Origin of the sequence: Deinococcus arcticus, from assembly GCF_003028415.1 — a bacterium.
Taxonomy (GTDB): domain Bacteria; phylum Deinococcota; class Deinococci; order Deinococcales; family Deinococcaceae; genus Deinococcus; species Deinococcus arcticus.
Genome location: NZ_PYSV01000001.1, coordinates 57672 through 284424, shown reverse-complemented (window position 1 = coordinate 284424; position 226753 = coordinate 57672). Strand labels below are relative to the sequence as shown.

Sequence of the window (226753 nt, the reverse complement as noted above, 5' to 3'; positions counted from 1 at the left end):
CCGCTGAACACCCAGCAGCCCTGCACCGGCGAACTGGACCAGATGCACGGGGTCTACAAGATTCGCGCGGCGCGCACGGCGGCCAAGCCGTAGGCCGGACGGCCAGGGCGCCGCGCCCCACCTGCTTACCCGGGGCGTGTCGTGCGCTGCTCAATGCGCTTTTCAGGCGTGGGGTTATGCACCACGCGCTGCACGAAGATGCCGGGGGTGTCCACCTCATCGGGGTCCAGCTGCCCAATGTCCACCAGTTCTTCCACCTCGGCCACCGTGACCCGGCCACATGTGGCAGCCATGGGATTAAAGTTGCGCGCCGTCTTGCGGTACACGAGGTTGCCGGCCCGGTCACCCTTCCAGGCTTTCACCAGGGCCACGTCGGCCCGGATACCCCGTTCCAGAATGTAGGTTTCGCCGTCGAAGTCCTTGTGCTCCTTGCCGTCGGCCACCACCGTGCCCACCCCCGTTTTCGTGTAGAAGCCGGGAATGCCCGCACCTCCCGCGCGCAGGCGCTCGGCCAGGGTGCCCTGGGGGGTAAATTCCAGTTCCAGCTCGCCGGCCAGAAACTGCCGCTCGAACTCCTTGTTCTCGCCCACGTAACTGGAAATCATCTTGCGAATCTGGCGGGTTTCCAGCAGCAGGCCCAGGCCCCAGCCGTCCACGCCCGCGTTGTTGCTCACAGCTGTCAGTTCCCGGGCGCCCGTGTCGCGCAGGGCCAGAATCAGCTGTTCAGGAATGCCGCACAGCCCGAAACCGCCCACCGCAATGGTCTGACCGTTCTGCACCACATCGGCCAGGGCCGCCCGAGCGTCTGAGTACACCTTGTTCATGTCGCCCTTCAGTGTAAGCGAGAAACCTAACGGGCGTTTGGCTGGATGGAAAAGCCGGCCAGCAGGGCCGGGCGCCGGAATGGATCCTGCGCGCCCGGCCCTGCTGCGCCTGCTCTCAGCGGGGTTCGCTGCTCAGGACCATCACGTAGGCGGTACCGCGCGCGCCCTGCACCACGGCGGCGCCCACATTCGTGTAGCGGCGCTCGTTCATCCAGAAGCAGTGCACCGCCGAGTTCAGCCACCAGCGAATGGCGCTCTCGGGGTTCACGCCCCCGCCCATAAAGATGATCTCGGTGACGCTGACGGCGTTGACTCCGGTGCTGGCCGCGCGGACGCGGGGCGTGCTGCCCCCGGCGCCCGTGTGGCTGATGCGGCCGGTGCTGCTCATGTACGCGGCCTGCTGCCGGGCGGCGGCCGCCAGAGCCGGGGTGTAGGTCAGTCGGCCTGCGGCTGGGCGCTGCCCACTCCCCGGACAGTTGACCCCCTGAGCGCGCACCTCGTTCAAGCGCGAGACCAGCTGGCTTTCGGCCGTTGTCTGGGCTGCAGCGGGCGCGGCCAGCGCCACGAAGGCCGCCAGCGTGCCCAGCAACCGCTGGGGGGTTCCATTCAGCATGTGAAGGCATCTTAACCCACGAGTCAGAAAGTGCATGAGAAAAAATCCGCATGGATGAGAGCCCGGAGGAGGGTGCCAGGGCCAACAGCTTGCAGGGGTTCAATGGGGCCGCCACCCTCACCCCGGCGGCAGAATGCACCACCTGGACGCCCGGTCCCGCAGCCAGCCCAACGCAGAAACGGAGGCTGCACCCTGCGGCGCAGCCTCCGTTTCACGTCCAGCGCGGGGTCAGGCGGGCAGCAGACCGCTGCGGCGCAGCAGGGCGTCGGCGTCGGGGTCGCGGCCCATGAATTCGCGGTACAGCTCGGCGGGATCGGCGCTGTTGCCCCGGCTCAGCACGCTCTGCACGAAGGCGCGCCCGGTTTCGCGGTTGAAAATTCCTTCCTGGGCAAAGCGGCTGAAGGCGTCGGCGTCCAGCACCTCGGCCCACTTGTAGGAGTAGTAGCCGGCGCCGTAGCCCACCGGGCTGCTGAACAGGTGGTTGAACGACGCGATCATGGCGTAGTTCCCGGGCAGCGGCGTGGCCGAGAACGCGGCCATGAGGTCGCGGGCATAGGGAACGGGGTCGGCGTCACCCGCAGGGTCAAACTCCACGTGCAGCGACAGGTCGGTCAGGCCAAAGGAATACTGCCGCATGGCGGCGCTGGCGGCGCGGTAGTTGCGCGCAGCGACCATGCGGGCAAACAGCTCGTCGGGAATGGCCTCGCCGGTTTCATGGTGGCGGGCAAACAGGTCCAGGGCCTCGCGCTCCATCACCCAGTTTTCCATGATCTGGCTGGGCAGCTCCACAAAGTCCCAGGGCACCTGGGTGCCGCTGAGGCTGCGCACCGGCACGCTGGACAGCGCGTGGTGCAGCAGGTGGCCGAACTCATGGAACACCGTTTCCACCTCGCGGATGGACAGCAGGGCCGGGGTGTCGCCGCTGGGGGGCGTCATATTGCCGCACATCAGGCCCAGGTGAGGCTCGACGCCGTCCTCTTTCGGGCCGCCGGTCAGAAAGGCGTTCATCCAGGCGCCGCCCCGCTTGGCGTCACGCGGGAACCAGTCGGTGTAGAAGCTGGCAAGGTGGGTGCCGGCCTCGTCATGAATGGCGTAGTAGCGCACTTCCGGGTGCCACGCGGGCGCCTGATCCTCGGTCACGGTGATGCCGAAGATGCGGCGGGTGATTTCAAACAGGCCGCCCAGCACGCGGTCCAGCGGGAAATAGGGGCGCAGGGCTTCCTCGTCGAAGTCGTACTTCGCCTGACGCTGCTTTTCGGCCCAGTACGCCACGTCCCAGGGGGCCAGCTCGGGGGCCTGCGCCCCGGCCTGCTCGCGGTAAAAGGCCTCCAGTTCGGCGTTCTCACGCTCGAAGGCCGGGCGGGTGCGGGCTTCCAGGTCGCGCTCGAAGCTCAGGGCGCGCGCGCCGTTGCCTGCCATGCGGTCTTGCAGCACGTAGTCGGCAAAGTCGCCAAAGCCCAGCAGCTGGGCCTTTTCGCGGCGCAGCTTCAGAATCTCGCGGATCAGGGGGCGGTTGTCGCGCTCCTCTTCAATGCCCACCCGGGCGCTGGCTTCCCACAGTTCACGGCGCAGTTCACGGTCGTCCGCGTAGGTCATGACGGGCATGACCACCGGGGCGTGCAGGGTCAGGCGGTGCTGCCCGCTGTGGCCCTTCTCGGCCGCGTCACGGGCGGTGGCGTCCAGCACGCGCTGCGGCACGCCAGCCAGGCGCTCCGGGGCCACGTACAGCTCGAAGGCGGCGGTGGCGTCCAGCACGTTCTTACCGAATTCGCTGGTCACCTGGGCGAGGCGGGTGTTCAGCTCGGTCAGGCGCGTTCTGGCCTCGCCCTGCAACTCGGCGCCCTCGCGCTGAAACTCCTCGATGGTCAGCTTGAGGTGGCGGGCGCGCACGGGGTCCAGGTTCTGGCCTTCTTCCGTGGCGGCAAACGCCTTGGTCGCCGCGTACAGGCCCTCGTGCAGGCTCAGGGCAGTGTGGAACTCGCTCACCCTGGGCAGAATCGCCATCTTGGCCTCGTGCCAGCCGTCGGTGCTGCACACACTGTCCAGGTGGCCCACGATAGTGGTCACGGTGTTCAGCTCCTCGGTCAGGCGGTCGAGGTCGTGCATGAAGCCCGCAAAACCGCGCGCTCCGGCCGCCGCCAGGTGCTCCACGCGGTCGCGCGCCTGGGCCAGCAGCGTGTCCACAGCGCTCCCCGCGTGCTCGGGCCGAATCTGATCAAAGGGAATGCGAAAGCCGACGTTCAGCAGCGGATTGCTGCTCGCGTCGGTCGCCGCCGACAAGGTTTGCGTCATCACCGGCCAGTATAGGGGCCGCGCCCGGTGGGGCACCCTAAGCATCCTGGCGGGGTGACGCGGCACCGCGCATGTGCTTTCTTTTCATATGCAAAGTTCCTCCCACCTTACCTTTGCGCCGCTCCCGGACCGGGCCTATGCCGATCTGCGCTCGCAGGCCCACCCCGACAGCCCCGTCAGCGAGCAGGAGCTGGCCCGCATTGCCGCTGGCCGCCAGCCTGACGAACATTTCACGCGCGAGGGGGCTTTTGCCGGAGGCGCGCTGCTGGGCGCCGTGCAAACGGGCGTGCCGCGCATGGACGCCCACGACGGCTGGCTGGACCTGACCGTGACCACCGCCGAGCCAGACCCCCGGCTGGCCGGCGAGTTGCTGGAGCGGGGGCTGGCCGTGCTGGCGCAGGCGGGCGCCCACACGGCCGTGACCCGGGTGCGGGAGCACTGGTGGGAGCACAGCGCGCTGCTGGCCCAGGGCTGGCGCGAATTTGACCGCATGTGGCTGAGCACCCTGGACCTGCGCACGCTGGACTTCGCCGCGTTTGCCCCGGAAGAGGCGCGCGCCCTGGCCGGGGGCGTGACCCTTCGCCCGCTGAGCGAGCTGGGCGGCTGGGACGCCGAACCCGAGCGGCACTACGCGCTGATTCACGCCCTGCTGAGCGCGGTGCCCAGCCGCGAACCCATCGTGGTGTGGCCTTTTGACCTGTGGCGCGCCCGCATGGCGACTCTGGACGTGGACCCGCGCGGCATTCTGATTGCCCTGAGCCCGGACGGCGAGTGGATCGGCACCAGCCAGCTGGCCCAGCCGGTGCCCACGCACCCCGGGATGCTGCACAACGGCCTGACCGGCGTGCTGGCCCCCTGGCGCGGCCGGGGCCTGGGGCTGGCCCTGAAACTGGCAGCGGCCCGCGCCGCCCTGCCGCGCGGCTACACCCATGCCCGCACCAGCAACCACGCGGTCAACCGCCCCATGCTGGCCATCAACGAGCGCCTGGGGTTTGTGCGGGAAGCGGCGCTGGTGACGCTGGTGAGAGGGGTGCAGGAGACGCAGGACCAGGAGCCCGGCGGGCACTGAGAGCCTGCCGTTCCCGCTACCTGCCTCCTGCCTCCCACCTCTGTCTGTTCTCCAGCAGCATCGCGTCTCCCAGTGAATAAAACCGGTAGTCCCTCTGCAGGGCCGCGTCGTAGGCGGCGCGGATGCGCTCTTCGCCGGCAAAGGCGGTCACCAGCAGCAGCAGGGTGCTGCCGGGCAGGTGGAGGTTGGTGATCAGCAGGTCCGGCACCTGTACGGTGGTGCCCGGCGTGATGAAAATGCGGGTTTCGCCCTCGCCGGGCACCACTTCATGGCCATTCCAGGCGCTTTCCAGGGTGCGCACGGTGGTGGTGCCCACTGCCACCACCCGGCGGCCCTGCGCCCGGGCGCGGTTGATGGCGCCCGCCGTGGCCTCGCTCACCGCGTAGCGCTCGGCGTGCATCACGTGGTCGGCCACCGCGCCCGTGATGGGCTTGAAGGTGCCGGCCCCCACATGCAGGGTAACGTGCGCGCGTTCCACGCCCAGGCTGTCCAGCTGCGACAGCAGTTCGGGGGTAAAGTGCAGCCCCGCCGTGGGCGCCGCCACGCTGCCGGGGGTGCGGGCATACACCGTCTGGTAGCGCTCGCGCCACGTCTCGTCGCTGTCGCCGGCCTGAATGTAGGGGGGCAGGGGCAGGCGGCCGATCTCGTCCAGGTGCGGCTTGATGTCGTGGTCAAAGCGCAGCAGGCGGGCGCCGTCCTCCAGGGTGCCCGTGACCTGGGCGCGGTGGCCCTGCCCGGGCCCGCCGCCCAGCCACAATTCGTTCCCCGCGCGCCGGGCGGGTTTCAGGTAGGCGCTCCACACGTTGGCCTCTTCCTCGCGCAGCAGCAGCACCTCCACCTGCCCGCCGCCAAAGCCAGCGGCGTCCACTGGCTTGCGGGCCATCACCCGCGCAGGAATCACGCGGCTTTCGTTGAACACCAGCAGGTCGCCGGGGCGCAGCAGGCTGGGCAATTCGCGGAAAATGCGGTGCTCTATCTGCTCGCCCACCACCATCAGGCGGCTGGCGTCGCGCGGCTGGGCGCCGGTCTGGGCAATGCGGCCTTCGGGCAGCTCAAAGTGCAGCCGGGCCAGCACGGCGTCGGCGCCCTCAGCGGGCGGCTGGGCGCGGTCCTGGGGATACGAAGCAGCCACGGCCTCACTCCTCCGCTTTGGCCCCCCGGGGGGCGCGGGCAGGCATCAGGGCGTGCTCAATGTCGGGCAGGTGCGTAAAGCGGTCGGCGGCGTCCACCAGCTTCTGGGCGGTGTGTTCGCGAAAGGCGATCACCTCTACGCGCTTGCCGCGCTCCTGCAGCACCTCCACGATATCGGTAAAGTCCCCGTCGCCGCTGCCCAGAACGATGATGTCCAGGTGGTCCATCAGGCGCACCATGTCGGCCACGATGCCCATGTCCCAGTTGCCCTCGTAAATGGCCTTGCCACCATCGGTGACGTGGTGCAGCGTCAGGTTCATGCGCCGCACCTTGTAGCCCAGCGCCGAGAGCTTGTAGATAAAGGGCCGCGCGGTGGCCTCGTTCTCGCGCTCCACGGTGTAGCTGATGGCGTGCACGAGTTCACGGCCCTCTGTGGCGCACTTCAGGATGGTTTCAAAGTTGACCGTGCGCTCCAGCAGGTCACGCGCGGAGTGATAGAGGTTCTGGGTATCAATAAAGACCCCCACGCGGGGGCGGTGAACGACGTACTGCATTGTGGTTTCTCCTGTTGGGTGGGGCGGGGGCAGAGGGGCGAGGTCGGGAAAAGGACGGTGGGAAAAAGAAGGCCTGCGCGCAGGCCGGCCGAAGTGTAACACCGCTCCGGGGGCCAGGGGCCAACTCTGGTAGACACGCCGCGCGCCCGCCCCCCGGCCGGCAGGTAGGGTAAGGCCATGACGAGTGACGTGCAGGCAACCCAGGACGGAGCTCTGGCCCAGGCGCAGGCCGCCTACGACGCCATTCGGCGCCGGGGGCTGAAGCTGAACATGCAGCGCGGCCAGCCTGCCGACGCTGACTTTGACCTGAGTAACGGCCTGCTGAGCGCGCTGGGCCCCGGCGACACGCACCTGGACGGCCTGGACCTGCGCAACTACCCCGGCGGGGTCACCGGGCTGCCCTCGGCCCGCGCGCTGTTTGGCCAGTACCTGGACCTGAAGCCGGAAAACATGGTGGTGTGGAACAACGCCAGCCTGGAACTGCAGGGCTACGTGCTCACCTTTGCCCTGCTGCACGGACGCGGCGGCGCGCCCTGGACGGGGCCGCGCCCGAAAATGATCGTGACGGTGCCGGGCTACGACCGCCACTTCCTGCTGCTGCAGACGCTGGGCTTTGAGCTGCTGCCCGTGGCCATGCAGCCCGACGGCCCGGACGTGGACGCCATTGAGGCCCTGGCCGCAGCGGACCCGGCTGTGAAGGGCGTGCTGTTCGTGCCCACCTATTCCAACCCGGGCGGCGAGACAATCAGCGCCGAAAAGGCGCGGCGGCTGGCCGGACTGCAGGCGGCGGCCCCCGACTTCACGATTCTGGCCGACGACGCCTACCGGGTGCATCACCTCTCGCCCAGCCCGGCTGAGCAGGACACGCCCGTGAACTTCGTGGCCCTGTGCCGCGACGCCGGGCACCCGGACCGCGCCTTTGTGTTCGCCAGCACCAGCAAGATCACCTTTGCCGGGGCCGGGCTGGGGTTTGTGGGCACCAGCGAGGACAACGTGCGCTGGCTCTCCAGGTACCTGAACGCGCAGAGCATTGGCCCCAACAAGCTGGAGCAGGCCCGGCACGTGACCTTTCTGCAGGGTTACCCCGGCGGCCTGGAAGGCCTGATGGCGGCCCACGCGGCCCTCATTGCCCCGAAATTCCGCGCAGTGGACGAGGTGCTGCGCGAAGAACTGGGCGAGGGCGGCGCCTACGCCACCTGGACCCGGCCCCGGGGCGGCTACTTTATTGGCCTGGACACGGCCGAGCCGGTGGCAGACCGCGTGGTGGCCCTGGCCGAAGCGGCGGGCGTGAGCCTGACCCCGGCGGGTGCCACCTACCCCGGCGGGCAGGACCCGCACAACCGCAACATCCGTCTGGCCCCCACCCGCCCCCCGGTGGAAGAGGTCTACGAGGCCATGCGCGCAGTGGCCGCCTGCGTGCGCCTGGCCACCGAGGAATATCGCCGCCGCTGAGCCGGCTGAATCCAGGTCCCGGGGGTGTCCGGCCGCCCCGGACAGCGGCAACTGAACGCCCGGTCGCCTTGACTTCATGAAGACCCACCCGGAGCATAGGCGCCATGCCCAACCGTTACGCTGGCTCTCCCGATGACCGCGCGGCGCTCGACGCGTACGTGAAACTGTGGCGCGCGGCCCACGCGGTAGAGGTCAGCGCCAACCGGCACCTGGCCGAGCACGGCCTGACCATCAGCCAGTTTGGGGTGATTGAAGCCGTTTACCACCTGGGCCCCCTGAGTCAGCGGCAGCTGGCCGAGAAGATTCTGCGCTCCAGCGGCAACCTGACCATGGTGATTGACAACCTGGAGCGCGACGGCCTGGTGCGGCGCGACCGCGATCCCAACGACCGCCGCATCATGCGCGTGTCGCTGACTCCGGCGGGGCAGAAGCTGATTGAGCGCATTCTGCCGCGCCACGTGCAGGGCATTCGTGACGTGTTCAGTGTGCTCACGCCCGAGGAAACCGCGCAACTGAGCAGCCTGACCCGCAAGCTGGGCCGCGCTCTGCAGGCCCAGGGCGATGAGCCAGCCGCTGTCGAGCGGGCCGGGCGGCGCTAGGGACCAGCGCCGGCCAGTCCCCAGGCCTGCCTCTCACCCAGAACCGTTTAACATTAAGTAAAGTGGAGGCATGACCCCACCGCCCGGCACCACCCCCGTTCAGGGCCTGCACCACGTCACCATTATGGCCAGCGATCCGCAGCGCAACGTGGATTTCTACACGGGGGTGCTGGGGCAGCGGCTGGTCAAGGTCACGGTGAATTTTGACGACCCGGGCACCTATCACCTGTATTACGGCGACCAGACCGGGCAGCCCGGCACGATCATGACGCACTTTCCCTGGCCGGGCGCCCGCCGGGGCACGCGCGGCAGCGGCGAGGTGGTGGCAGTGACCTACAGTGCGCCCCTGGCCTCGCGCGGGTACTGGGCACAGCGGCTGGCACAAGCGGGCTTCTCCCCTGCCCTGCGCCAGCGCTTTGGGCAGGAGGTGCTGGCGTTTGAAGACCCGGACGGCACGGCCACCGAACTGGTCTTTGAGGACGGCGCCCCCGTGGAGCCCTGGCCCGCCTCGCCGGTGCCGGCCGAGCACGCCCTGCGCGGCTTTCACAGTGTGACCGCCTGGGTGCGCGACGTGGCCCCGGTGCGGGCCCTGCTGGTCAACCAGCTGGGCTTCACCGAGCACGGCACCGAGCCCGACCCCGACACGGCGGCCCCCCGCACCCGCTTTCGGGGGAGTGGGGCAGGCGTGGGCCTGTGGGTGGACGTGGTGGAACGCCCCGGACTGGCGCGCGGGCAGTTCGGCGCCGGCAGCGTGCACCACGTGGCTCTGCGCACGCGGGACGACGCCGAACAGGCCGCCTACCTCTCGGTGCTGGACGCGGCAGGCTACCGGCCCACGCCTGTGCAGGACCGGCAGTATTTCCATTCGATCTATTTCCGCGAACCGAACGGCGTGCTGTTCGAGATTGCCACCGACGCCCCCGGCTTTCCCAGCGACGAGCCGGTGGCCGAGCTGGGCCGCCACCTGAAGCTGCCGGCGTGGTATGAGGGCCAGCGCCCGCAGATTGAAGCGGAGTTGCCCCAGTTGCGCAGCCCGGAACACGGCGTGACGCTGGGCACCCGGGTCCTCAGCGGCGCGGCCCCCGTGCCGGCCCCAGCGGCGCCCCGCGTGAACGTGCGGACCGCCGGGCGGCCCCCGGGTGAAGCCCGCGTGGCGGCAGTGCTGCTGCATGGCCGGGGCGGGGCGGCGCAGGACATCCTGAGCCTGGAACGCGAATTCAACCTCAGCGCCTTTGCGTACCTGGCCCCGCAGGCGCCCGGCAACACGTGGTACCCCCAGTCCTTCCTGGCGCCGGTGGAACAGAACCAGCCGCAACTGGACGAGGCCCTGGCCACCGTGGAAGCTGCCTTCGCCCACCTCGCCGATCACGGCATTCCGGCGGGGCGCGTGGCCCTGGTGGGCTTCAGTCAGGGTGCCTGTCTGGCGCTGGAATACGCCAGCCGCGCCTCGCAGCGCCCCGGCGCGGTGGTGGCCTTCAGCGGCGGCCTGATCACCCTGGACCGCGCGGGCGACCTGGGGGGCCTGCCCGTGTTCATGGGCGTGGACCCCCACGACAGCCACATTCCCCTCTCCCGCTTTACCGACACGGCTGACCATCTGCGCGCACGCGGGGCTGCTGTGGACGCCCGCGTTCTACCGGGGCTGGGGCACAGCATCAACCGCGAGGAACTGGACGCGGCGCGCGCCCTGCTGGGCCAGGTGGCCGGGACGGTGTAGGGGCCGGGGGCAGACTGAAACTTGACGCGATCAAGTGGAAGCCCTGAACTTTCTCAAATCCCGTGACACCCAGCGATGACGAAAGCGGCTCAAGAACGAGCCGCTTTCTCTTTGCCCCAGGTGTACGACCCTTGGCGCTCGCTGTCATCACGGGCCTTCAAAGCCCAGTAGAGCGCAATGAAAGGACGAGGAGACGTGGAGGGCCTCTCGTCAGGCTGGAAAGCCACCGGTTACTGCGGCCCGGATATACCCTTTCAGATCAAGTTGGACGTTCAGGCGACTATCGGTTTCATGCTCCCAGCGAAAGACATTCCATCCCCCAACGTTGCCCCGAAGCACCCGAAGCCCAATCAGGTCACCGTTGCCGAGATCACCAATAAAAAAGAGCCCGTCAAACGGCATGTAGAGCGATGCAAACTCGGGCGTCTGCCGCATGATCCGGTTCTGGTCTTCCATCTCACTGGGCGCCCAGACCACCCGTTCGCCATACACCCCGGAAAGGCCACCGACCTCCAGCAGCAGTAATTTTAAATTCTCCGGCAGAATCAGATCGAAAGTGTGCTGTAGCCGCTCAAGGTCGGCAGGAGAAGCAGAGACACAGTCAGCCAGCTTAAGGCCGAGCTCCTCAAGAAAACTTCGCCACAGCGCTGAGCGTACAGGAAGTCGCCTTCGTCATCTCTGATTCTGGCAGCGCTGCTCCGTGTGCTTCGCTCGTTACCCAAACTTTCTCACCGCTGCGTCTAACCTGCTCTACTTCACCGTCACGGCCACGAACACCGGCAGGGCGTCGGGGCCTTCAAAGCCCATGGCGTAGGCGCGCAGGGCCAGCAGCACGCGGTTGCCCTGCACGTCCACCCGCTCCAGGGTGTAACGCGAGACGCAGCGGGACCCGGCAGAGAGCTGACGGCGCACGAGTTGGCCGCCCACCCGCAATTCAAAGCCGGCGGGGCGTTCGCCGGGCAGCAGCAACTCGGGCTGGTCGCAGGCAGAGGCCGGCAGCGGCACCACCTTCAGGCTGACCGGCACCGGGCGGCTCCACAGCGGCACTGGGGTCACCTGCACGGCCCCCGGGCGCACGCCATCTTCCCAGCGGGGGTAGGGGGCCGGGTAGGCGCGCTGGTAGCGGGGCACACTGGCCCTGGCGCTGTGCAGGCCCATGCTGCGCAGCAGGGTCTGGGTGGTGGTGGCTGCCAGCAGGTTCCGGCGCACCTCTAGGGCTATGGCGTTTTCGTCCACCACGGTGCGGCTGGCCAGCACCGCACCGCTGCGGGTGCTCAGCACGGAGAAGGCCGCCTGGCCAAAGCCGCTGCCGTCCTGCTCGCCGCTGACCACTATGAGTACCCTCTCGCCGCTGGCCGAGAACCGCACGTCGGTCATGGGCAGGCGTTCATTGGCCTGGGCCCCAGCCCCCAGCAGGCTCAGGGCCAGCAGGCCCGCGCGCCAGAGCGCCGCGCCCTGGATCACCGGAACCTCACACTGGCGAGCACCTTGCTGAACAGCGCGCTGGCCTGGGCAAAGCGGGCCGGCGTGTCGGTCATCTGAAAGGAATACAGGTTCTTGGCCCCCACGCCGTACCACACGCGCATGGTGAGCTGGCCCTTGGGGTGAGTCACGGCGTACTGCCGCTCCACACCACTCACGCCGCCGTAATTGACCGTGCGGCTACTGGTCTGTTTGGGAGTGGCGCCTGTGCCCTTGATGCCCGCCTCGAACTTCTGAAACTCGCTGGCTGGGGTGGGCGACGCGCCGTTTCTGGGGGTAAACAGCAGCCGGATCATGGTGGCGGGCGGCGCCTTGGCCGACACCAGACTGACCCCGGCGGTGCCGTCCTGAAAATCGGCGCCCAGCCAGCCTTTGGGCAGGCTAACGGTAAAGGGCAGCTTGGGATCACTGAAGGGCACCAGGGTCTGGGCCCGGGCCAGGGGCGAGAGCAGCGTGGCAAGAACCAGCACAGAAACAACCTTCATGAGGCGCACCGTAGCAGGCCAAGGTGAGTGCTTCTGCCCGGGGACATGGACGCGGCGCAGGCACAGGCGTCAGCGGGCAATCAGACCGGGGCGCGGCCACAGGCGCAGCCCGGCGGGCCCGGCCACGTCCCGCAGGGATACGAGGCCGTAGGCGCGGCTGTCCAGACTCTCGCCCAGGCGGCGGTTGTCGCCCAGCACCCACACCTTGCCCGGCGGCACGCGCTGGGCGGCCTGGTCCTGCACAAAGCCCTCGCTGGCGTAGCTTTCGGCCAGCACCTGTCCATTCACCTGCACCCGGCCGTCCTGAATGGCCACCGTGTCGCCGGGCAGGCCCAGCACCCGCTTGATGTTGTACGGGCGGTGGCGAACGCCATACACCGTCTCGTACGCGTAGCCACTGTCGGCGGGCGCCTTGAACACCAGCAGGTCGCCCCGGCGGGGGTAGGCGCGCCACAGCCCGGCCGCGTGCAGCCAGCGCGGGTATTTCAGCAGCAGCAGGGCGTCGCCGCTGCGCAGGGTGGGCAGCATGGAATCGCCGCGCACCCGCGCCAGCGTGAAGCCGAAGGTGGTCAGGAGGTAGGCCGGCAGCAGGCCGCCCAGCACCCACGCCCGCCAGCTGGAAGAGGAAGCACGGTCCGCCACGGCGTTCCAGGGTAGCGCCTTGGGTGGCCGGGGGACCGCCGCCGAGCAGTTGTCTAGGCACAGGGCCGGGTGGCCGGGATCTGCGCCCAGGCCGCTGCGCCGCGCATGGGCCCCGTGATAGCCGGCCTTGGGCCGACAGGAACAGGCCCTGGGCTGCCCGGCGCCGCCCCCCACAACTGGCTTCATGGTCACTTCAGAGTGGAGGGACCGCGTGACGCCGCGCCTGCCCAGCCGTTACCCTGTCGCGCATGAGCACTGACGCAGGCGCACTGAAAGTCGAGAAGTACCACGAGGGCACCGGCACGCCCGCCCAGGCCGGCAAGATGGTGCGGGTGCATTACACCGGCACGCTGGAAAACGGCCAGAAATTTGACAGCAGCCGCGACCGGGGCGAGCCTATCGAGTTTCCGCTGGGCGTGGGCTACGTGATTCAGGGCTGGGACCAGGGCATCGCGCAGCTGCGCGTGGGCGACAAGGCGCGGCTGACCATTCCCGCCCACCTGGGCTACGGCGCAGCGGGCGTGCCCGGCGTGATTCCCGGCGGCGCCACGCTGATCTTCGACGTGGAACTGGTGGACGTGCGCTAAGACCGGTCCCTGAACAGCGCCGGGAAGCCAGATCGCTTCCCGGCGCTGTTCTTTGCATTCACGGGCTGAGGAAGGGGGGCCAGGGCGAAGCGGCGCTTCGCCCTGGCCCCGTTGGGCACGCCTGGGGCTTGACGGTGAAAAACCTTTCAACGTAAGATTCGTAAGTAACGAAAATCACCTTTATGGGGGAGCCCCTTGATCGAGTCGCGCCGAAGCGAGATTCTCTCGCTTGTTCATCAGCATGGCGAATTGCCCGTTGCGGAACTTTCGAAACTGCTGGGCGTTTCGGAAGTGACCGTGCGCAGCGACCTGAAAGCCCTGGCCGAGGCCGGGCAGGTGCGCCGCGCGCGGGGCAGCGTGCGCCCACCGCTGGAACTGCGCCGCGAGTCGCCGCTGGAACAGACCCGCCACGAACACAGCGCCGCCAAACGCCGCATTGGCCGCGCCGCCGCCGCCCTGGTGCGCGACGGTGAGACGGTCTTTCTGGACGTGGGCAGCACCACCACCGAGGTGGCCCGCGCCCTGTCACCCACCCTGCAGGGGGTGACGGTGGTGACCAATGGCCTGAACATCGCCCTAGAACTCGAACGTCTCAGCGGCGTGCGGGTGATCGTGACGGGCGGCACGCTGCGCCCACTGCAGCACTCGCTGGTCAGCCCCTACGCGCTGGACGTCCTGAAACACATTCACGCCGACCGGCTGTTTCTGGGCTGCAACGGCGTCCACCCCGAACACGGCGTCACCAACGCCAACCACGAGGAGGCCGAGGTTAAACGCCTGATGGTGGCGCAGGCCCGCGAAGTCGTGGTGGTGGCCGACCACAGCAAACTCGGTCAGGTCAGCCGCGCGCACATTGCGCCCATTGGTGGCGTTACCACCCTCATCACCAACCGCCGGGGCCCCGAGCCACCTGCTGAACTGGACGGCGCGCTGCGCGAGATGTGCCTCGTCTGAGTCCACCTGTCTGAGTCCGACTGTCTGAGTCCACCTGCTGCCCTGCTCTCCCCTTGTTCCCCGCACCCCTTTCTTCCACCGGAGGACCTATGAACAAAGTGCTGATGACCGCCCTGACTGCCCTGCTGGCCAGCTCAGCCCTCGCCGCCGATCCGGCCTTTCCCAAGGCGCCCAGCGGCAAGGTGACACTGGAAGTCTGGTCGTGGGTACCTGGCCTGGACAAGACCGTGCAGGCCTTTGAAAAGGCGTACCCGAACATTGACGTGAAGGTGACCAACCTGGGCGGCGGCCCGCAGACCTACACCAAGCTGCTGACCACCCTGAAAGCCGGCACCGGCGCGCCGGACGTGGCCCAGATTGAGTACGGCTTTTTGCCCGCCTTCGTGGACACGGGCGGCCTGACCGACCTGAGCACCCTGGGCGCGAACAACTACCGGAAATACTTTGTGCCCTGGACCTGGGGACAGGTCAGCCCCGACGGCAAGGCGGTGTTCGCCATTCCGCAGGACACCGGCCCCTTTGCCATGGTCTACCGCGACGATCTACTGAAAAAATACGGCGTGCAGGTGCCGCGCACCTGGGCCGAGTACGAAAAGGCCGCTGCCACGGTGCATGCCAAGAGTGGCGGCAAGGTGAAGATGGGCAACTTCTACGCCACCTTTGCGCCGTGGTTCATGGCGCTGGCCTGGGCCGACGGCGCGCAGTTCTTCAAGCGTGACGGCGACCGCTGGGTGCAGACCCTGAACAACCCCACCGCCAAGAAGGTCCTGAACTACTGGTACGGCATGATCAAGAAGGGCCACGTGGGCACCCTGAACGCCTTTACCAGCGACTACTGGAACGCGGCTGGGGCCGGACAGGTGGTCAGCAACATGGAAGCGGCTTGGGGCCCGGGCGGTTACGCGGGCAGCCTGAAGAACAAGTCGGCCGGGCAGTGGCGCGCGGCCAACCTGCCGCAGTGGACGGCCGGGAGCACCGTGAGATCCGGCAACTGGGGCGGCAGCTCCAACGTGGTCACCGCCCAGAGCAAGAACAAGGAAGCGGCCATGCTGTTCAGCCTGTGGCTGAACCTCTCGCAGAGCGCGATTACCAACAACTGGACCAACGGCGGCCTGTTCCCCGCCAGCGACGCCGGCCTGGACCTGGCCGTGCTGAAGGACAAGACCAAGAACCCCAGCAAGTTCTTCGGTGGCCAGGACATCAGCAGCGTGTATGCCCGCGCCAGCCGGGGCGTGAACGTCAACTTCCAGTGGGCGCCGTGGTTCCCCTACGCCAACGACAACTTCAACAAGCAGATGGACCTGATGCTCAAGGGGCGCCTGACCCCCGATCAGGCACTGGACGCGTGGCAGCGTGAAACGCTGGCCGAGGCCAAGAAACAGGGCTACGACGTGCGCTGAGCTCTGTTGCGGGGGCGGTGAGGGGCGCGGGAGACGCGGAAGGGCGCGCCTCTGTCCGCGCCCCCAGCCCTTGTTGGCCGCCTGTGCCGTGGCCAGCCACCCAGCACGCCCCCAGAACCGCCGCTTCTGTGCCCGCGCTGCCCGCGCCCTGGCCTCTTTGCCCGCATTGACCCGTAGTGGCCCAGGGTGGGTCCGGAGTCGTGTTCTGTATGAGGTACCTATGAGCCATTCTGTGCCAAGAGTCCAGCCATGAAGCCGCCGCGCGCCGTGCCGTGGCTGTTTCTGAGCCCTTTTCTGCTGCTGTTTGCCGCCTTTTACGTGGCCCCAGTGCTGTATGCCGGGTATCTGAGTCTGTTCATCAAGAAGCGCGCCGGCTTTGGCCCCGCCAGAGAGGTGTTTGGTGGCCTGACCAACTACGTGCGCGCCTTTCAGGACGCCGATTTTCTGGCCAGCCTGCTGAACATCCTGAAGTTTGCCGCGGTGCAGATTCCGCTGATGGTGGTGCTGGCCACCGCCCTGGCCCTGGCCCTGGACAGCAGCCGGGGCCGCCTGCAGGGGTTTTTCCGCACCGCCTTCTACCTGCCCTATACGATTCCCAGCGTGATCGCGGGGCTGCTGTGGGGCTACCTGTACTCCAAGAACCTCTCGCCTTTCAACCAACTGACCGGGCGCTCCTTTGATTTCCTGGGCAGCGACGTGGTGCTCTGGAGCATTGCCAACATCGTCACCTGGACCTGGACGGGCTACAACATGATCACCCTGTACGCCGCGCTGCAGAACATTCCCGGCGACCTGTACGAGGCCGCGCGCATTGACGGCGCCGACGGCTGGACCCTCACCCGCTTTATCAAGCTGCCGCTGCTGAAACCCAGCCTGCTGCTGGTGCTGATCTTTTCGATCATCGGGACCATGCAGATTTTCAGCGAGCCCTTTGTGATCCGGCCGCTGGGGTACGTACCGGACAACATCACGCCGAACACCTACCTGTATCTGGTGGCCACGCGCGACGGCAATTTCAGTTACGCGGCCACGCTGGCCATTCTGCTGGCCGTCTTTACCCTACTGCTCAGCGCCGTCTTTCTGCGCTTTACCCGCCGGGGAGGTGAAGTATGAGCACCCGGACCCGCTTTACCCCGCTGCAACTGCTGGCCCTGACCCTGTTTGCGGTCTACGCCCTGCTGCCGCTGTGGTGGGTGATCGTGACCATGTTCAAGGACAACGGGCAGCTGTTTTCCACCTTTGGGCTGTGGTTTGCCAGTCCCAGCCACCTTGCCGAGAACCTGCAGACCCTCCTGACCCGCCAGGACGGCATTTTCCGGCGCTGGCTGCTGAACTCGTTCGTGTACGCCGGGGCCACGGCGCTGGGCAGCGTGCTGGTCAGCGCGCTGGCGGGCTACGCCTTTTCGGCCTACACCTTCCGGGGCAAGAACGCGCTGTTTGCGCTGATTCTGGTCACCATCATGGTGCCGGGGACCGCGCTGGTGCTGCCCCTGTTTCTGATGATGCAGAAGCTGGGCCTGCTGAACACCTACTGGGCAGTCATTCTGCCGGGGCTGGTCAATCCGTTCGGCCTGTACCTGATGCGGCTGTTCTGGGACGCTGGCTTTCCCAAGGAACTGATGGAAGCCGCGCGCATTGACGGCGCGAGCGAGTGGACCATCTTTCAGCGCCTGGGCCTGCCGCTGGTGCAGGGCGGCCTGGTGACCGTGGGGCTGTTTTCCTTCGTGGGTGCCTGGAACAACTTCTTTCTGCCGCTGGTGGCCGTCAGCCGCGACGAGCTGTTTCCCCTCACCCTTGGCCTGAGCGTGTGGAACCAGACCAGCAGTTCCAGCGGCCAGGAGCCCCTGTACACCGTGATCGTGCTGGGCGCCCTGGTGAGCATTCTGCCCCTGGTGGCCGCGTTCCTGACCCTGGGGCGCTACTGGCAGGGCGGGCTGGCCACCGGCGCAGTGAAGGGGTGATGGTGAATGGTTGACGGTGGATGGAAAGCCCCCGAGCTTTGGCCTTGCGTGTCCGCCTCTTGCCTGAAGGCAACACCGGACCAGGGTGACCCGGCGCTCTACACCCAAGCCCTTCTCTTTCTCTCCTTCTTCCCCTTTCAAGGATGACCTTGCATGACCTTCAACCTTCCCACTGACCACCTGCTGCTGGGCAGCTGCGATTACCCCGAACATGTGCCCCAGGACCGCTGGGCCCCCTACGCCGCGCAGCAGCGCGCCCTGGGCCTGAGCTATGTCCGGCTGGCCGAATTTGCCTGGAGCCGCCTGGAACCCGCGCCCGGCCAGTACGAGTGGGCGTGGCTGGACGAGGCGGTGGAGACCTCCGCCGCCCAGGGCCTGAAGGTGGTGCTCTGCACGCCCACCGCCACCCCGCCCGCGTGGCTGGTGCGCGCCCACCCCGAGATGCTGGCCTATGACGCCCAGGGCCGCGTGCGCGAATTCGGCTCGCGCCGCCACTACGATTTCGCCTCGCCGGTCTACCGCGAGCACTCGCGGCGCATCACGCGCGCCCTGGCCGAGCGCTACGGGCAGCACCCCGCCGTGGCCGGCTGGCAGACAGACAACGAATTCGGCTGCCACGCCACCAGCCGCTCGTATGGCGGCGCCAGCGCCGGGCGCTTTCCAGAATGGCTGCGGGAGAAATACGGCACTCTGGACGCCCTGAACGACGCCTGGGGCAACGTGTTCTGGAGCATGGAGTACAGCGACTGGGCGCAGGTCAGGCCCCCCAACCTGACGGTCACCGAGCCCAACCCCTCGCACCTGCTGGACTACGCCCGCTTCGCCTCGGGCCTGATTGCCGAGTTTCAGGCCGAGCAGGTGACCCTGCTGCGCGAGCTCTCGCCGGGGCGCTTCATCACGCACAATTTCATGATTTTCGAGTCCGGCTTCGACCACTACGAGGTGGCCCGGGGCCTGGATTTTGCCAGCTGGGACAATTACCCCACCGGGATGCTGGAATTCTTTGCCCCCCCCGGCGTGAATGAGGCGCTGAAAACCCGCTACGCACGCACCGGGCACCCGGATCTGGTGGGATTTAACCATGATCTGTATAGAGGGGTTGTAGGTCGTGGGGTGTGGGCTGTAGGAAAAGACTCAACCCCACAACCCACAGCCCACAGCCCACAACCCGGCTTCTGGGTCATGGAACAGCAGTGTGGCCCTGTCAACTGGGCGCCCTACAACGCGCTGCCGGCACCAGGGGCCACGGCGCTGTGGACGGCGCAGGCGTGGGCGCACGGGGCGGATACCGTAAGCTATTTCCGCTGGCGGGCGGCCACCATGGCCCAGGAGGTCATGCACTCGGGCCTGCTGCGCCACGACGAGACGCCCAGTCCGGGGCACGCCGAGGTGGGCGCGCTGGACCAGACGCAGTTTCCGCTGGGGCCGGTGCCGGCAAAGGTGGCCCTGCTGCACGATTACGAGAGCCTGTGGCTGTACGACGCCCAGCCGCACGCCGCGGGCCTGAGCTACTGGGCGCAGACGGTGACCTACTACTCGGCGTTGCGGTCGCTGGGGGCAGATGTGGCCGTGGTGCACGCCGACGCCGACCTGAGCGGCTACGCGGTGGTCGTGGCCCCGGCGGTCACACTGGTGGGCCCGGAGCGGGCCGCGCGCTGGGCGGCGGCCATGGAGGGGGGCGCGCACCTGGTCTGCGGGCCGCGCACTGCCTTCCGCACGCCGGGGGGCGGCACCTGGGAGGGCGGACAGTTTGGCCCCCTGTCAGACCTGCTGGGCGCGCGGCTGTCGCTGTACGACTCGCTGCGCCCGGGCCTGACGCAGGGCGTGAGCGGCCTGGGCGCGAGCTTCGAGGCGCACACCTGGGCGGAAAGTTACCGCCCGCTGGGCGCGCAGGTGCTCGCCACCTACGCGGGCGGGCCGCTGAACGGCGAGGCGGCGGTGATTCGCCGCGGCCAAGCCACCGTCATTGGCGCGCACAGCGAAGCGCTGATCGGCGCGGTGCTGGCCGAGGTGCTGACCACGGCGGGCGTGCCGGTCACGCCGCTGCCTGAGGGCGTGCGCCTGAGCCGCCGGGCGGGGCAGGTGCTGGTGCAGAACTGGAACCCCGAGCCCACCGAATGGAACGGGCGAATGCTGCCCCCCGTGAGTTTTCAGGTGCTGCCGGAGGCCGACCATGCCTGAGTGGACCCTGAACGTGAACCCGGCCAAGCTGCGCGTGCTGGTGAGCGGCTTTCAGTCCTGGAGCGAGGCGGAACTGCGACCCCTGCAAGACACCCAGGCCGCGCCCCTGATGCGCTGGCGCCACGAGCAGGGCCACGATCCCGGCTTCCTGCCCAGCGGCCAGGCGGGCGTGTGGCGCAGCCACAGCGTACTGGCGCTGGTGCGCCCGGACGGCGGCGGCTGGGTGGGCATGGCGGGCGACGCCACCCAGACCTTTGTTCAGTGGGAGGCGCGCGCGCAGGGCGACCACGTGCGCGTGAGCTGCATCCTGGAAGGCCCCGAAGTGCCCCTGCACTGGGAGGAGACCCCGGATGTGATCGCCACCCTGGAAGCGCGGGCCGCCGAGCTGGGCCGGGCCATGCACGCGCGCACGCCCGCGCCGCTGCGGGTGTGGTGCTCGTGGTACTCGTACTACCGCAGCGTGACCCTGGCGGCCATGCTGGACAATGCCTGCCGCGCCAGGGCGGCCGGGCTGCCCTTCGACGTGTTTCAGCTGGACGACGGCTTTCAGGCCGACCTGGGCGACTGGGAAGAGCCCAGCGCCCACTTCGGCGGCCACGCCCGCGACCTGCCGGGGCCGCTGCGCGAACTGGGGTACACGCCGGGCCTGTGGCTGGCGCCGTTTCTGGCCTCGCCTACCTCGCGCCTGTTTGCCGAGCACGCGGACTGGATGCTGCGCGGCGAGGACGGCTGCCCGCTGCCGGTGGGCCACAACTGGGGCGGGCCGTACTTTGCGCTGGACACCACCCACCCCGGGGCCCTGGCGTGGCTGCGCGAGCTGGCCGCCACCGCGCGCGGCTGGGGCTACCCGTACCTGAAACTGGATTTCCTGTACGGCGCGGCGCTGCCCGGGGTACGCCACGACCCGCGCGTGGGGCGCGCGCAGGCCTACCGCATGGGGCTGCAGGCGCTGCGCGACGGCGCCGGGCCAGACGCCTTTTTGCTGGGCTGCGGCGCCCCGCTGGCCCAGAGCATTGGCCTGGTGGACGCCATGCGCACCGGCCCCGACGTGGCACCCTTCTGGGACGAGGAATCGCGCCGGGTGTGGCTGGGCGACGCCACCGGTCCCAGCGCCCGCAACGCGCTGCACACCGCACTCTCGCGCTGGTATCAGCACCCCTGGTATCAGCCGGACCCCGACGTGGCCATCTGCCGGCGCGAACTCAGCCTGCTGAACCATGAGGAGCGCGAGGCCGTGGCGGCCATGCTGGACGTGGTGGGCGGCCTGCGTGCCAGCAGCGACCCCATTGAGCTGCTGGACGGCCCGGGGCTGGACCTGCTGCGCCGCTGCCTTGCGCTGAGCACGCCGGACCGGCCCCGCACGCTGACCCAGAGCATGGGCGGGGCCGTGACCCACTTTTCGCGGGGAACCTTTAACCTCACCGACACTGCGGCGCCGGGGCTGAGCCCACACTCGTACCGTGAAGGATTTCATGGCTGACGCTGCCCTGCCCCCCACTGCCGTGCCCCAACCCGGCCTGCACGCTGCCGACTTCACCAAGCCGGATGGCCGCGCGGTCACGCTGTACGGCCTGAAACCGGTGCGGGTGACCGGCGAGATGCCCAGCCCCAGCCCCGACCCGGTGGACGCCCGGCCTGTCCTGCGCTGGCATCCGCTGCGAGGCGAGTGGGTGATGTACGCCGCGCACCGCCTGAACCGCACGTTCCTGCCGCCGCCTGAATACAACCCCCTGGCCCCCACCACCGACTCCGCGCACCCCACCGAACTGCCGCCGGGCGAATACGACCTCGCCGTGTTTGAAAACCGCTTTCCCAGCCTGAGCCTGCACGCCCCGGACCCTGGCGAGGGCCCCGCCGACACCCGCGCGGGCGTGGGAGCCTGCGAGGTGGTGGTGTTCAGCCAGGACGCCCGGGGCCGACTGGCCGACCTGGAGGAAGCGCACATGGACCTGCTGCTCTCGGTGTGGGCCGACCGCACGGCGCGGCTGGCGGCCACTGGGCGCATTCAGAGTGTGTTGTGCTTTGAGAACCGGGGGGTAGAGGTGGGCGTGACCCTGCACCACCCCCACGGCCAGATTTACGCCTACGACCATATTCCCCCCGTGCAGGCCCGCATGCTGGCGCAGGCCCAGGCGCACCACGCCGAGCACGGCCGGCCCTGGCTGGCCGACTTCGTGGCGCAGGAACGGGCAGCGGGCGAGCGGGTGGTGCTGGACGCGGGCGAGGCCCTGAGCGTGGTGCCGCCCTTCGCGCGCTACTCCTTTGAAACCTGGATCGTGCCCGCGCGGCCCGTGGGCCTGCTGGCCGAGCTGACAGGCCGCGAACGGGCCGCCTTCGCCCGGGTCCTGAAAGACACCCTGCTGCGGCTCGACGGCCTGTTCGGGGTGCGGATGCCTTACCTGCTCACGGTGCATCAGGCCCCGCTGGACGGGCCGCACCCGGCCTTCCCACTGCACATCGAGCTGTACCCTTATCTGCGCGCGCCGGGCCGCATGAAGTACCTCGCGGGCACCGAGCAGGGTGCCGGCGAGTTTGCCAACGACAAGTTCCCTGAGACCGCCGCCGCCGAACTGCGCGCGGTGGCCCCCGAAGCCGGAGCCGCCCTATGAAGACCTTTGAGGCCATCTTTGGCCAGCCCCCCCAGCTGAGCGCCCAGGCGCCGGGCCGCGTGAACCTGCTGGGCGAACACACCGACTACCAGGGCGGCTTTGTGCTGCCCACGGCCATTCCACAGACCACCACCGTCCAGGTGGGCCGCAACGGCACCCACACCCACCGCGTCTACGCGGCCGACCTGGACCAGGAAGCCACCTTTGCGGTGGGCGAAAACGCCCGGGCGCCGTTTGCCCGCTATGTGGCCGGAGCCCTGACACTGGGTGGGGCAACGGGCGGCCTGAACGTGCATGTCACGTCCAACGTGCCCATGGGCGCGGGGCTCAGCAGCAGCGCCGCACTGGAGGTAGCGGTGCTGCGCGCCCTGCGCCTGCTGGGCGACCTGGAGGCCGACGACGAGCGCCTTGCCCTGATCGCCCAGCGGGTCGAACATGACTTCGTGGGGGTGCAGTGCGGCATCATGGACCAGATGGCCAGCAGCGTGGCCGATGACCAGACCCTGCTGCTGCTGGACACCCGCAGCCTGGAACGCCGCACCCTGCCGCTGCCGGGCGGCACGCAGGTGCTGGTGCTGGACAGTGGGGTGCCGCGCCAGCTGGCCGAAAGCGGCTACAACGAACGCCGCGCGCAGGTGGAGGAAGCCGCCCGCCTGCTGGGCGTGCCCCAGCTGCGCGACGTGAGTAACGTGGCGGCGCTGGACGCCCTGCCCTCGCCGCTGCGCGAACGGGCCCGCCATGTGGTCACAGAAAATGCCCGGGTGCTGGCGGCGGTGGAAGACGGCGTGGACGAGGTGCGCTTTGGCACCCTGATGAACGCCAGCCACGCCAGCCTGCGGGATGACTACGCCGTCAGCCACCCCCGGGTGGACGAGCTGGTGGCGCTGCTGCAGGCCCACCCCCGGGTCTACGGCGCCCGCATGACCGGTGCGGGCTTTGGCGGCGCGGTGGTGGCCCTGGTGCGCGCAGGCCACGCGGCGACTGTGGCGCAGGCGGTGCTGGCCGATTACGGGCCAGAAGGCCGGCAAGTGGTGCCGTAAGAAGACAGCATGAAGCGGGGCCGGGCACTTGCACCCGGCCCCGCTTCATGTCGCTCCCGGGTCAGCTGTCGTGGTCCGGGTCTTTCTGGCGGTTGGGCTCCCCGTGCTCCACGCCGATCTCCTGGGTACCGGGCTGGTCCTGGCGCACGCCGCTGATGTGGTGCGGCACGTGGCGCAGGCTCTCGGCGTCGCTGTGCTGCTCCTGTGGGTGGTCGTGGGTCTCGTCGCTGCGGTGTCCAGTCATGAGGGCAGGGTAGGCGGGCAGGGCGGGGTGCGGGTGTGGGGGGCCTTAAGGGTGGACCTCAATTCTGGAAAATTTGCCCTGCCCATCACAGGCGACGCCCAGAAAATCCGTTGCCGGGGGCATGATTCGCAATTCATGGGTTGGTTTACGCTGGATAGTCCAGGCTCAGGGGCGGCCCTTCGCCTCTCTTGGTGAGGGTCCATCGGCTGAGTTGCTCATGGGCCCCAGGCTCAGGGACGGCCCTTCGCCTTTCTTGATTAGCTTCCATCGGCTGAGTTGCTCTGTGGAAGCGCTACAATTTTCCCAACATGAAACGAATGGCGACCCTGCTGACGGTCGCGCTGGCTGCTATGGCAGCGGCGCAAAGTGTCTTGCCTGCCAACACGGCCCGCGTGCATTACCAGCGTGCAGACGGCAACTATGCCGGGTGGGGCCTGCATGTCTGGGAAGACACCACTGCCCAGGTGGAATGGACCAAACCGCTGGCCCAGAGCGGCAAGGACGACTGGGGCGCGTACTACGACATTCCCCTGAAACCCGGCGCGCAGAAGGTGGGCTTTATTGTCCACAAGGGGGACGATAAGGACCCCAGCGCGGACCTGTGGTTTGACCTGAGCAAGGGCCGCGAGCTGTTTGTGAAAGCTGGGGGCACGAACGTGGCGTATGCCCGGGGCGCCGCCCTGAACGTGGACGCCACCAAGCAGCCCGTTGCGCAGGCGGCGCCCGCCACGCCCACGGCGCCAGCGGCCCCGGCCACCGCCGCCACGGGCAGCGCCACTCCCATTCCCCAGAATGTGCTGCGGGTGCGCTATGTGCGCCCCGACGGCCAGTACGACGGCTGGGGCCTGCATGTCTGGGAAGACACCACCGCTGCGGTGGAATGGGCCAAGCCGCTGCCGCCCACCGGCAAGGACGCGGGCGGCGCCTACTGGGACGTGCCGCTGAAGGCGGGCGCCGCCAAGGTGGGCTTCATCGTGCACAAGGGCGACGAAAAGGACCCGGGCGCCGACATGTTCGCGGACCTGTCCAAGGGGCGCGAGGTCACGGTGACCAGCGGCAAGGCCGAATTTGCCTACGGCGCCCCGGCGGCCCTGAGCGACCCACCCGTGCCCACTGGCTTTGCGCGCATCAACTATTTCCGCCCGGACGGCAAGTATGAGGACTGGGGCCTGCACGCCTGGGAAGACACCACCGCTGCGGTGGAATGGAGCAAGCCGCTGCCCCAGACGGGCACCAACTCGTTTGGCGTGTACTGGGACGTGCCCATGAAAACGGACTGGAAGAAGCTCAATTTCATTGTTCACAAGGGAGATGAAAAGGACCCCGGCCCGGACATGACCCTGGCGGCAGACAAGGGCAATCAGGCCTGGGTGGTCAGCGGCAAGACCGAGGTGTACACCACCCGCCCCGATACCACGGTGCGGCAGGTGGGCGACCTGATGCGGCAGCAGGCCGTGATGCTCTCGCGTGACCTGATTGCCGTGAAGCCGGCGCTGGTGCAGCCCGGCGCCTTCCTGACCCTGCACGCGGCCAGGGACGCGGGCCTGAAGCTGACGGCCGCTGGCGTGGACGGCGGCGACAGCCTGACGCTGGAGCCCGTGGACAGCGGCCTGAGCGCGGCCCAAAAGGCCAAGACACCCCACCTGGCGAACTACGCCCTGCTGCGGGTGCGCGCCGAGGACCGCGCCCGGGTGGGCGAGGCGCTGCGGGGGCAACTGGCGGTCTCCAGCGTGCTGCCCGACGGCACGGTGCTGGACGCCACCGGTGTGCAGACCGCCTGGGCCCTGGATGACCTGTACACCTACAACGGCCCCCTGGGCGTGACGTGGCAGGGCAACGTGCCCACCGTGCGCCTGTGGGCCCCCACCGCGCAGGACGTGAAGCTGCGCCTCAGCACCTCGGGTTCAGGCGCCGAAACCATGGTGCCTATGACCCGCGACGCGCAGGGCGTATGGACGGCCCGGGGCGCGGCCGGCTGGAAGGGCGGCACCTACCGCTACGAAGTGAAGGTGTTTGCGCCGGGCACCGGCAAGATTGAAACGAACCTGGTGACTGACCCCTATTCCGTGGCCCTGACGCGGAACAGCACCCGCAGCGTCATGGTGGACCTGAACGACGCCGCCCAGAAGCCCCAGGGCTGGGACGCCCTGAAGAAGCCCGCCCTGCGCAGCGCGTCGGACCTCAGCTTCTACGAACTGCACCTGCGCGACTTCAGCGCCGCCGATGCCAGCGTGCCGGCGGCCCAGCGCGGCACCTACCTCGCCTTTACGCAGGCGGGCAGCAACGGCATGAAGCACCTCAAAGCCCTGGCCGACGCGGGCCTGAAGGCCGTGCACCTGCTGCCCACCTTTGACATTGCCACCATTAACGAGGACAAGGGGCAGTGGAAGACCCCCGGCGACCTGGGCAAATTTGCCCCGAACAGCGACGAGCAGCAAAAAGCCGTAAACGCCATTCGGGACCAGGACGCCTACAACTGGGGCTACGATCCCTACCACTACATGGTGCCCGAAGGCAGCTACGCCGTGAACCCGGACCAGCGCGCGCTGGAATACCGCCGCATGGTGGCCGCGCTGAACGCGGCGGGCCTGCGCGTGGTGCAGGACGTGGTGTTCAACCACACCGCCGCCAGCGGTCAGGCCGAGCGCAGCGTGCTGGATAAGATCGTCCCCGGCTATTACCACCGCCTGAACCTGAATGGCGGCGTGGAGAATTCCACCTGCTGCGCGAACACCGCCACCGAACACGCCATGATGCGCAGGCTGATGGTGGACACCCTGGTGCTGATGGCCAAGGCCTACAAGGTGGACGGCTTCCGCTTTGACCTGATGGGGCACCACATGGTGGCCGACATGCAGGCTGCCCGCGCCGCGCTGGACGCCCTGACCATGCAAAAAGACGGCGTGGACGGCAAGAGCATCTACCTGTACGGCGAGGGCTGGGATTTTGGTGAAGTCGCCGCCAATGCCCGGGGCCGCAATGCCACGCAGCTCAACCTGTTCGGTCAGGGCATCGGCACCTTCAACGACCGCATTCGTGACGCTGTGCGCGGCGGCAACCCGTTTGGCGGCCTGCAGGAACAGGGCTTTGCTACGGGCGCCTTCGTGCTGCCCAACGGCCTGCCGGTGAATGCCGACAGGAACCGCGCCCTGGCTCTGGCCGATCAGGTGCGCATTGGCCTGACCGGCAACCTGCGCGATTACCGGTTCACGAACGCCGCCGGACAGACCGTGACGGGTGCCGAGCTGAAATATGGCAGCGCCCCCGCCGGGTACGCGGCCAGCCCCCGCGAGACCATCACCTATGTCAGCGCGCACGACAACCAGACCATCTATGACGCCGTGCTGCTCAAGGCCCCTGCGAACGCCACCCCGGCACAGCGCACCCGTATGCAGAACCTCGCGCACAGCGTGGTGCTGCTGGGACAGGGCCTGCCCTTCTCGTATGCCGGCGACGAGATTCTGCGCTCCAAGAGCTTTGACACCGACAGCTACAACAGCGGCGACTGGTTCAACGTGCTGGACTACACCCGCGCCAGCAACGGCTTTGGCAAGGGCCTGCCGCCCGCCGAGAAGAACAGCGGCAACTGGGACCTGTACCGCCCGCTGCTGGCCAACGCGGCCCTGAAGCCGGGCACCGCCGAGATCACCCGCGCCTTTGACCACTACCGCGAGATGCTGCGCGTGCGTTACTCCAGCACCCTGTTCCGCATGGACACCGCCGCGCAGGTGCAGCAGGGCCTGAGCTTCCTGAACGTGGGCCCCAACCAGACGCCCGGCGTGATTGCCATGAAGCTCAGCGGCGCGGTGAACGCGGCCAACCCCTACCGCAACGTGGTGGTGGTGTTCAACGCCAGCGGCAACAGCGTCACCCTCAGCGACCCGGCGCTGGCTGGCCTGAACCTCAGCCTGCACCCGGTCCTGGCCGCCAGCACCGACGCCACGGTGAAGACCAGCCGGGCCAGCGGCAACAGCGTGACGGTGCCGGCCCTGACCACGGCGGTGTTTGTCGGCAAGTAAAAACCAGAGCGGCATTTCTGGGGAAGGGGCTGGCCTGTGAGGGGCCGGCCCTCTTCTTTCGTTATGCTGCCCCGCATGACCCGCGCTCCCCTGCCCCTCCTGCTGGACGGCGACCCTGGCCTGGACGACGCTGTGGCGTGGCTGCTGGCGCTGGCCAGCCCCGAAGACGCCGAGGTGCTGGCCCTGACCACCGTGCACGGCAACGTGGGCCTGGACCGGACCACCCGCAACGCGGGCGTCATTCTGGCGCTGGCCGGCGAGGCAGGTGCTGGCGTGCGCGTCTATCCCGGCGCCGACCGGCCCCTGCTGGTGCCCGCCGTGACCGCAGCGGCCGTGCATGGTGACAGCGGCCTGCCTGCCGCTGGTCTGCCTGGGCCCACGCGCCCCCCCGAAGCCGAACACGCTGCCCTGTTGATCATCCGCACCGTGCGCGCGCGGCCCGGCGAGGTGACCCTGGTACCCACCGGCCCGCTCACCAACGTGGCCCTGGCCCTGCGGCTGGCCCCAGACATCGCGCCCCTGATCCGCGAGATCGTCTGGATGGGCGGCTCAACCACCCAGGGCAACCGCACCCCCGCCGCCGAATTCAACGCCCTGGCCGACCCCCACGCGGCGCAGATCGTGTTTGAAGCCGGCGTGCCCCTGAAGATGGTGGGGCTGAACGCCACCATGGGGTGCATTGCCACGCCGGACCGGGTGGCCGCGCTGCGGGCCCTGGGCAACCGCGCCGGCGCCGTGTGCGCCGAGCTGCTGACCTTCTACGCGGGGGTGTACCAGCGGCGCTACGGCATGAATGGCGGCGCCCTGCACGACCCGCTGGCCGTGGCAGCGGCCCTGCGCCCGGAGCTGCTGGACTGGCAGGCCATGAACGTGCAGATTGAAACCCAGGAAGGCCGGAATCTGGGCCGGACCGTGTGCGACCTGTACGGTGTCACGGAAGGCCCTGCCAATGCCCAGGTGGCGGTGGGGGTGCGCGACGGGGCATTTTTCGACTGGCTGCTGGAGCGCATCGGGCGGCTGGAGTAGAGAAAGGGTGGCCGGCAGCAGTGCGCGGGAGGCGGGACGCTGCGCACCGTTACCCCAGGCTCACCTCTTCCGCGCCCGGCAGCAGGTAGGCGCGGAGCGTCCCTGTACTGAGGTCAGCAATCAGGTAGGGCACCGGATAGGCCGCCAGCGCCTGATCGGTCGCGCTGGGCCCGGTCGGCCCGCGCGGGTGGCTGTGATACAGGGCCACCAGCTCCAGCCCCTCGGTCTGCATGGCCCGCCACGCACGCAGCAGATGCCCGGGATCGGCCAGATACGCGCGCTCGGGCGCCGGGTCAATGTTGGCCAGCGGGTACAGGGTCTGGGCGGTCCAGGTTTCGCCGGCCTGCACGCCGCCCAGTACCCCCACACACTCACGCGGGGCCTCGGCGCGGGCGTGCTGCCACAGTTCGCGGCGCAGCACATCGGGCAGCAGCAGGCGCATCCCCCGCATTATGCCCCCCAGGACGGAGGAAACGGCGATCTGCCGTGCCGGCGAGCAGGGAAGGCAAGAAGTCACGAGCGAGTATCAGTGTTCAGGTGAGGCGAGCAGAGTGGGGGGCCTGCCCACCTCCTCTGCGGCGCAGCTCTTCAAGTCCCAACTTCTCACGGTGCGCGCCCTCCCAGTTTCCCTCTTGGAGACGGCGCGAAAACAGCGTGTTCATCGAGTCGCTTGACGCAGAATGCTGAAACTGTCCGCACTCCTGAAATCTGTTGCCCTGCTGTTCAAAAGGAGAATCTGCTGGGCCCCACCAAGCCTTCTTGCCCCACCACGGCCCAGGTCCAGACGAGGCCGTCATGCGCGCAGCGCGCGGGCCATTGCGCGGGGGCCGAGGATGGCGTCGAGGCCGGACACGTCACTTGGTTGAGCAACCCCAGCCAACTTCAATAGAAACTCTCGCCCAGTGCCAACGTCTCCTCCCCCTGCCACCAGGTTCCAGGCGCATGAGTCTAACCAGCGGCAACGCGCAGGCCGCCCTGCGCGGCGAAGTCGTCTCCCCTCTGCTGCGCAGCTCTACGAGTCTGGGGGAGGGGGCTGGGGGGTGGGGCAAGCTGTCCAAACGCCCCCGCCCAACCCCATCCCCCAGAAACACCGTCCTGGCCGCCAAGCACACCCCCCCATTTGAGCTACACTGCCCGCTATGGCGAAGGCGAAAAGGAGGGCCGCTCCGGTCAGTCAGTTCGATGGAGAGGCACTGGGCCTGGTGCTGTTCGCTCTGGGGATCTTTCTGGGGGTCACGGTGTTTCTGCCGCAGCCGGGCGCCGCGCCGGATCAGTTCATGGCGCAGGCCAGGACGCTGCTGCTGTCGCAACTGGGCTGGGCCGCGTGGCTGCTGCCGGTCGCGCCCGTGGCCTACGGCACCCTGGTGTTTCTGGGGCGCGATCTGCGCAACCTCACCCGGCGGGTGCTGGGCGGCGCGGTGGTGGTGGTGTCCCTGCTGGCGCTGCACGAGGTGGCGCAGCCGGGGCAGGCCGGCGAGCTGGCTGCCCGGGCCATGGGGCCGCTGCGCGCGGTGCTGAGTGTCCTCTCAGCGCTGCTGCCGCTCATCACCCTGACCCTGGGCGCCGAACTGATGCTGCGCCTGGCACCCTTCACGCTGCTCAAGGGATTTTTCCGGCAGACCAGCGTGCTGCTGGGGGGCGGCGCAGCGCAGGTGCAGGGCGCCCTGGAAGCCCGGCAGGGCGGGCGCGAATCGGCGCGGGCGCGCACCGAAGCGCGGCAGGGCCTCTCGGCGCTGGGCCGCGAACTGGAGGATCTGCGGCGCCTGTCTCCCGAGGACAGCAGTCTGCGCGACCTGCAGCAGGAACTGCGCGTGGCCTCGCGTGGGGTGCGCGCCCTGGACGCGGCCGGGCTGAAAAACCTGGAACGCGACCTGGCGGGGTGGCGCACGCTGCTGGACACCTTCGTGGGCAACGCCGCGCGCGACCTGCGCGAACAGGTGGCCGCCGAGGCCCCCGAGGCCGGCGCGCTGGTGGAAGCGGCCGCCAACGAGGTGCGCGCCGGGCGGCACGAACTGGGCACGGAACTGCCCAGCACCCAGGCGTGCGGCGCCCTGGAACGCTGGCGCCGCGCCCTGGTGGCCGATGTGCAGCGCCTGGCGGTGCGCGCCGGCCGCCTGGAGCGCGAGCGCAAGGCCGCCGAGAAGGCCCTGAACAAGGCCGACGGCGCCGCCCTGGCGCGCGAATGGCCCGCCCACCGCGCCCGGCGCGAGGACTGGGCTGCCCTGGCGCGCGACTTCACCGCGTGGCGCGGCCGGGCCTCGGCGTACAGCGGCTGGCCGGAGCTGACGGCCGCCTTTGACCGCGCCCCCACCGAAGTGGCCACGCAGCTGGCCGATGCCCTGAGCACCGACCCCGAGGGCACCCTGATTGACCCGGGCGGCTGGCGCGCGGTGCTGGCCCAGGCCCAGGAAGAAGCGCGGCGCCGCGTGGAGGCCATGACCATGCCGGTGGCGGGCCTGCCCACCCTGGACTTTGACTTCACCGGGTCCGCCCTGCCCGCCAGCCCCGAGCCCGCCGCCGCCCCGCTCTGGAGTCCCCCGGCCAGTGCGCGGGCGGCGGTGGCCGAGCCGCCGCCCCTGCACCATCCCCTGGATCAGCCCACAGACCAGCCGGAAACGGCGCCCCGTCTGGACCCCACTCCCCCCTCGCGGCCCCCGGCCAGCACCCGCCCGGCCCCGGTGCCTACCCCCCAGGCTGACCCTGACCCCGACCTGGGTGACGGGCCCCAGACCACCTCCAACGGCATGGACCCCTTTTCCGGCTGGGAGGACGACGACCTGCCGTTTGGGCCGCCGGCCACAGAAGCCGCCAGCGCCGCTCCCAGGGGGCCCACGCCTGCAGCCCCGGCCCCCTGGGAAAGCCCCGCACCGGAAAAAGTGGCCATCAGATCCGCCACCCAGCTCCCCCTCTTCACCGGCGAGCCCAATTCCAGCCCGCGCCCGGTGCAGGGCGCGCTGCCGCTGGCCCGGCCCGACGAGCGGCTGCTGGACCCCATTCCGGCGGCGGCCCTGAACACGGCGGCGCTGGACATCTCGGCCCGGCAGCGCGCGGGACTGATTGACGAGACGCTGCGGCACTTCAACCTGCAGGCGCGCGTGGTGGACTACGCGCGGGGCCCCACGGTCACCCGTTACGAGATTGAGCCGGCCCCGGGCGAGAAAATCAGCCGCATTGCGGGCCTGAGTAACGACCTGGCCCGCGCGCTGGCCGTGGGCGGCGTGCGCGTGGAGGCCCCGGTGCCCGGCAAGAGCGTGATTGGCCTGGAAGTCCCCAATGCCGAGCGCGAACCCGTCACCTTTCATCAGGCGGCGGCGGCCCCCACCTTCCGCAGCACCCGCGCCAAGCTGCCCATCATCCTGGGCAAGAGCATTGACGGCGAACTTATGGTGGGCGACCTGGCCAAGATGCCGCACCTGCTGGTGGCGGGCTCCACGGGCTCGGGCAAATCGGTGTGTGTCAACACGCTGATCACCTCGCTGCTGTTCAAGTACCTGCCCACCGAACTGCGCTTCCTGATGATTGACCCCAAGATGGTGGAACTCACGCCCTACGACGGCATTCCGCATCTGGTGCGCGCGGTGGTCACCAACCCGGTGGACGCGGCGGGCGTGCTGCTGGGGGCGGTGGCGCACATGGAACGCCGCTACAAGATGATGAGCCAGGTGGGCGCCAAGAACCTGGAACAGTACAACGCCAAGATGCGCCAGGTGGGCGAAACTGAGCTGCCACATCTGGTCATCATCATTGACGAGCTGGCCGACCTGATGATCACCAGCCCCAAGGAGGTGGAGTCGGCCATCATGCGCCTCGCCCAGATGGCGCGGGCCACCGGCATGCATCTGGTGCTCGCCACCCAGCGGCCCAGCGTGGATATTCTCACCAGCCTGATCAAGGTCAACGTGCCCGCGCGCATTGCCTTTGCGGTCAGCAGCAGCCACGACAGCCGCACCATTCTGGACGCGCTGGGCGCCGAGCGCCTGACCGGCATGGGCGACATGCTGTTCTACCAGCCCGGCCTGATCAAGCCGGTGCGCCTGCAGGGTCCGTATATCAGTGAGGTGGAGTCCGCCCGCATTGCCGACGAACTGCGCCGCCAGGTGTTCGAGGACGCGTTCGTGGAAGCCTACGGCTCGGACTTTGAGGGCGGCGTGGAAGCCAGCGGCCCCAGCAGCGACAGGACCAACATGGATTTTTCTGATCCGCTGCTGCGGCAGGCGGCCCAGATCTGCATTGAGGAGGGCCAGGGCAGTGTCTCGCGCCTGCAACGCCGCCTGTCGGTGGGCCACGCCCGCGCTGGCAAGCTCATGGACATGCTCGAGGCCATGAAGATCGTCAGCAAGCACCAGGGCAGCAAACCGCGCGAGGTGCTGATCAGCGAGGCCGAGCTGCCGGACTATTTTGGCCGCTGAGCCCGGCTGAACATGGCCCGCTTTGTCGCGCCGACCACCGGGCAGCGAAGCGGGCATGTAGTCCCCCGGGGTGCCACGCGAAGAGCGGCGCTGCAGGGGCTGGGGAGCGAGTATGTCTCGCTTTGGCCACCCCCAGAGAAAGCTTCTCCTGATGGCCCCCGCCCACCCTTCACGTCAAGCGCACGACAGAGCGCGGCTCGCTCTCAGCCGCGCCCCTCTACAGGTCGGTGCCCCTGATGTTGAGCCCCCCATGCCCCCAGCCCTTCAGGCTTCGGCTCCCGGGCCGGAGCTCGCTGCACAGGCTACTGGTACAGCCGGCCTCTGTTCCGCCGACAAGCTGATACGGGTTCCGAAAAATTCCGTAACTCGTTACGGAATTTTTTCGACCGGAGGGAGTAGGAAAAGATGCGGATTTCCGGGAATTGGGCTGGAACAGCGCCGAAGGCGAGGAACATCCGGCTCTTTCCCGGATGTGACGGAAATGAACGGAATCCGTATGAAACAGAGGCCGGCCTGTCGTCTCTATGGCCGCAGGAACGTGTTTCTCTCCCCCGCCCTGCGGCGCAGCCCTGCAAGTCAGCCCGCATTGAACCGGTTGTGCATCGGGTGGGATTGGCGTGCATATGAATCTAAGGACGTTGCACCTCACGTTACGACTTTGCAGGAGAGCACCGCAAAGTCTCCACTCCCGGTGCAACGTCCTTTTTTCGAGACTCGCTCTGCGGCGCAGCTGTTCCAGCCCGCTCGGTTGATCTCAAGATCAACAGCGAGCTACTTAGTTCCACGCCACCCTCCTGGCCACAGCAAGGGCCGCACAGCCGCACAGCAGCCGGGCCCGCCGCCAGCTTCACCACAACCCTAAACAAAATCTTCAGGTCATGAATTCAATATGAGAGACAGCATAAAAGAGCCGCTGCTTTCATTTACGTCTCTTGTCTTAAATCTTCCAAAAGTTGCTTTTGGGGGCGCCTTGGTGAAGATTAGGGGCCGGATCAGCAGTTCAATATTTCTTTTCGAGGTGATGTCCATGAAGAAGCAGACCAGCTTTGTCACGCTCAGCCTGATGCTTGCCACGCCCGCCCTTGCCGGCGGCGCTGGTGCACCTGTCTCTGCCCCCGCCAGCGGCCCCTGCCGCACCATTGCCCAGATCGTTATGAGCGATCCCAACTTCAGCACGCTGGCCACCGCCGTGGAAGCGGCCGGGCTGAGCCAGACCCTGATGGGCGGCCAGTACACCGTGTTTGCTCCCACGAACGCCGCGTTTGCCAAGTTGCCCAGCGACACGCTGGCCATGGTCCTCAACGACGCCACCATGCTGCGCAACATCCTGCTGTACCACGTGGTGGCCGGCAAGGTCAGCTCTAAGCAGGTCATGGGCATGTCCTCGGGCAAGACCCTGCAGGGCTCCAGCTTCCTGGTCAGCAAGATGGGCAACCGGGTGATGGTGGACAACGCCACCGTCACGCGCGCCGATGTGGCCGCCTGTAACGGCGTGGTGCATGTGATTGACACGGTGCTGATGCCGGCCATGAGCACCGCCGCGGCCCCGGCACCTGCTCCGGCTCCTGCGGCGACCACGCCCGCCCCGGCACCGGCCCCCGCCGCCACCGCGCCCGTCACCACGGCGCCGGCAGCGGTGGATGTGCTGCGCATTCCCGCCACACCTGTGAGCGTGGGCGCCAGCACCACCGTCACCACCAACACCTCCACGAACACCAGCACCACGACCACCACGACGACCACCACCGAGGTCTCCACCACCACGCTGTACGACCTGATCTCCGGTGACGAGCGCTTCACGACCCTGCGCGACCTGCTGAGCGACGCTGAACTGACCGAGGTGCTGATCAGCAACGAGTACACCGTCTTTGCGCCCACCAACGAGGCGTTCGAGGCCGTGGACCCTGACACCCTGGCCCTGATTGCCAGCGACCCCGAAACCCTGAAGGCCGTGCTGCTGTACCACGTGGTCAGTGGGCGCCTGGAAAGCGCGCGCCTGACGCAGGCCGGACAGCTGCGCAGCGAGCAGGGCGCCAGCCTGGACGTGACCCTGAACGGCACCAACTCCATGATTGGCGAGGCGATGGTGACCACCACCCCCATTCAGGCCAGCAACGGCTTCATCTACCCGGTCAGCGCCGTCCTGCTGCCCCCCGATCTGGTGCTGCCCCAGCCCCCCACGGGCGACACGGCCACCACCGATACGACGACCAGCACGACCACCACAACCACGACGACCAGCACCACCATCACGCTGACCTCGGCCCAGTCCGGCGCCAACCTGCTGGAAGTGCTGAGCCAGCCCCAGTTCAGCACCCTGCTGAGCCTGGTGCAGCGCGCCAACCTGCTGCCCAGCCTCACGGCCGCCGACGTGACCATCTTTGCCCCCACCAACGAGGCCTTTGCCAAGGTGCCCCAGGCAACGCTGGACATGCTGCTGGCCGACCCGGCCAAGCTGACCCAGGTGCTGCAGTACCACGTGGTCACGGGCCGCGTGATTGACCAGGGCCTGAACGTGGCGCAGCTGCGCTCGGTGGAAGGCAGCTCCATTGACCTGATGATGGACGGCAGCGGCGGCGTACGCGCTGGCGTGCGCAGCGGCGACACCATCACCGGCGGTCTGGTCAGTACCCGTGCGGACGCCGGCACCAGCGTGGTCTATGCCATTGACACCGTGCTGATGCCCCCCAGCATGCGCTGAGCCCCTCACTCACCTCGGCCCCGCCAGACCACCGGCGGGGCTTTTTCGTTGGTTGAGGGCGCCCGCTCAGCCGCACCTGCCACGCTGTTCAGGAACGTGGCCCAGCTTCCGGGCGTGCGCGGGATACTGCTTTCCTCGGTCCAGGTCCAGTAGGGCGTGTACAGACTGCGGGCAGTGCGCAATTCTTCGCGGAAGATCTCGGCGCTCAGGCCGGTGCGCAGCAGACCCGCCGTTTCAAAGCGGCCCAGGACGCCGCGCAGGTCGTAGGGCACGGCGCGGAAGGTGGGTACCCAGCCACCGGGGGCGGCCGTCAGCAGCAGGTACTGGGCGCGTGGGTCCTGGTTGGCCGGGGCCCCCACCGCGCCGGTGTTGAGCACCAGCGTCCCGCCCAGAAGCGCGTGGGCCGGGCGGTGAATGTGCGAGCCCACCAGCACGTCGTAGGGCGCTCCACCGTCGCGGCGGCGCAGGACCTCCAGGCGCTCCGGGGGCGTGCGCTCGCTGAGGCTTTCGCGGTAGTGCCCGGCAGTGCCGTGGGCCAGCAGCACGCGCCCCACCCCCGGCTCGAACAGTTCGGCGGTCATGGGCCACGCGGCACTCACCTGCAGCAGGCCGGCGCGGTCCAGCGCCTGCGCGCTCCAGTCGGTGGCGCCCCAGAAGGAATCGGTGAACCAGTCCTGGGGCAGGGTGTCGCTGCGCGCGTGCCACAGCCGCAGCAGGTCGTCGTGGTTGCCCAGGGTGAAGGTCACGTCTGCGCGGCGCAGCAGCAGGTCCAGGGCTTCTACCGAATCGGGGCCCCGGTTGACCACGTCACCATTCACGATCAGGCGCTCGGCCCCCTGCGCCTGCGCGTCGGCCAGCACAGCCCGCAGGGCGTCGGCATTGCCGTGAATATCTGCCAGCACCGCCACCCTCATCGCGGGGGCATTCTAGACACTGGCCCATCGGCCCACCAGGGCCGACAGAACAAAGGCCAGTGGGGGCAGCGCGATTCCAAACCAAGGTGAGCTGAGGGCCAGGGATGAGCGGACTCGCGGAGCGCCGCCACAGAGCGAACAAGAGGAAAGGCGCGACGCCGGCGACGGAACAGCACCCCTGCGTTTTTCCCAGGGGGCTCTGGCATCAGAGGCGTCCCGGATGAGAAGCACGGCCCTTCTCGACGCTGTGCCGCCCTGGACGCAGGATGCGTCTCCTGGCACCACCGCATTTCGGCCAGCAGAGAGGGTGATCCGGCCTCGGCTGTCCGGTCACCCTATCTTCTGTGCGGCCCTTTGGACTTCAATTGCGGAAGATAACTTCCTCTCGCCCGAAGGAGCGCAGGGCAAACAGAGCCAGCAGGCCCGCGCCCAGCAGGTTGACGCCCATGGCCAGGAGCACGTGCCCGGCGTCGGGCGTGCCGCGCACCGCGTCCAGAATGGCGATCATGCCGCCCACCACCGGAATGGCGTAGGCACCCAGACCAATCTGCAGAAAGTCGGCAAACTGCAGCAGGATGGCCGGCAGCACCAGAAACAGCGTGATGGGCGCCACGTAGGTCTGCGCTTCCTTGAACGACCGCGCGAAGATGCCCACCGAGATCAGCAGGGCGCTGATCAGCAGCGCGGCACTGAGGGCCACGCCCAGCAGGGCCAGTGTGCTGCCGGCGCTCAGGCTCAGCCCGCCGCCCAGGCCCTCGGTCAGCATGGCCTGTTGCTGCGGCTGGTGTTGCAGCCACAGGCGCATGGCCAGCCCGCTCAGCACGAAGCCTGCCACACTGAATGCGGCGCTGGTCAGGGCGGTCAGGGTGGTGGCCAGCAGCTTGCCCGCCACCACCTCGGCGCGGCGCACCGGGGCCACCAGCAGGCTTTCCAGGGTGCCGCGCTCCTTTTCCCCGGCGGTGGCGTCCAGCGCCGTGGCCATGGCCCCCGACAGAATGAACTGCAGCATCAGCATGGGAATCAGGAAGGCCAGCTGCCCGCTGCGCCGCTCCTGCTTGGTGCTGGCGTCCACGGGTTTCAGGGCAATGGGCGCCAGCACCTGTTCACTCAGGCCCAGGCCCTGCAGGCGCTGCACCGCCAGCTGCCGGTTGTAGGCTTCCACCACCTCCGAGACCTTGCTGTAGGCCCCGGTCTGGGCGCGCAGGTTGCCCAGCTTGGCATGCAGTTCCAGCGTCCCGGTACCGTCACCCGCCCGCTGGGGCAGGGCGCCTACAGGCCGGATGGCCGCGTCCACCTCGCCGCTCTGCACCGCCCCGGTGGGGTCACCGACGGTTTTCAGGTCCACGCCCGCGCGCACCACCGTGCCGTCGGGCAATGTCTCGTCGCGCTCCAGGGCCGCGCGCAGGGCCGCCGGCACAGTGCCGCTGACCCCCACCGTCTGACGCGCCTGTTGCTGCCCGCCGATCAGCCCGCCCATCATCAGGGGCAGGCCCAGGGTCAGCAGCGGAATCAGAATCAGGGGCATGAGGATCGTGGCGTTCAGCGTGCGGCGGTCGCGCACGGTGGCCAGCAGGTCGCGCGTGGCCACCTGCCACACCAGCGCCGGGCGCAGCCCCCTAGCCCGCATGGGCCACCTCCGGGCGCACCAGGGCGAAAAAGGCCCGCTCCAGGGTGCGCTGCCCAGTGCGCTCCAGCAGTTCAGGTAGGGTGCCGCTGGCCAGCAGCGCGCCCTCGTGCAGAATGGCCACCCGGTCACACACCTCCTCGACCTCGCTCATGACGTGGGTGGAATACACGGTCAGGCGCCCCGGGGCACGCGTGGCCTGCACAAAGTCCAGCAGCGTGCGCCGCGCGAAGATGTCCAGGCCGCTGGCCGCCTCGTCCAGAATGAGCACCGGCGGGTCGTGAATGACGGCGCGGGCAATCACCACTTTCTGTTTCATGCCAGTGGAATACTCCCCGGCGCGGGTGTCCAGCGTGCGGCCCAGTTCCAGGCGGGCGTCCAGTTCGGCAATGCGCGCGTCGGCCTGCGCCCGGTTCAGGCCGTACAGCACCGCGAACGACCGCAGGATTTCCCGGCCGGTCAGGCGGGCCGGCAGGCCCATGCCGCCGTTGACCACGCCCACCACCCGCCGCACGCCTTCTGGATCAGCGTGGATATCGCGTCCGGCCAGAGTGGCCGTGCCCTGGTCCGGCTGCAGCAGGGTGGCCAGAATCCGCAGCAGGGTGGTTTTGCCGGCGCCGTTGGGGCCCAGCAGGCCAAACACCTCGTTGCCTGCCGCCTGCAGCGAAACCGCGCGCAGCGCCGTGAATGTGCCGTAGGTCTTGGTGATACCGCGCAGTTCCAGCATTCGTCTCCTTGTTCGCCCTGCCGGGGTGCCCGGTCAGTGCAACTTCCCAGAGCCTACGCGGCCCGGGCAGCAGAGGTTGCACGTGTTGACCGGTGAAGGCCCCGGCAAAAGATGAGCATCTGGTGAGGCCTCAAGAGGACGACTTTTCCTCTTAACCCTGTTCCGCTTCATAGGACAGGCCTAAAGTGCAAGTCCCCCACTGCTCATGCAACATGAGAAAAGATCTGTAACAATAGGAAAGTTGCGCAACTGGGCGCATCTTTCCCGGCCAAAGTCGCAAGTTCATTCCTGTTTTCGCGCTCTGCCCTGGCCCAGTGGCCCGGATCACCCTTCTTTCACACCTTTTTTCTGTGGCGGCACTGGCCTACGCGCCGCTGTGGCCCCCACAGTCCTCCCGGAGGCGTTCATGTTTAATCCCCCCACCCTTGAAGATCTGCAGGAAACGCGCCGCGCCAACGAGAAGCTGGTTCTTAAGGCGCTGGAAAGCAAGCCGGAATGGGTTGAGACCGAACTGGCAAAGACCACCAGTCTGGCTCTGTCGCACCTGCGCGCCGCGCTGGCCAGCCTGCTGGACCAGGGCCGCGTGCGCCGCCTGCCCGGCACCGGTACCCGCGCCGTGTACGGCCTGGCTGACCCCGGTCTGGCCGACGTGCCCGCCACCCCGCTGACCGAAAGTGCCAAGAAGGTGCGTGATTACCTGGAAGGCCGCGCCGACAGCGCCCTGTACATGAGCGAGCAGCTGCGCATGACCCGCGAGGAAGTCATGGCCGCCCTAAGCCTGCTCAACGCCCACGGCATGATCACCTGCACCTTCGTGGGCAGCCTGGTGATTTTCCGCCTGAAAGAAACCCAGGCCCTGGGCCAGGAAAACGCCGCCCCCGAAAAGGCCGGGCGCAAAAAGAACGTCGCCTAAGCTGCGCTGTTCCCTGTTGCCCCCGCCCAGTCGCGGGGGTTTTGCGTTGTGGCGGCAGCTGACGGCGCCCAAATAGTCTGTCTGGTATTCTGCGGAATATGAAGCTTGTGCTGGCCGTGATTCAGGATGCCGACGCCACCGCCCTGGTGCGCGTTCTGTCGCAAAACGCCTTTGAAGTCACGAAGCTGGCCAGCACCGGGGGCTTTTTGCGCGAGGGGAATACCACGCTGATGATCGGCGTGAACGATGAGCGCCTGGAAGAACTCAAGCGCCACGTGCAGCGCACCTGCCGCACCCGCACCCGGCTGGTGGCGCCCAGCGTGCCCATGGGCGAGCAGAACGAGGGACTGGTGAATGACCCGGTGGAGGTGCCGGTGGGCGGCGCCGTGATGTTCGTGATGGGCGTGCAGGAGTTTGTAAAGGTGTAAGGGGCGTGAGCTCTGGGCCATGAGCTATAAGCCATGAGGAAGTAACAGCCGAACATGGCCGGGGCACGGAATCGCAGGGAAACCAGAATGCAGCGCTCGCCCAGAGGCTGCGTTCTTTTTGCCTTCAAGATCTTGTATCTGGGTGGCCGGTTTGACGGTCCTGGGTACAACCTGTAGACTCGGCGCGGTTGTTGCCGCCCGGCAACGCTCCGCAGGAACAGAGGGAAGTCCGGTCACGCCCCACAGGGGCTTCAGTCCGGCACGGTCGCGCCACGGTTTCAGTCCGAACGCTCGCCTCGCGGAGTTTCATCCTTGTTCAACTCCCGCGCCAGGAGTGAAGGTGGTTGGTTTCGTGACAGGTTAAAACCAGGGGACCGTGGGCCCACAGGGCCACCTCTTTTTTTGCACAGACGGGCGGCGCCCTGCCCCGGTCGTCTCCTTCCTCAGCCCGGCCACCGCCTGCCGGCGCTGTTCTGCGGGCCGTTTGCCACAGGGCCGGCCCGCCGAGGTCCTTTTGTCCGATTCACGCGCTTCCCTGCCGGCCCCGCCCCGCCCCCGGCCCTTGACTGGCGAAACCCGCATCACACACGCGGTGTTTCCGGGGCACACCAACCACCACGGCACCCTGTTCGGCGGCGAAGCCCTGTCACTGATGGATTCAGCCGCCTTTATTGCTGCCACCCGCTACTGCCGCCGCAAGGTGGTCACCCGCCACCTGGACGCCATGGAATTCCGCCGTCCCATTCCGCAGGGGTCGCTGGTGGAACTGGTGGCCCGCGTTCTTCGCACCGGCCGCACCAGCATGACCGTGCTGGTGGAGCTGTTCCGCGAGCCCATGGACAGCGATGAGCGCGAACTGTCCTGCACCGGCACCTTCACGCTGGTGGCCCTGGACAGCCAGGGGCAACCTGTGGCGGTGCCCCCTCTGGACCGCCCCGCAGGGGACCATGCTGCTGGTCGTTGATTCCCTGACCGGCAACGTGCGGCGCTTTGCTCAGGCCCTGGCCCAGGAGGCGGGCGGCCTGGACCTGCACGAGGTCCGTCAGGGCGCGCCAGCTGCCCCCTACCTGCTGCTCACCTATACCTTCGGGCAGGGTCAGGTGCCCGCCAGCACCCAGGCGTTCCTGGCGCTGCACGGCGCTGGCCTGCGCGGCGTGGTGGCCAGCGGCAGCTACCACTGGGGCGATCATTTTGCGCGCGCCGGCAGCGTGATTGCTGCGCAGTTCCGCGTGCCCCTGGTGGCCCGCATCAACAAGGCGGGGACCACCGCCGACCGGGCACAGGTGGCCGCGTGGGTGCGCGCCCAGGTGGTGCCCACGGTCCCCCACCCCCATTCCCCCGAAAGGAGCCGACCGTGGACCCCTGGATTGAACTGAACAACCGCGTGCTCTCGGGCGCGGCCGTGGACACGAGCTTCGATCAGGCCGCGCTGGAGAGCTACCTGTCGCAGAAGGTGCGGCCCAGTCTGGTGGCTTTTCCCAGTCTGGAGGCCCGAATTGAAGCCCTGGTGGCGCGTGGCGTGTGGGATGCCGGGGTCTTTGCGCGCTATACCCCGCAGGAAATCCGGGCGGTGTTTGAGCGGGCCGAGGCCCTGGGCTTCCGCTTTCAGTCCTTCATGGGCGCCCACAAGTTCTATTCCGAATACGCCACCATGACCCCCGACCGCTGCCAGTGGCTGGAGCGCTACGAGGATCGCCTGAGCGTGACGGCCCTGGCCCGCAGCGACACCGCCGCCGGGGCGCTGGAACTGGTGGAGCATCTGGTCACGCAGACCTTTACCCCGGCCACGCCCACCCTGATGAACTCCGGCAAGGCGAACACGGGGCGGCTGGTGAGCTGCTTTCTGCTGCAGGACTGCACCGACAACCTGGAGTCGATCACCAGGACCCTGGCCTTTGTGGCCGAACTGTCCAAGGGGGGCGGCGGCATCGGGGTGGAACTCAGCAACCTGCGCGCCCGGGGCGAGTCGCTTCGCGGCCTTCAGAACGTCACCAAGGGCGTGCTGGGTGTGGCCAAGATGCTGGACCACATGCTGCGCTACGCCGATCAGGCCGGGCAGCGCCCTGGGGCCGGGGCCATCTACCTGTCGGTCATGCACGCCGACTTTCTGGACGTGCTGGGCGCCAAGAAGATTGCCACCGACGAGGACGCGCGCCTGAAAACCCTCTCGGTGGGCGCCACCATTCCCGATGTCTTTATGGCCAGGGCCCGCGCGGGCCAGGACGTGTACCAGTTCTACCCGCATTCGCTGTTCCTGGAAACCGGGCGCGAGTTCACCGCCATTGACTGGACCCGTGAATATGACACCCTGGCGGCCAATCCCCGCATTCGCAAAAAGCTCGTCTCGGCGCGGCGGGTGCTGGAAGAGATCGCGGTCACGCAGGGCGAGAGCGGCTATCCCTACCTGCTGTTCGAGGGCCACGCCAACCGCGCCAACCCCATTCCCAATGTGGGCACCATCAAGATGAGCAACCTCTGCTCTGAGATCCTGCAGCCTACCCTGCCCAGCACGTTTTACCCCTACGGCCAGGAACACCGCGATCAGGTGGGGCTGGACGTGAGCTGCAACCTCGCCTCGCTGGTGATCGAGCAGAGTCTGGCGAGCGGCGACCTGGGGCGGGTGGTGCGGGCCGCCATTCGCATGCTGGACAACGTGGCGCGCGCCACGGCCATTGCCGAGGTGCCGGCCGTGAAACGCGCCAACGAGGACATGCGCTCGGTGGGCCTGGGGGCCATGGGCCTGCATTCCTTTCTGGCGAAGAATGAACTGGTGTACGGCAGCCCCGAGGCGCTGGAAGTTGTGGATGTTTATTTTGCCGCCGTGCATTACCACGCCCGCCGGACCAGCATGGAGATTGCGCGGGACACCGGCTTCGTGTTCCGGGGCTTTGAAGGCAGCCGCTACCAGAGCGGCGAGCATTTCGCTCAGTACCTGCAGCAGGATTTCCTGCCCCGCACGCCCGAGGTTCAGGCCCTGTTCGCGGGCCACACGCTGCCCCGCCGCGAGGACTGGCAGCGACTGGTGGCCGACATCCAGCAGCATGGACTGGCCCACTCCTTCGTGATGGCGGTTGCGCCCACGGGGTCCATCAGCTACGTCTCGCACGCCTCGGCCAGCCTCATGCCGGTGACGGAGCGGGTGGAAACCCGCACCAGCAACAAGGCGCGCACGGTCTACCCCATGCCCCACCTGAACGAGCTGACGGAGTGGTTTTACGAGGAAGCCTACGACATGGACCAGCGCCGGGTGATCGACACGGTGGCCACCGCACAAAAGCACGTGGACCAGGGCATTTCCTGCACGCTGTTCGTGCCCAGCACGGCCAGCACCCGCACCCTGCAGCGCTACTACCTGTACGCCTATGCGCGCGGCCTGAAAACGCTGTACTACACGCGGCTGAAAAAGGTCAGCATCGAGGACTGCGCCGGCTGCGCGGTGTGAGGCAGGCGCTGGGCCATGAGCCAGCGGACCGCCCCTCTTCCCTACTCCCCTCGCCCGAGGTTTCTATGACTCCCCCTTTTACCGCCACGAACTGGAGTGAGCCGGAAGACCACTTCTCGGTCTCCTTTTACGAGAAATACACCTCGCAGCTGTGGTTTCCCGATGAGATTCCGCTGTCCAACGACGCGCTGTCCTGGCAGGGCCTGAGCGAGAACGAGCGCTGGACCTACATGCACGCCTCGGCGGGGCTCAATGCGCTGGACACCCTGCAGGGCGAGGTGGGCATGCCTGCCCTGCGCGCGCTGGTGGACGGCCACATCCGCAAGGCCACGCTGCAGTTCCAGGGCATGATGGAAGACATCCACGCCCGCTCCTACAGCCTGATGAACAAGACCTTCCTGACCACCACCCAGGAACGCGCCCTGTTCGAGTGGGTGACCCAGCAGCCCCAGCTGCAGCACAAAATTGCCTTCCTGCAGGAGGTCTTTCACGACCCCGACCGCTCTGACTTTGGCCTGTGGCGCAAGATGGCGGCGTCGTGCCTGCTGGAAACGGCCCTGTTCTACAGCGGGTTCTACTATCCGCTGCTGCTGGCTGGGCAGGGCCGCATGGTGGCGGCGGGCGAGATTTTCAACCTGATCATTCTGGATGAGGCGGTGCACGGGGTGTATGTGGCGCTGCTGGCCCAGGAGCGCTTTGCGGCCCTGAGCGGGCCAGAGCAGGCGGACGCCGCCGCGTGGTACGAGGCAGTGGTGTGGCGGCTGTACGGCAATGAACTGGCCTACACCCACATGCTGTACGACCGCCTGGGCCTGACCGAGGACGCGGCGCGCTTTGTGCGCTTTAACTTCAACGTGCTGGCCGACAACCTGAACCTGCCGCGCCTGTTTGACGACGAGGACGTGAACCCGGTGGTGCTGAACGGCATCCGCTCGCGCGGCACCACCCACGACTTTTTCAGTGCCAAGGGCAGCAGCTACGCCAAGCTGCGCACCGAACCCCTGACCGACGCCGATTTTGCAGAACTGTGGCCTGAAGAGGCGGCACATGGCCGCTGAGCGCCCCTTCGTGCTGTTCACGCAGGCGCAGTGCCCGGCCTGCGAGGTGCTGGCCCGCCTGCTGGCCCTGCCCCTGCGCGGCGCCTTTGACGGCCAGATAGAGGTGCTGCACCGGCAGGAACGGCCTGAGGCCTTTGAGGCGCTGGCCCAGACCTGCAGGCTGGCGCGGACCCCGGCCCTGCTGCACCGCCCCAGCGGCGAGTTGCTGCTGAACACGGGCAGCCTGGGTGCGGTGAAAGCATTTTTGCAGCGCCCCAATCCCTGAGTCTGGGCAGAACAACACTGTGCGAGATGCAGAGCGGGGCGCGAGGTGCCCAGACCTCGCGCCCCGCTCTCCTGACCCCCTCTACTTCGTGTCGTACCAGTTGGGGCCCGTGCCCACTTCCACGGCCAGCGGCACGCTGAGCTGGGCGGCGCCCTCCATGACCTGCCTCACCAGGGCCGCCACCTCCTCGGCGCGGTCCTGGGGGGCTTCCAGCAGCAGTTCGTCGTGGACCTGCAGCAGCAACCGGGCGCCCGTGCCCTGCAGTTCACGGTCCAGCTGAATCATGGCCAGCTTGATGATGTCAGCGGCTGTGCCCTGAATGGGCATGTTGTAGGCCAGCCGCTCGCCCGCCTCGCGCAGCGTGCGGTTGGTGGCCACCAGTTCAGGCACGTAGCGGCGCCGGCCGTACAGGGTTTCTACATAGCCCTGCTGGCGCCCAAAGTCCAGCGTGCGGTCAATGTAGCCGCGAATGCCCGGGTAGGTGGCGAAATAGGTGTCAATGAACCCGGCGGCCTCGGTGTACGAAATGCCCAGGTCGTTGCTCAGGCGGTGGGCACTCATGCCGTACAGCACGCCAAAGTTCACGGTCTTGGCGGCGCGGCGCTGGTTGGGGGTCACGGTGGCCTCGTCCAGCCCCAGCACCTGCGCGGCGGTGCGGCGGTGAATGTCGGCGCCTTCCCGGAATGCCTGCTGCATCAGGGGATCGTCGGCAATGTGGGCCAGCAGGCGCAGCTCAATCTGCGAGTAATCCGCGCTGATCAGGCAGAAGCCGGGGTCGGCAATAAAGCCCTTGCGCACCTCGCGGCCCAGGTCGCTGCGGATGGGAATGTTCTGCAGGTTGGGGTTCAGGCTGCTCAGGCGCCCGGTGGCCACGGCCCCCTGCGCGAAGGTGGTGTGCAGGCGCCCGGTGCGCGGGTTAACCAGATTGGGCAGCGGGTCCAGGTACGTGCCGCGCAGCTTTTCCAGTTCGCGGTATTCCAGCAGCGCCGGAATGATGGGGTGCTCATCGCGCAGGGGTTCCAAGGCCGCCACCGCCGTGGAGCGCTTGCCGGTCAGCTTGGTTTTCTTGCCGCTGGCCAGCCCCAGTTCGTCGTACAGCACCGCTTCGAGCTGATCGCGGCTGCGAATCTGGAATTCACGCCCGGCCAGGGAATGAATCTGGGCCTCCAGCGCCGAGAGCCGCGCGGCGGTCGCCGCCGACAGCCCGCGCAGATACTCGCTGTCCAGCCGCACCCCGCGCACTTCCATGCGGGCCAGCACCGCCGAGAGGGGCCGCTCCATGTCCTCATACAGCCTGCGCCGGGCCTCGTCCAGCTGGGCAGGCAGTTCGTCCAGGAGGCGGGCACTCAGGGCCGCGCGGCCAGCGGCGTCGTCCGGCCAGGGCAGGTGCAGGTACCGGGCGCACACCGCGCTCATGGTGGTGTTTGCCGGGTCCAGCAGGTAGGCCATGAGCTGGGGATCGTCGCCCGGCTCAATGGTCAGGCCGCGCACGCTCAGGTGGGTGGCCAGCGCCTTGGCATTGGCCGCCCTCACCTGCCGCTGCCCCACGAACTCGGCCTCGTCCACCACCGCCGGGAACTGGGCGCGCAGCTTGGCCACCGCTTTTTCGGCGTCCTTGCGGGCCTTTTCGGCTGCCTTTTGCTGCGCCTTGGTCAGTTGGGCGGCTTCGCTGGCGCCGAACAGGCCCGCTTCAGTCGGCCCGGGTGCCGCCGCCTGCGCCCACTCCTCCGGCTCCTGGGTGGGGGCCACACGCACGGTGGCCTGCCCGGCCTCCTGTTCAAAGGTGGCGGCGCCCACCAGAGCGGCAGTCAGGTCATCCTCGCGCGACAGCACGTAGCCCCACACCACGCCCTCGCGGGGGGTGCGCCACGGCGCGCGTGTGACCGTCTGGGCCGGGCCAGCAGAGAGGGCCGGGGCCTCTTCCGGGGGGCCCGCAGGCGCGGCGCGGTGGGCCTGGTCCAGCACGCCGTCAGGCATACCGGCCTCGCGGCCGTCCAGGGCCAGCAGGTCGCGCTTGACCGAGTGCAGTTCCAGTTCATCCAGCAGCTCGTTTAGCCGGTCGGGGTTGCCCGGCAGGCGACCCGTGCCCAGTTCCACGTTCAGCGGCAGGTCGGTCACCATGCACGAGAGCTGGTGACTGAACTGCACCGCTTCCTCGGCGTCCAGCAGCTTCTGGCGAGTGCCGTCGGGTTTCAGGGTGCCCGCTTTGGCCGCCGCGTAGATGCCGTCCAGGGTGCCGTATTCCTGCAGTAGCTTGGCGGCCGTCTTGGGGCCAATCCCCTTGGCGCCGGGAATGTTGTCGCTGGCGTCGCCAGTCAGGGCGCGGTAATCCACCCACTGCGAGACGGTCACGCCGTATTTCTCCAGCACCTCGGCGGGCCCGATCAGCTTGAAGTCGTTGGTGATGACGCGCACGTGGTCATCCAGCAACTGGTAGGCGTCGCGGTCACTGGTCACAATCCGCACCTGCATGCCGGTGCCCTCGGCCTTGCGGGTCAGCGAGGCGATCACGTCGTCGGCCTCGTAGCCGGGTTCTTCCAGACGGGGCAGACCCAGGGCGTCCACAATGGCGCGGATGCGGTTGATCTGCGCAGGCAGGTCGCTGGGCGTCTCGGCGCGGCCGGACTTGTACCCTTCAAACTGCTCGTGGCGAAAGGTCTTGACCGGCGGATCAAACACCACGATGACCTGGTTGCTGCGCTGCCGCATCAGGCGCAGGGTCAGGCGCAGGAAGCCCACGATGGCGTTGGTGGCCTCGCCCCGGCTGTTGGAAAGCGGCGGCAGCGCAAAGTACGAGCGGAACGCCAGGGCGTGCCCGTCAATCAACACCAGAGTATCGGGAGCGGCTGTCATAGCCCCTATTCTACTGTGGGCGTAACGGCCGCGCGGCGCGCCAGGACCCAAAAAAACCGCCGCCCTGGGTGAGGGACCAGGGCGGCGGACGTGGGGGGGCCAGAGGGTCAGTCGCCAGCCTGCAGGCCGCGCAGCGGGATGGGCACGTCCTCCTGTTCCCGCAGCAATGCGCGGTCCTCATGCGTGAGGGCCACAAAGGCCACCAGCATGATCAGGAGGGTCAGGGCCGCCATGATCAGGAGAACGTCCATGGGTTCAGTGTGCGCCCCCTGCTCCTGCGGTCCATGACGCCCGCCTCAAGGCGACGTCACCGGTTCTTGACCGGGCCTCAAGGCAACCCTGAATGAACGTCCATCTTGGCGCTGGGTGCCAGTTGCCCCAGGCCACTATTCGCCTCAGGTCTCCATGAAAAAACCCCGCGCCCGGCGGGGTGGCCCTGACCGACTTCACCCGGTCGGCGTTGACTTTTGGGTACCCCCAGCATAGCCACCGAACGTGAGCCACTGGCCCACATTGCCTACAGGGGACCTGAACACCTTTCCACATGAAGCGGTCCTAGGCCCCAGACCGGGGCGAGGCGCACGAGAACGCCCCAGCCTCCTGAACTGGCAGGCCGGGGCGCACCGGGGGCAGGTTTACATGCCGGGCAGGGCCCTGGCTTCTTCGAGGTGCATGGCCACGGCGGGCTGCATCTTGGCGGCGTAGGCCAGCACCTGGGCATCGGTGCCGATGGTGCGGTAGGTCTTGATCAGGTCCAGGGTCATCTCGTGGCCGGTTACCTGCACCTTCTTGTACATGGCGTCGAAGGCGGCCCCCGAGAGGGTGCTGAGCTTGTTGTACTGCAGGCGCTGGTCGGCGCCGGGTTTGTCGGTGAGCCTGACGCCCTTCATGGCCGCCAGCTGCAGCAGTTCGCGGTGGGCCTGGGTGTGGGCCTGAATCATGTGCGTGGCAAAGGCGCGCACCTGGGCGTTGCTGCTTTTTTGCAGGGTCAGCTGCGAGGTCATGATTTCCGTGAGGTTGCTCATGGCAGCCACCTCCATGAACAGGACGTTGGTGTTGTTGCTCACCTGCGCGGTGCTGACCGGGCCCATGGGGGCCATGCCGGCGCCGCCGGCCAGGGCCAGGGTAGAGGTAAGGGCCAGAGTGGTCATCAGAATTCGCTGCATGGCCGTATGCTGCCGGGCGCCGCTGCCCGGGAGGTGCAGGCAGCCTTGAGCCTTCGCGTAGGCCTTCCTTAAGCGGAACTTAAGTCACTCGCTGCCAATCCCCGATCAACCGAGCGGGCGGGGACAGCTGCGCCGCAGAGCGAGTCTTGAAAAAAGTATGTTGCACCGGGCGTGGAGACTGTTCGGTGCTCTCCTGAGCAGTCGCACCATGAGGGGCAACGTCCTTACGTCGCTCGCTGTTGATCTTTAGATCAACCGAGCGGAGCGAGTATCGAAAAAAGGACGTTGCACCGGGAGTGGAGACTTTGCGGTGCTCTCCTGCAAAGTCGTAACGTGAGGTGCAACGTCCTTAAGTCTCTTGCGCCGCCGTTTCAGACCGGCCGCGCGGCCTGGGACAGGGGCGCACCAGCGCGGGCAGTGAACAAAGTGGCTCGCACCAGGAATGGACACATTCCGCTGCTCTTGTGAACAGTTGACATGGGAGGGGTGAGGGCCTCAGGACAGAGCGCGTGGCCCGGGTGAGCCCGGGAGCGTCAGAGTTCTGACAGAGCGCTGGCCCGGCCAGGGGTCATGCTGCCCAGGAACGCATGGTCCCCTGCACGGCCAACCCCGGTGAACACAGCGTTCTCAGGACAACGTGGCCGGGCCACCGGTTCAGAGTCATGACAGACCCGGGCTGCGAGACTCAGAGGGACGTCTGCCGTTCGTTCTCCTGCGTGTTGAGGTGCCCTGCCATGTCCATTCTGCGCTCCGGGTGGTTCCGCATTCTGCTGCTGCTGCTGTGCGGCCTGTTGCTGCCCCTGCTGTGGCCGGGGCTGCTGCCCAACCTCTGGAACACCTCGGGCTTTGGCCCGGACCACCACGAGGGATGGCCCCCGGCACTGACAGCCCTGCATGTGGGCAGCGATCTGCTGGTGTGGCTGTCGTACACCGTTATTGCCGGGCTCCTGGCGCTGCTGGTGTACCGCAACCGCGCCCACCTGCCCTTTGACTGGGTGGTACTGGCCTTTGGGCTGTTCATCGTGGCCTGCGGCTTCACGCACGTGATGCACGTGGTGGTGCGCTTTGTGCCGGTGTACTGGTTCGACGCCTACGTGCGCGCCCTGACGGCCATCGTGAGTGTGGCCACGGCGGCAGCCCTGCCCCCCCTGATGCCCCGGGTGGGGCAGGCCCTGCGCGCCACGGCCGAACTGCAGCGCAAGGAACAGGAATTGCAGCAGGCGCTGCGGGTGAACACGGCGCTGCTGAACATCGTGGAACTGGCCCAGGAGCGCCGCCCGCCCCTGGAGGTGGCCGAGCACGTGCTGCTGCAGTTCCGGGGCGCCCTGCAGGTGGACTGGCTGGGCCTGTGGGTGCAGCAGGAGGCCGGGGCGCAGGTGGCGGCGGTCTGGCACGCGCCGGAGGTTCCGGCCGCGCTGCAGGGGCCGCCCCCACCAGAGCCGGATGGGGGCCTGCCCGGGCTGGCCAGCGCCACCCAGCGCTCGGTCTTTGTGGAGGATTACGTGGTTCATCCCCGGGCCCACCCCCTGCTGGTGCAGGCGGGGGTGACCTCGGTGGCCTGTGTGCCGCTGGGCGGCGCCAGCGGCCCCACACTGGTGCTGATGGCCGCCAAGGTGGGCGACAACCGGGGCTGGGCCGACTGGGAACGGCAGCTGTTCGAGGCCGCGCGGGTGTCGGTCAATGTGGCCCTGGAACGGCAGAGCCACCTGCTTCAGCTGGAAAGCGCCGCGCTGCAAGACGCCCTGACTGGTCTGGGCAACCGGCGGGCCTTTGAAATGGAGCTGCACGCCCGCACCGCCCGCGACGGGCCCTTCGGCCTGCTGATGATGGACCTTGACGGCCTGAAGCGGGTGAACGACGCCCTGGGCCACGAGGCCGGCGATCAGCTGCTGCGCCTGTTCGGACAGCGGCTCAGGGCACAGATGCGCGCCGGCGACCGCTGTTACCGGCTGGGCGGCGACGAGTTCGCGGTGCTGCTGGCCCACGGCCAGCCCGGGGTGGAAGAGGTGCTGTACGGGCGCGTGCGCCGCCTGATGGCCCAGGTGCAGCAAGAAGGCTTTGCCCAGGCGGATGTCAGCGCCGGCATTGCCTTCTTTCCCCCGGAAGCCACCGAGGCCGAAGCGCTGCTGCGCCTGGCCGATCAGCGCATGTATGCCATGAAGGCCCAGCACCACCGTCAGCAGCCGGGCGACGACTCGCCGCTGAATTAAGGACGTTGCACCTTACGTTGCGACTGTTCAGAAGAGCACCGAAAAGTCTCCACGCCCGGTGCAACGGACTGTGTTCGCCACTCGCTCTGCCGCGCCGCTGTCCCAGCCCGCTCGGTTGATCTGAAGATCAACAGCGAGTGACTTAGCCAGGGCGCATTGGGGGCTGATACGGATTCCGAAAAAGTCCGTAACGTGTTACGGACTTTTTCCGACCAGAGGGAGAAGGAAAATACGGAGTTCCGGGAATTGGACCTGAAAGGCTCCGTAGGAGCGGAACATCGCCCTTCTTCCCGGATGTTCCGGAAATGGACGGCAGTCCGTATGAGCACGAAGGGGGCCCCCTCTCCTCACACCTGGGCTTGAGCGTCCCTCCATGCGCGCTCCTGATGGCCTGAAGGGTGGACATACTGAACCCCATGGCGCCCCGCGCCCCCACCCGTTGCCAAGGAGGATGACATGCCTGCTCTGAACACCCTGCATGACCTGTACGTAAAGCAGCTCCGGGACCTGTATTCTGCTGAGACCCAGCTTCTGGACGCCCTGCCCCGCATGGCCGCCGCCGCCAGTGACTCCACGCTGCGCACCGGTCTGGAGCGCCACCTGGACCAGACCCGGGTGCAGGCGCAGCGCCTGGACAGTCTGTTCATGGACCTGGACTGCACGCCGGGCGGGCACACCTGTCAGGCCATGCGGGGCCTGCTGGCCGAGGCCGATGAGCTGCTGCGCCGCGACGCCCCCCCGGCGGTCAGGGACGCCGGGCTGATTGCCTGTGCTCAGCGGGTCGAGCACTACGAGATCTCGGCTTACGGCACCGCCGCCAAACTGGCCGACACCTTGCGGCTGCCCCACCACGCCGAACGCCTGCGCCTGAGCGAGCGTGAGGAGCAGGCTGCCGATCTCAGCTTGAGTGCTGCGGCCACCCCTATCAACCGCGCTGCCCTGGGCCCGGCCACCGCGGCGCTGCGCTAGGGTCGGCCGGGCTGGCCTTCTGCTCTGCCCTTTCGCTGTGGATGGAACTGTCGCCCCACACTGCAGCAGGGCGCCGCGACCTGTGCCCTGTTTCCTCTGGTAACGCCGAGTGGTGAGACGTACAGCCGGAGAAGCGGTCCCATACCACTATGGGACATGTTCACGCCCCAGTCAGCGCCAGGGATTTGACCCCAAAGCGCTGCGAAACGCGGCAAGAGAGTGACCAAGAGCTTGCCCATGACCAGGGGCGCCCACCTATCTGTGAGCGCCCCAATCTTCAGCCAACGTTACGCGGTCTGACCAAACTGCATGCGGAAGATGAACTTGGTCACGTCCGCTTTCAGATTGTCAATCATCTCGTTGAACATGTTCGTGGCTTCAAACTTGTATTCGGTGAAGGGGTCACGCTGGCCGTAGCCGCGCAGGCCAATGCCCTGGCGCAGCACGTCCATGGCGTGCAGATGCTCCTTCCAGTGCTGATCCACCACCTGCAGCAGCACGTAGCGCGACAGGCTGTTGAGCATGGTGGGGCTCAGTTCTTCCTTGCGGGCGTCGAAGGCGTCGGCCACGGCCTGCAGCAGCGTGTCCTGGGCCTGGGCCGGGCTCATGGCGCGCAGGGCCTCGAAATCAAAGCCCTCCAGCTGCGGTACTGCGTCCACCACGGCGCCGCGCAGCCCCTCAATGTCCCAGGTGTCGGCCGGCTGCTCAATGGGCAGATAGGTGGCCAGCTGCATGTCCACGAAGTCCGCGATCATGCCTTCAGCGCTTTCTTCCACGTCCTCATCCGGCCCCAGCAGCACCTCGCGGCGCTGGGCATAGATGGTGTCGCGCTGCTTGCTCATCACGTTGTCGAATTCCAACAGCTGCTTACGGGTGCTGAAGTTGCGGTCTTCCACGCGGGCCTGCGCCTTTTCAATGGCGCCCGTGACCATCTTGGCTTCAATGGGCTGGGTGTCGTCCATGCCCAGGCGGTCCATCATGGCCACCACACGTTCATTGGCGAACAGGCGCATCAGGTCGTCCTCGAACGATACGTAGAAGCGGCTTGACCCGGGGTCGCCCTGACGCCCGGCGCGGCCACGCAGCTGGTTGTCAATGCGGCGCGACTCGTGGCGCTCGGTGCCGATGATGTGCAGGCCGCCCAGTTCGCGCACGCGCTCGCGGTCGGCCAGAATATCGGCCTGCAGCTGCACGGCCTGGCGGGCAAAGTCCTCGGTCATGCCGGGAATCAGCATGCCCAGGGCCACGGCGCCCTCGTCGAGCCGGCTCACGGCCTTGATGAAGTTCTCGGCCTCGAGGGCGAAGCGGCTGATGCCAAAGTTCTGCTCGATGGCTTCCCCAATGATGAATTCGGCGTTGCCCCCCAGCATGATGTCGGTGCCGCGCCCGGCCATGTTGGTGGCGATGGTCACGGTGCCCGACCGGCCCGCCTGCGCCACGATGCTGGCTTCCTGGGCCTCGAACTTGGCGTTCAGCACGCTGTGCTTGACGCCGGCCTGGGTCAGCAGGTCGCTCAGCTGCTCGCTGGTCACGATGCTGGCCGTGCCGATCAGGACCGGGCGGCCGGTGGCGTGCATCTCCACCACTTCCTGCACCACCGCGTTGTACTTGCCCAGGCGGCTGCGGTACACCAGATCGTCGGCGTCCTTGCGCAGAATCGCCCTGTTGGTCGGAATCACCAGCACGTCGCTGCCGTAGATGTCCAGGAATTCCTTTTCCTCGGTCTTGGCGGTGCCGGTCATGCCCGCAAATTTGTTGTACAGGCGGAAGAAATTCTGGTAGGTGATCGTGGCGAGCGTCTGGTTCTCGTTCTCGATTTTCACGCCTTCCTTGGCTTCAATGGCCTGGTGCAGCCCTTCGCCGTAGCGGCGTCCCGGCATCGAGCGGCCCGTGAACTCGTCAATAATCACGACCTCGCCCTCGGCGTTCACGATGTAATCCTTCTCGCGCTGATACAGCTCGCGGGCGCGGATGGCCTGGGTGATCATGTGGGCCTTGTCCATGTTCTCGGGGCTGTACAGGTCCGAGAGGCTCAGCAGGCGCTCAATCTTGGAGATGCCCCCTTCAGTGAGGTGCACCTGCTTGCTCTTCTCGTCAATGGTGTAGTCGCCCGTGGGCTCGGTACGCACGCCGGGTTCGGCCGGTTCGCCCTTTTGGAGGCGGCGAATCAGCTTGGCGTACACGTAGTACAGATCTGTGGCCTTTTCAGCCGCCCCCGAGATGATCAGTGGGGTGCGGGCCTCATCAATGAGGATCGAGTCCACCTCGTCCACGATGGCGAAGTTCAGGGGATGCTCGGCGCGCAGCGACAGGGCCTCGCGGCTCTGGGCCATGTTGTCACGCAGATAGTCGAAGCCCAGTTCGCTGTTGGTGACATAGGTGATGTCGCAGGCGTAGGCGGCCTGCTTCTGGTGCGGCTGCAGGTCGCGGCTGGCCAGCCCCACGGTCAGGCCCAGGGTGCGGTACAGCAGGCCCATCTCCTCCATGCCCACACGCGCCAGATAGTCGTTCACGGTGACGAGGTGGCAGCCCCGGCCTTCCAGGGCGTTCAGCGCCAGGGCCAGGGTGGCCACCAGCGTCTTGCCTTCGCCGGTGCGCATCTCGGCAATGCGGCCCTTGTGCAGGGCGTAACCGCCAATCAGCTGCACGTCGTAGTGGCGCTTGCCAATGGAGCGGCGCCCGGCTTCGCGGATCAGGGCAAACGCAGGCACCACCACGTCGTCCAGAGACTCACCGCCCTCCTGCACGCGGCGGCGCAGGTCCAGAAAAGCGGCGGCCAGATCTTCAATCTTCTGGGTTTCTTCTTCCAGCGCGTTCACGGGCTGCACAATCGTCTTGACGATCTGCGCCACGTCGCGCTGGTTGTTATCGAACATTTTGTTCAGGACACGGAACATGACAAGCGAGTATAACGCGCCCCGCGTCCTGGCACGGCTGCGATTTCAGTGAGACCGGCATAAACATCTTGAGTCCAGGCAGCTCAGGGAGCATGAACGGTGGCTCTGGACGCGTTGAAGGTGACCTGGGCCACGCTCATAGGCCGCCCGTATGCTGCGCGCATGACCCGTCCCGCCCTGCTGCTCTCACTGGCCCTTCTGCCCTTGCTGGCGTCCTGCGCCCCGCTGGCTTCACTGCTAACTCCGCGCGAGGGCGGCCCCGCGCCCCGCACAGCGGGCCCCCTGACCGTGGGGCAGACCTGGACCGTCAGTGGCACGGTGGAAGGCAGCGCGGTGTCCTCCACCGTGGCGGTTCCAGATCTGATCAGCGGAGCCGGCGGTACCGCCACAGTTGGCGGGCTGGACCAGGCCGAGGCGTTTTCGCGTGGGCGCCCGGGCTTTTCGGTGGCCACCTATGACGGGGACCGCCGCGTGCTGAGTTTTGAGTGGATTGGCACCAACGGCGAGCGCTACACCTGCCGCGTGGATACCCTGCTGAGCCTGCCCTACAGTGGCCGCCTGACCCGGGTGCAGGGGGGCAATGTGGCCGGCGGCAGCTGCCAGGCCAGCGTCAGCCAGCCCTGAGCGGCCGCTGGCGTGGCCCGCGCCGCTGAGCCTGGGGGGCCTGCTCCTACGGCCTCAGCGGCGCGCCTCGTTCTGCCCAGCCCAGACAAACCCCTCCTGCCAGTTCTCGCCCCGCCGAATGAGGGGCGCCCGGCTGCCCAGTACGCGGTGCCCGCCCTTCACAGCCGCGCGGACCATCAGGCGGGGGTCCAGTTCCGGGTAGAGTTTCCGGGCAAAGGCCACCTCGTCGCGCACGTCAAGCGTTTCGCCGCTGGCCACGGAATCGGTGCCCAGGGCCACCTCCACCCCGGCCGCCGTGAAGGCGGTCCAGGGAAAAATCCCGCACCCCAGATGCTGATTGGAGCGGGGGCAGGTGACCACCGCGCAGCCGGCGCGCGCCACCCGGGCAATGTCGTCCGGGGTCACGTTCACCATATGGATCAGGGTGGGCCGGGCAGCCAGCACGCCCAGTTCGTCCAGGTAGCGCACCGGGCTCAGGCCGGGTTCGGGCGCGCGCCCGATGACCTCTGCGAAGGTGGCGGTGTACAGCGCGGGCATGCGGTTGGCCCACAGCGGCCCCCCACCCGTGGCAAACAGTTCCACCTCGCTGGGGTGCTCGGCCACATGAATCTGCAGCGGCAGGCCCTCGCCGGCGGCGTACTCGGTCACCAGCCGCATGAGGCGGTGGCTGACGGTGAAGGGCGTATGGGGCGAGAGGCCCACACGCAACTCGCCGGCGCGGGGGTGGCGCCGCCAGCCTTCGACCAGGGCCCGCACCCCGGCAAAGCGCTCCTCGGCCTGCTCCGGGATGGGCCCCAGCACCTCGAAGTACAGTACGCCGCTCAGGTCCTTGCGGGCCAGCAGGGCGTCCATCACGGCTGGAATATTCACGATGTCACCCACGCCGCCCACCCCCTGCGCGGCCAGCATGTCGGCCCCGGCCAGGGCACCGGCCACGCCCCGGCGCTCGCGCTGCGCGATCACCACCTCCGGCAGCCAGCGGAAATACGGCAGGGCCTCAAAGGCATAGGCGCTCATGTCCAGGTGGGTGTGGGCGTTCACCGGGGGCGGGGCAATCACGCCGCCCACGTGCTCCTCCTGGGCGTGGGGGTAGGCAGCGCGCAGGGCGTCCGGGTGGCCGGTGGCCGCCACTGCGCCGCCCACCACCACCACGCCGCCCGGCGACTGCGCGCCCCCCATGCCGGTATACAGCACGTCGCACACAAGAAGGCGGGGGATAAAGGCGGCAGGGGCGCTCATGCCGGCCATGCTAAGGGCCTCGCCCCTCTCATTCCAACGGTTCAGAAGTGCGCCGGACCCTTGACATTCCCGGTGCGGGGCCCTGGGTTCGCCCCTCGCGCTGCGGCGCCGCTGTCCCAGCCTCCTCGGTTGACCGGGGGCTCAGCAGCGAATGACTGAGCGTGGGCCGCCGCTCCAGCTTCTGATGAAGTCCCGGTTTACCGGCTCTCGCTCCAGAAGCGGTCCAGGGCAGCCTTCACCTCGGCCGGGCGCTCAAAGTGTGGCAGGCCATCGGTGCCTTCAATCCGCACGGCCTGCACCCCTGGGCGGCCCAGCAGTTCGGGCAGACGCTCGAACGAGGTAAAGGCGTCCTGGTCGTACAGCACCAGGACGGGCACGCTCAGGCGCGCGTACAGCTCACCGTAAGCGTCCGGGGTAAACAGGGCGCCGGTCAGAAAGGCCAGGGGGCCATACACCGCTCCCGGCTGGCGCGAGGTCTCCAGCGCGTAATTCAGCAGCCCCTCGTCCACCGGCCCCCGGAAAGAGCGCCCCAGGAAAAACTCAATGCTGGGCCGGGTGCGCAGCGCGGCGTACAGGGGCCCCGACACAGCGCGCAGGGCCCGGACCGTATTCGGGTTGGGTTCGCCCCGCGCCCGGCCCAGGCCAGTGGGGCTGATCAGGGCCAGCCGGCGAATGCGGGGGTCGGCCAGGGCGGCGCGGGCGGCGAACTCGCTGCCCAGGCTCAGGGCCACCACATCCACCCCGGATTCCAGGGGGCCCAGCGTGTCCAGCAGGGCGCTCAGGGCGGCGGTCATCTGCGCGGGGGTGTAGGGCACGTCGGGGCGGGCGCTGCGGCCAAAACCCGGCCACTCCAGGGCGTACACCGGGCGCTGGCCCGCGTACAGGTCCCACAGCGGTTTCATCTCGTAGGCGCTGGCCGCCGCGTTCACGCTGTGTAGCAGCACCAGCGGGCGGCCTGTGCCCCGGGGGTCCGCCGCGTAGGCCACGGCCCCAAACCCCGGCAGCGTCAGCGTGCGCTGCTCGCCGCTCAGGGCCGGGCGCAGCGCCGTGGTGGGCGCCCCCTGCGCCGCCGCCACCCCCACGGCGCCCAGCAACGCCAGCACCAGCAGGGCCCAAACAGAACGCAGCAGAAGGGGCGCGGTGACCATACCGTGCATCTTGGCCGGCTCAGGCGGCGCGGCACTGTCGGCGCGGCTGCACTTGGGCCGCCACAGGGCGCGCAGGCGAGACAGGGCCGCCCCGGCCCCATGCTCTATGCTGCCCGGCGATGCGCCCCGAACTGCTGTCCCGCGTGCTGTCGCTGCTGCCCCAGTCCGCCGCCCGGCCCGAACTGCGCGACTACCACGAGATGCTGCGTGACTATCCGCAGCGGGGCGGCAAGGGCCTGCGCTCGGAACTGCTGCTGCACAGCGCCCGCGCCCACGGCCTGCGAGACACCGACCCGGGCTGGGAGCGCGCGCTGTGGCTGGCCGCCGCCCTGGAACTGTTTCAGAACTGGGTGCTGATTCACGACGACATTGAGGACGACAGCGAGGACCGCCGGGGCCGCCCCGCGCTGCACCGCCTGCATGGGGTGGCGCTGGCCATCAACGCGGGCGACGGCCTGCACGCCTACATGTGGGCGGCCGTGCACCGCGCCGGGGTCACGGGCGGCATGGACGCCTTTTTGCAGATGATTCACCGCACCGCCGAAGGCCAGCACCTGGACCTGTGCTGGGTGGAGCGCCAGGAGTGGGCGCTGCGCGAGGCCGATTACCTGGAGATGGTGCGGCTGAAAACGGCCTACTACACGGTGGTGGTGCCGCTGCAACTGGGCGCGCTGGCCGCCGGGGCCACCCCCCATACAGGCTTTGAGACGGCGGGGCTGGCGCTGGGCACCGCCTTCCAGATTCGCGACGACGTGCTGAACCTGCTGGGCGATCCCCTCAAATACGGCAAGGAGATTGGCGGCGACCTGCTGGAAGGCAAGCGCACCCTGATTGCGCTGCACTGGCTGAGCACGGCCCCCGAAGCGCAGCGGCAGGTGTTTCTGGCCCAGATGGCCCGCCCGCGCCCCGACAAGGACCCGGCCACCGTGGCGCAGCTGCAGGCGTGGCTGCTGGAGAGCGGCAGCGTGGCCCACGCTCAGGCGGTTGCGGCGCAGGAAGCCGCCAGTGGCCTGCAGCTGCTGCAAGACGCCCTGAGCGGCGCCCGCGATCGCGTGGCCGCCGCCGAGTTGCTGAGCACCGTGCGCGACCTCGCCACCCGCGAGGCGTGAAGGAGGGTTAGGCCAGCAGCGACAGCGCCGCTCTGGCAAACGCGATCAAGCCCCGGTTCAGGGCGCGCAGCTGCTCCTCCTGGGGCTGACCGCCCTGCAGGTACAGCGCGGTATTGAACTCGACGCCAAATGCGGGAATGCCCGCCCGCGCGCCGTGGGTGCGGCTGAGGGTATCGGTGCTCCAGGGCTCGCCCACGGTCACGCGGGGGTCGGAGCTGCGGGCGATGGCCGGGCCAAACGCCTGCTGCGCGGCCCCCTGCAGCGCGGGCCACAGGGCCACCGGAAAGGTGGGCGCCCCGGCGGTGCCGGGCATCAGGCAGACGGCCGGGCGGGGGGTCCCGGTGTCGTGACCCAGGGCCGGGCCCTGCGGGGCCATGGCGTGCCCCACGATCATCAGGCGGCTGTGGAGCGCCTCTGCGGCCAGCAGCGCATCAAAGGGGTCCCACAGGCGGCGCAGGCGGGCTTCGCGGGCTTCCTCGCTCAGCACGAAGCCTGGGGGGTACAGGGTATCCCGGTCAAAGCCGGTGAGTTTCAGCACACCGTTGTCGGCGCGGTCACCGCGCTCGCGGTTCAGGTCGGCGGCAAAGCGGCTCCAGGGGGCCTGCACATGCCGGGCGCCGGGCACGTGGTACAGCAGCTCTGTGTACGGATCGCCGTCCAGAAACACCCGGCGCAGCAGCGCCTCACGCGCCGCCGTGTCGAACACGGCCTCGCCCAGCATGTCGTGCAAGACGTCTGCCGGCAGTTGCCCGGACGGATGGGGCGTGACGATCAACAGGTCGCTGAGCGGGGGCATGTGCCCGAGGATAGTGCAGGGTGCCTCGCCCTCAGCCCGCGCAGCGTCCTAGCGGGGCCACAGGCGGTTCATCCAGCCTGCCGGGTTGGTGCCCTCGCCGCGCACCCGGATTTCCAGGTGCAGGTGCGGCCCGGCGCTCAGGCCGGTGCTGCCCACCTCGCCAATCTGGTCGCCGCGCGCCACCTTCTGCCCCACCTTCACGGTCACCCGGCTCTGGTGAAAGTATAGGCTGGTCACGCCCGCGCCGTGGTCAATGACGACCAGACCGCCGCGCACCGGGTAGCGCCCGGCAATCACCACCGTGCCGTCATTCACGGCCCGCACGGGGGTGCCGGTCCTGGCCGGGTAATCGGTGCCGAAGTGGTAGGCCACCGGGCCGCCGGCCACGTAGGTGCGCGGCTGCCCAAAGGAACTGCTGGTGGGCACCGCCCCCTGCAGCGCCGGCGCGAACGGCCGGCTCCAGGCTTGCGGGGTGCGCCGGGCGTAGGCCTGTTCCACCAGGGCGTCCTCGGCCTTGCGGGCGGGGTCCTGCAACACGCCGCTGATGCGGGCCGGCAGGTTGAGATGCTGAATCGGCTGGTCCAGCCCCGCCACTGGAATGCGCCCGCGCACCAGCGCGCCGTCCAGGGTCACCTCGTAGACCACCGGGGTGGTTTTGCCCAGCACCACGCGCCCCGGCACCACATACTCGCCGGCGGCGCCCGAGGGCCTGAGCACCTCATTGGGGCGGCGCACGTCCTCGCCCACCTCACTGGGAAAGCGCACGGTGGCCTGGGCGGCCCGCGCGCCACTCAGGCGCAGCACAAACGCCTCGCCCATGCGCAGGCTGGCCGGCACCGTGATGTTCACGCCCGCAATGCGCGCGCCCGTGGGGGTGGGGGCCAGTTGCTCTGGCGGCAGGGGCGCGGAGCGCGGGGGGGCCGGCGTGGAGGCAGTCCCAGCACCGGGCAGCTTCAGGTCCTGGCCCACCTTCAGGGCGGTGCCCTGCAGGCCGTTCAGGCGCGTCAGCACCTCCACAGTGGTGCCGTGGGCCTTGGCAATGGCATACAGGGTGTCGCCGGGCTTGACGGTATAGGCCGCCGCGCCCCCCACACAGAGGAGCGCGGCCAGCAGGGCGGTGCGGCGAATCATGGGGCGCAGCATAGGGCCAGGGGCGGTGAGAACGAAAAGGGCCGCGCGCCAGGCACACGCGCTCCCTGTGCGCGCGCCGCCGTCAGGCCATCTCCAGCGTCAGGGTCACCGGGCCGTCGTTGGTCAGGTCAATGGTCATGTGGGCACCAAACACGCCCTCGCCCACGGGCAGGCCCAGCTCGCGCAGCGCGACATTGAACACGCCGTAGAGCACCCGGGCCTGCTCGGGTGGGGCGGCGCCGGTAAAGCTGGGGCGGTTGCCGCTGCGGGTGTCGGCATACAGCGTGAACTGGCTGATGCTCAGCACGCCGCCGCCCACATCCTGCACGCTGCGGTTCATCTTCCCGGCGTCATCACCAAATATGCGCACCTTGGCAATGCGGGCGGCCAGGGCCCGGGCGGTCTCCTCGGTGTCGCCTGGCGCCACCCCCAGCAGCACCAGCAGCCCTGGCCCCGTCTGGCCCGTTACTTTCCCGGCGACGGTGCAGCGGGCCTGCGTCACCCGCTGAAGCACGGCGCGCACCTCAGTGCTCGGCGCCGGTCGCCTGCAGGCGGGCGCGCAGGCTGGTGATGGCGTCACCCAGCAGATCGGCTTCGGTGAAATCCAGATTGCCCCGGGTCTTTTCGGCCAGCATGGTCAGCAGCTTCAGGCTGCGTTCGGCGGTCTGGCGCGCGCGGCGTTCCTCCAGCAGGCCGTCGCGGGCGGCGCTGGCCGTGGCGGCATTCAGGTCGCCCAGCGCGGCTTCCGCCGTGGCCTGCAGCGTATTCACAAGTCCAACAAAATCCGGGTGGGGCATCACGGCCCCAGTGTACGTGCCGGGCTCTGGGCCTACGGGGTCAGGCGGGGCCGCTTGCTGCGCGCCTCGCGCCGCGTCTTGGGGTCCAGGCCCACCAGCAGGAAGAAGTTTTCCAGGGCGTTTTCCTGGCCCTTGATCTCCGGGTGGGCATGCTCGGGGGTGCCGGTGGCAAAGGGCAGCGCGCGGTACAGCTCCAGCGCGTGCGCAATCACCTCGTCGGGACCGTGGCTCTCGGCAAAGGTGCCCAGCTGGGCATAGACCTCACGGCGGCTCTCGGCATGCTTCAAGAACGCCTCGGGATGGGGGGTCTCGCTGGCCCGCAGCATGTCCTGCCGCGCGATGCGGCGGTAGTGCTTCAGGCCCAGCTGAATCTGCTCGGTCGAGAGGAGTTCCTTCATGCTGCCTTCTAGCCTACCCCCTCGGCACCCAGGGTCAGGTCACCCGGGGACCAGAGCGCCCCTGACCGGCCTCCAGGGCCAGCAGCGGGACAGCGCGGCGCTGCACCTGGGCCAAACGGTAAAACGGGAAGCAAAAGCTGGACGAGGCCGCTTCCCCTGTTGCTCCTGCCCCTCTGGGTTTCATTGCCGCACGCGACTAAACGCCCACAGGGGTCGGCCGCCAGCCAGGACATGAGAACAATGAGAATATCGAAAACCTGGCATCCCGTGAAAAGTGCCTGAGTCACAGCAGAAGCAGCAGTTTTGAAAACATGAGCCTGGACTTGAGAATCCTGAACTTCGGGGCCTCATGAAAGGGGGCAAGTGGGGGTCGAGCGACGCATAAACGCCGTATAGGCGCATACCAGACCCCTGGATTTCCAAGAATTAAGGACAACTAAATAAAGAGACGATAAACTGCCCCCGTCGATGAAACTCTCCTGTGCCCTTCTGACCGTCCTCGCGCTCTTCAGCGCCGCCAGTGCCGCCACCTACACCGTGAAGCCCGGCGACACCCTGTACTCCATCGCCAAGGCCACGGGCGTGGACGCCCCCACCCTGATGAAGCTCAACCGCCTGGGCAGCACCACCATTCAGGTGGGCCAGAAGCTCAGCACCGGCGGCAGCGCCCAGACGGCCGCCCGTCCCGCCCAGGCCGCGCCCGCTACTCCGGCTGCCCGGAACACTGGGGGCGCCTACGTGCGCGCCGCCGCCAGCAACTTCCTGGGCATTCGGTACGTGCTGGGCGGCACCGGGCGCGGCGGCATTGACTGCAGCGCCTACACCATGAACGTGTTCCGCCAACTGGGCATCAGCCTGCCGCGCACCGCCGCCGCCCAGTGGCGCGTGGGCAGCGCCGTCAGCCGCCGCGATCTGCGGGCCGGCGATCTGGTGTTCTTCAACACCATGGGCCGCACCGCCAGCCACGTGGGCATCTACCTGGGCGACGGCCTGATGGCCAACGCCAACAGCTACCAGGGCCGCACCGTGATTGAGCCCCTGTTCGGCAACGCCTACTGGGCCAACCGCTACGACGGCGCCCGCCGCGTCCTGAACTGAGCCCCCGCCTCCCGGAGAGTTTCAGCGACACCCCCGCCACACGGCGGGGGCTTTTTGTGTTCTGGGGAGAGGCCGGCCGTGGGCGCCTTTCCGGCGCAGGGGCGGCGCGAGAGCTGCTGTCGGTCCGTCGCGGCGAGGAATCACTCAATACGGACTGCCGCCTGTTCCGCCGACACATCGGAACCGAGCCGATGTAAGGGTGCCACGCCCGGAACCCGTGTTGCTCCTGCCTTGCTCTACTCGGAGTTCGTATCTGTTCTGGGGTGACGTGCAGGCGGCACGCACCCAGGCCCCGCCCTGGTCATGCGTGGCTCTTTCGCAGCGCCAGCCTCCCGGCGTGGGCGCGAACACCAAACAGAACGGCGCCCGGTGTCCTGGGCAGACACCGGGCGCGCGCCGTTCACACGCAGTTACTGACGAATAATCTGGGCGTCCTTGGGCAGGGCGCGCAGAGACGCCGCCGTGAGGCCGCTGTTGATGCGGTAGTTGGAGACATTCAGGTCGGCCACCGTTTTGCCGCCGCTGCTGAGCACCTGAATGCGCGTGGGGCGCCAGCCCGCTTCGGTGATCCATACGCGGGTGCGGTCGCCGCCGCTGTTCTTCGGGGTGGCTTCCAGCTGGTACAGGCGCGCGCCCGCTGCGCCGCTGGTACCCAGCAACCTCACGTTGTAGCCGCTGAGCATGTTGGCAGTGTTGCTCAGCTGGGTGAAATCGAACCCAAACCCGGCCGCATCGGCCGCCTTCTTGGTGCTGGTCACCGTGATCTGGTTGGTCAGGTACAGGTACTGACGCACCTCATTCTTGTCGGCCACCACCACATTGTCGGCCAGGGCGTCGGGGGCGGCGAACTGCACTCGCGCCACGCTCTGGGCCGGAATGGCCTTGATGGTCAGGTCAATCTTCTGGGTGCTGGTGTCCAGCGCGGCGGTGCCACTGAGCCGGAAGGAGACGTCGCGGGCCGCCTTTTGCGCGGCGTCCACCTTGGCAAGAATGTCCTGGGCGGTCTGGGCACCAGCCACCGGCAGCAGGGTGGCCAGCAGGGTCAGGGTCAGGCGTCGGGTCATAGGCGGCAGTATCCCGCCGCCACACATGAGAAGGACCGACCCCACCTGACGGGGGGTTTAACGTCGCCCTGGCGCCGCTTTTTCGTCAGCCTGCGGTCAGGGTTGGGGGCCCAGCGGCAGGGCGTAGGAGACCCGCGCGGCGTAGCCCGCGCCGCCGCTGCGGGTGCGCCCCCCGCTGACGGTCAGGCCCAGGATGCCGGGGCCTGCGGTCCAGGTGGCTTCCAGCCCTGCGCGCAGGGGCGTGCTGGCCACGCGCCAGGGCTCATAGGCCGCGTACAGGCGCAGGCTGCTGCCCTCGCCCAGCACCTCGGCAGCCGAGACGCTGCCCGTAACCCCGAAGGTCTGCGGGCCCACCAGCGCGTCCAGGCCCAGGCTCAGGCCGCTCTCGGTGGCGTACCCCAGGCCGCCGGTCACGCCCAGTACCCCCCGGCCGGCCCGGGCCCCCAGGCGCCAGGACAGGGTGCCCACCGTCTCCTGCTCGGCTTCGGGGGTGGGTTCGGCTGGGGCGGCGCCTGGGGGCCCAGGTTCGGCGCTGGAGTCTGCCGGACTCCCTTCGCCGGACGCAGCACCCACCGCCGGTTCCGCCAGAGTTTCCTCGGCAGGCAGGGCGCGGGTCAGCACGCGGCGGCCCTCGATCCCGGCCAGCAGATGCGGCTGCGCGCCGAATTCGCCGCCCGCCACCACCACCAGTTCCCGCGACAGGCGGTAGCGCAGCGCCCCGTCCCCTGTCAGCCCACGTTCGCGCAGATCGGTGGGGGCCTCGGCAAAGGGGGCCAGGGGATTGACCGCCTGCGCGCCCACGGTGAAGGCCGTCAACCCCAGGTTCAGGGCCACAGGGCCCACGCTGCCTGTCAGGCGGCTGCCGGCGCGCACGCCGCCCTGCCAGGTCAGCGCGAGGTCCGCGCGCGCATTCACGGCGCCCAGCGGCGGCAGCGCCAGCCCCCGGCTGTAAGTCAGGTCCAGCGCCCGGGGGCTCAGGCCAAACGCGGCGGTGCCGCCCAGCACCTCCAGGTCGCTGAGCCCGGCGCGGCCCCACAGCCCGGTTGCGGGCTGCGCGTACGCCACCCCAAAGTCCAGGGTGGCCGCCTGGGCGGCGCCCGCCAGCAGGCCAGAGAGAACGAAGGGCAACAGGCGCGGCGCAACACGGGGCATGCGGGCAGCGTAGCAGGGGCACTGGCGCCGCTTCCCGTCCCCGGCCCGGTCAGATTCTGGCCAGACCGGCGCGTTAAGGTGAGGCCATGCCCGGACGCCGCCTGCTGCCCGTCTCATTTGCCGCTGTGCTGTGCGGCGCTCTCAGTGCCTGCGCGCCGCTGCAGCAGGTGTTTCAGGTGCCGCAGGTGGCGGTGCAGGATCTCCGCCTGACCCGGCTGACCCTGCCCGGCGGCCTGGGCGCCGCCCCCGTGGCCGACCTGAGCCTGACCCTGCGCGTGACCAACCCCAATCCACTGCCGCTGCGGCTGGCCAACCTGGGCGGCGCCCTGGTCATTGACGGCTTTGAAGTGGGGCAGGTGAGCTTTCCCAACGTGGCGATTCCGGCGCGCGGCGAAGCCCAGCAACCTGCCGAGCTGTCCATTCCGGTGTCGCTGAACACGGCCGCCTCCTTCCTGAAGGTGGCGCGGGGCCAGCTCGTCACCTACCGCCTGGACGGCCAGTTCAGCACCGACCTGGGGCCGCTGGGCCTGCAGTCGTTCGGCCCGTTCACGCTGGCGCAGGGGCAGTGGAAGCAGCCGGCCATCCTGCCGTTCTGACGCGGCTTCCCGGCGTAACTCCTTTACTCCTTTACCCTGAAGCGCGTGAGCGTCTCTCCTCCGCCCCAGCTGCCCCTGCCCGATCCCCAGCGCGCCTGGGCCTACCGCCCCGCCTCTCCCCTGGCCGGCGCGGCGGGGGGCCCCCTGGCCGGGCTGACCTTCAGCGTGAAAGACCTGTTCGGCGTGCCCGGCTGGCCGCTGCAGGCCAGCACCCGCGCCCCGGTGCCCGACCCCGGGCCCAGTCCGCTGGTGGCCCGCCTGCTGGCCCTGGGCGCCAGCGCCGCTGGCAAGACGCAGCTGCATGAAATTGCCCTGGGTATCACCGGCGCCAACGGCTTCGGCGGCACCGAGCACCCCGTCTTGCCCGGCCACATGCCCGGCGGCAGCAGCAGCGGCGCGGCGGTAAGCGTGGCGCTGGGGCAGGTGGACTTTGCCCTGGGCACCGACACTGGCGGCAGCATCCGCATTCCGGCGGCGTGGTGCGGGGTCGTGGGCTTCAAACCCACCAAGGACCACCCAGCGTGGCCCACCCAGGGCGCCCTGCCCCTTTCACCCAGCTGCGATCACGCGGGCCCGCTGGCGCGCGACGTGCGGACGGTGGCCCGGGTGCACGCGGCCCTGACCGGCCAGCCCATTCGCTCCGCACCCTGGACCGGCGTGCAGGTGGGCCTGTGGCTGCCCGGCGACTGGGTGACCCCGGAGGCGGCCGCCGCCACCCAGGCCGTGGCCGCGCAGTTGCAGGCCCTGGGCGCCGAGGTTCACCCGGTCGCCTTTCCCGAGGTGCTGGACGCCTATTCGCCCACCGTGCTGGGTGAGGCCGCCGCTGTTCACCGGGCAGCGCTGGCCCAGCCCGAGCCGCCCTTTCTGCCCGCCACGCTGGCAGCGCTGCGGCAGGGGGCGGCACTGTCCGGGGCCGAGCGCGCGGCGGCCGGGGAGCGGCGCGCGGCCTACCGCGCCGGGCTGGACGCCCTGTTCGCCCGCGTTGATGTGCTGCTGGCCCCAGGGGTGCCCAGTCCACCACCCCGGATGGGTCAGGAGGACGTGGAATTGCCGGGCGGGCCTGTGCCCCTGCGCCGCGCCGCCCTGCGCCTGACCGCGCCCTTCAGCCTGCTGGGGGTACCCGTGGTGGCGTGGCCCTCGCCCCGGCCGTTCGTGGGCGTGCAGCTGGTGGGCCGCCCGTGGCAGGACGACCGCCTGCTGGGCCTGGCACTGACCCTGGAGGGCGCGCTGTGAAGCGGCGCTGGCCCCTGGCGCTGGCTGCTGGCCTCGCCGCCTGTGCCCCCGCCCCGCAGGCCCAACCGGTGCTGACCTACGAGGGCGAGATGCGGGTCTTGCTGCTGCCCCAGCGCGTGCGCGTCACCTACACCGTCAATCCGCTCACCCATGAGGTGAAGGGCGCCTACCGCAACCTCAGCAGCGGCGACACCTTCGTGCTGGAGGGCACCCTGCTGCCCGGCCCGGGGGGCGAGACGCTGACCGCCCGCATTACCCCCGCCGAGACGGCGCGCCTGAACGCCAGCGTGCTGGGCTTTGGCATCAGCAATATTCCGCTCAAAGCCAGCGCCACCCTCAGCGCGGTGCAGGTGCGCAACCTCCTGACGGGCACCCTCACTGTGAATGCGGTGCGCTATCCCCTCACCCTGAAATGGGTGCCGTAGGGTGCTGAAGGGAACGCACAGCTGCGGGCACACACAGTACAATTCAGCGTTCGCCCCCATGCAAGTGCAGGGCGTGCAAAAGGCCCCGGAATCCCTCCGTCAGGCTGAAGGAGTTGATAGGTATCAAGGCGCATCTCATCACTTACGGCTGTCAAATGAACGAGTACGACACGCACCTCGTTCAGTCTCAACTGGTCAGCTTCGGGGCCGCCATCGTGGATACGGTGGACGAGGCCGATTTCGTGCTGATCAACACCTGCGCGGTGCGCGGCAAACCCGTGGAAAAGGTCCGCAGCGTGCTGGGCACCCTGCGCAAGACCAAGGCGCAGCGGCCCCTGGTGGTGGGCATGATGGGCTGCCTCGCGCAGCTGGACGAGGGCCAGCAGATGGCCCGCAAATTTGGCGTGGACGTGCTGCTGGGCCCCGGCAGCCTGCTGGACATTGGCAAGGCGCTGGAGGGCAACGAGCGCTTCTGGGGCCTGGCCTTCAAGGACGAGCTGCACGACCATATTCCCCCGCCCCCCACCGGCAAGCTGCAGGCGCACCTGACGATCATGCGCGGCTGCGACCACCACTGCACCTACTGCATCGTGCCCACCACGCGCGGGCCCCAGGTCAGCCGCCACCCGGATGACATCCGGCGCGAACTGGACACGCTGCTCTCGGCCGGCGTGCAGGAGGTGACCCTGCTGGGCCAGAACGTGAATGCGTATGGCGTGGACGGCGGCGCGCGCCTGGGCGGCTACCCCAGCTTCGCCGGGCTGCTGCGCCTGGTGGGCCAGAGCGGCATTCGCCGCATCAAGTTCACCACCAGCCACCCGATGAACTTCACCGAAGACGTGGCGGCCGCCATGGCCGAAACCCCCGCTGTGTGCGAGTTCGTGCATTTGCCGGTGCAGAGCGGCAGCAACCGCGTGCTGCGCCGCATGGCCCGCGAATACACCCGCGAGAAGTACCTGACGCACATTGCCGAGATCCGCCGGCACCTGCCCGACGCCGTGCTGGCCACCGACATCATCGTGGGCTTTCCCGGCGAGACCGAGGAGGACTTTCAGGAGACCCTGAGCCTGTACGACGAGGTGGGCTATGACAGCGCCTATATGTTTGCGTACAGCGCTCGCCCCGGTACCCCCAGCTACAAGCATTTCGAGGACCTGCCCCGCGAGGTCAAGACCGAGCGCCTGAGCCGCCTGATTGCCCGGCAAAAGGAATGGAGCGCGCGCAAGAACGCCGAGAAGGTGGGCACGGTGCAGGAAGTGCTGCTGCGCGGCGACGCCCACGACCCGGCCTTTTTGGAAGGGCACACGCGCGGCAACCACCCCACGGTGGTGCCCAAGGCCATTGGAGCCGCTGGCGCGGGCATTTACGCCGTGCGCATTGAGCACGCCACCCCACACATGATGTACGGCCGGATTCTGGATGCCCAGGGCCGCGAACTGCCCGAGCAGCCGCGCCTGGACCCAGCCTCGGCGGCGCTGAGTGCCCCACTGGCCATGGCGTAAACACAACCTTTAAGCCCGCCTGAAGCCCCGCTCAGGCGGGCGTCACATTTGCATCAGGTGAAGGCGGCACAGTGGGCCTCATGAAACGACTGGCACTGATGGCCCTGGGCTCCATGACCACCCTCGCCGCCTGCGGCAGCTTTGGCGCCGCCCCCGACGGCAGCGGCAGCGGGCGCATCATCTCGGTCAAGACCGAGTACGCCACCCAGCTGGCCACGGCCAACCAGCCCGGACAGTACGTGGGCTGCGACCGGATCACCAACCCCAGCGACTTGACCCGCGCCAGCAAGACGCAGGTGGTGGTGGACTTCGCGGCGGCCGGCGACATTGATTCGGTGCGCGTGGAACTGCGCGGTGACAGGACGAACGAGTATGACCGCTTCTTCGTCACTGACGTCCCTGCCGGCAGCCTGAAGAAGCGTTCGGACGGCACCTACGCCGTCATCTTCGATGCCAATAGCGCGACCGGACAATTTCTGCCCAATTCCATCGTGGTCAACCCCACGGAACTCCCGATCAAGCCTGTGACCGTGAACGAGGCGAACCGCGTGCCTGGCGGCTTCTATGCCGACCTGACCATTCGCACGAAGACTTCGGTGTTCACCCTGACCAGCCGCAACCTGGGCCTGACCCCGGTGTACCGCCAGTGCACGCTGGCCTCGGCTGCCCAACCGCTGAACCAGTAAATCACTCCCTGGACCGGCGCCTCTTTTCCCAGAGGCGCCTTTTGCTTGTCCTCAGAGACGCTCAGCAGAGCGTCACAAGCCCGTCAGCTTCGGCAGGCACAGTGAGAGGCATGAAAAGAGCAGCATTCGCCGCACTGGGCCTCTCAGGCGTTCTGGCCAGTTGTAACGTGACCGTGGTGGACCCCGTGGATCCTGTACGGAATTTCCGCCTGCTGTCTTACCAGAGCCAGTACACGCTGCCGGCGGATTACACCGACACCCGCACCGGCACGGTCTACCCCAAAGGCACCTCCATCATCTGCGACAACCTCAGCACCCGCCTGGGCGTCACCCTGGACTGGGACGGCACCATCAACGAGGTCAGCGCCCGCCTTCAGGGCCGCGACACCGGCACCACGCGCACGGTGTCGTCCAACCCGCTGGGCGACCGCTACTCGGCCAAACCCTCGACCTTCGAGTTTGTGGTGGGACCCAACACCGCGCCCCTCAGCATCGGCCAGAAGGGCCTGAGCGCGCAGGACATCGTGGTGACCCCCGTTCGCACCTTCACCGTCAAGGGCGCCACTTTCGTGGACGTGCAGGCGCGCTCCTCAGACGGCACCGTGACGCCCCTTCGCCAGAGTGTGCAGGCCCTGCCCGTGGCAGACTGCACGCTGTAAAGGCCAGCAGCGCAGCGGCCCTCCTCTGAACTGAGGGGGCCGCTGCTTTTGGTTGTGCTCTGAAGGCCTGCTGTCTGTTGCGCCCATTACCCGACGCAGAGCCCACTGGTTCGCTTCTCGCCCGGAATCCATGTTTCTGCGGCTTGAACTGAACCGCTTGTGTACCCGGTGGGCCCGGAATCCGTATCAGTCCAGCGGCGTCAATCCGGCTTCAATCTGCCGGCGGCGCGGTTCCAGGAACGGGGCCAGAATCAGGGTTTCGCCCAGGTGGGCCGGGTCCTCGTCCACCGCAAAACCTGGGCCATCGGTGGCCAGTTCAATCAGCACGCCCTGCGGCTCCCGGTAATAGACGCTGCGGAACCAGTGGCGGTCCACCTCGCCGCTGGTGCGCAGGCCCAGGCCCCGCAGGTGCGCGTCCCAGGCATGGTACTGGTCGTCCTGCACCCGCAGCGCGAGGTGATGAACGCCGCCGGCACCGGGCCGCGCGGGCAGCAGCGCCGGGTCCAGGCGCAGGTGCAACTCCGCGTGCGGGCCGCCCTCGCCCATGCGGTACACGTGAATGGTCCGCCCGGCATCTTCAGGGTCAGGGTAGGTGCCAGCGGCGCTCAGGCCATACGCCTTTTCCAGCACACGCCCGGTGGGAAAGAGGTTCGGCAGGGTCAGTTCCACCGGGCCCAGGCCGTGAATCTGATGCTCCCGGGGCACAGTGCTGCCTTCCCACGGCACGCCGGCCGGGCCCCCCTCCACCAGACTCAGGCGCTGGCCCTCGGGGTCGGCAAAGTCCAGGTGAATCCGCCCAGCACGCACCACCCGGGCCACTGGCAGCCCCTGAGCGTCCAGCCGCGTTTGCCACCAGTCCAGGCTACCTTCAGGCACCCGCAGGCTGGTGCGGGAAATGGAGTTGTTGCCGGGCTGCTCGGGGGGCACCGGCCACTCGAAAAACGTCAGGTCACTGCCGGGGCTACCCTCGGCATCGGCATAAAAGAGGTGATAGGCGGTGACATCATCCTGATTCACGGTCTTTTTCACCAGCCGCAGGCCCAGCACGCCGGTATAGAACCGCAGATTCTCACGGGCATTGGCGGTCACGGCCGTGACATGGTGCAGCCCGTGGGGAGCGAGGGGAGATCGGGTCATGGCCACAGTCTAATCGTTTAATGTTAAGCAATTGTAATTCGACAGCGGACAGGGGGCCCTCCGCAGAAGCCCCCCCCAATCCACTGCCTCTGTCCTACTTCGCTGGCAACACCTCGAACAGCCCCGCCGCCCCCATACCGCCGCCAATACACATGGTGACCACCACATGCCTGGCTCCCCGGCGCTGGCCTTCCAGCAGGATGTGGCCGGTCAGGCGCGCGCCGCTCATGCCGTAGGGGTGGCCCACCGAGATGCTGCCACCGTTGACGTTGTATTTTTCGGGGTCAATGCCCAGGCGGTCGCGGCAGTACAGGGCCTGCACGGCGAACGCCTCGTTCAGCTCCCACAGATCAATGTCGGCCACGCTCAGGCCGTGGCGTTTCAGGAGTCTGGGCACAGCAAAGACCGGGCCAATGCCCATCTCGTCGGGCTCGCAGCCGGCAACGGCGAAGCCCTTGAACAGCCCCAGGGGCTTCAGGCCCCGTTCACGCGCCACGTCGCCGTTCATGACCACCACGGCCGCCGCACCGTCGCTGAGCTGCGAGGCGTTCCCCGCCGTGATGACCCCGCCTTCAAAGACAGGCTTGAGCTTGCTCAGCCCCTCCAGCGTGGTCTCGGGGCGGTTGCCCTCGTCCAGCGTGCGCGTGACCGTCTGCTGGCTCACCTCGCCGGTCACCCTGTCCTGCACCTTCATGTCAGCGGTCATGGGCACGATTTCGTGGTCAAACACCCCGGCCTGCTGGGCGCGGGCGGTGCGCAACTGCGACGTGTAGGCGTACTCGTCCTGCGCCTCACGGGAAATGTGGTAGCGCCGGGCCACAATTTCTGCCGTTTCCAGCATGGGCATGTAAATTTCGGGCTGGTGCTCGGAGAGCCACTCGCCGCGCAGGCGGTACTTGTTGGCGTGCTCGTTCTGCGTGAGGGTGATGCTTTCCAGACCGCCGGCCACAAAAATATCGCCCTGGCCGTTCATCACGCTGTTCGCCGCCAGCGCGATGGTCTGCAGGCCGCTGGAGCAGAAGCGGTTAACCGTCATGCCGCCCACCGATACCGGCAGCCCCGCACGCAGGGCAATCTGCCGGGCAATGTTGCTGCCCGTGGCGCCTTCCGGGTTGCCCGCGCCCATGATGACGTCCTCGATCTCGGCAGGGTCCACGCCGGCCCGCGCGGTGGCGTGCGTGACGGCGTGCGCCCCCAGCTCAGAGCCGTGGGTGTCGTTCAGAAAGCCCCGGTACGCCTTGCCAATGGGCGTGCGGGCGGTGGACACAATGACAGCTTCAGGCATAGCAAACTCCTTTGTTCAGCCTCACAGGCGGGCGAAATAGGCCGTCGCATCGGTGCGCAGGCCGCTCCGGGCATAGAGACGATGCACTTCCGGGGCCTGCCGCCCGGTTATCAGCATGACCTTGTAAGCACTCTGCGCACGGGCCTGTTCGGTGGCGTAGGCCATGAGCGCGCTGGCCACGCCCTGCCCACGGGCGTCCTCACGAGTGATCACATTTTCGATCAGGGCGTAGGGTCGCCCGCCCTGTGTGAGGTTGGGGACGACCACCAGAGTCACCGTGCCCATGAGTTCCCCACGCCTCTGTCCCACCAGCACCTGCACCTTTGGGTCCGCCAGCAGGGTCTCCCAGATTGTCTGTGCCACTTCCGGTTCCATGAGAGGCGAGCCCGGGCTCAATTGCCGGTACAGACCCAGCAGTTGTGCCAGATCTCCGGCCTGCGCCCGGCGAATCTGCATCTCAGCCTTCACCCCCGCGCCCTCTCCCGGTCAAAGTCCGCGAACGTCTTGCCTTCCCGGGCCAGTCTTTCCAGCAGCGGCGCGGGCGTGTGGCCGTACTGTTTCAGGTCCTCCACCACGCGCTGCAGGCCCTGTTCGCCCGCAGAGTGCATGGGGCCGCCCCGGTAGGCGGGGAAGCCGTACCCGTAGACATAGATCACGTCAATGTCGCCCGCGCGCTGGGCAATGCCCTCGTCCAGAATCCTGGCGCCCTCGTTGATCAGGGTGCCCGTCAGGCGGCGGGTGATCTCGTCGGCGCTGACCGTACGGGGGGTCACGCCCTTCTCGGCGCGGTAGGCCTCGATCAGCGCCTGCATGTCCGCGTTCGGGCGCGGCCTGCGGGTGTCGTCGTAGTCGTAGATGCCGCCGCCGGTTTTCTGGCCCTTGCGCCCGGTTTTCACGATGCGGTCCAGCCAGCCGTCGGGCTCCGGTTCGCCGCGCTGCTGGGCGCGGTGCACGCGGATGGCGTAGCCGATGTCCAGCCCGGCCATATCGGTCATCTGAAAGGGGCCCATGGGCAGACCCAGGGCGTTCATGGCGGCGTCCACGGCCTCCGGGCTGGCGCCCTCCTCCACCAGTCGCCGGGCCTCCTCGCCGTAGCGGTGGACCATGCGGTTGCCCACAAAGCCGTCGCACACGCCCACCACCACGCCCACCTTGCCAATCCTGCGGGCCAGCGCCATGCAGGTGGCCAGCACCGTGTCGCTGGTTTTCTCAGCCCGCACGATCTCCAGCAGCTTCATCACGTTGGCGGGGCTGAAGAAGTGCAGGCCGATCACCTGTTCAGGGCGGGAAGTCACGGCGGCGATCTCGTTCACATCCAGGGTGCTGGTGTTCGTGGCCAGAATGGCGCTGTCCCTGGCCAGCCCGTCCAGGCGCGTGAAGAGGGCCTTTTTCACCGCCATGTCCTCGAACACGGCTTCAATGATCAGGTCGGCGCCCCCCAGGTCGGTCATCTCCAGGGTGGGGGTCAGCAGGGCCATGCGCCGCTCCACCTCGTCCAGGGTCAGGCGGCCCTTCTTCGCGCTGCTCTCGTAATTGCGGCGAAGGACGCTCAGGCCCCGGTCCAGTGCCTCCTGGCTGGTTTCCACGATGGTCACCGGCAGGCCCGCATTCAGGAAGTTCATGGCGATGCCGCCGCCCATGGTGCCCGCGCCGATCACGCCCACAGCGCGAATGTTCAGCAGCGGCGTGTCCTTGCCCAGCCCGGGAATCTTGGCACTCTCGCGCTCGGCAAAGAAGATGTGGCGCAGCCCGCGCGACTGCGGCGACTCGCGCGCCTCCATAAATTTCTGCGCCTCGGCCTGCCAGCCTTCCTCAAAGGGGCGGGTGGCGGCCAGCTCGACAAGGTCCACGATCAGGGCAGGCGAAAGCTGGCCCCGGTGGCTCTTTTGAATGGCCTCCCGGGCCGCTGCGAACAGTTCGGGCGTCGCGCCCTGCACGCTGCGCTCACTCACCCTGGGGATGGGCCGCTGCCCAGCCACCCGGCGGGCGAAGGCCACGGCCCCCTCTAGCAGGTCGCCTTCGATCAGCTCGTCCACCAGCCCCAGTTCTCTGGCTTCGGTGGCGGGAATCGGCGTGCCGCTCAGCATCATGTCCAGCGCTTTTTGCACCCCCACCACGCGCGGCAGCCGCCCGGTACCGCCAGCCCCGGGCAGCACGCCCAGTTTGACTTCGGGCAGGCCCAGTCGGGCGCCCGGCACCGCCACGCGGTACGCGCAGGCCAGAGCCAGTTCCAGACCGCCGCCCAGCGCCGTGCCGTGCAGCGCGGCCACGGTGGGCTTGGGGAAGGCGTCCAGTTGCTGCACAGTGCCGCGCAGGTCCGGGGCCTGCTCGCGCGGCAGGCCAAAGGTCTTGATGTCGGCCCCCGCCACGAAGGTGCGCCCCCCACCGATGATGACCACGGCGGCAATGCCCTCGTCGGCAGCGGCGGCGCTCAGGCCCGCTTTCAGGCCCTCGGGTACGCCGGGCGAGAAGGCATTGACAGGGGGGTTCTGGATGGTCAGAACCAGGATGTCGTCGTGTCGGGACTGCTCGACCAGGGGGGTCTGGGTCATGGATGGGTCTCCTTGCTGAAAAACGAGTGTTAGGCGGGGCACAGCTTTTCACGGGCCCTGCCGGACGGTCAAACACGCCCACGTTCAGAATGCACGTTGACGTTCACTTTGCTGGGCGCTGGGGTATGCTGCCCGCATGACCGAGCTGATGAAGGCCATCCGGGTCGAGCGCCTGGGCCCGCCCGACGTGATGCAGCTGCAGGAGGTGCCCGCGCCGCACCCTGGGCCCGGCGAGGTGCGCCTGCGCGTAGAGGCCGTGGGCATCAACTTTGCCGACGTCCTGGCGGTGGCTGGCGAGTACCTGACGCGCACCCGCGTGCCCTACACCCCGGGCATGGAATTTGCGGGCATTGTGGACACGGTGGGCGAAGGCGTGCAGGGCGTGCAACCTGGGCAACGGGTGGCGGCTCTGGGCGGCAGCGGCGCCCTGGCGCAGTACGCCACTGTGAACGCCGCTGGCCTGATCCCCGTGCCTCAGCGCCTGAGCGCCGCACAGGCTGCCGCCTTTCCGGTGTCGTATTTTACCGCGTACCACGGCCTGAAAACCCTGGGGCGTGGCCAGGCCGGCGAATGGGTGCTGGTGCAGGCGGCGGCGGGCGCCCTGGGCACCGCCAGCGTGCAGCTGGCCAAGGCGCTGGGCCTGAACGTGGTGGCGCTGGCCAGCACCGCGGAGAAGCTGGACATCGCCCGCCGCCTGGGCGCCGACGTGACCCTGCTGCAGGACGACCCCGCGCGGGTGCAGAAGGTGCGCGAGGCCGCCGGGGGCACAGGTGTGCCGCTCATCCTGGAAGTTGTGGGTGGCAAGCGCTTTCAGGAAAGCCTGGACATGGCCGCGCACCGGGGCCGCGTCATCGTGATTGGCAACGCCAGCCGCGAGCAGGCCGGGCTGCGGCCAGTGGAACTGATGAAGCGCAACCTGACGGTGACCGGCCTGTGGCTGACCAGCCTGATGGGTGACCGCGAGGCCACTGCTGAGGCCGCACAGGCGCTGGGCGAATTGGTGGCCACTGGCCGGGTGGTGCCGCAGGTGGGGCCCACCTATGCCCTGGCTGACAGTGCCCGCGCCTTTCAGGACCTGCTGGACCGGAAAACCACGGGCAAAGTGATCATTGAGCCAGGGCGCTAAGCCTTTCACCAGATTGGGCCTTTCACCAGATTGGGCCTTTCACCAGATTGGCCCGCCAGAACGCTTGGCGGGCCGATTTTCTATTGACCGCTTTCCGCTACAGCGTCTGGGGCAGGTCTTGCAGGGCCACCAGGGGGAGGGTGCTGCTGCCCTGGCGGAAGGCCGCCAGATACCCGTTCAGGGTGCCGCCCGCACGTTCCACCAGCCGGGCCAGGGCCTGGGCGGTGCCGCCGGACGCGACCACGTCCTGCACGATGGTCACGCGCTTGCCCTTCAAGCGGGCGGCGTGGGGGCCGTCCAGCCACAGGGTTTCAGCCACGCCCAGGGTCATGCTGGGCACGTCCTGAATGAGGGGCTCTTGCATGTAGGTGCGCCGCTTCTTGCGGGCACACACGTAGGGCAGGCCCGAACGGTCGCTGAGTTCGTGGGTCAGCGGCAGGGCGTTGGTCACCACGGTCAGCAGCACCTCGGTGCCCTCCGGGATAAGCGCGACCATCTCCTGGGCCACCGCCTTGGTGAATTCGCTGTCGCCAATGAACTCCACGAGCGGCACGCGGCCCATGCCGCCCGCGCGCACGGTGGGCAGCGTGCGCGACACGCCACCGATGGTCACAGTCAGTTCCTGCGTCTGGGTGCTCATGGCGCACAGGCTAACGCACCTGTGCCCGGCATGGGGCAGCAAAGCGGCGCGGCGGTCCCCAGGGAAGAGAGCCGCCACGCCGCAGGGCTGCGCCGTTACTCAGCGTTACTCGAACAGCGGCAGGTGCCCCAGCGCCGTCACTTCCGGGCGCTCCTGGCCCTCGGTGAACACTGCCACCACAGCCGCCACCTCGCCGCCCACCTCCTCCAGAATCTGGCGAATGGAGTGCAGGGTGCCGCCGCTGGACACCACGTCGTCCACGATGGCCACCTTGCGGCCCCGGATCTTCTGCACGTCAAAGCCGTCGAGCACCAGCAGCTGCGGCTTGCCGGTGGTGATGGACACGACCTCGCGCGCCACCGGGTCCACCATGTAGGGCTTCTGGGTCTTGCGAATCACGATATACGGCAGGCCGCTCTCCCGGCTGATCACATGCGCCAGACTCAGGGCCTTGACCTCAGGGGTGACCAGCACCTCAATGTCGGCGGGCAGGCGGGCGGCCAGTTCGCGCCCGGCTTCTTCCGTCACTTCGGTGTCGCCCAGCATGTTGAACAGGGCCACGCTGACCCCTGGGGCCACAGACACGATAGGCAAATCACGGGTCACGCGACCCACCTGAACCTGAAACGTCTTCACGCTGGGCAGTGTAATACGCAGGCTCTGGGTCTGCCCGCCGCCCCAGGCTTCAGCCGCTGGGGGCGCTGCACGCCGCCGACGCCAGCGCCCGTTCAACCTGCAGCTCGTTCCATACCCTGGCCAGCGTGGTTCCCGGGTGCGCCCAGCAAAACGTGGTGACATAGGCCGTATCGCCGTCCAGGCGCACCCCCACCTCTTCCTGAAAGGTGGCCAGCGGCCAGCCCCAGGCCCCCGCCTGCTCGATCATGGCCCGCAACTCGTCCCGGGTGGCAATGGGCCGTGACACTGTCACCACGCGGGTCTGGGCCAGCTCGTCAAACGTCACCCGCGGCCTACCGGGCCACCAGATTGAACTGCACCAGCTGGACCTGCACGGTCGCCGCACGGCCCGGGGGCAACTCGGCAAAGTAGACCGGCGTGGTCAGCGACAGGCTGCCGCGTTTGAGGGGAGCCACCACCTGATAGGTGTAGACCGTGGCGGGCCCGGGGCCACCCACCACTGGCGTGCGGCCTGGGCCCGTGGCGGGGGCCACGCTCACCGTGCGTTTCTCGATCAGGGTCAGGTAGGCCGGGTCCACTTCCAGGGCCCGCCAGGTGTAGCCGGTGCCTGCCGTGGTGTTCAGGGTAAATCGCAGGCGGTCACCGGGCTGCACGGCAATCTCCTGGCCCGCCCGGCCCACGGTGAAATTCAGGGTTCGCGGCGCAGCGGCGGGAGAGGCAGACACACCCAGGGTCACAAGGGCCGCAGCACACATCAGAAGCTTTCGAATAGGCATAGGGTCTCCGGAAAAGGCGCGCGGCATGCAGGCCGGGGGAAGGGCAGGCGGAACAAACCACAGTATCGCGCAGGCGGGCCCCACCCCCCCCGGCGCCCCCTGGTGCCCAGACTGGACAGGACGCCTACAGTTGAGGCATGACCACGCTGTGCCCTGAGCTGTCCCTGCCCCGGCCTGCCCCCTGCTGGAGGTGGCTGCTGGGCCTGGTCGCGCTGCTGTGCTGGACCCAAGCCAGCGCCGCTCCTTTTGTGATTGACACGCGGTTTCTGGGCCGGCCCCTGTCTGCCGGGCAGCGCGCGACCGTGCAGGAGGCGGCCACGCGGGTGGGGGCCCTGATCCAGTCGCCGTACAAGCCCGTCAAGCTGGATCTGCCCGCCGACAGTTGCGACGACGGCCTGCCCCGGTTAAAAGAAACGGTGCGGCGCTTCTTTGTGTTCGTGGTGGTCAAGCCGCTGGCTGATGACCTGTACGCCACCGCCATGCCGTGTGAGCTGCATGACGGCTCGTTCCTCCCGATTTACGGCGTGATTGACCTGAATGCCCGGGGCCTGAACGAGCTCTCACGCGCCGAGCTGCTGGACACCATGGTGCACGAACTGCTGCACGCGCTGGGGGTGGGCACCCTGTGGGAACCAGAGTCGCGCGTGTCGCTGAGCGGCGAGGCCGATGAACGGTCGTTCGTCCGCCCGCAGGGCCGCAGCTGGGTCTACACCGCGCCGCGCGCCCTGGCCGCCTACCGCGCCCTGGGCGGCCAGGGCAACGGCATTCCGCTGGATGCCGACGCGGGCCACTGGGCGGGCCCCACCGTGTGCGCCGAGATTCTGTCGGGCAGCGCGGGCGACTACACCGAGCGGGTCAACCCGGTCAGCGCCATCACGCTGGGCGCCCTGGAGGACCTGGGCTATCAGGTGAACCGCGCGGCCGCAAGTCCGTTCCGCCTGCCGCAGCCGGGCAAGGGCTGTGCCTCGCAGACCACCCCAGCGCCGGCTGGTGGCTCGGCGGCCACCTCTGCCATTCCCGCAGGTGGCTTTGTGAGCTGCGCCCAGGCGCGGGCAGCGGGCGTGGCCCTGCCCCTGCGCCGGGGTCAGCCCGGTTACCGCCCAGGATTGGACGGCGATCAGGACGGCCTGGCCTGCGAGAGCCCGGGCCGCTGAACGGCGAGCGCCACAGGTTGCCGAGACAGGTGAGGCGCGCGGTGAATTGTTGACTTGTTTTGTCGTCCATAAAGGTTTACCTTTTTTGTCAATGATTGCTCCGTCCTCCCCCACCCGGCCCGCGCACACGGATCTCAGTGCCCTGAAGTTCAACCAGGTCACGGTGATTGGGGTGACCCTGCTGGCGCTGGCCCTGCGAATGCCGGGGCTGGCGCTGGTGCTGGGCGCGGCCATGCTGCTGGGGGCCGTGCGCCCAGACCTCTCGCCCCTGCGCGCCGCCTACCAGACGCTGGGGCCGTGGCTGCGCCTGAAGCCCGACGTGGTGGCCGAGGACCCGCGCGCCCACCACTTTGCCCAGGGCGTGGGCGGCACGTTTGTGCTGGGCAGCGCGGCGCTGTCCCTGGCCGGTCTCTGGCTGGCCGCTACAGTGCTGGGCGTGACCGTGGTCGCCCTGGCGCTGCTGAACCTCTCCCAGAAAATCTGCGTGGGCTGCCTGATGTATTTCCAGTACCGCCGCCTGCGTTTCGCCCTCCTGCACCGCTGAGCCCCCAAGGACCCTGCCATGGCTGACATTGAAGCGCTGAAAAAAGAACTGCCCCCGTTCCAGATTTTCGACCTGATTCCGCAGTACGCCGCGCAGGGGTTCATTGACCCCGAGCGCATTGACCTGCTCAAGTGGGCGGGTGTCTACCCGCAGCGCCCGCAGGAAGACGGCTACCTGATGATGCGGGTGCGCGTGCCCGCCGCCGAGTTCTCCAGCGCCACCCTGCGCGAGGTGGCCAATATTGCCGAGGAATACGGGCGCGGCTTTCTGGACGTGACCGACCGGCAGGCCTTTCAGTTTCACTGGCTGACCATTGACAAGATTCCGGCGATTTTTGACCGGCTCTCTCCGCTGGGTCTGCACCCCAGAGGCGCGTGCGGCGACACCGTGCGCGCGGTGATCGCCTCGCCGCTGGCTGGGCTGGACGCCCGCGAGATCATGGACGTGCGGCCCCTGGCCCACGCCATGGAAGGCACCCTGACCGGCAACCCCGACTTTCAGGACCTGCCGCGCAAGTTCAAGATGAGCCTGACGGCCACCCCCGAACTGGAAGGCATTCACCTCATCAACGACATCGGTTTTCTGGCGCACCGGGTCAATGGTGAAGTGGGCTTTGACGTGTGGGTGGGCGGCGGCCTGGGTGCCGTGGCGCACCTTGCGAGGCGCCTGGGCGTGTTCATTCGCCCCGAGGAGGTGGTGGAGGTGGGACAGGCCATCACGGCCGCCTACCGCGACCACGGCTACCGCCAGAACCGCAAGAAGAGCCGCCTGAAGTACCTGATCAAGGACCTGGGCGTGGAAAGGTTCCGCGAGATCGTGGAAACCGAGTACCTGGGCCGCCAGTTGCCCGACGGCCCCCCCGCCCCCGTGGCCCGCTTTGGCGGCAACGACGTGCTGGGCGTGAACCCGCAGGCCGACGGCTTGAACTACGTGGTGGTGGCCACCACCGTGGGCCGCATCAACCCCGACAAGGCGCGCGCCCTTTCAGATCTGGCGGACCGCTATGGCCAGGGCGTACTGCGCACCACCGCCTTTCAGAACATGGTGATTCCGCACGTACGCAGCGAGGACGTGGCGGCCCTGAGTGAGGCCCTGGCCGCGCTGGACCTCGCGCCCAAGACCACCATCCGGGGCACCACCATCGCCTGCACGGGCCGGGAGTTCTGCCGGCTGGCCCTCACCGAGACCAAGGCGCGCACCGCTGATCTGGTGGAACACCTCGAACCCCTGACCCTGGCGCTGGACGTGCCCTTCACCATCAACCTCACGGGCTGCAGCAACGCCTGCACGCGCTATCAGGTGGCGGACCTGGGCTTCATGGGCGCCAACCGCACCGACAAGGACGGCACCATTCACGAGGTCTACAACGTGCATCTGGCCGGCAGCATCGGGCAGGCGCAGCGCACCGGCACGAAACTGAAAGGGGCGGTGCCTGCCGAGGCGCTCAGCGCCTACACCGAGGCGGTGCTGGCCGACTTCCAGGCCGGCAAGCAGCCCGGCGAGAGCTTCGTGGAATACGCCGACCGCGTGGGACACGAGCGCTTTACCCCCGACGCGGTGCTGGCTGCGCGCGAGCTGGTGCCGGCATGAGCGCCGCCGTGCAGGCCCGCCCGGCGGCCCCAGGGGCCGGGACAGGCCGCGTGGTGTGGCTGACCGGCCTGAGCGGCGCGGGCAAGAGTACCCTGGCAAGCGCCCTGCACGCCGAACTGCGGTCGCGCGGCGTACCCACCGAGCTGCTGGACGGCGACGCGGTGCGCGAGAACCTGAGCAAGGGCCTGGGCTTTTCGCGTGCCGACCGGGACACCAATGTGCGGCGCATCGCCTTTGTGGCTGGCCTGCTGGCCAAGCACGGCGTGACGGTGCTTGTCAGCGCCATCAGCCCCTATGCCGACACCCGCCGCGAGGTGCTGGCCGGGCTGCCGGGCGCCCTGGAAGTGTTCGTGGATGCGCCCCTGGAAGTGGTCACGGCCCGGGACGTGAAGGGGCTGTACCTCAGGGCCCTGGCCGGCGAGATTCCGCACTTTACCGGCGTGAGCGATCCCTACGAGGCCCCCCAGCAGCCGGACCTGCACCTGCGCACCGACCAGATCAGCGTGGAGGAGGGTGTGGCGCGGCTGCTGGGGGCGCTGGAGCTGTGACGGCGGTGGAGGTCAGTGGCGGCTGGCGGGTGGCTGATGGCCCGGCGGGTGCGGAGCCGGCCGCGTCCCGCCAGCCACCCGCCCCTTTTTCCCCCACCACCGAGCCGCTGGAGATTATCCGCTGGGCGCTGGACACCTACCCGGACCTGCTGATGCCCAGCGCCTTCAACCTGAACGGAGTGGTGCTGCTGGACCTCGCCGCACAAGCGGGTTACCGGGGCGAGGTGGCGTTTGTGGACACCGGGTTTCACTTTCCCGAAACGCTGGCCACGCGCGACCGGCTGGCAGCGCGCTACCCGCAGCTGACCTTTGTCACGCTGAACGCGGGCGCCCACCCGGACGACGGGCAGACCGGGCCCACGCTGTACGCCAGCGACCCGGACGCCTGCTGCGCGGCGCGCAAGGTGGCCCCGCTGCAGGCGTACCTGCGCCAGAAGGCCCCCCCAGCGCTGCTGAACGCCCGCAGCCGCGACCAGGCCGCCACCCGCGCCGACATTCCCTTTGTGGAAGAAGGCGCGCGGGTGAAGATCAACCCGCTGGCCCACTGGAACCGCCAGGAGCTGGAAGCCTACGCCCGCGCGCACGAGTTGCCGGTCAATCCGCTGTACTGGGACGGCTTTCTGAGCGTGGGCTGCTGGCCCTGCACGCGCGCCGTGCGCCCCGGCGAGGACGCCCGCGCGGGCCGCTGGGCCGGGAAAGGCAAGACCGAATGTGGCCTGTGGGCCGGGGAGGGCCGCCTGTGAGCCTTGCGCGCCTGCCGGGGCGGCGATGTTGTCGTGGCCGCACCACCGCCCCGGCCCTGGCGGCTTTTTGCCGCTCCAATAGTTGAGTCTTTTCATCCACAAGTCTGTACGACCCACGGCGCACGACCACGCCCCACAAGGATGCCCCTGCCATGACCATTCTGCTGCCCGACTCCACTGCCCTGCCTGCGCCGCTGGGCGGCACCCTGATCAGCCGCCTGCGCCGCCCCGGCCATGATTTCGACCCCGCCGAACTGGCCGGCCTGCCCCGCCTCGCGCTGGGCGAGCGTTCGCACGCTGACCTGGAACTGCTGGCCACGGGCGCCTACTCGCCCCTGCGCGGTTTTGTGAACGAGGCCGATTACCTCAGCATCCTCTCTCGCCTGCGCCTGGCCGACGGCACGCCCTGGAGCATTCCCATTACCCTGCCGGTAGCCCGCGAGGACGCCGCGCGCTACCGGGGCCGTGTGGTGCTTACCTTTGCTGGGCAGGACGTGGGCTGGATAGATGTACAGGAGGCTTACGCCGCGCGCAAGGCCCTGGAGGCCCAGGAGGTCTACCGCACCGCCGATGAGGCCCACCCTGGCGTGGCGGCCCTGTACGCGGGGGGCGACGTGTATCTGGCCGGCGAGGTGGCGCTGTTCGAGGTGCCGCGCGGCGCCTTTCCCCGCCACCACCGCACACCTGCGGAGGTGCGCGAGGTGATCGAGGCGCGCGGCTGGCGCTCCACGGTGGCCTTTCAGACGCGCAATCCCATTCACCGCGCGCACGAATACCTGCAGAAGGTGGCGCTGGAACTGGTGGACGGCCTGCTGCTGCACCCGCTGGTGGGCCGCACCAAGGGCGACGACGTGCCGGCCGAGACGCGCGTACGGGCCTACGAGGTGCTGCTGCAGGGCTACTACCCCCAGGCCAGGACCCTGCTGAGCGTGTACCCGGCCGCCATGCGCTACGCCGGCCCCCGCGAGGCGATTCTGCACGCCCTGTCGCGGCGCAACTACGGCGTCACGCATTTCATCGTGGGGCGCGACCACGCCGGCGTGGGCAATTACTACGGCACCTACGACGCCCAGGAGATCTTCAGCGCCTATGCCCCCGGGGAGCTGGGCATTCAGATTCTCAAGTTCGAGCACACTTTTTACTGCAACGCCTGCGGGCAGCTCGTCAGCCCCCGCACCTGCCCGCACGACGCCTCTCACCATCTGGTCCTGAGCGGCACCAAGGTCCGCGAGAAGCTGCGTGCCGGCGAGGCCTTGCCCAGCGAGTTCACCCGCCCCGAGGTGGCCGAGGTGCTGCGCGCCGCCTACGCCGAACCGGTCTGACCATGCCGCAGACGGATTCCGTTCTTTGCCGGAACATCCGGGAAAGAGCCGGGTGTTCCTCTTATTCCTGTCCCGGAAATCCGCCGTTTTTTCTCTTCCCTCCGCTCGGAAACAGTTCGTCATCCTTACACACTGTTCCGGAAGCCGTATCCGAGGGCGGCGCGTCTACCAGACACACCCGAGCCTCTCATGTCCCTGACGCGGTCTTAAGAAGCCCTGAAGGGCCGGGGCGCCCGGTCACACGCGCCCCGCTCTTCCCCACCGTGAAATGCAGCATCTCAGTTGTGTTGCACTGTTCCCCCGGAGGTTCCATGACCCGAATTCCCCTGGCCCTTGCCCTGACCCTCAGCCTCGCTGGCCCGCTCTCGGCCCCCGCCGCCGCCCAGGAAGCGCAGAGCGTCCGCCTGGGTTTTTTCCCGAACCTCACGCACGCGCCGGCCCTAGTGGGCCTGGAACGCGGCACCTTCCAGAAAGCATTGGGCAAGGTGAAATTAGAGCCCAAGGAATTTGTCTCGGGGACCACGCTCACCGAAGCCTTTGCCGCCGGCCAGATTGACATTGCCTATATCGGGCCGGGGCCGGCCATCAACGCCATCGGGCGCGGCATGCCGGTGCAGATCATCGCCGGGGCCAGCGAGGCGGGCGCGGTGCTGGTGGCCAGAAAGGACAGCGCCATCAGGACCTACAAGGACCTTGCAGGCAAGACCGTGGCTGTGCCCAGCCTGGGCAACACCCAGGACATCAGCCTGCGCCACATCCTGAACGAGAGTGGCCTGAAGCCCAAAACCGACGGCGGCACCGTGACCATCACGCCGGTGGCTCCAGCCGACGTGCTGGCAGCCTTTGCGGCCAAGCGGGTGGAAGCCACCCTGGTGCCTGAACCCTGGGGGGCGGTGCTCGAAGCTCAGGGCCACCGCATCATTGGCACGGAAAAAACCGTGTGGCGCGATGGCAAGTACCCCACCACAGTCGTGATCGTGAACGCCAGGTTCGCCCAGGCCAACCCGGCGCTGGTGACCGCCTTCCTGAAAGCGCACACCGACGCGGTGGCCTTTATTAACAAGAGCCCGGCTGCCGCGCAGGCCGCCGTGAACAAACAGCTGCTGGCCCTGACCGGCGCCCGGATTGATCCGCGCGTGCTGCAGCGCGCCTTTGCCCGCACCCGCTTTACCACGGCGCTGGACCCGGCGGCCCTGAAGGAATACGCCGCCCTGAACGTGGAAGCCGGCTACGCCCGCAGCGCTCCGGACCTCACACCGTTTCTTCGCAAGTGAGCCCGGAGGTGACCACGTTTGACCACGCGGGCCCGGCCCGCCCAGCGCGCGGCCCGTCGCGCTGGGTGGCCCTGGGCTGGCAACTGCTGGGCCTGCTGCTGATTCTGGCGGTGTGGTGGCTGCTCACCGATGTCCTGAAGCTTTATCCGCCCTACGTGTTCCCGGGCCCCAAGGCGGTCTGGACCGAGATCAGCTACGGCCTGTGGGGCAGCGGGCCGCAGGACGGCAAACTGCTCTCGGCCATTGGCGGCAGCCTGCGGCGGATGCTCACCGGCTACCTGATTGCCGTGGCGCTGGGGGTGCTGGTGGGTCTGCTGATGGGCGCGTGGCGGCCCCTGCGCACCACCCTGGGCGCCTACCTGACAGGCATTCAGAGCGTGCCCAGCATCGCCTTTGTGCCGTTTGCCATTCTGTTTTTTGGCCTGAACGAACGCGCCGCGCTGGCCGTGGTGATTCTGGAAGGCTTCATTCCCATGGCGCTGGCCGTGTCGGGCGCGCTACTGAACGTGCCGCCGGCCCTGCGGGTGGCGGGGCGCACGCTGGGGGCCGGGTCCCTGAGCCTGACCCTGCGGGTGCTGCTGCCGGCCTCACTGCCCAACATCCTGACCGGACTGCGCACCGCCTGGAGCTTCGCGTGGCGGGCCCTGGTGGGCGGCGAACTTCTGATCGGCGGGGTTGCCAGCCTGGGCGAGCAGCTGGAGGTGGGCCGCAACACCGCCAACGTGGCGCTGGTGCTGGCCACCATCATCATCATCGGGTTGATTGGCGGCCTGTTTGACGCCCTGCTGCGCGCCTTCGAGGGCCGAGTGCGCCGCGACTATGGCCTGGAGGTGCCACAATGACCACCACCATGAACCGCACGGTGCCGGCCGCCTCTTCCGCCCAGCGCGGCGGCGCGCCCCTGAACCTGGACAGCGTGACCTACCGCTACCACGGCCGCAAAGCCAGCGGCGCCGGCGTGGGGCCACTGAACCTGCATGTGGCGGCCGGCGAATTCCTGTGTGTGGTGGGGCCCTCGGGCAGCGGCAAAAGCACACTGCTCTCGCTGCTGGCGGGCTTCCTGCGCCCGCAGGCCGGGCAGATTACCCTGGGCGGCGAAACCATCCGGGGGCCCCACCCGCGCCTGACCCTGGTGCAGCAGGAACCGGCCCTGTTCCCGTGGCTGACTGTGGCCGGGAATGTGGCCTTTGGCCTGCGCGCGGGCCCCCGCGCCGAGCGCCAGAGCCGCGTGGCCGACGCCCTGCGGCAGGTGGGCCTGGCGGGCTACGAGGGCCGGCGCCCCCACGAACTCTCGGGCGGGCAGCGCCAGCGGGTGGCCCTGGCCCGCGCCCTGGTCACGCGCCCGGGCCTGCTGCTGCTGGACGAGCCCTTCAGCGCGCTGGACCACGCCACCCGCACCACCCTGGCCGACGAACTGCTGACCCTGTGGCGACAGTCCGGCGTAACGGTGGTGTTCGTGACCCACCAGCTGGACGAGGCCCTGCACCTGGGCCAGCGGATTGTGGCGCTGCGGGAGGGCGAGGTGGCGCTGGACGCTCCAGCCAGCCAGACCAGCGTCAGGGATTTGCAGAGCCTGTTGCGGGTGTAGAGGCCGGAGTCGCTGCCCATCAAGGCCCGCCTCTCCGGCGGGCTTTCAGCTGCTCCGACAGCGCTGTCCGTCCGGAACGTGCTTCAAAGGCACACAGGGACGATGTGAGGCTCAGGTCAGCGTTCGTCGTCTGGGTGCCCCAGCAGAGGTGACCTGCATACTCTTTGCCCTGCCCGAAAGCCAGCAGGGCCAGCAGGGCCTGAACGTGGCTCAGTCCTTCGGGTGTGGTGTCGTCCGCCTGGGCCAGCTGTGCGGGTAGGGTCTGCGCCAGACCGGCCAGGGCCTGTTTGTACTTCAGGATCACTTCCGCTGACACGGCCAGTGGGGCCGGGCAGGTATTCCCTTCGGTCCTGGAACACTCAATCAGGGTCAACAGGACGTACAGTTCGCCGTGATACAGCGCTGGAAAGCGGCGGATCATCTCGCACCAGACCGGCACGGCCACCAGCGTCGCCGGGTAGATCGTGCCCTGATGCCAGATCTGACTCCAGACCCGTTCATACAGGGGAATCTGGTCTTCCGGGAAATATCCGCTCCGAGCCGAAAAGCCGTACTCGCCGGGTCCGACCTGAAGGGTGGCCAGCAGCCACTCTTCCAGCCGGGCATCGCCGTAACACGACTGTTTCAGCAGAAGCTGCTCTTCGGGCGTGAACTTCACCGCCTGAGCGTACCGGGTGCCGGGGTGGGCCCGCCCCTCATACGAACTCGGATTGAATCGCTTTTGTCAGCGATTCAATCCGAGCAGAGCGAGCAGGAGCAAAACGGGTTCCGGACGTGGAGTCGGCAAATCGGCTCTGTTCCGATTTGTCGGCGGAAGAGACGGAATCCGTATGATACGGACTGCCGTCCATTTCCGTAACATCCGGGAAAGAGCCGGATGTTCCCCGCCTTCGGCGCTGTTCCAGCCCAATTCCCGGAAATCCGTATTTTTCCTTCTCTGCTCCGCAGCTCTTCGAGTCCCTCTGGTCGGAAAAATTCCGTAACACGTTACGGAATTTTTCGGAATCCGTATCAGTGTGCGGCCACGGCCTCTTTCCCCACCTGCTCCTGCGCCAGCCGTTCCCAGTTCACCCGGCGCAGGCGCCACTCGAAAATGGCCACCTTCACCAGTTCCTCGGCGCTGCGGCCCAGGAACACCCCCCACACGCCCAGTGGCGTGTACAGGCCCAGCCACACGGCCAGCGGCAGGCCCACCACAAAGGCCCCCACCACATCGCCCAGAATCACGCCCCGGCCATCGGCGGCGCCCGGCAGCACGCCGCCGCCGATAATCATGTTGCGCACCTTGGCCACCTGAGTCACGGCGCTGATCAGGATGCCGAACAGGACAATGTGATGCACCTCGGCGCCCACGCGGGGAAACAGGGGCGGCACCAGCAGGGCGCTCAGGGCAAACAGCAATCCAAAGCCGGCGCCCGTCAGCAGCCCTGCGCGGCCAATGCGGCCCAGCCACAGGCGCGCCCCGGCTGCGTCGCCGGCCCCCAGGGCGCGGCTGGTGAACACGGTGGCGGCGCTCATCAGGCCAAACGAGCCCACGATAAAGATGCCTTCGAGCGTGCCCACAATCTGGCTGGCGGCCAGCGCCTCAGTGCCCACCCGGGCAAACACGGCGGCGTACAGAAAGCCCCCCAGGCTCCAGGCAAATTCGGTAAAGGCCAGCGGCGCACTGATGCTCAGCAGCGGCCCCGTGATGGTGCGCCACGCCGTGCGGGCGGGTAAGGCCAGCGCCGCCAGCTGCCGGGGCCCGTATATCTGATAGGCCAGCAGCGCCACTTTCAGCACGTTGGCCACCACCAGCGCCCACGCCGCGCCCACCACGCCCATTGTGGGCAGGGGCCCCACGCCGAACACCAGGCCGTACGCCACCAGACTTTCCACGATGACGGTGATGACGGTGGCCACCAGCGGTGTGCGGGCGTGCCCCAGCGAGCGCAGGGCGCCGCTGAAAATCCAGGCGAGGCTGCCGGGAATCAGGGCCAGCATGGCCACCTGCATATAGGGCGTGGCGCTCAGGGTCACGGCCTCTTCCCCGCCGGCCAGCCGCAGCAGTGGCCTCGCCAGCAGCACCACGGGGACCGTCAGCGCCAGCGCCAGCAGGGCGCCGGTCAACACGCTGACCGTCAGCGTCTGGTTCACCCCGGGGCGGTCCCCGGCGCCCCAGCGGCGGGCCACCAGAATGCTGGTGCTGCTGCCCAGCGCCCCCAGCGTTACAAAGAACAGAAAGCTGAGGCTGCCCGCCAGCCCCACCGCCGCCACCGCCACGGCCCCCAGCGCGCCCACGATAATCTGGTTCACGAAGGTCAGCAGCAGCTGAATCACCATTTCCAGGCTGACCGGCACCGCCAGGTCCGCGATCTGCCGCGCCGGACTCTTGATCGATTCAGATGGGGTTGCATTCGGGGCCACGCCAACAGACATGCCGACCACCTTACACGGCCGCCGCCGCAGACCGGTCAGCCAAATGGCACAGTGGGGCGCGGTGGGCCCACCGCAGCAAGGCGGCTTAGCGTTTGAAAATTATTAGACTGATTTTCTTGACACTTATCAGGGAAGCAGCCACAATGCCGGGAGCGAGGCCCCGACTGCCATGACACCTGATTCCAGCGCCCCTCCTGCCCCCCTCATTCCGGCCACAGGCTGGGCCATCATTGATTCCACCCTGCGCGAGGGCGAGCAGTTTGCGCGCGGCAACTTCAAGACGGGCGACAAGATAGAAATTGCCCGCGCCCTGGACGCGTTTGGCGTGGAGTTCATCGAGGTGACCACGCCCATGGTGAGTGCCCAGACCCACGCGGACATTCGCCAGCTGACCAGCCTGGGCCTGAAGGCCAAATTCCTGACCCATGTGCGCTGTCACATGGACGACGTGCAGCGCGCGGTGGACACGGGCGTGGACGGCCTGGATCTGCTGTTCGGCACGAGTTCGTTCCTGCGCGAATTCAGCCACGGCAAGAACATTGCCCAGATTATTGACGCCGCGCAGGAGGTGATCAGCTGGATCAAGACCCACCACCCGGCGCTGCAGATCCGCTTTTCCGCCGAGGACACCTTCCGCTCGGAGGAAGCGGACCTGATGGCGGTCTACCGCGCCGTGTCCGACCTGGGGGTGCACCGCGTGGGCCTGGCCGATACCGTGGGGGTGGCCACCCCCCGGCAGGTGTACACGCTGGTGCGCGAGGTGCGCAAGGTGATTCACGCGGACTGCGGCATCGAATTTCACGGCCACAACGACACCGGCTGCGCGGTGAGCAATGCCTACGAGGCGGTGGAAGCCGGGGCCACCCACATTGACACCACGATTCTGGGGATTGGCGAACGCAACGGCATCACGCCGCTGGGCGGCTTTCTGGCCCGCATGTTCACCTTTGACCCCCAGGGCCTGATGGACAAGTACAACCTGGACCTGCTGCCGGAACTGGACGCCATGATTGCGCGTATGGTGGACCTGCCGATTCCCTGGAACAACTACCTGACCGGCGAATTCGCCTACAACCACAAGGCCGGGATGCACCTGAAGGCCATCTACCTGAACCCCGGCGCCTATGAAGCCATCCCCCCCGGTGTGTTCGGCGTGGGCCGGCGCATCCAGGCGGGCAGCAAGGTGACCGGCAAGCACGCCATCGCCTACAAGGCGCGCGAACTGGGCCTGCACTACGGCGAGGACGCCCTGCGCCGGGTCACCGACCACATCAAGGCGCTGGCCGAGCAGGGCGAACTGGACGACGAGCACCTGGAGCATGTCCTGAGAGAGTGGGTCAGTGCCTGAGCAGTTGGCCTGCAGAGTGGTGTGGGTTCCCACCCAGGGCACCCGTCAAGCTCTGCGCGCCCTGCGGCCGGGCGTTTCCGCCAGAATCACCTCATGAGGCGTCCCCTGCGTTCGTTTGAAGCCCCCACACGGCTGCGCGTCTTCGCAGACTTGAAGGGCCAGGGCGGCAAGGCTGTGGCGGTGTTTCTGGCGCCCGTGGCCGACCTGCAAGCCGCCGCTGCCAGCAGTGGCGCGCCCCTGAGCGTGTTCGTGCAGGCCGCCGACCTCGCCAGCGTTCACCTGCGCGTGTTCACCCCCACCCAGGAGAAGGGCAGTTCAGATAGTGCGGCCCTGGCCGCGCTGCACGCCCGCTCTCCCCTGAGTGACCTGCTGACCGTGGTGCAGGGCGTGGGCGCAGAGGCACAGGAGCAGAGCGCGCAGCTGTGCGGCGGCGAGTGGCTGCTGCGCCAGGGTGAGGTGCTGGCCGCGCCCGTGGCAGCCGATCTGGGCCCACTGGGACTGACCGGCCTGGACGCCTGGGTGGCCAGCACCGGACGCCCCAATCTGGTGGTGGCCCTGCCTGGCCCCGCTGCACTGAACGCCTTTGTGCCAGACGATGAACGCATCGCCGCCGTGAACCGCGCCACCGGCACCACCGGTTTGGTGCTGTACGCGCCCGGGGGTCCGGGCCGCGTGGCGGTCAGCTTCCGTGCCTTTGGGCCACTGAAGGGCTTTTCCGAGGACGCCGCCAGCAGCAACATGCTCGCGTGCCTGACCGGGGTGCTGGCGGCCACCGGTCAGCTGCCCCCAGACACAAACCTGCTGCGCGCGGCCCAGTGCAAGCCCGGCCAGCCGGCCCGCCTCAGCGCCCAGTTCGCGGCCACCAGCAGCGGCACCGAAGTCTGGGTGGGGGGCCGGGTAGAACAGGCGCCGGGAAGCGGGACGCAGGCAGCGGGAAGATAAAAGGGCGCGAGGCGGAAGGTGGCCTGGAGACGGGCCGCCGGATCCTTACCTTTCCGCGCACCGCTCCCTGCCTCCCACTTTCTCCGCAGGACTTCACGGAATTCCCACCTGTGCCCACCGTACACTTGGTCACATGGAGTTTCTGCTTGACCTTCACCCCGACGCCTACCCCTTAGAGGGCTTCCGGCGACGGCAGCTCCTGGACTGGGTGTTCGGGCAGGGCGTGGGCACCTTTGAAGCCATGACCAACCTGCCCGGCCCCGTGCGCGCCGAACTGGCCGGGAAATACCACCTCAACCCCTTCAAGCTGATTGAAACCGTGCGCAGCACCGACGGCAGCGTGAAATACCTGTTTACCCTGCAAGACGGCCGCCAGATGGAAGCCGTGTACATGCCCTACCTGGACCGCAAGACCATCTGTGTCTCCACCATGGTGGGCTGCCCGGCCAAGTGCGCCTTTTGCGCCACGGGGGCCATGGGCTTTGGCCGCAACCTCACCCCGGGTGAGATCGTGGCCCAGGTGCTGGCCGTGGCGGGCGGCGAGGGCATCGCCCCGCGCGAGATTCGCAACCTCGTGTTCATGGGCATGGGCGAGGCGATGCTCAATTACGACCACACCATGCTGGCCGCGCGCATTCTGCTGCACCCCCAGGCGCTGGGCATGAGCAAGCGCCGCGTGACCCTGTCCACGGTGGGAATTGCCAGGGGCATTCGCCGCCTGGCCGCCGAGGACGATCTGGGCATCAAACTGGCGATCAGCCTGCACGCGCCGGACGAGGAGACGCGGCGCCGGATCATCCCCACTGGCCACGTGAATTCCATCGAGGAGATCATGGCGGCGGCCCGCGACTATCAGGCGGTAACCGGGCGGCGCATCACCATGGAGTACACCATGCTGCGCGGCGTCAACGATCATCCCTGGCAGGCCGAGCTGCTGGCCGAACTGCTGCGCGGCCTCGTCAGTCACGTCAACCTCATTCCCATGAACCCATGGGCGGGCTCGGGCTTTGAAAGCAGCACCGAGGAGCAGATTCAGACCTTCTACGACATTCTGGAGGCGCGCGGGGTGGACGTCAGCGTGCGGCGTTCGCGCGGGCGAGATGCGGGCGCGGCCTGCGGCCAGCTGGCCCTGAAACGGCCCCACGCGGTCACCGGCGCCGCCTGAGTTTGCCCCGCACATGAGTAAGGGTTCCGAGAGACGTTAATGCTAGGCTACGGGCGTTTTCCGCATATCAGGAGGCCATGAAGGTGACGCAACACACAAGAGCGGTTCTGCTGGGGCTCACGCTGGCTCTCGCCACGTCGGGGGGCGCCCAGACGATGATCGAGACAGTCAGCACCATCGGCGTACAGAACACCCTGCAGTCGGCGGGCACGCCGGGTGCGCAGGGGGCGCTGCAGAGCGCGCAGAATCTTCAGACCCCCGGCGCGGGTGGCCAGACTGCCCCGGCTGTGCCGGTCACCCCACTGACGGCCGAGCAGCAGGCGCAGCTGGCGCAGGCGCGCTCCGCGTTGCAGGCCGGCAGCTACGCGCAGGCGCGGGCGCTGTACGAGGGCATCATTGCCCAGAACTACACCAACCCCGAGCCGCACTTCGGGCTGGCGCTGACCCTGTTTGCCCTGAACGACGAGCGCGGCGCCACTTTCGAGTTGCAGCAGTTCCGGGCGCTGGCCCCCACGCGCTTTGAGGGGCCCTACAACCTGGGCGTGATTGCCGCGCGCGCCGGCAACCAGGAACAGGCCCTGACCCTGTTCACCGAGGCCGCGACCCTGATGAAAGACCAGGCGGGCCCGGCCGCGCAGCGCCAGGTGCTGGAAGCACTGGCCGCGCAGCAGACCCGCAAGGCCGACTTTGCCGCCCTGAGCACCACCCTGGCCGCCATTGCCGTTATTGACCCCAAGGATCTGGACGTGCAGTTCCGGCTGGCACAGGCCCGCACCCTCAGCGGCCAGGGCTCGGCGGCGCTGCCCGGCCTGTACGCCCTGATTCAGGCCGCGCCGGCCCGGGTGGACGCCGCGCTGCTGCTGGCCGACATCTATGTGGCCCAGAACCTCCCCGACCGCGCCATTCGCGAGCTGGACGCGGCCGCGGGCCGGGTACAGAACGGCGGGGACCGCTCGACCCTGCTGCTGCGCAAGGCGCGCATTCTGGCCGCCACGGGCGACACCCGCGCGGCCGTGTTTGCCGCTCGCGACGCCGGACGCGAGGACAGCCGCAACGCCGCGGCCTTTGCCCTGGAAGGCGAGCTGCGCGCCGCGCGAGGCGACCGCCCCGGCGCTCTGAGCGCCCTGCAGAATGCCGTGAAGCTGGCGCCGCAGAACGCGGCCTACCGCGCCGCCCTGGCGGGTGTGCGCCTGACCCTGAACCAGAACGTCGAGGCCGCCCGTGACGCCGCGCGGGCCCTGACCCTGCGCCCGGACGACGCCACGCTGGCCCGCGCTCTGTTTGTGCAGGGGGTGGCCGCCTACCGTCAGGGCCAGTACGCCCAAGCCCGCACGGCCCTGCGCTCCAGCCAGACGCGCGCCCCCAATGCCGACACTGCCCTGTGGCTGGGCCTTACCGCCTATGCCCAGAAGGATTACGCCGGCGCCGCCAGTGCGCTGAGTGAAAGCGTGAAACTCAACCCCACGGTTACCGCCCGCGTGAACCTCGCCAGCGCCCTGCTGGCCAGCGCCCGCTACCCCGAGGCCGAGGCGATTCTGCGCGGCCTGGTGACCGACGATCCCAAGAACGCCGAAGCGTGGTACCTGCTGGGCCTGACCCAGCGCGCCCAGGCCCGTGAAGCCGACGCCCGCACCTCGCTGCGCACTGCGGCGGCGCTGGGCAACGCCAAGGCGCAGGGGGCGCTGAAGTGAGCCGCCCGGCCCAGGGCCCGGTGCGGGGCGCACGCCGCTGGCCTGACCTCATGATCGGGGCGCTGGTGCTGGCGCTGCTGGGCGGCTTTGGTAGCGTGCTGCTGCGCGGCGGCCCGGCCCAGGCGCCCCAGAGCGCGGCCACCGCGCAGACCCCGGCCATTCCCAGCGCCCCGGGCAGCGCGGCGCCCCCGGCGACCGAAACCGCCCCCGCAGGAACAGTGACCCCACCACCCCAGACGGCAGCGGCGCCGCCCTCGCCAGGGCAGACCCCCGCCACCGAAGCCGCGCCGGCCAGTGAAGCTGCCCCAGCCGACACCACTGAGGCCCCGGTAATCGCCGCCGCCCCCATCGGCGCACCGGACCCGGCGCTGCAGGCCGCCGCCCAGCCGCCCGCTCCTGCAGGCGCGGCCACCGAAACGGGCGAAGCGGCCCAGGAACCGGCACAGGCCGCAGACCCGGCGGCGCAGACCCCAGGCCAGCAGAGTCCGGAGCAGGCAGGGGCCACGCCCCGCGCTGGCGGCGCCGTGGCCCCTGCCGAGCAGCGGGTGCCGCTGCGCAGCGATTACCGCATCAGCCTGGGCACCTTCAGCAGCGAGGACAGCGCCCGGGGGGCGGCGGCGGGCGTGAGTGCCCTGGGCTACACCGTCTACCCCATCGATCTGGGGTCGCAGGTGGTCGCGCAGCTGGGCCCCTTTGCCGATGAGGCCAGCGCCCGGCAGGCCCTGGCGGATGTGCAGCGCGCCTATCCTTCGGCCGTGCTGTATCCCCCGCGTGGCCGCAGTCTGAGCGGCGGCGCCGCCGAGACCACCCAGCCGGGTGTGGCCGCGCCGGCGGCCCCGGGCACTGCCCCGGCCCCCACTCGCAGCGAGGCGAATGTGCCGGCCCCCGCCGAAGCGGCCCCAAACGGCCCGGTGTACCTGCAGGTGGGCGCCTTTGACCGGGTGGAAAGTGCCCAGAACCTCGTGCAGCAGCTGCGCGACCTGGGCTATGCGCCCACCGTGAGCGCGCCCGAGGGCCGCAAGGTGACGGTGCTGGTGGGCCCCTACACCGGCGACGCCGTGACCCGCACCGAGGGCCGCCTGAGCGCCAACGGCCTCGACCACTTCCGGGTGCGCTGAAGTGGCGGAGATCCCCACCGCTGCCATCAGCCGTCTGGTCACGTACCTGCGCATTCTGGAACACCTGGAACTGCAGGACGTCAGCCGCACCAGCAGCAACGACCTGGCCGAGCGAGCGGGCGTGAGTGCCTTTCAGGTCCGCAAGGATCTGGCCTATTTCGGCCGCTTCGGCACGCGTGGCATGGGCTACACCGTGCCCATTCTGAAACGCGAACTGGTGCGGGTGCTGGGCCTGAACCGCTCCTGGAACGTGGTGATTGTGGGTATGGGGCGCCTGGGGCAGGCAATTGCCAATTACCCGGGCGCCAGCGATTACCAGTTTCAGTATGTGGGGCTGTTTGACGTGAGCCCCGGGGTGGTGGGCCAGCAGGTGCGCGGCCTGACGGTCGGGCACATGACCGACCTGCCGGAGTTCACCCAGCTCAACCCCGTGGATATGGGCTTTCTGGCCGTGCCGCCCGAGCGCGCCCAGGACGCGGCGCAGGCCCTGGTGGACGCCGGGGTCAAGGGCATTCTGAACTTTGCGCCCACCGTCATTCAGCCGCGCGCCGCTGAGCGCCCGGGCTTGCAAGACATCAGTGATGAGTGGCGTGGTGTGATTGTGGAGAATGTCGACTTTCTCGCCGGTATGAAGCGCCTCGCCTTCTATATTTTAAATCCCCACCTCAAAGATGCTCCTGCTCCGGAGGAACCCGCATGAAGAAAGCCGCCCTTCTAACCCTGCCCCTGCTTATTGCGTCGTGTAATCCCTCTTCTGCGCCTGGCAGTGGTTCTGTCACCGTCTCGTCCAGCAAGACCACGGTCAGCGCGGCCAACAGCCAGCTGACGGGCAGCACGACCTATACCTTCACCAACAAGGCCGGGGCACGCGAAGTCACCATCAACTCCGCCACGCTGACCTGGACGGACCCCACGTCAAACGCAGCCAGGACAGAGACGGTGAGCATTGCCGCTTTCACGCTGCCCGCTGGCCTGAGTTGCCCGGCCTCGGCCACCAACCCCAGCGCGTCGTGTCCCTTTAACGACGCCAACACCACGTTTGCCGACCGCACGGCCAGCCGCGCCATCTCGGACGCCGAACTGTTCAGCAAGCTGCTGAGTGCCAATCCCAGCGCCGCCAACCTGCCGGTGAGCGTGCAATTTAATGCCACGCAGAACGCCCTACCCTTTACTTTTAGCTCAGCAGCCCAGAGTGGGGGTGAAGGCGGCAAGCCTGCAGAGGCGGCGCCCAAACCTCAGCTCACCATCAACACCACCGGCAGCCAGCCTTACAGTGGCAACCTGAGCGTGACGGTGTCCGGCAATTTTGACGTCACCAGTAAGGTCAAGAGCTTGGTGCTGGAGGTGCGTGACAGTCGGGGCAACGTAGACAACACGACCTTCACGAGCTTAAATCCCACGACCAGCTTCAGTATTGACACCTCCAAGTATCCCGATGGCCCCCTGATTCTCCGGGCCATTGCACTGACCGACTCCGGGCTGCGCGGCGAAAGTGCGCCGCAGACGGTGCAGATCCAGAATGTCTCGGCGCCCACGGTGGCCATCCTGAGTCCAGACGCCAACTCGACCCTGACGGGCCCCGGTGTCGTTCGTGTCCAGTTCCGTCAGTCCACCACGGCCTTTACCCTGACGGCCCTGAACAGCACCAACGACGTTCGCCTGGACGTCCGCGACTTCCGTGGTCAGGTGGTCAAAACCCTGTTCGGCAAAGCCAACCGGGTGAGCGAGGGCATTCTTGAGGCCTTCATTCCCATCGACCTGATCGGCCCGGAGTTCTCCAGCAACGCCTACACCATTACCGCCTCCGCTGAAGCGCGATTGGCGGATGGCACCACCCGGTCTCTGGGGGCAACGACGCCCATCAACACCAAGGTGAATGACACCAAGCCGCCTGCCCTGAACGTGCTGATGCCGGCCTACTTCACCGATCCCTACACCAACCCAACGCGCCCTGTGCTTTCCCGCAACTCTGCCCTCATGATGCAGGGCAGCGACGATCAGGTCGTGACCAGCATGCGCCTGGACTTCACCTGCGACCAGGCCACGGCGCTGCCCACCCAGAGCTGCCCCTCGGCGCCGTACACCTTCAATATTCCCATTAACGTCCCTGGAATTATCTACCGAGTATTCCAGATTGGCGCCCTATTGGACGCGCAGCCTTTCGTACAGAACGGGAACTACACCCTGCGCGTCACGGCCTTTGACGGAAACGGCAACACCAACATCCAGGAGATGCCCGTCCGGGTGTCGCGCGCGGCGGCGGACAGCGAGATTGCCAATCTGGCGTCCCTCTCGATCGTGGACAACATTGTTTACGACACCCGCCCAGGCGAACTGAATATCGTCTCGGCACGCTGGATTGTGCCTGGCACGACCGCCAATCCCGTTCGTGTGGCCACCCTGGCTTATGACAACACCAGTGGCTCGCTGATCCCCAGCCGCCAGCGTGTTGATCCGATTCTGCCTGCCGGAACCAGCCTTCAGGTGACCCAGGGCTTCGCCGCTGAAGGGATCTACCGCATTGACTTCATTGTCGAGGACCTCGTGACCGGCGTTACGCGCTACTACGAGGGCCCGGAGATTGTCGTGAAACGCAACGCCTCGTAGGATTGAAGCACTTAGTCAGGCGCACCTTCAGTGAAGGTGCGCCTGATCCGTTGAGCCAGCGGGGATTTTTCCACCTCCCGCTGAGCGCCTCGCCTACACCTGCAGCTCTGCCTCCATCCGTTCGCGCACACGGGCCAGCACCGTCTCTGCGTCCTGGCCAGGATTCACCTCGGTCCAGTGATCGGTGATGATGCCGTCTGGGGCCACGAGGAACGTTTCCCGGCGGGGGCGGCGAACCTCTTCATCCGGCCAGGGATCATCCAGCACCCCAAACAGTGTGGTGATCTCCTGTTTGCGGTCATCCAGCAGCGGGTAATCCAGCTTGCACAGTTCCCGGAATCTGGCCTGTTCCTGCTTGGGATCACCGTTGACGCCCACAATGTCCACCCCATGCGCCTGGAACTCGGCCGCGAGCGCCTGGTAGCGCCGCGCCTGCAACTGGCAATGGGTGGTGGCGGTCTTCGGAAAGAAGAACAGCACGCGCCAGCGGCCGGGCGCCGGGGCGTAGGGTCGGCCACTGTCCTGCTGGGCCGTGAAGTCGGGCACGCGGTCGCCGGTGTGCAGAGGCATGCCCGAAAGGTACTGCACACGCCCACACATCACATTCGGATCGCCTCAAGTCGGCTTTAACGCCTTTGACCCACGCTGCAGCTGGGGGACCATCCAGCCAGCCTGATTTCGCCTCGTTGGCACCAGTGAGAAACTGGGCCCCTTAACCTCGGCCGTGATAGACGGCTCTTGGGCGCGGTCCGTCTGTTTCACCTGCCCCTCCCCCGTCTGCTGGCCACACCACCGCGCCGCTCTTCGCAGGCCCCACTCCACACAGCCGAAAAAGCCCTGTGCACCGGGGCGCTATGCTGGCAGTCATGGCATTGTGGATCCTGTTCATCGTGATTGTCCTCAGCGCGACGGGGGTGCTGGCGCTGACGCTGGGGCCGCTGAAAACCGCGCGCAACGTGCTGACGCTGCGCCTGATCGCGGGCGTGCAGTACATCATGGCGGCCGCGCTGCTGGGGGCCCGCCTCACGGGCAACGCGTGAGCCGCCCCCAGCTGCTGGACCTGCATTTTCTGCAGACGCCCGGGGTGATCGGCGTGTTCGTGCTGGACACTGGCGACGGTCTGGCCCTGATAGACACCGGGCCGGGCAGCACGCTGGCCCAGTTACAGCTGGGCCTGGAGGGGCTGGGGGCTCGCCTGGCCGATGTGCGGCACCTGCTGCTGACGCACGTGCATTTTGACCATGTGGGGGCCGCCGGCACCGTGCTGGCCCAGGTGCCGGCCGCGCGGGCCTACGTGCACGAGCGGGGCGCGGCCCATCTGGCCCGCCCGGCCCGGCTGCTGGCCAGTGCCGGGCAGATTTACGGTGACCAGATGGACCGCCTGTGGGGCCCGATGCAGCCGGCGCCGCCGGAGCGCCTGCAGGCGCTTTCAGGGAGCGAAGTGCTGCGTCTGGGCCGGCTGGAGGTGCGGGCACTGGCCACCCCGGGGCACGCCTCACACCATCTGGCCTACCACGTGGGCGACGACCTGTTTACCGGCGATGTGGGCGGGATTCGCCTGCTGGCCGCCCAGACCCCACGGGCGCCCACGCCACCGCCCGACATTGACCTGGACGCGTGGCAGACCAGTCTGGCGCTGCTGGAAGGCACCGACGCCGCCTGGCTGCACCTGGCACATTTCGGCACCTACCGCAATACCCCCGAGCACTGGGCTGGCCTGCGCCGCACTCTGGCCGCCGACGCCGAACGGGTGCGCACCGGACTGGCCGCTGGCGACGACCTGGAGCGCGTCACCGCCAACTTCACCCTGGCCCTGATGGAAGAGCTGCGCGCCGAGCACCCCGAGCTGCCCGCCCGCTTTGACTTCGCCTGCCCGCCCTGGATGAGTGTGCAGGGGCTGGCCCGGTACTGGCAGCGCCGCGCAGCACGCGCCGGGGCCCAGGCATGAAGGTGCTGGTGATTGGTGGCGGTGGCCGCGACCACGCCATCGTGCATGCCTGCGTGCGGGCCGGACACGAGGTGCTGTGCACCCCGGGCAACCCGGGGATTGCCGCCATGGCCCGGGTGCTGAACAGTCCCCAGGACGCCGCCAGCCTCGCACAGCTGGCCAGGGATGAGGGGACCGATGTGGTGATCGTGGGGCCAGAAGCCTACCTCGCTGCTGGCGTGGTGGACGCCTGCGCGGCGCTGGAGGTGCCGGCCTTCGGGCCTGTTCAGGCCGCCAGCCGCCTGGAGGGAGACAAGGCCTGGAGCAAAGCCTTCATGGCCCGCCACGGCATTCCCACAGCGGCGCACCGCAGCTTCACCGCGCTGGACGAGGCCCTGGCGCACCTCGCCGGGGGGGCCACCACCCTCCCCATCGTGGTCAAGGACGCGGGCCTGAAGGCCGGCAAGGGCGTGACCATCGCCGCGTCCGTGGCCGAGGCCGAGGCGGCCCTGCGTGAGATTTTCACGGCGCCGGACGCCCAGGCGGTCATCGAGGACTTCATGACCGGCCAGGAGGTGACCATCCTGGCGCTGACTGACGGCGAGCGCTTTGCCCTGACGCCCCCCAGCCAGGACCACAAGACCATCTCTGAGGGCGACACCGGTCCCATGACGGGCGGCATGGGCGTGATCTGCCCCTTCCCGGTGGACGACGCAACGATGGCGGTGATCCGGCAAACCATCATTGAGCCCACCCTGCGCGGCATGGCGGCCGAGGGGCACCCCTTTTGCGGCGTGCTGTATGCCGGGCTGATGCTCACGCCGTCGGGGCCGAAGGTGGTGGAATTCAATGCCCGCTTTGGCGACCCCGAGGCCGAGGCGGTGCTGCCCCTGCTGGAGAGCGACCTCGCGCAGCACGCCCTGGACGCGGCGCGGGGGCAGCTGGACCCCAGCACCGTGCGCTTCCGGGCGGCGGCGAGCGCTGTGGTGATTCTGGCGGCCCCCGGCTACCCTGGCGAGCCCGAACGCGGCATTCCCCTGATCCTGCCGCCCACCCAGGCGGGCGAGGTGATTTACCACGCGGGCACGCGCGAGGACGCCGGCCAGTTGCGCAGCCACGGGGGCCGGGTGCTGGCGGTGACCGCCACCGCCCCCACCCTGAACGAGGCGCTGGGCCGTGCGTACGCCCTGGCGGAGCGCGTGGACTTTCCGGGCGCCCAGTTGCGCCGGGACCTGGGGGCGCGTATTGGCGCCCGGCCAGAGCCCAGCGACGTTTGACCCCGTGGGGGCAGGGGCGCTAGGATTCCCCTCGCCCCCAACGCGCAGGCCGGTGTGGCGGAATGGTAGACGCACTCGACTCAAAATCGAGCGGGAAACCGTAGGGGTTCGAGTCCCCTCACCGGCACCAGAAAAGACAAGCCCCTGGCCCGACACGGCGGGGGCTTTTCGTCTCCGGCCGCTGGCCCCTATAGCCCCCCGCTCCGCGCACTGAGCGCCACAATCGCTTCCCAGCTGTCAGGCTGCGCGGGGTCATCCAGGGCGGCGCGGTTGCGGCCCTGGAAGCCGCAGGTCTGGCAGCGGTGCAGCAGCACCCAGCCCTTCTTGCCGCTCTGCTCCACGCCCACCGGGCGCATCAGGCCGTGGCAGTCGCAGGCGCGGTCGCCGGGCAGCACGTCCACGTGCTTGCTGTGCAGGCACTGGGGGCAGTGGTTGCGCACGCTGCCGTTTTGCAGCGGCTGCACTGAGGCCCCGCAGTGGCCGCAGGTAAAGGCGTTGTTCGTGCCCTGCACCGTAAAGCGCCGCTCACTGCTCATACCGGCCTGCGCGCCGCCCAGCGGCGATCCAGAAACGCGCGGATGCTGGGCGTGCCCACCAGCGCCGTGGCCAGCACCAGGTAGCCCAGGCCCGCCACACTCACCACCCAGCCGCGCCAGGATGACCCGCCCGCCAGCATGCCCACCACAAAGACCAGCAGCCCGGCCAGCATGCCAAACGACACCGTCAGCCGCCACGCCCACACGCTGCCGCGCCAGACCATGCCCAGCAAGAAGGCGGTGGCCCCGGCGTACAGCGCCTGCCGCAGCAGGTCCCCGGTCTGCCCCTGCACCAGCCCCGCGACCGACGGCAGCACGCTCAGCAGGAACAGCGCCCACAGGGTGGCCAGGGTCAGGCTGCGGCCCTGGGCCAACTGCTCCGGGCCCAGCGGCTGGGGGTCGGCGGGGAGGGGGCGGGCAGGCTTGCTCACACCCGGTATTTCAGCACAGCGGGCCCCCGGGCAGCCAGGACGGGGGTCACGCTGCGCGCCCGGCGCCGGGGAGGGGGAGGCGGGGCGCCTTTGCTACGCTGGGGTGCATGAACGAACTCAGGGTCACGGCGGTGTGCGTCGGTCAGCCCACCGCGCTGAAGGTGGGTGGGCGCACCACCGTCACGGGCATTGACAAGCACCCCCTGCCGGGCCACGTGCAGGTCACGCGCGCCGGGCTGGACGGCGACCATGTCCTTAACCGCAAGCACCACGGCGGCCCCGACCAGGCGGTGTATGCGTACACCATGCCCGATTACGCGGCCTGGGCCGCCGAACTGGCCGCCCCCGCGCGCCCGGGGCTGTTCGGAGAGAACCTGACCATCAGCGGGCTGTCCTCGGCGGAGGTGCGGGTGGGGGACCGCCTGACGGTTCACGGCGCAGCCGGCGAGGTGGTCCTGGAAGTGACCGCGCCGCGCATTCCCTGCGGCACGCTGGCGGCCCATGTGCGCGAGGGGTCCTTTGTGAAACGCTTTGCCCGCATGCGCCGCCCGGGCCTGTACCTGCGGGTGCTGCAGGAGGGCACCGTGGGGGCAGGCGACCCGGTGAGCTTTACCCCCGGCGACCCGGCGGCCCCCACCCTGGGCGAGCTGTTCGACGCGTACGTGGGCGAGCCGGACCTGACCCGCGACAGCCTGCAGGCGTGGCTGGCCTTTCCCCTGGCCCAGCGCACCCGCCGTGACCTGGAAGGCCGCCTGAGCAAGCTGGGCTGACGACGGACGGTGGTGGCGGTGGTGGCGCTCAGCCCCTGAGCCGCTCAGCGTAGTGCTGGCGCAGCTTGGCCACCTTGGGGGCAATCACGGCCACGCAGTAGGGCTGGCGCGGATTGTTGGCGTAATAGTCCTGGTGATAGGCCTCGGCCACGTGAAAGGTGCTGGCCGGCTCGATGGTCGTGACGATGGGGCGGCCGAACACCTCCTGGCGGGTCAGGTCGGCCATAACCTCGCGCGTCTGGGCCTCCTGTTCGGGCGTCAGGGGAAAGACGGCGCTGCGGTACTGGGTGCCCACATCCGCGCCCTGGCGGTTGAGGGTGGTGGGGTCATGGGTGGCGAAAAACAGGCCCAGCAGATCCTTGAAGGCCACCTGCGCCGGGTCGAAGGTGACCCGGACCGCCTCGGCGTGCCCGGTCTGGCCGCTGCACACGCTGCGGTAATCGGGCTTGGGCGTATGGCCGCCAATGTAGCCACTTTCCACCTTCTGCACGCCGCGCACGTCTTTGAGCACCGCTTCGGTGCACCAGAAGCACCCGCCAGCGAAGATGGCCTGTTGCAGTTGGGGGGCAGTGTGGGTCATAGCGTGCATCATGGCGCGCGGCCTCGGACAAGACGGGGCGCGGGCGCACGGTTGAAGGTCCGCGTGGCACTGCCCCCTATCCCCCCAGAAACAACCGGGCCGACACCAGCAGCACAATCACGCCGTACACCCATTTCACAAAAGCGCTGCCGCGCAGCATGGCCATGCGCGCGCCCACAAAGGCGCCCAGGGCGTTGGCGGCGCCCATCGAAAGGCCCAGCCACCAGACCATCTGGCCGCCCACCAGAAACAGAAAAAACGCCCCCAGGTTGGTGGCGAAGTTCAGCGTGCGCGCGTTGCCGCTGGAGCGCACGAGGTTAAAGCCCGCCAGCGAGAATAGGAACATGGCAAAGGTGCCGGTGCCGGGCCCCAGAAAGCCGTCGTACAGGCCAATCACCAGGGTGCCGGGCAGGGTCAGGGCCAGGGTGCGGGTGGTCAGGCCGGGGTAGCGGTCTTCCAGGCCAAAGCGTTTGTTGACCAGCACCAGGGCGCCCACCGCCAGAATGACCACGCCCACCAGCGTGCGGAACACCGCCGGGTCCACGAAACGCACCAGAAAAGCGCCCAGCGCGCTGCCTGTCAATGCCAGCGGAATCAGGCGCAGCACCAGGGGCCGCTCCACATGCCCGCCCCGCCAGTACTGCCACGTGGCGCTGCCAGACCCGAAGATGGCCAGCAGCTTGTTGGTGGCGACCACCTGCGCGGGGCTCAGGCCCATTAAAAACAGGGTTGGCAGCGTGATGGTGCCGCCGCCGCCCGCCACCGCATCCAGAAAACCGGCAAGAAAAGCGAGGGGCAGGCCGTACAGCAGCACTTCGGGACCGGGCACGCCCGGCACTGTAGCGCGCCTGACTGCACGGTTCCCGGTCTGCATGGGGGGCCCGTCTAACAGCCAGGGACCATGCTAGCCTCGCCCCCATGACCGCCCGCCCAGACCGCGCCGCGCCCTCCCTGCCCCTGTTCGACACTGCCGTGGTGGCCGGCGTGGGCCTGATTGGCGGCAGCGTGGCCCTGGGGCTGCGCCAGCGCCTGCTGGCCCGGCGGGTGATTGGCCTGGACGCCAGCATGGACGTGTTGCGCGAGGCCGAGGCACTGGGCGTGGTGGACGAGGTGCGCGCCGGGGCCGGTGAGTGGCTGCGCGCCGCTGACCTGGTGGTGCTGGCCGCTCCCATGCGCGCCCTGGCGCCCCTGGCCGCCGAACTGGCCCCGTACCTGAACCCGGCGGCGCTGGTGACCGACGTGGGCAGCGTGAAGGCCGGCATTGCGGCTGAAATGGAGCGGCTGGGGGTGCGGAGCTTTGTGGCCGGGCACCCGATGGCGGGCAGCGAACGCGGCGGGGTGACGCACGCCCGCGCCGCCCTGCTGGAAAATGCCGTGTGGGTGCTGACGCCGACTGACCACACCCCCCTGACGGCCCTGAGTCGCGCCCGCACGCTGGTCGAGGAACTGGGCGCCGCGCCCGTGGTGATGCCACCCGAGGCCCACGACGCGCTGGTGGCGACCATCAGCCACCTGCCGTACCTGGCCAGTCTGGCCCTGACCCATATGGTGGCGCGCGACGAACGCCTGAGCCTGCTGGCCGCCGGAGGCTTCCGCGACCTGACCCGCGTGGCCAGTGGCGACCCCCGCATGAGCCGCGACATGGTGGTGGAAAACCGCGCGGCCTTAAAGGACGCCCTGGGCCGCTTTCGCCGTCAGCTGGAGCGCTTAGAAGCCGACCTGGACGAACCCGAGGAACTGCTGGCTGCCGCCCACGAGGGCAAGCGCACCCGCGACAGCCTCCCCGTGGTGCGCCGCAGCCTGCTGCCCCAGCGCCACGACCTCGTGGTGGCGGTGCCAGACCGGCCCAACCAGATTGGAGCTGTCACGCAGGCGCTGGGCGCAGCAGGCGTGAACATTAAAGACATTGAGGTGCTGGCCATTCGCGAGGACGGCGGCGCCATTCGCCTGGGCCTGGAAAGCCCCGATGACGTGACGCACGCGGCGGGGATTCTGGGCGCGGCGGGGTTCGAGGTGAGGGGGCGGGGGTAAGTGGGCAGTGGTGCGTGGGACAGCCTGAAGCACCCACTTCAGGCTGGGCAACAGGGTTTTGGGCGCTGAACCTCTTGCACGCGGCGGGGGCGGGCCACGCTGAGCCGTCCGCATTCCCACGGCCCACTCCCGAACCTGCAAATCATGAAAATTTCTCTTCACCCCGGCCTGCCCCCGGCGCGGTAGCGTGAGGGGTTGATGGCCGACCCGCCCCCGCTCTCCCCTGCTCCTGTTCCTGCGGCGCCCGAGCCCGCTGCCAGTCCGGCCCCCCTTGCCCAGGGACCGGACGCCCCGCCTCTGGAAGCCGAACCTGCTCCCCCGCCCGGTGCCCGCCTTTCGGCCATTGACCTGTTTCGTGGGCTGACCATTCTGGAAGTGGTGGGGCACCACACGACCGGCGTGGCCATGCGCTGGTTCCAGCCCGAAACGACGGCGCATCTGGCCGCGCTGCTGCTGAACCGCACCCTGCACTTTGCGGTGCCCGCCTTCGTGTTCCTGTCGGCGGTGGTGCTGACCCGCAGCCTGCTGAAGCGCTTTGAGCCGGGGCGCTATTTCTGGCGGCGCCTGACGCGCGGGGGCTGGCCGTACCTGCTCTGGAGTGCCCTGTACATCGGCTGGTACGTCTGGACCGGGCAGCGCGAGCCCGAGACCCTGACCGACTGGGCCCGCTGGCGCGACTGGCTGCTGTACGGCAAGGCCAGCTACCACCTGTATTTCCTGCTGGTGGCGCTGGAGGTCTACCTCGTGCTGCCCCTGTTGCTGCCCCTGGCGCGGCGGCGGCCCAGCATCACGGCGGCGCTGCTGCTGGGGCTGGCGCTGCAACTGGGCCTGTATTTCCTGAACCGCGAGGTGCTGCGCCTGCCGTTTCCGGCCAGTACGGTGCTGTGGTACATGCTGCCGGTGGTGCTGGGCATGGCGGTGGGCGCGCGCCTGGACGAATTTACCGCCTGGTGGCAGCGCCGCCGCTGGACCCTGCTGCCCTTCCTGATTGGCGCTTACCTGGTCTACCTGCCCACTGCGCTGGCCTATGCCCGGGGTGAGGCCGTTACGCCAGTGGTGTACAGCGGCCTGAGCTGGGTTTACACCAGCCTGACCGCCCTGACCCTGCTGGGGCTGGCCTACCGCCTGGCCCGGAGCACCCGCCTGCCCTGGCTGCGCACGGGTGTGGGGCTGCTGGGCACGGTCAGTTTGCAGGTGTACCTGATTCACCCGGCGCTGCTGCAGGCCCTGGAAAAGTACATGACGCCCGACGGCCCGCCCTGGCGCGTGGCGCTCACCCTGCTCGCGTACTTCGTGGTGGCGCTGGTGCTGCCCGCGCTGCTGGGCCGGGCACTGCTAAAGACGCGCCTGAGCACGCTGCTGTTCGGGCGGTAAAGGGAGCCGCTTACCTCTTGCCCTGGCTCCCCACCCCGCCCAGCCAGGTCCGGAACACCAACCCGGCGGCGTCGCGCGGCGCCACCGTGCCCGCCGCCACCTGTTCCCAGCAGACATAAATCAGGGCGTGCAGGGAGGCCATCAGCCACGCGGCGGGTGGGCGGGGGCTGAGCAGCCCCTGGGCCTGCGCGCGTTCCAGGGCAGAGAGCAGTGTGGCGTCCAGCGCGGCCGAGGCGCGCGTCAGTTCCGCGTCGCCGTCCAGTTCAGAGGCGCGCAGCAGAAACCTCAGGCGTGGGCCCAGGGGCACCAGCCGTTCAATCCAGCGCTCCAGCGTCTGCCAGGAGTCGTCCGGGGACGTGTCCGGCGCAAAGGCCGCCGCCAACTCCACCTCCTCGTCCACTTCGCGCAGGCGGGCCAGGGCGTCCAGGGCCACGGCCCGCAGCACCGCTTCCCGGGTGGGGTACAGGCGGTGCAGGGTGGTGCGGCCCACGCCGGCCAGCGCCGCCAGTTCGCCCAGGCTGGCCTGGGGCCGCTCCACCAGCGCTTCTGTCAGCACGTCAAGAATGGGCGCCGGCGCGGCACTGCGGGCTCTGCTCATGCCCAGAGCCTAGCGGGTGGGGGGCCAATCCTCTATGATCTGGAACATGATTGTTCCAAAAGAAACGGTATTGGTTCAGGGTGAACGTCAGGCGCTGCCGGACCAGTTGCGCGGGCTGGCCCTGCTGGGCATCGTGTTCGTGAACATGCCGTACCTGGCCATGACCCACGGTGGCCTGACCCCGGCCCTGGTGGTCTCGGGACTGGACGGGGTGCTGGCGTGGCTGATCGTGGCGCTGGCGCAGGGCAAGTTTTACCTGCTGTTCTCGTTCCTGTTCGGGTACAGCCTGACCCTGCTGCTGCAGTCGCGGCGGGGCGACGGCCTGCGCCGTTACCGCCGCCGCCTGCTGGCGCTGGGCGTGCTGGGGCTGCTGCACGCCGCGCTGCTGTTTATTGGCGACATCCTGCTCAGTTACGCGGTGCTGGGGCTGGCGCTGCCGTGGTTTGCCGCGCGCCGCACCCGCACGGCCCTGAGGGGCGCCGCTGCTACTTACGTGATGGGGGCGGGGCTGCTGGCGCTGGTGGCCCTGGGGTCGCTGGCGGCCGGGCCGGGTTCGGCGGGTTTTGTCGAAGACGCCGCCGCGCTGGACCGCGCCGTGCAGGGCGGGGTTCTGGAGGCGGCCCGCGCCCGCCTGGCCGCGCTGCCGGGGGTGCTGCTGACCCTAGGGATTCTGAACTGGTCGCTAGCCCTGAGCATGTTTTTGCTGGGGCTGGTGGCGGGCCGGCTGGGGGTCCTGCGCCGGCCCGAGCGCTACCGGCCACTCTGGCGCCGCCTGCTGCTATTGGGCGCCGTTGTCGGCCTGCCGGGCGGCGCGGCCTCGGCGTGGTTGACCCTCAGCAGCGACAGTGCCCAGCAGGTGCTGGGCGTGGCGCTGGGCTTTCTCACGGCGCCGGCGCTGACGGGGGCGTATGTGGCGCTGGCCGCCCTGAACCCGGCCGCGCGGCTGCTGCGGCTGGCCGCGCCCGCCGGGCGCATGTCGCTGACGGGCTACCTGGGTGAATCGCTGCTGCTGGGGCTGCTGTTTGCCGGCTGGGGGCTGGGCTGGTACGGAGGGCTCAGCCTCAGCCTGACGGTGCTGGTGACGCTGGGGGTGTGGCTGGCCCTGGACCTGTTCGCCCACCTGTGGCTGCGGCACTTCACGGCCGGTCCCTTCGAGTGGCTGCTGCGCGCCTGGACGAACGGCCGCTGGAGCCCGCTGCGGCGCCGGCCCTGAGAGAAGGCGAACAGGCGCAGCGCCTCTGGCGCCCGTCTGGGCAGCTTCCGGGCGGTCACAGCCTGCCGTCAGCTTCAGACGCTACAGTGCCGCGCAGTGAAGCTTGCCGCCGTCCTCCTGTTCTCTGTGCTGTGTGCCGCCAGTGGCGCTGCAGGTGCCCTGAGCCTCCCGCCCCTCCCGGCCCAGCCCCTGGACCCTCCCGCCACGCCGGCCGCCTGGGTGTCGGTCGGCGCCGCCGACGCGCCGTCGTGGCTGCAGGCGCCCCCCACCTGTGCGGCGCGGCCCTGCGCCCTGGTGGTGGTGTCGCACCCGCGCGGGCAGACCGCCGAGCGCCTGCGCGACAGCCCGCAGATGGGAGTGCTGACGGGCGCCCTGCTGCGCGCCGGGCTGGCCGTGCTGCTCAGCGGTGACGGGGGCCCCACCACCTGGGGCAGTCCGGCGGCCCTGGCCGAACTGGGCGCCGCCCACGCCGCCGCCACCCGGCGCTTTGCCTGGAACGGTCAGACCTTCGCCCTGGGCCTGAGCATGGGCGGCCTGATGGCGCTGCGCAGCGCCCTGCCCGGCGCACCGTACCCGGTGCGCGCCGTGGCCCTGATTGACGCCTGGGTGGACCTGGAACAGGCGTACGGCACCGCCCACAGCCGCCGCCAGGAGATTCAGGCGGCCTACGCGCTGCGTGGGCCCCCCGGGCCGCGCCTCAACCCCCTGGTGGCGGCCACCGCCGCGCCGCGCCAGCCGCTGTTTGCCGTGGCCAGCGCGGACGACCAGACGGTGCCCCATGCCAGCAACACTGCCCGGCTGCTGGAGGTGTTCGGTCGCCCCGAAAGCGTGCTGGTACAGGTGGAGGGCGCGCATCTGGGCGCCAACCGCTTTACCCCCGAGCTGGGCGCGCGCATGGCGGCCTTTTTTGAAACCCACAACCAGGGCCCGCTGCCCACCGACCTGGGGCGGCGCTAGGACCGGCCGGCGGCGCGCCGTGCATGAAGCGCAGATGGCCTCCAGCACGGGTGCACCCCGGACGTGAGTATGAAAGACTGGTGGGCAGTGAACGTGTGCCGCTTTTCATCTGTGCCCTCAACCCGCTGGCGAGACGCCGCACGGCCAGGCTGGCGGCGCCGGCCGCCCGTCCTCAGCGCCGCCGGCCCGGGGGGTGCGGGCCGGCGGTGTTCCGGCACAGGGCCCCGGCGCGCATGAGCCGCGACGTTTCAGCTGAACTGCAGGCCCGCCAGCCGCTGACCGAACACGGCGGCGTGCGCTGCGAGCAGGCGCTGTGGCGGGGGCAGACCGTCTTCGTCAAGACCCTGCTGAGTGACAGCCCCGACCTGCAGGCGCGCTTCGTGCACGAAGGCGAGGTGGCCACCCGGGTGGCCTGCCCGCTGATTGTCTCGCCGCTGCTGTGTACGCCCCGGCACCTGCTGTTTCCCTTCGTGCCGGGCGGCACCCTGCGCGAGCGACTGGACCGGAGCGGGCCCCTGGGGGCCGACGAGGCCACCCAGGTGACGGCCGGGGTGCTGCTTGCTGCCGCGCACCTGCACGCGCGCGGGGTCACGCACCAGGACCTGAAACCCGAGAACGTGCTGCTGGCGGGCGGCCAGGCCAGCACCCAGAGCGTGCGCGTGATTGACTTCGGCATGAGCCACGCCCGGGGTCTGCCGCTGGATATCCACAGCGGCACGCGCATGGGCACCCCGCATTTCATGGCGCCCGAGCAGTTTCTGGGCCTGCGCGGCGAACCACGCAGCGACCTGTACTCGGCCGGCGTGCTGCTGTTCGACTGCCTGGCCGGCGCCCCCCCCTACGAGGACGCGCTGGGCTGGCTGGCCGGCGTTCACGACCGCCGCGCGGCGCTGCCGGGCCCGGCCGCCCTGCACGAGGTGCTGCGCGCCGCCCTGGGGCGCGACCCGGACGACCGCCCGGCCAGCGCCGCCCAGATGCTGGCCCTGCTGCAATCGGCGCGCGCCGCCCTGGGCCTTGCCCCCGTGCCGGAGGACCTGTGCCCCTGATCGCCTTTACCGGCCACCCCTTCCTGGCCGAAGAAACGCTGCAGGCCACCCTGCGCGCCCGGGGGCTGGACCCCCGCACGCTGCCGCGCCTGGGCGGCGACGACGTGACCCTGGACACCGTGGGCCCGCACCTGAACCCGGGCCTGTTTGGCGACGGCGGCGTGCTGGTGGACCTCGCCGGGGTCAAGCCCGACAAGGCGCTGCTGGAGGCCCTGGCCAGCGCGCCCGTGACGGTGGCGCTGCTGGACGAGGCGCCGCCCGCCACCCGCCTGAAGCTGTACAGCGCCCGGGGTGAGGTGGTGGCCTCGGCAGCCCCCACCAGGCCCGGCGACGTGACCGGTTGGGTGGTGGGCCGTGCCCGCGCCCAAAAACTGCCGCTGGACAAGGCTGCCAGCGCCTACCTGGCCGAGGTGTTCGGGCCGGACCTCGCCGGGATTGCCGGCGAGCTGAACAAGCTGGCCCTGCTGGACGGCCCCCTGACCCGCGAGGTCGTGGCGGGCGTGGTGGGCCGCGAGCCGCCCGGCGACAGCTTTGCCATGCTGGGGGCCGCCACCACCGGCCGCACCGGCGAGGCCGTGACGCAGTTGCGCCGCCTGCTCTCGGACGGCGAGGACCCGTTCAAACTGCTGGGCGCCGTGGTGTGGCAGTACAGCCTCGTGGCGCGCTGCGTGGCGCTGGGACAGGAAGAGGGCCGGATCACCGAACAGGCGGCTGCCCAGCGCCTGGGCGTCAAACCCTACCCGGCCAAGAAGGCGCTGGAGGTGGCGCGCCGCCTGAACGAGGCCAGGATCCGCACCCACCTGGAGCGCATTCTGGGCGCCGATCTGGCCATGAAACGCGGCCAGGACCCGGCCACGGTGCTCGAACGCCTGATCGTGGGCCTGAGCCTGTAGGCCCTGGCGGAGGGGGCTGCCGGCGCGGCCTGCCCCCTGTCCCGGCTGAGACAGCCTGCTCCTCTGGCCAGAAGCAACCCGGAACCGAATGGGGCGGCACACGCCGCGCCGGGAAGGGCACCCAGCGCCCACTGGCCGGGCGGCCAGGGCACGCCAGAGGAGCTGGCGCTGCCCGTTACAGTGGGAACATGGCCGAGACCACCCTGTTTCAGCGCATCATTGCCCGCGAGCTGCCCAGCGAGATCGTGTACGAGGACCACGGGTACATTGCCATCCGCGACATTGCCCCCAGGGCGCCCATTCACCTGCTGGTGATCCCCAAGAAGGTGTCGGCGCGCCTGGACGAGCTTACCGACCCGGCCGAGATGGGCGAACTGTGGCTGACTGCCGTGAAGGTGGCCCGCATGCACGCGGCGGATTACCGGCTGGTGGTCAACTGCGGCGCCGGCGGCGGTCAGGTGGTTTTTCATACCCATATTCACGTGCTGGCGGGCTGGCCGGACGGCCCGGAAGGCGACACCTGATGCCCGCCGACTTTGACGCCGTGCTGTTTGACCTGGACGGCGTTCTGGTGGACACCGAGGCCCTGATCACAGAACTGTGGGCCGAGATTTTCCAGGGCCAGGGGCTGAACCTCAGCCCGGCGGACATCACGCGGCTGACAGCCGGGCAGCGCTTCGAGGGTGTGGTGCGGGCGCTGGAAGAGGGGCGCGGCTGGAAGGCCCCCGAGGAGTTTCTGCCCCTGCTGAACACCCGCTTCAACGCCGCGTTCGACCATGTGCCGCCGCTGCCGGGCGCGGCGCAGACCCTGGGGGCGCTGGCGGCGGCGGACGTGCCCTTTGCCGTGGCCAGCAACAGTGAGCGCTGGCGCCTGGGCCTGAAACTGCGCGGCGCAGGGCTGGACGCGCTGCTGGCCGGGCGGGCCTTTGATCCGGGCCATGTGGGCGGAGTGGGCAAGCCAGACCCGGCGCTGTACCGGTACGCCGCTGCCCAGCTGGGCGTGGCCCCGGCCCGCTGCGTGGTGATCGAGGACAGTGCGCCCGGCGCCCAGGCGGGGCTGGCGGCCGGCATGACGGTGTGGGCGCTGCTGGCCGGCAGCCACATCCTGCCGGACGACGAGGCGAGGCTGCGCGACCTGGGCGTGAGCCGGGTGCTGCACTCGCACGCCGAGCTGCAAGCGGCCCTGGGCCTGCTGGCGCCGTCGCCGTAGTGGGGCGCGGACGGTGAAGGGGGCTTCTGCTGGCCCCCTATTTCGCTCCTCCTTTAAAGACCACTTGACTTCAAAGTCTACATATGTTGTTTATAGAGCATGCCTCCTGTGCCCCACAGCAGTCCCCCCACCCGCGCCGTACTGGCCGCCCTGCAGGGGGCGTACCCGGCCCACACCTACGGCTACGACCTGAGCAAGAGCACTGGCCTGAAAAGTGGCACGCTGTACCCCATCCTGCAGCGCCTGCACGAACAGGGGTATCTGGACGCCCAGTGGGAGGATTCGCCGCACCCCGGCAAGCCCCCCCGGCACATCTACCGCCTGACGCAGACGGGGCTGGAACTGGCCCGGCAGCGCCAGGCCGAAGGGAAAGCCCCCCGCACCCGCACCACAGGAGCCCTGACATGAGTCCAGACGACTGGAAGGCTGGCATACAGAATGAAGCCCGCAGCGCCCAGGACCCCGCGTGGGCCCGCGACACCCAGCGGCATCTGCGCCACGCGGCCCTGCTGCGTCAGGCGCTGGTGGGGGGCCTGGGCCTGAGCCTCGGTGTGGCGACCAGCGCCGCTGTCACCCTGGGCACCCAGTGGCCGGTGATGGTGCGCGAAGCGGCCCGCAACGGTGTGGATACCCTGACCTTTCTGAAATGGAACGTCCTGGGCAACCCGCAGCCGGTGCAGACGATCACCAGCAGCAGCGATCCCCAATTGCCCGTGGTGGGTCTGCTGCTGGCCCTGTTTCTGGTGGCGGCGGTGGCGGCCCGCCTGCGCGTGCCCCACTGGGCGACGTTGCTGGGGGCGCTGGCCTCGGTGCTGACCATCTCTTCCCTGGGCAATCTGGTGCTGCCGGACTTTCAGGGCTTCCCGCTGTACCCGGTCACCGTGGCCCTGGGCGTGGCGGCCCTGGGGATTGTGCTGGGCCTGCCCTTCCAGGGGCGCCGGGCCCAGGCATGACCCCCGAAGACTGGCGCCAGGGCATGGAAAACGAGGCCCGCAGCGTGCAGGACGCCGCGTGGTGCCGCGAGACGCAGTGGGCTGCCCGGCGCGCCCCGGCCTGGGGCCTGCAGGTAAGCGTGTATGGCCTGCTGCTGGCCGGGCTGGGCTACGCCCTGACCGCCCTGACGGACCATGCCATTCGCTTCACGGTGCTGCGCGACTTCAACCCGGTGGGCGAGTGGGTGATGACCCGTCTGGGCTACACGGGGCTGTTCGATCTGGGCCTTTTCCTTCTTCCGGCCCTGCTGGCGGGCGTCATGGCCCTGCTGCGCTTTGCCCCGGGTGTGCTGACCCTGCTGGGCGCTCTGGCCTTTGTGCCCATGGGGACCGGCGCCTGGGTGTACAGGCGCACGCATGAAGGGCTGACCTTGCCCACCCTGAACGGCACCGAACTACTGAACCTGGGCGGTTACGCTGGCGGCTTTTCTGCAGAACGTCTGGTTGTAGGGGCCCTGCTGATTGGGGGCTGCGCTCTGGCTGGTCACCGCCTGCGCCGCGCCCTGCACCGGAACCCCGTATGACCCCCGAAGACTGGAGGCAAGGCATGGAGAACGAAGCGGCGTCGGTACAGGATTCGCGCTGGGCCCTGGAGACGAGACTGGCGGCCAACCGCTTCGGCTGGCGACAGGCCCTGAGTGCTGGCGTGCTGTTCGCCCTGCTGGGTGCCGTTCAGGAACTGCTGATTTCCCTGCTGCTCCGCGTCCACGGCTACAGCCTGCCTGAGCACCTGTGGATCGGCGTGCTGGCGGTGGCCTTCGTGCTGGGCGTTGGCCTGGGCCGGTGGCGCTTTGGGGCCCTGGAGGCCGGGGCCGGCGCGCTGGCCTACCTGCCCGGCGCGTGGCTGTTCGTGGTGGGGGTGCAGGCGCTGCCCGGCAGCCTCCTGGCCCTGCCCAACTCGCCGGCCTTTGACAACCACGATGTTTTTGCCCTGGCGGTGCTGGCGGCCCTGGGGGCCCGGCTGGGGCAGACGTGGGCACAGCAAGGGCGGGCCGCCCGGTAGGTTCACCTCAGGACAGGCGCCCGGACAAAGCCTGTCCGGGCGCCCGTCTGTTCCGCCCTTACGCCAGCGGCAGTTCGATCATGCCCCCAGGGCCTTCACGGTCCTGGCCCTCCATGCGGGCGGTCACAGCCAGCCCGGTGGGCGTCTGGGCCAGCCCGCCGTCGGCGGTTTCGCGCAGGGCGGCAGGCATCATGCGGCCCACCGAGGCCATGGCGCCCAGCACTTCATCGGGGGGAATAAAGGATTCTAGCTGGGCCAGGGCCAGTTGCGCGGCGCTCACGGCATGCACCGCGTAAAAGGCGTTGCGGCTCACGCAGGGCACCTCCACGTAGCCGCCCACCGGGTCGCACACCAGCCCAATGGTGTTCATCAGGGCAAGGCTGGCCGCGTGCACCGCCGCGCGGGGTGTGCCGCCCAGCAGTTCCACCACCGCCGCCGCCGCCATGGCCGCACTGGAGCCGATTTCAGCCTGACAGCCACCCGCCGCGCCCGAAATGAACATGCGCTTGCTGATGGCCTTGCCAATGCCCGCCGCCAGGATCATGGGGGCTACCAGCCGCTCGTCCTCGATGCCCAGGTGGTCGGCCACGCCGATCAGGGCGCCGGGAATTGTGCCTGCGCTGCCGGCCGTGGGCGCCGCCACGATGCGGCCCATGCGTGCGTTCTCCTCGTTCACGGCCATGGCGTAGGCCTGCACCCGCCTGAGCAGGGGCGCGCCCAGCACGTCCGGCGCGTCCCACAGGCCCTTGGCGTTCCAGCCCACCATGCCGGTGATGCTCCTGGCGTCGCTCTGCAGGCCACGCTCAATGCTGGCGCGCATTTCGCGGATGCGGCGCAGCATCTCGGCGCGAATGTCGTCGGGGTCCAGGCCAGTTTCCTGGCAGTCCTGGGCCAGAATCCAGGCCGAGGCCGGGGCGGGGGCATTCAGAATGTCGTCAAGCGTCGTCATGGCGTCCTTGGGCAGTGCAGGGCGGAGAGGGAGACAGGCCGGGAAATTGGGCTCTCATGGTACGCCGCCCCCTGTCTAGTCGAATACCAGTTGGGTGAAGATGTCCAGAGCGTGTGGACGGCCAGGAAGGGGTGCAGTCCTGCGCGGCGGCCCCTGCCAACCCGCCGCGCTAGGGTGGCCCATGAAGCTGCTGCTCATCCGGCATGGTCAGTCCGAGAACAATGTCATTGAGCATCTGCCGGACTACGCGCAGCGGAGACTGCCCGACCCGCCGCTGACCCCGCTGGGACGGAGTCAGGCCGGGCATACGGCGGCACATCTGGCAGCCCAGGCCCACAGCGTCACCCACCTGTACACCAGCCTGATGACCCGGGCGGTGCAGACGGCCGCGCCCTTTACGCAGGCGCTGGGGCTGCCGGCCCACGGGCTGGCCGCCGCCTACGAATACGGGGGGCTGACCACCGGGCCCGCTGGGCACTTCGCGCCGGTTCTGGGGCGCGACCACACCTCGCTGCAGGCCGACTGCCCCGCGCTGGTGTGGCCACAAGAGCTGACCGGCCAGCCCTGGGACGGCGGCGCCGAGGCGTGGGAAGAGGTGGGGTTTGCCCGGCGGGCCGCCGGGGTGCTGGCCGAGCTGCGCGGGCGGCATGCGGGCCCCGACACCCTGGCCCTCATCACCCACCACGATTTTGCCGGCGCCCTGATCCGCGCGGCCCTGGGCTGGTCCGGCGCTGGGGCGCTGCCCACCTTCCGGCTGGCCCACCTGTCCACTGCCCTGCTGAAGGTGCCAGAGGATGGCCGGCCCGGCACGCTGCACTGGCTCAACCGGGTGGACCACCTGCCGCCGGCGTGGGTCCTGCACTGAAAAGAGGGCGCCAGGCCAGCCACACCCGGCACTCCCAGGGGCAACCCTCTAGGCTTCCCGGGCCACGCGCAGCAGCTCGCCGCTGCGGACCATCTCGACGATCTTCAGCAGATCGGGGCGGTAATAGCGGTCGCTGGTCATGTTGGGAATCTGCGCGCGGATGTGCGCCCAGGCGGCCTGCGCGCCGCGCCCGGCGCGCAGTTGCTGGAAATCCAGCGCCTGGGCCGCGCACATGAGTTCAATGGCGACGACGTTCTGCACGTTTTCCAGAATGGCCCGCAGCTGCCGGGCGCCGTGGGCCCCCATGCTGACGTGGTCTTCCTGATTGGCACTGGTGGGAATGGTGTCCACGCTGGCGGGATGCGAGAGCACCTTGTTCTCGCTGACCAGGGCGGCGGCCGTGTACTGCGCAATCATGAAGCCGCTGTTCAGGCCGCCCTGCGGCGTCAGAAAGCCGGGCAAGCCCGACAGCGAAGGATTGAGCAGCTGCTCGCAGCGCCGCTCGCTGATGCTGCCCAGTTCGGCCACCGCGACCTTCAGCGCGTCGGTGGTGACCGCCAGCGGCTGCCCATGAAAATTGCCGCCGGACACCACCTCGCCCGTGTCCGGGAAGATCAGCGGGTTGTCGGTGACCGAGGCGAACTCCACGGCCAGCACCCGCGCGGCGTGGTCCAGGGCGTCCAGGCTGGCGCCGTGGACCTGCGGCGCGGCGCGCAGCGAATAGGCGTCCTGCACCTTGCCGTCCCCCACCAGATGCGACGGCGCGATCTCGGAATCTCGCAGGAAGGTGCGCAGTTCTGCCGCCACCGCCACCGCGCCGGGGTGGGGGCGCAGGCCCACCACATCGGGCTGGAAGGGGCGGTGCGAGCCGTACATGGCCTCCACCGTCAGGGCTGCCGCCAGATTCGCGGTGCCCAGCAGGGTGCGGGCGTCTGCCACGGCCAGGGCCAGCAGGCTGCCCATGAGCTGCGTGCCGTTGATCAGGGCCAGCCCCTCCTTGGCCTGCAACTGCACGGGGGTCAGGTTCAGTTCGGCCAGCACGTCGGCGCTGGGCCGCACGGCGCCGACGTACTCCACCTCGCCCAGGCCAATCAGCGCCAGCGCCAGGTGGGCCAGCGGCGCCAGATCGCCCGAGGCCCCCACACTGCCCTGCGCGGGAATGACCGGATGCACGCCCCGGTTCAGGAACGCCAGCAGCAATTCCACGACCTCGGCCCGCACGCCGGAATGCCCCAGGGCCAGCGACTGCGCGCGCAGCAGCAGCATGCCGCGCACGACCTCGGTGGGCAGCGCCTCGCCCACCCCGATGGCGTGCGAGATGATGAGGTTGTGCTGCAGCTGTTCCAGGCCGCTGCGGGGCACCTGCACGTTGGCAAATTTGCCGAAGCCGGTGTTCACGCCATACACGGGCGCGTCGCCGTCCACGATGCGCTCGATGACCGCGCGGGCACGGGCGATGCGCTCACGCGCCGCCGGGGCAAGTTCGACCCCTTCACTGCCGCGCACCACGGCAAGAAACTGATCGAGGCTGAGGTGTTGATCGAGAATCACGACTATTCCTCCAGACGCTCATCTGCTCGCCGCTGCGCAATCTGCAAGATGAGGGTTTCAATAGTTGAAGGGCTGTTGGGAAAGAGAGGTCCAAACTGTCCGTTGACTGAGCAAAAGACTCGTCCGTCATCACGTAAGAGGAGAGGAACCCAGCCAGCCGCGAGTCCAACAGGAAACAGCCGGTGCTCTTGACGGGCAGCGATCAATTCAGGATGGCTGAGAGAGCTCTTTGGAATATCGCGCCAGGCTCCGATATACAGTTCTGCATCCGCTTGCGTGGAAAAACCGCTGAAAACATCTAAAAACTCCACTGCCAGAGGAAAGAGAAGCCAACCAAAGTCTTTCGTCTCCTCTGCCTTTTCCAAGGCATTGGAGTGAGGAAACAACTCCCAGTTCTCGGCACTGACTGCTTCCCGCACTGCGTCAGTGAGAAAGGGGGACAGAGCCGGGAGAATCACCTTTGCCCACCCACCCAGACCTCGCGCACCGGGTTGCCGCCCAGGACATAGGGCAACTCGCGCCAGTCGGGGCCCTGCAGGGCCAGGAAATCGGCACGCTGGCCGGGGACCAGGGCGCCCCGGTCGCTCAGGCCCAGGGCGGCGGCGGCGTTCACGGTGGCGGCGGTCAGGGCTTCGGCGGGGGTCAGGCGGCACAGGCGCACGGCCAGCGCCAGGGCCAGCGCCGTGCTGAACACGGGGGACGAACCGGGGTTCAGGTCGGTACCCACCGCCACCGCCCCGCCCGCGTCAATCAGCGCGCGGCCCGGGGCGGCCGGCAAGCCCAGGTGCAGGGTCACGCCCGGCAGGATGGTCGCCACCGTCCCAGAACCTGCCAGGGCGGCAATCTGCGCCGGGCCGCTGGCTTCCAGATGGTCCACGCTCAGGGCCCCCAGCTCGCAGGCGAGTTCGGTGCCGCCGATGGCATGGAACTGGTCGGCGTGCAGCTTGAAGGGCAGGCCGTGGGCCCGGGCCGCCCGGAAGATCGCGCGGGTTTCCCGGGCCGTGAACGCCTCCTTCTCGCAGAATACGTCCACGGCAGAGGCGAGGCCTGCCTGGGCCACATCTGGAATCAGCTCGTTACAGACCGCCTGCACATACTTGGCGCGGCCCTCGGTGGGGGGCACGTGAATCAGCAGGGTCGGCACCAGGGCAAAGTCGGCCTGCAGCGCGCGCACCGCTTCCAGCATCCGAAGTTCGGCCCCGAAGTCCAGGCCGTAGCCGCTCTTGACCTCCACGGTCGTGGCGCCGGAGGCGTGCAGGGCCTGCAGGCGGGGCCGGGCGAGGTTCACCAGTTCGGCCACACCGGCCGCGCCCGTGGCACGCATGGAGCTGCGAATGCCGCCGCCGCGCGCCAGCAGCTCTTCGTAGGGGACGCCCTGCACCCGCGCTTCAAAATCCGCCAGCCGGTCCCCCGCCCAGACCGCGTGCGTATGGGGGTCCACCAGACCGGGCACCACGGCCACGCCGCCCAGATCATGTTCGTGGGGGGTGCCGGGGGCCTGCGCCCTGTCCCCCACCCAGCGAATGACGCCGCCAGAGACCAGCAGCGCGGCGTCTGGAATGACGGTCAGCTCACGCATGGCCGCGCCGCGCTGGACACCAGCCCCCGGCGTGACCAGCTGGGCAATATTCGTGAACAGCACCTCGTTCACGCGAAGACCTCACACAGCGTTTCCATGACCAGCCTCGCCATCAGCAGCTCACTGCGCCCCGTGGGGTCGAGGTTTGGGGCCAGTTCCACCACATCCAGGCCCACCACCATGTTGTGCCGCGCGGCAGCCGCCAGCACCGCCATCCCCTGGGCATAGGTGAAGCCGTCGGGCTCCGGGCTGCTGGTCCCCGGCACCACGCTGGGGTCAAAGCCGTCCACATCCACGCTCAGGTACACGTGCTGGCCGCGCGGCAGCCGGGCCAGCACGCCGTTCAGGTCCGTCTGCACGGCTGTCATGGGCACCAGGGCGTGGCCCCGGGCGCGCGCCGCCGCCACCGCTTCGGGGTCAAAGCGCAGGCCCCGCAGCCCCACGGTGGTGATGTGCACCAGATTGGGCAGCGCCTCGGCGGCCCGGCGAAAGGGGCTGGAGTTGCTGAAGCGGGTGTCGTTGCGGGTGTCGGTGAAGTCCAGGTGCGCGTCCAGCTGCACCACATGCAGCGCTGGCACATCGTCAAAAGCACGCAGCAGCGGGAAACTCACGCTGTGGTCGCCGCCCAGAAAGACCGGCAGCCGGCAGCGCGCCCGCACCTGCCGCGCCGCCTGGGTGATGCGCTCGCGGGCCAGTTCGGGTTCCAGGCTGGGCAGCACCACGTCGCCCGCGTCGGCAAAGGTGATCCCGGCCAGCCGGGTCACGCCGTCCAGGCCGGTGAAGGGCGGCACGCTGCGCAGGCTGGCTTCCCGCAGCGCACGCGGGGCAAAGCGCGCGCCGGGCCGGAAGCCCAGAGCAATATCAAAGGGAATGCCCAGGGCCGCCACATCGGCCGTCCAGTCGCCGCCGGGTTCCACCAGCGGCGCGCGGGCAAAGGTCGCAATGCCGCCGTAGGGCAGGTGGGTGGGTGCGCTCATGCTTGAGCTCCAGTGGCCACACGTACCCTGCCCCCGCAATCAAATCCACATTTCAGGCCATGAGCGGGGCGCTGCGCATCCCCGTGTCGTCCCTGGGCCTGACCCTGAACGACTGGGACGCCAACGTAACCCAGTGGGCCTGAGTTCTGCGCCCTGCGGCCAGCGCTCCCCGCCATCTGCCATCGGCCATCCGCCACCGGCTTACTTCCTGTCCTGAATGCCCAGGCTGGGCAGGTCCAGGCCGCGCTCACGGGCCACGTCCAGCGCCAGGTCATAGCCCGCGTCGGCGTGGCGGATGACGCCCATGCCGGGGTCATTGGTCAGGCAGCGCGAGAGGCGCCGGGCGGCGTCCTCGGTGCCGTCGGCCAGGGCCACCAGCCCGCTGTGCTGCGAGAACCCCAGGCCCACGCCGCCGCCGTGGTGAAAGCTCATCCAGGCCGCGCCAGACGCGATGCCCAGGCCAAAATTCAGCAGTGGCCAGTCGGAAATCGCGTCGCTGCCGTCCTTCATGGCCTCGGTTTCGCGGTAGGGGCTGGCCACGCTGCCGGCGTCCAAATGGTCGCGGCCAATCACGATGGGGGCCTTCAGGCGGCCGTCGGCCACCATCTCGTTGAACAGCAGCGCGGCCCGGTCGCGCTCCTTGTAGCCCAGCCAGCAGATGCGCGCGGGCAGTCCCTGAAAGGCGATCTGGTCGGCGGCGTAGGTCAGCCAGGACTGCAGGCGCTCGTCCTGTGGGAACAGCGCCAGCAGCGCGCGGTCGGTGGCGTAAATGTCCTCGGGGTCGCCGGAGAGGGCCACCCAGCGAAAGGGCCCCCGGCCCTCGCAGAAAGAATCGCGGATAAAGGCGGGCACGAAGCCGGGGTAGGCAAAGGCGTCTTCCACCCCCGCCTCAAAAGCGCGCTGGCGCAGGTTGTTGCCGTAGTCAAAGGCCACGGCGCCGCGCGCCTGCAGCGTCAGAATGGCCCGCACATGCGCGGCCATCGCCTCGTAGGCCCGGCGGCGGTACTCCTCCGGCTGCTCGGCGCGCAGCCGGGCCGCGTCCTCGTCGGCCCTGACCGGCGGAAGGTAGCCCCACATGGGGTCGTGGGCGCTGGTCTGATCGGTGATCAGGTCCGGGGTCCAGTTCATGGCCACCAGTTGCGGCACCAGTTCGGCGGCGTTGCCGGGCACGCCGATGGACCGGGCCACGCCCTGCGCCTTGTACCCTTCGGCGCGGCGGATGGCGTCGTCCAGATTGTCGGCCACCTCGTCCAGGTAGCGGGTGTCCAGGCGTTTCTGGATGCGGGTGGGGTCAATCTCGATGGTGATGCTGACGCCCCCGGCCAGTTTCACCGCCAGCGGCTGCGCGCCGCCCATGCCGCCCAGCCCGGCGGTCACAGTAATGGTGCCCTTCAGGCTGCCGCCAAAGTGCTTTCTGGCCGCGCCCGCAAAGGTTTCATAGGTGCCCTGCAGGATGCCCTGGGTGCCAATGTAGATCCAGCTGCCGGCCGTCATCTGGCCGTACATGGTCAGGCCCGCCTGATCCAGCTGGTCAAACGTCTCCCAGTTCGCCCAGTGCGGCACAAGGTTGGAATTTGCCAGCAGCACACGCGGCGCCCATTCGTGGGTTTTCAGGACTGCCACCGGCTTACCGGACTGAATCAGCAGCGTCTCGTCGTTGTCCAGGCGGTCAAGCGTCTCCACGATCTTGTGAAAGGCAGGCCAGTTGCGCGCGGCCTTGCCCCGGCCGCCGTAGACCACCAGGGTCTCGGGGTGCTCGGCCACTTCAGGGTCAAGGTTGTTCATGAGCATGCGCTTGGCCGCCTCCTGAATCCAACCTTTGGCGGTTTTCTGGGAACCACGGGGCGCACGAATAACAGGGGCCGGCTCGGCAGTCTGGGTCATGGGGACTCCTGGGGAGGGAGAGGCGAACAGGGGAAGAAGGTAGAGGCATCCTCTTCCTTTCACGCAGCCCCAGCAAGGTCACTTTCCGCCTTTGCCGGAAATGGAGCGCTGGTTGGCAGGCTCAGAGTCGGTTACAATGAATGAGTGATCGCTCATTCACCCAATCAACCGAAGCCCGCCCGGGCCGCGCCGCGTGCTCCTGCAGACCCAGAACGGCGCCGTGCCATCCTAGCTGCCGCGCAGCGCGCCTTTGCCCAGAAGGGTTTTCACCGCACCACCATGCGCGATGTGGCGCGCGCCGCCGGGCTGGCCGAGGGCACCCTCTACAACCACTTTGACAACAAAGACGCGCTGCTGCTGGGGCTGTTCGAGGCACTGGGTGAACAGACGCGCGCGGCGCTGGACCCAGAGGCGCTGGCCGGGGCCGACCTGCGCACCTTTCTGCACACGCTGCTGGCCGCGCCGCTGGGGGCTCTGTCGGGCGAGAATTTCGCCCTGTTCCGCGTGATCGTCTCGGAGGCGCTGGTGCGGCCTGAACTGGGGCGGCCGTTCGCGGCGGGACTGGCACAGACCGCGCAGTTGGGGGCCCAGGCCCTGGAGGAGCGGCTGGGTCCAGACCACCCGCCGCTGCTGCACACCGGGCTGGCCCTGGTGCTGGGCCACGTGCTGGCGCAGGCGCTGCGGCATGAGCCCCCCGGCGCCGACTGGAGCGCCCTCCTCGAAGAGATCACCGGGACCCTGTTGAGCCAGGTTGAAGCCGGACACCCCCAAGGCCCCACGTGAACCTCACCCTGTTTGCCATGGGCTCGCAGGGCGACGTGCAGCCCTACCTGGCGCTGGGGGCTGGCTTGCAGCGCGCCGGGCACCACGTTCGCGTGGCCGTGCCTGAAAACTTCGTGCCTCTGGCCGCCGCCGCTGGCCTGGAGGCGGTGGCCCTGCAGGGCAACGTGCAGGCCCTGATGGACCAGCCGGAATTGCGCGCCCTGCTGGCCCGGGGCAACATGCTGGCCATCAACCGCTATACCTCGGCGGCGGCGCGGGCGGCGGCGCCCGTGTGGGCCCAGCAGGGCTTGCAGGCGGCCCAGGGCGCCGACCTGCTGGTGACCGGGCTGGGCGGGCTGGCCCACAGCGTGGGCGAGAAACTGGGCCTGCCGGTGCTGGAAGCCCCCGTGGTGCCGCTGACCCCCACGCGCGACTTTCCGGCGGTGCTGCTGCCGGCCGGCATGTCCCGGCTGGGCGGCTGGGCGAATGCCCTGAGCCACCGCCTCGTGCGCCACATGATGACGCAGCAGGGCCGCCCCGCCGTGGTCCGGCAGACCCTGGGCCTGCCCCGGCGAGCGCCGCGCACCCGCCGCTGGCCCACGCCGCCCACGCTGTATGGGGTGAGCCCTCTGGTGGTGCCGCGCCCGCGCGACTGGCCCGCGCACGTGCACCTGACCGGATACTGGTTCCTGCCGGAAGCGGCCTGGACCCCGCCGACCGGCCTGGACGCCTTTCTGGCCGCTGGCCCACCGCCCGTGTCTATCGGCTTTGGCAGCATGGGCCTGCGCGACCCGGCGGCCACCACCGCGCTGGTGCTGGGCGCCCTGGCACAGACCGGGCAGCGCGCCGTGCTGCTGAGCGGCTGGGGTGGCCTGGCGTCGGGCGAGCTGCCCTCCCACGTGTACGCGGCCCCTCCCCTGCCCCATTCGTGGCTGTTTGCGCGCGTGTCGGCGGTGGTGCATCACGGCGGGGCAGGCACCACGGCTGCCGGACTGCGCGCCGGGGTGCCCAGCGTGCTCACGCCCTTTTTTGGCGATCAGCCGTTCTGGGCCGGGCGCGTGCGCGCCCTGGGTGTGGGCCCCGCCCCCATCCCGCAGCGCCGCCTGACCCCGGACCTTCTGGCCGGGGCCCTGCGCCAGACCCAGGAGGGGGCCCTGCGCGAACGCGCCGCCGCCCTGGGCCAGCGCCTGCGCGCCGAGGATGGCGTGGCCGAGGCCGTCCGCCACATTGAAGCCTATGGTCGCGCCCTGGGCCACCGCTGAGGGAAGGAAGGGGGTGAAGGGCCGGCGGTGTGGTGGTGTGGCGAACCCCCCTCACCCCTCAGCGGAAGGTTGGAAAAGCCTTGCGCTGGGCTCCACTGTTTTTGAAAGGAGAACTTGCCGGATTGCACCAAGCCCTCTTGTCCCCATCACCGCCCGGGTCCAGACGAAGCGGCCGAACGTGGCTCCACCCACTCGGGGACAGCCCCTCTGCGGGGCAGCTGTGCGGGTCCGGGGCACCCACACCTCGGCCCCACACCGCCCCCGCCGCTACCATACCCCTATGCCCCGAACCCTCTCCACCGTGCAAAGCGCCGTGCGCCTGCTGGAGCTGTTCGACGCCGACCACACCGAATGGACCCTCTCGGCCCTGGCGCGGCACCTGGGCCAGCCCACCTCCACAGTGCACGAGGCCCTGGGCACCCTGACCCATACCGGGCTGCTGCGGCGCGTGGGCCGGGGCCGCTACCGCCTGGGCTGGCGGCTGCTCAAACTCTCCAGCGCCCTGTACGGCAGCCTGCCCTGGTACGCCCCGGCCCACGACGCCATGGAGCGCGTGGCGCGGCGCACCCACTGCCTGGCCTTTTTGTGCGTGCTGGACGGCGAGCGGGTGCTGTGTGTGGCGCGCAGCGTGCAGGGGCGCGGCGGCCCCCCCGTGGCGGGTGAACTGGACTTTGAACTGCCCGCCCACGCCACCGCCAGCGGCAAGCTGCTGCTGGCCCTGGCCGGGCGCCCCCTGCCGCTGCAGGCCCCCGCTTTCACCCCCCAGACGGTCACCACCCCCGACGTCTGGGCGCGGCAGGCCAGGGAGATTCGCGCGGCGGCCCTGGCCCAGACGCACGACGAGTGGGCGCCCGGCACTGGCAGCCTCGCCGTGCCCATCCGGGGTGAGGGCGGCGCGGTGCTGGCGGCGCTGGGGGTCAGCCTGCCCAGCGGGCACGGGCGCGGCCACGAGGGCCTGCTGCGCGCCCTGCGCGACGCTGCCGACGAGGTCAGCTGGGCCTTGGGCTTCCGGGGGGCAGGCCCTCGCCGGGCAGCAGGGCCTGGGCCTGCGCTTCAGGCAGGGGACGGGCCAGCAGAAAGCCCTGCACATGGTCACACCCCAGACCCGTGAGCAGGCGGCGCTGCGTGTCGTCCTCCACGCCCTCGACCGTCACGGTCATGTCCAGGGTGTGGGCCAGCTGAATCATGGCGCTCAGCAGGGCCGTGACGCGCTGGCTGGCCGACGTGGTGAGGTGACTGGTAAAGGAGCGGTCAATCTTGAGCTGATCGAACGGCAGGGCCTGCAGCACGCTGAGGCTGGAATAGCCGGTGCCGAAATCGTCAATGGCCACCTGCACGCCCAGGGCCTTGAGGGCCCGGATGTGGCCCAGGGCCTGGGTGAGGTCGCGCATGACCAGGCTTTCGGTGAGTTCCAGCACCAGCTGGCCAGCCGGCAGGCCTGTCTCGCGCAGCGCGCCCTGCACGTCGCCCACGAAGGTGGGCTGCTCGAACTGCATGGGCGAGACATTCACCGACATGCACAGCCCCCGCTCGGCAAAGCGCCAGCGCACCGCCTGCGCGCAGGCCTCGCGCAACACCCACGCGCCTATGGGCAGGATGGCGCGCGACTCCTCGGCCATGGGAATGAACACGGCCGGCGAAATCAGGCCGCGCGTGGGGTGGTCCCAGCGCAGCAGGGCCTCGAAGCCCACCAGCCGGGGGCCCCCCAGGGCAAAGCGGCCCTGGTAGTGCAGCCGCAATTCGCCGCGTTCGTGCACGCCGCGCAGCTCGCGTTCCAGGGCGCGGCGCTCGGCGGCCTCGCCCATGTCGGCTTCAAAGTGCAGCACCTGATTGCCGCCCGCGTGCTTGACCCGGTACATGGCGGTGTCGGCGTGCTGCTGCAGGGCCTCGGCGTCCTGGCCGTCGGTGGGGGCCACCGCGCAGCCCACCGACGCCGTGATCTGCACCGTCTGGCCCTCAATCCGGAAGGGCTCGGCCAGCACGCTCAGCAGCTTGGCCGCCACGGCGCGCGCGTCCTGCACGGCCGAGACGCGGCGCAGCAGCACCGTGAATTCGTCGCCGCCAATGCGCCCCACGAGGTCAGAGGCGCGCACCACCCCTTTCAGGCGCCGGGCCACTTCCTGCAGCAGCACGTCGCCCGCGTGGTGGCCCAGGGTGTCATTGACCTGCTTGAACTTGTCCAGGTCGATAAAGATCAGGCCCAGGTACTCGCCCCCCTGCAGGGACTCCAGCGCCTGCTGGGTGCTGTGGCCAAAGTGGGCGCGGTTGGCCACGCCGGTCAGGGGGTCGTGGGTGGCGCGGTGCAGCAGCACCTGCTGGGTCTGTTGCAGCGCAGAGTTGGCCTGCGCCAGTTCCACGTTGCGCAGCCGCTCAATCTCGGCCTCGCGCTGCAGCAGTTCCAGGCGAATCTGGGCGGTCAGCAGCTGCGAGCGGCTCTCGACCTCGCGGGCATGAATCTGGCGTTCCAGGTCAAAATGGGCCCGCGTGTAAGTCAGGGCGGCGGGGTGGTCGCCCTCCTGCTCGCACAGGGCCGCCAGCAGCGCCAGGGCCTCGGTTTCCAGGGGCCGGCTGCCCATCTCGCGGCTCAGGGCCAGCCCGCCCTCCAGCAGGGGCCGGGCCTCATCGGGGCGGCCCAGAGTCAGCAGCGCGCTCACCACACCCAGTGTCAGCTGGCAGATGTTCTCCTGGTCCTGCTGGCGCCGCGCCTCGGCCAGGCCCTCCTGGGCGGCGTTCAGGGCGTCATCGGAGCGGCCCAGGGCCAGCAGCGCCCGCACCACGTTGCGCTGAATGGTGCCCAGCCAGCGCGGCGGGCAGTGCTCCAGAATCAGCGGCAGGTGTTCTTCGGCCAGGGCCAGCGTCTGCTCATACTCGCCCAGCTGGGTGTGAATGGCGATCAGGTGCGTCATGGCCGCGCCGCGAAAGGTGGGGCTCAGCGTCTGGGCAATGCTCAGGGCCTCGCGCACCGCGTCCAGGGCCTGCTGCAGGTTGCCGGTGTCGGTGTACAGGCTGGCCAGATTGTTCAGGGCCCGGAATCGCCCCGGGTCGTCGCCCAGCTGCTGGGCCAGGCGCAGGGTCTGCAGAAAACAGTCAAAGGCGCGGTCGTATTCACCCAGGCGGTGGTGGGCCAGCGCCAGCCCGTTGATCAGGCGACATTCCAGGTCCAGCGCCTGGACCGACTGGGCCAGCGCCAGCCCCTGCTGCGCCAGGGCAATGGTCTCGCGCGGATCGCCCAGGTAAAAGGCGCAGCCGCTCAGCAGCACCAGGGCAAACCCCTGGGCCCAGGGGTCGCCAGCAGCCTGCGCCTGGGCCAGCAGCGTCCGCACAGTGTCGCGCGTGTGCTCGGGGGTACGGTACATGCCCTGTTCCAGGGCGCGCAGCCGCTCGCGCAACCCGGCGTGCGGGGCCGCGCCACAGGCCGCTTCCGGCGGGGGCACGTCGCTGGTGGGGGGCAGGGCGGGATTGGTCATGGCAGGGACAGGCGCAGCCGGGGCCACGCTGCGGCCACCATAGGGCGCCGCCTACCACAGAATCCTCACACCCCCCTTCCTTTAGCCGTCCATCAGTTTGGGCAGCAGCCGGACCCAGTGCATGTCGGGCCAGCGGCCCAGAAACGCCAGCGCCTCGGGGCTCAGGGGCTGGTCCAGCTCAATGGCCAGCAGCGCCTGCCCGCCGCGTGTCTGCCGGGTGCAGGTCAGGGTGGCAATGTTCACGCCGTCGGCCGCCACCGTGCTGGCCACCCGGGCAATCATGCCCACGGCGTCCGGGTAGCGCAGCAGCACCGTGGGACTGGCGCCGCTGAAATTCACGCCCAGGCCCTGCACCTGCGTCACCTGAATCACGCCGCCGCCCGTGGAACTGCCCTGCACGCTCAGCTCGCCCTGTTCGCCCTTCACCTCCAGGCGCGCGGTGTTGGGGTGCACATCGCCCAGATCGGCGTCGTGGAATTCAAAGGCCATGCCGGCCGCCTGGGCCTGCTCGAAGGCCTGGGGCAGGCGCTCGTCGTCGGGGCGGTAGCCCAGCAGCCCCGCAATCAGGGCGAGGTGCGTGCCGTGGCCGCGCCCGGTCTTGGCAAACGAGGCGTGCAGGCCAATATGCGCCTGCCGGGGGGCCTCGCCCAGCAGGTGGTGGGCCACCAGCCCCAGGCGGCACGCCCCCGCCGTGTGGCTGCTGCTGGGCCCGATCATGACGGGGCCAATCATGTCGAGAAGGGACATGCGGCGAGTATAGGCGGGAGAAGGTGGGCGGTCCGTGTGGGCGCGGCACAGCATAGCCGGGGCCCCCTCAGACCAAGCGGCCGAAGGGGGCGAAGACGGCTTTGCAGATGCTGACTGAGGTGCTGGGCAGACGCGAGGAATCCCCCGCCCTGCCGACCTTACTCGGGGCCGCCGCCCAGGTTCTCGCGCAGTTCCCGCACCTTCTCGGCCAGATCGGCGCCCTGGTCCAGGCCGTTGGCGTCGGTGCTGCCGGTGGCGCCCTGCATGCCGTCTTCAATCACCTCGTGCTGGTCGGTGTCCTCGTGGCGGCGGATGGTGTGGTCGGCGTGATCGGGGTTGGTCATGGGCCCAGGGTGGCGTGCCCAGCCGGCCTGTGGATGGGAAGGCCCAGAAGGCCCCTTCAGAGACGCTGCCAGGGCCTGCACGCTGGTGCCGGGCTGCGCCAGCGCCGCGCGCGCCAGCGGCAGGCGCACCCGGCCCGGCAGCGCCGCGAACAGCCGCAGCATGGTGCGCGCCAGCGGGCCCGCCGGGGTGTCGGGGGCCAGAAAGGCGCGCCACTGGGCCGGGGGCAGCGCAAAGAATGCTCCAAAAAAGGCCGGCAGGGCCTGGGGGGGCAGGTTCAGCAGGGCCTGCACCCCCAGCAGATGCACCGCGCGCGCCGCCCGGCGCTCCGGGGACCACAGCGCCGCCCAGCCGGCCGCGTGGGGGTCGGCGCCCGCCCGCAGCGCCCCGGCCAGGGCCCCGGCCACCTGCGGCGCCATGTTCAGCGCCCCGGCCACCTGAAAGCCGCTGATGGGATGCACCAGCCCGCCCGCCGCGCCGTAGGCCAGCGGCCCGGACGGCGCGGGGGCCGCCGCGTTCATGGGAAAGGCCACCCATTCCTCGGTCTCGGTGTGTGCCAGTGGGGTGCCCTGGGCGGCCAGGCGGGCGGCCAGACGCGCGCGCAGCCACGCGCGGCTGGGCGCGGGGCGCGCAATCAGGCTGGTTTCCTCCACGAAATAGCGGTCGCCGCCCAGGTGCATGGCGTACAGAAAGGTGGCGTCTCCTTCCGGGCCGTGGGGGGTGCGGTAATCCATCCAGACCATGCTGCCGGGCGCGCACGGCGGGCGGGCAAAGCGGCCCACCACCCCGTACGCGGTCTGCAGGGCCGCGCCGCCGGGGTGCTGGGGCCGGCGCAGGGCGGGCGCGTGGCCGCTGGCGTCCACCACCACCCGCGCGGGCCAGTGCTCGCCCCCGGCGCCGTGTACGGTCCAGGCGTCTCCTTCCCGCTGCGCCCCTCTCACCTGCCCCACCGTCCAGGTGAGCGCGTCGCCTGTGCGGTCCAGCAGCGCCCGCAGCAGCCGCGCGTTGTCCAGCAGGCCGTAGGGCCGCAGCAGCGGGGTGGGGGCAGGGCCGGTGTACACCCGCACGTCGCTCCATACCTGCGCCGCGCACCCCTGTGCCCAGGCCGGCAGGTCGTCCAGCCACGCGCCGTAGGTGGGCGCAGGAGTGCGCGGGGGGTGGGGGGCCACCACGCGCACGCTCAGGCCCTGCGGGGCCAGCGCCGCCGCCAGGGCCAGGGCCGCCGGGCCACCGCCAATCAGCAGCACATCGGTCACAGGCGGGGGCGCTGGCGGCATCCCCGGCAGGGTAGCGCCCGGGGGCCGGCGCGGAGTGTGCGCCCGCACGCAGGGGCCCGGTCCGGCAAAGCATGGAGAACGGCTCAAGACAGAGTGTGCCCGCCGCCTCACCCGTGGCCGCCCGCCCCCTTTAGGCTGCCGGGCATGACCCGATCTTCCCGCTCCCTGCGCGCCGGGCCCCGGCGTTCTGTCCTGCTGGGCGCTGGCCTGCTGAGTGCCGGCCTGCTGAGCGCCTGCTCGCCCCAGAACCTGCAGGGCAGCCTGAACCGCGCCGTGCCCCTGTCTGGGCTGACCATCACCAGCAACGTGCGCTACGGCCCCGATGCCCGCAACCTGATGGACGTGTACGCCCCGCAGAACGCCGTCGGCGCCCCGGTGGTGCTGTTCATTCACGGCGGGTCCTGGGAGGGCGGCGACAAGGAAGGGCACACCTTCGTGGGCGAGTCGCTGGCGCGGGCCGGCTACGTGACGGCCGTGATGAACTACCGTCTGGCGCCGCAGAACCGTTACCCCACCTATGTTCAGGACGCCGCGCAGGCCCTGCGGGCGCTGCGCGAACAGGCCAAGACCTTTGGCGGCAACGCCGAGAACCTGTTCGTGATGGGCCACTCGGCCGGGGCCTTCAACGCCGTGGAGGTGGTGGTCAATGAGCGCTGGCTGCGCGAGGCAGGCGTGCCCGTGTCCAGCATTCGCGGCGTGATTGGTGTGGCCGGGCCCTACTCCTACGATTTCCGGCAGTTCGGCAGTGCCCGCGCCTTCCCCGAGGGCGCCACCCCCGACGAGGTGATGCCCGACCGCCACGTGCGCCCCGACGCCCCGCCCCACCTGCTGCTGGTGGCCGAAAACGACACCACCGTGTATCCGCAAAACGCCCTGAATATGGAAGCGGCCCTGAAGCGCGCCGGGGTGCCGGTCACGCGCACGGTGCTGCCCCGGGTCAACCACATCACGGTCATTGCGGCCCTGGCCCGCCCGCTGACCTTCCTGGGCGGCACCCGGAAAGCCACGCTGGACTTTATCGAGGCCCGGCGCCTGCGCTGAGGGACCGGGGGCAAGGCGCGCCCTGGGTCCATGCTCTAGAGTTGCCCCCATGCGCGCCCTCCTCCTGTGCCTGCTGCTGGCGCCCGCCCTGGGCGCGTGCCGCTACAATTTCGTGCCCCTGATTCCGCCGCAGATCGAGCCGCAGCTGCCCGCCCGCATCACCCAGGCCAGCCTGACCCGCGACGGCGAGACCCTGCGGCTGCAGGCCCAGGTGGACGGCCGCTTTGAACCCGGCTACCTGGGGGTGGCGTGGTTTAACGGCGCGGCGCCGCTGGGCACCGACAGCGTGTATCTGGACGCGGCGCAGCGCCGGGCCACCTTCACCCTGCGCGCGCCGGAGAAGGGCGCCTACCGCGCGGTGCTGTCGTTTGGCGGCGCCGTGCTGCGGCAGGTGGAACTGTACGAGGTGCAGCCTTGAGCGCCCCCCGGGCCTGGCGCGGGGTGGTGGAATGGACCGCCGGCACCCGCGAGCGCTTCGTGTGGCGCGGCGCGGCGCTGGAAGTGCTGCGCACCGAAGCCCAGGCAGCCCCGGTCAATTACGGCTGCCTGCCCGGCACCCTGAACCCCGCCGACGGCGCCGAGGTGGACGCGGTGTGGCTGGGCCCGCCCCGGCCCGCTGGCGAGCAGATTGAAGCGGCCCCCAGCGGGCTGCTGCACCTGCAAGACGGCGACCACAAGGTGATTTTTGGCGCAGCAGAGGCAGCCCCAGAGGACCTGCAGCGCCTGCTGCGCTGGTTTCCGCCTGAACGCGGCGCGCAGGTGCTGGACGCCGACGCCGCGCAGGCCTGGCTGGCCGGGGTGACGGGTTAGGGAGCGGCCGGCTCCCACTCGCTGGCCAGGGCGGAAAGCCGGGCCGTGACCCAGGCCAGCGCCTCGCTGCCGGGGCGGGTGACGGCGCTGTGGTCCTCGCGCGCCGAGACGAAGCGCTCAATACCGCTGCGCCCGCCGTCCAGGCGCACGTTGGGCGCCAGCTCGAACAGGTAATTCACCGGGAACCCCTGGGCGTCCAGGGTGGGCAGGCGCTGGCTCTGCACCTCCAGATTCACGCGCACGTTGGGCCACACCACATCCTTGCCGCTCACGCTGCGGCCCACCACCCGGAAGGTGTCGCAGGCTTCCAGCAGGGACACAGGCAGGTTCAGGTCACGCGCAAGGCGGCCAAAATCTGTTGCCCAGGCCAGACAGATGCCGTCCAGGTCAATCTGCACGTCGAAGGTGACCTGGGGGTTGACCCGCGCGAGGTGATGCAGCCACGCCGAACCCTGCGAGTGGCCCAGCAGCACCAGCCGGGGCGGCCGGGCGCCGCGCAGCCACGTGGCTGCCAGCGTGTTCAGGTCGGCCTGCAGGGCGGCAAAGCCCCGCTGGGGCGCCGGCACCAGCGCAGAGGAAAAGCGCGCCTGCGGATGGCTGGCGTAGCCCGCCACCTGCACCCGCAGGCCCTGGGCACTCAGCACCTGCGCCACGCGGTCCACCGTGCCGCGCGAGGTCAGGTAATCCCAGTTGTCGTGCGGGGCCTCGCAGGGCACGCCGCAGCGGCCCGATACACTCAGCAGCACCACGTCGGGCACCGGCCCGGCCAGATTCAGGGCCGGCGTCTGCGCGGGGCGCACCGTCAGACGCGGCGTGCACCCCGCCAGCAGCGCCATGAAGACCAGAATCAGAACACGTCGCGCCCGCATGGGGTCCCAGTGTAGGCAAGTGCACGTGCGGACATTGGGCGCCCGGTCCAGGTTGAGGGCAAAGCGGAAGGCTCATACGGACTGCCGTCCGTTTCCAGACATCCGCATTCTTTCCTGTTTCCTCTTGTCAGGACGATTCCATCATGTGTAACGGAATGTTTCGGAACTCGTATCAGGGGGCGCTGGCCGGCTCAGCCGCCGGCCCCCCCCGGCGGCAGGGCGCGGTACAGCTTGACCGGGCGCCCCGCCTGTCCGTACTGGTGGTCCAGGGCGGCCTGCCCGCTGCGCACCAGATGTTCCAGATAGCGCCACGCCGTCACCCGGCTCAGGCCCACCCGTTCACCGATCTCCTCGGCCGTTACGGGCCCGGCACTGACGCCCAGCGCCTGCGCCACGCGCTCCAGGGTGTGTGGATCAATGCCGCGTGGTAGCGGTCCAGGGGCCGGTGGGCTCAGCCCCAGCAGCCGGTCCAGGCGGCCCTGGTCCAGGCGGCTGGCCGCGCCCGGGCCCGGCAGGCGGCGCGCGCGGTGCCGGGCAATCAGGTCGGCCAGCCGGGCCCCTGTGAACGGCTTGATGAGGTAATCGAAGGCGCCGTGGGCCAGCGCCAGGCGCACGCTGGCCTCATCGTCGGCAGCGGTGATGAGCGCCACGTCGGTCATGCGGCCCAGGCCGCGCCAGTGCCGCAGCAGGCCCAGGCCGCTGCCGTCGGGCAGGTGGACATCCAGCAGGATCAGGTCCGGGTTCAGGGCCTGGGCCAGCGCGTCGCCCTGGGCACAGGTGGCGGCGCTGCCCACCACATGTACGTCCGGGTCACGTTCCAGCAGATCGCGGTTCACGCGGGCCACCCGCAGGTCATCTTCCACCAGCAGCACCCGCACGCGGGCCACCGGGTTCACGCCTCCCCCCGGGCCGGCAGCTGCGGCGCCGGCAGGCTCAGCTGAAAGACGGTGCGGGCCCCGCGCCGGGTGTGGCGCACCTGCCCGCCCAGCGCGGCCACCCGGGTCACCACGCCGTGCAGGCCGTAGCCCCGGCCCTCGCCCTTGCTGCTGGCGCCCTGGGTGTACAGCGTACCTGACAGGTTCTCAGGCACCCCCGGGCCCGTATCTTCCACCTCCAGCTGCATGCCCTCCGGGTCCTCGCCAATCAGCACGGTCACCTGCCCGGGCGCGCCCGCCAGGGCTTCAAAGGCGTTCTCGGTCAGGTTGCCCACGGCACTCACCAGTGTATCGGCATGCCGCTCCCAGACCGGGCCCAGGCTGCTGCCCTCGGCCACCTGAAACTCAATGCCCAGTTCCTGGGCCCGCTCACGCTTGCCCGCCAGCAGCGCCACCAGCCGGGGCACCTGCACGTCACGCAGCAGCTGCCGGAACTGGGCGTCGGCGTGAATCTCGGCGTTCAGGACCCGCAGCGCTTCCTCGCCCCGGCCCAGTTGCAGCAGGCCAGAGAGCACATGCAGGCGGTTCTGGTATTCGTGCGTCTGGGCCCGCAGCACGTCCACGAAGCCCCGGGCGTGGGTGAGTTCCTCGGCCAGGGCCAGGGCCTCGGCCCGGTCGCGGAAGCCCGCCACGAAGCCGCCGCCCTCCAGCGGTTCCAGGTTCACCAGCACGGGTTGACCGCGCAGCCGAAGCTCCAGATTCTGGGCCCGGCCCGGCGGGTGCGCGGCAGTCAGTTCGGCCAGTTCCGGCCACAGGGCCGTCAGCGGCGCCGGGGCGCCGGCGCCCCCCAGCAGGCTCACGGCCCGCGCACTGGTCAGAATCACCTCTCCGGCCCGGTCCACCGCCAGCACCCCCTCGCGCAGCGCCGCCAGCACCGCGCGCTGCTGCTGCGCCAGGGCCGCAATCTGTTCCGGTTCCAGGTTCAGAATCTCGGCGCGCAGGCGCCGGGCCGCCCACACGGCCCCGGCACTGCCCAGCCCCAGCGCCAGCACAAACCAGGGCAGCAGGCTCACCAGCGCGCCCTGCACCAGATGCCACACCTGCGGCATCAGGTAGCCGGTACTGACCACCCCCACCACCTGGGTGCCCGGCACCCCGCCGCGCCACACCGGCACCTTGCCGCGCACACTCAGGCCCAGGCTGCCGCGGGCCACACTGACCACCTCGCGGCCCGCCAGGGGCAGCGTGTTGTCCCCGCCCTCCATGGGCTGCCCCAGGCGCTCGGGCAGGGGGTGCGCCAGCCGGATACCAGCGCGGTTGCCCACCACGATGAAATCGGCCTGTGCCTGCGCGCGCAGCCGGTTCACCTGCGCGTTCAGGGCCGGGTTCTGGGTGCCCGCCTGGGCGCCGCTCACCACCAGCGGCAGCTGCGCCACCAGACGGCTGGCGGTCAGGGCCCGTTCGCCCAGCCGCTCGCGGGCCTCGCGGTACAGCTGCGCGGTCTGCACCAGCACCAGCAGGGCCGTCATGCTGCACAGCACCAGCAGGTGCAGGCGCACCAGGCGGCCCTGCAGGTTCGGGCGGCGGGAGAAGGGCAGCATGATCGTGTTCCGAAGTGTAAGGGCTGGGCCCGCCCGGCCACCGGGTTTCGTTCACTGCGTTCACAGCGGTGCATTACGTGCGCACCATCCTGCGTGCAGCACGCAAAAAACCTCTTGTTCACAGGGCAGATCGGGCGTAGCGTGACGGAGTAACCCCAATTCAGCCTGTCCGGCCCGCTCAGCTGTGAGCGGCCCACCCCTGCCCCTTCGGAGGTCCCCTATGAAATGGAAACCCACGGTTCTTGTTCTGTCGGCGCTGCTGACCACCTCTCTGGCTCCGGCCCAGGGCCTGAACAACCTGCGCATCATGGCGCCCGCCAGTCCGGGGGGCGGCTGGGACCAGACCAGCCGCGCCATTCAGACGGTGCTGCAGGGCGAGGGTATTGCCCGGGGCGTGCAGGTGTTCAACGTGCCCGGCGCGGGCGGCACCATTGGCCTGGCGCAGCTGTACAACAGCAAGGGTGACGGCAACCTGCTCATGACCATGGGCCTGGTGATGGTGGGCGCCATTCAGACGAACAGCTCGAAGGTGGACCTCAGCCGCGTGACCCCCATTGCCCGCCTGACCGGCGAGTACGAGGTGATCGTGGTGCCGGCCAGCAGCCCCCACAAGACGCTCGACGATCTGGCGGCCGCCTGGAAGGCCAACCCCAGCCTCGCCTTTGCTGGCGGCAGCGCGGGCGGCACCGACCACATCCTGGTGGGCCTGTTTGCCAAGGCGGCGGGCGTGGACCCCAAAAAGATGAACTACGTGCCGTTCAGCGGCGGCGGCGAGACGCTGGCCGCCCTGCTGGGCAATCAGGTGGTGGCGGGCGTGGCCGGCTACGGCGAGTTCGAGGCCCAGATCAAGGCGGGCAAGCTGCGGGCGCTGGGCCTGAGTGCCCCCAAGGCGCAGGCCGGTATTCCGGTGCCCACCATGAAATCGCAGGGCTACAACGTGGAACTGGCCAACTGGCGCGGCATCGTGGCCCCCCCGGGCCTGACGGGCAGCGAAAAGGCCGCGCTGGTGGCCGCCATGGACAAGCTGCACGCCAGCAAGGCCTGGAAGGACACGCTCAAGGCACGCAACTGGACCGACCTGTACATGAGTGGCAGCAAGTTCGACGTGTTCCTGAAGCTGGAAGCCAACCGCACCCGCGAGATCCTGAAAGACATCGGGCTGGTGAAGTAAGACGCACTGCCGTCTGTTCCGCCGACAAGTCGGAAAAGAGCCGATGTGCCGGCTCCAGGCCCGGAGGGCCGTCCTGCTGCTGCTCGCGCCGCTCGGATTGAATCGCTGACAAAGCGAGAGGGGCGGCATCTGGAGCAGAGCCCTGTGGGCGTGCCCCTCTCGCCCCCCGCTGAGCCTGCTGTCCCTCTCCCCTGTTTTTCCCACCCCAGCCGGGCGGAGGCGAGCACCATTCGCGCCTTCTGCCCGGCGCTCTGCTGGGCGGCCCTGAACTGGGCCCCGCCCGAGGTGCCTATGACTGAACCTTCTGTTGCCCCCGCCCGCCGGGGCCCCAGCGTTCCAGACCTGCTGCTGGCGCTGGGCGTGCTGCTGGTGGGGGGCCTGCTGCTGACCGGCACCCTGCAGATTCCTTTTGGTATCAACGCCGCCGTGGGCCCGCGCGCCTTTCCACTGGTCGTGGCGCTGGGCACGCTGCTGCTGGGCCTCGCACTGCTGGTGGCCGTGCTGCGCGGCCACCGCGCCGAGCCAGCGGCCGAGGAAGACACTGACCCGGGCCAGCCCGCCGACCTGCGCCCGCCCGGCCTGATTCTGGCGGGCTTCCTGGCGGGCACGCTGCTGCTGCACCCCCTGGGCTTCGTGCTGGGCACGGCGATCATGTATGTCAGCGTGGGCTACGCCTACGGCGAGCGGCGACTGGGGCTGCTGGTGGGCGTTGCGCTGGCGGTGGCCCTGGTCACCTACGTGGCCTTTACCCGGGGGCTGGGCCTGAGCCTGCCACCCGGCCTGCTGCGGGGGGTGCTGTAATGGAGGCCCTGTCCGCCTTGCTGGCGGGCTTTGACACCGCCCTGACCCCCATGAACCTGCTGTGGGCCCTCATTGGGGTTACGCTGGGCACCCTGGTGGGCGTGCTGCCCGGGATTGGCCCAGCGCTCACAGTGGCGCTGCTGCTGCCCGTCACAGCCAAGCTGCCGCCGGTGAGTGCGTTCATCATGTTTGCGGGCATCTACTACGGCGGGATGTTCGGGGGCAGCACCACCTCCATTCTGCTGAACACGCCGGGCGAGAGCAGTTCCATCATCACGGCGCTGGAAGGCAACAGGATGGCGCGCCGGGGCCGGGCCGCCGCCGCGCTGGCCACGGCCGCCATCGGCTCCTTTGTGGCGGGCACCATAGGCACCATCCTGCTGACCTTTGCGGCCCCCGCCATTGCCGATGTGGCGGTGCAGATTCCGCCCAGCGCCAAGTTTGCGCTGATGCTGCTGGCCTTTATCACCATCAGCGCCACCTTTGGCGGCTCGCCGCTGCGCGGCCTGATCAGCCTGTTTTTCGGCCTGGCGATTGGGCTGGTGGGCACCGACCTGCAAAGTGGGCAGGCCCGCTTTACCCTGGGCGCCCCCGAACTGCTGGACGGCATTGAGTTCGTGACGGTGGTGATTGGCCTGTTTGCGGTGGGTGAAACGCTGTACGTGGCCAGCCGCCTGCGAAGGGGCGGCGCCAGCGTGATTCCACTGGCCGGCAACGCCCGCATGAACCGCGAGGACTGGCGCCGCTCCTGGAAACCCTGGCTGCGCGGCACGGCCCTGGGCTTTCCTTTTGGCGCCGTGCCCGCCGGCGGCGCCGAGATTCCCACCTTTCTGTCGTACACGTTGGAAAAGAAGCTCAGCAAGCACCCCGAGGAATTTGGACAGGGCGCCATTGAAGGCGTGGCTGGCCCCGAAGCCGCCAACAACGCCGCCGCTGCCGGGGTGCTGGTGCCGCTGCTGACCCTGGGCCTGCCCACCAGCGCCACCGCCGCCATTCTGCTGGCCGCCTTTCAGGGGTACGGCCTGCAGCCGGGGCCGCTGCTGTTCGTCACCAGCCCGGAACTGGTGTGGGGCCTGATTGCCAGCCTGTACATCGGGAATGTGATGCTGCTGGCGCTGAATCTGCCGCTGGCCCCCCTGTGGGCGCGGCTGCTGCTGATTCCCCGGCCCTTTCTGTACGCGGCCATTCTGGTGTTTTCCACGGTGGGTGTGTACTCGCTGAACAACTCGGTGTTCGACCTGTACCTGCTGGCCCTGTTCGGCCTGATCGGCTACGGCATGCGCCGCTTCGACTTTCCAGTCACGCCCGCGATTATCGGCGTGGTGCTGGGCCCGGCTGCCGAAAGCCAGTTCCGCACAGCGGTGCAGGCCAGCAGCGGCGACTTCACGGTGTTTCTGCGCCAGCCGCTGTCTGCTTTTATTCTGCTGCTGGTGCTGGCCGCCCTGGTGGTCCCGCAGGTGCTCAGGTGGCGCGCCCGCCGCACCACGGCCTAAGCACCCACAGAGAGCGGCGCGCCTGGACCTCCCAGACGCGCCGCCCTTCTTCCCTCAAGGCCCAGAGCCCACGGCTCATGGCCCTGTTTTGACCTACTTCTCTGACTTACTTCGCGGCCGCGTACCGGCGCGCCACTTCGTCCCAGTTCACCACGTTCCAGAACGCCTTCAGGTAATCCGGGCGCTTGTTCTGGTAGTTCAGGTAATAGGCGTGCTCCCACACGTCCACGCCCAGCAGGGGGGTGCCGCTCACGCCAGCCACGGCCTCGCCCATCAGGGGGTTGTCCTGGTTGGCGGTGGACACCACAGCCAGCGCGCCGCTCTGCACAACCAGCCACGCCCAGCCCGACCCAAAGCGGGTCTTGGCGGCGTCTTCAAACTTCTCCTTAAAGGCGTCGTAGGAGCCGAAGGCCGCGTTGATGGCCTCCATCAGTTCGCCGCCCGGCTGCCCGGCGCCCTGGGGCCCCATGACCTGCCAGAAAAGGCTGTGGTTGGCGTGCCCCCCGGCGTTGTTGCGCAGCACATTCTTCTTGTCGGCCGGCACCTGATCAAGCTTCTGAATCAGCTCTTCCACCGGCAGGCTGGCCAGCTCGTGGCCTTCGAGCGCCTTGTTCGCGTTGTCCACATAGGTCTGGTGGTGCTTGGTGTGGTGGATTTCCATGGTGCGGGCGTCAATGTGGGGCTCCAGGGCGTCGTAGGCGTAGGGCAGCTTGGGCAGTTCGTAGGCCATGATGGTGCTCCTTTCAGATCCGGCAAGCGCGCGGCACGGTGCAGCGCCCGGTTGCCGGACAACCGGCCAGTATCTTACGCGCCCGGCAGGAATGAGGTGAGGCCCCAGCAGGTTTAGCTGGGCTTTAGGTTGCCGGCCCCCACTCCGTGCTGCGGCTGATTTCCGGGCCGCCGGCTCTGGCTGCGGCCCCGGGTGAAATGCCTTAGCATGGGCGCCGATGCGTTCTCCCCTGCCCCGCGCCGTGCTCAACCGTCTGGAAACCGGGCGGCTGGTGGTGCTCAGCGTGCTGCTGGGCGCGCTGGTGGGGGGCCTGAGCATCGTGCTGCGCCTGACGCTGGACCTGCTGCTGGCGCTGGGCAGCCGCCTTACCGATTTCTCGCCGCCCGGCACCACCGGCGAGGGCGGCCTGATGATGGCCTTTGGCACCGCCCAGCCCTGGGGCCTGCTGGCCCTGCCCCTGATCGGCGCGCTGTGCGCGTGGCTGATTCCCTCGGCCCACGGCGATCCCCTCACCCAGCTGGTGGGGGGCTACCACGCCCGGGGCCAGTGGCCGCCCCTGCTGGCCCAGCTGCGCACCCTGGGCGGCACCCTGCTGGGCTACGGCTCAGGGCTGATGGTGGGGCGAGACTCGGCCTTTACCCTGACCGGACAGCTGGGCGCCCGGCTGATGCAGCGCGTGACCCGGCTGGACAGCGTGGAGCTGCGCACGCTGACCCTGGCGGGTGGCGCGGCTGCGCTGGGGGCCGTTCTGCACGCCCCACTGGCGGCGGCCGTGCTGGTGGCCGAGGTGCTGTACCGCCGCTTTGAATTCGAATTCGAGGTCGTGATGCCCTGCGTGCTGGCCGCCGTGGCCGGCACCGCCGTGTATGGCCTGGCCTTTGGGTTCACACCCCTGTTCAGTCTGCCCGACGTGCAGGTGCCGGCCGCGCCGCAGCTCCCTGCCTTTTTCCTGGTGGCGCTGGTGGCCACCGCCATGGGCTGGCTGTCGCTGCTGGCCTGTCAGGTGCTGCCCGAGCGCTGGACCAGGGACGGCCCGCTGCGCCCGGTGGTGGGCGCGGTGTTCGGCGCCCTGACCGCCGCCATTGCCGCCTTCAGCACCCCGGCGGTGCTGGGCGACGGCAGCGGCTGGATGCAGCTGGGCGCCGCCGGGTTTCTGGGCCCGGAAGCGGCCGGGCAGGGCGCGTGGCGCTGGTTGCTGCTGGCCATTGGCGCGCGCATTGCACTGGGCGGCGGCGTGCTGCCCTCGGTGGCGGTGGGGGGCCTGATTGGCACAGGCCTGGGCAGCCTGCTGGGCATTGATACGGCGGTGGCCGGCATGGTGGGCGCCGTGGCCTTTTTGACAGTGACGCTGAATGTGCCGCTGGCCGCTGGCCTGCTGGCCGTGACCTGGGGCGGCGAAACCCTGCTGCCCCTGGCCCTGGTCGCCAGCGGCCTGGCCCATACCCTGAGCGGCACCAGCGGCCTGGTGCCCACGCAACTGGGCGCCCGGCGCGACAGCCCGGTTCATGCGGGGGGCCCGGCGTGGCTGCCCGACACCGTGCGCCTGCGCCCCCGCCGCACACCCGCCGCGGCCCCCAGCGCGCCGGTGCCCTACGACGCCCCGGACGGCACCCTGCAGGAAGCCGATCTGCTGCCCCCGCCTTCCAGCGAGCGCGAACTGTACCGCCGGGCCGTACCGCCCAGCTGGCACGGCGCGCGCATGCAGGTGGTCAGCCTGCCGCCCGGCGTGGAGATTGTGGGCGTGGTGCGCGACGGCACGGTGCGCCTGCCCCGCCCCCAGCTGCGCCTGACCCCCAGCGATGAACTGGTGTTTCTGGCCCGCCCAGACGCCTACGCCGCGCTGGAAGGCATTCTGCGGCTGCCCGGGTCGTAGCGCGCCTGCATTGTCCTTCAGGCGCGCTCGGAAGAAGAGAGGCAGTGTGCGTGGCAAGGTCAGCTGTTTCCGCCTCCTCTCTTGAGAGGGACGGGAACACCCCGCACCGCGGGAGACTGGGCCTGCAGATAAGGGTCACCGGGCCCAGTGGCCCGGACCACGTTTTTCAGGTCCCCGTCTTGCCGCGCCTGGACACTGCCCAGACCCTTGGCCTTGACCAACTGGCTCAGCGCTGGCGCAGGTCACGCAGCAGGGCAAACCCCAGCACGTTCAGCAGCACCAGCATCACCACTGATCCGGCGGCGGCCAGCCACTCGCCGCGCCCCAATTGCAACACGGCGCTGGCCAGGCCGCCCAGATTCACGCTGAGCAGCACCAGAATCAGCAGGCCCACCATCATGCGCGGTCCCGGCGAGGCCCCAAGAGCGAGTTAGGCACCCTCATGCCCCGCACTGTAGCGGCATAGTGAAACCACCGTGAAGCCTGCGCTCCGTTCCCTTCTGCCCCTGGTGCTGACCGCTGGCCTGCTCAGCGCCTGCCTGCCTGCCACCACCGGCCCCCGCATGGACGACCTGCACGCCGTGCCCGAAGCGCAGTGGCAGCCGCTGGCGCTGCTCACGCACTCGGCGCTGCCGGCCGGGCGGGTGCTGCCGCTGGCCGAAGCGGCCCGGCGCGCGCCCGTGGGCAGCCTGATTGTGGGATGCCAGCGCGTGCGGGCGGTGTACGGCGAATGCACGCACATCACCCGCAAGGTCAGCGAGGCGGCGCTGAGCGAGGAAACCGGGCCCATTGGCACCGGGGCCCGGCTGCGCCCGCTGGACAGCCTGCAGTCGCGCGACCTGATTGTGGTGCTGGACAGCGGCGTGCGCCCCCAGCACTGGGCGGCCATGAACGCCGAGGTGGCGCGGCTGCAGGGGGCTCCGTACCTGCTGGGCGGCCAGCTCAATGCCTTTGACTGTGCCACCTATCAGAATGCGCTGCAGCGCGCCATGGGCCTGCCCGAGGCTGTGCCCTACGACCCGCAGTGGCGCGCCTACCTGCCCCTGGGGGCCCTGAGCGCACCCACCAATACCCTGCTCTGGGCCGGTGTGGGCCCGAATGTGCCGCCAGCCGCCCAGCTGGACGTCCCCACCCCGGCCCGCTGAGGTTGAATGCAGCCGTCAGGAACCACTGAAGCCAACAGCAACAGCGCCACCCGGCCTGGGTAGCGCTGCACGTTGAGGGCTTAGGACTTGCCTTTGCCCTTACCGGGGGCGCTGTCCGACTTGCCCTTGTTGGACTTGTCGTCCTTGTCTTTATCGTCCTGACTGTCCTTGCCGCTCCGGTCGTCATCGGGTGTGGTGGCGGGCGGCACACTGGCGTCGGCGCGCAGGGCGCGGTTGACCACCGCAGGCAGGGGCAGGGACTGCATCTTGCCATTCGGACCCATCCACTCAATCTTGACAGCGCCCGGGCGGCTCAGGTCACGGGCCACGTTGACAGTGGTGGCCTGGCCCGTCCTGGGTTGCAGGCGCACGGCCTTCACGTCCGAGAGGGCTTTACCGGCGTTCAGGCTCAGGGTCCCGTCAGCGTTCAGGGTGCCAATCACGGCGCCGCTGCTGTCCAGCAGGCTGGCACTGCCGCCCGAGGCCAGGAAAGCGCTCCAGGCGTCTTTCAGCGCGGTGGGCACCTGCCCGGGTAGGGTCACGGTGGTGGGGGCGGGGGCCGGGGTGGTCTGGGCCAGCGCGGGGGTCAGTATCAGCGCGGCGGTTACCAGCAGAGCAATACGTCTGGACATGTCAGAACCTCCTGAGAATGAACCGAGATCGCCCGCCGGGGGCGGGGCTGCGGCGCAGCGTCGGCGCCGGGCGATCTCATGAGGTCTCCAGGGTGCCACAGGCGCCTGACGCCTTTCTGTCTCCATATGAACCCGCCTCAAAACGCAGCACAGCCGGTGCCCAGACAGCTGTGCAGGGCGTGTTAGCCTCGGGCACGTGATTGACCGTTATCTGACCCCGGAGATGAAAGCGCTGTGGAGCGAGGCCAGCAAATACCGCGCGTGGCTGCGTGTAGAACTGGCGGCCATGGGGGCGCAGGCCCGGCACGGCGAGGTGCCCCAGGCGGCGTTCGAGGCCCTGACCGAGCGCAGTGGAGCCGATCCCCTGGACGAGGCCTTTGCCCAGAAGGTGGCTGAGATTGAGGCCGTCACCCGGCACGACATCGTGGCCTTTACCCGCGCCCTGACGGAACGCTACGGAGAAGAGGCGCGCTTCATTCACCACGGCCTGACCAGCACCGATGTGGTGGATACCGCGCAGAACCTGCTGCTGGACGAGGCCCTGGGCCTGATCATCACCGACGTGGAGGCCCTGCGGGAAGTGTGCCGCACCCAGGCAGTGGCCCACAAGCACACGCCCACCGTGGGCCGCACCCACGGCATCCACGCCGAGCCCATGACCTTTGGCCTGAAGTTCCTGAACTGGATGGCCACCCTGGACCGCGACCTGGAGCGGCTGCACGCGGCCCGAAAGCGGGTGCAGGTGGTGATGCTGTCGGGTTCGGTGGGCACCTACGCGCACGTCTCGCCGCGCGTGGAAGAGGAGGTGGCCCACGGCTGGGGCTGGCAGCCTGCCCCGGTGACCAACCAGACCCTGGCCCGCGACCGCCACGCCGAGGTGCTCTGCGCCCTGGCGATTCTGGGCACCACTCTGGAACGGATTGCGGTGGAAATCCGGCACCTGCAGCGCAGCGAGGTGCGTGAAGCCATGGAACCCTTTGGCAAGGGCCAGACCGGCAGTTCCTCCATGCCGCACAAGAAAAACCCCATCCTGACCGAGAACGTGACCGGCTTTGCGCGGCTGCTGCGCGGCTTTCTGACCACCGGGCTGGAAAACGTGGCCCTGTGGCACGAACGTGACATCAGCCATTCCAGCGCCGAGCGCGTGATTCTGCCCGACGCCACGGCGAGCGCCAGCTACGCGACCCGCCGCCTGACGGGCGTGCTGCGTGACCTCGTGGTGTTCCCCGAGCGCATGCAGCGCAACCTGAACGACCTGGGCGGGCTGGTGTACAGCCAGCGCGTGCTGCACGCCCTGATTGACGAGAAGGGCATGTCGCGTGAAACGGCCTACGGCCTGGTACAGCGCAGCGCCCTGCGGTCCTGGGAGACCGGTGAGGGCCTGCGCGACCTGCTGAAAGCCGACCCTGAAAACACCCTCAGCGACGCCGAACTGGACGCCGCGTTCGATCTGAACTGGTATCTGCGCCACGTGAACGACATTTACGCCCGCTTCGGGCTGTAACCCCACAGGCGGCCCTGGCCCTTCCCCCACGCTGTGGCGCAGGGGACGCCAGGGCCGTTTAACGGGCCGGTAACGCCCCGGGGGCTACGGTAGAGGCACCTGCTTCCCCCCGGAGGTTGTTCATGTTCGAGCGCCCGTCCCGTTCCCGTTCGCCCCGCGCCCGCCTCCAGCCGCTCCCTCACCTCGGGCCGCAAACCCAGGGCTCAGCGTTCCAGGACCCGGCATTCGAGGCCCCGGCCGCTGCGCTCCCCACCCCCACGTCACCCGCGTGCCGGGCCACCCCAGCTGCCGCGCAACGGGCGCAGGTGGCCCCGGCGCTGCAGGCGGCTGCCCTGCTGGCCGCCGATCAGCGCGCACAGACTGCGTTGGCCGCAGCGGTGCAGCGGGCCCAGGCGCAGGTGACCCAGGCCCGCGCCGCCCTGGCCGCCGCCGGGGCCGCGCCCCTGAGCCTGAGCGCGTGGCAGCGGCAGACCCCTCCCCCGGCGCCCACCTCACCCACACTGCTGCCCCCCACGCAGCGCGCCGCCCTTACCGTGCAGGCCGTGGGCGAGGTGGGCGCGGCCTACGGGCAGTTTGCGCCCTACGTGCCGGCCACCGAACGCGCCGCCCACGCACTGGGGGCGGTGCAGCGCCACGTGCAGGCCGGAGCTGACCAGAACACGCTGCTGGCGGCGCTGCAGCGGCAGGCCGCGCAGGAACCGTTTGGGGCGCAGGCGTACGCGGCGGCCCTGCAGCGCGTTCAGGCCCAGGATGCGGCGCTGCAGCGGGCCCTTCAGGCCCACGCCCTGCAGGGCGAACACGCCACGCGCAGCCAGAATCTCAGCGCCCTGGACGGGCAGCGGCGTGCCCAGGCGTTGCAGACCGTGAGCGCGCGGGTCCAGGCCCGCCGGGGCGGGGGCGAGGCCCTGCCCGCCGCCGTGCAGCGCCACCTGGAACTGGGCCTGAATGCCGACCTGTCGCGCGTGCGGGTGCATACGGACAGCGAGGCGGCGGGGTTGACGGCTGGCCTGCAGGCCAAGGCATTCACCAGCGGCGCCGACATCTACTTTGCCCCCGGCCAGTACGACCCGCACAGCGCCGGCGGCCTGGAACTGCTGGCCCACGAAGTCACCCATGTGGTGCAGCAGGCGCAGGGACGGGTGGCGCCGGGGCTGGACCCCGACACCGGACTGGAACAGGAAGCGCAGCAGACGGGCCGGCGGCTGGCGGCAATCGGCGGGCCGGGCGGCGCGCCCAGCACTGCTTCCCCGCACCCAGCGGCTCAGGTCGCGGCCGGCACGGTACAGGCTGGGACGGTGCAGCGCGCCCTGGTTCATGAAGCGCACGGCAGCGCCGTCACAGACCAGGACAAGGCCGCCGCCAAGACCTTTTTCGCCAGCTACGACGCGGCTGTCCAGGCGGCCCACACCAATGTGCTCAGCATTCCCAGCCTGGGCGGACTGGTGGCCCTCAACGGGTACACGGCCCTGTGGAAGGCGCGCTGGGACGATTATCTGCAATACGGCGCCGCCGACCTGATGCACGCGGCATTCGGCTACGTCATTGAGTCCTATGTCAGCCACGACCACAGCGGCTTCAAACCGGCGGCGCCGGACGGCTACGCCGTTTCCACCCAGGTGGCCGCCGGCAGCACCCGGCCCGACCTGGTGCTCAGCGACAAGGCCGGACGGCAGGTGGCGTGGCTGGACATTACGGCCGCCAACAGCGCCGGGCATATTCATCAGAAGGCGGGGGGGTGGAACTTCAATCACCTCAGCGTGGCCGAAACGGTCTATCCGTCAGCAGGCGCTGCCACCTGGACCACCATGAAAGCCAACAAGGACAATGTGGGTTCTATCTCGGCCAGTCAACTGAAAAAACAGCTGAAACGGGCCAAGCGGGAACACGAGCGCCTCAAAGCCAGCTGGCATATGTTTGGCCTGAGGCATCTGCGCCGGCCCCTCCTGAAGCCCCGGCTGAGCGAGGTCGACAAACTCCGGCCTGAACGTCTGCGGAACTTCTTCACGTCGTATCTCAAGAAGATCTTTCAGGTCAGCGACCTGACGCCAGAGATGGCCTGCAACGTGCTGGCGGCCATGAACATGGACGTCAAAGCCTGGGGCTTCCAGACCGGGTTTTCCGCCTCCACACAGGCCGGCGAAACGTGGCTCAGCGCCCACGAACTGCCCAATCTCTCGGGCGCCAGCGATGAGGCGCCGGACGAGGAAGCGGAACACAGCACGAAGCGCCGCAAGACCGCCTCAGACGCCTGAGCCTGCGCCCAGGCCCGCGCCGCTCAGCTGCCCAGCAGCGCCCTGCCTGACCGGACGCCGCCGCGCCGTCACGCTCTTTTTCGTATCCTGCCCCTATGGGCTTTCTCGTTCGGCTGCTCGTCAGCGCGCTGGCGCTGTACCTGCTGACCCGGGTCTACAGCGGGGTCAGTTTTGTGCCCGGCGCGGACCTGGGCAGCATCCTGATTGCCGCTGTGGTCATGGGCGTGGTGAACGCGCTGGTGCGCCCGGTGCTGCTGCTGCTGTCGCTGCCGGTGAACCTGCTGACGCTGGGCCTGTTCACGCTGGTGGTCAACGGCATCGTGCTGTGGCTGGTGGCGGCGGCCAGCGCGCTGAACGTGGCGGGGTTTGGGGCCGCCGTGATTGGGGCCCTGATTCTGGGCGTCATTTCCTGGATGCTGGACGCTGCAGTGCGGGCCCTGGGGCTGGACGGCCAGCGTGAGTAATGCCCCCCGGCTGCTGACCACCCCCGCCGAACTGCGCGCCGCGCGCGCCAGTGGTCCGGTGGCCCTGGTGCCCACCATGGGCTACCTGCACGAGGGCCACGCGGCGCTGATTCAGGGGGCGCGCCGCCTTGTGCCCGGCGGGCAGGTGGTGGTGAGCGTGTTCGTAAACCCCCTGCAGTTTGGCGCTGGCGAGGACCTGGGCCGCTACCCCCGCGACCTGCCGCGCGACCTGGAGATCGCCGGGGCAGCGGGCGCGGACGTGCTGTTTCATCCCGCGCCCGACACCATGTATCCGGCGGGCTTTGCCACCCAGGTCAGCGTGGGCGGCGTCAGCGAGGGGCTGGACGGCGCCGCGCGCCCCGGGCACTTTACTGGCGTGGCCACGGTGGTCCTGAAGCTGTTCAATCTGGTGCAGCCGCAGTACGCCCTGTTTGGGGAAAAAGACTGGCAGCAGCTGGCGGTGATCCGGCGCATGGTCACGGACCTGAATGTGCCTGTCGAGGTCCGTGGCGTGCCTACCGTGCGCGAAAGTTCGGGCCTGGCCCTGAGCAGCCGCAACAGCTACCTGACCGAAGCGCAGCGGGCGCAGGCCGTCATTCTTTCGCAGGCGCTGCGGGCCGTGCAGGCTGCCTACGCCGGGGGCGAGCGCAAGACGGCAACCCTGGAGGCCGCCGGCCACGCGCTCCTCGACGCGCACCCGGACGTGACCCTGGACTATCTGAACGTGGTGAACGGTGATATGCAAACTGGCGAAATGGTGGACAATAGTCCCATGAACCGCGTCCTTGTGGCCGCCCGGATGTTCGGGGTGCGCCTGATTGACAACATGCCTCTGGCCGCTTCCGGGGAGGGCGGGGCATGACGCTGGACGAACTGCTGCGCGAAATGGTCTCGCGCCGGGCCTCGGACGTGCACCTGCAGGCGGGCAGCCCGCCCATGGGGCGCATTGACGGTCAGCTGGTGCCCTTTGGCACCCAGCCCCTGATGCCGCCCGATACGCAGCTGCTGGCCCAGGCCCTGATGAGCCCTGACCAGTGGGACGACTTTACCTACCGCAATGAGCTGGACCTCGCCTACAGCGTCTCGGGGCTGGGGCGCTTCCGCTGCAACGTGTTCCGGCAGCGCGGCGCGGTGGGCATGGTCATGCGTATTGTCTCGGACGCCATTCCCGGCTTCGAGGCCCTGGGCCTGCCCGCCGACGTGCTGCGCAAGCTGGCCGAGAACCCGCGCGGCCTGATTCTGGTTACCGGGCCCACCGGCAGCGGCAAGACCACCACGCTCTCCAGCCTGATTGATCACATCAACCGCAGCTACGCCTACAACATCATCACGGTGGAAGATCCCATCGAGATTCTGCACAAGAACAAGAAAAGCATCGTGGTGCAGCGCGAGGTGGGCAGCGACACCCGCGACTTCCGCACCGCCCTGAAATACGCCATGCGCCAGGACCCCGACGTGATCATGATTGGCGAGATGCGCGACAAGGAAACGGTGGAAGCGGCCCTCTCGGCGGCGCAGACCGGCCACCTCGTCCTGAGCACGCTGCACACCCAGGACGCCGTGCGCTCCGTCAACCGCATCATTGATTTCTTCCCGCCCTACGAGCGCGATCAGGTGCGGCTGCAGCTGGCCGAATCGCTGGTGGGGATCATCAGCCAGCGCCTGCTGCGCCGCGCCGACGGGGTGGGCCGGGTGCTGGGCCTGGAAGTCATGCTGAACACGCCCCTGATCCAGGACTACATCAAGGACGAGGACAAGACCCCGCTGATCAAGGACGCCCTGATCGAGGACAACATTCGCGGCATGCACACCTTCGACCAGCATCTGGTGCAGCTGTACCGCAACACGCTGATCACCATGGACGAGGCGCTGGCGGCGGCCACCAGCCCGCACGAGGTGAAGCTGATGGTCACGCGGGCGGGCGCGGCGTACTAAGGACGTTGCACCTCACGTTACGACTTTGCAGGAGAGCACCGCAAAGTCTCCACTCCCGGTGCAACGTCCTTTTTTCGATACTCGCTCTGCTGCGCAGCTGTTCCAGCCCGCTCGGTTGATCTCAAGATCAACAGCGAGCTACTTAAGTCCCTCGCCCATCCCCCAGGCCAACGGTTCAGAAGGGCGCAGCAACGTGTTCATTTCCCGGTGCGAGGCACGGTGTTCGCCGCTCGCTCTGCGGCGCCGCTGTCCCCGCCTGCTCGGTTGACCTGGGGCTTGGCAGCAAGTGACTTAGAAACGGGCAGTGGGGAGTGGGCTGTAGGAAGCGCGAACAACCCTGCTGCGTGCCCTCTCGCCGGCAAGCCTCTTATCATACGGACTGCCGTCCATTTCCGGAAATCCGCATTTGTTCCTGCTCCCTCCGGTCGAAAAAATTCCGTAACACATGACGGAATTTTTCGAAATCCGTATCAAACGACACCGTGCCGGCTCCGCGTGCCCCGTTCAGGGTCTGGGGCCGGCGCGCGTTTGAGCTCTGTCCTGTCTGTATCTTCCTTTGTGGCCGCGCTCTGGGGGCGTGGTAAGCTGCGCGTGTCAGCGCGGCGTCAGTGGAAACAAGGGGCATTCTCGTTCACGTACCCCGGTTATCCGAACCCGTCTTCTCCCCCACCGCTGGGGCGAAGCGCCACTCCCGGATAAGAGCAGGGGCGAAGGTAGGCACACATGGCAGACGTTGTTCTGGAGCACATCAACAAGCGCTACGGCACCAAGCACCACGCGGTGAAGGACTTTAACCTGCACATTCAGGACCGCGAATTCATGGTGTTCGTGGGGCCGTCGGGCTGCGGGAAGTCCACCACCCTGCGCATGATCGCGGGCCTGGAAGACATCAGCGAGGGCATTCTGAAAATCGGCGACCGCGTGGTCAACGACGTGCCGCCCAAGGACCGCGACATCGCCATGGTCTTCCAGAACTACGCGCTGTACCCGCACATGAATGTCTACGAGAACATGGCCTTTGGCCTGAAGCTGCGCAAGACCCCCAAGGCCGAGATTGACCGCCGGGTGCGCGAGGCCGCCAAGATTCTGCAGATTGAGCACCTGCTGGGCCGCAAGCCCAAGGAACTGTCGGGCGGGCAGCGCCAGCGCGTGGCGATGGGCCGCGCCATCGTGCGCGAGCCGAAAGTCTTTTTGATGGACGAGCCGCTGTCCAACCTCGACGCCAAGCTGCGCGTGGAGATGCGCTCGCAGATTTCCCAGCTGCACCGCCGTCTGGGCGCCACGATTGTGTACGTGACCCACGATCAGGTGGAAGCCATGACGCTGGGCAACCGCATCGTGGTGATGCGTGACGGCGTGATCATGCAGGTGGACACCCCCATGAACCTCTACGACTTCCCCCAGAACAAGTTCGTGGCGGGCTTTATCGGCAGCCCTTCCATGAACTTCCTGTCTGGCAAGGTCGTGAACGGCGAGTTCGTGATTGGCGAGAGCCGCGTCTCGGCCATGGGCCGCCTGGGCCAGAGCCTCAAGCCCTACGAGGGCAAGGACGTGCTGATGGGCATTCGCCCCGAGCACCTGGGTATGGTGGGCATGACCGATATTCCGCGCGGCGCCAACGTGCTGCGCGGGCAGGTGGTGGTGGTCGAGCCGCTGGGCGCCCAGACGGACCTGATCATCGAGGTGGCGGGCCAGAACATCACGGCCAAGGTGGAAGGGCAGGCCCATGTGGTGCCCGGCGACGCCATTGAGCTGGTGGTGGACCAGACCCGCCTGCACGCCTTTGACCCCACCACGGAAATGGCCATTGACCGGGGCACCCCGGCCGGCACCCGTGGCCAGGCCGATACCCCGGGCCTGGGCTATGAGTACGCGCCCAGTCACGCCACCACGTTCTAGGCACCCTGCCGCAGACGCCGCGCCCAGTGATCCGGGCGCGGCGTCTGTTCATGGGTCTGTGCATGGCGGCTTGGCCCCGGCCCGGGCGCCCGCAGGCGCTTAGGAATGCTTTAGAATCGGCGCACCCATGACCAGATGCCCCTGCGCCCCGCGCGCAGGCCAGACGGTTTTTTCCAAGGAGTGCCCATGAAAAAAACGTTGCTGTCCATCGCGGCCCTGACCCTTCTCGCTTCTGGCGCCCAGGCCCGCACCTGGGAAGCCATCAAGCAGTCCGGCACCATCAAGATTGCCACCGAGGGCGCGTTCCCGCCCTTCAACGTCCAGAAAGGCAAGGCGCTGACCGGCTTTGAAGTGGAACTGGCCGAGGCGCTGGCCAAGCAGCTGGGCCTGAAGGTGCAGTGGGTCGTTCAGCCCTTCGATGGCCTGCTGATTGGGCTGCAGCAGGACCGCTTTGACTTCGTGATTGCCAGCCACGGCATCACCCCGGAGCGCGCCAAGGCCGTGGACTTCGCCAACCCGCACTACTGCACGGGCGGCACCATTGTGAGCATGAAAGGTGGCCCCAGGACGGCCGCCGACCTGAAGGGCAAAGTGGTGGCCGTGCAGGTGGGCACCACCTACCTGTCGGGCGTGCAGAAGCTGCCGGGCGTCAAGCCCCTGGTGTTCCCCAAAGACACCGATGCCCAGACGGCCCTGATGGCGGGCCGCGCCGCTGCCTGGGTGGGCGACAAGTTCACCGGCCTGGACCTGGTCAAGGCGCAGAAGGGCAAGCTGCAGCAGGGCGACATGCTGTTCAGCGAGCGCATTGGCATGGCCGTGAAAAAGGGCAACAGTGGCCTGCTCAAAGAGCTGAACGCCGCGCTGGCCAAGGCCCTGGCCAACGGCACCTACGCCAAGATCAGCAACAAGTACTTTGGGCAGGACATCCGCTGCAAATAACCCTGGTTTGTGGCCCGGCCACCCCCCCGGGCAGACCGGGGCAGGCCGGGCCAGAGCATCCACTGCAAAGTCGAGGCGCTGAGTGACTCTGAAATCCCGTTCTGCGCGGCCGGCGGCTGGCGGGGGCAATCTGGCCCTCTGGCTGCTGGGCGCCGCAGTGTCTTTTCTGGTGCTGTTCTGGCTGATCACGCAGATCCTCCGGCAGCCGTTCCTGCCCCCAACCATCCGCGAAAATGCCGCCCTGTTCGTGGAAGGCGCCCAGGTCACGCTGTATCTCACGCTGATCAGTGGCGTGATCGGGCTGGTGCTGGGCGTGCTGCTGGGGCTGGGCAAGATGGCGAACAGTCCCCTGCTGGCCTCGTCAGCCAGCCTGCCGGGCCGGCTGCTGCGCGGCGCCGTGGCCCTGGTGTGCAATTTCCTGATCTGGATTGTCCGGGGCACGCCCCTGTACGTGCAGCTCCTCTTTGCCTACTACGCGCTGCCGGAAATCCTGCCGCCCTACAAGGCGCTGCTCACCTGGGCCGATACCCTGAACCTTATTCCCTCTATTCCGGTCATGTCAGTCTTTGTGGCCGCCATTGTGGCGCTGTCCATGAACGTGGCGGCCTACAACGCCGAGGTGATCCGGGGGGGCATTCAGGGCGTGCCCCGGGGGCAGGGCGAAGCGGCGCGCTCCCTGGGCCTGAGCACCTTTCAGGCCATGTCCACCGTCATTCTGCCGCAGGCCCTGCGCCTGAGCCTACCGGCGCTGGTGAACAACATCGTGGCCCTGCTCAAGGACTCGTCGCTGGCGGCCGTGATTGGCGTCACGGAACTGGCCAAGATTGCCGATCAGGTGCGTTCCTCGACCTTTCAGCCTATTCCGGCGCTGGCGGTGGCGGCCTGCGTGTATCTGGCCCTCACGACGGTGCTGACCCTCTTTACCGACCAGCTGGAAAAGCGGGTCAAGATCGCTTCCCGCTGACCCTGTTCCCCTGAAGGCGCGCCCACCTGAGCCCGGGCGCGCCTTCATTGCGACTCCAGGAGTTTGTCCGCCGCTACTGGCCGTCCACTGGCGCGGGCATCCCCTTTTCGCCCCGGTAGAGATTACTGCGCAGCCAGTAGCGCTCGGTCCAGCGCTTGAGCAGGATGGACAGGGGAATAGCCAGAATGGCGCCCACCACGCCTGCCAGTGCCAGCCCCACCAGCAGGGCAATCAGCACGGCGGCCGGGCTCAGGTGGGCGCTGCGGCCCATGATGATGGGGCCGATCACGTTGCCCAGGAGCTGGTTGAGCAGGAAATACAGCACGGCCACCGCGCCCACCTTCCCTGAACCCTGCGGAATGGCCTCCAGCATGGGCAGCGCCGCCGCCGCCACGATGCCCAGGTACGGCACCAGATTCAGCAGGGCGCTCAGCAGGCCCAGGGCCAGCGCGTTGGGAATCCCCAGCGCCAGCAGGCCCCCCGTGGCCAGCACCGCGCAGCTGAGCGTGGTGAGCAGCGAGCCGCGCAGGAACAGGCCAAAGCTCTCGCTGATGTCCTCGGTCAGGGTGTACAGCGTGGGCTGCCAGCGCCGGGGAAACAGGTTCATGACCGCGTGCCCGAAGCGCTGGTACTCGAACATGAAATACAGGGCCAGCGTGATGATAAAGGCCACCTGCCCCAGCCAGCCCACCAGGCTGCTCAGGGTACCCAGCACGTCGGGGCCAGAATTCACCAGGCGTTCCAGTAAGGGCCCGGTGTCGGCCGTCAGCCGGGCGGTCTGCTCATCAATGGTGCGGGTCAGGCTCTCGCGCAGGCCCGCCGTGCCCGGCACCCGCGCCAGCCAGTCCAGCACGGTGTTCAGCAGGTTTTTCAGGTTCAGGCTCAGGTAGGGCAGGCTTTCTACCAGCCCGCGCAGCTGAGCGGTCAGGGTGGCCACCAGCAGGGTCAGCAAGCCCGCGAACAGCGTGACCAGTACCAGTACCCCCACGCCCCGGCCAATGCGGCGCCGTTCCAGCCACGCCAGCATGGGGTTGACCAGAAAGGCCAGAGCGTAGGCCACCGCCACCGTCACAATCACGCTGGCCAGCGTGTGGGTCATCCAGCTCAGCACCCGCAGCGCCAGCAGGCCCAGCAGCAGGTAGGCCAGCAGGCGCGTCACCGGCCAGCCCCAGAGCCGGCGCAGCAGTTCAGGCACAGAAGAAGCGTCGCGCAGGGCGCGCAGCGGGGCGCGGGAGCCCGGGTCAGGAAGGGTCACGTGCCTATGGTGACAGCTTGGGCCGGCAGATGCGCGCCCCAGGCGGGACACCCGGGCCCAGGGGGCAGGCAAGGTGCTGGCCCGCAGAACCTGAAAACACCCTGGCCATGGAGCCAGGGTGCCACGCGGACAGAGTTTCAGGCGGCCAGCGGGGCCTGGGCCGGCGGCTCGCGGCGACTGCCGGCCTTTTGCCAGAAGTAGACCAGGGCCAGCAGGCCCAGGGCGCCCAGGTTCCAGATCAGGCTGGTGGGGATAATCAGAATGAACGAGGCCACCAGCAGCAGCAGCGTCTGCAGCAGGTTGGTGCGGCGGTGCAGGAAACGCAGGGTGGCCGCGCTGAACGCCACGAGACCAATAAAGGCGAACAGCACCATGGGCAGGGCCTCGGTCCAGCCAATGCCGTTCAGGCGGCCACCGGCAATCAGCAGCAGTTGCGGGTTAAAGAACATCATGTAGGCCAGCAGGGCCGTGCGCAACTCGTATTGAAACGCCTGCACGCCGGTGGCCACCGGATTGCCCCCGCTGATGGCCGCCGCCGCGAACGCCGCCAGCGCCACCGGCGGCGTGGAATCGGCCATGATGCCGAAGTAAAAGACGAACATATGCACCGGCAGCATCTGCGCGGGGTTGGAAGTGTCCAGGCCCGCGATGGTGGCGATGATGGGCACGATCAGGGCGCTCATGAGGATGTAATTGGCGGTGGTGGGCAGGCCCATGCCCAGCACCAGGGCAATGAGCTGCGCCATGACCAGCACGATCAGGATGGCGCCGAAGGTGGCCACCTGCGCCCCGAACAGGCCGCCCAGCAGGGCCCGGAACCCTTCGCTGACCGCCTGCACCACCTCGGCCATGCCAAAGCCCAGCCCCGTGATGGTCACGATGCCCACGATGATGCCCGCCGCCGCCGTGGCGATGGCAATGCCGATCATGGACCGGGCGCCGGCCTCGAAAGCTTCGATGATCTTGCGCCCGCCGTCCAGCAGGCCGCGCCCGGCCCCGCGCCCATCGCGGGCCGCCAGCACCGCCTCCTGCACGAACATCATCACCAGCATCAGCAGAATGGTGTTCAGGGCCACGCGCTCGGGGGTGGCTTCGGGGTTGGCTGTCAGCGTGCCAATCAGGTAGCCCAGCGGCAGCAGGTAATGCCAGCCCGAAGCGAAGGCCGAGCGCACCCGGGGCAATTCGCTACGCGGAATGCCCTTCAGGCCCAGCTTCAGGGCCTCGATGTGCGAGACCACCAGCAGCGCGCCGTAACACAGAAAGGCCGGAATGGCCGCCGCCAGGATCAGGGTGCGGTACTCGATGTTCAGGTTCTGGGCCATGATGAACGCCGCCGCGCCCATCACCGGGGGCATCAGCTGGCCGTTGGAGCTGCTGGCCACTTCAATGGCCCCGGCCTTTTCACGGCTGTAGCCGGTGCGGATCATGGTGCCAATGGTGATGTTGCCGCCCGTGACCACGTTGGACACCGAGCTGCCGGAAATGATGCCGTTCAGGCCGCTGCTGACGATGCTGGCCTTGGCCGCCCCGCCCCGGAAGCCCCCCAGCAGGCCCTGGGCCACGCGCATGAACCACTCGCCCGCGCCCAGCTTGTCGAACAGGGCGCCGAACAGCACGAACAGAAAGACAATCTGGGCACTGACGCCCAGCGCGGTGCCGAAGATGCCCTCGGTGTTGGTGGCCAGCTGGCCCATCAGCTGCGGCCAGGTGTAGCCGTTGTGAAAAGGCGTCTGAATGGCCGGAATCAGGCCCTTGGCGCCCATGAAGGCGAAGAGAATAAAGGCCGCCGAGATCAGCGGCATGGCCAGGCCAATGGTGCGCCACGCGCTGAGCAGCAGCAGCACCACCAGCCCGCTGCCCGCCAGCAGATCCAGCGGCACGTCGCCCCGGATGCCGCCGTTGTTGGCAATGTCCACGTACTCCACCACGAAGTACAGGGCGCTGCCGGTAGCGGCCAGCCCCAGCAGCCAGTCGCCCCAGGGCACGCGGGTTTGCGGCCGGCCCGGCGTCTTGCGAAACGGAAACACCAGGAAGGCCAGTGCAAAGGCGAAGGCCAGATGCACCGCGCGCAGGGTGGTGGGCACCAGCGTGCCTTCCCAGGCCGCGTACATCTGAAACAGGCACCAGCCCACGGCCAGCAGGGTCACCAGCGTTTTCTGCCAGCCCTGCACCTTGCGCCCGCCGGTTTCGGCCGCCTCGACGATTTCCAGGGCGCGGCGCTCACCCTCGGTCATCACAGTGCCCGGAGGGGTCAATGCAGGGTCGGTACTCAGGGGTCTTGTGGGGTCACTCATGCGGTCCTCACTGTTGAACAAAGGCGAAGGGGCCAGCCCCAAGGTGACGCGGCTGGCCCCGGATATCCGCCGAATGCGGCGTTAGCGGACGGTAACGCCCTTCTCGCGGAAGAACTTCACGGCGCCCGGGTGCAGCGGGGCAGGCAGGCCCTTGACGGCCTTGTCGTAGGCGAAGTTGGTGGCGAGGCTGGGGTGCAGGCCGCGCACCGCGCCCTCGTTGGCGAACACCGCTTTCATGGTGCGGTACACCGCGTCGTCGCTGACGGCGGTGCTGGCAACCAGGGTGGCCTGCACGGCGACACTGGGAATGGTGGCGCCCACGCCCTTGTAGCTCTTGGCGGGAATGTTGAAGCGCACGTAGAAGGGGTATTTCTTGAGCAGGCTGGCCGCCTGGTTGCCGCTGACCGGCACCATGGCCACATCCACCGTCTGGGCAATCTGGCTGATGGCGCTGGCGCCCACGCCCACGGTGTAGAACAGCGCGTCGGCGCGCTTATCCTGCATCAGGGTGATGCCCTGGGCGGGCGAGACACGCAGGGCCTGGCCCAGATCGTCAAAGCCCAGGCCGTAGGCTTCCAGCACCTGCCGAGCGGTCAGCTCGGTGCCCGAGCCCAGGTCGCCGATCACCACGCGCTTGCCCTTCAGGTCGGCAATGGAGCGGATGCCGCTGTCCTTGCGGGCCACCACATGCAGCACTTCGGGGTACAGCACGGCCAGGGTGCGCAGCTTGGTGTTGGCCTTGCCCTGGAAGGCCTGCAGGCCGGTGCCCTTGTAGGCGTAATACACCACGTCGTTCTGGGCGATGGCGGCGTCCAGCTCACCGCTGGCGATGGCCTGCATGTTGAACACGCTGCCGCCCGTGGAGCGGGCGTTGGCGCGCAGGCCGTCGCCGGCGTCGTTGATCATCTTGGCCATGCCGGTGGCCACCGGGAAATACACGCCCGTGGTGCTGCCCGAACCGATGGTCAGAAAGGTGGTGCCCTGGGCCAGGGCCACAGCGGTGGTGCCCAGCAGCAGGGCAGCGGCAATCTTGGTCTGCGTCTTCATGGAATCGTCCTCCGCCTCGGCGCCCAGGGCCTGTGCCCTGAACCCTGAATGATGAATGCGCGGATGGTACCACAGCCGCTCTGGCCCGCCCGCAGCGCCCCTTTGGGCCTGCCCACCCTGCGGCGCACGTACTACAGTGGGGCCATGACGCCAGGCCCGCTCGCCGCTGCCCCCATGATTGACGTCCGGGACGTTCACAAGCACTTTGGGACCTTTCATGCCCTGCGCGGGGTCAGCCTGAGCGTGCGCCCCGGCGAGGTTGTGGTGGTCATTGGGCCCTCGGGCAGCGGCAAGAGCACTTTTATCCGCACCATCAACGCGCTTGACCCCCACGACCAGGGGCAGATCACGGTGGACGGTATTCCCCTCAACGGCCGCCAGAATCTGGACGCCATTCGCCGGGAAGTGGGCATGGTGTTTCAGAGTTTCAATCTCTTTCCGCACCTGACCGTGCTGGAGAACATCACCCTGGCGCCCACCCGCGTGCGCAAGACCAGCCGCGCCGACGCCGAGGCGCGCGGCCTGGAGTTGCTGCGCCGCGTGGGCATTGAGGAACAGGCCCACAAGTACCCGGCCCAGCTGTCCGGCGGCCAGCAGCAGCGCGTGGCGATTGCCCGCGCGCTGGCCATGGACCCCAAGGTGATGCTGTTTGACGAGCCCACCAGCGCCCTGGACCCCGAGATGATCAAGGAAGTGCTGGACGTGATGAAGGAACTGGCCCGCAGCGGCATGACCATGCTGGTGGTGACCCACGAGATGGGCTTTGCCCGCGAGGTGGCCGACCGCATTCTGTTTTTTGACCAGGGCGCGATTGTGGAAGATACGACCCCGGAGGCCTTTTACCAGAACCCCCAGCACGAGCGGGCGAAGGCGTTTCTGGGGAAGATTCTGGGGCACTAAGTCGCTCGCTGTTGATCTTTAGATCAACCGAGCGGAGCGAGTCTCGAAAAAAGGACGTTGCACCGGGAGTGGAGACTTTGCGGTGCTCTCCTGCAAAGTCGTAACGTGAGGTGCAACGTCCTTAAGAGCAACTCCTCCTACGTCAACTGGTCAAGAAGGGCTCGGGGCCGCCCCCGAGCCTGGGGCCACCCAACGCGGGCAGGGCCCATGGCTCCCCAGCAACGTCACGGGTCCAGGCGTCCAGAAATCCAGAGGGCCAGTTGCACCGCCCCCGAGCCGGGTGCGGGAAGCCGGGCGCGGGGCGCGGGGAAAAGGTGCGTCAGCTGGAAGAGATCTCCTGCGGATTCCGTCCATTTCCGTAACATCCGGGAAAGAGCCGGATGTTCCCCGCCTTCGGCGCTGTTCCAGCCCAATTCCCGGAAATCCGCCTCTTTTCCTCCTCCCTCCGGTCGGGAAAATTTCGTAACGTGTTACGAAATTTTCCGGAAGCCGTATCCCCTCCCCCCGATGACCAGCCCCGCCCGTCACCGCCCGCCCCCCGCCTCTTCACGCATCCCGCCGCAGCCAGCCGCAGCGCCACCACGCCGCCGCGCACAGCAGGGCGCTCAGCACGAACACCGGGCCGTAGCCCAGGCCATCGGCCAGCAGGCCTGCCGCCACTGGCGTGAACAGGGCGGCGCCCACCAGCGTGTTCAGCGTGCCGATATAGCGGCTGCGGGCGTGTTCCGGGGCAATGTTGAGCAGGTGATTGGTGTGGCCCAGATTGAAGCCCTGGTTCGCCACGCTGGACAGCAGAAACACGCCCAGGTACGCCCAGGCGCTCAGGCCCAATACCCCCACGGTCAGGGCCCACAGCGGTGCCAGCCCGGCAAAGACCGTGGCGTAGCGGATCAGGCGGCGCGAGCCCTTGCGTTCGGCCACGCGGCGCCACACCACGTTGGACAGGGGCGCGGCGCCGGTCAGGGCCATCACGAACACCCCCAGGGCGGCCGGCGCGTAATTCAGCTCTCGCAGGGCGTAGACCGCGAAGAAGGGCTCGGCCATGCTGCCGGCCGCCAGCAACAGGCGCACGTTCAGAAAGGCGCGGAAATGCCCGTCGCGCAGCGTCTCGGGAATGGCGCGCAGTTCGGCGCGGGTACCGTGGGGTGACTGCGGCGGGTCGGCGGGCTCGTCAACCCGGCCAAAAATCCAGTAGCCGAAGGTAAAGGCGGCGGTGCCCAGGGCAAAGATCAGGGCGTAGTTCAGTGGAAAAGCCAGGTCCGAACCCAGGATGGCGCGCACCAGCAGCCCCGCGCCAAACGCCAGCAGGCCGCCGTACAGGTTGCGGGTGGCAAAGAAGCGCGGGCGCCGCTCCGGGGTCACGGTCTTGCTGACCACTTCCAGAAACGGCAGCCCCGAGACCCCGGAGGCCAGAGCGTTCAGGCTCATGGCCAGAATGAACAGCGTGAGGCACAGCGCGGGCTGGTGGCTCAGTAGCGCGGCGGTCAACACCATCGCCACGTAGGTGGCGGTGCGCACCAGCGCCGCCGAGCGGTACACCGGCAGCTTGTACGGCAGGGCGCGCACCCGGGCAGCCACCAGCAGCTGAGGCAGCATCCAGCCGCCAGCGGCAATGGCGGGCAGCAGGCCAATCACCCAGTTGGGCGCGCCCAGCTTGGCCGCAAAGGCCGTGACCACCACCGACACGCTGAGAAAGCCGTCGCCCAGAAACACCGCCCAGCCGTTGGCAATACCCAGGCGTTCGTTGCGGTTCCAGGGAGCGCGGGCCGACATGCGGCGCATTATCCGCCTGAGGGTTCAACGTTGATCGGATACGAGGGACGGTGGGGGAATGGTGGAGCGCTGATGGTTGAAGGAAGGGCGGTTTCTCCTACCCCAGCACCTCCAGGCCGTCGAGCACCACGCTGGCGTGGGCCTGCACGGTCAGGGCGTGGTCCCTGTTGTAGCCGCCGGCCATCATGGTGACCACCGGGATGTCAGCGGCCCTGGCCCAGCGCAACACCGCGCGGTTGCGTTCGCGCACGCCGGCCAGCGTCAGGGCAAAGCGGCCAAAGCGGTCGCCCGCCAGCACATCCACCCCGGCAAGGTACAGCAGCAGATCCGGGCGAAAGGCGTCCAGGGCCGGCAGCACTTGGGCGCGCAGCACCGCCAGATACTCGGCGTCGGTCACGCCGTCACCCAGGCCAAGGTCCAGCGAGGACTGTTCCTTGCGAAAAGGATAGTTGCGCTCACCGTGAACCGACAGGGTAAAGGCGCGCGCCTCCCCGGCCAGCAGCGCCGCCGTGCCGTTGCCCTGGTGGACGTCCAGGTCCAGCACCGCCACCCGCCGGGCCAGGCCCCGGTCCAGCGCGTGCCGGGTCAGCAGCGCGGCGTCGTTCAGCAGGCAGAACCCCTCGGCGCGGTCGGCGAAGGCGTGGTGGGTGCCGCCCGCCAGATTGGCGCCCCAGCCCACGGCCAGGGCGTCGTGCAGCGCCGCCAGCGAGCCCCCAGCCGCCCGGCGGGCCCGCTCCACCACGCCGGGGCTCCAGGGCAGCCCGAAGGCGCGTTCCTCGGCCGCGCTCACCTCGCCCCGGCGCCAGCGCCGCAGCCAGTGGGGGTCGTGCACCTGCGCGGCGTCGGCCCAGGCCAGAGCCGGCGTGTCCAGCACGGGCAGGTGCGCCGAAAGCAGCTGCCGCACCCCCTCGTATTTGTAGGCGGGAAAGCGGTGGCCATCGGGCAGTGGAAAGGTGAAAGCAGCGGGGCTCCAGGCCCGGTACGGGTGGGCGGTCACGCCCCCAGTGTGGCGCGCAGGACTGAAGGGCACCATTGCCTGCCGCGCATTTTCACCTGGGGGCTGGAAGGCAGCTGCACAGTCCAGCCAGGAACAGTCTGGGCACAAAGCGGTGCGGGGAGGGCACCGGCAACCTTCCCGGCAAGGCCGGGCCAGCGCCGGTAGGGGGCAAGCCCGCCGCGCCAGCCTCTCTCTGAACGATTGACCAAGCTGCGCCAGGACCAGGAGCTGACACGCCGCCCGGGAGGCCGGTGTCAGAATGCGGCAGACCCCCCAGAGCGCTTGACCAAAACACTTGGTTGACTTTTTAAATTGTGTTCCGGGAACGTTTCAACCTTGTACAAGGGTTGTACAGTGCAGCCACCTCAGCCGTCCCCCCTGCCGCCTGCCTGACCTCAAGGAGCGCCCATGACCTACGTTGCCACCGCCACCCAGCCGATTCCCGCCGACCTGCACCGCACCGTGCGCCGGGGTCAGACGCTGTACTACGCGGGAGACAGTGCTCCCAGCCTCTACCGCCTGGACAGTGGGCTGATGCGCGCTGTGCGCCTGACCCCACAGGGCCGCAACCTCACGGTGCGCCACATTCGTCCCGGCGACATTTTTGGTGAGGAGTGCCTGCAGGGCCAGAGCCGGGGGCATCAGGTGGTGGCCCTGACCGACGCCGTGCTGACCCCCATTCACCCCGAGCACCTGGGTGCCGCCGAGCTGTGGGACCTGACCCGCAGCCTGGGCGCGCAGCTGCAGCGCATGATGACCGACGGTGTTCATATTCAGGACGGCGATCTGCGCGAGCGCATTGCCCGCTACCTGCTGAATCTGGCCGACAGCACTCTGGGCGGGCAGCACGCCGACGGCACCCGCTATGTACGCGCCACCCACGAACTGATTGCCGAGGGCACCGGCGCCACCCGCGAGAGCGTGAGCAAGCTGATTGGCGAGATGCGTGACGACGGGCTGCTGAGCCCCGCCTACCGCTGCCTGACCCTGACTGATGAAGAGGGTCTGCGCCTGCTGAGCGGTTACCACGGCTAAGCCGCGTGCGCTCCGGGCCGCCCCTTTGTGGGGCGGTTTTCTGTTGTTCAGCCCTGCTGTTCCACGGCGCACCTGCACGGCCGCATTCTGCCCAGCGCGTAGAATGCCCGGCATGCGCATTCGTCTGGACCCCTGGCCTGTGGACACTTTTGAAGGACAGCTGACCTTAAAACCCTTCGCCGGCCTGGTCTTCGACGTGGAAACGGATCGCTGGGCAGCTGTACCCACGCGCGGCATTCCAGGGTCGCTGCGCGAGGTGGTGGTGGTGGACGGCAAGCCGCGCATGGAAGCCCGCCTGCTGATGGATGACGAGGCGGGCGAACTGCACCTGGCCGCATTTGGGGCTTACGTGGTGGGCGCCGTGAGCCTGTGCCCCCACGGCACCCGGCAGGCCGAGTTGCAGGGCGTGCGGGCCCGCCGGGTGCTGGCCTACAGTGCGGACGTGCCGCTGGAACCCACGCGGCTCAGTCCCCTGAACCCGCACACCGGCGTACTGGACTACGAACCGCACGCCTTTCGCGGGCGCCAGGTGGAAGGGCCGCGCGGGCAGGTCCAGCGCCTGATGCTGGATGACGAACACGCCCTGAGCCAGCACTACGCCTCTGCCATGCCGCAGGAGGAGGGCGAAACCGACGCCCTGCCCGAAACGCTGGTGCTGCAGGATGGTCCAGTGCGTCTGGGGCGGGGCGGCAGCGCCGTGGTGGGCTACGTGAAAACCCTGCACACCGACTATCTGGGCGCCGACCGCATCGGTCTGCTGAGCGAGCTGAGGTGCGGGGAACGGACTCCTATTCTGCGTTTCCGGGTGGGCGACCGGGGCGGGCAGGTCAGTGACGCCGAGGGCCGCGAGCAGCGCTTCACGTGGTACGTGCGCCTGTGCGACGCGCCGTTTTACCAGCACCCACTGGCGGGCATCATGCGGCTGGAAATGCATGCACCGGAAGACAGCGCCTTTGTGCCCCGCGCCGTGCAGTCGGTGGCCGATCTATCGGGCGCCCTGCTGCACCGGCTGGGCAGCAAACTGCACAAAGATGCCCGCGCGCCGCAGAACCTGATTCCCACCGCCGCCCTGGAACACGCCATGAGCCGCTCCATGGGCAGCCTGGAACTGGTCACGCGGCGCATTCGCGCCCACCTGGTCGGTCAGGGGGTCCTGGCGTGAGCACCAGCCCTGTGGACCGCATTGGCATGGTGCTGGGCACCGAGGACGCCACGCCCGTGGCCTTCTGGTTCTCGGTCCTGCCGGGCGCCAGCGTGCAGATGGACGATCTGGTGGCGGTGCGCACCCGCAAGCCCGACGGCTCGGCGGTGCAGTTTTACGGCATCGTGGACCATGTGCGCACCCGGCACGAGGGCGTGAGCTTTGACAGCGACGTGCAGGACGTGGTGGCCGGACTGCTGCCGGCCAGCGTGAGCTACGCGGCGCGCGTGCTGGTCACCCGCGTGGACCCCGAGGATTTCATTCCCCCCCAGCCCGGCGACGAGGTGAGGCACGCCACCGGCGAGAGCCTGCGCCTGGCCCTCAGCGCTGACAAGATGGACTATGCCTTTGCCGGCGGGCTGCTGGCCGACGGGCAGGTGCTGCCGGTGAACTACCAGTTCGTGAACGGGGAATCCGGGGGGCACATCAACATCAGCGGGATTTCGGGAGTGGCCACCAAGACCAGTTACGCGCTCTTTCTGCTGCATTCCATCTTCCGGGGCGGCGTGCTGAACACGCGCGGCGAGGGCCACAACACCCGCGCGCTGATTTTCAACGTCAAGGGCGAGGACCTGCTGTTTCTGGACCAGCCCAACCGCCGCGTGGCCGACAAGGAAGGCACCGTGCAGGGGCGCAAGGGCTGGGCGCAGGGCCGCTACGCCCGGCTGGGCCTGCCGGTCGAACCCTTCCGCGACGTGCAGTTTCTGGCGCCCCCCAGGCCCGGCGCCGGGGCCATCGTGCCAGATGTGGAGCAGCGCGCCGCCGGGGTGGTGCCGTTCGTGTTTACCCTGCGCGAATTTGCCGCCGGGCGCATGCTGCCCTACGTGTTCAGCGACGCCGCAGCCAGCCTGAACCTGGGCTTCGTGATTGGCAATGTGGAGGAAAAGCTGGCGCGACTGGCGGGCAGCGACACCACACCGTACCTGACCGTGGAAGACTGGCAACCTGAACAGGACGTGTTGCTGGATGAGAACGTGCGCTTTGACGAACTGGGCAAGACACGCCTGGAAACCTTCTCGCAGCTCATCGCCTACCTGGAATTCAAACTGCTGGACCAGAACGACGGCGAGGGCGACCCGAAGTGGGTGCTCAAGCAGAATCAGGGCACGCTGCGCGCCTTTATCCGCCGCCTGCGGGGAGTGCAAAAGCACCTCTCACCGCTGGTGCGCGGGGACCTCAGCCCGCAGCAGGCACAGGGCTACCGCCCGGACCTGCTGAGAAAAGGCATCCAGACCACGGTGGTGGATATCCACAAGCTGGGCGCCCACGCCCAGGGCTTCGTGGTGGGCGTGCTGCTGCGCGAGCTGTTCGAGCATAAGGAAAAGTATGGCCGCCAGGACACCATTTTCGTGGTGCTGGACGAGCTGAACAAGTACGCCCCGCGTGAGGGCAGCAGCCCCATCAAGGACGTGCTGCTGGACATCGCCGAGCGTGGCCGCTCGCTGGGCATCATCCTGATCGGCGCGCAGCAGACTGCCAGCGAGGTGGAGCGGCGCATTGTGTCCAACGCGGCCATCCGCGTGGTGGGGCGCCTGGACCTGGCCGAGGCCGAGCGCCCCGAATACCGCTTTCTGCCCCAGAGCTTTCGCAGCCGCGCCGGGATTCTGCAGCCCGGCACCATGCTGGTGAGCCAGCCGGACGTGCCCAACCCGGTGCTGGTGAATTACCCCTTTCCGGCCTGGGCCACCCGCAAGGACGAGGTGGATGACCTGGGTGGCCGCGCCGCGCAGGACGTGGCCGAAGACTGGCTGCGGTAATCCGGGCCAGCCGAACACAAGGGGGCCCGCCCTGCCCCAGTGGACAGGCGCGGGCCCCAGGACCAGCAGCGAAGGAAACGGTTTACAGTGCCTGCACCAGCAGGGGCGTGGTGGTGGGCTGCGGGCTGCCGCCGGGAGGTTCCACGCTGACCGCCACCGTCTGCCCGGCCTGGGCGCCCTGCCACTGAATCTCCTGCCCGCTGAAGACCCCCACCGACACCGGCTGCCCATTTTCCAGGCGCCACAGCTGATACACCCGGCCCGCCGGCGCCGGGGTGTTCAGGCGGGCGTAGGCGCGGCCATCGGGCAGGCGTATCAGCTCGCCCGCAGCGGCGCCGTCAGCCGGTGCCAGGGCGGTCACCACGGCGCCCGGCGCGGCGCGGAAGTCGCCCAGCAAATCGGCCGGGGGCGCGGGCCGCAGCAGCAGCACCCCGGCGGCCAGGGCCGCGGCCAGCCCCAGCGCACCCAGCACGGGCGCCAGCGAGCGGCGCGGCTTCGGCGGCAGCTGAACAGGCGCTGGCCCGGGCGCACTGGGCTCAACCTGCACTGCCTGGGCCGGGCTCTCCCCGGCACGGACGCGGGCCATCAGGCGGTCCAGCGCGCCTTCGGGCACCTCGGCGGGGGGCAGACTGTCGGGGAGGCGGTGCAGCGTGTCCAGGTCCTCGCTGTACGCCGCCTGCAGGGCCGGGTCAGCGTTCAGGGCGGCGCGCACACGCACTTCCTCCTCGGCGCTCAGCAGCCCCAGCGCCAGGCTGACCAGATCTTCACGGTTGACGTTCACAGCAATTCACCTGCCTCTGTGGTGGGGTGGGGGGCGGATCAGGCGCCTGGCGCGCGGGTCAGTGCAGCGCGCATGCGGTCCAGCGCCGAGCGCAGCCGGGATTTTACTGTACCCACAGGCAGGCCGGTCAGGATGGCCAGTTCGCTGTGGGTAAACCCCCGGTAGTACGCCAGTTCCACCAGTTCGCGGTGGTGCGGCTCCAGCCCGTCCACGGCGCGCTGGGCCATCAGGCGGTCGGTGGGGTCCGGGCTGCGGGTGGGGGCGTCCCAGTCTTCCAGTTCCAGCGGCGTGTCGGGGCGGTCGCGCAGCTCCTGCAAAAACCGGTGGTGGGCAATGCTCACCAGCCACGTCTTGGCGCTGGCCCGGGCCGGGTCAAAGCGGCCCGCATGTCGCCACGCATTGAAAAAGGCGTCCTGAACGCAGCTCTCCACATCTTCATGCTGGTGAAGCATCCGGCGGCCCAGGGCGAACAGCAGCCGGGCGTACCGGCGATGCAGTTCCTGCAGGGCCTCTTCCCGCCGCTCCGTCATGGCGTGGATCAGCGCCTCATCGGGCAGGTCAGGGAAGGGAAGAGTCATGAGAACGGGCTCAGAGTAACAGCTTGAAAGGCTACCTCCGTATGTCAGGACACACCCCACCATTAGAGAGTGCTCATGAATAAGGGCCTCAGTCGGGCTTCGCTTCGGTGGCGATCAGGGTATGGGCAGCGACCGGGGCCGGGGCCGGGGCGGCAGGCACCACGGCTTCTGGCGTGGCGGTGGCGACTGGCACTGGGGCCACCGCTGCGGGCGCGGCGCTCAGGCTCAGCTCGTCTTTCAGGCCCTGGGTGGTGCGGCGAAACTCACGCAGGCCGTGGCCCAGGCTTTTGCCCAGCTCGGGCAGCTTGCGCGGACCAAATACCACCAGTGCAACCAGCAAGATCATGATCAGTTCGGCAGGACCAATATTGGGCATAACAGCTCCTCGGAAAAATGGGGTGGGCGGTCCCGGGAAGGGTGGCCGCGTGGGCGGGAAGAAGGGCAGGGGCAGACCGCCGGTCGGCGCTGGCCCCGCTGGGCAGGGGTGGCCGCAGGGGCGCGGCCAGGGATTCACCTGCCCAGTTCTATGCGCTCAGCCCCGGTCTGGATGACCACGCCCACTGGGGGTGAAGGCCGGATAAAGCCGGGGTGAGGGCGGCCGGTTGACCTATCGCCTGATCAGACCAGCCAGCCCCGGGCGCTACACTGCGCCCCGTGAGCACCCCGGCGCCCCTGCAGTTCACCGGCACCCCCGGGCGTCTGGACGCTGTGCTGGCGGCGCTGTGTGGAGCCAGCCGGTCACAGGTGGCTGGGTGGATTGAGGGCGGCCATGTCTGCGTGGGTGGCCAGCCCGTGACCAAGCCCAGCCTGAAGCTGCGCGGCGGCGAGGCCCTGAGCGTGCGCCCGCCCCCACCCCCGGAAGCGGCCGTGCAGCCCGAGGACCGGCCGCTGGACGTGCTGTACGAGGACGAGCACCTGATCGCCGTGAACAAGCCCCCCGGCATGGTGACCCACCCGGCCCCCGGCGTCAGCAGCGGCACCCTGGTCAACGCCCTGCTGGGCCGGATGCGCCTGCCCCAGCAGACCGGGTTTGACGGCCCGGACGGCTACCGCCCCGGTATCGTGCACCGTCTGGACCGCGACACCAGCGGCGTGATCGTGGTGGCCAAGACTGTGGCCGCCCACGCCCGTCTGGCCGACGCCTTCAAGGCGCGTGAAACCCAGAAGGTGTATCTGGCAATTGCTGCCGGCGGCTGGCGGGCCCAGGCGCCGGTGCAGGTGGACGCGCCGGTGGGCCGGCATCCCGTGCAGCGCCAGCGCATGACTGTGGGGGGCGCCCACCCGCGTGAGGCCCAGACCCTGATGACCCCGCTGGCCGCCCTCCCCGACGGCCACGGCCGCACACTGGCTCTGGTCCGGGCCCAGCCGCGCACCGGCCGCACCCACCAGATTCGCGTGCATCTGGCGCATCTGGGCAGCCCCATCCTGGGCGATCCGGTCTATGGCCGCCCCAGTGCGCACATTCCCCGGCACGCACTGCACGCGCACTTTCTGACCCTGCCCCATCCCGCGACCGGTCGCCCCCTGCACCTGCACGCCCCGGCCCCCGAGGACCTGCTGAGCGCCTGGATTGCCCTGGGCGGAGAGTGGCCCGCGCAGGCCGAAACGCCGCCCCGGGCCTGACGACGACAGGCGGAAGTGAGCGCACCGAAGCGGCGCACGGTGCCTGCATGGTCGGAAGCCCCTTCCGGGAAGCTGCTCCTCTTTGTCCCGGCGCTGCCGGGCTGTGCCGTGCCCCATTGCTGGCGCTGGGGCCGACGGCAAGCAGATTCAGGAGGCTACGCCCGCCCTGAAGAAAACCGGCGAGCAATGACCTACGGGCTTTTTCGGCTGTTCTCACAAAGTTTCACCCTTCTTTCATCCAGGCCAGGCTGCGTGATCCAACCTCACCGGGGCCGCATACAGACCGGGTGAAGGCAATCGGGCGCCGCCGTTCCTCCCCACCGGGGCAGGACCAGCAGCTCCACGGTTGACTCTCCCGTCCAGCGTTCTGGTCCATTCCCCTTAGTCCCGGAGGTTTTCACCATGAGTCAAGACAACAGCACCGCAGGCCACAGCACCCGCCGCAAGTTCCTGGGAGCCGCCGGATTGGTGGGCGCCGGCGCCGTCCTGAGCGGTTGCACCAGCGTTCTGGCCACCAACCCCAGTAAGGTCAACCTGGACGCCACCATCTTCAACTTCGCGCTGAACCTGGAATACCTGGAAGCGGCCTTTTACCTCGCCGCTGTGGGCCGTCTGGATGAACTGACCGCTGCCGGTGGCGACGCCAGCAAGGTCACCCTCCCCGCCGGCTTCACCGGGCGCGGTGGCGTTGCCGTTCCTGGTCTGACGGGCGACATGCTCGCCATGGCGCACGAAATCGCAGACGACGAACTGGCACACGTGAAGGTCATTCGTCAGGTGCTGGGCGGCGCCGCCGTGGTCCAGCCTCAACTGGACCTTGGGCCTGCCTTCCAGGCCGCCGGCCGGATTGCCTCGAACGGCGCCATCACCAACTTCAACCCCTACGCCAACGAACTGTTCTTCCTGCACGGGGCGTTCATCTTCGAGGACGTGGGCGTCACGGCCTACAAGGGCGCCGCGCGCCTGCTGGTGGATGACCGGCCCAACGGGAACCTGGAAAACGCGGCCGGCATTCTGGCGGTCGAGGCGTACCACTCCGGGTCCATCCGCACGCAGCTGTACCAGCGCCGCGCCCAGCAGGCCGCCGCTGGCCTGACAGTGGAGCAGGTTGTGCAGGCCATCAGCAACCTGCGCGACGCTGTGGACGGCGCCGATGACCGCGACCAGGGCCTGACGGCAGGCGCCGGCAACCCCAGCTTCCTGCCGGCCCGCAGTGCCAACATTGTCCCCACCGACATTAACGGCATCGCCTTCAGCCGCACGCCCCGTCAGGTGGCCAACATCGTGTTCCTGGACACCACCGGCGCCGCCACCACCGGGGGCTTCTTCCCAGGTGGTCTGAGCGGCAACTTCGCGCCCATCCTGGCGCTGTAAAACACGCCAGCAGCACAACAGGCCGCCCCGGGAGTTTTCCCAGGGCGGCCTGTTGTGCTGCGCCGCCGTGGGCTGACCGGCCGCGCGGCCCCGCCCGGCGCCCGGCGAACGGCACTCCAACGGGCACAGGTTCCCGGCACTGGCTCTGAACATCTGGCGCCCCACAGGGCGGGTCTGGCAAGCGATCTTTCTTGCCAGCGAATACAGCGCGGCCAAGCCCGGAAGGGCCCCCATCCCGGCGCTGCATGGCGGCGCACGCGCGCCCGCCTGTCTGAGCAGTTGCATTCAGCGCAGAAAACCTGTATGATTTTTCTTCGTGCGCCGCGCAGGACTCACCTGTGCGGCTGGAGAGTGCCCCCACTTTCAAGGACGAGCTTTCAGGGTTTGAAGGCGTTTGGAGTTCTGCAGGGGACTTTCCCGAAAGGACAACAAATGAACTTTGATCAACTGATTGCGCCCGAACTCGCGGCGCGTCTCGCCGAACGTGGCATTACCGAAGCCAGCCCCATTCAGGAAGCCAGCCTGCCGCATACCCTGGAAGGCCGCGACATGATTGGCCGCGCCCGCACCGGTACGGGCAAGACCCTGGCCTTTGCCCTGCCCATCATTTCCAAGCTGGAAGCCAGCCGTGAGCGGGCCCGTCTGCCGCGCGCCATCGTGGTGGCCCCCACCCGCGAACTGGCCAAGCAGGTGGCCGAGGAGTTTTCCAAGAGCGGCGCGCACCTCTCGACCGTGACGGTGTACGGCGGCGCCGCCTACGCCCCGCAGGAAAACGCCCTGCGCCGTGGTGTGGACGTGGTCGTGGGCACCCCCGGGCGCCTGATTGACCACCTGGAACGCGGCAACCTGGACCTCAGCGAGGTGCAGTTCGCCGTGCTGGACGAGGCTGACGAGATGCTGTCGGTGGGCTTTGCCGACGCGATTGAAACCATTCTGCAAAAGACCCCCGAAACCCGCCAGACCATGCTGTTCAGCGCCACGCTGACCGGCGACATCAACCGCCTGGCCCGCAAGTACCTGAATGACCCCCTGATCGTGGACATGGTGGGCGAGGGCAAGAGCCAGGCCGCGCAGACCGTGGAGCACCTGAAGGTGAAGGTGGGCCGCACCCGCACCCGCGTCCTGGCCGACCTGCTGACGGTGTACAACCCTGAAAAGGCCATCGTGTTTACCCGCACCAAGCGCGAGGCCGATGAACTGGCCAACGAGCTGATTCACCGCGGCATCGAGAGCGAGGCGCTGCACGGCGACCTGGCCCAGAGCCAGCGTGAACGTGCCCTGGGGGCCTTCCGCAGCGGACGTGTGGGCGTGCTGGTGGCCACCGACGTGGCGGCGCGCGGCCTGGACATTCCGGAAGTGGACCTGGTGGTGCAGTACCACCTGCCCCAGGACCCCGAGAGCTACGTGCACCGTTCGGGCCGCACCGGCCGCGCCGGGCGCACCGGCACCGCGATCATCATGTACGGGGACCGCGAGAACCGCGAAATGATGGGCCTGGAGCGCGTGACGGGCGTGCGCTTTATCGAGCGTCCCCTGCCCACCCCCAAGGAAGTGGCCGCCGCCAGCGCGCGGGCCAGCGCCGACATGGTGCGCAAGGTGGACGCCACAGCCGCCGCCAACTTCCAGGCCGAGGCCGAGAAGCTGTTCAGCGAACTGGGCCTGGAAGCCCTGGCCCGCGCCCTGGCCAAGATCAGCGGCGTGACCGAGCCGGTGAAGGCCGCCAGCCTGCTGAGCGGTGAAGAGGGCCTGACCACCATCATCCTGCACGCCGAGCGCATGAGCGTGGCGCGCGCCGTGGCCCTGCTGGCCCGTACCGCCGATCTGGACACCCGCCGCCTGGGCAAGGTGCGCCAGTGGCGTGGCGGCGCTGTGGCCGACGTGCCCAGCGAGTTTGTGGAGAAGCTGATGGCCGCCAGCCCGCTGGAAGGCGAGGTGGGCGTGGAAGTGGCGCAGGAACTGCCCGAACTGTTCGAGCAGCCCACCCGCGAGCGCCGTGAAGGCGGCGGCTACCAGGGTGGCCGTGGCTACCGCGACGACGGCAACCGGAGCGCGCAGGGCGGCGGCCGGGGCGGCTACGGCAACCGGGGCGGCAGTGCCCAGGGTGGCGGCCGTGGTGGCCAGGGCCGCTGGAGCCGGGACCGCGACGACCGCGCCCCCCGCGCCCGCGAGGATTTCGCTGACCGCGAGTTCGTGCCCTCGGGCCGCTAAAGACACCACACAGTTTGAAAACCCCCCTCCGCAGTGGAGGGGGGTTTGCTGTGGCCAGAGGTTTGGCCGCCAGGAAGTTCCGAAGCGCTCAGGGCTCGCGGCCGGCGGCCAGCCACTGGGCCTCGTGGGCCCCAGCGCGGGGCGGACCGTGCTGCCGGGCCCAGGCGGCAGCCCCCTGCACGTCATAGGGCACGCGGCGAAATTCCACGGTCCAGTGCCCGGTGCGGCGCGTCAGCTGCACCCAGCGGGCCAGGGGCAGGCCGTCTTTCTGCCGCGACACCGGGCCGGCGTTCACGACCGTGATACCGTCTACCACCGTCAGCATCTCGCGGTGGGTGTGGCCCACCACGCACACGCGGCCACCGCCCTCAACCGAGAACCCGTCCAGCCGTTCACGCAGCTCGGCAAACTGGGCGGGGCGGGTGTGGCCACCGTCCTCCGTGAGCATCAGGTCTTCCCAGGAGCTGCGCGGCGAGCCGTGGGCCACGCGCACCTCGCCGCCCGCCACGTCGTGAAAGGTGGGCAGGGCGGCCAGGGTCTCCCCTATTCCGGGGGGCAGGTGTTGGCGGAGCCACGCGCGCATCTCTTCCTTGCCGGCCTTGAGGCCCGCCACGCGCTCATCGGTGTTGCCACGCACGGTGGGCGGCGCGTGTTCCTGCTGCAGGGCCCAGGCGCGGGCCGGGTCCGCGCACCCCCACACCGTGTCACCCAGGTTGAGCACCTGATCGGGGGCGGCGGCGCGCAGGTCGCCCAGCACGGCCTGCAGCGCGGAGGCGTTGCCATGCACGTCGCCCAGAATCGCCAGGCGCACGCTTCAGCCGGCCCGGGGCCGCCGGATGGCCGCGAAGATCAGCGAGAACAGCAGGACCGTCACAGCGTAGGAAATCAGCGAGGCCACCGGATCAAACACGGGACTCAGGACGTCGTGGGCAAATTTGTAGATAGCAAACGGCACGGCCCAGCCCAGGGCGAACAGGCCGGCGCGCCCCAGAAAATCGCGCGTGGCCGAGGCCTGCGGGAAATAGCGCATGGGCAGAATCATGGCGGGCAGCAGCAGCAGCTGGGCGGCGTAGAACCACAGGGGCAGATTTTCCAGGCCGTAGTCCAGAGCCGCAAAGACGATGTTCAGCAGGCCAATCACAGCGCCGGTGATAAGAGCGGTTCGGAGCAGTAAAGGATTCACCCCGACATGCTGCCACGGCGAGGCGACATGAGGCCCGAAAGGACTGGGGCACCCACGGCATCAGATCTTAAGGCGAGCCCTCCAGACGACACTGCTCTGCCTTGAGTGCCCGCGATTGGCGGCGTGGCTGCACCAGCCCCACCACCTGCTCCAGCGGCACCGGTCCAAAGGACCGGGAATCCGCGTACAGATCGGCCCGGTTGTCAGCCAGGACGAACACGTGACCTGTGGGCACCTGCACGGCGCCACTATGCCCCAGCCTCGCCTGATTGTTCAGCACCAGCCTCTCATCCAGGCACTGTGCCGCTCGCAACACCTCAATGCGCGCCGGATCGTCACTGGGCTGCCCATTCACGAACAGCAGGCCGCGCCGCAGTTCTATGCGGTCGCCGGCCAGACCCACCACCCGCGACAGGGCCCGGCCCCCTGAAGACGGCAACTGGTACACCACCAGCGTGCCCCGCTGCACCGAACGCGCCGGATCGAAACGCAGGCGTACCCGCACAACCTCGCCGGGTGCAATGGTGGGCAGCATAACCGGGCTGGAGGTGCGGGTATAGGTCACCACCCGAGACAGAGCGGAGGTCGCCGCCAGCAGACCCAGGCCAGCCAGCAGCGCCTTGCGTTTGCCCGGACGATCCAGGGTCATCAGCAGCCGCGGCCACCCATTCAGGGGCGGGCGATACTCGGCCCACCAGAAGCCCAGCCCCGCAGCCGCCGCCCGCAACCCCCACATACGCCACTCTGCACCCACCAGGTACGGCCAGGCCAGCAGCACCAGAATCCAGCTGCCCAGCGCCAGCAGCGTACTGGTATACAGCAGCCCCAGAGGTCCTAGTACAAACCCCAGCAAGCCCGCCAGCACCGGGCGCCGGGGATACGGATCATGAGGGGGCAGGGCGGATAGACCCGGCCAGTGTAGGGGCCCCGCTGCGCTCCCTCCCCCTTAAGCTGCGACAGGCCATCTGCTTTCTGCCAGCCGCCCCCTGCCCCCTCACGGCGTCGTCTGGGTGATCGTGCGCGTCTTGCCCATGCCGGCCACCACCTGATTGATCACCCGCAGCCACGCGCGGGCGCTGGCCTCCACCACATCGGTGGCCACGCCCGTGCCGTGCAGGCTGGTTTCGCCGTAGCGCGCGCCAATGCTCACCTCGCCCAGCGCGTCACCGCCGCCGGTGACCGCCTGAATGCGGTAGGTTTCCAGCTGCGGCGTAATTTGCGTGATGCGGTTGATCGCCTGAATGGCCGCCTCCACCGGGCCGTCGCCGTGGGCGGTGGCGTCCACCGGGCCGTCGGGGGTGTGCAGGCGCACAAAGGCCACGGGCGTCATGTTCATGCCGCTGGTGATCTGAAAACCCGCCAGGGTAAAGGTCTGCGGAATATCGCTGCGGGCTTCGACCAGCGCGCGCAGATCATCGGTGTAGATCTGGCCCTTGCGGTCGGCCAGCTCCTTGAAGCGGCCAAACAGGTGCTGCACCTTGTCGTCGGGCAGGTCCGAATAGCCCAGATCGGTCAGGGCCTTGCGGAAAGCGGCGCGGCCACTGTGCTTGCCCATCACCAGCACGGCGGCCTCGCGGCCCACCAGTTCGGCGTTCATGATCTCGTAGGTTTCGCGGGCCTTCAGCACCCCGTCCTGGTGAATGCCGCTTTCATGCGCAAAGGCGTTGTCGCCCACCACGGCCTTGTTGGGCTGCACCGGCATGCCGCTCAGGCGGCTGACCAGTCGGCTGGCGCGGTACAGCTCGCGGGTGCGGATGCCCGTCTCCAGACCGTAGTGGTCCCGGCGGGTGTGAAAGGCCATGACCAGTTCTTCCAGGCTGGCGTTCCCGGCCCGCTCGCCAATGCCGTTGACCGTGCATTCAATCTGGCGGGCGCCGCCCTCGGCCGCCGCGATGGAATTGGCCACCGCCAGCCCCAGGTCGTCGTGGCAGTGGGCGCTCAGGATCACGGAGGGCGGCAGCGCCGCGCGAATCTGGGCAAACAGCGCGCGAATCTCGTCGGGCGTGGTGTAGCCCACCGTGTCAGGGATGTTGATGGTGCTGGCGCCGGCCTCCACCGCCGCCTGGAAAATGCGGATCAGGAACGCGGGGTCGCTGCGGGTGGCGTCCTCGGCGCTGAATTCCACATCGTCCACGAAGGTGCGGGCGTACTGCACCGCCTGCACGGCGCGCTCCACCACGGCGTCGGGCTCCAGGTTCAGTTTCTTGGCCATGTGAATGGGGCTGGTGGCAATAAAGGTGTGAATGCGGGGCTTCCCGGCAGCCTCCACGGCCCTGGCTGCCGCGTCAATGTCGGCGCGGCCCGCGCGGGCCAGCCCGGCAATGATGGGCCCCCGCACCTCGCGGGCAATGCGCGACACGCCTTCCAGGTCGCCGGGGCTGGCAATGGGAAAGCCGGCCTCGATCACGTCCACCCCCAGGCGGGCCAGCTGGTGGGCAATTTCCAGTTTCTGGGCGTGGTTCAGGGCCACGCCAGGGGACTGCTCGCCGTCGCGCAGCGTGGTGTCGAAGATGCGGATACGGGCCGGGTGCTGGGTCATGGCGGGCTCCTGTGGGAAAGGCAAGCGAAAACCCCCGGAGGGGCGTCCTCCGGGGGCGGTGTTGGGCAACTGCTCCGTGCCGTTCACTCCACCGGAGGAACGCCAAGAAGCAGGCCGAACATGAACATGGGTTCAGGGTAAGGGGCGGGGCGCGGCACCCCACCCCAGTTGTCTAATGCAAACGCGCGTTAGGGGGGCCGGCCGACAGGAGCCCTGCCCGGACCAGTTCCTCTTTCAGTGCGCGCAGGGTGGGATATTCCTGCACGAACAGGCGGGCCGCCGAGCGGACCTCGTCGTGGCCCAGCAGCGGCGCCGCCGAGCGCAGTGCCCCGGCGGCGTCCGCGTAATGCTTGCGCCCCCGACCCTGAATGTGGGCGGTGGCGGCCTGCAGCAGCAGCGGTTTGGCCTGCTCGGCCGGCAGCGCCAGGGCGAGGCGCGTGGCGATGTGCGGCCCCAGCACCCGCACCGGGTCAGCCTTGTGGCGCCTGAGGACGCTCAGCGCCCGTTCGCCCAGCCCCTCGTTCAGAAGAAAGAGGACGAGACGCCCCAGGTTGGCGGCCCTCTTCGCCCAGTGCTCGATCAGGCGCTCGCGGTCGGCGGGCCAGTCAGGGCTTACAGCTTTCAACGAGGCCAGCCAGTCCAGATCGCGCGGCAAAAAGAACGAGGTGAGGTCGGGGTGATCGCCAGTGCCGTTCAGCAGGGCGTCCAGGGCCAGGGCGTGGGCTTCGGGGTCGCGGCCCGCAGCGCGGTAATGGCCGTATAGCCACGCCCGCGCGCCATACACGCGCAGGTTCGTGCGGGCGTAGGTTTCCAGGGTGTCCAGCAGGCCATAGTCACGGAACGGAGCTTCCACCTCCTGCGGGGCGGCGGGGCGCGACCCTTCCGTGAGGGCGGCCACCGCCTCCCCGGTGCGGCCCTGGGCCAGCAGCAGGCGCACCAGCCCCTCGCGGTCCCCCGCCGCGCGGGCCAGGGCTATCTCGGCCTCGGGGGTGACCTCGCCCGCGCCCAGCTGGCCCAGCACGGCCAGGGTCCGGGCCAGTTCGCGGCGGCGATAGTCGCGGCCCTCGGCGTCGGTGAGGCCCTGCAGGAACCCCAGGATCAGGGCGCGGTCTTCTGCGGGCAGGGCGGCAAACAGCCCGGCCTGTTCCTCCTGCGCCAGTTCGGCGGCGCTCCAGCCGAACTCGGCGGTGGCCTCCTGCAGCGCGTCGTGGGCCGAGGACCGGACATCCTCGCTGAGGTCGCGCGCCAGCAGGCGCAGCAGGGCGCTGCGGGCCGGGGCAGCCAGATCGTGCAGCTCCACGCCATAGTCGTCGTCCTGCAGCTCGGCGGCGCCGTCCAGCAGGGCCACCGCCGCGTTCAGCACCGCCTGCGGCTCGGCGCCAGGGGTCTCACTCAACCGGGTCAGCTCCTCGGTCAGGGTCCACACCTCATCCAGGTCAGGGCCCTCGCCCTCCCAGTCCTCTTCGGGGTCGTACACAACTTGCGCGAAGGCGGCCTGCACCTGCCCGGCCAGCCCGGTGCCCGTGCCCCCGGCCACCACCAGCCGCGTCAGCTCTGGCGCGCGGCGCAGCAATCGGCGCACCAGCGCGCGCAGGTCAGCCGCGCCCATGCCTGAGAGGGTCACGTCCAGATCAGGCAGGGTCTCGAAGTCGCCGGGTGCCTCGGCGGCGCGGGCCAGCAGGGCAGCCACATGCTTGCACCCGCCCTCATCCCCCACCGGGCAGGAACAGTGGGCACCGGCCACCTGCCCGCCCTGCAGGTTGGCCTGCACGCGGTAGCGCTCCTGGCCCCGCGCCCAGCCGCTCAGGGTCACGGCGCCGCCATCCGGCTGGGCACTCAGGGCGCTCAAGCCCGCCACGTAGGGCCGCCCCTTGCGCCACTCGCCCGCCCCCACGTGGTCCTGCGCCGCCTTCACCGAGAGTTCGAACATGTGAAGCTCAGCATAAACAGCGGAAGCCCCCTGCCACGGCGGGCGGGGGGCCTGGGTGGGCAGGTCTGCTTAAACTTCCAGCGCTTTCTTGCTGATAAACGGCATCTTGTCGCGCAGATCCTGGCCCACCACTTCCAGGGTGTGGCCGCGCATCTTGCCGCGCTGCTCCTCCATGAAGGGAAAGCCTGCTTCCGCGTCGGCAATAAAGCGCTCAGCGAACTTGCCCTGCTGAATATCGGCCAGCACGCGGCCCATCTCTGCCTTGGTCTCGGCGGTGATGATGCGGGGCCCGGTCACGTAATCGCCAAATTCGGCGGTGTTGGAGATGGAGTGGCGCATGCCGCCAAAGCCCTTCTCGTAAATCAGGTCCACGATCAGCTTGACCTCGTGCAGCGTCTCGAAATAGGCGATTTCGGGCTGATACCCGGCCTCCACCAGCGTTTCAAAGCCTGCCTGAATCAGGTGGGTGACGCCGCCGCACAGCACGCTCTGTTCCCCGAACAGGTCGGTTTCGGTTTCTTCCTTGAAAGTGGTTTCCAGCACGCCCGCGCGGGTGCAGCCAATGCCCCGGGCGTAGGCCAGGGCCATGTCACGCGCCCCCCCGGTGGCGTCCTGGGCCACGGCGAAGATGCCGGGCATGCCCGCGCCGTCGGCATACACCCGGCGCAGCATGTGCCCGGGGCCCTTGGGTGCCACCAGAAACACGTCCACGCCCGCCGGCGCCGCAATGCGCCCGAAGTGGATGTTGAAGCCGTGCCCAAACGCCAGCGCCTTGCCGTCTGCAAGGTGAGGCGCGATGTTCTGCTCGTAAACTTTCGGCTGCTGCTCGTCCGGGATGAGCAGCATGATCACGTCCGCTTCCCGCGTGGCGTCCTCGATGCTGGCCACGCGCAGGCCCGCCTGCTCGGCCTTGGCGCGGCTGGGGCTGCCGTCACGCAGGCCCACCACCACGTTGAACCCACTGTCACGCAGGTTCTGGGCGTGCGCGTGCGCCTGCGAGCCGTAGCCGATGATGGCGATCAGCTTGTCGTCAATGGGGGCGGTGGACACGTCGCGGTCGTAGTACATCTTGGCAGCCATTGGGGGATTCTCCTATAGAAGGGGGGCGGGGTGGGGCTCTGGGCTAGAGTTGTTGATGGTCGAAGGGTGATCGTTGACAGTGACGGGCTTTTTCCATCAACCATCAACGATCAACCATCCACTAAAACATGTTGGGCACTTCGCGCGCCCGTTCCTCTCTGGGTTCGGCGGGCAGGGTGGGGTGCAGGGCCTGGGTTTCGCCGCTGTGGTAGACGTGCCCCGGAATATCGGCGTTGCTGCCGCGCGTCAGGGCAATGCGGCCGGTGCGCATGGTTTCCAGAATGCCGAAGGGACGCAGCTGCTCGACGAACGCGGTGATCTTGCCCTCGTCGCCGGTCACTTCAAAGGTCAGGGCGTGGCGGCCCACGTCCACGATGCGGCTGCGGAAGTCCTCGGCGATCTGGCGCACCTCCACGCGGGTGTCGGGGTTGATCGCCACCTTGACCAGCACCAGTTCGCGGTCCACGTACTTTTCCAGGCTGTGGTCAATGATCTTTACCACGTCGTGCAGCTTTTCCAGCTGGCGGATGGCCTGCTCCACCACGCCCCGGTCCCCGCTGACCACAATGGTCATGCGCGACACACCGGGGTGCTCGGTGGTGCCCACCGACAGGCTCTTGATGTTGTAGCCCCGGCGGCCAAACAGCGCCGTGATACGGGTCAGCACGCGCGGCTCGTCGCGCACCAGGATGGACAGCAGGTGGTCAGGAATGGACTGTTCGGGGGTCATGCTTCGCTCGCCTCTGGGGTGGGGGCGCCGGGGCGCGCGGGCTCGGTCTCAATCATCTCGGACAGGGCGGCGCCCGCCGGCACCATGGGAAAGACGCCGTGCTCGTGCGGCACCACGACTTCCAGCAGGGCACTTTTGGGGTCGGCCAGCCACGCGGCAATGGCGCCGGGCAGTTCCTCTGCAGTGCGGGCGCGGTAGCCGGGCACGTCGTAGGCATCGGCCAGCTTCAGAAAATCGGGGTTGGAATCGCCCAGCCACACTTCGGAATAGCGCTTCTCGTGGAACAGCTCCTGCCACTGACGCACCATGCCCAGGTAGGAATTGTTGATGATGCAGATCTTGACGTTGCGGATGTCGTACATCTTCAGCGTGGCCAGTTCCTGGGCGGTCATCTGAAAGCCGCCGTCCCCGGCAATGACCACCGAGCGCACCCCGGGCTCGGCCATGCCGGCCCCGATGGCGGCGGGCAGGCCAAAGCCCATGGTCCCCAGGCCGCCGGAATTGATCCAGCGCCGGGGTTTTTCAAAGCGGGCCAGCTGCGCGGCCAGCATCTGGTGCTGTCCCACATCGCTGCTCAGAAGATCGTCGGGGTGCAGGCGCTCCACCACGGCCTTGACCGCATAACCCGCGCCCCAGTGGGCCGGCGTTTCGGTGCGGGCCTGCCAGTCGCGCAGCTGCGCGTGCCACTCGGCGCGGGGGGGCGGCTGGGCCTCCTGGGCCAGTGCCCGGGCCGCCAGGGCCGCGTCGCCGCGCACCGGCACATGGGTGCGCACAATCTTGCCAATCTCGGCGGCGTCCAGGTCCACATGGATGATGGCCGCCTGGGGCGCAAAGCCACTCACCCGGCCCGTCACCCGGTCGTCAAAGCGCAGGCCAATTCCCAGCAGCACGTCTGCCTCGCTGATGGCGCGGTTGGCCGCCACCGAGCCGTGCATGCCGGGCATGCCCAGCCACAGGGGGTCGCTGGCTGGAAAGGTGCCCAGGCCCATGAGGGTGGTGATCACCGGCATGTCCCAGGCGCGGGCCAGCGCCGTGATCTCGGCGGCGGCGTCCAGGCTGCCGCCCCCCACCATCAGCACCGGCTTTCTGGCCCCGCGCAACAGTTCGCGGGCGCGCGCTATCGCCTCGGAACTGGGGGCGGGGGCCTCGGGGCGGGCCTGGGGCGCCGGAATCTCGCCGTGGTAGGCCGCCAGCTGAATGTCCTTGGGAATGTCCACCAGCACCGGCCCCGGGCGCCCGGAGCGGGCAATGCGAATGGCCTCGGCCACCACGCGCGGCAATTCGGCCACGTCGCGCACCACGTAGTTGTGCTTGGTGATGGGCAGGGTAATCCCGGTAATGTCCGCTTCCTGAAAGGCGTCGGTGCCCATCAGGTGGCTGGCCACGTTGCCGGTGATGGCCAGCAGCGGCACACTGTCCAGCATCGCGTCGGCCAGCCCGGTCACGAGGTTGGTGGCGCCGGGCCCGCTGGTCGCCATGCACACGCCCAGTTCACCGGTGGCCTTGGCCCAGCCCTCTGCGGCGTGGGCGGCGCCCTGCTCGTGGCGGGTCAGCACGTGGCGCACTTCCGGGTAGAAGGTCAGGGCGTCGTATACCGGCATGATCGCCCCGCCGGGGTACCCGAACACCGTGGAAATCCCGTGGCTGGCCAGGGTGGCCCACAGGGCCCTGGCCCCGTTCATCTGACCCCGCTCTGGTGTGGGGGGGTGCGGCTGTGCCTGCTCTGGCCCATGGTCTGAACGCATGCCCTTCCTCCTGTGTCGTGCAATGAACAACCCCCGCCCTGGTCTGGGGCGGGGGTGTGCGAAGCCGTGCAACTGCCTAGCCTCGGGCGCCCCCGGTGCTAAGAATTACGGCCACGATCTTCGCGCTCATGGCTCCACCATAGGGGGCCCTGCAAAGAGCAGGCAAGGTGCGTCTAGACGCCTGGGCGTTCCGGCGTGGGGAACAAACGGGCGTTCGTGAGGGAGCCGGGGGGTGTGAAGCAGGCAGGGTCAAGGGTGTGGGCTTCTGGGGGATGGGTTCAGCCGTGGGGCCGTCGAGTACGGCGCACAGGTCTTTCTCTACCGTCTGGCCACTTCACCCACGATCAGAGGGGCACACCACCCCGGCGGCCCCTCTTCACCATGCGCCGCTTAGCCGCGCGGACCGGTTTCGTATACCGCGCGCCAGGGCTTGTAGACCGTCTTGACCTGATCGGTACGGACCACGCCCCCCTCCTTGATGGTGCGGGTGATGTAGAGGCTGTAGCCGTCGGCGGCCCAGTCCACCTGCCGCACGGTACCGGGGCGCAGCGCAGGGTTCACCACGTACTGCGGGCCCGGATGTGGGATGCGCGAGGTGATGACCGCCGGGCTCACCGTCACCGTCCGCGCGGGCCTGATGCCCCACACCTGCACCTCCAGGGTGCTGGCGGCGTCGTTGTTTACAGTCTTGATCAGGATGGGGCCACTGGTGTCGTTTTTGAGCTTCAGGTCCAGGCCCGGGTCGTACACGGCCGCTTCAAACCCCACCTGCGGCTCGTAGTAGCCCACGCGGTAGGAGTGCTGATTGCGCTCCACCACCGGCAGACCCGCGTTGTACAGCGCGCGGAACACCGTGGTGCTGACCTGGCAGACGCCGCCGCCCAGACCGTCCACCGTGCGCCCACCGCTGATGATCAGGCCGCCCACGAAGCCGTTTTGCGGCGTGATGCCGCCCAGGGTGTTCAGGAAGCTGAAGACCTCGCCGGCCGGCACCACCGCGCCGTTGATCTTGGCGGCGGCGTTGGCCACGTTGGTGCGCCGCGCCGCGCTGCTGCGGTAGTAGGTACTCTTGCCCACGGCGATCAGTTCCAGCTGGTCGGCGGCGGGCAGTTCGGCCAGGGTCAGGGTGGGCTGCTGCACCTTGCTGGGCAACAGCACGGTCTTCTGCGCCGGATCCAGCACCACCTTGCGGAACAGGGTGTAGGCGGCGGCGCGGTCGGTCACGCGCCCGGCCTTTTCCCTCACCTTCACCAGCTTGCCGCCCTGCATGGCGTAGCGGGCGTTCTGGGCCGGGCGGTCCAGGACTTCGGTCAGGCGGCCAAAGGCGGCTTTGAGGGTCTGCTCGTCGGGCACAATGCCCGTTTCACGCACCCAGAACAGGTTCGCGACTTCCAGGGCGCTCAGGGCCCCGGTGCGGTCGGTGCCGTCCAGCGAGGCGATGAACGGGCGGCTGAGCGCGTTGCCCCGGTCCACATGGGCCTGCAGGGCGGCGGCTGTATACTTCGCCGCCCATTCCTTCACCGGCACGGCCAGGGTGGTCAGGGCCGGGTTGGCGGCGTAGGTGTTCACCGCCGCAGTAACGTCGGCCTGGCGGCCAGGGTTGCCCGGCTTGACCGCATACTTTTTCGTGGTCTTGTCAAAATAGATGGCCGCGTTCTTCGGCTGGGTGTTCAGCGCGGCGGTCAGGGTGTTCAGGGTGGCCCTGGTCTGCGCCGCGTCCACCGTCACGCTCAGGGGCAGGTCCTGCACCGGGGCCTGCCCCATCAGCCCCTGCACCTTCTGCAGCAAGCTGCGGTCACCGGTGGCCTCGAACGCGGCGTCCAGGCTGCGCGCGGTATCGGCCTGCCAGCCCAGGCGATCGGCGCCGAGGGTCCAGCGGCGGGTGCCGGCCTGCACCGTCACCTGGGGCACGGCGGCCACCCGCGTGTCCAGCGCGGCCTGGGCCTGCTGGCGGGTCAGGCCGCCCACCTCAACCCCCGCAATGCGCAGCCCCGGGGCCAGTGTGCCCCCCGGCTGCGACGCCACACCCACTGCGAGCGCTCCACCCACGAGCGTCGCTGCCAAAAGTCCCCCCGCCCAGCGCTTCATCAGTGTTCAGTGTAAGGAAGTTCACGGGCGCGCGATTGCAGAAACCGCACGTTCACCACAGGCTCAGCGCTTCATGAAGGCCACCGGGCCCGGAGTCCAGCCCGGCTGGACAGCTGCAAGGGCGAGGGGGGAAGCAACGGGTAGGCGCCGCGCCTGGTCGGAGTGGCTTTCCTGCCGGTCAGGACGCGGGTGCCGGGGCAGCCTCCGAACCGAAAACAGCCCGGGGCGATCACACGGTCGCCCCGGGCCGCTCTGGGTGGCCGCCTATTCGCTCTGCTTCTCTTCGGCGCCCTGGGCCAGTTCCGCGCGGCGCTCGGCGCGGGGGTCCACGGTTTGCAGCACGCGCTCAAAGGCGGCGATCACGGTGTCAATCTGCTCCTTGCTGATGGTCACGGGGGGCAGGAAGCGCACCACCAGCGGCGTGGCCTGCAGGGTCAACACGCCTTCCTCGTGTTCCAGGGCGTGGATGTACGGCGCACTCTTTTCTTTCAGTTCCACGCCGATCATCAGGCCCAGGCCACGCACCTCGCGGATCTTGGGGCTCTGAATGGCGCGCAGCCGCTCCATGAAGTAGGCGCCCTTTTCACGGGCCTGCTCGGCCATGCCTTCGCGCTTCATGGCGCGGATGGCGGCCACGCCGGCGGCCATGCTCAGGGGGTTGCCGCCAAAGGTGGTGCCGTGCCCGCCAGCGGGCATGCGGTCGGCCACCTCGGCGGTCATGGCCAGGGCGCCAATGGGCAGGCCGCCCGCCATGGCCTTGGCCAGCGTCATGGCGTCGGGGGTGACGCCAAAGTGCTCGGCGGCGAACATCTTGCCGGTGCGGCAGAAGCCAGTCTGAATTTCATCCAGGATCAGCAGGGCGCCCTTTTCTTTCGTCAGGCGGCGGGCCTCCTGCATGAATTCGGCGCTGGCGGGGCGCACGCCGCCCTCCCCCTGCACGGGTTCCATGATCACGGCGGCGGTCTGATCCGTGATGGCCGCGCGCAGCTCTTCCACGTTGCCGTAGCTCACGAAGTCCACGTTTTTGTTGTCCACGGCGTCGCCAAACGGCTCGCGGTACTTGGGTTCCCAGGTGAAGGCCAGCGCGCCCAGGCTGCGGCCGGAAAAGCCGCGCTTCATGCTCACGAAGCGCTGGCGCCCGGTGGCGGTAATGGCGAACTTCTTGGCCGCCTCCATCGCCTCGGTGCCGGAGTTGCACAGGAACACCCGCTCCAGGCCCTGGGGCAGCACGCCCACCAGTTCGCCCAGAAATTCGGCGCGCTTGTCGTTGGGCAGCGTCTGCGGCATCACGATCAGGCGGTCCACCTGTTCCTTGACCGCGCGCACCACGTCCGGGTGGCTGTGGCCGATGTTGGCCACGCCGTAGCCCGCCACGCAGTCAATGTACGAGCGCCCAGATTCATCCCAGACGGTGGCGCCCAGGCCACGGGTCATCACGACGTGGTGCTTGTTGTACACGCCGCTGTCGTACTTCAGTTCGGCGTCCAGCCATTTGCTCTGTGTGGTGGTCATGTGTGGTCCTCCGTGAAAGTGCGCCCCTGGGCCCGGATAGTGCTGCAGGTCGGCGCTGGTCCGCGCGCCTTGAACACCGCGCGCCTCTTGGGTTCAGTGTAGGGGGTCACGCGGCCCTGAGCAGGGCCAGTGTCCAGCTTCGCCCGGGTCCAGCTTCTACGCCGCCGCTGCCCGGGGGGTGCGGCGCGGACTGTTGAGCAGCAGCAGCCCGGCCAGCACCACCGCCACGCCGATCAGCGAGGTCAGTCCCACCGCCTCGCCGGCCAGCGCCCCCCAGAACAGGCCCCACACCGGCAGCAGGTACGTGACCGCCGTGAGCTGTGTGGCCGACAGGCGCGAGAGCAGGCCGTAGTACAGCAGATAGGCCAGACCACTGCCAAAGATGCCCAGGACCGCCAGCGCTGCCAGCGCCGTCCAGGTGACGGCGCCCGGCTGCGGCCCGGCCAGGGCCACTGGCGAGAGCATCAGCGCCGAGAGGCTCAGCTGCGACAGCGCCAGCCCCACCGGATTCAGGCCCGAGAGGGTGCGCTTGGCCACCGCCGTGGCGGCGGCGTAGCCCAGGCTGGCCGCCAGCAGGAGCCCCACACCGAACAGGGTGGCGTGCCCGCCCTGCACGCCGCCGCCCACGGTCAGCACCACGCCCCCCAGCCCCAGCAGCACGCCCAGCGCCACGCGGCCAGAAAGCTGCGCGTCGCGCACCCCCAGGGCAATGAGCAGACTGAACAGCGGCGTGGTGGCGTTCAGGATGGCGGCAATATTCGAGCTGACCGTCTGCTCGCCCCAGGCGAAAAACGACCAGGGAATCACGTTGTTCAGCAGCGCCACCAGCAGCAGCGGTTTCCACAGGCGCAGCGGCGGCCATGTGTGGCGGCCCAGCCGCAGCGCGCCCCAGAGCACCAGCGCGCCAAACACCGAGCGGCCCAGCGCCACCCAGGCGGGCGGAAAAACCTCCACACTCAGGCGGATCAGCAAAAAAGAGATGCCCCAGAAGGCCGACAGCAGCCCCATCTGCAGGGCGTCGGCGCGGGTCATGGAGTCACCTCTGCCGGGCGGGGCCGGGCGAGGTGATCGGGCAGGGGCGGCCAGCCCTCTTCCTGCGCCGCCGTCTCGGCCCAGTTTTCCTTGCCGCTCCAGCGCTCAATGGCCAGCGAATACACGGCCGTGCGTGCCAGATCGCTGTCCAGAATGGGGCGGGTGTGCTGCCCAATGCGCAGGCCCGGAAACACCCGCTCGCTCAGCACCGTCAGGGCGTCCCGGGCCTCTGCGGGGTCAGTCAGAAGGCGCGCGGTGCCGAACACAATCACCGAGCGGTACTGCACCCCCAGTTCCAGCGGCGAGGTGCTGGGCAGCAGGCACCCGATTTCCGAGGCTTCAAAGGTGGCGGGGTGGCCCTGGGCCGTGTTGGCGCGCAGGCGGCCCACGAGGTTGGTGTGGTACACGAGGTCGTGCCGCTCTGGCCGGTAGGCAAAGGCCAGCGGCGTGATGAACGGCCACGCCGGGCCACCCTCCTGCTGCCACACGGTGGCCACCCGCCCCAGTGGCACCCGGGAAAGCAGCGCGGCGATCCAGGCGTCATCGCGGCGATTCTGTGGGCGGCGCCCCAGACTGGGATCGCGCTGGGCGGGGTCGTAAAAGGCGGGGTGGGTCATGCCAGCGCCCGGGCAAAGTGGTGCGCGGTGATGTTCAGGCCCGCGTTCAGATACAGGCGGTGCGCGGCAAAGCGCTGCGGCCCCACCCCGGAGTCCAGGTGCAGTTCGGCGCAGTCCAGGCGGCGGGCTTCTGCGTCCAGCCACGCCAGCAGGGCGCCCGCGTGGCCACGCCCACGCGCCTGGGACCGGGTCACCAGATCATCCACGTACAGGGTTCGGCCCGCATGCAGCAGATGCATGACCCGGTAGCCGGCCACGGCCGCCGCCTCTGCCTGCCCCGCTTCAAAGACGCCGGCCAGCCGGTAGCCCTCGGGGCGGGTCAGCGTGAGAAAGGCGTGCAGGGCGTCAGGTGAGGCGGTGTGCCGCGCCTGGGGCCGCAGCTCACGCAGGGCCGAGAGGGCCACGGCCGCCTCTTGCGGTGGAATGGAACGCAGGGTGCGGACGGTCATGGAGGTACACTAGCCGGCATGGTGGCCCCCAGCCCAGCTCCGGTTTCTGCTCAGCGCAGGGGGCCACTGGCCCCCCGCGCCGACGACCTGCCGTTCGCCGTGACGCTGGACCGGGGCGGCCCGCACGCCCTGCACGCGCAACTGGCGCGGCAGCTGCGCGGCGCGGTGCTGAGCGGCACCCTGCCGCCGGGGGCGCCGCTGCCGGGCAGCCGCACGCTGGCCCGGCGCCTGGGGGTCACGCGCGGGGTGGTGGAAGACGCCTACGCCGAACTGCTGGCCGACGGCACCCTGCAGGCCGAGGTGGGGCGCGGCACCCGGGTACGCCCGGCCACCCCGGCGCTGCCCGCCCCCGTGGCCCCGGCGGCACCTGTGCCTGCGTGGCTGCCGCCGGCCGGGCCCCTGCCGGTGGACGCCGCCGCCCCGCCTGAGGGCCTGAATTTCCGGCTGGGGGTGACCGGCACGCGCACCCTGGACACCCGGGTGTGGCGGCAGGCGTGGGCCGCAGCGGCGCGGACCCCGGTGGGCGGCGACTACGGCGACCCTGCCGGCGAGGGCGACCTCCGCGCGGCCCTGGCGGCTTTTGTGGGGCGCCAGCGTGGCCTGGCCGCCACCAAGCATGACGTGCTGGTGACCAGCGGCACCCTGCACGCCCTGAACCTGATTGTGCGGGCGCTGCTGCCGCCGGGCTCGGCGGTGCTGCTGGAAAATCCGGGCTACCGCGCCGCGCGGCAGGTGTTGCTGGACGCCGGGCACACCCTGCTGCCCGGCCCCGTGGACGAGGACGGCCTGGTCGTGGGCCCCCACACGCCCCCCGCCCGGCTGGCCTACGTGACCCCCAGCCATCAGTTTCCGCTGGGCGGGCGCATGTGCCTGCCCCGGCGCCTGGCCCTGCTGGAGTGGGCCCGCACCCACGACGCCCTGATTGTGGAAGACGACTTTGACGGCGAATTCCGCTATGACGCCCCGCCGCTGCCCACGCTGGCCAGTCTGGCGGCGCAGACCGGCGCGGCCGGGCGGGTGCTGTACCTGGGCACCCTGAGCAAGGTGCTGACCCCGGCCGTGCGCACCGGCTTCATCGTGGCGCCAGCGGCCCTGCGCCCCGCGCTGGTGCGCGCCCGCACCCTGCTGGACTTTGGGCACCCGCTGCCGGTGCAGCAGGCCCTGACGTGGCTGCTCTCAGGGGGTCATGTGGACCGCCATATCCGCCGCGCCCGGCGCTGGCACGCGCAGGTGCGCGCAGCCCTGACGGATGAACTGCTGGCCCTGACGCCCCACGCCACCCTGGGCGGGATTGAGGCCGGGCTGCACCTGTGTCTGCACCTGCACGGCGGCCTGCAGGCCCGCCCCCTGGCCGGGGCCCTGGCCGCGCGGGGGCTGCACGTGAGCACGCTGGACAGTTACGTATTCGCGGGCCCCGCGCCGCAGGCGCTGCTGCTGGGCTACGGCGGCCTGAGCGCCGCACAGGCCCGGACCGGGGGCCGCGAACTGGCGCGGGTGGTGCTGGAGCAGGTGGAGGCTCTGGGCGTGTGGGGGCCACGGGCCGGGTCTGCCACGCCTGCAACTTTTGGATGATCGCTCACGTACTGAGGAACATGAGAAAGCGCTTCACCCTTCCCCTGCTGGCCGCACTGCCTGCTGTGCTGGCCGCCTGCGACGACGATCTGGATCTGGACCGCTACAGCCGCGTTCGCTACAACTCCTATGCGGAGTGCCTGGCGATCAACCGCGTCATGGTGAACCGGGGTCTGCGCAATCCCTGCCAGAAAAGCAGCGGCGGCTATTACGGCCCCTACGCCCGCATTGTGGGCAGCACCACCCGCTACATTGGCTACACCAGCAGCGGCGGGCTGTCGGGCGCGGGCCTCACGTACGACAGCAAGAAGGGCACGTACGGCAGCTTCAAGGCGCCAGTCAGCCGGGGCGGCTTCACCAGCAGCTCGCGCGCCGGCAGCTCCAGCAGCGGCAGCAGCTGAGGACGTTGCCTCTCACGTTACGACTTTGCAGGAGAGCACCGAAAAATCTCCACGCCCGGCGCAACGTCCATTTTTCGAGACTCGCTCTGCGGCGCCGCTGTTCCAGCCCGCTCGGTTGATCGGGGGCTTGGCAGCGAGCGACTTAAGACCGCCGATCCCAGCGGGCGACTTCAAGCTCAACCAGAGCGGAGCGCTCCCCAGGCGTGAAGGTTGCCCCCCCAGTTCTGTCTCGTGCTCTGGGCGTGCCCCACCCCCTTTCGCCCCCTCTTTCCCCCAAGGACCCTGCCATGACCAAACGATTTCACCTCATCCTGATGTCCACCGTGCTGCCCGGCCTGCTGGCCTCGTGCATGGACAGCCCCGCCCAGACCACCCAGCCCGCCGGCCTGGTGTCTGTGCCCGAGGGCTGCGAACTGGAAGCCGACGGCGAACTGGACTGCGACGACGACGCCAAGCTGAAACTGAAGTCCGGCAAGACCAGCAAGGCCGCCAAGGCGGTGGCCGGCGCCGTAGCCGCTGGGGCCGTGACCAGTGCGCGCGCCGCTGAGCGCGTGAACAGCGCCACGGGCGTGTCGCGCGGTGGCCTGACCAGCACCGCCCGCGCCAGCAGTTCGGGCGGGTACGGCGGATGAAGCGCCTGACACTGCCCCCCCGCCCCGACTGGGAAGCGCGGCTGCGCGAGGTGGGGTTCACGTGGTACGCCCCCACTCCCGAACACCCGGTGCCCTACTGGAGCGAGGACGGCTTTTATGCCTTCAGCCCGGCGGAGATTGAGGCGCTCAAGGCCAGCACCCAGGAACTGACTGACATGGTGCTGGCAGTCACCGGGCACGCCATCGAGGATGAGCGCCTGGGGGAACTGGGCATTCCGGCCTTTCTGCACTCGGCGGTGCGCGATTCGTGGGAGCGCGACGATCCCACGGTGTACATGCGCCTGGACGTGGCCTATGACGGCCAGGGCGGCGTGAAGCTGCTGGAGGTGAACGCCCAGACCCCCACCAGCCTGCTCGAAGCCGCCGTGAGCCAGTGGCAGTGGCTGGAAGACCGCCAGGGCCGGGGCGAACTGCCCCCGGGCGCTGGCCAGTGGAACACCATCCACGAAGGGCTGGGCGAGCAGTGGGCGCACCTGAAGGCGGCGCGCGGCCTGAGCGAGGTGACCTTCAGCTCGGCGCGGGTGGACGAGGACATCGCCACCGTGACCTACCTGCGCGAACTGGCCGAGGCACAGGGCATCCGGGGCTCGTTCCTGTTTGCCGACGAGCTGGGCACCAGCCCCCAGGAAGGCCACCTGCTGGACACCTGGAGCCTGCCCATCCGGCAGTTGATGTGGCTGTGGCCCTACGAATACGCCTGGGAATCCCGGGACGCGGCCTTTCTGGCCAGCACCGGCACCCGCTTTCTGGAACCGCTGTGGAAAACGGTTACTGGCAGCAAGGGGCTGCTGGCGCTGCTGCACGAGCACTATCCCGGCCATCCCCACCTGCTGCCCGCCACCCTGAGCCCGGGCGCCCTGGGCCAGAACGTGGTGAAAAAGCCGCTGTTTTCGCGCGAAGGGCAGAATGTGCAGCTGCCCGGCCAGACGAGCACGCCCGGCGTGTACGGCGACCTGGCGGTGGTGGAGCAGAGCTATACCGAACTGCCCAGCTTCGACGCAGACGGCACTCCGCGCTACCCTGTGCTGGGCGTGTGGGTGGCGGGGGCCGAGGTCTGTGGCCTGGGCATCCGCGAGGGCCGGGGCCGCGTGACCGACAACCGCGCCACGTTCGCCCCGCACGTGGTGCTCTGAGCGTGGGTAGGCCTGCCAACCAGCCCCCGGAGGAGCGTTCATGACCCGCACAGCCTATCCCAGCCTGATGCACCGCCTGAGCGATTTTCTGGACCCCACGGACGGCGCGGGGCTGGCCGAGCGCCTCTTTAACGCGCTGCTGGTGGTGCTGATTCTGCTGACCGTCACGCTGACCATCGTGGGCACGGTGCCCAGTGTGGAACGGGAATACGGCGCGGCCATCCGGGCCTTTGACTACGTGTGCGCCGCTGTGTTTGGGGCCGAGTACCTGGGGCGGCTGTACGTAACGCCGCTGCGGCCCGGCTACGGTTCGCGCCCGGCCGATTACTGGCGCTACGCGACCGCGCCCCTGCCCCTGATTGATCTGCTGGTCCTGATCTCGCTGCTGGTGCCCGGCAGCACGGCCCTGGCCAGCCTGCGCGGCCTGCGGCTGCTGAAACTGCTGTCGCTGCTGAAACTGGGCCGCTATTCGGATTCGCTGCAGCTGATCGGCCGGGTGGTCGCGCAGCGCGCAGGCGAACTGCTGACCACGGTGCTGATCGTGATTGTGCTGGTGTTTATTGCCGCCAGCGTGCTGTATCAGGTGGAAGCCAGCGCAGGCACCAAGGGCTTTGAAAGCATTCCCCAGGCCCTGTGGTGGGCCGTGGTGACCCTGACCACCACCGGCTACGGCGACGTGTACCCGGTGACCCCACTGGGCAAGGCCGCCGCCGGGCTGATCATGCTGTTTGGCGTGGGCATGGTGGCCCTACCCGCCGGCATGGTGGCCAGCGGCTTTGCCGAGGAACTGGCCCGCATGCGCCAGCAAGGCGAGGTGGCTGCCCGCCCTATGCGCTACTGCCCCCACTGCGGCGAACCGCTGGAGTAATACGGATTCCGTTCATTTCCGTAACATCCGGGAAAGAGCCGGATGTTCCTCCAATTCCCGGAACTCCGTCTTTTTTCCTGCTCCCTCTGGTCGAAAAAATTCCGTAACGAGTTGCGGAATTTTTCGGAAACACGTATAAGGGCCAGGCGAGCAGGGACCGGCGCTGTACGGTTCACGGCCAGCCACAACCACCGCCCACAGGATCACCACACACACGAACGGCCCGGCCCCACTGGGGGAACCGGGCCGCGTTCACAGAGCGCCTTTAGCTGGGGGGCTTACTGAACCGGGGGCTCGGTATGGTCCTGGGCCAGCTGGTGGGGGCGGCGCCCCTTGACCAGCCACGCCTCTTCAGGCAGACCAGCGGCCTGATTGGCCGCGCGCGCCATGATGAACAGCAGGTCCGACAGGCGGTTGAGGTAAATCAGCACCTGGGTATTGAGTTCCTCCTCGGCCTGCAGGCGAATGACCTCGCGCTCGGCGCGGCGGGCCACGGCGCGGGCCACCTGTAGCGTGGCGGCGGCAGGCGTGCCCCCGGGATGCACAAAGCCGGTAAAGGGCGGCGCCGCTTCCTGGTAACGGTCAATCATGGTTTCCAGAAAGGCCACGTCCTGCTCGTCCATGCGCGACAGCTTGGCCTCGTAGCGCGACCCGGAGCGGGTGGCAAGGTCCGCGCCAATGTCGAACAGCGCGTTTTGCAGGTATTCCAGGTCGTGGTCCAGCGCGGCGTCCGGCTTGTGGCTGCGGGTGTTGTGGGCGCGCGCCAGCCCAATCAACGAATTGAGTTCATCCACGGTGCCGTAGGCTTCCACGCGCGCACTGGCCTTGCTCACGCGCTCGGCGCCGTACAGTCCGGTGGTGCCGCCGTCTCCTGTTCTGGTGTAAAGCTTCATGGCGATACTGTAGATGGTCAAAGGATGATGGTTGAGAGCAAGGGGAGCTGCCCTGTCCATCAACCATCATCCTTCAACCCCTCACAGTCGCCCGGTCGCCTCTGTCAGCGCCCGTAGACCCGTGGCCAGGTCCGGGCGCAGGTCGGCGGCGCGGTAACGCCAGGTCCAGTTGTGGTCGCCCGTGGTGCCGGGCAGGTTCATGCGGGCCTCGGTACCCAGGTTAAACAGGTCCTGCAGGGGCACCACGGCCAGCCTGGCGCGGCTGTCAAAGGCCATGCGGGTGAGCATGGGGGCAAAGGTCTCCTCGGTAGGGTCGCTGCTGGTGTACACACGGAAGTTATGGCGCTCCAGTTCATCGGCCGCGCGCCACCAGCCGCGCGTGGTGTCGTTGTCGTGGGTGCCGGTGTACACAACCTGATTCTCGCGCAGGTTGTGCGGCAGGAAATCATTCACGCTGAAGTCGCCGCCGCCAAAGGCAAACTGCAGCACCGCCATGCCGGGAAACTGAAAATCGTCGCGCAGCTGTTCCACATCGGGCGTGACCACGCCCAGATCCTCGGCAATGATGGGCAGCTCGCCCAGGGCGCCCAGCACCGCTTCGAACATGGCGTGGCCCGGCGCGGGCACCCAGCGGCCATGAATGGCGTTCTCGGCCGGAAAGGGAATTTCCCAGTACCCCGCAAAGCCCCGGAAGTGGTCAATCCGGATCACGTCGTACAGCTTCAGGCTGCCCTGAAACCGCTTGATCCACCACTGAAAGCCGTCGGCGGCCATCACGTCCCAGCGGTACAGCGGGTTGCCCCACAGCTGCCCGGTTTCGCTGAAGTAATCCGGCGGCACGCCCGCCACCACCGTGGGCTGGCCCTGATCGTCGAAATAGAACTGATCGCGCGCGGCCCAGGCGTCACTGGAATCCATGGCCACGAAAATGGGAATGTCGCCAATGACCTGAATGCCCTTCTCGGCGGCGTAGCGGCGCAGCACCGTCCACTGCCGGAAGAACAGGAACTGAACAAAGTTCACGCGCTCGGTGGTGTCGCGCAGGCGCTCGGCCGCTTCCGACAGGGCCTGGGGGTCACGGTCACGCAGGGGAGCGTCCCAGGCGTTCCAGGGCAGGCCCCCGTGCGCTTCCTTGAGGGCCATGAACAGGGCGTAGTCGTCCAGCCACTCGGCCTCGGCCGCCTGGAACGCCTCGAAATCCGGGCGCAGGTGCCCGGCGCCGCCCGAGGCGTAGCGCGCGTGGGCGCGGGCCAGCATCTGGGTGCGCCACACGTACTGCAGCCCAAAATCCACCTTCTCGGCCGAGAAACTGGGGGCGTCGGCAAAGTCTGACTCGGTCAGCAGGCCATGCTCGCGCAGGGCCACCAGATCAATCAGATACGGATTACCCGCAAACGCCGAAAACGCCTGATAGGGACTGTCACCGTAGCCGGTGGGCCCCAGGGGCATCACCTGCCAGTAGCGCTGGCCCGCGCGGTGCAGCCAGTCAATAAAGGTGCGGGCGTGCTGGCCCAGCTCGCCAATGCCGTAAGGGCCAGGAAGGCTGGTGGGGTGCAGCAGAACGCCGCTGGAACGTGAAATGGTCATGGATAAACCTCCGAACAGACGAGTGCGGCCGTGTCACTTCTGGGGGTGGAAGTGATTCCAGAACATGAGGATAGTACAGCCCCGCCCGCCGCCGGCACCATGACCGGGCTGAGCAGGTGCCGCCGGGCTGCCCGGCACTGCCGGAAGGGTGACTGTGGCCTGTCCCGCCCGCCCGCCGGGCTTTTCCTGGCCCGGGCGTGCGCCTGGGTCAGCCGTGGATCGGCCCCTAGACGAACGCCGACCCCAGCGCGTTTGTCAGCGATTCCATCCGGGCAGACTCGGAGAGCGGCTTCGCAGCGCGGGCAGGAGAAACCCGGGTTCCGGGCGTGGCGTCGGCAATCGGCTCTGTTCCGCCGACTCATCGGAACAGACAGAGTCCGTCTTACTTCGTGTTGAGAAAATCCAGAATGGCGCGCGCCAGGGCCTGGGCAATGCGGTCGCGGTAGGCGGCCTGAGCCAGGCGCGGTCCTTCGACCGGGCTGCTGCCAAAGCCCACCTCGACCAGAATGGCGGGCGTGGTGGGGTTACGAATCACGTAAAAGGCGTCGGTGCGCACGCCCCGGTTCACGGCGCCCGTGGCGGCAATCAGGCGACTCTGCACCCGGGTGGCCAGCTGGCGGCTGAAGGCCACCTTGGCCTGCGCCAGAATGTCGCCCAGCAGGTTCTGGGCCAGCCCGGCGGCCTTGCGGGTCAGCTCTTCTCCCACACTGCCGCCCCCGTTTTCCTGCACTGCCAGACTGCGCGAGCTGCCGGCCAGCGGCTGGCCGAAATAAAAGGTCTCGATGCCCTGGGCGCTGGGCCCGGCCGAGTTGACATGAATGCTGACAAAGGCGCTGACCTGTCCCGTGGTGGCCAGGCGCGAGCGGGCTTCAAGGTCGGCGCCCTTGTTGGCGCTCAGGTGCTGGTCGCCTGTGCGGGTCATCACCACATCCACGCCGTGTTCGATCAGCACCGCGCGGGTGCGCAGGGCGATGTCCAGGGTCACGTCCTCTTCGGTCACCCAGCGGCTTACGGCGCCCGGATCGTTGCCGCCGTGCCCGGCGTCCAGCACCACACGTGGCCGGATGGCCGCCGGGCTGCTGGCGCTGGCCGGGCGGGCCACCGCTGCGGGCGCCGGCGTGGCGGGCAGGCGCGAGGCCGCCGCGCTGGTGGGCACATCCACCACCAGCCGCGCGCCCTGCCCGGCGGCGGGGGGCAACACACTTACCCTGGCCTGGGCGTGCCCCCGGGCCAGGGTGACCGTGACCGTGCCGCCGGCCACCGCGTAGGCCGTGACCCCGGGGGCGCTCAGGGGGCCCTGTTCAGGTTTCAGGGTCACGTTCAGCTTGACGGTGACGCTCTGGCCCGTCACCTTGACCTGACTGGCGGCCGTGCGCGGCAGGTCGAACACGAGGCGGGTATAGCCGTCGTGCTGGCCCACGCGCGGCGCAGCCAGGGCAGATGACAGAACAGAGCACACAAGCAGCGGCCATGCGGCGCGCCGGATCCGGTGGAGGGCAACTGCGGGCTTCACTGCGCCGAGCTTAGCGCTCCCCACCCGCAGGGCGGATGACAGACCATGAGCCGCCCAGCCCAGCCCTGCATCCGCTCCAGCTGAAGAGGGCCTGACGGCGCTCCTCACCGGGCTGTGTGGGCGGGGCCGTAGGGTGGAGGGATGTTGCGACCCCTTCCCCTGCTGCTGCTGGGCCTGCTGAGCGCGGGCGCCCACGCGCTGACCTTTGGCGGCCTGACCGTGACGCCGCGCGGTGAGCAGCGCCTGAACCTGGACACTGGCGCCACCGACCTGCCCCAGGGCGGCACCGCCACCGACGCCCGCCGGGGCCTGACCCTGAATGCGGCTCGCCTGAACCTGCTGCCCGGCCAGACCCTGAAAGCCACGGGCGCCACGGTGACCACCAAGCAGGGCGGCACCCTGAAGGCCCCGCAGCTGACCTACGACCTGAATGCCGGCACGGTGACGGCCTCGGGCGGCGTGACCTACACCGACGCCCGCTTGCAGGGCCTGAGTGCGCCCACCCTCACCCTTCACCTGAAAACCGGGTTCGTGGTGGCCTCGGGGGGCGTGCAGGCCAAGACCCCGGCGCTGTCGGGCGCGGCCCTGGTGTTCGACCCGGCCACGGTGCAGGCGGTGCTGACCGGGCCGTATCAGGTCAACCAGGGCACCCTGAAAGCCCAGGCCCCGGCGGGCGGCCGCCTGCTGATGGTGTTCAGCGCCAACCGCGTGGTCCGCGCCACCCAGACCCCCGACCCCGATACCCTGGCCCGCTTCGGCCCGTATCTGAAGTGAAGCGGGCGCCGGGCACACACTCGCCCAGCGACAACACAACCACCACACAGGGCCCCTCCGGTCAAGGAAGGGCCCTGTGTGGCTTGAGGGTGGGGTCTGCCTTTAAATCTCCACGTGGGCGGGGGCGGCCTTTTCGCCCTTTTCGCGGCGGGGAATCTGGAGGTTGGGCATCATCAGCGTGGCCAGGAAGGCCAGCAGGGCCACCAGAATGGAGTAGCGGTAGATGCTGGAAATGGTGTCGGCAAAGGCCACCTTGGCGGCGCGGGCGCGGGCCAGGGTAATTTTCTCGCCGTCGTTGATGCCGCCCAGCGCGGCGTTCAGGGCCTGCTGCGTGGCCTGCCGGGCGGCGGCCGCTTCACCCTGGGCCAGCGCCTGGCGAATACCGGCCAGCACCTGCGCCCGGGCCTGGGGACTGGCCAGGACCTGCGCGGGAAGGGCGTTCAGGCGCCCGCGCAGTTCGGCGGGCAGCGCCGGGTTGGCGGCCACGGCACGCACCTGGGCCGGGTCGCCGCTGCTGACAGCCGCCTCAATGGCGGCGCCCGTCTGGGCAAAGCCGGCCCCAACCTGCGCGGCCACGCCGCCTTCCGGAATGGCAGTGAACTGCGCTCTGGCCTCGGCGGGCAGACTGGCAATGAACTTGTCGGTCTTCAGGGCATTCAGGGCAGCGGGGTCGCCACTCTGAATGGCCCTGGTGACATTCTGGCGCAGGGTGGCAAAGCGGGCCCTGATCTGCTCGGGTCTCTCGGGCGCCTGATTGCGGTCACCTTCGGGGGCGTTCCCGGCGCGAATCTGGTCACTGATGCCCTGCAGGGTGGTCGCCACCGTGCCCTGGTTGCTGGCGGCCTGCGCGGCAAACTGGGTGGCGAGGTTGCTGCTGACCCCGGCCGTCAGAATGGCGCCGAAGACGGCGGTGCCGATGGTGCTGCCCATCTGCTGAAAGAACTGCCCGGCGCTGGTGGCCACACCAATTTCCCAGGGCTTGACCGACAGCTGCAGGGCGGTGGTGTACAGCGGCAGCGCGGGCCCCAGGCCCAGGCCCAGCAGCACCATGCGAATGACCACGCTGTTGTAGCTGGAATCGGCGTTCAGGGTGGACAGGGCGAAAAAGCCCAGGGCGGCGGCCATCAGGCCAATGAGCATCAGCGGTTTGTAGCGGCCCATGCGGCTGGCCAGCTGCCCGGAGCCGATGGCCCCGACAATCAGGCCCACCGTCAGCGGAATGGTGGCGGTGCCGGCAGCGGTGGCCGACACGCCCTGCACCTGCACCAGATACAGGCTGAGAAACAGGATGGCGCCCAGAAAGCCCGCCCCGATCATGAAGCGCGCCAGGGCGCCCCAGGCGAAGGTGGGGTTCCTGAACAGGCTCAGCGGCAGAATGGGGCTTTCATGGCGGCTTTCCACGACCAGAAAGGCGACCAGGGCAGCGGCGCTCAGGCCAAACAGGCCCAGGATCAGCGGACTGCCCCAGGCCGAGTGACCGTCGGCACCCCAGGTGAGGGCCAGCAGCAGCGGCACAGCGAACACCAGAATCAGAAAGGCGCCCAGCCAGTCCACCTTGGCCTGCAGGCCGCTGTCCAGCCGGGGCATCTTGCTGGCAATAAAGGCCAGGGCCACGAGGCCAATGGGCAGATTGACGTAGAACACCCAGCGCCACGACACCTGATCGGTCAGGAAGCCGCCCAGCAGCGGGCCAATCACGCTGCTCAGGCCAAAGACGGCGCCGAACAGGCCCTGGTAGCGCGGGCGGTCCACGGGTTCAAACAGGTCGGCAATGATGGCAAAGGCCACCGAGCCCAGCGCGGCGGCGCCCACGCCCTGCAGGCCACGGAACACCACCAGCTGCATCATGCCGCCGCCAAACAGGTTGCCCAGAAAGGGCTCGCCGGCCAGGCCGCACAGCGCCGAGCCGATCAGGAACACCACAATCCCAATCATCAGGATGGGCTTGCGGCCATACAGGTCCGACAATTTGCCGTAGATGGGCACGAGCGCAGTGTTGGTGAGCAGGTAGGCGGTGGTCACCCAGGAATACAGCGAGAGGCCGTTAAGGTCCTGGGTGATGCGCGGCATGGCGGTGGACACGATGGTCTGGTCCAGCGCACTCAGAAACAGGCCCAGCAGGACGCCGAAGAGAATCAGGCGCTTGGTGGGCAGGTCCAGCGTCTTGGCATAGTCAATGCGCCCGGCGGGCTCGGGGGTGGTGGTCATGCAGGCTCCTGGGGGGGCGGGTCTAACTCGTCAAGCAGGCGGCGCAGTTGCTGCTCGGCGCTGAGGATGGTCTCAAGGTTCAGAGGGGTAAAGGTGGTCACGTAGGCCCGGACAAATTCGGCGTCCATGCGGCCCACCACGCCGCGCCCGGCGTCGGTCAGGTCCACCAGCTTCTCGCGGCGGTTGTCCGGATTTTCCTGCCGCGCGGCCAGCCCGCGCTTGACCAGCCGCTCCACCAGATGGCTGGCAGCGGGCAGGCTCAGGCGGGTGCGCTCGCTCAGCTGAGTCACGCTCAGCGGCGCGTGGGCGCGCAACTGGTGCAGCGCCGTGATCTGCGAGAAGCTCAGGTCGTGGCCCTGCAATTCGTCCTGCATGCCGCGCATGACCCGGCTGCTGATCAGGCGGTGCAGCCGTTTCATGGTCAGGCCCAGGCGCTGGGCGGCGTCCACATGTTCTGGGCTGGGCGGGGGACGGTCGGGGGGAGACAGCTCAGGAGGAGTCATACTTCCAAGTCTGCAACATTCTCATGGTCAGGACAATAAAACACGTCAGACCATTTCGGACATAAGGCAATTGGCTCATACGGCTCCGGACACATTCCGCAAGACGTTGTGCAGTGTGTCCGCCCGGAGGGACTTGCAGCGCTGCGGAGCAGAGCAGAAAAAGCAGCGGATTGCCGGGATGGAGAGAAACATCTCCCCTCTTTCCCGGAGGCTCCGGCCATGGAGAGCCGTCCGGAGCAGCGGAGGAGACTGTGCCTCCAGACAGCTAAGGACGTTGCACCGGGAGTGGAGACTTTTCGGTGCTCTCCTGAACAGTCGCAACGTGAGGGGCAACGTCCTTTTTTCGAGACTCGCTTCGCTCGGTTGATCTCAAGATCAACAGCGAGTGACTTAAAAGCAGCGGCGCTGGCCTAGTTCCAGCGCCGCCTGTCCCGGCTCCTGGCCGCGCTTTTTACCGCAGTGCCGCCCAGGCCGCCTGCACGGCCGCGCCCCGCTGAAACTCCACACCCAGGGCCTCAAAACAGTCTTCCAGGATGCCGGCAATGCCCAGGGCGTCGTAGCGGTCGGCATAGCCCATGGTGCTGATCCGGAACACCGTGTCCTCATGCGGGGCCTGACCGGGCAGGGCGCGCTGCCCCAGGGCCGCCAGCTGCCCGGCCACCTGCCGCCCGGTCAGGCCCTGGGGTGGGGTCAGGACCGCCACCGCCGGGCTGGTGCGCGCGGCCCAGGCCGGGGCGCCCAGCGCCGTGCCCGCCGCGATCAGGGCGTCTGTCTTGCGGCGCTGCTCGGCCCACAGCACCTCCAGCGGCACGGCCAGCAGCCGGTCCAGCGCGGTGCTCAGGGCGTAGATCAGGTTGATGGCCGGGGTCTGCGGGGTGTTGCCGGCCTTCTGCCCGGCCAGTTCCCGGGTCAGGTCCAGGTAAAAGCCGCGCCCAGGGTTCTGGATCAGGCGGGCCTGAACGGCCGGGCTGAAGAGCACGAAGCCCAGGCCCGGCGGGGTGGCGGTACCCTTCTGGCTGCCCGAGACAATCACGTCCACGCCCCACTCGGCGGGGCGCAGCTCGGCCACCCCGTAGGAGGTGATGCAGTCGGCAATGATGATGAGGTCGGGGTTCCCGGCGCGCGCCGCGCGGGCAATGGCTTCCAGGTCGTGCAGGGCGCCCGTGCTGGTTTCGCTGTGGGTGATCAGCAGGGTGTGGGCGTCCCGGGCCGCGCCCGCGACCTCCTGGGGGTCCAGCAGCTCGCCCCAGGGGCGGGCCACCAGTTCGGTGCGGTAGCCCAGTCGCCCGGCCATCTCGCCCCAGCGCTCGCTGAATTTGCCGGCCTGGGCATTCACCACCTTCGCGCCCACGGGCGTGGTGCTCACCAGCGCCCCCTCAAAAGCCCCGGTGCCGCTGCTGGTGGTGATCACCGCGTCGTACGGGGCCCCCAGCAGGCGCGAAAGCTTGGCGCGCGCTTCCATCAGTTTCTCAATGCCGGCCTGGGCGCGGTGGTGCATCTGGGGCTGGGCCAGTTGCGCCAGCACGTCGGGCGCCACCTCCACCGGGCCCGGGGCGATCAGGCGCTCGCGGTTGAGGGGCGCAAAGGGAAAAGCCGGGGAAGCGCTAGGGGTCACGGGTCCAGAGTAGTGGGGCGCCTCCAGTCGGCTTCACCGCCGTCTGCACGAGCCGACCTATGACGGCTTTTTAACAACTTCCACAGATGACTGAAAAGTCTTACAGTGTTGGCATGAGCAACCACTTGCAGTTCGTGGAACGGGCGGGGGTGCTGCTGGAAATGATCGGCATGCCGCGCCTGTCGGGGCGGGTGCTGGGGGCGCTGCTGTGCGCGCCGCCGGGCGGGCACACGGCGGCCGAGGTGGCGGCGCTGCTACAGGCCAGCCGCGCGGGCGTGGGCAGCGCCCTGAAACACCTGACCATGATGGGCCTGATCGAACATGCCCCCAGCCCCGGCGAGCGCGCCGACCGCTTCCGGATGCGCCCCGGCGCCTGGGCCGAACTGACCGAGCAGGGCAACCGCAAACTGAACACCTTTGTGCAGCTGGCCGAGGAAGGGCTGCGCGCCCTGCCCCGGGGCGGCGACCCCGCGCCCCTGCAGGAGATGGGCGCCTTTTACCGCCTGTGGCTGGACCTGTTTCCCCAGGTGCTGGCCCAGTGGCACGCCCTGAACCGGAGGCCCGAATGAACGCGATCACGCTGGACGGCCTGAGCAAACAGTTTGCGGGGGGCGCTGGCCTGCAGCCCACCAGCCTCTCGGTGCCCACGGGGCAGGTGTTCGGCTTTCTGGGGCAGAACGGGGCCGGCAAGACCACCACCATCCGCACGCTGCTGGGGTTTCTGCGCCCCACGGCCGGGCAGGCGCAGATTCTGGGCCATGACGTGTGGCACGCCCGCGCCGCCGTCCACGCCCGGGTGGGCTACCTGCCCGGCGAGGTGAAGTTGCGCCCCGGCCACACCGCCCAGGAGGTGCTGACCCGCGCCGCCGCGCTGCGCCGCGTCTCCCCGCAGGGCGCCCTGCAGACCGCCGAGCGCCTGGGCCTGGACGTGTCGCGCCGGGTGGGCACCCTCAGCAAGGGCAACCGCCAGAAGGTGGGCCTGTGCGCCGCGCTGCTGGGCGACCCCGAGGTGCTGATTCTGGATGAGCCCACCGACGGCCTGGACCCACTGGCGCAGGCCACCGTGCTGGCGCTGCTGCGCGAGGCGCGCGCCCAGGGCCGCACCGTGTTTCTGTCCAGCCATGTACTGAGCGAGGTGGAACATGTGGCTGATCAGGTGGCGATTCTGCGCGGCGGACGCCTGGTGCGCCAGGAAACGCTGAGCACCCTGCGCGCCGGGCTGCCGCAGCGGCTGTCGGTGCGCTTTGCCCGGCCCCCGGGGCATGGTCTGGGCACGCTGCCGGGCCTGAGCGAGGTGAGCAGGCACGACCTGGAGTGGCGCGGCGTCTGGCGCGGCCCGGCCGACACGCTGCTACGCGCCCTGGCGGCCGAGGAGGTGGCCTCCTTCAGCCTGACCCCGTTCTCGCTGGAAGACGCCTTCTTTCTGGACTACGGCGCGCCCGGGGGGGAAAGCCATGTGGCCTGAGGTCTACCGGCAGGCCCTGCGCGACGCCCGGCGCGGCTGGCTGGTGTGGAGCGCGTCGCTGCTGGCCTACACGCTGCTGGTGCTGGCCTTTTACCCCAGCATCCGCAACGACCCGGCGGTGAACGAACTGATGCGCAACCTCCCGGAAGCGCTGCGGCAATTGGTGGGCCAGGACCTCACCTCGCCCGCCGGCTACGTGGGCGGACGCCTGCTGAGCCTGATGCCCGCGCTGCTGAGCGTGTACGCCGCCCTGACGGGCGCGGCGCTGCTGGCCGGCGCCGAGGAACGCGGCTGGCTGGAACTGCCGCTGGCGCAGCCCGTCACGCGGCGCGACCTGCTGCTGGGCACAGGCGCGGCGCTGCTGACCCTGGTGCTGGGCCTGGGTGCGGTGCTGTTCGTGGCGGTCTGGGGACTGGGGGCGGTGTTCCAGGCGCCGCTGCCCGCCGAACTGGTGCTGCAGACCGCCGCACTGCACACGCTGGGGGCCTGGGTGTTCGGGGCGCTGGCCCTGGCGGTGGGCGCCGCCACCGGGCGCGCTGGGCCCGCCGCCGCCGCCGGGGCGGGCCTGGGGGTGGCGTTGCTGGTGGCCCATACCCTCAGCAGTCAGGTGCCGGCGCTGCGCGATCTGGCCCACCTGAACCCCTGGACCCTGCCCCTGGGCGGCCAGACGCTGCGCGAGGCGGTCTCCCTGCGCGCCCTGCCGGCCGAGGTGGCGGTGGGCGCGGCCCTGCTGCTGCTGGCGTGGCCCCTGCTGGAGCGGCGCGACCTAGGGCAGTAGCCAGGCAGGCAGCGGGGCGCGTGAAGCACCTCACATCCACCCACCTCTTTGTGAGCGAAATGTGGGAGGACACCTGATGAACTGTGAAGGTGCCCCGCCTTGCCGCCTGCCTGACGCTGCCCCTGTGGGGCGCCCTGACCCTGGCGGCCCTGGCCGGCGCGCAGACAACTGGGGCGGCAGCGCCCACCCCAGAAGCCCGCTTGGCCCCGGACGCGCTGGTGGCCGACAGCGAGGTTTTTGCCCGGCTGGTGGCAGCGGACTTTGCCGACTGTGGGCAGGCCGCCGCGCGTGATGAGGCGCTGGACGCGGTGGCCGGGCGGGTGCTGCGCGGCTTTCCCCTGAAGGGCGAACTGCAGGCCAGCCACTACCCCGCCAAGCGCTTCAGTTCCTTTCTGCTGCCCAAGCTGGGCAAGGTCAAGGCCGTGGCCGGCGCGCTGGCCAACCAGTGCGGGCACCGCGTGGGCTTTACCCGCTACGGCGTCTCGGTGCAGGACGGGCGCGCGGCCCTGGTGTACGTGCAGCCAGCCCTGATCGAAACGGCCGATCCCCAGGGCTGGCTGGGCCGCTTTCTGGTGCTGACCAACGAGGCGCGGCGCCAGGGGCAGCGCTGCGGCCAGCAGCTGTTTGCCCCGGCCCCGCCCCTGGTCTGGAACGACGCCCTGGCCCGCGCCGCCCAGACCCAGGTGGACGACATGATCCGGCTGAACTTTCGCGGCCATGTGAACCCGGTGACCGGCAGCGAGCCGCCCCAGCGGGCCCAGGACAGTGGCTTTGCCGGTCAGGCGGTGGGCGAGAACGCCGCCTACAACGTCCTGACCCCGGAAGAAGCCCTGCAGGCCCTGCTGGACAGCCCCGGCCACTGCACGGTCCTGATGAAGCCGGAGTGGCAGAGCTTTGGCGCTGGCATGGGCAACGGCACCCCGCAGACCACCTTCGCCACGTACTGGGTACAGACCTTCGGGCGCTAAAGAGAGCGGCTTCGGTCCAGAGACAGAAGATGTTGCCCGTTCTGGCCCCGTGAGCCGGCCTTGAGCATTCCCTGGGCTGCGGGCCCCCGGGGGCGGGCGGCTGGGTAGGCTGCCTCTATGCGCATCGTGATCGTGGGCGGCGTGGCCGCCGGAATGAGTGCGGCCAGCCGCGCGCAGCGTCACAACCCCCGGGCCGAGGTGGTGGTGTTTGAGCGCGGCGAGGTGGTCAGTTACGGCGCGTGTGGCCTGCCTTACGTGCTGGGCGGCCAGGTCAAAGGCTTTGACGACCTGATCGCCCGCACCCCGAAGCAACTGCGCGCCCGGGGCATTGGCGTGCGCCTGCGCCACGACGTGACGGGGGTGGACGCGAAGGCCCGCACGGTCACTGTCACGGACCGCGCGACCGGGCGCAGCGCGGCCGAGCCCTACGACCGCCTCCTGATCGCCACCGGGGTCTCCCCTGTTCGCCCCGACTGGGCCCGGACCCCACTGAAAGGCGTACATGTGCTGCGCGACATTCCAGACGGGCAGGCGCTGGACGCCAGCCTGCAGGGGGCGCGGCGGGCCTGCATCGTGGGCGGCGGCTACATTGGCCTGGAACTGGCCGAGGCCCTGCGGCGCCGGGGCCTGAGCGTGGTGCTGCTGGAACAGGCGCCAGAGGTGGCCGGGCGCATGCTGGACCGGCCCCTGCAGCAGCAGGTGCGCGCCGAGGTGGAGCGCGGCGGCGTGGACGTGCGCTGCGGCGTGACGGTGCAGGGCCTGACCGGCCAGGGCCGCGTGAGTGGCGTGCAGACCGACCACGGGCAGGTGCGCGCCGACGTGGTGGTGGTGGCGGTGGGCGTGCGCCCCAACGTGGAGCTGGCCCGCGCGGCCGGGGCCCGGCTGGGCCGCACGGGCGCCGTGGCAGTGAACCTGCGCCAGGAAACCAGTGTGGCGGGCGTGTACGCCGCTGGCGACAATGCCGAAGCCCTGCACCGCGTCACCCGGCGCCGGGTGCACATTCCCCTGGGCCTGACCGCCAACCGTATGGGCCGGGTGGCCGGGGTGAACATGGCGGGCGGCGAAGCACGCTTTCCCGGCGTGGTGGGCACCGGCATCTTCAAGACCTTCGACCTGGGCGTGGCCCGCACCGGCCTGACCCAGACCGAGGCCGAAGCCCTGGGCACCAAGGCCGTGAGCGTGGACGTGCAAAGCACCGATTACGCCGGCTACCACGAGGCCGCCCGGCCCATCCATGTGCGCCTGACCGGCGAGCGGGGCACCGGCCGCCTGCTGGGCGCGCAGCTGCTGGCCCAGAACCACGAGAGCGTGAAACGGGTGGATGTGGTGGCCGCGCTGCTGCACACGCGGGGCACCGTGCAGCAGCTTTTTGAAGCTGATCTGGCCTATGCCCCGCCCTTCAGTGGGGTGTGGGACGTGCTGCTGGTGGCGGCCGACCGGCTGGGGCGGGCGCTGTGAGGGGACATTGGGGAGGTCGAGAAGTCGAGTGGTCGAGACTTCAGTGCGGGGCCCTCTGGAACTCCACGGTTCGCGCCAGGGCCGGCCTTACTGCCTGGACCCGATGCCCCGGCGGCCCGTCACACCAGAGGCCGCGCCCAGCCGATCAAGTCCGCACCGCCCCCGGCCCCCGGCCGTTTCTCGACCCCCCGACTTCTAGACCCCTCGACCCCTCCTACACCCGCACCAGATACGCGCTGTCAATCACATCCAGGGCGCGCACCTGCGCCAGTTGCTCGGGGCTCAGGCCGTCGTCCAGGGTGAGGGTAAAGAGGGCCTGCCCGCCCTTCTGCGCGCGGCCCAGGGCCATCCCGGCAATGTTCACGCCCCAACCGCCCAGCAGCGCCGAGAGCTTGGCCACGGCGCCCGGCTTGTCCTGGTTGCTGGCGATCAGGATGTGACCCTCGGGTTCCAGTTCCACGCGGAAGTCACGCAGGCGGGTCAGGCGGGGGCTGCGGCCAAAGACCGTGCCGCCCACCGTGCGGGTGCGCTCCTTCTCGCCGCCGCCACCGCTCCGAACCTGCACAATCACCTCGGTCTGGTAGTCGGGGCTTTCGGTTTCCTCACGAACGGCGATATTCAGGCCGCGTTCCCGGGCCAGGGCTCGGGCGTTGATCATGTTCGGCGTTTCGTCGGTGTGGCCGGACAGGTAGCCCACCAGCACGCTGGTCACCACCGGGGCGGGGTCGGCGGGGAATTCACCCCGGAAGGTCACCTCTAAGTCGTGGGCGCCGGGCAGCAGCTGGGCCAGAATGCGCCCCAGTTTCTCGCCCAGCTTCAGGTAACCGCCCAGGGCCTCCAGGGTCTTGGCGTCCAGGGCCGGCGCGTTGACTGCGCCCTTACTCACATCACCCTGCAGGGCCGCCAGCACGCGCGAGACGATCTCGGCGCCCACCCGCTCCTGCGCCTCGGCGGTGTTGGCGCCCAGGTGCGCGGTGATGCCCAGATTGGGCGCGCCCAGGAACGGGTGGTCGGGGGCCGGGGGCTCGTCTTCAAACACGTCCACCCCGGCGGCGAACAGGTGGCCGGACCCCAGCGCGTCCACCAGGGCCTGCTCGTCAATAATCCCGCCGCGCGCCGCGTTCACGGCGATGGCGCCGGGGCGCAGGCGCGCCAGCTCTGCGGTGCCGATCATGCCGCGCGTTTCCTCGGTCAGGGGGGTGTGCACGGTCAGGGCGTCCACCTGCTCCAGCAGTTCGTCCAGCGTGGCGGCGCGCGTTACGCCCAGGCGCTCGAATTTGCTCTCGGGGACGTAGGGGTCGTAGGCCACCACCCGCATGCGCAGGCCCTGGGCGCGGTCAGCCACAATCGAGCCGATGCGGCCCAGCCCCACAATGCCCAGAGTCTTGTCCTTCAGTTCCATGCCCAGAAACTTGCGGTCCCAGGTGCCCGCGCGGGTCTTGCGGTCCGAGCGGGTCAGGCCGCGTGCCGCCGCCATCAGGTGCATGATCGCCAGTTCAGCGGCCGAGACGTTGTTGCTCTCGGGCGCGTTCAGGATCAGCAGCCCGCGCAGGCTGGCGTAGTCCAGATCAATGTTGTCCACGCCCACGCCGCCGCGCCCGATCACCTTCAGGCGCGGGCCCGCCGCGTCAATCAGTTCGCGGTCCACGCGGGTGCGGCTGCGGGTGATCAGGGCGTCGTACTTCGGCAGGCGGCGCAGGGTCTCGCCGCGCGCCATGTTGCCCTCGTAATCAATCTCGAAGCCCTCGTGCTGCAGCTCGCCGGGGTTCATCTCGTCGCAGATGAGCACGCGCAGCGGGGCCGGACGCGCCTCTTGGGCCGGGGCAGGGGCAGGAGCGGTCATGGGGTTCAGGGTACGGGGCCGGGGCCGCGCGGGCAGACAATTGGCTAGGGGGAGCCGGGGCGGGCCGCACACAGAAGCCGCCGCAGACCAGCCGTGCGGCGCCCGGCCACTGCGGCACAATCGCAGGTACCCATGAACCTGCAAACTGCCCAGCACCTCGTGACGCTCATCACGCCGCTTCTGCCCCCCGACGTGACGATCACCGTGACCAGCGAGGTCATCGAGGTCTTTCACCAGGGCCGACTCGACGCTCAGCAGGGCTACACCTTCATGCCGCCCGGTGAAGTCGAATGCCTGCTCAGTCAGCTGGAGGACATCATCATCATGTGCGCCTGGGGCTGGTGGCCGCTGCTGAATGGCCAGCGCGCCGCCTTTCAGATTGTTCAGGGCCAGGGACAGGCCCTGCTGGCGGTGGGCACTGCCGGGCAGCCCCCGCAGGTGCTGGGGCCGCTGTTGCCGCCCGGTCACCCAGGACTGGCGCCCCGGTCGCCCTGGTAACCTCATACGGCCTCCGATTGAATCGTTTCGGCAAACGATTCAAGTTCGAGCGGAGCGAGCAGGAGAAATACGGGTTCCGGGCGTGGAGTGAGCAATCCGGTTCTGTTCCGGATTGTGGGCGTTACAGACGGAATCCGTATCAGCCCCCCCGGACCACACTTCACCTTTTCAAACCCTTTCACGTTGCAAGATCCGTGCCAGAACTCTGCAGGTACAGTGCGCGCATGATCAGAACAGCTTTCCCCCGCAGAGGGCGCCCATGGCCCGTCTGAGCCAGCAGCAGGCCAGCAGTGGCCACACCGTTCTGGTGGTGGACGACGACGCCGAACTGCGCGGCACGGTGGCGCGGCTGCTGCGCAGCTGTGGGCACACCGTGCTGACCGCCGACGGCGGCGAGGAGGCCCTGCGGCTGGTGCGGGAACACGACGTGCACCTGATGCTGCTGGACTACTTCATGGCCGGCATGACGGGCGAGGACGTGGTGCGGGAGCTGCGCGTGCGGGGCCACGGGCTACAGGTGGTGCTGCAAACCGGCTACGCCTCGGAGCGCCCGCCGCGCGAGATGCTGCGCGACCTGGATATTCAGGGCTACCACGACAAATCCGAGGGCCCGGACAAGCTGCTGGTGTGGGTGGACGCCGCCCTCAAGGCCCACCGCCACGTGCAGGCCATTCTGGCGTCGCGTGACGGCCTGAACCACATTCTGCAGGCGGCCCCGCAACTGCACCGCCTGCAGTCGCTGGACGAACTGCTGCGCGGCATTCTGCTGCAGCTGCAGGGCATTCTGGGCTTCTCGGGGGCCTGCGTGGCGGTGGTGCCCGGCGCCCACGCGGACAGTGCCCACCCCGGCAGCCTGCTGGCGGTGCCCAGTGAGCAGGCGTTCGAGGTGCGGGTGGCGACCGGGCGCTTTGAGGGGCGGCAGTGGCACGATCTGGGCGAACCCGAGCGCCAGGCGGTGGCCCACGCCGCGCACTGTGGCCGCCCCAGCCGTGAACCCCTGACCACCCTGCCGCTGCAGGTAGGCGACCGCAACGTGGGCGTGGTGCTGGTGGACCTCGCCGCGTCCGCCGCCGCACAGGCGGACCTGACGCTGCTGGAAGTGTTTGCGGCCCAGGCGGCGGTGGCCATTCAGAACGTGCAGCTGTTCGAACTGGCCACCACCGACGACCTGACGGGCCTGATGAACCGCCGCGCCTGGGCGGGGCGCCTGGACGAGGCGCTGCGGCTGGGGGCCCGGCATGGCCACCCCACCAGCGTGATGCTGATTGACGTGGACCATTTCAAGCGGGTGAACGACACCTATGGCCACCTGGCGGGCGACGCGCTGCTGCGCCGGCTGGGCGCGGCGCTGCGCGAACAGGTGCGCGGCACCGATCTGGCGGCGCGCTACGGCGGCGAGGAACTGGCGGTGCTGCTGCCCCACACCAGCCTGGAGGGCGCCCAGATCCTGGCCGAGCGCCTGCGCGAGCACATCGCCGCGCTGTCGCTGGACTGGGAAGGGCGCACCGTGCAGGTGACCGCCAGCATTGGCGTGGCCACCGACCCAGGGGGCGTGGGGGCCGTGCCGGGCGCTGCCGCGCTGCTGGCCCAGACCGACGCAGCGCTCTATGCCGCCAAGGCAGGCGGGCGCAACCGCGTGCAGGTGGCCGGGGCCCCCACCCTGGCGGCCGAGCACGGCTAGGGGCCCCATGACGCAGCTCAACGAGCAGAGCGCCGTCTCGCGCCTCGCAGCCCTGGTGCAGGGCGTGGTCTGGGAAGCCGATCCGCAGACCCAGCGGGCCACCTTCGTGTCGCCCTGGGTGGAAACGCTGCTGGGCTTTACCCCGCACGAGTGGCTGAATGCCCCGGGGCTGTGGGCCAGCCGCCTGCACCCCGAGGACCGGGCGCGGGTGCTGGCCTCGCATGCCCACAGCCTCGCCACGGGCGAGCCCACCTCGGTGGAATACCGCTTTCTGGCAGCGGGTGACCGCACCGTCTGGGTGCGCGATCTGGTCACGCCGCTGATGGAACAGGGGCAGCTGGTGGCCCTGGGCGGCGTGATGCTGGACATCACCGCCGAGCGCGCGCAGCAAGACGCCCTGGCGGCGGCCCTGACCCGCTTCGAGAAGGTGTTTCAGGCCAGCCCGGTGGGCATTGCCCTGGTCAGCACCGCCAGCGGCGAGGTGCAGCAGGCCAATGCGGCGTTCAGGGCGGTGGTGGGCGCGCGTCTGGACACGGTCTTTGCCCCCACCGCACACCGCGCCCAGGAGGAGCAGGGTGGGCTGTGGCCGGTCCCCGCGCAGGCCAGCACCCTGCAGGCGGCCCTGAAGGCGGGCGCGGCGGTGCGCGACGTGCATGCCCAGTGGCACCGGGCCGACGGCGAGGTGCGGGACGTGCTGCTCTCGGCCGAGCCCCTGGACCCGGCCGCCGGCGTGGCGCTGCTGATGGTGCGCGACGTGACGGCCCGCCTGCAGGCCGAGGCGCGGCTGCGCACCAGTGAGCGGCGGTTCCGGGCCCTGGTGCAGCGCAGCAGCGACCTGCTCACCGTGATCAGCCCGGGCGGCAAGATGCGTTACGCCAGCCCAGCCATGCAGGCGGTGCTGGGCCACGACGAGGAAGAGGTGCTGGGCGAGAACGTGCTGGCTCACATGCACCCGGACGAACACGAGGCCATTCGCACGGAGTTCGCCAAGGCGGTGTTTGGCGGCCCGGGCACGACCTCGCGCCTGACCAGCCGCTTTCGCCGCCGGGACGGTGAGTACCGCTGGCTGGAATGGGTGGCCACCAACCTGCTGGACGACCCGGACGTGCAGGGCATGGTCATGAACTCGCGCGACGTGACCGACTGGGTGCTGTCCGAGCAGGCGCTCAAAGAAAGCCGCCGCACCTTCGAGGTGCTGTTCGAGGCGTCCCCGGACGGCGTGATGCTGGTGGACTTTGCCGGCGACATGCCCATTCTTCACTGCAACGAGGTGGCCGCGCGCATGAAGGGCTACGCGCCCGGAGAACTGATTGGCCAAAGCACCTACGTGGCCCTGCCCAACGGACAGGCGCTGCTGGCCGATGCCCAGGCCAACGAGGCGTTTCGCCGCCGCGTGCGCGAGGCCGGCACCCTGCGCTTTGAATCCGAGCAGCTGCGCAAGGACGGCACCATTTTTCCGGTGGAGATCAATCTGGCACTCCTGACCCTGGACGGCCGCGAGGTGCTGCTGAGTGTGGAGCGCGACATCAGCGAGCGCCGGGCCGCCGAGGCGGCGCTGCAGGCCAGTCAGGCGCGGCTGCTGTCCAGCGAGAAGCTGGCGGGCCTGGGCCGCCTGACCGCCGGGCTGGCCCACGAGATCAACACGCCGCTGGCCGCCACCCTGAACGAGCTGCACGAGGCCACGCGGCTGGTGCAGGAATACCGCGATTCGGTGGGCCACGCTGGGGTCACCGACGACGACCACCGTGAGATTGCGCGCGAACTGGCCGCCAGCGTGGACGCCGCGCAGCGCAACCTGACCCGTATTGGCGACTTTATCCGCAAGATTCGCGGCCATACCCGCGACACCGTGTCGCAGCGCCGCACCTTTGACGCGGTGGCGGGCGTGGAAGATACCCTGACCATGCTGGCCCACGAGGCCCGGGCTGCCAAGGTGAACCTGCTGTTCGAGCGCCCGCGCGAGGGCGTAACCCTGCAGGGCGAGCCCGGCCGCCTGACCCAGGTGGTGACCAATCTGGTGGTAAACGCCATTCATGCCTGCCCCCCCGGCGCCGACGTGACGGTGCGCTTTGCCGTGCGGGAGGGCACCCGCACCCTGGAAGTCGAGGACACCGGCAGCGGCATTCCCGGCGACGTGCTGGGGCGCATCTTCGAGCCCATGTTCACCACCAAGGAGGTGGGCAAGGGCACCGGCCTGGGCCTGTCTATCATTCACGACATCGTGACCGGGCATTTTGGCGGCGACATTCTGGTGGACACCCGCCTGGGGCAGGGCACCACCTTCACCGTCACCTTCCCCGAGGCGGCCGAGCCTGCCGGGCCGCTCGCACCGGCCGAGCAGTTGGGCGTTTAAAGCCCTGGCTGTGCGGGTGGTGGTCTCTGCCCCTCTTCCCGGATGTTCCCCGCCTTCGGCGCTGTTTCAGCCCAATGCCCGGACATCCGTCGTTTGTCCTCCTTCCTCCGGTCGGAAAAATTTCGTAATCCTTACGAAATTTTTCGGAAGCCGTATGAAAGGGCAGGCCTGCTCACTCTGCCCTACGCTGCAGGCCGCCCCAGCATGGAGGCGGCCTGCAGCGGTCACTCGGGGCGCGGCATCCTGACTGCGCCGCGCCCGGTGGGGGACCAGGTTACTTCAGCTGGCAGGGGGGCCAGCCGGGCTTTCCGCATTCATCGGGGCCACGGGGCGGAAAGGGACCGTAGGACGCGCCCACACTGCCGCCCAGCACCAGGGCCGCCACCACCGCAAACACTGCTTTCTTGAACATATAGAGTCCTCCTGGGCAGGACGCACGCCACCTGCCGCTGTGCCTCGCGCTGCTTGAATGTCGAGGTGCCCCCACGCTAGGCCCGGCCCCGGCCAGGAAACAGGCTTGTTTTTGGAAGTGCCGTGTGATTAGGGGCAAAGACCCCAACCCCCAGCCGGACTTCAGGACGCGGGGGCGTCTTCGCCCTCCAGCGCCACGTCCAGTTCCAGGGCCGCTTTCAACTGGGCGTGGTACGCGCGGCTGCCCACCTCGCGCACGCCCAGGGTGGCCAGATGGGGGCTCTGAATCTGGGCGTCCAGCAGGGCAAAACCGCGTGTATGCAAGCGGCCCGCCAGCCCAATCAGCGCCGCCTTGCTGCCGTTGGTCTGCCGGTGAAACTTGCTCTCGGCCAGAAAGGCGCCGCCCAGCGCCAGCCCCAGCACGCCGCCCGCCAGTTCGCCGCCGCGCCACGCCTCAAAGGAATGGGCCAGCCCCGCCGCACGCAGGTGCAGGTAAATGGCGGCCAGCTCGCCGCTGATCCACTGCCCGTCGCGGGGCGGGCTGCCCGGTAGCTCGCCCCGGCACCCGGCCAGCACCTCGGGGAACGCCGTATTCACGCGCAGTTCAAAGTGTTTCAGGTCGCGCTGCAGGCGACGGGGCACATGCAACCCCGCCCCGGCGCTCAGGGGCACCAGGGCGCGGCGCGGCGTGGTGTAGAACTGCAGGCCGTCCCCGTTGTCCATCAGAAAGGCGCCCCCGGCGTAGGCGCGCGCCACCTCACGCGTCAGGGGGTCGGGGCTGCGCAGGAAAACAGCGGCGGTGGGCACCGGCTAGCGGGGGTACAGCACGGCCTGCGTGCAGCGGAACAGTGCCATCAGCTTGCCGGCCTCGTCGTGGACCTCGGCGTCCCAGACCTGGGTGGTGCGCCCGGCGTGGACATTCCGTGCCTCGCAGGTCACGCGCCCGGCGCGGGCGGTGCCCAGGTGGTTGCTTTTCAGTTCAATGGTGGTAAAGCCGCTGGCCCCCGGGGGCAGCAGCAGGCGGGTGCCGTAGCCGCAGGTGGTATCGGCCAGGGCCACCACGGTGGCGGCGTGCAGAAATCCGTTCGGGGCCAGCAGTTCGGGGCGCACGGTGAGTTCGCTGCGCAGCTGCGCGCGGTCCACGCTGGTCAAGCGAATGCCGATGAGGCCGGGCAGGTGACCTTCACCCAGGGCGGTCAGGGCCTCGGGGGTGGGCAGGGGAGCAGGCGGGGCCATGCCGCCCAGCCTACCGCGCATGAAGGCACGCCCAATGGCGGCGCGCGCCGCTGAAGATGGCCGGGGGGCGCCTAGAATGGGAGGGTGCGTCTGGACTCGCTCTCCACCCTGAATTACCGGAACCTCGCCCCCTGTACCCTGCGCTTTCCGGCCGGGGTCACGGGCGTGTTCGGGGAAAACGGCGCGGGCAAGACGAACCTGCTGGAAGCCGCCTACCTCGCCCTGACTGGTCAGACCGACGTGGGCCGCCTGGAGCAGCTGGTGCAGTCCGGCGAAACCGAAGCCTATGTGCGCGCCGACCTGGAATCGGGCGGCAGCCTGAGCGTGCAGGAGGTGGGCCTGGGGCGCGGGCGGCGGCAACTGAAGCAGGACGGCGTGCGGGTGCGCACCGGCGACCTGCCCCGGGGCAGCGCAGTGTGGATTCGCCCCGAAGACAGCGAACTGGTCTTTGGGCCCCCGGCCGGGCGCCGGGCCTACCTGGATTCGCTGCTCTCGCGCCTGAGCGCCCGCTACGCCGAGCATCTGGCGCGCTACGAGCGCACGGTCTCGCAGCGCAACGCCGCGCTGCGCGGGGGCGAAGCCTGGGCCATGCACGTCTGGGACGACGCACTGGTGCGCCTGGGCACCGAGATCATGCGGGTGCGGCGCCGCGCCCTGGTGCGCCTGAACGAACTGGCCGCCGAGGCCAACGCGGGCCTGGGCAGCCACAAGCCCCTGACCCTGACCCTGCAGGAATCCACCACCCCCGACACCTACGCCGCCGATCTGGCCGCCCGCCAGGGCGAGGAGCTGAGCCGGGGCTCGACGGTCACCGGCCCCCACCGCGACGACCTGCTGCTGACCCTGGGCGGCTTCCCCGCCAGCGAGTACGCCAGCCGGGGCGAGGGCCGCACGGTGGCGCTGGCGCTGCGCCGCGCCGAACTGGAACTGCTGGCCGAGCGCTACGGCGAGCGGCCCGTGCTGCTGATTGACGATTTCTCGGCGGAACTGGACCCCGGGCGCCGGGCCTTTTTGCTGGATCTGGCCGCCAGCGTGCCGCAGGCCATCGTGACCGGCACCGAGCGGGCGCCGGGCGCCGCGCTGACCCTGCGCGCGCACGCCGGGCGCTTTACCCCCGAAGCCGGGTCGGCGGGCGCCGCCGCTCCGCTGCCGGAGGACGACCTGCCCGCCCCCGAAATCCCGGTGGCCGAGGTGGGCACGTGACCCGGGGCCGCCGCCTGAGCGGCCCGCTGCGCCTGGGTGACCTGATGGGCGCGACCCTGGGCACCGCCCGCCTGACCCGGGGCATTCAGCGCGCCCGCGCCATCCTGCTGTGGCCGCAGGCGGTGGGCCCGGACATTGCCCGGCTGACCCGGCCGCGCAGCCAGCAGGGCAGCACCCTGTTTGTGGAGGTGCGAGACAGCGCCACTGCCCACCACCTCAGCATGCAGCGCCACCACTTTCTCAAGGCCCTCAACGCCCTGCTGGGCGAGGGCAGCGCGCCCCTGAGCGAGATCCGCTTCAGTGTGGGCACCGTGCGTGAGCAGCCCGCGCCGGTCACGCCGCCGCCCCTGCCGGCCCCGGACCGGGCGCGGGCGCGGCAACTGGCCCAGGGCGTCAGCGACGACCTGAAACCGGCGGTGTTGCGCGCCGCCGAGGCCATCACCCGGGCCAGAAAGTGGCGCGAGGAACAGGGCTGGCGCCCCTGCCCGGTGTGCGGTGAGGCCAGCAGTGAGCAGCCCTGCCGCGCCTGCACCCTGACCCTGGCCGACCCCAATGTGAAACGGGCCGCCCGCGCGCTGCTGCGCGCCCCCGAACGCCTGGACAGCATGCGTGAGGTGCTGGGCAACAGCGGGGTCAGCGCCGCGCGTTTTCTGGCACTGGAGCAGCTGAGCGGTCAGCTGGACCTGCTGGCCCTGGAGTGCGTGCGCAGCGGCCATGACCACGGTTACCGCGACTTTCTGGAGCAGCAGGCGCAGGTGTATCTGGCGCTGCTGCTGCGCCGCCCGCGCAGCGCCCTGCGCCGCAGCGACCGCGCCGCCCTGCCCGAAGCCCCGCGCAGCGTGCTGAGCGCCGGCCCCGGCTGAGGGCCACCGGCCCAAAAGGGGGCCCCCAGACCCGACTCTGGGGCAGCGCGCCGCACTCTATGCTGGGGGCATGACCCAGCCTCGCGGCCCGCAAGCGCCCACCTCCCCCGACACCGGCGCCGCCAGCCACCGCCAGCGCGCGCCCCGTGCGGTGCGGGTGGCGGTGCTGACGGTGAGTGACACCCGCACCCCCGAGACCGACGAAAGCGGCGCCTACCTGCGGGCCGAGCTGCAGGCCGCCGGTCACGAGGTTGTCGCCTACCGCGTGGTGCGTGACGACGCGGTGGAGATCCGCTCGGCCCTGGTGCCCTTTACGCGCGAAGCCACCGTGGTGCTGTGCTCCGGCGGCACCGGCATCACCGGGCGGGACGTGACCGTGCCGGTGGTCGAGAGCCTGATTACCAAGCCCATTCCCGGCTTCGGCGAGCTGTTTCGCATGCTCAGCTACCAGCAGGTGGGCGGCGCGGCCATGCTCTCGCGCGCGGTGGCGGGACTGGTGCGCGGCGCGGTGGTGTTTGCCATGCCCGGCAGCCTCAACGCTGTCAAGACTGCCTGGGACGGCATTCTGAAAGACGAGATCGGGCATCTGGCCTACGAGATTGAGCGGCAGGCCCAGCCCGGGGTACTGCCGGGAGTTACGTCGGCGGTGCCGGTGGCCACTCCGCCCGCGCCGGGCACCGGGGGCGGGGTGGCCACCGGCATTGGGCGCCACCGCAAGGGCGGCCGTGACGAGTGACCTGAACGCCGCGTGGCCGCTGCTGGGAACGCCGGGTGAACTGAGCCCGGCCCTGGCCGTGGTGGGCACCCTGATCGCCGCCTACTGGCTGGGGCGCGTGGGCGTGGCCGCGCGGCGACAGTGGCGCCCGGCCACCGCGTGGTGGGCGCCGCCGGGTGTGGGGCTGCTGCTGCTGGCCCCGGTACTGGACGTGCCGGCCCTGTTCGGGCTGGGCGCGGCGCTGCTGCTGCTGGCCGAATACGGGCCCGGGGCCTTTCGCCCGGCCCCGGACCGGCCGCAGGTGGCGTGGCCGCTGGTGGGGCTGGTGGTGGGCGGGGCCCTGACGGCCAGCCTGCAGCGCAGCGGCCTCAGTTCATTCACCTTTTTCGTCACGCTGGTGGTGCTGCTTTCCAGTGCGGCCGGGCTCCTGAGTGCCGCGCTGTTCCGGCGCCAACCTGCCCCGCTGGCGCTGGGCTTCGCGGCCCGCTGGAAAGCGCCCGTTACGCCGCCCTGGCCCGAACTCAGCGTCACGCTCTCGGCGCGCGGCGCGCATCTGCGCAACATTTCCGGCGCGCGCCTGCACCTGGCGGGCTGGTCGCCGGCCGGGGTGAATGCGTGGTACCGCGTGCGCAGTGAACAGGGCCAGCCGCTGGCCGAACTGGCCGCCGGGCAGGAGGCCGTGCTGCCGGTGTCGGCCTACGATTCGGGGGTGCGGGTGTGGTACGCCGCCGCGCGCACGCCCGGCACCCCCCACCTGTTCCGCGCCGACTGGACCCCCACCGCCTACGCCGAAACCCGCGTGCTGAACTGAGGGCGCCCAGCCAGACCGGGGCGGGCCTCTCCCCTGCCTCCAGCATGCGCCTGCGCCCTTCCCCACCTGCGCCCTATTTTTCACCCCTGCCCCACCGGCCGTTCTCACGCCGCTCTGAGAAGCGCGGGCTATGGTGGGCAGATCGTGAGTCTGGTGTTTGACTGGTCGGCGCTGCGCGCCCTGACAATGGATGCGGGCACGGGCGGCACGCTGCGGCAACACCCCGAGGATTTTCGGGTGGAGGAGCTGCCCGCCTACCCCCTGTCCGGTGAGGGCGATCACCTGTTCATTCAGGTGGAAAAGCGCGGCCATACCACCGCGCATGTGCTGCGCGAACTGGGCACCCAACTGGGGGTGCGTGACCGCGATGTGGGGGTGGCCGGCCTCAAGGACCGCCACGCGGTGACCACCCAGTGGCTGAGCCTGCCCGCACGCTATGAGGACCGCCTGGGCCAGTTTGCCCTGGAGGGCGTGCAGGTGGTGCAGGTCACCCGCCACACCAACAAGCTGGGCCTGGGCCACCTGCGGGGCAACCGCTTCGTGGTGCGGGTGCGCGGGGCGCCGGGGCAGGCCGAGCCCGCCGCGCGCCTGCTGGAGCAGCTGCGCTTGCGCGGCGTGCCCAACTACTTCGGCCCGCAGCGCTTCGGGCTGGGCGGCCTGAATGCCGAAGAGGGCCTGCGTGTGGTGCGCGGCGAGTCACGGGTGCGCGACCCCCGGGTGCGCCGCTTTCTGACCACCGCCCTGCAGAGTGTGGTGTTCAATGCCTTTGTCAGCCTGCGGCTGGAACGCGGGGTCTTTGACGCCCTGCTGCGCGGCGACATGGCCAAGAAGCACGACACGGGCGGCGTGTTTCAGGTGGAGGACGCCGCCGCCGAGTCTGCCCGGGCCGCCCGGGGCGAGGTCAGCGCCACCGGTACGCTGTTTGGCAAGAAGGTGCGCTCCCTGGGCGGCGACGCCGGCGAACTGGAACAGGCGGCCCTGGGCGCGCTGGGCCTGAGCCCGGAGATGTTCCTGTCGCGCAAGGGCGACCGCCGCCTGACGCGGGTGTTTCTGGACGAGGCCAGCGTGCAGCCTGAAGAGGACGGCTACACGCTGGCCTTTGTCCTGCCGCGCGGCAGTTTTGCCACCAGCGTGCTGCGCGAGATCATGAAAACCCAGGTGGACACGCCGGACGCCGTGGACAGCGAGCCTGAAGATGAAGGAGTGAGCGCATGAGATCCCGTTTCCTCTGGTCCCGCGTAGCGCTGGCGGCGCTGCTGTGCCTGGGTACCACGCCGGCCCAGGGCGCCACCCCCACCCTGACCCTGAAACTGACCCACGGCGGCGCGCTGCTCAGCGGCGCCCTGCGCGTCAGCCGCACCGACGAACTCACCGGGGTCTGGAGCAGCGTGGGCCGCGCGCGCATGCTGCGCTGCACGCCGCGCTGCGAGGTGGTGGGCACCCTGCCGGTGCCGGGCGTGCTGAACCTGGGCACCGGCAGCAGCTACCGCGTGGTGCTGGGGGGCAACTTCAAGGTGGGGCAGAAGGTCAGCCTCGTGCTGCGCTACCGCAACACCCAGATCACCAATCTGATGGCCACGGTGGCCCGCTGAGCATGGCGCCGGACGCTGGCCTGCGCGCGGCCTTTCTGGGAGCGCATTACGGCCTGGGCGGTGAGCGCGTGACCCTGCAGGGCACCCAGCCGGGCCACCGGCCGCCCTGGGCGCCCCCGGGTGGGCGCTGGGCCATGATAACCGCCTACAATCCGGGCGCGCAGCCCCAGAGCCGGGCCGAGAACGTGTCGGCCCAGGCGCGCCTGCGGCAACAGGCCGCCCGCTGGGCCCCGCTGGAGACGGTCAATGGCAGCGGCCCCCACGCCGAACCCAGCCTGCTGCTGCGCGGCGTTCCCCTGCGGGAAGCGGCGGCGCTGGGCCGCGCCTCTGGGCAGGTGGCCATCGTCTGGGGGGTGGGCCGGCGCGCCGCGCTGGTGTGGCTGCAGGGGGAGGGCGCGCGGCCCGAGCGGCACTGGCTCAGCCCGGTCCCCTGAAGCGTCTGCCAGGACCTGCCGTTCACCGGGGGCGGCGGTATACTGCCCGATTGTGACGCTGGACGCGACGGACGCCATCTCGCCGCTGGGGGTGCTGCCCCCACCGGGGCCGACGTGCATTCACCTGCCCCTGAACGTGACCCCCCAGGACCTCGCCCGTTACGCGGTGGGGCTGGCCAACGCGCGCGGCGGCACCGTGCTGGTGGGCGTGGATGTGGTGGAGCAGCCCGTGCCCCCCGAACGCGACGCGGGCGAGTTGCACCCCCTGATGGTCACCCACGCCATCTTCGAGCTGTCGGGTGGGCGCCTGACCGTGAATGTGCAGCACCACCGCCTGCCGGGCGGCCTGAAAGTGCTGGCGGTGTTCGTGCCGCACGCGCCCTATGTGCTGGCCGCCCCCGACGGCTCGGTGATCGCCTGGGACGGCGCGCATCTGGTACCGGTCACGCCCTCGGCGGCCGAGCCAGTGGCGGCCCCGGATTACACGGCCACCGTGCCCCCCGACGCCTCGCTGGCCGACCTGGACCCCGCCGAGGTGGCGCGGCTGCGCAGCCTGGGGCGGCGCCTGAGTGCCTCGGCGCTGCCGGACCTGGATTTTCTGCGCGAACTGGGCCTGCTGACCCCCAGCGGCGGAGCGCTGCGGCCCACGCTGGCGGCCATCCTGCTGGCGGGGACCCCGGCGGCCCTGCGCGCGCACGTGCCGCAGGCCGAGGTGTGCTTTTACCACCACGCCACCCTGGACCCCGAGTTTCAGTTCCGGGAAGACCTGCTGCGCCCCATTCCCGCGCTGCTGACCCGGCTGGCCGAACTGATTCAGGCCCGCAACCGCTTTACCCCGGTGCAGGTGGGCCTGTTCCGCATAGAGGTGTGGGAGCAGGACGAGGTGGTGTACCGCGAGGCGCTGCTCAACGCCCTGACCCACCGCGACTACACCCTGCGCGACGCCGTGCACGTGCATCATTTCCCCGACCGCCTGGAAATCATGAATCCGGGGGGACTGCCCGGGGGCATTACGCCCGGGAACATCCTGCGCCACCAGCCCAAGCGGCGCAATCCGCTGCTGGCCGAGGTTCTGTCGCGCCTGGGGCTGGTGGAGCGCGCGGGCGTGGGCGTGGACAAGATGTACTCGCTGATGCTGAGGCACGGCAAGGAACCGCCGGAGTTCACCCCCTACCCCGACGCCGTGACGCTGGCGCTGCACAGCCCCGGCTTCGACGCCGAATTCGTTCGCTTTGTGGCCCGCAAGCAAGAAGAGATGCAGACCCTGTCGCTGGACATGCTGATTGTGCTGTCCCTGCTGGCGCGCGAGGGTGAAGCCACCCGCGCCCACCTGGCCCGCGCCCTGCAACTGCCCGAGGACCGCACGCCCCGGCTACTGCGCGGCATGGAGGAACACGGCCTCATTGAGCGCGCCGGGGTGGGGCGCGGCATCGCCTACGTGCTGAGCGGGGAGGTGCGCGTGGCGCTGGGCCGGGACCGGGCAGCCCCCATCCCCCCGGCAGAGGTTGCCCCGTCTTCCCTGCCGCCTGTGGCGGCCCCGGAACGGCCCCCGCCCCCCCGCGCCGCCCCGGCCCGCCCCCGGCCAGAACGTGATTCCGGTGGCCCCAGCAGCGCTGAAGTGCGCGCCGCCGCCCTGACCCTGGCGCGCGAACAGGGCCGCGTGCGCAACGTGGACCTGCGCGCGGCGTGCGGCCTGAACACCCAGCAGGCGTGGCGGGTGCTGCGCCGCCTCGTGCAGGACGGTCTGCTGCGCAAGCTGGGCACTGGTACCCGCGACGCCGCTTACGAGCTGGTCCAGGGCAAGAGCTAAGGACGTTGCACCTCACGTTACGACTTTGCAAGAGAGCACCGCAAAGTCTCCACTCCCGGTGCAACGTCCTTTTTTCGATACTCGCTCCGCTCGGTTGATCTCAAGATCAACAGCGAGCTACTTAACCCGGCCAGCCCTGAGGCCAGAGGGCAGGCGCAACCCTGACCAGCGTGGCGAGTTGCGGAACGACCTGCCGCCCCGCCAGAGGCGACCAGGGCCCTGCCCCAGCCGGCTTGTGCTGTGGCGGACCCTGTAGAGGAGAACATGGACAACTTCCAGCACTCTTGGAACTGTTTCCATTGACAGGCCAGGGGGCGACGTGTACGCTAAACGCTATCTGAAGTTCAGCAAGTGGAACCGCTTCACACCGGAAGCGGGCTGGCCGCCGGGTCAGTCGTCCACCCAAGGGGGATGCATGAAGAAAGCCGTTGCGCTCATCAGCCTGTCCGCCGCCATTCTCGCCAGTTCCCAGGCGAGCGCTGTAACCATCACCCTGGCCTGCGGGGCCGTGGGTCAGGAACTGGAACTGTGTAAGGCCGGCGCGGCGCGCTGGGCCAAGAAGACGGGCAACACCGTCAAGGTGTTCGAGAGCCCCAACCTGACCAACGACCGCCTGGGCCTGTACCAGCAGCAGCTGGCCGCCAAGAGCAGCGACATTGACGTGTACCAGCTGGACGTGGTGTGGCCGGGCCTGCTGGCCCAGCACTTCGTGGATCTGCGCGGCAAGGTGCCTGCCAGCGAGGTCAACGCGCACTTCAAGGGCATCATTGACGCCAACACCGTGAACGGCAAGCTGGTGGCCCTGCCCTGGTTTACCGACGCCGGGCTGCTGTACTACCGCACCGACCTGCTGAAAAAGTACGGCTTCAAGGCCGCCCCCAAAACCTGGACCGAACTGGCCCTGATGGCCAAGAAGATTCAGGACGGCGAGCGCAAGACCAACAAGGCCTTCAGCGGCTTCGTGTGGCAGGGCAAGAACTACGAGGGCCTGACCTGCGACGCCATGGAGTGGCTGGTGTCCTTTGGTGGCGGCACCATCGTGGACGCCAAGGGCAACATCACCATCAACAATGCCCAGGCTGCCAAGGCGCTGGACACCGCCGCCAGCTGGGTCAAGAGCATCAGCCCCGCCGGCGTCACCACCTACGACGAGGAAGCCGCGCGCGGCATCTTCCAGGCAGGCAACGCCGCGTTCATGCGCAACTGGCCCTACGCCTGGGCGCTGGGCCAGGGCAAGGACAGCAAAGTGGCCGGTAAGATCGGCGTGGCGCCGCTGCCCAGCGGTGGGGCGCGCAACGCCGCGACCCTGGGCGGCTGGCAGCTGGGCGTGAGCAGCTACTCCAAGAACCAGGCCGCGGCCATCAGCCTCGTGCGCTACCTGGCCGGCCCGGAAGAGCAGAAGATTCGCGCCATTCAGGGCGCCTACAACCCCACCATCCAGAGCCTCTACAAGGACAAGGACATCCTGGCGAAGAACCCCTTCTTCGGCAGCCTGTACAGCGTCTTTACCAGCGCGGTGGCCCGCCCCTCGGGCCCCACGGGCGCCAAGTACAACCAGGTGTCTCAGGCCTTCTCCACGGCCGTCAGCGACGTGCTGAACGGCAAGATGAAGGGCCAGCAGGCCGTGGCCAAACTCGCCACCGACCTCGCCCGCATCAAGGGCCGGGGCTGGTAAGCACCCAGCGGCGGGCCGCCCAGCCCGCCACGCCTGCGGGGACGCCCACCTTCCGGGTGTCCCCTCTTCCATTTGCTCCAGGGCACCTGGACTGGCCGCACGGCTGCCTGCCCCCCCACTTCGCCCTTCGCCCCGATCCTACCGGCGTTCCCAGCTGACCCCGCCAGGAGGTTTTCCCGGACATGACTGTTCAAGTGCCCACCCCTGCCCGGCCCCGCCGCACACGCGGCATTGAGGCGGCCCGCGCCCGGCAGGCCCTCTGGCTGCTGCTGCCCACCCTGATTGCCATTGCCCTGGTGGCGGGGTATCCGCTGTACCGCACCTTTTATTTCTCGCTGTTTGAGGCCAACCTGACCAACCCGGAGCAGCGCAGCTTTATCGGGCTGGGCAATTTCTGGTTCACCACCCAGGAAGGCGTGGCGCTAGGCTTCCTGCAGGACCCCAAGTGGTGGGGCGCGGTGAAGAATACCTTGCTGTTCACCGTGGTGTCTGTGTTTCTGGAAACCGTGTTCGGCATGATCATCGCGCTGGTGGTCAACAGCGCCTTCAGGGGCCGGGCCCTGCTGCGCACCGCCATGCTGGTGCCCTGGGCCATTCCCACGGTGGTCTCGGCGCAGATGTGGGCCTACCTCTACAACGATTCCTTTGGCCTGATCGGGCGCGGGTTGCTGGGCGGGCAGGCGGTGCTGGCCAATACCGACACCGCCATCTGGGCCCTGATTGCCGTGGACGTGTGGAAAACCACCTCGTTCATGGCGCTGCTGATTCTGGCGGGCCTGCAAAGCCTGCCGGGCGACATGTACGAGGCCGCCGACGTGGACGGCGCCAGCAAATGGACGCAGTTCTGGAAGCTGACCCTGCCGCTGCTGCGCCCGGCGCTGCTGGTGGCCCTGGTGTTCCGCAGCCTGGACGCCCTGCGCGTATTCGACGTGATGTCGGTGATGCTGGGCAACGTGAACGCCGCCAGCACCTCCATGACCGGCTACGCCCGGCAGGCGCTGATTGACAACCAGTTGCTGGGCATGGGCAGCGCGGTCAGCGTGGCGGTGTTCCTGATCATCATGGTGATCGTGGTGATCTACGTGACCGCCTTCCGGGTCAAGTTCGATTAGGGGGCCTGCTGCCATGAACCTGAAAACTGCCAAACCCGAGCTGTATTACCTGCAACGCGCGGCCTTTTACCTGCTGGTGCTGGTGATTACCGTGTACCTGCTGGCCCCCTTCTTCTGGGCGGTGCTGACCAGTCTGCGCTCCCCGGGCGACCTGTTCCTGACACCGGGTGAGTTTATCGCCGCGCCCACCACCTTTCAGAACTACGTGCAGGTGTTTTCCAACCCCAACTTCCAGCGCGGCCTGCTGTACAGCCTGATCGTGGCCGTGGGCTCGGTGCTGGTGAGCCTGCTGATCGGGTCGTTTGCCGCCTACGCCCTGGGCCGCTTCCGCTTCAAGGGCAAGACGGTCATCCTGTATGTGATTCTGGGCGTCAGCGTTTTTCCGCAAATTGCTGTCCTGGGGGGACTGTACTCTTTCCTACAAGGCGCAGATAGCGCTCTGAATGCGGCGATTGAAGCCAGCTCCTCAGGGACGCTTGATCGTTTTCTCGATGCCTTCAAGCTCTACAACCGCCCTCTGGGTCTGATTCTCTCGTATCTGATTTTCACCATTCCGTTCACGGTGTGGGTGCTGACCAGTTTCGTGCGGGACATCCCGGGCGAACTGGAGGAAGCGGCGCTGGTGGACGGCGCCAGCCCCCTGCAGACCCTGTTCCTGGTGCTGTTTCCGGTCATGATGCCGGCGCTGGTGACCACAGGGCTTCTGGCCTTTATCAACGCCTGGAACGAGTATCTGTTCGCGCTGACCTTCACGAGCACCAACCGCACGGTGCCGGTGGTGATCGCCAACTATTCCGGCGCCACGCAGTTCGATCAGCCATGGGGGCCCATCATGGCGGCCAGCATCGTGGTGACCATTCCGCTGATCATCCTGGTGCTGGTGTTCCAGCGCAATATCGTCTCGGGCCTGACCGCCGGAGCGGTGAAGGGCTGAACCCAAAGCCGCATCATTCCGGCGCCGCCTCTCCCTGTGGAGAGGCGGCGCCCGTGTCTGGCATTCAGTTCAGATGGCTCTCGGGGGCCTGAGAGGCGCCGTAGGTCACCGCCACATCGCGCAGCAGCTGCCGGGCGAGGTTCAGCAGCGCGTCCTCGGTGTCCTGCTCCACCCGAAACCCACCGCTCTGGCCGTATTCGCCCTGAAAAGCACCGTTCACCCAGCGCACCCGTACCAGCACCTCGCACAGCCCCAGCCGCAGCCACGCGGCATGAAAACTGCCGCTGGGCGGGGGGCGCAGGCGCACCGTGGCGTCGGTGGTGAAGTCCAGGGTGACGTTGTTCAGCGGCAGTCCCGGGCCACTGGCGGTGCGCAGGGCGTGGTACAGCGCGTTCAGGAACGCCTCGCAGGCGCGCTGCTCGGCCTGGCGCTGGGCGGCGCAGCGGCGAATGACCGCCTGTAACTCGTCGAATTCACTCATGGCAGCAAATCGGCAGGCCGGGAGCGCCCGACCTGCCTGTGAAGCGCGCGGCGCTCAGCCCTCGCGGCCACTGGTGGCGTCGCCCATGTTGGTGCTGGGCGGGTCACTGGCGTCCATGCTCTGGGTCATGGCGATGTCCTGCTTGTCCAGGCCCTCGCGGCGGTAGTC

Annotated in this window: 211 protein-coding genes, 1 tRNA gene and 1 pseudogene (2 of these 213 only partly in view); 122 read left to right on the top strand and 91 right to left on the bottom strand. The window is 69.0% G+C overall.

Annotated elements, in window-relative coordinates; translation table 11 throughout:
- On the top strand, positions 1-93 hold the end of the coding sequence (locus C8263_RS01300; RefSeq protein ID WP_107136276.1) for a peptidoglycan D,D-transpeptidase FtsI family protein. The gene continues 1947 nt to the left of window position 1, outside the view; 93 of the gene's 2040 nt are visible here — the last part of the coding sequence; its start codon lies off the left edge, out of view; it ends in the stop codon at positions 91-93.
- Between the two features lie 32 nt (positions 94-125).
- On the opposite strand, the gene C8263_RS01295 is transcribed toward C8263_RS01300, so the two are convergent.
- The 3 genes from C8263_RS01295 to C8263_RS01285 form a co-directional block, all read right to left on the bottom strand.
- Positions 126-824, bottom strand: a complete 699-nt coding sequence (locus C8263_RS01295) for a CoA transferase subunit A (RefSeq protein WP_107136275.1) — start codon at positions 822-824, stop codon at positions 126-128.
- 115 nt (positions 825-939) lie between these two features.
- Positions 940-1437, bottom strand: coding sequence for a CAP domain-containing protein (locus C8263_RS01290; protein ID WP_199188259.1), 498 nt, complete (start codon positions 1435-1437; stop codon positions 940-942).
- Positions 1438-1665: 228 nt separating this feature from the next.
- Positions 1666-3729 (bottom strand): M3 family metallopeptidase, encoded by a 2064-nt coding sequence (locus C8263_RS01285; RefSeq protein WP_199188258.1) that lies wholly within the window; start codon positions 3727-3729, stop codon positions 1666-1668.
- Between the two features lie 88 nt (positions 3730-3817).
- On the opposite strand from C8263_RS01285, the gene C8263_RS01280 reads away from it, so the two are divergent.
- Positions 3818-4798: an N-acetyltransferase gene (locus C8263_RS01280; RefSeq protein ID WP_107136471.1), complete on the top strand. Its 981-nt coding sequence runs from the start codon at positions 3818-3820 to the stop codon at positions 4796-4798.
- 16 nt (positions 4799-4814) lie between these two features.
- Here the strand turns inward: C8263_RS01280 and queA are convergent, their stop codons facing one another.
- Positions 4815-5930 (bottom strand): tRNA preQ1(34) S-adenosylmethionine ribosyltransferase-isomerase QueA, encoded by a 1116-nt coding sequence (gene queA, locus C8263_RS01275; protein WP_107136273.1) that lies wholly within the window; start codon positions 5928-5930, stop codon positions 4815-4817.
- A gap of 4 nt (positions 5931-5934) precedes the next feature.
- Complete coding sequence (locus C8263_RS01270) at positions 5935-6483, bottom strand: LabA-like NYN domain-containing protein (protein ID WP_107136272.1); 549 nt, start codon at positions 6481-6483, stop codon at positions 5935-5937.
- Positions 6484-6660: 177 nt separating this feature from the next.
- Here C8263_RS01270 and C8263_RS01265 point away from each other — a divergent pair, with 177 nt between their 5' ends.
- The 3 genes from C8263_RS01265 (at position 6661) to C8263_RS01255 (ending at position 10251) form a co-directional block, all read left to right on the top strand.
- The gene (locus C8263_RS01265; protein ID WP_107136271.1) at positions 6661-7935 is read left to right on the top strand and encodes an aspartate aminotransferase type Ic; all 1275 of its coding nucleotides are present in this window, start codon (positions 6661-6663) and stop codon (positions 7933-7935) included.
- 104 nt (positions 7936-8039) lie between these two features.
- Positions 8040-8534, top strand: coding sequence for a MarR family winged helix-turn-helix transcriptional regulator (locus C8263_RS01260; RefSeq protein WP_107136270.1), 495 nt, complete (start codon positions 8040-8042; stop codon positions 8532-8534).
- Positions 8535-8604: 70 nt separating this feature from the next.
- A complete protein-coding gene (locus C8263_RS01255; RefSeq protein ID WP_107136269.1) occupies positions 8605-10251 on the top strand; it encodes a VOC family protein in 1647 nt (548 codons plus the stop codon).
- 210 nt (positions 10252-10461) lie between these two features.
- Here C8263_RS01255 and C8263_RS01250 read toward each other — a convergent pair whose 3' ends face one another.
- From C8263_RS01250 to lepB (C8263_RS01235), 4 genes are all read right to left on the bottom strand, one after another.
- Positions 10462-10860 carry an SMI1/KNR4 family protein gene (locus tag C8263_RS01250; RefSeq protein WP_269845083.1) on the bottom strand — a complete coding sequence of 133 codons (399 nt, stop codon included), beginning with the start codon at positions 10858-10860 and terminating at the stop codon, positions 10462-10464.
- Positions 10861-11001: 141 nt separating this feature from the next.
- Positions 11002-11715, bottom strand: coding sequence for a DUF2259 domain-containing protein (locus C8263_RS01245; protein ID WP_107136267.1), 714 nt, complete (start codon positions 11713-11715; stop codon positions 11002-11004).
- A complete protein-coding gene (locus C8263_RS01240; protein ID WP_107136266.1) occupies positions 11712-12218 on the bottom strand; it encodes a hypothetical protein in 507 nt (168 codons plus the stop codon). The genes C8263_RS01245 and C8263_RS01240 overlap by 4 nt, the downstream gene beginning before the upstream one ends.
- A gap of 69 nt (positions 12219-12287) precedes the next feature.
- The gene (lepB, locus tag C8263_RS01235) at positions 12288-12860 is read right to left on the bottom strand and encodes a signal peptidase I (RefSeq protein ID WP_233218567.1); all 573 of its coding nucleotides are present in this window, start codon (positions 12858-12860) and stop codon (positions 12288-12290) included.
- A 248-nt stretch (positions 12861-13108) separates the two neighbouring features.
- Between lepB (C8263_RS01235) and C8263_RS01230 the strand changes: the two genes are divergently transcribed.
- From C8263_RS01230 to galK, 9 genes are all read left to right on the top strand, one after another.
- On the top strand, positions 13109-13447 hold the full coding sequence (locus C8263_RS01230) for an FKBP-type peptidyl-prolyl cis-trans isomerase (protein ID WP_107136264.1): 339 nt from the start codon (positions 13109-13111) through the stop codon (positions 13445-13447).
- 195 nt (positions 13448-13642) lie between these two features.
- On the top strand, positions 13643-14401 hold the full coding sequence (locus C8263_RS01225) for a DeoR/GlpR family DNA-binding transcription regulator (RefSeq protein ID WP_233218566.1): 759 nt from the start codon (positions 13643-13645) through the stop codon (positions 14399-14401).
- An 89-nt stretch (positions 14402-14490) separates the two neighbouring features.
- Complete coding sequence (locus C8263_RS01220) at positions 14491-15801, top strand: extracellular solute-binding protein (protein ID WP_107136263.1); 1311 nt, start codon at positions 14491-14493, stop codon at positions 15799-15801.
- A gap of 249 nt (positions 15802-16050) precedes the next feature.
- Positions 16051-16914, top strand: coding sequence for a carbohydrate ABC transporter permease (locus C8263_RS01215; RefSeq protein WP_107136262.1), 864 nt, complete (start codon positions 16051-16053; stop codon positions 16912-16914).
- Positions 16911-17762 carry a carbohydrate ABC transporter permease gene (locus C8263_RS01210; protein ID WP_107136261.1) on the top strand — a complete coding sequence of 284 codons (852 nt, stop codon included), beginning with the start codon at positions 16911-16913 and terminating at the stop codon, positions 17760-17762. Before C8263_RS01215 ends, C8263_RS01210 begins: the two co-directional genes overlap by 4 nt.
- Before the next feature lie 153 nt (positions 17763-17915).
- Entirely contained in the window at positions 17916-19943 is a 2028-nt protein-coding gene (locus C8263_RS01205) for a beta-galactosidase (protein WP_107136260.1), read from the top strand.
- A complete protein-coding gene (locus C8263_RS01200) occupies positions 19936-21423 on the top strand; it encodes a glycoside hydrolase family 36 protein (protein ID WP_107136259.1) in 1488 nt (495 codons plus the stop codon). The genes C8263_RS01205 and C8263_RS01200 overlap by 8 nt, the downstream gene beginning before the upstream one ends.
- Positions 21416-22552, top strand: a complete 1137-nt coding sequence (gene galT / locus C8263_RS01195; protein WP_107136258.1) for a galactose-1-phosphate uridylyltransferase — start codon at positions 21416-21418, stop codon at positions 22550-22552. Before C8263_RS01200 ends, galT begins: the two co-directional genes overlap by 8 nt.
- Positions 22549-23592: a galactokinase gene (galK, locus tag C8263_RS01190; protein WP_107136257.1), complete on the top strand. Its 1044-nt coding sequence runs from the start codon at positions 22549-22551 to the stop codon at positions 23590-23592. The genes galT and galK overlap by 4 nt, the downstream gene beginning before the upstream one ends.
- Positions 23593-23653: 61 nt before the next feature.
- On the opposite strand, the gene C8263_RS01185 is transcribed toward galK, so the two are convergent.
- Positions 23654-23836, bottom strand: a complete 183-nt coding sequence (locus C8263_RS01185; protein WP_107136256.1) for a hypothetical protein — start codon at positions 23834-23836, stop codon at positions 23654-23656.
- A gap of 308 nt (positions 23837-24144) precedes the next feature.
- Between C8263_RS01185 and pulA the strand changes: the two genes are divergently transcribed.
- Together pulA and C8263_RS01175 are read left to right on the top strand one after the other, a co-directional pair.
- Positions 24145-27855 (top strand): pullulanase-type alpha-1,6-glucosidase, encoded by a 3711-nt coding sequence (gene pulA, locus C8263_RS01180; protein WP_107136255.1) that lies wholly within the window; start codon positions 24145-24147, stop codon positions 27853-27855.
- A 75-nt stretch (positions 27856-27930) separates the two neighbouring features.
- Entirely contained in the window at positions 27931-28881 is a 951-nt protein-coding gene (locus tag C8263_RS01175) for a nucleoside hydrolase (protein WP_107136469.1), read from the top strand.
- 49 nt (positions 28882-28930) lie between these two features.
- Here C8263_RS01175 and C8263_RS01170 read toward each other — a convergent pair whose 3' ends face one another.
- Positions 28931-29323, bottom strand: coding sequence for a M67 family metallopeptidase (locus C8263_RS01170; RefSeq protein WP_107136254.1), 393 nt, complete (start codon positions 29321-29323; stop codon positions 28931-28933).
- Positions 29324-30020: 697 nt separating this feature from the next.
- Here C8263_RS01170 and C8263_RS01165 point away from each other — a divergent pair.
- Positions 30021-33290 (top strand): FtsK/SpoIIIE family DNA translocase, encoded by a 3270-nt coding sequence (locus C8263_RS01165; RefSeq protein ID WP_107136253.1) that lies wholly within the window; start codon positions 30021-30023, stop codon positions 33288-33290.
- Positions 33291-34317: 1027 nt separating this feature from the next.
- The gene (locus C8263_RS01160; RefSeq protein WP_107136252.1) at positions 34318-35991 is read left to right on the top strand and encodes a fasciclin domain-containing protein; all 1674 of its coding nucleotides are present in this window, start codon (positions 34318-34320) and stop codon (positions 35989-35991) included.
- 5 nt (positions 35992-35996) lie between these two features.
- On the opposite strand, the gene C8263_RS01155 is transcribed toward C8263_RS01160, so the two are convergent.
- From C8263_RS01155 to C8263_RS01145, 3 genes are all read right to left on the bottom strand, one after another.
- Complete coding sequence (locus C8263_RS01155; RefSeq protein WP_107136251.1) at positions 35997-36905, bottom strand: metallophosphoesterase family protein; 909 nt, start codon at positions 36903-36905, stop codon at positions 35997-35999.
- 361 nt (positions 36906-37266) lie between these two features.
- The gene (locus C8263_RS01150; RefSeq protein WP_107136250.1) at positions 37267-38532 is read right to left on the bottom strand and encodes an ABC transporter permease; all 1266 of its coding nucleotides are present in this window, start codon (positions 38530-38532) and stop codon (positions 37267-37269) included.
- On the bottom strand, positions 38522-39256 hold the full coding sequence (locus C8263_RS01145; protein ID WP_107136249.1) for an ABC transporter ATP-binding protein: 735 nt from the start codon (positions 39254-39256) through the stop codon (positions 38522-38524). Before C8263_RS01145 ends, C8263_RS01150 begins: the two co-directional genes overlap by 11 nt.
- 406 nt (positions 39257-39662) lie before the next feature.
- Here C8263_RS01145 and C8263_RS01140 point away from each other — a divergent pair, with 406 nt between their 5' ends.
- The 7 genes from C8263_RS01140 (at position 39663) to C8263_RS01110 (ending at position 45362) form a co-directional block, all read left to right on the top strand.
- Complete coding sequence (locus C8263_RS01140; RefSeq protein ID WP_107136248.1) at positions 39663-40169, top strand: transcription initiation factor IIE subunit alpha family protein; 507 nt, start codon at positions 39663-39665, stop codon at positions 40167-40169.
- A 98-nt stretch (positions 40170-40267) separates the two neighbouring features.
- Positions 40268-40597 (top strand): cyclic-di-AMP receptor, encoded by a 330-nt coding sequence (locus C8263_RS01135; protein WP_107136247.1) that lies wholly within the window; start codon positions 40268-40270, stop codon positions 40595-40597.
- A 514-nt stretch (positions 40598-41111) separates the two neighbouring features.
- Positions 41112-41561: an acyl-CoA thioesterase gene (locus tag C8263_RS01130; protein ID WP_107136246.1), complete on the top strand. Its 450-nt coding sequence runs from the start codon at positions 41112-41114 to the stop codon at positions 41559-41561.
- Positions 41545-41973, top strand: a complete 429-nt coding sequence (nrdI, locus tag C8263_RS01125) for a class Ib ribonucleoside-diphosphate reductase assembly flavoprotein NrdI (protein ID WP_107136245.1) — start codon at positions 41545-41547, stop codon at positions 41971-41973. Before C8263_RS01130 ends, nrdI begins: the two co-directional genes overlap by 17 nt.
- Positions 41952-44039, top strand: a complete 2088-nt coding sequence (gene nrdE, locus C8263_RS01120; protein ID WP_107136244.1) for a class 1b ribonucleoside-diphosphate reductase subunit alpha — start codon at positions 41952-41954, stop codon at positions 44037-44039. Before nrdI ends, nrdE begins: the two co-directional genes overlap by 22 nt.
- Before the next feature lie 65 nt (positions 44040-44104).
- Positions 44105-45097 carry a ribonucleotide-diphosphate reductase subunit beta gene (locus C8263_RS01115; RefSeq protein WP_107136243.1) on the top strand — a complete coding sequence of 331 codons (993 nt, stop codon included), beginning with the start codon at positions 44105-44107 and terminating at the stop codon, positions 45095-45097.
- Positions 45087-45362, top strand: a complete 276-nt coding sequence (locus tag C8263_RS01110; RefSeq protein ID WP_107136242.1) for a thioredoxin — start codon at positions 45087-45089, stop codon at positions 45360-45362. Before C8263_RS01115 ends, C8263_RS01110 begins: the two co-directional genes overlap by 11 nt.
- A gap of 81 nt (positions 45363-45443) precedes the next feature.
- Here the strand turns inward: C8263_RS01110 and polA are convergent, their stop codons facing one another.
- The 3 genes from polA to C8263_RS01100 all read right to left on the bottom strand — a co-directional run bounded on the left by polA (position 45444) and on the right by C8263_RS01100 (position 49381).
- Positions 45444-48215, bottom strand: coding sequence for a DNA polymerase I (gene polA / locus C8263_RS01105; protein WP_107136241.1), 2772 nt, complete (start codon positions 48213-48215; stop codon positions 45444-45446).
- Between the two features lie 107 nt (positions 48216-48322).
- Complete coding sequence (locus C8263_RS19165) at positions 48323-48466, bottom strand: hypothetical protein (protein ID WP_158263717.1); 144 nt, start codon at positions 48464-48466, stop codon at positions 48323-48325.
- A gap of 384 nt (positions 48467-48850) precedes the next feature.
- On the bottom strand, positions 48851-49381 hold the full coding sequence (locus tag C8263_RS01100) for a DUF4142 domain-containing protein (protein ID WP_107136240.1): 531 nt from the start codon (positions 49379-49381) through the stop codon (positions 48851-48853).
- 734 nt (positions 49382-50115) lie between these two features.
- Here C8263_RS01100 and C8263_RS01095 point away from each other — a divergent pair.
- Complete coding sequence (locus tag C8263_RS01095; RefSeq protein WP_107136239.1) at positions 50116-51591, top strand: GGDEF domain-containing protein; 1476 nt, start codon at positions 50116-50118, stop codon at positions 51589-51591.
- A 456-nt stretch (positions 51592-52047) separates the two neighbouring features.
- Complete coding sequence (locus tag C8263_RS01090; protein ID WP_107136238.1) at positions 52048-52560, top strand: ferritin-like domain-containing protein; 513 nt, start codon at positions 52048-52050, stop codon at positions 52558-52560.
- A 287-nt stretch (positions 52561-52847) separates the two neighbouring features.
- Here C8263_RS01090 and secA read toward each other — a convergent pair whose 3' ends face one another.
- Positions 52848-55457, bottom strand: a complete 2610-nt coding sequence (secA, locus tag C8263_RS01085; protein WP_107136237.1) for a preprotein translocase subunit SecA — start codon at positions 55455-55457, stop codon at positions 52848-52850.
- A 162-nt stretch (positions 55458-55619) separates the two neighbouring features.
- Here secA and C8263_RS01080 point away from each other — a divergent pair, with 162 nt between their 5' ends.
- Complete coding sequence (locus tag C8263_RS01080) at positions 55620-56081, top strand: hypothetical protein (protein WP_146160544.1); 462 nt, start codon at positions 55620-55622, stop codon at positions 56079-56081.
- 54 nt (positions 56082-56135) lie between these two features.
- Here the strand turns inward: C8263_RS01080 and C8263_RS01075 are convergent, their stop codons facing one another.
- A complete protein-coding gene (locus C8263_RS01075) occupies positions 56136-57329 on the bottom strand; it encodes an amidohydrolase family protein (RefSeq protein ID WP_408608019.1) in 1194 nt (397 codons plus the stop codon).
- A 188-nt stretch (positions 57330-57517) separates the two neighbouring features.
- Positions 57518-58468: an alpha/beta fold hydrolase gene (locus C8263_RS01070; RefSeq protein ID WP_107136235.1), complete on the bottom strand. Its 951-nt coding sequence runs from the start codon at positions 58466-58468 to the stop codon at positions 57518-57520.
- Between the two features lie 119 nt (positions 58469-58587).
- On the opposite strand from C8263_RS01070, the gene C8263_RS01065 reads away from it, so the two are divergent.
- Complete coding sequence (locus C8263_RS01065) at positions 58588-59577, top strand: polyprenyl synthetase family protein (protein ID WP_107136234.1); 990 nt, start codon at positions 58588-58590, stop codon at positions 59575-59577.
- A gap of 7 nt (positions 59578-59584) precedes the next feature.
- Here C8263_RS01065 and C8263_RS01060 read toward each other — a convergent pair whose 3' ends face one another.
- The 5 genes from C8263_RS01060 to C8263_RS01040 all read right to left on the bottom strand — a co-directional run bounded on the left by C8263_RS01060 (position 59585) and on the right by C8263_RS01040 (position 62699).
- Positions 59585-60373 (bottom strand): N-formylglutamate amidohydrolase, encoded by a 789-nt coding sequence (locus C8263_RS01060; protein WP_107136233.1) that lies wholly within the window; start codon positions 60371-60373, stop codon positions 59585-59587.
- Positions 60374-60421: 48 nt separating this feature from the next.
- Entirely contained in the window at positions 60422-61504 is a 1083-nt protein-coding gene (locus tag C8263_RS01055; RefSeq protein ID WP_107136467.1) for a LysM peptidoglycan-binding domain-containing M23 family metallopeptidase, read from the bottom strand.
- 82 nt (positions 61505-61586) lie between these two features.
- The gene (gene dtd, locus C8263_RS01050) at positions 61587-62027 is read right to left on the bottom strand and encodes a D-aminoacyl-tRNA deacylase (protein ID WP_107136232.1); all 441 of its coding nucleotides are present in this window, start codon (positions 62025-62027) and stop codon (positions 61587-61589) included.
- 1 nt (position 62028) lies between these two features.
- Complete coding sequence (locus C8263_RS01045) at positions 62029-62301, bottom strand: DUF1844 domain-containing protein (protein WP_107136231.1); 273 nt, start codon at positions 62299-62301, stop codon at positions 62029-62031.
- A 32-nt stretch (positions 62302-62333) separates the two neighbouring features.
- Positions 62334-62699 (bottom strand): hypothetical protein, encoded by a 366-nt coding sequence (locus C8263_RS01040; RefSeq protein ID WP_107136230.1) that lies wholly within the window; start codon positions 62697-62699, stop codon positions 62334-62336.
- 468 nt (positions 62700-63167) lie between these two features.
- Here C8263_RS01040 and C8263_RS01035 point away from each other — a divergent pair, with 468 nt between their 5' ends.
- A complete protein-coding gene (locus C8263_RS01035; protein ID WP_107136229.1) occupies positions 63168-63797 on the top strand; it encodes a LysM peptidoglycan-binding domain-containing C40 family peptidase in 630 nt (209 codons plus the stop codon).
- A gap of 410 nt (positions 63798-64207) precedes the next feature.
- Here C8263_RS01035 and C8263_RS01030 read toward each other — a convergent pair whose 3' ends face one another.
- Positions 64208-64861, bottom strand: coding sequence for an outer membrane lipoprotein carrier protein LolA (locus C8263_RS01030; protein ID WP_233218565.1), 654 nt, complete (start codon positions 64859-64861; stop codon positions 64208-64210).
- Positions 64862-64957: 96 nt separating this feature from the next.
- Entirely contained in the window at positions 64958-66013 is a 1056-nt protein-coding gene (locus C8263_RS01025) for a hypothetical protein (protein WP_107136227.1), read from the bottom strand.
- A gap of 86 nt (positions 66014-66099) precedes the next feature.
- Here C8263_RS01025 and C8263_RS01020 point away from each other — a divergent pair, with 86 nt between their 5' ends.
- The 6 genes from C8263_RS01020 to C8263_RS00995 all read left to right on the top strand — a co-directional run bounded on the left by C8263_RS01020 (position 66100) and on the right by C8263_RS00995 (position 71114).
- Positions 66100-66609 (top strand): LEA/WHy family protein, encoded by a 510-nt coding sequence (locus C8263_RS01020; protein ID WP_107136226.1) that lies wholly within the window; start codon positions 66100-66102, stop codon positions 66607-66609.
- 45 nt (positions 66610-66654) lie between these two features.
- Positions 66655-67842: an amidase gene (locus C8263_RS01015; protein ID WP_107136225.1), complete on the top strand. Its 1188-nt coding sequence runs from the start codon at positions 66655-66657 to the stop codon at positions 67840-67842.
- The gene (locus C8263_RS01010; protein WP_107136224.1) at positions 67839-68267 is read left to right on the top strand and encodes a hypothetical protein; all 429 of its coding nucleotides are present in this window, start codon (positions 67839-67841) and stop codon (positions 68265-68267) included. Before C8263_RS01015 ends, C8263_RS01010 begins: the two co-directional genes overlap by 4 nt.
- Before the next feature lie 122 nt (positions 68268-68389).
- Positions 68390-69769: a tRNA (N6-isopentenyl adenosine(37)-C2)-methylthiotransferase MiaB gene (gene miaB / locus C8263_RS01005; protein WP_107136466.1), complete on the top strand. Its 1380-nt coding sequence runs from the start codon at positions 68390-68392 to the stop codon at positions 69767-69769.
- An 80-nt stretch (positions 69770-69849) separates the two neighbouring features.
- Positions 69850-70455, top strand: coding sequence for a hypothetical protein (locus C8263_RS01000; RefSeq protein ID WP_146160543.1), 606 nt, complete (start codon positions 69850-69852; stop codon positions 70453-70455).
- 110 nt (positions 70456-70565) lie between these two features.
- On the top strand, positions 70566-71114 hold the full coding sequence (locus C8263_RS00995; protein ID WP_146160542.1) for a hypothetical protein: 549 nt from the start codon (positions 70566-70568) through the stop codon (positions 71112-71114).
- 186 nt (positions 71115-71300) lie between these two features.
- Here the strand turns inward: C8263_RS00995 and C8263_RS00990 are convergent, their stop codons facing one another.
- From C8263_RS00990 to C8263_RS00975, 4 genes are all read right to left on the bottom strand, one after another.
- Positions 71301-72251, bottom strand: a complete 951-nt coding sequence (locus tag C8263_RS00990; RefSeq protein WP_107136221.1) for a ring-cleaving dioxygenase — start codon at positions 72249-72251, stop codon at positions 71301-71303.
- 94 nt (positions 72252-72345) lie between these two features.
- Positions 72346-73536, bottom strand: a complete 1191-nt coding sequence (locus tag C8263_RS00985) for an acetyl-CoA C-acyltransferase (RefSeq protein WP_107136220.1) — start codon at positions 73534-73536, stop codon at positions 72346-72348.
- 21 nt (positions 73537-73557) lie between these two features.
- Positions 73558-74004: a GNAT family N-acetyltransferase gene (locus tag C8263_RS00980; RefSeq protein WP_233218564.1), complete on the bottom strand. Its 447-nt coding sequence runs from the start codon at positions 74002-74004 to the stop codon at positions 73558-73560.
- The gene (locus C8263_RS00975) at positions 74001-76088 is read right to left on the bottom strand and encodes a 3-hydroxyacyl-CoA dehydrogenase NAD-binding domain-containing protein (RefSeq protein ID WP_107136219.1); all 2088 of its coding nucleotides are present in this window, start codon (positions 76086-76088) and stop codon (positions 74001-74003) included. The genes C8263_RS00980 and C8263_RS00975 overlap by 4 nt, the downstream gene beginning before the upstream one ends.
- A 136-nt stretch (positions 76089-76224) precedes the next feature.
- On the opposite strand from C8263_RS00975, the gene C8263_RS00970 reads away from it, so the two are divergent.
- A complete protein-coding gene (locus C8263_RS00970) occupies positions 76225-77214 on the top strand; it encodes an NADPH:quinone oxidoreductase family protein (protein WP_107136218.1) in 990 nt (329 codons plus the stop codon).
- 97 nt (positions 77215-77311) lie between these two features.
- Here the strand turns inward: C8263_RS00970 and C8263_RS00965 are convergent, their stop codons facing one another.
- From C8263_RS00965 to C8263_RS00950, 4 genes are all read right to left on the bottom strand, one after another.
- Positions 77312-77854 carry a phosphoribosyltransferase family protein gene (locus tag C8263_RS00965; RefSeq protein ID WP_107136217.1) on the bottom strand — a complete coding sequence of 181 codons (543 nt, stop codon included), beginning with the start codon at positions 77852-77854 and terminating at the stop codon, positions 77312-77314.
- A gap of 105 nt (positions 77855-77959) precedes the next feature.
- A complete protein-coding gene (locus C8263_RS00960; RefSeq protein ID WP_107136464.1) occupies positions 77960-78490 on the bottom strand; it encodes a phosphoribosyltransferase family protein in 531 nt (176 codons plus the stop codon).
- 49 nt (positions 78491-78539) lie between these two features.
- Positions 78540-78815, bottom strand: coding sequence for a hypothetical protein (locus C8263_RS00955; RefSeq protein WP_233218563.1), 276 nt, complete (start codon positions 78813-78815; stop codon positions 78540-78542).
- Positions 78816-78822: 7 nt separating this feature from the next.
- The gene (locus C8263_RS00950) at positions 78823-79215 is read right to left on the bottom strand and encodes a protease inhibitor I42 family protein (RefSeq protein ID WP_146160541.1); all 393 of its coding nucleotides are present in this window, start codon (positions 79213-79215) and stop codon (positions 78823-78825) included.
- Positions 79216-79403: 188 nt separating this feature from the next.
- Between C8263_RS00950 and C8263_RS19530 the strand changes: the two genes are divergently transcribed.
- The 9 genes from C8263_RS19530 to C8263_RS00905 all read left to right on the top strand — a co-directional run bounded on the left by C8263_RS19530 (position 79404) and on the right by C8263_RS00905 (position 88029).
- The gene (locus C8263_RS19530) at positions 79404-80420 is read left to right on the top strand and encodes an excalibur calcium-binding domain-containing protein (protein WP_233218562.1); all 1017 of its coding nucleotides are present in this window, start codon (positions 79404-79406) and stop codon (positions 80418-80420) included.
- A 91-nt stretch (positions 80421-80511) separates the two neighbouring features.
- Positions 80512-80964, top strand: a complete 453-nt coding sequence (locus C8263_RS00940; protein WP_107136215.1) for a DUF4395 domain-containing protein — start codon at positions 80512-80514, stop codon at positions 80962-80964.
- An 18-nt stretch (positions 80965-80982) separates the two neighbouring features.
- Positions 80983-82554, top strand: coding sequence for a nitrite/sulfite reductase (locus C8263_RS00935; protein WP_107136214.1), 1572 nt, complete (start codon positions 80983-80985; stop codon positions 82552-82554).
- Positions 82551-83102: an adenylyl-sulfate kinase gene (cysC, locus tag C8263_RS00930; protein WP_107136213.1), complete on the top strand. Its 552-nt coding sequence runs from the start codon at positions 82551-82553 to the stop codon at positions 83100-83102. The genes C8263_RS00935 and cysC overlap by 4 nt, the downstream gene beginning before the upstream one ends.
- 29 nt (positions 83103-83131) lie before the next feature.
- On the top strand, positions 83132-83845 hold the full coding sequence (locus C8263_RS00925) for a phosphoadenylyl-sulfate reductase (protein WP_199188273.1): 714 nt from the start codon (positions 83132-83134) through the stop codon (positions 83843-83845).
- 152 nt (positions 83846-83997) lie between these two features.
- Positions 83998-85167, top strand: a complete 1170-nt coding sequence (sat, locus tag C8263_RS00920; RefSeq protein WP_107136211.1) for a sulfate adenylyltransferase — start codon at positions 83998-84000, stop codon at positions 85165-85167.
- A gap of 311 nt (positions 85168-85478) precedes the next feature.
- Complete coding sequence (locus tag C8263_RS00915) at positions 85479-86441, top strand: ABC transporter substrate-binding protein (RefSeq protein WP_107136210.1); 963 nt, start codon at positions 85479-85481, stop codon at positions 86439-86441.
- Between the two features lie 8 nt (positions 86442-86449).
- Positions 86450-87283, top strand: a complete 834-nt coding sequence (locus C8263_RS00910) for an ABC transporter permease (RefSeq protein WP_107136461.1) — start codon at positions 86450-86452, stop codon at positions 87281-87283.
- Complete coding sequence (locus C8263_RS00905; protein WP_107136209.1) at positions 87280-88029, top strand: ABC transporter ATP-binding protein; 750 nt, start codon at positions 87280-87282, stop codon at positions 88027-88029. The genes C8263_RS00910 and C8263_RS00905 overlap by 4 nt, the downstream gene beginning before the upstream one ends.
- Positions 88030-88048: 19 nt before the next feature.
- Here the strand turns inward: C8263_RS00905 and C8263_RS00900 are convergent, their stop codons facing one another.
- On the bottom strand, positions 88049-88687 hold the full coding sequence (locus tag C8263_RS00900) for a hypothetical protein (RefSeq protein ID WP_107136208.1): 639 nt from the start codon (positions 88685-88687) through the stop codon (positions 88049-88051).
- Between the two features lie 353 nt (positions 88688-89040).
- Positions 89041-90447 carry an MATE family efflux transporter gene (locus C8263_RS00895; RefSeq protein ID WP_107136207.1) on the bottom strand — a complete coding sequence of 469 codons (1407 nt, stop codon included), beginning with the start codon at positions 90445-90447 and terminating at the stop codon, positions 89041-89043.
- A 169-nt stretch (positions 90448-90616) separates the two neighbouring features.
- On the opposite strand from C8263_RS00895, the gene lysS reads away from it, so the two are divergent.
- From lysS to C8263_RS00860, 7 genes are all read left to right on the top strand, one after another.
- Positions 90617-91795: a homocitrate synthase gene (gene lysS, locus C8263_RS00890; protein ID WP_107136206.1), complete on the top strand. Its 1179-nt coding sequence runs from the start codon at positions 90617-90619 to the stop codon at positions 91793-91795.
- A gap of 93 nt (positions 91796-91888) precedes the next feature.
- Complete coding sequence (locus C8263_RS00885) at positions 91889-92737, top strand: PhzF family phenazine biosynthesis protein (protein ID WP_233218561.1); 849 nt, start codon at positions 91889-91891, stop codon at positions 92735-92737.
- A gap of 133 nt (positions 92738-92870) precedes the next feature.
- Positions 92871-93902 (top strand): dual-specificity RNA methyltransferase RlmN, encoded by a 1032-nt coding sequence (gene rlmN, locus C8263_RS00880; RefSeq protein ID WP_107136205.1) that lies wholly within the window; start codon positions 92871-92873, stop codon positions 93900-93902.
- A 77-nt stretch (positions 93903-93979) separates the two neighbouring features.
- The gene (locus C8263_RS00875) at positions 93980-95593 is read left to right on the top strand and encodes a tetratricopeptide repeat protein (RefSeq protein ID WP_107136204.1); all 1614 of its coding nucleotides are present in this window, start codon (positions 93980-93982) and stop codon (positions 95591-95593) included.
- Positions 95590-96711, top strand: a complete 1122-nt coding sequence (locus tag C8263_RS00870; RefSeq protein ID WP_146160540.1) for an SPOR domain-containing protein — start codon at positions 95590-95592, stop codon at positions 96709-96711. Before C8263_RS00875 ends, C8263_RS00870 begins: the two co-directional genes overlap by 4 nt.
- Before the next feature lies 1 nt (position 96712).
- On the top strand, positions 96713-97411 hold the full coding sequence (locus C8263_RS00865; protein WP_107136202.1) for a redox-sensing transcriptional repressor Rex: 699 nt from the start codon (positions 96713-96715) through the stop codon (positions 97409-97411).
- Positions 97408-99318 (top strand): hypothetical protein, encoded by a 1911-nt coding sequence (locus tag C8263_RS00860; protein WP_107136201.1) that lies wholly within the window; start codon positions 97408-97410, stop codon positions 99316-99318. The genes C8263_RS00865 and C8263_RS00860 overlap by 4 nt, the downstream gene beginning before the upstream one ends.
- Before the next feature lie 93 nt (positions 99319-99411).
- Here the strand turns inward: C8263_RS00860 and C8263_RS00855 are convergent, their stop codons facing one another.
- The gene (locus tag C8263_RS00855; protein ID WP_107136459.1) at positions 99412-99888 is read right to left on the bottom strand and encodes a peroxiredoxin; all 477 of its coding nucleotides are present in this window, start codon (positions 99886-99888) and stop codon (positions 99412-99414) included.
- A 296-nt stretch (positions 99889-100184) separates the two neighbouring features.
- Between C8263_RS00855 and C8263_RS19435 the strand changes: the two genes are divergently transcribed.
- The 4 genes from C8263_RS19435 (at position 100185) to C8263_RS00835 (ending at position 102652) form a co-directional block, all read left to right on the top strand.
- On the top strand, positions 100185-100358 hold the full coding sequence (locus tag C8263_RS19435; protein WP_199188256.1) for a hypothetical protein: 174 nt from the start codon (positions 100185-100187) through the stop codon (positions 100356-100358).
- Positions 100355-101266 carry an MBL fold metallo-hydrolase gene (locus tag C8263_RS00845; protein WP_107136199.1) on the top strand — a complete coding sequence of 304 codons (912 nt, stop codon included), beginning with the start codon at positions 100355-100357 and terminating at the stop codon, positions 101264-101266. The genes C8263_RS19435 and C8263_RS00845 overlap by 4 nt, the downstream gene beginning before the upstream one ends.
- Complete coding sequence (gene purD / locus C8263_RS00840; RefSeq protein ID WP_107136198.1) at positions 101263-102522, top strand: phosphoribosylamine--glycine ligase; 1260 nt, start codon at positions 101263-101265, stop codon at positions 102520-102522. Before C8263_RS00845 ends, purD begins: the two co-directional genes overlap by 4 nt.
- A gap of 48 nt (positions 102523-102570) precedes the next feature.
- Positions 102571-102652: transfer RNA gene (locus C8263_RS00835), tRNA-Leu, on the top strand.
- A 58-nt stretch (positions 102653-102710) separates the two neighbouring features.
- Here C8263_RS00835 and C8263_RS00830 read toward each other — a convergent pair.
- On the bottom strand, positions 102711-103058 hold the full coding sequence (locus C8263_RS00830) for an RNHCP domain-containing protein (RefSeq protein WP_107136197.1): 348 nt from the start codon (positions 103056-103058) through the stop codon (positions 102711-102713).
- Positions 103055-103489 (bottom strand): hypothetical protein, encoded by a 435-nt coding sequence (locus C8263_RS00825; RefSeq protein ID WP_233218560.1) that lies wholly within the window; start codon positions 103487-103489, stop codon positions 103055-103057. Before C8263_RS00825 ends, C8263_RS00830 begins: the two co-directional genes overlap by 4 nt.
- A 107-nt stretch (positions 103490-103596) precedes the next feature.
- Between C8263_RS00825 and C8263_RS00820 the strand changes: the two genes are divergently transcribed.
- Complete coding sequence (locus tag C8263_RS00820) at positions 103597-104259, top strand: MOSC domain-containing protein (protein ID WP_107136196.1); 663 nt, start codon at positions 103597-103599, stop codon at positions 104257-104259.
- A gap of 28 nt (positions 104260-104287) precedes the next feature.
- Here C8263_RS00820 and msrA read toward each other — a convergent pair whose 3' ends face one another.
- Positions 104288-104839, bottom strand: coding sequence for a peptide-methionine (S)-S-oxide reductase MsrA (msrA, locus tag C8263_RS00815; protein ID WP_233218559.1), 552 nt, complete (start codon positions 104837-104839; stop codon positions 104288-104290).
- A 76-nt stretch (positions 104840-104915) separates the two neighbouring features.
- Entirely contained in the window at positions 104916-105668 is a 753-nt protein-coding gene (locus C8263_RS00810; protein ID WP_107136457.1) for a TSUP family transporter, read from the bottom strand.
- Between the two features lie 89 nt (positions 105669-105757).
- Here C8263_RS00810 and C8263_RS00805 point away from each other — a divergent pair, with 89 nt between their 5' ends.
- Both C8263_RS00805 and C8263_RS00800 read left to right on the top strand, forming a co-directional pair.
- A complete protein-coding gene (locus C8263_RS00805) occupies positions 105758-106870 on the top strand; it encodes a prephenate dehydrogenase (protein WP_107136194.1) in 1113 nt (370 codons plus the stop codon).
- A 198-nt stretch (positions 106871-107068) separates the two neighbouring features.
- Positions 107069-108244 (top strand): acyltransferase, encoded by a 1176-nt coding sequence (locus C8263_RS00800; protein ID WP_107136193.1) that lies wholly within the window; start codon positions 107069-107071, stop codon positions 108242-108244.
- 10 nt (positions 108245-108254) lie between these two features.
- Here C8263_RS00800 and C8263_RS00795 read toward each other — a convergent pair whose 3' ends face one another.
- On the bottom strand, positions 108255-108842 hold the full coding sequence (locus C8263_RS00795) for a TetR/AcrR family transcriptional regulator (RefSeq protein WP_199188255.1): 588 nt from the start codon (positions 108840-108842) through the stop codon (positions 108255-108257).
- A gap of 46 nt (positions 108843-108888) precedes the next feature.
- Here C8263_RS00795 and C8263_RS00790 point away from each other — a divergent pair, with 46 nt between their 5' ends.
- The 10 genes from C8263_RS00790 to C8263_RS00745 all read left to right on the top strand — a co-directional run bounded on the left by C8263_RS00790 (position 108889) and on the right by C8263_RS00745 (position 116156).
- Complete coding sequence (locus C8263_RS00790) at positions 108889-110055, top strand: DUF418 domain-containing protein (protein ID WP_158263716.1); 1167 nt, start codon at positions 108889-108891, stop codon at positions 110053-110055.
- Positions 110056-110151: 96 nt separating this feature from the next.
- Positions 110152-111012: an alpha/beta hydrolase family protein gene (locus C8263_RS00785; protein WP_233218558.1), complete on the top strand. Its 861-nt coding sequence runs from the start codon at positions 110152-110154 to the stop codon at positions 111010-111012.
- Positions 111013-111245: 233 nt separating this feature from the next.
- Positions 111246-112058, top strand: a complete 813-nt coding sequence (locus C8263_RS00780; RefSeq protein WP_107136191.1) for a serine/threonine-protein kinase — start codon at positions 111246-111248, stop codon at positions 112056-112058.
- On the top strand, positions 112049-112951 hold the full coding sequence (gene holA, locus C8263_RS00775) for a DNA polymerase III subunit delta (RefSeq protein ID WP_107136190.1): 903 nt from the start codon (positions 112049-112051) through the stop codon (positions 112949-112951). Before C8263_RS00780 ends, holA begins: the two co-directional genes overlap by 10 nt.
- A 188-nt stretch (positions 112952-113139) precedes the next feature.
- Positions 113140-113475: a histidine triad nucleotide-binding protein gene (locus C8263_RS00770; protein ID WP_107136189.1), complete on the top strand. Its 336-nt coding sequence runs from the start codon at positions 113140-113142 to the stop codon at positions 113473-113475.
- Positions 113475-114161, top strand: coding sequence for an HAD family hydrolase (locus C8263_RS00765; protein WP_107136188.1), 687 nt, complete (start codon positions 113475-113477; stop codon positions 114159-114161). The genes C8263_RS00770 and C8263_RS00765 overlap by 1 nt, the downstream gene beginning before the upstream one ends.
- 99 nt (positions 114162-114260) lie before the next feature.
- Positions 114261-114569: a PadR family transcriptional regulator gene (locus C8263_RS00760; RefSeq protein WP_107136187.1), complete on the top strand. Its 309-nt coding sequence runs from the start codon at positions 114261-114263 to the stop codon at positions 114567-114569.
- Positions 114566-115114, top strand: coding sequence for a hypothetical protein (locus tag C8263_RS00755; protein ID WP_107136186.1), 549 nt, complete (start codon positions 114566-114568; stop codon positions 115112-115114). The genes C8263_RS00760 and C8263_RS00755 overlap by 4 nt, the downstream gene beginning before the upstream one ends.
- Positions 115111-115677: a hypothetical protein gene (locus C8263_RS00750; RefSeq protein ID WP_107136185.1), complete on the top strand. Its 567-nt coding sequence runs from the start codon at positions 115111-115113 to the stop codon at positions 115675-115677. Before C8263_RS00755 ends, C8263_RS00750 begins: the two co-directional genes overlap by 4 nt.
- A gap of 23 nt (positions 115678-115700) precedes the next feature.
- Positions 115701-116156, top strand: a complete 456-nt coding sequence (locus C8263_RS00745) for a hypothetical protein (protein WP_107136184.1) — start codon at positions 115701-115703, stop codon at positions 116154-116156.
- 58 nt (positions 116157-116214) lie between these two features.
- On the opposite strand, the gene sdaAA is transcribed toward C8263_RS00745, so the two are convergent.
- Complete coding sequence (sdaAA, locus tag C8263_RS00740) at positions 116215-117105, bottom strand: L-serine ammonia-lyase, iron-sulfur-dependent, subunit alpha (RefSeq protein WP_107136183.1); 891 nt, start codon at positions 117103-117105, stop codon at positions 116215-116217.
- Positions 117106-117286: 181 nt separating this feature from the next.
- Between sdaAA and C8263_RS00735 the strand changes: the two genes are divergently transcribed.
- On the top strand, positions 117287-117970 hold the full coding sequence (locus C8263_RS00735) for a histidine phosphatase family protein (protein WP_158263715.1): 684 nt from the start codon (positions 117287-117289) through the stop codon (positions 117968-117970).
- A gap of 48 nt (positions 117971-118018) precedes the next feature.
- On the opposite strand, the gene hutH is transcribed toward C8263_RS00735, so the two are convergent.
- From hutH to hutU, 5 genes are all read right to left on the bottom strand, one after another.
- Complete coding sequence (gene hutH, locus C8263_RS00730; protein WP_107136181.1) at positions 118019-119521, bottom strand: histidine ammonia-lyase; 1503 nt, start codon at positions 119519-119521, stop codon at positions 118019-118021.
- 2 nt (positions 119522-119523) lie between these two features.
- Complete coding sequence (locus tag C8263_RS19160) at positions 119524-119940, bottom strand: SUKH-3 domain-containing protein (protein WP_158263714.1); 417 nt, start codon at positions 119938-119940, stop codon at positions 119524-119526.
- A gap of 35 nt (positions 119941-119975) precedes the next feature.
- Positions 119976-121172: an imidazolonepropionase gene (gene hutI / locus C8263_RS00720; protein ID WP_107136179.1), complete on the bottom strand. Its 1197-nt coding sequence runs from the start codon at positions 121170-121172 to the stop codon at positions 119976-119978.
- Positions 121169-122077, bottom strand: coding sequence for an arginase family protein (locus C8263_RS00715; protein WP_107136178.1), 909 nt, complete (start codon positions 122075-122077; stop codon positions 121169-121171). The genes hutI and C8263_RS00715 overlap by 4 nt, the downstream gene beginning before the upstream one ends.
- 201 nt (positions 122078-122278) lie before the next feature.
- Positions 122279-123961, bottom strand: coding sequence for a urocanate hydratase (hutU, locus tag C8263_RS00710; RefSeq protein WP_107136177.1), 1683 nt, complete (start codon positions 123959-123961; stop codon positions 122279-122281).
- Between the two features lie 144 nt (positions 123962-124105).
- Between hutU and C8263_RS00705 the strand changes: the two genes are divergently transcribed.
- The 3 genes from C8263_RS00705 to C8263_RS19525 all read left to right on the top strand — a co-directional run bounded on the left by C8263_RS00705 (position 124106) and on the right by C8263_RS19525 (position 127096).
- Complete coding sequence (locus C8263_RS00705; protein ID WP_107136176.1) at positions 124106-124744, top strand: TetR/AcrR family transcriptional regulator; 639 nt, start codon at positions 124106-124108, stop codon at positions 124742-124744.
- Positions 124741-125985, top strand: a complete 1245-nt coding sequence (locus tag C8263_RS00700) for a glycosyltransferase (protein WP_107136175.1) — start codon at positions 124741-124743, stop codon at positions 125983-125985. Before C8263_RS00705 ends, C8263_RS00700 begins: the two co-directional genes overlap by 4 nt.
- Positions 125986-126265: 280 nt before the next feature.
- Positions 126266-127096 (top strand): IclR family transcriptional regulator, encoded by an 831-nt coding sequence (locus C8263_RS19525; protein WP_107136174.1) that lies wholly within the window; start codon positions 126266-126268, stop codon positions 127094-127096.
- A gap of 10 nt (positions 127097-127106) precedes the next feature.
- Here the strand turns inward: C8263_RS19525 and C8263_RS00690 are convergent.
- From C8263_RS00690 to C8263_RS00680, 3 genes and pseudogenes are all read right to left on the bottom strand, one after another.
- Positions 127107-129341, bottom strand: a pseudogene (locus tag C8263_RS00690) (EAL domain-containing protein); the annotation flags it as partial.
- Positions 129342-129533: 192 nt separating this feature from the next.
- Entirely contained in the window at positions 129534-130199 is a 666-nt protein-coding gene (gene sdaAB / locus C8263_RS00685) for an L-serine ammonia-lyase, iron-sulfur-dependent subunit beta (RefSeq protein ID WP_107136172.1), read from the bottom strand.
- Between the two features lie 158 nt (positions 130200-130357).
- Complete coding sequence (locus C8263_RS00680) at positions 130358-131818, bottom strand: lycopene cyclase family protein (RefSeq protein ID WP_107136171.1); 1461 nt, start codon at positions 131816-131818, stop codon at positions 130358-130360.
- 144 nt (positions 131819-131962) lie between these two features.
- Here C8263_RS00680 and C8263_RS00675 point away from each other — a divergent pair, with 144 nt between their 5' ends.
- The 3 genes from C8263_RS00675 to C8263_RS00665 are packed head-to-tail and all read left to right on the top strand — an operon-like array spanning position 131963 to position 133669.
- Positions 131963-132859, top strand: a complete 897-nt coding sequence (locus C8263_RS00675; RefSeq protein ID WP_107136170.1) for an alpha/beta hydrolase — start codon at positions 131963-131965, stop codon at positions 132857-132859.
- A gap of 49 nt (positions 132860-132908) precedes the next feature.
- Entirely contained in the window at positions 132909-133277 is a 369-nt protein-coding gene (locus tag C8263_RS00670) for a hypothetical protein (RefSeq protein ID WP_107136169.1), read from the top strand.
- Positions 133274-133669, top strand: coding sequence for an inorganic diphosphatase (locus C8263_RS00665; RefSeq protein WP_233218557.1), 396 nt, complete (start codon positions 133274-133276; stop codon positions 133667-133669). The genes C8263_RS00670 and C8263_RS00665 overlap by 4 nt, the downstream gene beginning before the upstream one ends.
- Here the strand turns inward: C8263_RS00665 and C8263_RS00660 are convergent.
- The 3 genes from C8263_RS00660 to C8263_RS00650 all read right to left on the bottom strand — a co-directional run bounded on the left by C8263_RS00660 (position 133666) and on the right by C8263_RS00650 (position 137014).
- Positions 133666-134538: a YajG family lipoprotein gene (locus tag C8263_RS00660; RefSeq protein ID WP_107136168.1), complete on the bottom strand. Its 873-nt coding sequence runs from the start codon at positions 134536-134538 to the stop codon at positions 133666-133668. The genes C8263_RS00665 and C8263_RS00660 overlap by 4 nt on opposite strands.
- Positions 134539-134729: 191 nt before the next feature.
- Entirely contained in the window at positions 134730-135425 is a 696-nt protein-coding gene (locus tag C8263_RS00655; RefSeq protein ID WP_107136453.1) for a response regulator, read from the bottom strand.
- Between the two features lie 5 nt (positions 135426-135430).
- A complete protein-coding gene (locus C8263_RS00650; RefSeq protein WP_107136167.1) occupies positions 135431-137014 on the bottom strand; it encodes an ATP-binding protein in 1584 nt (527 codons plus the stop codon).
- A 220-nt stretch (positions 137015-137234) separates the two neighbouring features.
- Here C8263_RS00650 and C8263_RS00645 point away from each other — a divergent pair, with 220 nt between their 5' ends.
- From C8263_RS00645 to C8263_RS00635, 3 genes are all read left to right on the top strand, one after another.
- A complete protein-coding gene (locus tag C8263_RS00645) occupies positions 137235-138185 on the top strand; it encodes a Bug family tripartite tricarboxylate transporter substrate binding protein (protein ID WP_107136166.1) in 951 nt (316 codons plus the stop codon).
- Between the two features lie 291 nt (positions 138186-138476).
- Entirely contained in the window at positions 138477-138986 is a 510-nt protein-coding gene (locus C8263_RS00640; RefSeq protein WP_107136165.1) for a tripartite tricarboxylate transporter TctB family protein, read from the top strand.
- Complete coding sequence (locus tag C8263_RS00635; protein ID WP_107136164.1) at positions 138986-140479, top strand: tripartite tricarboxylate transporter permease; 1494 nt, start codon at positions 138986-138988, stop codon at positions 140477-140479. The genes C8263_RS00640 and C8263_RS00635 overlap by 1 nt, the downstream gene beginning before the upstream one ends.
- A gap of 106 nt (positions 140480-140585) precedes the next feature.
- On the opposite strand, the gene sodA is transcribed toward C8263_RS00635, so the two are convergent.
- Positions 140586-141209, bottom strand: a complete 624-nt coding sequence (sodA, locus tag C8263_RS00630) for a superoxide dismutase [Mn] (protein ID WP_107136163.1) — start codon at positions 141207-141209, stop codon at positions 140586-140588.
- Positions 141210-141426: 217 nt separating this feature from the next.
- On the opposite strand from sodA, the gene C8263_RS00625 reads away from it, so the two are divergent.
- Entirely contained in the window at positions 141427-143082 is a 1656-nt protein-coding gene (locus tag C8263_RS00625; RefSeq protein ID WP_107136162.1) for a chloride channel protein, read from the top strand.
- A gap of 226 nt (positions 143083-143308) precedes the next feature.
- On the opposite strand, the gene C8263_RS19430 is transcribed toward C8263_RS00625, so the two are convergent.
- Complete coding sequence (locus C8263_RS19430; protein WP_199188254.1) at positions 143309-143482, bottom strand: hypothetical protein; 174 nt, start codon at positions 143480-143482, stop codon at positions 143309-143311.
- A gap of 76 nt (positions 143483-143558) precedes the next feature.
- Here C8263_RS19430 and C8263_RS00620 point away from each other — a divergent pair, with 76 nt between their 5' ends.
- Positions 143559-144227, top strand: coding sequence for a hypothetical protein (locus C8263_RS00620; protein ID WP_146160538.1), 669 nt, complete (start codon positions 143559-143561; stop codon positions 144225-144227).
- Positions 144228-144307: 80 nt separating this feature from the next.
- On the opposite strand, the gene C8263_RS00615 is transcribed toward C8263_RS00620, so the two are convergent.
- The gene (locus tag C8263_RS00615) at positions 144308-144859 is read right to left on the bottom strand and encodes a hypothetical protein (protein ID WP_107136160.1); all 552 of its coding nucleotides are present in this window, start codon (positions 144857-144859) and stop codon (positions 144308-144310) included.
- Between the two features lie 196 nt (positions 144860-145055).
- On the opposite strand from C8263_RS00615, the gene purB reads away from it, so the two are divergent.
- The 8 genes from purB to C8263_RS00575 all read left to right on the top strand — a co-directional run bounded on the left by purB (position 145056) and on the right by C8263_RS00575 (position 154816).
- Entirely contained in the window at positions 145056-146363 is a 1308-nt protein-coding gene (purB, locus tag C8263_RS00610) for an adenylosuccinate lyase (protein ID WP_107136159.1), read from the top strand.
- Positions 146364-146485: 122 nt separating this feature from the next.
- Positions 146486-148615 (top strand): eCIS core domain-containing protein, encoded by a 2130-nt coding sequence (locus tag C8263_RS19425; protein WP_199188253.1) that lies wholly within the window; start codon positions 146486-146488, stop codon positions 148613-148615.
- 95 nt (positions 148616-148710) lie between these two features.
- A complete protein-coding gene (locus tag C8263_RS00600) occupies positions 148711-149079 on the top strand; it encodes a phage holin family protein (protein WP_107136158.1) in 369 nt (122 codons plus the stop codon).
- Positions 149072-149941, top strand: a complete 870-nt coding sequence (gene panC, locus C8263_RS00595; RefSeq protein WP_107136157.1) for a pantoate--beta-alanine ligase — start codon at positions 149072-149074, stop codon at positions 149939-149941. Before C8263_RS00600 ends, panC begins: the two co-directional genes overlap by 8 nt.
- Entirely contained in the window at positions 149938-151014 is a 1077-nt protein-coding gene (locus tag C8263_RS00590) for a type IV pilus twitching motility protein PilT (RefSeq protein WP_107136156.1), read from the top strand. Before panC ends, C8263_RS00590 begins: the two co-directional genes overlap by 4 nt.
- Before the next feature lie 723 nt (positions 151015-151737).
- The gene (locus tag C8263_RS00585; RefSeq protein ID WP_107136155.1) at positions 151738-152913 is read left to right on the top strand and encodes an ABC transporter ATP-binding protein; all 1176 of its coding nucleotides are present in this window, start codon (positions 151738-151740) and stop codon (positions 152911-152913) included.
- 186 nt (positions 152914-153099) lie between these two features.
- On the top strand, positions 153100-153852 hold the full coding sequence (locus C8263_RS00580) for an ABC transporter substrate-binding protein (protein WP_107136154.1): 753 nt from the start codon (positions 153100-153102) through the stop codon (positions 153850-153852).
- Positions 153853-153934: 82 nt separating this feature from the next.
- Entirely contained in the window at positions 153935-154816 is an 882-nt protein-coding gene (locus C8263_RS00575) for an amino acid ABC transporter permease (protein WP_233218556.1), read from the top strand.
- Positions 154817-154889: 73 nt separating this feature from the next.
- Here the strand turns inward: C8263_RS00575 and C8263_RS00570 are convergent, their stop codons facing one another.
- The 3 genes from C8263_RS00570 to C8263_RS00560 form a co-directional block, all read right to left on the bottom strand.
- Positions 154890-156071, bottom strand: coding sequence for an AI-2E family transporter (locus tag C8263_RS00570; protein WP_107136153.1), 1182 nt, complete (start codon positions 156069-156071; stop codon positions 154890-154892).
- A gap of 137 nt (positions 156072-156208) precedes the next feature.
- Positions 156209-158365: a TRAP transporter permease gene (locus C8263_RS00565; protein WP_199188252.1), complete on the bottom strand. Its 2157-nt coding sequence runs from the start codon at positions 158363-158365 to the stop codon at positions 156209-156211.
- Positions 158366-158446: 81 nt separating this feature from the next.
- On the bottom strand, positions 158447-159412 hold the full coding sequence (locus C8263_RS00560; protein WP_107136151.1) for a TAXI family TRAP transporter solute-binding subunit: 966 nt from the start codon (positions 159410-159412) through the stop codon (positions 158447-158449).
- Positions 159413-159556: 144 nt separating this feature from the next.
- Here C8263_RS00560 and C8263_RS00555 point away from each other — a divergent pair, with 144 nt between their 5' ends.
- Positions 159557-160312 (top strand): amino acid ABC transporter ATP-binding protein, encoded by a 756-nt coding sequence (locus C8263_RS00555; RefSeq protein ID WP_107136451.1) that lies wholly within the window; start codon positions 159557-159559, stop codon positions 160310-160312.
- Between the two features lie 546 nt (positions 160313-160858).
- Here the strand turns inward: C8263_RS00555 and C8263_RS00550 are convergent.
- Complete coding sequence (locus tag C8263_RS00550) at positions 160859-162085, bottom strand: MFS transporter (RefSeq protein WP_107136450.1); 1227 nt, start codon at positions 162083-162085, stop codon at positions 160859-160861.
- Between the two features lie 97 nt (positions 162086-162182).
- Positions 162183-163118, bottom strand: coding sequence for a histone deacetylase family protein (locus C8263_RS00545; protein WP_107136150.1), 936 nt, complete (start codon positions 163116-163118; stop codon positions 162183-162185).
- Between the two features lie 372 nt (positions 163119-163490).
- On the opposite strand from C8263_RS00545, the gene C8263_RS00540 reads away from it, so the two are divergent.
- The 3 genes from C8263_RS00540 to C8263_RS00530 all read left to right on the top strand — a co-directional run bounded on the left by C8263_RS00540 (position 163491) and on the right by C8263_RS00530 (position 167075).
- Positions 163491-164117: a Crp/Fnr family transcriptional regulator gene (locus tag C8263_RS00540; RefSeq protein WP_107136149.1), complete on the top strand. Its 627-nt coding sequence runs from the start codon at positions 163491-163493 to the stop codon at positions 164115-164117.
- Between the two features lie 112 nt (positions 164118-164229).
- Entirely contained in the window at positions 164230-165279 is a 1050-nt protein-coding gene (locus tag C8263_RS00535) for a DNA double-strand break repair nuclease NurA (RefSeq protein WP_107136448.1), read from the top strand.
- A 26-nt stretch (positions 165280-165305) separates the two neighbouring features.
- On the top strand, positions 165306-167075 hold the full coding sequence (locus C8263_RS00530) for an ATP-binding protein (protein WP_107136449.1): 1770 nt from the start codon (positions 165306-165308) through the stop codon (positions 167073-167075).
- An 82-nt stretch (positions 167076-167157) separates the two neighbouring features.
- Here the strand turns inward: C8263_RS00530 and C8263_RS00525 are convergent, their stop codons facing one another.
- From C8263_RS00525 to C8263_RS00515, 3 genes are all read right to left on the bottom strand, one after another.
- Positions 167158-167856, bottom strand: coding sequence for an anti-sigma factor (locus tag C8263_RS00525; RefSeq protein ID WP_107136148.1), 699 nt, complete (start codon positions 167854-167856; stop codon positions 167158-167160).
- Between the two features lie 38 nt (positions 167857-167894).
- Positions 167895-168434, bottom strand: a complete 540-nt coding sequence (locus tag C8263_RS00520; RefSeq protein WP_233218554.1) for a sigma-70 family RNA polymerase sigma factor — start codon at positions 168432-168434, stop codon at positions 167895-167897.
- Between the two features lie 88 nt (positions 168435-168522).
- The gene (locus C8263_RS00515; RefSeq protein WP_107136147.1) at positions 168523-168810 is read right to left on the bottom strand and encodes a Sec-independent protein translocase subunit TatA/TatB; all 288 of its coding nucleotides are present in this window, start codon (positions 168808-168810) and stop codon (positions 168523-168525) included.
- 278 nt (positions 168811-169088) lie between these two features.
- Here C8263_RS00515 and C8263_RS00510 point away from each other — a divergent pair, with 278 nt between their 5' ends.
- From C8263_RS00510 to C8263_RS00500, 3 genes are all read left to right on the top strand, one after another.
- Entirely contained in the window at positions 169089-170057 is a 969-nt protein-coding gene (locus C8263_RS00510; RefSeq protein WP_199188250.1) for an RluA family pseudouridine synthase, read from the top strand.
- A gap of 402 nt (positions 170058-170459) precedes the next feature.
- Entirely contained in the window at positions 170460-171431 is a 972-nt protein-coding gene (locus C8263_RS00505; protein ID WP_107136145.1) for a ferritin-like domain-containing protein, read from the top strand.
- Between the two features lie 432 nt (positions 171432-171863).
- Entirely contained in the window at positions 171864-173639 is a 1776-nt protein-coding gene (locus tag C8263_RS00500; protein WP_107136144.1) for a DEAD/DEAH box helicase, read from the top strand.
- 88 nt (positions 173640-173727) lie between these two features.
- Here the strand turns inward: C8263_RS00500 and C8263_RS00495 are convergent, their stop codons facing one another.
- The 13 genes from C8263_RS00495 to C8263_RS00435 all read right to left on the bottom strand — a co-directional run bounded on the left by C8263_RS00495 (position 173728) and on the right by C8263_RS00435 (position 188544).
- Entirely contained in the window at positions 173728-174450 is a 723-nt protein-coding gene (locus C8263_RS00495; protein ID WP_107136143.1) for a metallophosphoesterase family protein, read from the bottom strand.
- A gap of 3 nt (positions 174451-174453) precedes the next feature.
- On the bottom strand, positions 174454-174780 hold the full coding sequence (locus C8263_RS00490; RefSeq protein WP_332888908.1) for a hypothetical protein: 327 nt from the start codon (positions 174778-174780) through the stop codon (positions 174454-174456).
- A gap of 109 nt (positions 174781-174889) precedes the next feature.
- Entirely contained in the window at positions 174890-175675 is a 786-nt protein-coding gene (gene lepB / locus C8263_RS00485) for a signal peptidase I (RefSeq protein WP_158263713.1), read from the bottom strand.
- A gap of 141 nt (positions 175676-175816) precedes the next feature.
- On the bottom strand, positions 175817-177361 hold the full coding sequence (locus tag C8263_RS00480) for a 2-isopropylmalate synthase (RefSeq protein ID WP_107136140.1): 1545 nt from the start codon (positions 177359-177361) through the stop codon (positions 175817-175819).
- Positions 177362-177533: 172 nt separating this feature from the next.
- Entirely contained in the window at positions 177534-179291 is a 1758-nt protein-coding gene (locus C8263_RS00475; RefSeq protein WP_107136139.1) for an SWIM zinc finger family protein, read from the bottom strand.
- A 69-nt stretch (positions 179292-179360) separates the two neighbouring features.
- Positions 179361-180371 (bottom strand): ketol-acid reductoisomerase, encoded by a 1011-nt coding sequence (gene ilvC / locus C8263_RS00470; RefSeq protein WP_107136138.1) that lies wholly within the window; start codon positions 180369-180371, stop codon positions 179361-179363.
- A gap of 121 nt (positions 180372-180492) precedes the next feature.
- On the bottom strand, positions 180493-181101 hold the full coding sequence (ilvN, locus tag C8263_RS00465; protein ID WP_199188249.1) for an acetolactate synthase small subunit: 609 nt from the start codon (positions 181099-181101) through the stop codon (positions 180493-180495).
- The gene (gene ilvB, locus C8263_RS00460; RefSeq protein WP_199188272.1) at positions 181098-182783 is read right to left on the bottom strand and encodes a biosynthetic-type acetolactate synthase large subunit; all 1686 of its coding nucleotides are present in this window, start codon (positions 182781-182783) and stop codon (positions 181098-181100) included. The genes ilvN and ilvB overlap by 4 nt, the downstream gene beginning before the upstream one ends.
- 453 nt (positions 182784-183236) lie before the next feature.
- Positions 183237-184871: a VanW family protein gene (locus tag C8263_RS00455; protein ID WP_332888907.1), complete on the bottom strand. Its 1635-nt coding sequence runs from the start codon at positions 184869-184871 to the stop codon at positions 183237-183239.
- A 327-nt stretch (positions 184872-185198) separates the two neighbouring features.
- On the bottom strand, positions 185199-186446 hold the full coding sequence (locus C8263_RS00450; protein WP_107136135.1) for an aspartate aminotransferase family protein: 1248 nt from the start codon (positions 186444-186446) through the stop codon (positions 185199-185201).
- 156 nt (positions 186447-186602) lie between these two features.
- Positions 186603-187478, bottom strand: coding sequence for a DMT family transporter (locus C8263_RS00445; RefSeq protein ID WP_107136134.1), 876 nt, complete (start codon positions 187476-187478; stop codon positions 186603-186605).
- Complete coding sequence (locus C8263_RS00440) at positions 187475-188095, bottom strand: pyridoxamine 5'-phosphate oxidase family protein (protein ID WP_107136133.1); 621 nt, start codon at positions 188093-188095, stop codon at positions 187475-187477. The genes C8263_RS00445 and C8263_RS00440 overlap by 4 nt, the downstream gene beginning before the upstream one ends.
- Positions 188092-188544 (bottom strand): GNAT family N-acetyltransferase, encoded by a 453-nt coding sequence (locus C8263_RS00435; RefSeq protein ID WP_107136132.1) that lies wholly within the window; start codon positions 188542-188544, stop codon positions 188092-188094. The genes C8263_RS00440 and C8263_RS00435 overlap by 4 nt, the downstream gene beginning before the upstream one ends.
- Before the next feature lie 18 nt (positions 188545-188562).
- Here C8263_RS00435 and pdxR point away from each other — a divergent pair, with 18 nt between their 5' ends.
- The 5 genes from pdxR (at position 188563) to C8263_RS00410 (ending at position 193171) form a co-directional block, all read left to right on the top strand.
- On the top strand, positions 188563-190116 hold the full coding sequence (gene pdxR, locus C8263_RS00430) for a MocR-like pyridoxine biosynthesis transcription factor PdxR (RefSeq protein ID WP_107136131.1): 1554 nt from the start codon (positions 188563-188565) through the stop codon (positions 190114-190116).
- Positions 190117-190136: 20 nt separating this feature from the next.
- Positions 190137-190517 carry a hypothetical protein gene (locus tag C8263_RS00425; RefSeq protein WP_107136130.1) on the top strand — a complete coding sequence of 127 codons (381 nt, stop codon included), beginning with the start codon at positions 190137-190139 and terminating at the stop codon, positions 190515-190517.
- Between the two features lie 287 nt (positions 190518-190804).
- Positions 190805-191149, top strand: a complete 345-nt coding sequence (locus C8263_RS00420) for a hypothetical protein (protein WP_107136129.1) — start codon at positions 190805-190807, stop codon at positions 191147-191149.
- Complete coding sequence (locus tag C8263_RS00415) at positions 191146-192303, top strand: glutathionylspermidine synthase family protein (protein ID WP_107136128.1); 1158 nt, start codon at positions 191146-191148, stop codon at positions 192301-192303. Before C8263_RS00420 ends, C8263_RS00415 begins: the two co-directional genes overlap by 4 nt.
- Before the next feature lie 40 nt (positions 192304-192343).
- Entirely contained in the window at positions 192344-193171 is an 828-nt protein-coding gene (locus tag C8263_RS00410) for an ion transporter (protein ID WP_107136127.1), read from the top strand.
- Between the two features lie 278 nt (positions 193172-193449).
- Here the strand turns inward: C8263_RS00410 and C8263_RS00405 are convergent, their stop codons facing one another.
- The 3 genes from C8263_RS00405 to C8263_RS00395 all read right to left on the bottom strand — a co-directional run bounded on the left by C8263_RS00405 (position 193450) and on the right by C8263_RS00395 (position 197071).
- Entirely contained in the window at positions 193450-194064 is a 615-nt protein-coding gene (locus C8263_RS00405; protein ID WP_107136446.1) for a cob(I)yrinic acid a,c-diamide adenosyltransferase, read from the bottom strand.
- Positions 194065-194145: 81 nt separating this feature from the next.
- The gene (gene malQ / locus C8263_RS00400; protein WP_107136126.1) at positions 194146-195651 is read right to left on the bottom strand and encodes a 4-alpha-glucanotransferase; all 1506 of its coding nucleotides are present in this window, start codon (positions 195649-195651) and stop codon (positions 194146-194148) included.
- A 382-nt stretch (positions 195652-196033) separates the two neighbouring features.
- Positions 196034-197071, bottom strand: a complete 1038-nt coding sequence (locus tag C8263_RS00395) for an N-acetylmuramoyl-L-alanine amidase family protein (RefSeq protein ID WP_107136125.1) — start codon at positions 197069-197071, stop codon at positions 196034-196036.
- 234 nt (positions 197072-197305) lie between these two features.
- Here C8263_RS00395 and C8263_RS00390 point away from each other — a divergent pair, with 234 nt between their 5' ends.
- Entirely contained in the window at positions 197306-197938 is a 633-nt protein-coding gene (locus C8263_RS00390; RefSeq protein WP_107136124.1) for a hypothetical protein, read from the top strand.
- Positions 197939-198040: 102 nt separating this feature from the next.
- On the opposite strand, the gene C8263_RS00385 is transcribed toward C8263_RS00390, so the two are convergent.
- The 3 genes from C8263_RS00385 to C8263_RS00375 form a co-directional block, all read right to left on the bottom strand.
- Positions 198041-200146 (bottom strand): MDR family MFS transporter, encoded by a 2106-nt coding sequence (locus C8263_RS00385; RefSeq protein ID WP_107136123.1) that lies wholly within the window; start codon positions 200144-200146, stop codon positions 198041-198043.
- A complete protein-coding gene (locus C8263_RS00380; RefSeq protein WP_107136122.1) occupies positions 200143-200649 on the bottom strand; it encodes a MarR family winged helix-turn-helix transcriptional regulator in 507 nt (168 codons plus the stop codon). Before C8263_RS00380 ends, C8263_RS00385 begins: the two co-directional genes overlap by 4 nt.
- Before the next feature lie 451 nt (positions 200650-201100).
- A complete protein-coding gene (locus C8263_RS00375; RefSeq protein ID WP_199188271.1) occupies positions 201101-202174 on the bottom strand; it encodes an aminotransferase class V-fold PLP-dependent enzyme in 1074 nt (357 codons plus the stop codon).
- A 203-nt stretch (positions 202175-202377) separates the two neighbouring features.
- Here C8263_RS00375 and C8263_RS00370 point away from each other — a divergent pair, with 203 nt between their 5' ends.
- From C8263_RS00370 to C8263_RS00350, 5 genes are all read left to right on the top strand, one after another.
- Positions 202378-202833 carry a GbsR/MarR family transcriptional regulator gene (locus C8263_RS00370; RefSeq protein WP_158263712.1) on the top strand — a complete coding sequence of 152 codons (456 nt, stop codon included), beginning with the start codon at positions 202378-202380 and terminating at the stop codon, positions 202831-202833.
- Complete coding sequence (locus C8263_RS00365; protein ID WP_107136119.1) at positions 202830-203729, top strand: ABC transporter ATP-binding protein; 900 nt, start codon at positions 202830-202832, stop codon at positions 203727-203729. The genes C8263_RS00370 and C8263_RS00365 overlap by 4 nt, the downstream gene beginning before the upstream one ends.
- Complete coding sequence (locus tag C8263_RS00360; protein WP_107136118.1) at positions 203719-204507, top strand: ABC transporter permease subunit; 789 nt, start codon at positions 203719-203721, stop codon at positions 204505-204507. The genes C8263_RS00365 and C8263_RS00360 overlap by 11 nt, the downstream gene beginning before the upstream one ends.
- 89 nt (positions 204508-204596) lie before the next feature.
- Positions 204597-205475 (top strand): CAP domain-containing protein, encoded by an 879-nt coding sequence (locus C8263_RS00355; protein ID WP_158263711.1) that lies wholly within the window; start codon positions 204597-204599, stop codon positions 205473-205475.
- A gap of 117 nt (positions 205476-205592) precedes the next feature.
- On the top strand, positions 205593-206933 hold the full coding sequence (locus C8263_RS00350) for an FAD-dependent oxidoreductase (protein WP_107136116.1): 1341 nt from the start codon (positions 205593-205595) through the stop codon (positions 206931-206933).
- Positions 206934-207147: 214 nt separating this feature from the next.
- Here the strand turns inward: C8263_RS00350 and serA are convergent, their stop codons facing one another.
- On the bottom strand, positions 207148-208776 hold the full coding sequence (serA, locus tag C8263_RS00345) for a phosphoglycerate dehydrogenase (protein WP_107136115.1): 1629 nt from the start codon (positions 208774-208776) through the stop codon (positions 207148-207150).
- 132 nt (positions 208777-208908) lie between these two features.
- On the opposite strand from serA, the gene C8263_RS00340 reads away from it, so the two are divergent.
- The 3 genes from C8263_RS00340 to C8263_RS00330 all read left to right on the top strand — a co-directional run bounded on the left by C8263_RS00340 (position 208909) and on the right by C8263_RS00330 (position 213308).
- Positions 208909-209274: a hypothetical protein gene (locus C8263_RS00340; protein ID WP_107136114.1), complete on the top strand. Its 366-nt coding sequence runs from the start codon at positions 208909-208911 to the stop codon at positions 209272-209274.
- A gap of 259 nt (positions 209275-209533) precedes the next feature.
- Positions 209534-210955 (top strand): diguanylate cyclase, encoded by a 1422-nt coding sequence (locus C8263_RS00335; protein WP_107136113.1) that lies wholly within the window; start codon positions 209534-209536, stop codon positions 210953-210955.
- A 7-nt stretch (positions 210956-210962) separates the two neighbouring features.
- Positions 210963-213308, top strand: coding sequence for a PAS domain S-box protein (locus C8263_RS00330; protein WP_158263710.1), 2346 nt, complete (start codon positions 210963-210965; stop codon positions 213306-213308).
- Between the two features lie 274 nt (positions 213309-213582).
- Here C8263_RS00330 and C8263_RS19155 read toward each other — a convergent pair whose 3' ends face one another.
- From C8263_RS19155 to C8263_RS00320, 3 genes are all read right to left on the bottom strand, one after another.
- Positions 213583-213720 carry a hypothetical protein gene (locus C8263_RS19155; protein WP_158263709.1) on the bottom strand — a complete coding sequence of 46 codons (138 nt, stop codon included), beginning with the start codon at positions 213718-213720 and terminating at the stop codon, positions 213583-213585.
- Between the two features lie 161 nt (positions 213721-213881).
- Positions 213882-214526, bottom strand: coding sequence for a leucyl/phenylalanyl-tRNA--protein transferase (gene aat / locus C8263_RS00325; RefSeq protein WP_107136111.1), 645 nt, complete (start codon positions 214524-214526; stop codon positions 213882-213884).
- Between the two features lie 3 nt (positions 214527-214529).
- Positions 214530-214955 (bottom strand): PaaI family thioesterase, encoded by a 426-nt coding sequence (locus C8263_RS00320; protein ID WP_107136110.1) that lies wholly within the window; start codon positions 214953-214955, stop codon positions 214530-214532.
- An 84-nt stretch (positions 214956-215039) separates the two neighbouring features.
- On the opposite strand from C8263_RS00320, the gene recF reads away from it, so the two are divergent.
- From recF to C8263_RS00265, 11 genes are all read left to right on the top strand, one after another.
- On the top strand, positions 215040-216158 hold the full coding sequence (gene recF, locus C8263_RS00315) for a DNA replication/repair protein RecF (RefSeq protein WP_107136109.1): 1119 nt from the start codon (positions 215040-215042) through the stop codon (positions 216156-216158).
- On the top strand, positions 216155-217021 hold the full coding sequence (locus C8263_RS00310; protein WP_233218553.1) for a DciA family protein: 867 nt from the start codon (positions 216155-216157) through the stop codon (positions 217019-217021). The genes recF and C8263_RS00310 overlap by 4 nt, the downstream gene beginning before the upstream one ends.
- Before the next feature lie 70 nt (positions 217022-217091).
- The gene (locus tag C8263_RS00305) at positions 217092-217757 is read left to right on the top strand and encodes a MogA/MoaB family molybdenum cofactor biosynthesis protein (RefSeq protein ID WP_107136108.1); all 666 of its coding nucleotides are present in this window, start codon (positions 217092-217094) and stop codon (positions 217755-217757) included.
- Positions 217747-218547, top strand: a complete 801-nt coding sequence (locus tag C8263_RS00300; RefSeq protein WP_233218552.1) for a hypothetical protein — start codon at positions 217747-217749, stop codon at positions 218545-218547. The genes C8263_RS00305 and C8263_RS00300 overlap by 11 nt, the downstream gene beginning before the upstream one ends.
- Before the next feature lie 144 nt (positions 218548-218691).
- On the top strand, positions 218692-219762 hold the full coding sequence (gene truD / locus C8263_RS00295; RefSeq protein ID WP_233218551.1) for a tRNA pseudouridine(13) synthase TruD: 1071 nt from the start codon (positions 218692-218694) through the stop codon (positions 219760-219762).
- Positions 219759-220139 carry a hypothetical protein gene (locus C8263_RS00290; RefSeq protein ID WP_107136107.1) on the top strand — a complete coding sequence of 127 codons (381 nt, stop codon included), beginning with the start codon at positions 219759-219761 and terminating at the stop codon, positions 220137-220139. Before truD ends, C8263_RS00290 begins: the two co-directional genes overlap by 4 nt.
- 2 nt (positions 220140-220141) lie before the next feature.
- Positions 220142-220573, top strand: coding sequence for a DUF3293 domain-containing protein (locus C8263_RS00285; protein ID WP_107136106.1), 432 nt, complete (start codon positions 220142-220144; stop codon positions 220571-220573).
- 52 nt (positions 220574-220625) lie between these two features.
- Positions 220626-222383: an AlbA family DNA-binding domain-containing protein gene (locus C8263_RS00280; RefSeq protein ID WP_107136105.1), complete on the top strand. Its 1758-nt coding sequence runs from the start codon at positions 220626-220628 to the stop codon at positions 222381-222383.
- A 415-nt stretch (positions 222384-222798) separates the two neighbouring features.
- Positions 222799-224058, top strand: coding sequence for an ABC transporter substrate-binding protein (locus C8263_RS00275; protein WP_107136104.1), 1260 nt, complete (start codon positions 222799-222801; stop codon positions 224056-224058).
- Between the two features lie 182 nt (positions 224059-224240).
- Entirely contained in the window at positions 224241-225170 is a 930-nt protein-coding gene (locus C8263_RS00270) for a carbohydrate ABC transporter permease (RefSeq protein WP_107136103.1), read from the top strand.
- A 13-nt stretch (positions 225171-225183) separates the two neighbouring features.
- Positions 225184-226104, top strand: coding sequence for a carbohydrate ABC transporter permease (locus C8263_RS00265; RefSeq protein ID WP_107136102.1), 921 nt, complete (start codon positions 225184-225186; stop codon positions 226102-226104).
- Between the two features lie 64 nt (positions 226105-226168).
- Here C8263_RS00265 and C8263_RS00260 read toward each other — a convergent pair whose 3' ends face one another.
- Both C8263_RS00260 and C8263_RS00255 read right to left on the bottom strand, forming a co-directional pair.
- Positions 226169-226585, bottom strand: a complete 417-nt coding sequence (locus tag C8263_RS00260) for a hypothetical protein (RefSeq protein WP_107136101.1) — start codon at positions 226583-226585, stop codon at positions 226169-226171.
- Positions 226586-226639: 54 nt separating this feature from the next.
- On the bottom strand, positions 226640-226753 hold the final stretch of the coding sequence (locus tag C8263_RS00255; protein WP_107136100.1) for an M-like protein. The gene runs 165 nt beyond the window's last position; only the last 114 of its 279 coding nucleotides appear in the window; its start codon lies beyond the right edge, outside the window; it ends in the stop codon at positions 226640-226642.

Coding starts and splice junctions, on each gene's coding strand:
- C8263_RS01295 (WP_107136275.1), bottom strand. CDS start 824: ATGAACAAGGTGTACTCAGACGCTCGGGCGGCCCTGGCCGATGTGGTG.
- C8263_RS01290 (WP_199188259.1), bottom strand. CDS start 1,437: ATGCTGAATGGAACCCCCCAGCGGTTGCTGGGCACGCTGGCGGCCTTC.
- C8263_RS01285 (WP_199188258.1), bottom strand. CDS start 3,729: ATGACGCAAACCTTGTCGGCGGCGACCGACGCGAGCAGCAATCCGCTG.
- C8263_RS01280 (WP_107136471.1), top strand. CDS start 3,818: ATGCAAAGTTCCTCCCACCTTACCTTTGCGCCGCTCCCGGACCGGGCC.
- C8263_RS01270 (WP_107136272.1), bottom strand. CDS start 6,483: ATGCAGTACGTCGTTCACCGCCCCCGCGTGGGGGTCTTTATTGATACC.
- C8263_RS01265 (WP_107136271.1), top strand. CDS start 6,661: ATGACGAGTGACGTGCAGGCAACCCAGGACGGAGCTCTGGCCCAGGCG.
- C8263_RS01260 (WP_107136270.1), top strand. CDS start 8,040: ATGCCCAACCGTTACGCTGGCTCTCCCGATGACCGCGCGGCGCTCGAC.
- C8263_RS01255 (WP_107136269.1), top strand. CDS start 8,605: ATGACCCCACCGCCCGGCACCACCCCCGTTCAGGGCCTGCACCACGTC.
- C8263_RS01240 (WP_107136266.1), bottom strand. CDS start 12,218: ATGAAGGTTGTTTCTGTGCTGGTTCTTGCCACGCTGCTCTCGCCCCTG.
- C8263_RS01230 (WP_107136264.1), top strand. CDS start 13,109: ATGAGCACTGACGCAGGCGCACTGAAAGTCGAGAAGTACCACGAGGGC.
- C8263_RS01220 (WP_107136263.1), top strand. CDS start 14,491: ATGAACAAAGTGCTGATGACCGCCCTGACTGCCCTGCTGGCCAGCTCA.
- C8263_RS01215 (WP_107136262.1), top strand. CDS start 16,051: ATGAAGCCGCCGCGCGCCGTGCCGTGGCTGTTTCTGAGCCCTTTTCTG.
- C8263_RS01210 (WP_107136261.1), top strand. CDS start 16,911: ATGAGCACCCGGACCCGCTTTACCCCGCTGCAACTGCTGGCCCTGACC.
- C8263_RS01205 (WP_107136260.1), top strand. CDS start 17,916: ATGACCTTCAACCTTCCCACTGACCACCTGCTGCTGGGCAGCTGCGAT.
- C8263_RS01200 (WP_107136259.1), top strand. CDS start 19,936: ATGCCTGAGTGGACCCTGAACGTGAACCCGGCCAAGCTGCGCGTGCTG.
- galT (WP_107136258.1), top strand. CDS start 21,416: ATGGCTGACGCTGCCCTGCCCCCCACTGCCGTGCCCCAACCCGGCCTG.
- galK (WP_107136257.1), top strand. CDS start 22,549: ATGAAGACCTTTGAGGCCATCTTTGGCCAGCCCCCCCAGCTGAGCGCC.
- C8263_RS01185 (WP_107136256.1), bottom strand. CDS start 23,836: ATGACTGGACACCGCAGCGACGAGACCCACGACCACCCACAGGAGCAG.
- pulA (WP_107136255.1), top strand. CDS start 24,145: ATGAAACGAATGGCGACCCTGCTGACGGTCGCGCTGGCTGCTATGGCA.
- C8263_RS01175 (WP_107136469.1), top strand. CDS start 27,931: ATGACCCGCGCTCCCCTGCCCCTCCTGCTGGACGGCGACCCTGGCCTG.
- C8263_RS01170 (WP_107136254.1), bottom strand. CDS start 29,323: ATGCGCCTGCTGCTGCCCGATGTGCTGCGCCGCGAACTGTGGCAGCAC.
- C8263_RS01165 (WP_107136253.1), top strand. CDS start 30,021: ATGGCGAAGGCGAAAAGGAGGGCCGCTCCGGTCAGTCAGTTCGATGGA.
- C8263_RS01160 (WP_107136252.1), top strand. CDS start 34,318: ATGAAGAAGCAGACCAGCTTTGTCACGCTCAGCCTGATGCTTGCCACG.
- C8263_RS01155 (WP_107136251.1), bottom strand. CDS start 36,905: ATGAGGGTGGCGGTGCTGGCAGATATTCACGGCAATGCCGACGCCCTG.
- C8263_RS01150 (WP_107136250.1), bottom strand. CDS start 38,532: ATGCGGGCTAGGGGGCTGCGCCCGGCGCTGGTGTGGCAGGTGGCCACG.
- C8263_RS01145 (WP_107136249.1), bottom strand. CDS start 39,256: ATGCTGGAACTGCGCGGTATCACCAAGACCTACGGCACATTCACGGCG.
- C8263_RS01140 (WP_107136248.1), top strand. CDS start 39,663: ATGTTTAATCCCCCCACCCTTGAAGATCTGCAGGAAACGCGCCGCGCC.
- C8263_RS01135 (WP_107136247.1), top strand. CDS start 40,268: ATGAAGCTTGTGCTGGCCGTGATTCAGGATGCCGACGCCACCGCCCTG.
- nrdI (WP_107136245.1), top strand. CDS start 41,545: ATGCTGCTGGTCGTTGATTCCCTGACCGGCAACGTGCGGCGCTTTGCT.
- C8263_RS01115 (WP_107136243.1), top strand. CDS start 44,105: ATGACTCCCCCTTTTACCGCCACGAACTGGAGTGAGCCGGAAGACCAC.
- C8263_RS01110 (WP_107136242.1), top strand. CDS start 45,087: ATGGCCGCTGAGCGCCCCTTCGTGCTGTTCACGCAGGCGCAGTGCCCG.
- polA (WP_107136241.1), bottom strand. CDS start 48,215: ATGACAGCCGCTCCCGATACTCTGGTGTTGATTGACGGGCACGCCCTG.
- C8263_RS19165 (WP_158263717.1), bottom strand. CDS start 48,466: ATGGACGTTCTCCTGATCATGGCGGCCCTGACCCTCCTGATCATGCTG.
- C8263_RS01100 (WP_107136240.1), bottom strand. CDS start 49,381: ATGCAGCGAATTCTGATGACCACTCTGGCCCTTACCTCTACCCTGGCC.
- C8263_RS01095 (WP_107136239.1), top strand. CDS start 50,116: ATGTCCATTCTGCGCTCCGGGTGGTTCCGCATTCTGCTGCTGCTGCTG.
- C8263_RS01090 (WP_107136238.1), top strand. CDS start 52,048: ATGCCTGCTCTGAACACCCTGCATGACCTGTACGTAAAGCAGCTCCGG.
- secA (WP_107136237.1), bottom strand. CDS start 55,457: ATGTTCCGTGTCCTGAACAAAATGTTCGATAACAACCAGCGCGACGTG.
- C8263_RS01080 (WP_146160544.1), top strand. CDS start 55,620: ATGACCCGTCCCGCCCTGCTGCTCTCACTGGCCCTTCTGCCCTTGCTG.
- C8263_RS01075 (WP_408608019.1), bottom strand. CDS start 57,329: ATGGCCGGCATGAGCGCCCCTGCCGCCTTTATCCCCCGCCTTCTTGTG.
- C8263_RS01070 (WP_107136235.1), bottom strand. CDS start 58,468: ATGGTCACCGCGCCCCTTCTGCTGCGTTCTGTTTGGGCCCTGCTGGTG.
- C8263_RS01065 (WP_107136234.1), top strand. CDS start 58,588: ATGCGCCCCGAACTGCTGTCCCGCGTGCTGTCGCTGCTGCCCCAGTCC.
- C8263_RS01060 (WP_107136233.1), bottom strand. CDS start 60,373: ATGCCCCCGCTCAGCGACCTGTTGATCGTCACGCCCCATCCGTCCGGG.
- C8263_RS01055 (WP_107136467.1), bottom strand. CDS start 61,504: ATGATTCGCCGCACCGCCCTGCTGGCCGCGCTCCTCTGTGTGGGGGGC.
- C8263_RS01045 (WP_107136231.1), bottom strand. CDS start 62,301: ATGCCCCACCCGGATTTTGTTGGACTTGTGAATACGCTGCAGGCCACG.
- C8263_RS01040 (WP_107136230.1), bottom strand. CDS start 62,699: ATGAAGGAACTCCTCTCGACCGAGCAGATTCAGCTGGGCCTGAAGCAC.
- C8263_RS01035 (WP_107136229.1), top strand. CDS start 63,168: ATGAAACTCTCCTGTGCCCTTCTGACCGTCCTCGCGCTCTTCAGCGCC.
- C8263_RS01030 (WP_233218565.1), bottom strand. CDS start 64,861: ATGACCCGACGCCTGACCCTGACCCTGCTGGCCACCCTGCTGCCGGTG.
- C8263_RS01025 (WP_107136227.1), bottom strand. CDS start 66,013: ATGCCCCGTGTTGCGCCGCGCCTGTTGCCCTTCGTTCTCTCTGGCCTG.
- C8263_RS01020 (WP_107136226.1), top strand. CDS start 66,100: ATGCCCGGACGCCGCCTGCTGCCCGTCTCATTTGCCGCTGTGCTGTGC.
- C8263_RS01000 (WP_146160543.1), top strand. CDS start 69,850: ATGAAACGACTGGCACTGATGGCCCTGGGCTCCATGACCACCCTCGCC.
- C8263_RS00995 (WP_146160542.1), top strand. CDS start 70,566: ATGAAAAGAGCAGCATTCGCCGCACTGGGCCTCTCAGGCGTTCTGGCC.
- C8263_RS00990 (WP_107136221.1), bottom strand. CDS start 72,251: ATGACCCGATCTCCCCTCGCTCCCCACGGGCTGCACCATGTCACGGCC.
- C8263_RS00985 (WP_107136220.1), bottom strand. CDS start 73,536: ATGCCTGAAGCTGTCATTGTGTCCACCGCCCGCACGCCCATTGGCAAG.
- C8263_RS00975 (WP_107136219.1), bottom strand. CDS start 76,088: ATGACCCAGACCCCCCTGGTCGAGCAGTCCCGACACGACGACATCCTG.
- C8263_RS00970 (WP_107136218.1), top strand. CDS start 76,225: ATGACCGAGCTGATGAAGGCCATCCGGGTCGAGCGCCTGGGCCCGCCC.
- C8263_RS00965 (WP_107136217.1), bottom strand. CDS start 77,854: ATGAGCACCCAGACGCAGGAACTGACTGTGACCATCGGTGGCGTGTCG.
- C8263_RS19530 (WP_233218562.1), top strand. CDS start 79,404: ATGACCACGCTGTGCCCTGAGCTGTCCCTGCCCCGGCCTGCCCCCTGC.
- C8263_RS00940 (WP_107136215.1), top strand. CDS start 80,512: ATGATTGCTCCGTCCTCCCCCACCCGGCCCGCGCACACGGATCTCAGT.
- C8263_RS00935 (WP_107136214.1), top strand. CDS start 80,983: ATGGCTGACATTGAAGCGCTGAAAAAAGAACTGCCCCCGTTCCAGATT.
- cysC (WP_107136213.1), top strand. CDS start 82,551: ATGAGCGCCGCCGTGCAGGCCCGCCCGGCGGCCCCAGGGGCCGGGACA.
- sat (WP_107136211.1), top strand. CDS start 83,998: ATGACCATTCTGCTGCCCGACTCCACTGCCCTGCCTGCGCCGCTGGGC.
- C8263_RS00915 (WP_107136210.1), top strand. CDS start 85,479: ATGACCCGAATTCCCCTGGCCCTTGCCCTGACCCTCAGCCTCGCTGGC.
- C8263_RS00905 (WP_107136209.1), top strand. CDS start 87,280: ATGACCACCACCATGAACCGCACGGTGCCGGCCGCCTCTTCCGCCCAG.
- C8263_RS00895 (WP_107136207.1), bottom strand. CDS start 90,447: ATGTCTGTTGGCGTGGCCCCGAATGCAACCCCATCTGAATCGATCAAG.
- lysS (WP_107136206.1), top strand. CDS start 90,617: ATGACACCTGATTCCAGCGCCCCTCCTGCCCCCCTCATTCCGGCCACA.
- C8263_RS00885 (WP_233218561.1), top strand. CDS start 91,889: ATGAGGCGTCCCCTGCGTTCGTTTGAAGCCCCCACACGGCTGCGCGTC.
- rlmN (WP_107136205.1), top strand. CDS start 92,871: ATGGAGTTTCTGCTTGACCTTCACCCCGACGCCTACCCCTTAGAGGGC.
- C8263_RS00875 (WP_107136204.1), top strand. CDS start 93,980: ATGAAGGTGACGCAACACACAAGAGCGGTTCTGCTGGGGCTCACGCTG.
- C8263_RS00860 (WP_107136201.1), top strand. CDS start 97,408: ATGAAGAAAGCCGCCCTTCTAACCCTGCCCCTGCTTATTGCGTCGTGT.
- C8263_RS00855 (WP_107136459.1), bottom strand. CDS start 99,888: ATGCCTCTGCACACCGGCGACCGCGTGCCCGACTTCACGGCCCAGCAG.
- C8263_RS19435 (WP_199188256.1), top strand. CDS start 100,185: ATGGCATTGTGGATCCTGTTCATCGTGATTGTCCTCAGCGCGACGGGG.
- purD (WP_107136198.1), top strand. CDS start 101,263: ATGAAGGTGCTGGTGATTGGTGGCGGTGGCCGCGACCACGCCATCGTG.
- C8263_RS00830 (WP_107136197.1), bottom strand. CDS start 103,058: ATGAGCAGTGAGCGGCGCTTTACGGTGCAGGGCACGAACAACGCCTTT.
- C8263_RS00820 (WP_107136196.1), top strand. CDS start 103,597: ATGAACGAACTCAGGGTCACGGCGGTGTGCGTCGGTCAGCCCACCGCG.
- msrA (WP_233218559.1), bottom strand. CDS start 104,839: ATGACCCACACTGCCCCCCAACTGCAACAGGCCATCTTCGCTGGCGGG.
- C8263_RS00805 (WP_107136194.1), top strand. CDS start 105,758: ATGACCGCCCGCCCAGACCGCGCCGCGCCCTCCCTGCCCCTGTTCGAC.
- C8263_RS00800 (WP_107136193.1), top strand. CDS start 107,069: ATGGCCGACCCGCCCCCGCTCTCCCCTGCTCCTGTTCCTGCGGCGCCC.
- C8263_RS00795 (WP_199188255.1), bottom strand. CDS start 108,842: ATGAGCAGAGCCCGCAGTGCCGCGCCGGCGCCCATTCTTGACGTGCTG.
- C8263_RS00790 (WP_158263716.1), top strand. CDS start 108,889: ATGATTGTTCCAAAAGAAACGGTATTGGTTCAGGGTGAACGTCAGGCG.
- C8263_RS00780 (WP_107136191.1), top strand. CDS start 111,246: ATGAGCCGCGACGTTTCAGCTGAACTGCAGGCCCGCCAGCCGCTGACC.
- C8263_RS00770 (WP_107136189.1), top strand. CDS start 113,140: ATGGCCGAGACCACCCTGTTTCAGCGCATCATTGCCCGCGAGCTGCCC.
- C8263_RS00765 (WP_107136188.1), top strand. CDS start 113,475: ATGCCCGCCGACTTTGACGCCGTGCTGTTTGACCTGGACGGCGTTCTG.
- C8263_RS00760 (WP_107136187.1), top strand. CDS start 114,261: ATGCCTCCTGTGCCCCACAGCAGTCCCCCCACCCGCGCCGTACTGGCC.
- C8263_RS00755 (WP_107136186.1), top strand. CDS start 114,566: ATGAGTCCAGACGACTGGAAGGCTGGCATACAGAATGAAGCCCGCAGC.
- C8263_RS00750 (WP_107136185.1), top strand. CDS start 115,111: ATGACCCCCGAAGACTGGCGCCAGGGCATGGAAAACGAGGCCCGCAGC.
- C8263_RS00745 (WP_107136184.1), top strand. CDS start 115,701: ATGGAGAACGAAGCGGCGTCGGTACAGGATTCGCGCTGGGCCCTGGAG.
- sdaAA (WP_107136183.1), bottom strand. CDS start 117,105: ATGACGACGCTTGACGACATTCTGAATGCCCCCGCCCCGGCCTCGGCC.
- C8263_RS00735 (WP_158263715.1), top strand. CDS start 117,287: ATGAAGCTGCTGCTCATCCGGCATGGTCAGTCCGAGAACAATGTCATT.
- C8263_RS00715 (WP_107136178.1), bottom strand. CDS start 122,077: ATGAGCGCACCCACCCACCTGCCCTACGGCGGCATTGCGACCTTTGCC.
- hutU (WP_107136177.1), bottom strand. CDS start 123,961: ATGACCCAGACTGCCGAGCCGGCCCCTGTTATTCGTGCGCCCCGTGGT.
- C8263_RS19525 (WP_107136174.1), top strand. CDS start 126,266: ATGCCCCGAACCCTCTCCACCGTGCAAAGCGCCGTGCGCCTGCTGGAG.
- sdaAB (WP_107136172.1), bottom strand. CDS start 130,199: ATGTCCCTTCTCGACATGATTGGCCCCGTCATGATCGGGCCCAGCAGC.
- C8263_RS00680 (WP_107136171.1), bottom strand. CDS start 131,818: ATGCCGCCAGCGCCCCCGCCTGTGACCGATGTGCTGCTGATTGGCGGT.
- C8263_RS00675 (WP_107136170.1), top strand. CDS start 131,963: ATGACCCGATCTTCCCGCTCCCTGCGCGCCGGGCCCCGGCGTTCTGTC.
- C8263_RS00670 (WP_107136169.1), top strand. CDS start 132,909: ATGCGCGCCCTCCTCCTGTGCCTGCTGCTGGCGCCCGCCCTGGGCGCG.
- C8263_RS00660 (WP_107136168.1), bottom strand. CDS start 134,538: ATGCGGGCGCGACGTGTTCTGATTCTGGTCTTCATGGCGCTGCTGGCG.
- C8263_RS00650 (WP_107136167.1), bottom strand. CDS start 137,014: ATGCTGCCCTTCTCCCGCCGCCCGAACCTGCAGGGCCGCCTGGTGCGC.
- C8263_RS00645 (WP_107136166.1), top strand. CDS start 137,235: ATGAAATGGAAACCCACGGTTCTTGTTCTGTCGGCGCTGCTGACCACC.
- C8263_RS00640 (WP_107136165.1), top strand. CDS start 138,477: ATGACTGAACCTTCTGTTGCCCCCGCCCGCCGGGGCCCCAGCGTTCCA.
- C8263_RS00635 (WP_107136164.1), top strand. CDS start 138,986: ATGGAGGCCCTGTCCGCCTTGCTGGCGGGCTTTGACACCGCCCTGACC.
- sodA (WP_107136163.1), bottom strand. CDS start 141,209: ATGGCCTACGAACTGCCCAAGCTGCCCTACGCCTACGACGCCCTGGAG.
- C8263_RS00625 (WP_107136162.1), top strand. CDS start 141,427: ATGCGTTCTCCCCTGCCCCGCGCCGTGCTCAACCGTCTGGAAACCGGG.
- C8263_RS19430 (WP_199188254.1), bottom strand. CDS start 143,482: ATGATGGTGGGCCTGCTGATTCTGGTGCTGCTCAGCGTGAATCTGGGC.
- C8263_RS00615 (WP_107136160.1), bottom strand. CDS start 144,859: ATGTCCAGACGTATTGCTCTGCTGGTAACCGCCGCGCTGATACTGACC.
- C8263_RS19425 (WP_199188253.1), top strand. CDS start 146,486: ATGTTCGAGCGCCCGTCCCGTTCCCGTTCGCCCCGCGCCCGCCTCCAG.
- C8263_RS00600 (WP_107136158.1), top strand. CDS start 148,711: ATGGGCTTTCTCGTTCGGCTGCTCGTCAGCGCGCTGGCGCTGTACCTG.
- C8263_RS00590 (WP_107136156.1), top strand. CDS start 149,938: ATGACGCTGGACGAACTGCTGCGCGAAATGGTCTCGCGCCGGGCCTCG.
- C8263_RS00585 (WP_107136155.1), top strand. CDS start 151,738: ATGGCAGACGTTGTTCTGGAGCACATCAACAAGCGCTACGGCACCAAG.
- C8263_RS00580 (WP_107136154.1), top strand. CDS start 153,100: ATGAAAAAAACGTTGCTGTCCATCGCGGCCCTGACCCTTCTCGCTTCT.
- C8263_RS00565 (WP_199188252.1), bottom strand. CDS start 158,365: ATGAGTGACCCCACAAGACCCCTGAGTACCGACCCTGCATTGACCCCT.
- C8263_RS00560 (WP_107136151.1), bottom strand. CDS start 159,412: ATGAAGACGCAGACCAAGATTGCCGCTGCCCTGCTGCTGGGCACCACC.
- C8263_RS00555 (WP_107136451.1), top strand. CDS start 159,557: ATGACGCCAGGCCCGCTCGCCGCTGCCCCCATGATTGACGTCCGGGAC.
- C8263_RS00550 (WP_107136450.1), bottom strand. CDS start 162,085: ATGTCGGCCCGCGCTCCCTGGAACCGCAACGAACGCCTGGGTATTGCC.
- C8263_RS00545 (WP_107136150.1), bottom strand. CDS start 163,118: ATGGTGCCCTTCAGTCCTGCGCGCCACACTGGGGGCGTGACCGCCCAC.
- C8263_RS00540 (WP_107136149.1), top strand. CDS start 163,491: ATGACCTACGTTGCCACCGCCACCCAGCCGATTCCCGCCGACCTGCAC.
- C8263_RS00535 (WP_107136448.1), top strand. CDS start 164,230: ATGCGCATTCGTCTGGACCCCTGGCCTGTGGACACTTTTGAAGGACAG.
- C8263_RS00530 (WP_107136449.1), top strand. CDS start 165,306: ATGGTGCTGGGCACCGAGGACGCCACGCCCGTGGCCTTCTGGTTCTCG.
- C8263_RS00520 (WP_233218554.1), bottom strand. CDS start 168,434: ATGACTCTTCCCTTCCCTGACCTGCCCGATGAGGCGCTGATCCACGCC.
- C8263_RS00515 (WP_107136147.1), bottom strand. CDS start 168,810: ATGCCCAATATTGGTCCTGCCGAACTGATCATGATCTTGCTGGTTGCA.
- C8263_RS00505 (WP_107136145.1), top strand. CDS start 170,460: ATGAGTCAAGACAACAGCACCGCAGGCCACAGCACCCGCCGCAAGTTC.
- C8263_RS00500 (WP_107136144.1), top strand. CDS start 171,864: ATGAACTTTGATCAACTGATTGCGCCCGAACTCGCGGCGCGTCTCGCC.
- C8263_RS00480 (WP_107136140.1), bottom strand. CDS start 177,361: ATGACCCAGCACCCGGCCCGTATCCGCATCTTCGACACCACGCTGCGC.
- C8263_RS00475 (WP_107136139.1), bottom strand. CDS start 179,291: ATGTTCGAACTCTCGGTGAAGGCGGCGCAGGACCACGTGGGGGCGGGC.
- ilvC (WP_107136138.1), bottom strand. CDS start 180,371: ATGGCTGCCAAGATGTACTACGACCGCGACGTGTCCACCGCCCCCATT.
- ilvN (WP_199188249.1), bottom strand. CDS start 181,101: ATGACCCCCGAACAGTCCATTCCTGACCACCTGCTGTCCATCCTGGTG.
- ilvB (WP_199188272.1), bottom strand. CDS start 182,783: ATGAACGGGGCCAGGGCCCTGTGGGCCACCCTGGCCAGCCACGGGATT.
- C8263_RS00450 (WP_107136135.1), bottom strand. CDS start 186,446: ATGACCACCACACAGAGCAAATGGCTGGACGCCGAACTGAAGTACGAC.
- C8263_RS00445 (WP_107136134.1), bottom strand. CDS start 187,478: ATGACCCGCGCCGACGCCCTGCAGATGGGGCTGCTGTCGGCCTTCTGG.
- C8263_RS00440 (WP_107136133.1), bottom strand. CDS start 188,095: ATGACCCACCCCGCCTTTTACGACCCCGCCCAGCGCGATCCCAGTCTG.
- C8263_RS00435 (WP_107136132.1), bottom strand. CDS start 188,544: ATGACCGTCCGCACCCTGCGTTCCATTCCACCGCAAGAGGCGGCCGTG.
- pdxR (WP_107136131.1), top strand. CDS start 188,563: ATGGTGGCCCCCAGCCCAGCTCCGGTTTCTGCTCAGCGCAGGGGGCCA.
- C8263_RS00425 (WP_107136130.1), top strand. CDS start 190,137: ATGAGAAAGCGCTTCACCCTTCCCCTGCTGGCCGCACTGCCTGCTGTG.
- C8263_RS00420 (WP_107136129.1), top strand. CDS start 190,805: ATGACCAAACGATTTCACCTCATCCTGATGTCCACCGTGCTGCCCGGC.
- C8263_RS00415 (WP_107136128.1), top strand. CDS start 191,146: ATGAAGCGCCTGACACTGCCCCCCCGCCCCGACTGGGAAGCGCGGCTG.
- C8263_RS00410 (WP_107136127.1), top strand. CDS start 192,344: ATGACCCGCACAGCCTATCCCAGCCTGATGCACCGCCTGAGCGATTTT.
- C8263_RS00405 (WP_107136446.1), bottom strand. CDS start 194,064: ATGAAGCTTTACACCAGAACAGGAGACGGCGGCACCACCGGACTGTAC.
- malQ (WP_107136126.1), bottom strand. CDS start 195,651: ATGACCATTTCACGTTCCAGCGGCGTTCTGCTGCACCCCACCAGCCTT.
- C8263_RS00390 (WP_107136124.1), top strand. CDS start 197,306: ATGTTGCGACCCCTTCCCCTGCTGCTGCTGGGCCTGCTGAGCGCGGGC.
- C8263_RS00385 (WP_107136123.1), bottom strand. CDS start 200,146: ATGACCACCACCCCCGAGCCCGCCGGGCGCATTGACTATGCCAAGACG.
- C8263_RS00380 (WP_107136122.1), bottom strand. CDS start 200,649: ATGACTCCTCCTGAGCTGTCTCCCCCCGACCGTCCCCCGCCCAGCCCA.
- C8263_RS00370 (WP_158263712.1), top strand. CDS start 202,378: ATGAGCAACCACTTGCAGTTCGTGGAACGGGCGGGGGTGCTGCTGGAA.
- C8263_RS00365 (WP_107136119.1), top strand. CDS start 202,830: ATGAACGCGATCACGCTGGACGGCCTGAGCAAACAGTTTGCGGGGGGC.
- C8263_RS00360 (WP_107136118.1), top strand. CDS start 203,719: ATGTGGCCTGAGGTCTACCGGCAGGCCCTGCGCGACGCCCGGCGCGGC.
- C8263_RS00350 (WP_107136116.1), top strand. CDS start 205,593: ATGCGCATCGTGATCGTGGGCGGCGTGGCCGCCGGAATGAGTGCGGCC.
- serA (WP_107136115.1), bottom strand. CDS start 208,776: ATGACCGCTCCTGCCCCTGCCCCGGCCCAAGAGGCGCGTCCGGCCCCG.
- C8263_RS00340 (WP_107136114.1), top strand. CDS start 208,909: ATGAACCTGCAAACTGCCCAGCACCTCGTGACGCTCATCACGCCGCTT.
- C8263_RS00335 (WP_107136113.1), top strand. CDS start 209,534: ATGGCCCGTCTGAGCCAGCAGCAGGCCAGCAGTGGCCACACCGTTCTG.
- C8263_RS00330 (WP_158263710.1), top strand. CDS start 210,963: ATGACGCAGCTCAACGAGCAGAGCGCCGTCTCGCGCCTCGCAGCCCTG.
- C8263_RS19155 (WP_158263709.1), bottom strand. CDS start 213,720: ATGTTCAAGAAAGCAGTGTTTGCGGTGGTGGCGGCCCTGGTGCTGGGC.
- C8263_RS00320 (WP_107136110.1), bottom strand. CDS start 214,955: ATGGCCCCGCCTGCTCCCCTGCCCACCCCCGAGGCCCTGACCGCCCTG.
- C8263_RS00305 (WP_107136108.1), top strand. CDS start 217,092: ATGACCCAGCCTCGCGGCCCGCAAGCGCCCACCTCCCCCGACACCGGC.
- C8263_RS00290 (WP_107136107.1), top strand. CDS start 219,759: ATGAGATCCCGTTTCCTCTGGTCCCGCGTAGCGCTGGCGGCGCTGCTG.
- C8263_RS00285 (WP_107136106.1), top strand. CDS start 220,142: ATGGCGCCGGACGCTGGCCTGCGCGCGGCCTTTCTGGGAGCGCATTAC.
- C8263_RS00275 (WP_107136104.1), top strand. CDS start 222,799: ATGAAGAAAGCCGTTGCGCTCATCAGCCTGTCCGCCGCCATTCTCGCC.
- C8263_RS00270 (WP_107136103.1), top strand. CDS start 224,241: ATGACTGTTCAAGTGCCCACCCCTGCCCGGCCCCGCCGCACACGCGGC.
- C8263_RS00265 (WP_107136102.1), top strand. CDS start 225,184: ATGAACCTGAAAACTGCCAAACCCGAGCTGTATTACCTGCAACGCGCG.
- C8263_RS00260 (WP_107136101.1), bottom strand. CDS start 226,585: ATGAGTGAATTCGACGAGTTACAGGCGGTCATTCGCCGCTGCGCCGCC.